Origin of the sequence: Streptomyces sp. NPDC048248, assembly GCF_043201875.1 — a bacterium.
Classification (GTDB): domain Bacteria; phylum Actinomycetota; class Actinomycetes; order Streptomycetales; family Streptomycetaceae; genus Streptomyces.
In genome coordinates this window covers 57161-286742 of record NZ_JBICZL010000003.1, presented here as the reverse complement: position 1 = coordinate 286742, position 229582 = coordinate 57161, and the positions used below count along the sequence as shown (strand labels likewise).

General features: G+C 71.3%; 202 protein-coding genes, 4 tRNA genes and 5 pseudogenes (1 of these 211 only partly in view). 118 read left to right on the top strand and 93 right to left on the bottom strand.

Annotated elements, in window-relative coordinates; genetic code table 11:
• Positions 1–1327: the 5' portion of a DHA2 family efflux MFS transporter permease subunit gene (locus ACGFZW_RS07350; protein ID WP_393892064.1), read on the bottom strand. The gene continues 749 nt to the left of window position 1, outside the view; only the first 1327 of its 2076 coding nucleotides appear in the window; its start codon is at positions 1325–1327; its stop codon lies off the left edge, out of view.
• A 555-nt stretch (positions 1328–1882) separates the two neighbouring features.
• Positions 1883–2029 (bottom strand): hypothetical protein, encoded by a 147-nt coding sequence (locus tag ACGFZW_RS07345; RefSeq protein WP_393892063.1) that lies wholly within the window; start codon positions 2027–2029, stop codon positions 1883–1885.
• Here ACGFZW_RS07345 and ACGFZW_RS07340 point away from each other — a divergent pair.
• Both ACGFZW_RS07340 and ACGFZW_RS07335 read left to right on the top strand, forming a co-directional pair.
• Positions 2016–2585: a peptidoglycan-binding protein gene (locus tag ACGFZW_RS07340; protein WP_393892062.1), complete on the top strand. Its 570-nt coding sequence runs from the start codon at positions 2016–2018 to the stop codon at positions 2583–2585. The genes ACGFZW_RS07345 and ACGFZW_RS07340 overlap by 14 nt on opposite strands.
• A gap of 216 nt (positions 2586–2801) precedes the next feature.
• Entirely contained in the window at positions 2802–3464 is a 663-nt protein-coding gene (locus ACGFZW_RS07335; protein ID WP_393892061.1) for an HAD-IA family hydrolase, read from the top strand.
• Between the two features lie 104 nt (positions 3465–3568).
• On the opposite strand, the gene ACGFZW_RS07330 is transcribed toward ACGFZW_RS07335, so the two are convergent.
• A complete protein-coding gene (locus ACGFZW_RS07330; protein ID WP_393892060.1) occupies positions 3569–4150 on the bottom strand; it encodes a TMEM165/GDT1 family protein in 582 nt (193 codons plus the stop codon).
• Between the two features lie 188 nt (positions 4151–4338).
• Positions 4339–5097: an ABC transporter permease gene (locus ACGFZW_RS07325; protein ID WP_393892059.1), complete on the bottom strand. Its 759-nt coding sequence runs from the start codon at positions 5095–5097 to the stop codon at positions 4339–4341.
• 196 nt (positions 5098–5293) lie between these two features.
• On the opposite strand from ACGFZW_RS07325, the gene ACGFZW_RS07320 reads away from it, so the two are divergent.
• The 3 genes from ACGFZW_RS07320 (at position 5294) to ACGFZW_RS07310 (ending at position 8685) form a co-directional block, all read left to right on the top strand.
• A complete protein-coding gene (locus ACGFZW_RS07320) occupies positions 5294–5938 on the top strand; it encodes an HNH endonuclease family protein (RefSeq protein ID WP_393892058.1) in 645 nt (214 codons plus the stop codon).
• A 195-nt stretch (positions 5939–6133) separates the two neighbouring features.
• Complete coding sequence (locus ACGFZW_RS07315; RefSeq protein ID WP_393892057.1) at positions 6134–7987, top strand: alkaline phosphatase D family protein; 1854 nt, start codon at positions 6134–6136, stop codon at positions 7985–7987.
• 230 nt (positions 7988–8217) lie between these two features.
• Positions 8218–8685 carry a DoxX family protein gene (locus tag ACGFZW_RS07310; RefSeq protein WP_393892056.1) on the top strand — a complete coding sequence of 156 codons (468 nt, stop codon included), beginning with the start codon at positions 8218–8220 and terminating at the stop codon, positions 8683–8685.
• A gap of 137 nt (positions 8686–8822) precedes the next feature.
• Here the strand turns inward: ACGFZW_RS07310 and ACGFZW_RS07305 are convergent, their stop codons facing one another.
• A complete protein-coding gene (locus tag ACGFZW_RS07305; protein WP_393892055.1) occupies positions 8823–9434 on the bottom strand; it encodes a superoxide dismutase family protein in 612 nt (203 codons plus the stop codon).
• Positions 9435–9972: 538 nt separating this feature from the next.
• On the opposite strand from ACGFZW_RS07305, the gene ACGFZW_RS07300 reads away from it, so the two are divergent.
• Together ACGFZW_RS07300 and ACGFZW_RS07295 are read left to right on the top strand one after the other, a co-directional pair.
• Positions 9973–10626, top strand: a complete 654-nt coding sequence (locus ACGFZW_RS07300) for a DedA family protein (protein WP_393892054.1) — start codon at positions 9973–9975, stop codon at positions 10624–10626.
• Between the two features lie 318 nt (positions 10627–10944).
• Positions 10945–11454, top strand: coding sequence for a GNAT family N-acetyltransferase (locus ACGFZW_RS07295; RefSeq protein WP_393892363.1), 510 nt, complete (start codon positions 10945–10947; stop codon positions 11452–11454).
• 83 nt (positions 11455–11537) lie between these two features.
• Here ACGFZW_RS07295 and ACGFZW_RS07290 read toward each other — a convergent pair whose 3' ends face one another.
• Positions 11538–12509 carry a universal stress protein gene (locus ACGFZW_RS07290; RefSeq protein ID WP_393892053.1) on the bottom strand — a complete coding sequence of 324 codons (972 nt, stop codon included), beginning with the start codon at positions 12507–12509 and terminating at the stop codon, positions 11538–11540.
• A 236-nt stretch (positions 12510–12745) separates the two neighbouring features.
• Here ACGFZW_RS07290 and ACGFZW_RS07285 point away from each other — a divergent pair, with 236 nt between their 5' ends.
• Together ACGFZW_RS07285 and ACGFZW_RS07280 are read left to right on the top strand one after the other, a co-directional pair.
• Positions 12746–13951 carry a methyltransferase gene (locus ACGFZW_RS07285; protein WP_393892052.1) on the top strand — a complete coding sequence of 402 codons (1206 nt, stop codon included), beginning with the start codon at positions 12746–12748 and terminating at the stop codon, positions 13949–13951.
• Positions 13952–14430: 479 nt separating this feature from the next.
• Entirely contained in the window at positions 14431–15087 is a 657-nt protein-coding gene (locus ACGFZW_RS07280; RefSeq protein WP_393892051.1) for a nucleoside/nucleotide kinase family protein, read from the top strand.
• Between the two features lie 92 nt (positions 15088–15179).
• Here the strand turns inward: ACGFZW_RS07280 and ACGFZW_RS07275 are convergent, their stop codons facing one another.
• The gene (locus ACGFZW_RS07275; protein WP_393892050.1) at positions 15180–15557 is read right to left on the bottom strand and encodes a hypothetical protein; all 378 of its coding nucleotides are present in this window, start codon (positions 15555–15557) and stop codon (positions 15180–15182) included.
• A 395-nt stretch (positions 15558–15952) separates the two neighbouring features.
• Between ACGFZW_RS07275 and ACGFZW_RS07270 the strand changes: the two genes are divergently transcribed.
• Both ACGFZW_RS07270 and ACGFZW_RS07265 read left to right on the top strand, forming a co-directional pair.
• Complete coding sequence (locus ACGFZW_RS07270; RefSeq protein WP_393892049.1) at positions 15953–16552, top strand: MarR family winged helix-turn-helix transcriptional regulator; 600 nt, start codon at positions 15953–15955, stop codon at positions 16550–16552.
• Positions 16549–17397 (top strand): alpha/beta fold hydrolase, encoded by an 849-nt coding sequence (locus ACGFZW_RS07265; RefSeq protein WP_393892048.1) that lies wholly within the window; start codon positions 16549–16551, stop codon positions 17395–17397. Before ACGFZW_RS07270 ends, ACGFZW_RS07265 begins: the two co-directional genes overlap by 4 nt.
• Before the next feature lie 265 nt (positions 17398–17662).
• Here the strand turns inward: ACGFZW_RS07265 and ACGFZW_RS07260 are convergent, their stop codons facing one another.
• From ACGFZW_RS07260 to ACGFZW_RS07225, 8 genes are all read right to left on the bottom strand, one after another.
• Positions 17663–18163, bottom strand: a complete 501-nt coding sequence (locus ACGFZW_RS07260) for a VOC family protein (protein WP_393892047.1) — start codon at positions 18161–18163, stop codon at positions 17663–17665.
• 56 nt (positions 18164–18219) lie between these two features.
• On the bottom strand, positions 18220–18771 hold the full coding sequence (locus tag ACGFZW_RS07255) for a DoxX family protein (RefSeq protein ID WP_393892046.1): 552 nt from the start codon (positions 18769–18771) through the stop codon (positions 18220–18222).
• Between the two features lie 187 nt (positions 18772–18958).
• Positions 18959–20053 carry a DUF1152 domain-containing protein gene (locus ACGFZW_RS07250; RefSeq protein ID WP_393892045.1) on the bottom strand — a complete coding sequence of 365 codons (1095 nt, stop codon included), beginning with the start codon at positions 20051–20053 and terminating at the stop codon, positions 18959–18961.
• 1154 nt (positions 20054–21207) lie between these two features.
• Positions 21208–22428: a DUF262 domain-containing protein gene (locus tag ACGFZW_RS07245; protein WP_393892044.1), complete on the bottom strand. Its 1221-nt coding sequence runs from the start codon at positions 22426–22428 to the stop codon at positions 21208–21210.
• Between the two features lie 250 nt (positions 22429–22678).
• Positions 22679–24013 (bottom strand): hypothetical protein, encoded by a 1335-nt coding sequence (locus ACGFZW_RS07240; RefSeq protein ID WP_393892043.1) that lies wholly within the window; start codon positions 24011–24013, stop codon positions 22679–22681.
• A gap of 224 nt (positions 24014–24237) precedes the next feature.
• Positions 24238–24822, bottom strand: coding sequence for a hypothetical protein (locus ACGFZW_RS07235; RefSeq protein WP_393892042.1), 585 nt, complete (start codon positions 24820–24822; stop codon positions 24238–24240).
• Positions 24823–25457: 635 nt separating this feature from the next.
• Positions 25458–26141, bottom strand: a complete 684-nt coding sequence (locus tag ACGFZW_RS07230; RefSeq protein WP_393892041.1) for an HAD family hydrolase — start codon at positions 26139–26141, stop codon at positions 25458–25460.
• Complete coding sequence (locus ACGFZW_RS07225; RefSeq protein ID WP_393892040.1) at positions 26131–26997, bottom strand: GntR family transcriptional regulator; 867 nt, start codon at positions 26995–26997, stop codon at positions 26131–26133. The genes ACGFZW_RS07230 and ACGFZW_RS07225 overlap by 11 nt, the downstream gene beginning before the upstream one ends.
• Before the next feature lie 139 nt (positions 26998–27136).
• On the opposite strand from ACGFZW_RS07225, the gene ACGFZW_RS07220 reads away from it, so the two are divergent.
• From ACGFZW_RS07220 to xerC, 11 genes are all read left to right on the top strand, one after another.
• Positions 27137–27466, top strand: a complete 330-nt coding sequence (locus tag ACGFZW_RS07220; RefSeq protein ID WP_393892039.1) for a hypothetical protein — start codon at positions 27137–27139, stop codon at positions 27464–27466.
• A 3-nt stretch (positions 27467–27469) separates the two neighbouring features.
• Positions 27470–28810 (top strand): FtsK/SpoIIIE domain-containing protein, encoded by a 1341-nt coding sequence (locus ACGFZW_RS07215; RefSeq protein ID WP_393892038.1) that lies wholly within the window; start codon positions 27470–27472, stop codon positions 28808–28810.
• A gap of 272 nt (positions 28811–29082) precedes the next feature.
• Positions 29083–29262, top strand: coding sequence for a hypothetical protein (locus ACGFZW_RS07210; RefSeq protein ID WP_393892037.1), 180 nt, complete (start codon positions 29083–29085; stop codon positions 29260–29262).
• On the top strand, positions 29262–29981 hold the full coding sequence (locus ACGFZW_RS07205; RefSeq protein WP_393892036.1) for a DUF2637 domain-containing protein: 720 nt from the start codon (positions 29262–29264) through the stop codon (positions 29979–29981). Before ACGFZW_RS07210 ends, ACGFZW_RS07205 begins: the two co-directional genes overlap by 1 nt.
• 15 nt (positions 29982–29996) lie before the next feature.
• The gene (locus ACGFZW_RS07200; RefSeq protein WP_393892035.1) at positions 29997–30185 is read left to right on the top strand and encodes a mobile element transfer protein; all 189 of its coding nucleotides are present in this window, start codon (positions 29997–29999) and stop codon (positions 30183–30185) included.
• 11 nt (positions 30186–30196) lie between these two features.
• Positions 30197–30352 carry a hypothetical protein gene (locus ACGFZW_RS07195; RefSeq protein WP_393892034.1) on the top strand — a complete coding sequence of 52 codons (156 nt, stop codon included), beginning with the start codon at positions 30197–30199 and terminating at the stop codon, positions 30350–30352.
• 23 nt (positions 30353–30375) lie between these two features.
• A complete protein-coding gene (locus tag ACGFZW_RS07190; RefSeq protein WP_393892033.1) occupies positions 30376–30645 on the top strand; it encodes a hypothetical protein in 270 nt (89 codons plus the stop codon).
• 89 nt (positions 30646–30734) lie between these two features.
• Positions 30735–30929, top strand: a complete 195-nt coding sequence (locus ACGFZW_RS07185; RefSeq protein ID WP_393892032.1) for a hypothetical protein — start codon at positions 30735–30737, stop codon at positions 30927–30929.
• A complete protein-coding gene (locus ACGFZW_RS07180) occupies positions 30926–32416 on the top strand; it encodes a replication initiator (protein ID WP_393892031.1) in 1491 nt (496 codons plus the stop codon). The genes ACGFZW_RS07185 and ACGFZW_RS07180 overlap by 4 nt, the downstream gene beginning before the upstream one ends.
• Positions 32413–32601, top strand: a complete 189-nt coding sequence (locus tag ACGFZW_RS07175; RefSeq protein WP_393892030.1) for a helix-turn-helix domain-containing protein — start codon at positions 32413–32415, stop codon at positions 32599–32601. Before ACGFZW_RS07180 ends, ACGFZW_RS07175 begins: the two co-directional genes overlap by 4 nt.
• On the top strand, positions 32601–33755 hold the full coding sequence (gene xerC, locus ACGFZW_RS07170; protein WP_393892029.1) for a tyrosine recombinase XerC: 1155 nt from the start codon (positions 32601–32603) through the stop codon (positions 33753–33755). The genes ACGFZW_RS07175 and xerC overlap by 1 nt, the downstream gene beginning before the upstream one ends.
• 68 nt (positions 33756–33823) lie before the next feature.
• Here xerC and ACGFZW_RS07165 read toward each other — a convergent pair.
• Positions 33824–33898 (bottom strand) — tRNA-Val (locus ACGFZW_RS07165).
• A 142-nt stretch (positions 33899–34040) separates the two neighbouring features.
• On the opposite strand from ACGFZW_RS07165, the gene ACGFZW_RS07160 reads away from it, so the two are divergent.
• The 6 genes from ACGFZW_RS07160 (at position 34041) to ACGFZW_RS07135 (ending at position 39702) form a co-directional block, all read left to right on the top strand.
• Complete coding sequence (locus ACGFZW_RS07160) at positions 34041–35420, top strand: hypothetical protein (RefSeq protein WP_393892028.1); 1380 nt, start codon at positions 34041–34043, stop codon at positions 35418–35420.
• 334 nt (positions 35421–35754) lie between these two features.
• Entirely contained in the window at positions 35755–36513 is a 759-nt protein-coding gene (locus tag ACGFZW_RS07155) for a DUF4383 domain-containing protein (RefSeq protein WP_393892027.1), read from the top strand.
• 281 nt (positions 36514–36794) lie between these two features.
• The gene (locus ACGFZW_RS07150) at positions 36795–37496 is read left to right on the top strand and encodes a FadR/GntR family transcriptional regulator (protein ID WP_393892026.1); all 702 of its coding nucleotides are present in this window, start codon (positions 36795–36797) and stop codon (positions 37494–37496) included.
• A 280-nt stretch (positions 37497–37776) separates the two neighbouring features.
• Positions 37777–38412, top strand: coding sequence for a bifunctional 4-hydroxy-2-oxoglutarate aldolase/2-dehydro-3-deoxy-phosphogluconate aldolase (locus tag ACGFZW_RS07145; RefSeq protein WP_393892025.1), 636 nt, complete (start codon positions 37777–37779; stop codon positions 38410–38412).
• Entirely contained in the window at positions 38409–39467 is a 1059-nt protein-coding gene (locus tag ACGFZW_RS07140) for a sugar kinase (protein ID WP_393892024.1), read from the top strand. The genes ACGFZW_RS07145 and ACGFZW_RS07140 overlap by 4 nt, the downstream gene beginning before the upstream one ends.
• 25 nt (positions 39468–39492) lie before the next feature.
• On the top strand, positions 39493–39702 hold the full coding sequence (locus ACGFZW_RS07135; RefSeq protein WP_393892023.1) for a zinc ribbon domain-containing protein: 210 nt from the start codon (positions 39493–39495) through the stop codon (positions 39700–39702).
• A 195-nt stretch (positions 39703–39897) separates the two neighbouring features.
• On the opposite strand, the gene ACGFZW_RS07130 is transcribed toward ACGFZW_RS07135, so the two are convergent.
• The 4 genes from ACGFZW_RS07130 to ACGFZW_RS07115 form a co-directional block, all read right to left on the bottom strand.
• Positions 39898–40521 (bottom strand): O-methyltransferase, encoded by a 624-nt coding sequence (locus ACGFZW_RS07130; RefSeq protein WP_393892362.1) that lies wholly within the window; start codon positions 40519–40521, stop codon positions 39898–39900.
• Positions 40522–40723: 202 nt separating this feature from the next.
• The gene (locus tag ACGFZW_RS07125) at positions 40724–41545 is read right to left on the bottom strand and encodes an HAD family hydrolase (protein WP_393892022.1); all 822 of its coding nucleotides are present in this window, start codon (positions 41543–41545) and stop codon (positions 40724–40726) included.
• A complete protein-coding gene (locus ACGFZW_RS07120; RefSeq protein ID WP_393892021.1) occupies positions 41545–44103 on the bottom strand; it encodes a phosphoribosyltransferase in 2559 nt (852 codons plus the stop codon). The genes ACGFZW_RS07125 and ACGFZW_RS07120 overlap by 1 nt, the downstream gene beginning before the upstream one ends.
• A gap of 162 nt (positions 44104–44265) precedes the next feature.
• Positions 44266–45432, bottom strand: a complete 1167-nt coding sequence (locus tag ACGFZW_RS07115; protein WP_393892020.1) for an HpcH/HpaI aldolase/citrate lyase family protein — start codon at positions 45430–45432, stop codon at positions 44266–44268.
• A gap of 253 nt (positions 45433–45685) precedes the next feature.
• Between ACGFZW_RS07115 and ACGFZW_RS07110 the strand changes: the two genes are divergently transcribed.
• Positions 45686–46858: a TerD family protein gene (locus ACGFZW_RS07110; protein ID WP_393892019.1), complete on the top strand. Its 1173-nt coding sequence runs from the start codon at positions 45686–45688 to the stop codon at positions 46856–46858.
• 144 nt (positions 46859–47002) lie between these two features.
• Here ACGFZW_RS07110 and ACGFZW_RS07105 read toward each other — a convergent pair whose 3' ends face one another.
• The 6 genes from ACGFZW_RS07105 to ACGFZW_RS07080 all read right to left on the bottom strand — a co-directional run bounded on the left by ACGFZW_RS07105 (position 47003) and on the right by ACGFZW_RS07080 (position 51508).
• Entirely contained in the window at positions 47003–47737 is a 735-nt protein-coding gene (locus tag ACGFZW_RS07105) for a Tellurium resistance (protein ID WP_393892018.1), read from the bottom strand.
• Positions 47738–47841: 104 nt separating this feature from the next.
• Positions 47842–48963 (bottom strand): DUF475 domain-containing protein, encoded by a 1122-nt coding sequence (locus ACGFZW_RS07100; protein ID WP_393892017.1) that lies wholly within the window; start codon positions 48961–48963, stop codon positions 47842–47844.
• A gap of 54 nt (positions 48964–49017) precedes the next feature.
• On the bottom strand, positions 49018–49593 hold the full coding sequence (locus ACGFZW_RS07095; RefSeq protein WP_393892016.1) for a TerD family protein: 576 nt from the start codon (positions 49591–49593) through the stop codon (positions 49018–49020).
• Positions 49594–49719: 126 nt separating this feature from the next.
• Positions 49720–50295 carry a TerD family protein gene (locus ACGFZW_RS07090; protein ID WP_393892015.1) on the bottom strand — a complete coding sequence of 192 codons (576 nt, stop codon included), beginning with the start codon at positions 50293–50295 and terminating at the stop codon, positions 49720–49722.
• A gap of 165 nt (positions 50296–50460) precedes the next feature.
• The gene (locus ACGFZW_RS07085) at positions 50461–50919 is read right to left on the bottom strand and encodes a peroxiredoxin (RefSeq protein ID WP_393892014.1); all 459 of its coding nucleotides are present in this window, start codon (positions 50917–50919) and stop codon (positions 50461–50463) included.
• A gap of 148 nt (positions 50920–51067) precedes the next feature.
• Entirely contained in the window at positions 51068–51508 is a 441-nt protein-coding gene (locus tag ACGFZW_RS07080; RefSeq protein WP_393892013.1) for a DUF3052 domain-containing protein, read from the bottom strand.
• A 519-nt stretch (positions 51509–52027) separates the two neighbouring features.
• Between ACGFZW_RS07080 and aceE the strand changes: the two genes are divergently transcribed.
• Positions 52028–54760, top strand: a complete 2733-nt coding sequence (aceE, locus tag ACGFZW_RS07075) for a pyruvate dehydrogenase (acetyl-transferring), homodimeric type (RefSeq protein WP_393892012.1) — start codon at positions 52028–52030, stop codon at positions 54758–54760.
• 129 nt (positions 54761–54889) lie between these two features.
• Here aceE and ACGFZW_RS07070 read toward each other — a convergent pair whose 3' ends face one another.
• Together ACGFZW_RS07070 and ACGFZW_RS07065 are read right to left on the bottom strand one after the other, a co-directional pair.
• Complete coding sequence (locus ACGFZW_RS07070; RefSeq protein WP_393892011.1) at positions 54890–55285, bottom strand: peptidase inhibitor family I36 protein; 396 nt, start codon at positions 55283–55285, stop codon at positions 54890–54892.
• 559 nt (positions 55286–55844) lie between these two features.
• Positions 55845–57446, bottom strand: a complete 1602-nt coding sequence (locus ACGFZW_RS07065) for an MFS transporter (protein ID WP_393892010.1) — start codon at positions 57444–57446, stop codon at positions 55845–55847.
• Positions 57447–57561: 115 nt separating this feature from the next.
• Between ACGFZW_RS07065 and ACGFZW_RS07060 the strand changes: the two genes are divergently transcribed.
• From ACGFZW_RS07060 to ACGFZW_RS07030, 7 genes and pseudogenes are all read left to right on the top strand, one after another.
• Positions 57562–58218 carry a TetR/AcrR family transcriptional regulator gene (locus ACGFZW_RS07060; protein WP_393892009.1) on the top strand — a complete coding sequence of 219 codons (657 nt, stop codon included), beginning with the start codon at positions 57562–57564 and terminating at the stop codon, positions 58216–58218.
• A 245-nt stretch (positions 58219–58463) separates the two neighbouring features.
• Positions 58464–59555: pseudogene (locus tag ACGFZW_RS07055) on the top strand (alpha/beta hydrolase); the annotation flags it as partial.
• A 500-nt stretch (positions 59556–60055) separates the two neighbouring features.
• Positions 60056–60934 (top strand): DUF4429 domain-containing protein, encoded by an 879-nt coding sequence (locus ACGFZW_RS07050; protein ID WP_393892008.1) that lies wholly within the window; start codon positions 60056–60058, stop codon positions 60932–60934.
• A 129-nt stretch (positions 60935–61063) separates the two neighbouring features.
• Entirely contained in the window at positions 61064–62455 is a 1392-nt protein-coding gene (locus tag ACGFZW_RS07045; RefSeq protein ID WP_393892007.1) for a sensor histidine kinase, read from the top strand.
• Complete coding sequence (locus ACGFZW_RS07040) at positions 62452–63132, top strand: response regulator (RefSeq protein ID WP_393892006.1); 681 nt, start codon at positions 62452–62454, stop codon at positions 63130–63132. Before ACGFZW_RS07045 ends, ACGFZW_RS07040 begins: the two co-directional genes overlap by 4 nt.
• 183 nt (positions 63133–63315) lie before the next feature.
• Positions 63316–64482, top strand: a complete 1167-nt coding sequence (locus ACGFZW_RS07035; protein WP_393892005.1) for an alpha/beta hydrolase — start codon at positions 63316–63318, stop codon at positions 64480–64482.
• A 57-nt stretch (positions 64483–64539) separates the two neighbouring features.
• A complete protein-coding gene (locus ACGFZW_RS07030) occupies positions 64540–65778 on the top strand; it encodes an acyltransferase family protein (protein WP_393892004.1) in 1239 nt (412 codons plus the stop codon).
• A gap of 74 nt (positions 65779–65852) precedes the next feature.
• Here ACGFZW_RS07030 and ACGFZW_RS07025 read toward each other — a convergent pair whose 3' ends face one another.
• Both ACGFZW_RS07025 and ACGFZW_RS07020 read right to left on the bottom strand, forming a co-directional pair.
• A complete protein-coding gene (locus ACGFZW_RS07025; RefSeq protein ID WP_393892003.1) occupies positions 65853–66869 on the bottom strand; it encodes an aldo/keto reductase in 1017 nt (338 codons plus the stop codon).
• 6 nt (positions 66870–66875) lie between these two features.
• On the bottom strand, positions 66876–67397 hold the full coding sequence (locus ACGFZW_RS07020; RefSeq protein WP_393892002.1) for a MerR family transcriptional regulator: 522 nt from the start codon (positions 67395–67397) through the stop codon (positions 66876–66878).
• Positions 67398–67572: 175 nt separating this feature from the next.
• Here ACGFZW_RS07020 and ACGFZW_RS07015 point away from each other — a divergent pair, with 175 nt between their 5' ends.
• Positions 67573–68400, top strand: coding sequence for a serine hydrolase domain-containing protein (locus ACGFZW_RS07015; protein WP_393892001.1), 828 nt, complete (start codon positions 67573–67575; stop codon positions 68398–68400).
• A 79-nt stretch (positions 68401–68479) separates the two neighbouring features.
• Here ACGFZW_RS07015 and ACGFZW_RS07010 read toward each other — a convergent pair whose 3' ends face one another.
• Positions 68480–69151 (bottom strand): pirin family protein, encoded by a 672-nt coding sequence (locus ACGFZW_RS07010; protein WP_393892000.1) that lies wholly within the window; start codon positions 69149–69151, stop codon positions 68480–68482.
• Between the two features lie 57 nt (positions 69152–69208).
• Between ACGFZW_RS07010 and ACGFZW_RS07005 the strand changes: the two genes are divergently transcribed.
• From ACGFZW_RS07005 to ACGFZW_RS06985, 5 genes are all read left to right on the top strand, one after another.
• Complete coding sequence (locus tag ACGFZW_RS07005; RefSeq protein ID WP_393891999.1) at positions 69209–70393, top strand: PucR family transcriptional regulator; 1185 nt, start codon at positions 69209–69211, stop codon at positions 70391–70393.
• An 89-nt stretch (positions 70394–70482) separates the two neighbouring features.
• Positions 70483–71454, top strand: coding sequence for an ACP S-malonyltransferase (locus ACGFZW_RS07000; RefSeq protein ID WP_393892361.1), 972 nt, complete (start codon positions 70483–70485; stop codon positions 71452–71454).
• Between the two features lie 13 nt (positions 71455–71467).
• The gene (locus tag ACGFZW_RS06995) at positions 71468–72514 is read left to right on the top strand and encodes a ketoacyl-ACP synthase III (protein WP_393891998.1); all 1047 of its coding nucleotides are present in this window, start codon (positions 71468–71470) and stop codon (positions 72512–72514) included.
• Positions 72515–72616: 102 nt separating this feature from the next.
• Complete coding sequence (locus ACGFZW_RS06990) at positions 72617–72865, top strand: acyl carrier protein (RefSeq protein WP_018088056.1); 249 nt, start codon at positions 72617–72619, stop codon at positions 72863–72865.
• A 77-nt stretch (positions 72866–72942) separates the two neighbouring features.
• Positions 72943–74208 (top strand): beta-ketoacyl-[acyl-carrier-protein] synthase family protein, encoded by a 1266-nt coding sequence (locus tag ACGFZW_RS06985; protein WP_393891997.1) that lies wholly within the window; start codon positions 72943–72945, stop codon positions 74206–74208.
• A gap of 72 nt (positions 74209–74280) precedes the next feature.
• Here ACGFZW_RS06985 and ACGFZW_RS06980 read toward each other — a convergent pair whose 3' ends face one another.
• Together ACGFZW_RS06980 and ACGFZW_RS06975 are read right to left on the bottom strand one after the other, a co-directional pair.
• Positions 74281–75156 carry an NAD(P)-dependent oxidoreductase gene (locus tag ACGFZW_RS06980; protein ID WP_393891996.1) on the bottom strand — a complete coding sequence of 292 codons (876 nt, stop codon included), beginning with the start codon at positions 75154–75156 and terminating at the stop codon, positions 74281–74283.
• A gap of 77 nt (positions 75157–75233) precedes the next feature.
• Entirely contained in the window at positions 75234–75728 is a 495-nt protein-coding gene (locus tag ACGFZW_RS06975; protein ID WP_393891995.1) for a DUF3145 domain-containing protein, read from the bottom strand.
• 325 nt (positions 75729–76053) lie between these two features.
• Between ACGFZW_RS06975 and ACGFZW_RS06970 the strand changes: the two genes are divergently transcribed.
• The 3 genes from ACGFZW_RS06970 (at position 76054) to ACGFZW_RS06960 (ending at position 78918) form a co-directional block, all read left to right on the top strand.
• On the top strand, positions 76054–76980 hold the full coding sequence (locus ACGFZW_RS06970; protein WP_393891994.1) for an SGNH/GDSL hydrolase family protein: 927 nt from the start codon (positions 76054–76056) through the stop codon (positions 76978–76980).
• A gap of 68 nt (positions 76981–77048) precedes the next feature.
• Complete coding sequence (locus tag ACGFZW_RS06965; RefSeq protein WP_393891993.1) at positions 77049–78080, top strand: aldose epimerase family protein; 1032 nt, start codon at positions 77049–77051, stop codon at positions 78078–78080.
• Between the two features lie 136 nt (positions 78081–78216).
• Positions 78217–78918: a DUF4097 family beta strand repeat-containing protein gene (locus tag ACGFZW_RS06960; protein WP_393891992.1), complete on the top strand. Its 702-nt coding sequence runs from the start codon at positions 78217–78219 to the stop codon at positions 78916–78918.
• 43 nt (positions 78919–78961) lie between these two features.
• Here ACGFZW_RS06960 and ACGFZW_RS06955 read toward each other — a convergent pair whose 3' ends face one another.
• On the bottom strand, positions 78962–81478 hold the full coding sequence (locus tag ACGFZW_RS06955; RefSeq protein WP_393891991.1) for a beta-glucosidase: 2517 nt from the start codon (positions 81476–81478) through the stop codon (positions 78962–78964).
• A 131-nt stretch (positions 81479–81609) separates the two neighbouring features.
• Here ACGFZW_RS06955 and ACGFZW_RS06950 point away from each other — a divergent pair, with 131 nt between their 5' ends.
• From ACGFZW_RS06950 to ACGFZW_RS06935, 4 genes are all read left to right on the top strand, one after another.
• Positions 81610–82266, top strand: coding sequence for a TetR family transcriptional regulator (locus tag ACGFZW_RS06950; protein WP_393891990.1), 657 nt, complete (start codon positions 81610–81612; stop codon positions 82264–82266).
• Between the two features lie 110 nt (positions 82267–82376).
• Positions 82377–83708, top strand: coding sequence for a pyroglutamyl peptidase (locus tag ACGFZW_RS06945; protein ID WP_393891989.1), 1332 nt, complete (start codon positions 82377–82379; stop codon positions 83706–83708).
• Positions 83709–83787: 79 nt separating this feature from the next.
• A complete protein-coding gene (locus ACGFZW_RS06940) occupies positions 83788–85218 on the top strand; it encodes a nitrilase-related carbon-nitrogen hydrolase (protein ID WP_393891988.1) in 1431 nt (476 codons plus the stop codon).
• Complete coding sequence (locus tag ACGFZW_RS06935) at positions 85218–86129, top strand: ornithine cyclodeaminase family protein (protein ID WP_393891987.1); 912 nt, start codon at positions 85218–85220, stop codon at positions 86127–86129. The genes ACGFZW_RS06940 and ACGFZW_RS06935 overlap by 1 nt, the downstream gene beginning before the upstream one ends.
• A gap of 66 nt (positions 86130–86195) precedes the next feature.
• Here the strand turns inward: ACGFZW_RS06935 and ACGFZW_RS06930 are convergent, their stop codons facing one another.
• From ACGFZW_RS06930 to ACGFZW_RS06905, 6 genes and pseudogenes are all read right to left on the bottom strand, one after another.
• A complete protein-coding gene (locus ACGFZW_RS06930) occupies positions 86196–87104 on the bottom strand; it encodes a ribokinase (RefSeq protein WP_393892360.1) in 909 nt (302 codons plus the stop codon).
• 68 nt (positions 87105–87172) lie between these two features.
• A pseudogene (locus ACGFZW_RS06925) lies at positions 87173–89094 on the bottom strand (substrate-binding domain-containing protein).
• Complete coding sequence (locus tag ACGFZW_RS06920) at positions 89087–90766, bottom strand: sugar ABC transporter ATP-binding protein (RefSeq protein WP_393891986.1); 1680 nt, start codon at positions 90764–90766, stop codon at positions 89087–89089. The pseudogene ACGFZW_RS06925 and the gene ACGFZW_RS06920 overlap by 8 nt, the downstream one beginning before the upstream one ends.
• A gap of 65 nt (positions 90767–90831) precedes the next feature.
• Positions 90832–91833: a LacI family DNA-binding transcriptional regulator gene (locus tag ACGFZW_RS06915; protein WP_393892359.1), complete on the bottom strand. Its 1002-nt coding sequence runs from the start codon at positions 91831–91833 to the stop codon at positions 90832–90834.
• A gap of 281 nt (positions 91834–92114) precedes the next feature.
• Complete coding sequence (locus ACGFZW_RS06910) at positions 92115–92543, bottom strand: organic hydroperoxide resistance protein (RefSeq protein ID WP_393891985.1); 429 nt, start codon at positions 92541–92543, stop codon at positions 92115–92117.
• 83 nt (positions 92544–92626) lie between these two features.
• The gene (locus tag ACGFZW_RS06905) at positions 92627–93646 is read right to left on the bottom strand and encodes an NADP-dependent oxidoreductase (protein ID WP_393891984.1); all 1020 of its coding nucleotides are present in this window, start codon (positions 93644–93646) and stop codon (positions 92627–92629) included.
• 88 nt (positions 93647–93734) lie between these two features.
• On the opposite strand from ACGFZW_RS06905, the gene ACGFZW_RS06900 reads away from it, so the two are divergent.
• On the top strand, positions 93735–94166 hold the full coding sequence (locus ACGFZW_RS06900; protein ID WP_393891983.1) for a MarR family winged helix-turn-helix transcriptional regulator: 432 nt from the start codon (positions 93735–93737) through the stop codon (positions 94164–94166).
• A gap of 52 nt (positions 94167–94218) precedes the next feature.
• Here ACGFZW_RS06900 and ACGFZW_RS06895 read toward each other — a convergent pair whose 3' ends face one another.
• Together ACGFZW_RS06895 and ACGFZW_RS06890 are read right to left on the bottom strand one after the other, a co-directional pair.
• Positions 94219–95508, bottom strand: a complete 1290-nt coding sequence (locus tag ACGFZW_RS06895) for a helix-turn-helix domain-containing protein (RefSeq protein ID WP_393891982.1) — start codon at positions 95506–95508, stop codon at positions 94219–94221.
• A 28-nt stretch (positions 95509–95536) separates the two neighbouring features.
• Positions 95537–95683 (bottom strand): hypothetical protein, encoded by a 147-nt coding sequence (locus tag ACGFZW_RS06890; RefSeq protein WP_393891981.1) that lies wholly within the window; start codon positions 95681–95683, stop codon positions 95537–95539.
• Positions 95684–95974: 291 nt separating this feature from the next.
• Here ACGFZW_RS06890 and ACGFZW_RS06885 point away from each other — a divergent pair, with 291 nt between their 5' ends.
• The 10 genes and pseudogenes from ACGFZW_RS06885 to ACGFZW_RS06840 all read left to right on the top strand — a co-directional run bounded on the left by ACGFZW_RS06885 (position 95975) and on the right by ACGFZW_RS06840 (position 109484).
• The gene (locus ACGFZW_RS06885; RefSeq protein WP_393891980.1) at positions 95975–96949 is read left to right on the top strand and encodes a DUF3068 domain-containing protein; all 975 of its coding nucleotides are present in this window, start codon (positions 95975–95977) and stop codon (positions 96947–96949) included.
• Between the two features lie 436 nt (positions 96950–97385).
• A complete protein-coding gene (locus ACGFZW_RS06880; protein WP_393891979.1) occupies positions 97386–98603 on the top strand; it encodes a glycosyltransferase family 4 protein in 1218 nt (405 codons plus the stop codon).
• 7 nt (positions 98604–98610) lie between these two features.
• Entirely contained in the window at positions 98611–99336 is a 726-nt protein-coding gene (locus ACGFZW_RS06875; protein ID WP_393891978.1) for a class I SAM-dependent methyltransferase, read from the top strand.
• Positions 99337–99385: 49 nt separating this feature from the next.
• Positions 99386–103990, top strand: a complete 4605-nt coding sequence (locus ACGFZW_RS06870; protein ID WP_393891977.1) for an alpha-(1->3)-arabinofuranosyltransferase family protein — start codon at positions 99386–99388, stop codon at positions 103988–103990.
• The gene (locus tag ACGFZW_RS06865) at positions 103987–105675 is read left to right on the top strand and encodes a condensation protein (protein ID WP_393891976.1); all 1689 of its coding nucleotides are present in this window, start codon (positions 103987–103989) and stop codon (positions 105673–105675) included. The genes ACGFZW_RS06870 and ACGFZW_RS06865 overlap by 4 nt, the downstream gene beginning before the upstream one ends.
• The gene (locus tag ACGFZW_RS06860) at positions 105672–106487 is read left to right on the top strand and encodes a class I SAM-dependent methyltransferase (RefSeq protein ID WP_393891975.1); all 816 of its coding nucleotides are present in this window, start codon (positions 105672–105674) and stop codon (positions 106485–106487) included. Before ACGFZW_RS06865 ends, ACGFZW_RS06860 begins: the two co-directional genes overlap by 4 nt.
• Positions 106488–106491: 4 nt before the next feature.
• Positions 106492–107574 carry a DMT family transporter gene (locus tag ACGFZW_RS06855; RefSeq protein WP_393891974.1) on the top strand — a complete coding sequence of 361 codons (1083 nt, stop codon included), beginning with the start codon at positions 106492–106494 and terminating at the stop codon, positions 107572–107574.
• Between the two features lie 17 nt (positions 107575–107591).
• Positions 107592–107798: pseudogene (locus tag ACGFZW_RS06850) on the top strand (Trm112 family protein); the annotation flags it as partial.
• Positions 107799–108055: 257 nt separating this feature from the next.
• On the top strand, positions 108056–108865 hold the full coding sequence (locus ACGFZW_RS06845; protein ID WP_393891973.1) for an FkbM family methyltransferase: 810 nt from the start codon (positions 108056–108058) through the stop codon (positions 108863–108865).
• Positions 108849–109484, top strand: coding sequence for a hypothetical protein (locus ACGFZW_RS06840; protein WP_393891972.1), 636 nt, complete (start codon positions 108849–108851; stop codon positions 109482–109484). Before ACGFZW_RS06845 ends, ACGFZW_RS06840 begins: the two co-directional genes overlap by 17 nt.
• Before the next feature lie 89 nt (positions 109485–109573).
• On the opposite strand, the gene ACGFZW_RS06835 is transcribed toward ACGFZW_RS06840, so the two are convergent.
• Positions 109574–110335, bottom strand: coding sequence for a class I SAM-dependent methyltransferase (locus tag ACGFZW_RS06835; RefSeq protein ID WP_393891971.1), 762 nt, complete (start codon positions 110333–110335; stop codon positions 109574–109576).
• A 192-nt stretch (positions 110336–110527) separates the two neighbouring features.
• Between ACGFZW_RS06835 and ACGFZW_RS06830 the strand changes: the two genes are divergently transcribed.
• Positions 110528–111562: a rod shape-determining protein gene (locus tag ACGFZW_RS06830; protein ID WP_393891970.1), complete on the top strand. Its 1035-nt coding sequence runs from the start codon at positions 110528–110530 to the stop codon at positions 111560–111562.
• 216 nt (positions 111563–111778) lie between these two features.
• On the opposite strand, the gene ACGFZW_RS06825 is transcribed toward ACGFZW_RS06830, so the two are convergent.
• The 3 genes from ACGFZW_RS06825 to ACGFZW_RS06815 form a co-directional block, all read right to left on the bottom strand.
• Positions 111779–112375: a histidine phosphatase family protein gene (locus ACGFZW_RS06825; protein ID WP_393891969.1), complete on the bottom strand. Its 597-nt coding sequence runs from the start codon at positions 112373–112375 to the stop codon at positions 111779–111781.
• Positions 112372–112764 (bottom strand): thioredoxin, encoded by a 393-nt coding sequence (trxA, locus tag ACGFZW_RS06820; protein WP_393891968.1) that lies wholly within the window; start codon positions 112762–112764, stop codon positions 112372–112374. Before trxA ends, ACGFZW_RS06825 begins: the two co-directional genes overlap by 4 nt.
• 557 nt (positions 112765–113321) lie before the next feature.
• On the bottom strand, positions 113322–113684 hold the full coding sequence (locus ACGFZW_RS06815; protein ID WP_393891967.1) for a cupin domain-containing protein: 363 nt from the start codon (positions 113682–113684) through the stop codon (positions 113322–113324).
• A 330-nt stretch (positions 113685–114014) separates the two neighbouring features.
• Here ACGFZW_RS06815 and ACGFZW_RS06810 point away from each other — a divergent pair, with 330 nt between their 5' ends.
• A complete protein-coding gene (locus tag ACGFZW_RS06810) occupies positions 114015–114800 on the top strand; it encodes an MBL fold metallo-hydrolase (protein ID WP_393891966.1) in 786 nt (261 codons plus the stop codon).
• Positions 114801–114849: 49 nt separating this feature from the next.
• On the opposite strand, the gene ACGFZW_RS06805 is transcribed toward ACGFZW_RS06810, so the two are convergent.
• From ACGFZW_RS06805 to ACGFZW_RS06785, 5 genes are all read right to left on the bottom strand, one after another.
• On the bottom strand, positions 114850–115635 hold the full coding sequence (locus tag ACGFZW_RS06805; protein WP_393891965.1) for a GIDE domain-containing protein: 786 nt from the start codon (positions 115633–115635) through the stop codon (positions 114850–114852).
• Positions 115636–115666: 31 nt separating this feature from the next.
• On the bottom strand, positions 115667–115810 hold the full coding sequence (locus ACGFZW_RS06800; RefSeq protein ID WP_393891964.1) for a hypothetical protein: 144 nt from the start codon (positions 115808–115810) through the stop codon (positions 115667–115669).
• A 448-nt stretch (positions 115811–116258) separates the two neighbouring features.
• A tRNA-Ile gene (locus ACGFZW_RS06795) sits at positions 116259–116332 on the bottom strand.
• A 180-nt stretch (positions 116333–116512) separates the two neighbouring features.
• A tRNA-Asn gene (locus tag ACGFZW_RS06790) sits at positions 116513–116585 on the bottom strand.
• A 5-nt stretch (positions 116586–116590) separates the two neighbouring features.
• A tRNA-Asn gene (locus ACGFZW_RS06785) sits at positions 116591–116663 on the bottom strand.
• 264 nt (positions 116664–116927) lie between these two features.
• Between ACGFZW_RS06785 and ACGFZW_RS06780 the strand changes: the two genes are divergently transcribed.
• A complete protein-coding gene (locus ACGFZW_RS06780) occupies positions 116928–117215 on the top strand; it encodes a YtxH domain-containing protein (RefSeq protein ID WP_393891963.1) in 288 nt (95 codons plus the stop codon).
• 88 nt (positions 117216–117303) lie between these two features.
• Positions 117304–118785 carry an FGGY family carbohydrate kinase gene (locus tag ACGFZW_RS06775; protein WP_393891962.1) on the top strand — a complete coding sequence of 494 codons (1482 nt, stop codon included), beginning with the start codon at positions 117304–117306 and terminating at the stop codon, positions 118783–118785.
• A gap of 27 nt (positions 118786–118812) precedes the next feature.
• Here ACGFZW_RS06775 and ACGFZW_RS06770 read toward each other — a convergent pair.
• From ACGFZW_RS06770 to ACGFZW_RS06745, 6 genes and pseudogenes are all read right to left on the bottom strand, one after another.
• Positions 118813–119757: pseudogene (locus ACGFZW_RS06770) on the bottom strand (RNA polymerase sigma factor); the annotation flags it as partial.
• Between the two features lie 666 nt (positions 119758–120423).
• On the bottom strand, positions 120424–122337 hold the full coding sequence (gene dnaG, locus ACGFZW_RS06765) for a DNA primase (RefSeq protein ID WP_393891961.1): 1914 nt from the start codon (positions 122335–122337) through the stop codon (positions 120424–120426).
• Positions 122338–122346: 9 nt separating this feature from the next.
• Positions 122347–123462 (bottom strand): threo-3-hydroxy-L-aspartate ammonia-lyase, encoded by a 1116-nt coding sequence (locus ACGFZW_RS06760; protein ID WP_393891960.1) that lies wholly within the window; start codon positions 123460–123462, stop codon positions 122347–122349.
• 9 nt (positions 123463–123471) lie between these two features.
• On the bottom strand, positions 123472–124734 hold the full coding sequence (locus ACGFZW_RS06755) for an NAD(P)/FAD-dependent oxidoreductase (protein WP_393891959.1): 1263 nt from the start codon (positions 124732–124734) through the stop codon (positions 123472–123474).
• A gap of 173 nt (positions 124735–124907) precedes the next feature.
• Complete coding sequence (locus tag ACGFZW_RS06750; protein WP_393891958.1) at positions 124908–126341, bottom strand: deoxyguanosinetriphosphate triphosphohydrolase; 1434 nt, start codon at positions 126339–126341, stop codon at positions 124908–124910.
• On the bottom strand, positions 126338–127576 hold the full coding sequence (locus ACGFZW_RS06745) for a sirohydrochlorin chelatase (protein ID WP_393891957.1): 1239 nt from the start codon (positions 127574–127576) through the stop codon (positions 126338–126340). The genes ACGFZW_RS06750 and ACGFZW_RS06745 overlap by 4 nt, the downstream gene beginning before the upstream one ends.
• A 161-nt stretch (positions 127577–127737) precedes the next feature.
• On the opposite strand from ACGFZW_RS06745, the gene ACGFZW_RS06740 reads away from it, so the two are divergent.
• Positions 127738–129909, top strand: a complete 2172-nt coding sequence (locus tag ACGFZW_RS06740) for a molybdopterin oxidoreductase family protein (RefSeq protein WP_393891956.1) — start codon at positions 127738–127740, stop codon at positions 129907–129909.
• A gap of 32 nt (positions 129910–129941) precedes the next feature.
• Complete coding sequence (locus tag ACGFZW_RS06735) at positions 129942–130253, top strand: hypothetical protein (RefSeq protein ID WP_393891955.1); 312 nt, start codon at positions 129942–129944, stop codon at positions 130251–130253.
• Between the two features lie 41 nt (positions 130254–130294).
• Here the strand turns inward: ACGFZW_RS06735 and ACGFZW_RS06730 are convergent, their stop codons facing one another.
• Together ACGFZW_RS06730 and ACGFZW_RS06725 are read right to left on the bottom strand one after the other, a co-directional pair.
• The gene (locus tag ACGFZW_RS06730) at positions 130295–131323 is read right to left on the bottom strand and encodes an adenosine deaminase (protein WP_393891954.1); all 1029 of its coding nucleotides are present in this window, start codon (positions 131321–131323) and stop codon (positions 130295–130297) included.
• A 135-nt stretch (positions 131324–131458) separates the two neighbouring features.
• Complete coding sequence (locus ACGFZW_RS06725) at positions 131459–131905, bottom strand: gamma-glutamylcyclotransferase family protein (protein WP_393891953.1); 447 nt, start codon at positions 131903–131905, stop codon at positions 131459–131461.
• 190 nt (positions 131906–132095) lie between these two features.
• Between ACGFZW_RS06725 and ACGFZW_RS06720 the strand changes: the two genes are divergently transcribed.
• Positions 132096–132758 carry a vancomycin high temperature exclusion protein gene (locus ACGFZW_RS06720; RefSeq protein WP_393891952.1) on the top strand — a complete coding sequence of 221 codons (663 nt, stop codon included), beginning with the start codon at positions 132096–132098 and terminating at the stop codon, positions 132756–132758.
• Positions 132759–132791: 33 nt separating this feature from the next.
• Here ACGFZW_RS06720 and ACGFZW_RS06715 read toward each other — a convergent pair whose 3' ends face one another.
• The gene (locus tag ACGFZW_RS06715) at positions 132792–133910 is read right to left on the bottom strand and encodes a trypsin-like serine peptidase (protein WP_393891951.1); all 1119 of its coding nucleotides are present in this window, start codon (positions 133908–133910) and stop codon (positions 132792–132794) included.
• A gap of 1 nt (position 133911) precedes the next feature.
• Positions 133912–134322 (bottom strand): divalent-cation tolerance protein CutA, encoded by a 411-nt coding sequence (gene cutA / locus ACGFZW_RS06710; RefSeq protein WP_393891950.1) that lies wholly within the window; start codon positions 134320–134322, stop codon positions 133912–133914.
• 267 nt (positions 134323–134589) lie between these two features.
• Between cutA and ACGFZW_RS06705 the strand changes: the two genes are divergently transcribed.
• On the top strand, positions 134590–134952 hold the full coding sequence (locus ACGFZW_RS06705) for a cupin (protein WP_393891949.1): 363 nt from the start codon (positions 134590–134592) through the stop codon (positions 134950–134952).
• A gap of 197 nt (positions 134953–135149) precedes the next feature.
• Positions 135150–135845: a hypothetical protein gene (locus ACGFZW_RS06700; RefSeq protein WP_393891948.1), complete on the top strand. Its 696-nt coding sequence runs from the start codon at positions 135150–135152 to the stop codon at positions 135843–135845.
• A gap of 49 nt (positions 135846–135894) precedes the next feature.
• On the opposite strand, the gene ACGFZW_RS06695 is transcribed toward ACGFZW_RS06700, so the two are convergent.
• Positions 135895–136683 carry a sulfite exporter TauE/SafE family protein gene (locus ACGFZW_RS06695; protein ID WP_393891947.1) on the bottom strand — a complete coding sequence of 263 codons (789 nt, stop codon included), beginning with the start codon at positions 136681–136683 and terminating at the stop codon, positions 135895–135897.
• A gap of 43 nt (positions 136684–136726) precedes the next feature.
• Here ACGFZW_RS06695 and ACGFZW_RS06690 point away from each other — a divergent pair, with 43 nt between their 5' ends.
• A complete protein-coding gene (locus ACGFZW_RS06690) occupies positions 136727–137578 on the top strand; it encodes an aldo/keto reductase (RefSeq protein ID WP_393891946.1) in 852 nt (283 codons plus the stop codon).
• 79 nt (positions 137579–137657) lie between these two features.
• Here ACGFZW_RS06690 and ACGFZW_RS06685 read toward each other — a convergent pair whose 3' ends face one another.
• The 4 genes from ACGFZW_RS06685 to ACGFZW_RS06670 all read right to left on the bottom strand — a co-directional run bounded on the left by ACGFZW_RS06685 (position 137658) and on the right by ACGFZW_RS06670 (position 140961).
• The gene (locus ACGFZW_RS06685; RefSeq protein WP_393891945.1) at positions 137658–137867 is read right to left on the bottom strand and encodes a DUF4287 domain-containing protein; all 210 of its coding nucleotides are present in this window, start codon (positions 137865–137867) and stop codon (positions 137658–137660) included.
• An 85-nt stretch (positions 137868–137952) separates the two neighbouring features.
• Entirely contained in the window at positions 137953–138147 is a 195-nt protein-coding gene (locus ACGFZW_RS06680; RefSeq protein ID WP_393891944.1) for a hypothetical protein, read from the bottom strand.
• A 91-nt stretch (positions 138148–138238) separates the two neighbouring features.
• Positions 138239–139558 (bottom strand): ferric reductase-like transmembrane domain-containing protein, encoded by a 1320-nt coding sequence (locus tag ACGFZW_RS06675; RefSeq protein ID WP_393892358.1) that lies wholly within the window; start codon positions 139556–139558, stop codon positions 138239–138241.
• Between the two features lie 383 nt (positions 139559–139941).
• Positions 139942–140961, bottom strand: coding sequence for an Lrp/AsnC family transcriptional regulator (locus ACGFZW_RS06670; RefSeq protein ID WP_393891943.1), 1020 nt, complete (start codon positions 140959–140961; stop codon positions 139942–139944).
• A gap of 141 nt (positions 140962–141102) precedes the next feature.
• Between ACGFZW_RS06670 and ACGFZW_RS06665 the strand changes: the two genes are divergently transcribed.
• The 9 genes from ACGFZW_RS06665 (at position 141103) to ACGFZW_RS06625 (ending at position 152893) form a co-directional block, all read left to right on the top strand.
• Positions 141103–142482: an MFS transporter gene (locus tag ACGFZW_RS06665; RefSeq protein ID WP_393891942.1), complete on the top strand. Its 1380-nt coding sequence runs from the start codon at positions 141103–141105 to the stop codon at positions 142480–142482.
• 120 nt (positions 142483–142602) lie between these two features.
• Positions 142603–143808, top strand: a complete 1206-nt coding sequence (locus ACGFZW_RS06660) for a M20 family metallopeptidase (RefSeq protein WP_393891941.1) — start codon at positions 142603–142605, stop codon at positions 143806–143808.
• A gap of 135 nt (positions 143809–143943) precedes the next feature.
• Entirely contained in the window at positions 143944–146103 is a 2160-nt protein-coding gene (locus ACGFZW_RS06655) for a glycoside hydrolase (RefSeq protein ID WP_393891940.1), read from the top strand.
• A gap of 225 nt (positions 146104–146328) precedes the next feature.
• Entirely contained in the window at positions 146329–147729 is a 1401-nt protein-coding gene (locus ACGFZW_RS06650) for an NAD(P)/FAD-dependent oxidoreductase (RefSeq protein WP_393891939.1), read from the top strand.
• A gap of 2 nt (positions 147730–147731) precedes the next feature.
• Positions 147732–150437 (top strand): nitrite reductase large subunit NirB, encoded by a 2706-nt coding sequence (gene nirB, locus ACGFZW_RS06645; protein ID WP_393891938.1) that lies wholly within the window; start codon positions 147732–147734, stop codon positions 150435–150437.
• Entirely contained in the window at positions 150437–150832 is a 396-nt protein-coding gene (nirD, locus tag ACGFZW_RS06640; protein WP_393891937.1) for a nitrite reductase small subunit NirD, read from the top strand. Before nirB ends, nirD begins: the two co-directional genes overlap by 1 nt.
• Positions 150833–150955: 123 nt before the next feature.
• Positions 150956–151483, top strand: coding sequence for an SRPBCC family protein (locus ACGFZW_RS06635; RefSeq protein WP_393891936.1), 528 nt, complete (start codon positions 150956–150958; stop codon positions 151481–151483).
• 59 nt (positions 151484–151542) lie between these two features.
• Entirely contained in the window at positions 151543–151878 is a 336-nt protein-coding gene (locus ACGFZW_RS06630) for an ArsR/SmtB family transcription factor (protein WP_393892357.1), read from the top strand.
• A 73-nt stretch (positions 151879–151951) separates the two neighbouring features.
• On the top strand, positions 151952–152893 hold the full coding sequence (locus tag ACGFZW_RS06625; RefSeq protein WP_393891935.1) for an oxidoreductase: 942 nt from the start codon (positions 151952–151954) through the stop codon (positions 152891–152893).
• Between the two features lie 167 nt (positions 152894–153060).
• On the opposite strand, the gene ACGFZW_RS06620 is transcribed toward ACGFZW_RS06625, so the two are convergent.
• A complete protein-coding gene (locus ACGFZW_RS06620) occupies positions 153061–153654 on the bottom strand; it encodes a hypothetical protein (protein ID WP_393891934.1) in 594 nt (197 codons plus the stop codon).
• Between the two features lie 1160 nt (positions 153655–154814).
• Here ACGFZW_RS06620 and ACGFZW_RS06615 point away from each other — a divergent pair.
• The 5 genes from ACGFZW_RS06615 (at position 154815) to ACGFZW_RS06595 (ending at position 165883) form a co-directional block, all read left to right on the top strand.
• On the top strand, positions 154815–154970 hold the full coding sequence (locus ACGFZW_RS06615; protein ID WP_393891933.1) for a hypothetical protein: 156 nt from the start codon (positions 154815–154817) through the stop codon (positions 154968–154970).
• A gap of 283 nt (positions 154971–155253) precedes the next feature.
• The gene (locus ACGFZW_RS06610; protein WP_393891932.1) at positions 155254–155631 is read left to right on the top strand and encodes a hypothetical protein; all 378 of its coding nucleotides are present in this window, start codon (positions 155254–155256) and stop codon (positions 155629–155631) included.
• A gap of 107 nt (positions 155632–155738) precedes the next feature.
• Entirely contained in the window at positions 155739–156242 is a 504-nt protein-coding gene (locus ACGFZW_RS06605) for a hypothetical protein (protein WP_393891931.1), read from the top strand.
• A 129-nt stretch (positions 156243–156371) separates the two neighbouring features.
• Entirely contained in the window at positions 156372–163721 is a 7350-nt protein-coding gene (locus tag ACGFZW_RS06600) for a toxin glutamine deamidase domain-containing protein (protein WP_393891930.1), read from the top strand.
• Positions 163722–164269: 548 nt separating this feature from the next.
• Positions 164270–165883, top strand: coding sequence for an SUKH-4 family immunity protein (locus tag ACGFZW_RS06595; protein ID WP_393892356.1), 1614 nt, complete (start codon positions 164270–164272; stop codon positions 165881–165883).
• Here ACGFZW_RS06595 and ACGFZW_RS06590 read toward each other — a convergent pair.
• Positions 165882–166219 (bottom strand): annotated as a pseudogene (locus ACGFZW_RS06590) (GNAT family N-acetyltransferase); the annotation flags it as partial. The gene ACGFZW_RS06595 and the pseudogene ACGFZW_RS06590 sit on opposite strands and share 2 nt — an antisense overlap.
• A gap of 130 nt (positions 166220–166349) precedes the next feature.
• Between ACGFZW_RS06590 and ACGFZW_RS06585 the strand changes: the two are divergent.
• From ACGFZW_RS06585 to ACGFZW_RS06555, 7 genes are all read left to right on the top strand, one after another.
• Positions 166350–168482: an SUKH-4 family immunity protein gene (locus ACGFZW_RS06585; RefSeq protein WP_393891929.1), complete on the top strand. Its 2133-nt coding sequence runs from the start codon at positions 166350–166352 to the stop codon at positions 168480–168482.
• 276 nt (positions 168483–168758) lie between these two features.
• Positions 168759–171017 (top strand): SUKH-4 family immunity protein, encoded by a 2259-nt coding sequence (locus tag ACGFZW_RS06580; RefSeq protein ID WP_393891928.1) that lies wholly within the window; start codon positions 168759–168761, stop codon positions 171015–171017.
• A gap of 88 nt (positions 171018–171105) precedes the next feature.
• Entirely contained in the window at positions 171106–171408 is a 303-nt protein-coding gene (locus ACGFZW_RS06575; protein WP_393891927.1) for a hypothetical protein, read from the top strand.
• Positions 171409–171971: 563 nt separating this feature from the next.
• Positions 171972–173168, top strand: coding sequence for an ABC transporter substrate-binding protein (locus ACGFZW_RS06570; RefSeq protein WP_393892355.1), 1197 nt, complete (start codon positions 171972–171974; stop codon positions 173166–173168).
• Complete coding sequence (locus ACGFZW_RS06565; RefSeq protein ID WP_393891926.1) at positions 173165–174184, top strand: carbohydrate ABC transporter permease; 1020 nt, start codon at positions 173165–173167, stop codon at positions 174182–174184. Before ACGFZW_RS06570 ends, ACGFZW_RS06565 begins: the two co-directional genes overlap by 4 nt.
• A 14-nt stretch (positions 174185–174198) precedes the next feature.
• Complete coding sequence (locus ACGFZW_RS06560; RefSeq protein WP_393891925.1) at positions 174199–175050, top strand: carbohydrate ABC transporter permease; 852 nt, start codon at positions 174199–174201, stop codon at positions 175048–175050.
• 295 nt (positions 175051–175345) lie between these two features.
• Entirely contained in the window at positions 175346–176311 is a 966-nt protein-coding gene (locus ACGFZW_RS06555) for a TauD/TfdA dioxygenase family protein (protein WP_393891924.1), read from the top strand.
• A gap of 16 nt (positions 176312–176327) precedes the next feature.
• Here the strand turns inward: ACGFZW_RS06555 and ACGFZW_RS06550 are convergent, their stop codons facing one another.
• The 4 genes from ACGFZW_RS06550 to dusB all read right to left on the bottom strand — a co-directional run bounded on the left by ACGFZW_RS06550 (position 176328) and on the right by dusB (position 183129).
• Positions 176328–177173: an ArsR/SmtB family transcription factor gene (locus ACGFZW_RS06550; protein ID WP_393891923.1), complete on the bottom strand. Its 846-nt coding sequence runs from the start codon at positions 177171–177173 to the stop codon at positions 176328–176330.
• A gap of 593 nt (positions 177174–177766) precedes the next feature.
• Positions 177767–180502 (bottom strand): pyruvate, phosphate dikinase, encoded by a 2736-nt coding sequence (gene ppdK / locus ACGFZW_RS06545; protein WP_393891922.1) that lies wholly within the window; start codon positions 180500–180502, stop codon positions 177767–177769.
• A gap of 749 nt (positions 180503–181251) precedes the next feature.
• Positions 181252–181824, bottom strand: coding sequence for a MarR family winged helix-turn-helix transcriptional regulator (locus tag ACGFZW_RS06540; RefSeq protein WP_393891921.1), 573 nt, complete (start codon positions 181822–181824; stop codon positions 181252–181254).
• A 177-nt stretch (positions 181825–182001) separates the two neighbouring features.
• Positions 182002–183129: a tRNA dihydrouridine synthase DusB gene (dusB, locus tag ACGFZW_RS06535; RefSeq protein ID WP_393891920.1), complete on the bottom strand. Its 1128-nt coding sequence runs from the start codon at positions 183127–183129 to the stop codon at positions 182002–182004.
• A gap of 134 nt (positions 183130–183263) precedes the next feature.
• Here dusB and ACGFZW_RS06530 point away from each other — a divergent pair, with 134 nt between their 5' ends.
• Positions 183264–184718, top strand: coding sequence for an MFS transporter (locus ACGFZW_RS06530; RefSeq protein WP_393891919.1), 1455 nt, complete (start codon positions 183264–183266; stop codon positions 184716–184718).
• A 155-nt stretch (positions 184719–184873) separates the two neighbouring features.
• Here ACGFZW_RS06530 and ACGFZW_RS06525 read toward each other — a convergent pair whose 3' ends face one another.
• Positions 184874–185863 carry a helix-turn-helix transcriptional regulator gene (locus ACGFZW_RS06525; protein ID WP_393891918.1) on the bottom strand — a complete coding sequence of 330 codons (990 nt, stop codon included), beginning with the start codon at positions 185861–185863 and terminating at the stop codon, positions 184874–184876.
• A gap of 101 nt (positions 185864–185964) precedes the next feature.
• Here ACGFZW_RS06525 and ACGFZW_RS06520 point away from each other — a divergent pair, with 101 nt between their 5' ends.
• The 3 genes from ACGFZW_RS06520 (at position 185965) to ACGFZW_RS06510 (ending at position 189433) form a co-directional block, all read left to right on the top strand.
• Positions 185965–187452 (top strand): MFS transporter, encoded by a 1488-nt coding sequence (locus ACGFZW_RS06520; RefSeq protein WP_393891917.1) that lies wholly within the window; start codon positions 185965–185967, stop codon positions 187450–187452.
• Positions 187453–187734: 282 nt separating this feature from the next.
• On the top strand, positions 187735–188739 hold the full coding sequence (locus ACGFZW_RS06515; protein WP_393891916.1) for an aldo/keto reductase: 1005 nt from the start codon (positions 187735–187737) through the stop codon (positions 188737–188739).
• A 112-nt stretch (positions 188740–188851) separates the two neighbouring features.
• On the top strand, positions 188852–189433 hold the full coding sequence (locus ACGFZW_RS06510) for a TetR family transcriptional regulator (RefSeq protein WP_393891915.1): 582 nt from the start codon (positions 188852–188854) through the stop codon (positions 189431–189433).
• Positions 189434–190482: 1049 nt separating this feature from the next.
• Here the strand turns inward: ACGFZW_RS06510 and ACGFZW_RS06505 are convergent.
• Positions 190483–191865 (bottom strand): glycine--tRNA ligase, encoded by a 1383-nt coding sequence (locus ACGFZW_RS06505; RefSeq protein WP_393891914.1) that lies wholly within the window; start codon positions 191863–191865, stop codon positions 190483–190485.
• Positions 191866–192098: 233 nt separating this feature from the next.
• Here ACGFZW_RS06505 and ACGFZW_RS06500 point away from each other — a divergent pair, with 233 nt between their 5' ends.
• The 7 genes from ACGFZW_RS06500 to ACGFZW_RS06470 all read left to right on the top strand — a co-directional run bounded on the left by ACGFZW_RS06500 (position 192099) and on the right by ACGFZW_RS06470 (position 197724).
• The gene (locus tag ACGFZW_RS06500; protein WP_393891913.1) at positions 192099–193058 is read left to right on the top strand and encodes a metal ABC transporter substrate-binding protein; all 960 of its coding nucleotides are present in this window, start codon (positions 192099–192101) and stop codon (positions 193056–193058) included.
• Between the two features lie 68 nt (positions 193059–193126).
• Entirely contained in the window at positions 193127–193894 is a 768-nt protein-coding gene (locus ACGFZW_RS06495; protein WP_393892354.1) for a metal ABC transporter ATP-binding protein, read from the top strand.
• On the top strand, positions 193894–194787 hold the full coding sequence (locus ACGFZW_RS06490; RefSeq protein ID WP_393891912.1) for a metal ABC transporter permease: 894 nt from the start codon (positions 193894–193896) through the stop codon (positions 194785–194787). The genes ACGFZW_RS06495 and ACGFZW_RS06490 overlap by 1 nt, the downstream gene beginning before the upstream one ends.
• A 179-nt stretch (positions 194788–194966) precedes the next feature.
• Positions 194967–195389 (top strand): Fur family transcriptional regulator, encoded by a 423-nt coding sequence (locus tag ACGFZW_RS06485; RefSeq protein WP_393891911.1) that lies wholly within the window; start codon positions 194967–194969, stop codon positions 195387–195389.
• A 215-nt stretch (positions 195390–195604) separates the two neighbouring features.
• Positions 195605–195961, top strand: coding sequence for a WXG100 family type VII secretion target (locus ACGFZW_RS06480; RefSeq protein ID WP_393891910.1), 357 nt, complete (start codon positions 195605–195607; stop codon positions 195959–195961).
• 136 nt (positions 195962–196097) lie between these two features.
• Positions 196098–197117, top strand: coding sequence for a hypothetical protein (locus ACGFZW_RS06475; RefSeq protein WP_393891909.1), 1020 nt, complete (start codon positions 196098–196100; stop codon positions 197115–197117).
• 37 nt (positions 197118–197154) lie between these two features.
• Positions 197155–197724, top strand: coding sequence for a hypothetical protein (locus ACGFZW_RS06470; RefSeq protein WP_393891908.1), 570 nt, complete (start codon positions 197155–197157; stop codon positions 197722–197724).
• Positions 197725–197770: 46 nt separating this feature from the next.
• On the opposite strand, the gene ACGFZW_RS06465 is transcribed toward ACGFZW_RS06470, so the two are convergent.
• The 6 genes from ACGFZW_RS06465 to ACGFZW_RS06440 all read right to left on the bottom strand — a co-directional run bounded on the left by ACGFZW_RS06465 (position 197771) and on the right by ACGFZW_RS06440 (position 201953).
• The gene (locus ACGFZW_RS06465) at positions 197771–198586 is read right to left on the bottom strand and encodes an isoprenyl transferase (protein WP_393891907.1); all 816 of its coding nucleotides are present in this window, start codon (positions 198584–198586) and stop codon (positions 197771–197773) included.
• Between the two features lie 76 nt (positions 198587–198662).
• Positions 198663–199409, bottom strand: a complete 747-nt coding sequence (gene recO, locus ACGFZW_RS06460) for a DNA repair protein RecO (protein ID WP_393891906.1) — start codon at positions 199407–199409, stop codon at positions 198663–198665.
• Between the two features lie 74 nt (positions 199410–199483).
• Positions 199484–200227: a hypothetical protein gene (locus ACGFZW_RS06455; RefSeq protein WP_393891905.1), complete on the bottom strand. Its 744-nt coding sequence runs from the start codon at positions 200225–200227 to the stop codon at positions 199484–199486.
• The gene (locus ACGFZW_RS06450) at positions 200224–201183 is read right to left on the bottom strand and encodes an ABC transporter ATP-binding protein (protein WP_393891904.1); all 960 of its coding nucleotides are present in this window, start codon (positions 201181–201183) and stop codon (positions 200224–200226) included. The genes ACGFZW_RS06455 and ACGFZW_RS06450 overlap by 4 nt, the downstream gene beginning before the upstream one ends.
• Before the next feature lie 7 nt (positions 201184–201190).
• A complete protein-coding gene (locus tag ACGFZW_RS06445; protein WP_393891903.1) occupies positions 201191–201445 on the bottom strand; it encodes a hypothetical protein in 255 nt (84 codons plus the stop codon).
• Between the two features lie 70 nt (positions 201446–201515).
• Complete coding sequence (locus ACGFZW_RS06440) at positions 201516–201953, bottom strand: hypothetical protein (protein ID WP_393891902.1); 438 nt, start codon at positions 201951–201953, stop codon at positions 201516–201518.
• Between the two features lie 407 nt (positions 201954–202360).
• Here ACGFZW_RS06440 and ACGFZW_RS06435 point away from each other — a divergent pair, with 407 nt between their 5' ends.
• Positions 202361–203005 carry a LuxR C-terminal-related transcriptional regulator gene (locus tag ACGFZW_RS06435; protein ID WP_393891901.1) on the top strand — a complete coding sequence of 215 codons (645 nt, stop codon included), beginning with the start codon at positions 202361–202363 and terminating at the stop codon, positions 203003–203005.
• A 2-nt stretch (positions 203006–203007) separates the two neighbouring features.
• On the opposite strand, the gene ACGFZW_RS06430 is transcribed toward ACGFZW_RS06435, so the two are convergent.
• Entirely contained in the window at positions 203008–203226 is a 219-nt protein-coding gene (locus ACGFZW_RS06430) for a hypothetical protein (RefSeq protein WP_393891900.1), read from the bottom strand.
• A 2-nt stretch (positions 203227–203228) separates the two neighbouring features.
• Positions 203229–203423, bottom strand: coding sequence for a hypothetical protein (locus tag ACGFZW_RS06425; RefSeq protein ID WP_393892353.1), 195 nt, complete (start codon positions 203421–203423; stop codon positions 203229–203231).
• A 118-nt stretch (positions 203424–203541) separates the two neighbouring features.
• Here ACGFZW_RS06425 and ACGFZW_RS06420 point away from each other — a divergent pair, with 118 nt between their 5' ends.
• The 8 genes from ACGFZW_RS06420 (at position 203542) to ACGFZW_RS06385 (ending at position 210273) form a co-directional block, all read left to right on the top strand.
• On the top strand, positions 203542–204375 hold the full coding sequence (locus tag ACGFZW_RS06420; protein ID WP_393891899.1) for a helix-turn-helix domain-containing protein: 834 nt from the start codon (positions 203542–203544) through the stop codon (positions 204373–204375).
• Positions 204357–204647 (top strand): DUF397 domain-containing protein, encoded by a 291-nt coding sequence (locus ACGFZW_RS06415; RefSeq protein ID WP_393891898.1) that lies wholly within the window; start codon positions 204357–204359, stop codon positions 204645–204647. Before ACGFZW_RS06420 ends, ACGFZW_RS06415 begins: the two co-directional genes overlap by 19 nt.
• A 223-nt stretch (positions 204648–204870) precedes the next feature.
• Positions 204871–206346 carry an ATP-binding protein gene (locus ACGFZW_RS06410; RefSeq protein ID WP_393891897.1) on the top strand — a complete coding sequence of 492 codons (1476 nt, stop codon included), beginning with the start codon at positions 204871–204873 and terminating at the stop codon, positions 206344–206346.
• Complete coding sequence (locus ACGFZW_RS06405; RefSeq protein ID WP_393891896.1) at positions 206343–206771, top strand: roadblock/LC7 domain-containing protein; 429 nt, start codon at positions 206343–206345, stop codon at positions 206769–206771. The genes ACGFZW_RS06410 and ACGFZW_RS06405 overlap by 4 nt, the downstream gene beginning before the upstream one ends.
• Positions 206768–207127 carry a DUF742 domain-containing protein gene (locus ACGFZW_RS06400; protein WP_393891895.1) on the top strand — a complete coding sequence of 120 codons (360 nt, stop codon included), beginning with the start codon at positions 206768–206770 and terminating at the stop codon, positions 207125–207127. Before ACGFZW_RS06405 ends, ACGFZW_RS06400 begins: the two co-directional genes overlap by 4 nt.
• Positions 207102–207710: an ATP/GTP-binding protein gene (locus tag ACGFZW_RS06395; protein ID WP_393891894.1), complete on the top strand. Its 609-nt coding sequence runs from the start codon at positions 207102–207104 to the stop codon at positions 207708–207710. The genes ACGFZW_RS06400 and ACGFZW_RS06395 overlap by 26 nt, the downstream gene beginning before the upstream one ends.
• Entirely contained in the window at positions 207707–209122 is a 1416-nt protein-coding gene (locus ACGFZW_RS06390) for a cytochrome P450 (RefSeq protein WP_393891893.1), read from the top strand. The genes ACGFZW_RS06395 and ACGFZW_RS06390 overlap by 4 nt, the downstream gene beginning before the upstream one ends.
• Entirely contained in the window at positions 209047–210273 is a 1227-nt protein-coding gene (locus ACGFZW_RS06385; RefSeq protein WP_393891892.1) for a cytochrome P450, read from the top strand. Before ACGFZW_RS06390 ends, ACGFZW_RS06385 begins: the two co-directional genes overlap by 76 nt.
• An 87-nt stretch (positions 210274–210360) precedes the next feature.
• Here ACGFZW_RS06385 and ACGFZW_RS06380 read toward each other — a convergent pair whose 3' ends face one another.
• On the bottom strand, positions 210361–211068 hold the full coding sequence (locus ACGFZW_RS06380) for a TerB family tellurite resistance protein (RefSeq protein WP_393892352.1): 708 nt from the start codon (positions 211066–211068) through the stop codon (positions 210361–210363).
• Positions 211069–211698: 630 nt separating this feature from the next.
• Positions 211699–213477 (bottom strand): 2-isopropylmalate synthase, encoded by a 1779-nt coding sequence (leuA, locus tag ACGFZW_RS06375; RefSeq protein ID WP_393891891.1) that lies wholly within the window; start codon positions 213475–213477, stop codon positions 211699–211701.
• Between the two features lie 326 nt (positions 213478–213803).
• Here leuA and ACGFZW_RS06370 point away from each other — a divergent pair, with 326 nt between their 5' ends.
• The 4 genes from ACGFZW_RS06370 (at position 213804) to ACGFZW_RS06355 (ending at position 217917) form a co-directional block, all read left to right on the top strand.
• Entirely contained in the window at positions 213804–214880 is a 1077-nt protein-coding gene (locus ACGFZW_RS06370) for a M4 family metallopeptidase (protein ID WP_393891890.1), read from the top strand.
• Positions 214881–214924: 44 nt separating this feature from the next.
• A complete protein-coding gene (locus ACGFZW_RS06365) occupies positions 214925–215191 on the top strand; it encodes a protealysin inhibitor emfourin (protein ID WP_393891889.1) in 267 nt (88 codons plus the stop codon).
• Between the two features lie 87 nt (positions 215192–215278).
• Entirely contained in the window at positions 215279–216655 is a 1377-nt protein-coding gene (locus tag ACGFZW_RS06360) for a GH1 family beta-glucosidase (protein WP_393891888.1), read from the top strand.
• Positions 216652–217917 (top strand): MFS transporter, encoded by a 1266-nt coding sequence (locus ACGFZW_RS06355; RefSeq protein WP_393891887.1) that lies wholly within the window; start codon positions 216652–216654, stop codon positions 217915–217917. Before ACGFZW_RS06360 ends, ACGFZW_RS06355 begins: the two co-directional genes overlap by 4 nt.
• A 17-nt stretch (positions 217918–217934) precedes the next feature.
• On the opposite strand, the gene era is transcribed toward ACGFZW_RS06355, so the two are convergent.
• The 3 genes from era to ACGFZW_RS06340 form a co-directional block, all read right to left on the bottom strand.
• Complete coding sequence (era, locus tag ACGFZW_RS06350; protein ID WP_393891886.1) at positions 217935–218921, bottom strand: GTPase Era; 987 nt, start codon at positions 218919–218921, stop codon at positions 217935–217937.
• A 174-nt stretch (positions 218922–219095) separates the two neighbouring features.
• The gene (locus tag ACGFZW_RS06345; protein ID WP_393891885.1) at positions 219096–219461 is read right to left on the bottom strand and encodes a cytidine deaminase; all 366 of its coding nucleotides are present in this window, start codon (positions 219459–219461) and stop codon (positions 219096–219098) included.
• Between the two features lie 103 nt (positions 219462–219564).
• Positions 219565–220392, bottom strand: a complete 828-nt coding sequence (locus ACGFZW_RS06340) for a helix-turn-helix transcriptional regulator (protein ID WP_393892351.1) — start codon at positions 220390–220392, stop codon at positions 219565–219567.
• A 153-nt stretch (positions 220393–220545) separates the two neighbouring features.
• Here ACGFZW_RS06340 and ACGFZW_RS06335 point away from each other — a divergent pair, with 153 nt between their 5' ends.
• Positions 220546–222054 carry an MFS transporter gene (locus ACGFZW_RS06335; RefSeq protein ID WP_393891884.1) on the top strand — a complete coding sequence of 503 codons (1509 nt, stop codon included), beginning with the start codon at positions 220546–220548 and terminating at the stop codon, positions 222052–222054.
• A gap of 68 nt (positions 222055–222122) precedes the next feature.
• Here the strand turns inward: ACGFZW_RS06335 and ACGFZW_RS06330 are convergent, their stop codons facing one another.
• The 4 genes from ACGFZW_RS06330 to ACGFZW_RS06315 form a co-directional block, all read right to left on the bottom strand.
• Positions 222123–223472 carry a hemolysin family protein gene (locus tag ACGFZW_RS06330; RefSeq protein WP_393891883.1) on the bottom strand — a complete coding sequence of 450 codons (1350 nt, stop codon included), beginning with the start codon at positions 223470–223472 and terminating at the stop codon, positions 222123–222125.
• Positions 223473–223486: 14 nt separating this feature from the next.
• Positions 223487–223984, bottom strand: coding sequence for an rRNA maturation RNase YbeY (ybeY, locus tag ACGFZW_RS06325; protein WP_136739573.1), 498 nt, complete (start codon positions 223982–223984; stop codon positions 223487–223489).
• Between the two features lie 70 nt (positions 223985–224054).
• On the bottom strand, positions 224055–225059 hold the full coding sequence (locus ACGFZW_RS06320; protein WP_393891882.1) for a PhoH family protein: 1005 nt from the start codon (positions 225057–225059) through the stop codon (positions 224055–224057).
• Between the two features lie 162 nt (positions 225060–225221).
• Positions 225222–226370, bottom strand: a complete 1149-nt coding sequence (locus ACGFZW_RS06315) for a carbohydrate kinase family protein (RefSeq protein ID WP_393891881.1) — start codon at positions 226368–226370, stop codon at positions 225222–225224.
• Between the two features lie 66 nt (positions 226371–226436).
• Between ACGFZW_RS06315 and ACGFZW_RS06310 the strand changes: the two genes are divergently transcribed.
• A complete protein-coding gene (locus ACGFZW_RS06310; RefSeq protein WP_393891880.1) occupies positions 226437–227777 on the top strand; it encodes a 6-phospho-beta-glucosidase in 1341 nt (446 codons plus the stop codon).
• A gap of 10 nt (positions 227778–227787) precedes the next feature.
• Here the strand turns inward: ACGFZW_RS06310 and ACGFZW_RS06305 are convergent, their stop codons facing one another.
• Both ACGFZW_RS06305 and ACGFZW_RS06300 read right to left on the bottom strand, forming a co-directional pair.
• Positions 227788–228417, bottom strand: coding sequence for an MBL fold metallo-hydrolase (locus tag ACGFZW_RS06305; protein WP_393891879.1), 630 nt, complete (start codon positions 228415–228417; stop codon positions 227788–227790).
• Positions 228417–229502 carry an S-(hydroxymethyl)mycothiol dehydrogenase gene (locus tag ACGFZW_RS06300; RefSeq protein ID WP_393891878.1) on the bottom strand — a complete coding sequence of 362 codons (1086 nt, stop codon included), beginning with the start codon at positions 229500–229502 and terminating at the stop codon, positions 228417–228419. Before ACGFZW_RS06300 ends, ACGFZW_RS06305 begins: the two co-directional genes overlap by 1 nt.
• Positions 229503–229582 lie beyond the last annotated feature (80 nt).

Here is a 229582-nt window from a genome sequence, read left to right as displayed (position 1 = left end):
GCTGCCCGGCGAGGGCACCGGAGATCCGCGGCGCGAGCTTGTTCGCGAAGATCGTGCCGAAGATGGAGACGCCGAAGGAGGCGCCGATGGAGCGGAAGAACGTCGCCCCGGAGGTGGCCACTCCCAGGTCCTGGTACGGGACGGCGTTCTGCACGATGAGCACCAGCACCTGCATGACCAGGCCGAGCCCGAAGCCGAAGACGAAGAAGTAGACGCTCATCGCGGCGACGCTGCTGGCCGGGTCGAGTTGGTGCAGCAACAGCAGGCCGACGGCCACCACCGCGGTGCCGGCGATCGGGAAGACCTTGTAGCGCCCGGTGCGGCTGACGATCTGCCCGGAGCCGGTGGACGCGATCAGCATGCCGAGCACCATCGGCAGCATGTGCACCCCGGACAGCGTCGGCGACACCCCCTGGACGACCTGGAGGAACGTCGGCAGATACGTCATCGATCCGAACATCGCGAAGCCGATGACGAATCCGATGACCGAGCAGAGGGTGAACGTGCGGAGCGTGAACAGGCGCAGCGGCAGGACCGGTTCGGCCGCCCGGCGCTCGACGGCGACGAACGCGACGAGCAGCACGGCGCCGAGGACGCCGAGCCCGATGATCTGCCAGGAGCCCCACGGGAAGCTGACCCCGCCGAGGGAGGTCATCAGCACCAGGGACGCGGCGACGGCGGCGATCAGGGCGGTGCCGAGGTAGTCGATCCGGTGCGGGGTGCGGCGGACCGGGATGTGCAGCACGGTGGCGATGACGGCGAGGGCGACGACGCCGATGGGGAGGTTGATGTAGAAGACCCAGCGCCAGCTGAGGTGGTCGACGAACACCCCGCCCAGAAGCGGCCCGAGGACGCTCGTACCGCCGAAGACGGCACCGAAGAGGCCCTGGTACTTGCCGCGTTCGCGGGGCGGCACGATGTCGCCGACGATCGCCATGGACAGCACGATCAGGCCGCCGCCGCCCAGGCCCTGGAGCGCCCGGAAACCGATGAGTTGCGGCATGTTCTGCGCGACGCCGCAGAGCACCGAGCCGAGCAGGAAGATCACGATGGCGGTCTGGAACAGCTTCTTGCGGCCGTACTGGTCACCGAGCTTGCCCCACAGGGGAGTCGCCGCCGTCGACGCCAGGAGGTAGGCGGTGACCACCCAGGAGAGATGGTCCAGGCCGCCCAGCTCGCTGACGATCGTGGGCAGCGCGGTGGCCACGATCGTCTGGTCCAGGGCCGCGATCAGCATGCCGAGCAACAGCGCGCCGATCGCGACGAGGACCGTCCGTGTGGACTGGCCCTCGCCGGGAACCGCAGGTGCGCCGGCGTCCTGCGCCATGTACGTCTCCCTCTGTTCCGGCCGTCCTCTCCTGTCACGACGGCCCTTCGGAGCTTTCGGAGCTTTCATCCATCCTGGTGGCAATCACCCGATACGGCCCGCCGAGAGGCGGTCCGGTGGTCCCGGTCGCCCGGTCGTCACGCGAGGGACACCTGACGGATGTTGCGGAGTGCCTGTGCGGAGCCGGGCCGCCTCTGGATAATCGCTGCCGGTTCGAGGACCGCCAGGGAGGGGACCGCTCGTGACGGCAGGATCATGCCCGCACTGCTTCGCACCCGTACGAGGAGACGGCCGGCCCTCCTGCCTGTGCGCGGCGGCCGGCGCCGAGGACTTTGATCCGCTGCACATACGGCCATACGTGTCGTTACGCGAGGCGGACGGGGACCCGGACGGCGCGGATGCGACAGCCGGGGCGCATGGGACGTGCGGGGCAGCGGCGTCCGCCCCGGCGCGGCCCGTCGAGGCGACGCCTGCCGATGCACCGCCCGCCCCCGTACCGCCTGCCCCCGTACCGCCTGCCGACCCCGCGCCTGCCGACGCGCAGCCCGCCACCGCTCATGTCCCCGCACTGCGGCGCCGCGCCGGGCCGACCTCCAGGACGTTCACCTCGGCGCCGGCCGAGGTTGAGCCGACGGCACCCGCCGGCAGCTCGTCGCGCGGCCCCCGCAGCCGGCGTACCGTCCCCGCCGTGCTGGCGGTCACCGGGGCAGCCGTGGCAGCCGCCGTCGTGCTCATCGCCGGCGAAGCGCTGTCCGGCGGGGGACGCCATGAGGCCGCGCTGCCCGACCAGGGCACCGCCGCCCCCACCGCGGCCTTCCCGACCAGCGGCGACCCGCACCCCCCGACGGCCAGCGCGAGCCCCTCCCCCGCCTCGCCGCCTCCGCCTTCCCGGGAAGTCAGCACACGCTCGGCCCCCGACGGCACGCCGGAGCTGTACCGGACCTCCACACCGCGCCCTCCCGTACCGACCCGGGCGGCCGGAAGCGTCACGGCGGCCCCCGGCAGCCAGGGGCCGAGCGCCCCGCCCACCGGGCCGATCGAGCTGCGCGAAGGGTCCAGCGGCCCCGAGGTCGCGGAGTTGCAGGACCGCCTGAGGCAGCTGGCGCTGTATGTGGGCGGCGACGACGGCCGGTACGACGCAGGCGTTCGCGCCGCGGTCTCCCGGTACCAGCGGGCCTACGGCGTCCACGGCGACCCGGACGGCGTGTACGGCGCAGCCACCCGCGCGTCCCTGGAGTCGCGGACCAGCGAGCCGTAGCCGCCGGAACGGGCCCGGCGGAGCCGCCGGGCCCGCCTCTGACCAGGGCCGGTTGTCGGCACCCGGAAACGTTTTGTATCGTGTAGGAACAAAGTGGTTCCGCCCGTTTTCCCTGACCGGCGGGCGGGACCGCTTGTGTTCTCGGCCGGGACCGGTTCGGTTCTCGGCACGACGCTGTCCGATCAGCACCCGCCCGTAGCGCTCAGGAGCCCGCCGATGACGGCCACCACCACGCTCACCGCCCGCGCACTGCTGCTGGACATGGACAGCACGATCGTGAACTCCGAAGCCGTCGTCGAGCGCTGCTGGCGGCGCTGGGCGGCCGAGCGGGAACTGCCGGTGGAGGACGTCCTCAAGGTCGTGCACGGCCGTCAGGGCTGGGCCACCATGGCCGCGCTGCTCCCGGACCGCCCGATGGAACTCAACATGGCGGACAACCGCCGGATGCTGGAGCAGGAGACCGCCGACACCGAAGGCGTCGTGCCGGTCCCGGGCGCCCCCGCCTTCATGGACGCGATCGCCGGCCTCCCGCACGCCCTGGTGACCTCCGCCGACATCGCCCTCTCGGACGCCCGGATGGGCGCGGCCGGGCTCGCCATGCCGTCCGTACGGATCACCGCGGAGTGTGTGAGCGCCAGCAAGCCCGACCCGGAGGGCTTCCTCAAGGGTGCGGCCGAGCTGGGGTACGCCCCCGAGGACTGCCTCGTCTTCGAGGACTCCGAGGCCGGTATCGCCGCCGGCCACGCGGCGGGCATGCGCGTCGTCGGCGTCGGCGACCGCGCCGCCGCGTTCGCCCCCACGGCGCACGTCCGCGATCTCACCCCGATCCGCGTCGAGGCACTGCCCGACGGCACCATCGCCCTGCACCTGACGTCCTGAGCCTGCCCGCGCCACGACAACGGCCCGGCCCGCCTTCCGAGGCGGGCAGGGCCGTTCGCATGCGACGTCCCGGGAGCGGGCCCTGCGCAGCCCGGCCGGGCCCGTCAGCCCGCGATGGCCTCGTACAGGCTGAACCCGGCCAGCAGGATCATGACGCCGGCCGCGACCTTGGTGATGAGCTTGAGCGGGACGTATTTCATCAGCGTGCGGCCGCCCAGGATGCCGAGGCCCGCCACAGCCCACAGGGCCAGCACCGCGCCGACGCCGACCGAGACCGGGTCGTCGTAGCGGGCGGCGAGGTTGGCCGTCATGATCTGCGTCAGGTCACCGAACTCGGCCACCAGGATCATCATGAAGCCCGCCCCTGAGACCTTCCAGAAGCTCTGGTCGGCGGGCTTCTTGACCTCTTCCTCCGCATCGTCCTTCTTGAACAGCAGGACGGCGGCGCCCGCCAGGAAGAGGACACCCACGACCGCCTGCACCAAGCGGTGCGGGAGCAGGGTGAGCACGCTGCCCGCGGCGATGGCGAGCGCGACATGGACCAGGAACGCGGCGGCGACCCCGACGAAGACGTAGGAGGCGCGGTAGCGGGTGCCGAGCATCAGCCCGGCGAGGGCGGTCTTGTCGGGCAGCTCGGCGAGAAAGACGACGCCGAAGACGACGGCTGCGACGGTGAAGCTGAACACGGGGCTGAATACCTCGATCGGTCGGGCCGCACCGAAAAGCCCCGGGAAGAGGGATCGCTTCGGCACGGCAGCGTCAAACACTGCGGCCGAAGGTCTCGCTGGCCCGCCACCGCGATCCGCGGTCCGACAAGCCTCCGGGCGCCGGCTCTCCACGAGGGAGGGCAGTATGTCGACGGTCCGGCGAAGAGCTACTCCCCTTCTGCTGGCGTCAAGGGTACGCGGTGCATCCGTCCGCACGCCACCAGCTCCAGCACCACCGCGCAGGCCGTCGCCTGCACCGCGAGCAGCGCGACCAGCACGAACAGCTGCACCGCACCGGCCTGTACGGGCGAGGCGCCGCCCAGCAGCATCCCGACGAACGCGCCGGGGAGTGTGACCAGACCCACGGTGCGGGTCTGGTCGAGTCCCGGCAGCAGCGCGTCCGAGGCGGCGGGGCGGGCGACCTCCATCCGGGCGTCCCGCTCCGGAAGGCCGAGCGCGAGCCCCGCCTCCACCTCGCCGCGCCGGGTCTCCAGCTCGTCCAGTGCGCGCCGCCCCCCGAGCACGGTGGCGGTCAGCGCGCCGCCGATGAGGATGCCGGCGACGGGGATCAGGGCGAGACCGCGCGGCGGCACCAGACCCGTCAGCAACAGGACCCCGACGACCGGCACCACTCCCGCGGCGATCGGCACCGACGCCCACCACCAGGTGCGGTTGCCGGTGATGCGGCGGCCCGCGGTCCGCGCCGCCACCGTGAACATCAGCAGGAGGAAGCACAGCAGCCACGGCACCGCGCTGACGACCCAGCCGATGAGGTAGGAGACGGCGGTCAGCTGGACGGCGGCACGCAGCCCGGCGACGGCGACCGCGCGGGCGTGCCCCAGACGCGCCAGCGCGACGACGGCCACGGCCACGACCAGCAGGACGGCGAGGACGACCCCGAGAGTGACATTCACCGGCAGCAGCACGCGCTCACTGTAGGGGCGTGTGCGCGGGAGCATCCCAACCGAAATGCCCTGACACGCACATGGCGGGGCGTCAGCCCCTTGTACTGACGTGAGCATGTCGCCACTCTGTTACCTGGTGCCCATCGTGTGGAAACCCCACCTCGCCACCATGGGCCCGCACCGCACGTCAACTTCCCCCCACTTCAAGGGAGTTCCGATGTCAAAGGTCTACGCGCGTCGCGTGTCCGTCGCCGCGGGTTCGGCCGCCGCGCTGGTCTGCACGCTGATGCTGAGCGGGCAGACCGCCCAGGCGGCACCGCCGAGCCCGCCGAGCGCGGCCACCGCCCGTACGTACCTCGGCGAGATCAAGGAGCAGGCCGAGGGCCCGCAGGACGGCTACAGCCGCGACAAGTTCCCGCACTGGATCGAGCAGGGGGACAGCTGCAACACCCGTGAGGTGGTGCTCAAGCGCGACGGCACGGACGTACAGCAGGACGGCAGCTGCGCGGCGGTGAGCGGCAAGTGGGTCTCGGCCTACGACGACGCGACCTGGACCCAGGCGTCCGACCTGGACATCGACCACGTCATACCGCTGTCCGAGGCATGGAAGTCGGGCGCAGCGCAGTGGACCACGGAGCGCCGCCAGGAACTCGCCAACGACCTCACGCACTCCCAGCTGATCGCCGTCACCGACAACCTCAACCAGGAGAAGGGCGACAAGGACCCGGCCGAGTGGCTGCCCCCGAAGACCTCCTACCGCTGCGAGTACGCCCGGATGTGGGTGTGGGTGAAGCACGAGTACGGCATGACCGCGGACTCCCCCGAGAAGGCCGCTCTCAAGAAGATCCTCGACGCCTGCTGAGCGGCCACCGCGCACCGCCTCCCCGCGGGTGACGCGGCGCGCCCGCCCGTCGGTCGGACCCCCGGCCGACGGGCACGCCGCCGCCCGCGCCCCCACCGCGCGCCGTCTCCTCCTATCCTCTGACCACGCCGTGGCTGACCACGGCGGCTCTGATCGCGAGGTACGGGCACCACGCCCGCACAAGGGAGGGCACCGATGGCCGGACTGCGCTTGGGGCCGCTGCTGCGGTACGTCGACGCCGGGAGCGCGACGGTGTGGGTGGAGACCGACCGCCCGTGCGAGGTCCGCATCCGCTGCGAAAGCGGGGCGGGCGGCGTGGACCGCACCTGGCAGGTGGCCGGGCACCACTACGCGCTCGTCCCGGTGACCGGCCTGACACCCGGCAGCGAGACGCCCTACGAGGTCCTGCTGGACGACCAGCAGGTCTGGCCGCTGCCCGGCAGCCACTTCCCCGTCAGCACGATCCGCGCCCTCCCGGCCGGACCGGACGGGTCCGCGAGACCCGGAGGCACGGACCGCCCGAAGGACGCGCCTTCCGCGTCCCCGGCCGACTCCCCTTCCGACGGCGGGCTGCGCATCGCCTTCGGCTCCTGCCGCTGGTCCGCGACACCCTCCCGGGCCGCGCACGACCCGGTCGGCCCGGACGCGCTGGACACCCTCGCCGCCAGGCTGGGCGCCCACCCCGAGGGCGAACGCCCCGATGTCCTGCTGCTGTTGGGCGACCAGGTCTACGCCGACCAGACCTCGGAGGCGACCGCCCGCCTGCTGGCCCGGCACCGGGACGTCACCGAGCCGCCGTGGAAGCAGGTCGCCGACTTCGAGGAGTACACCCACCTCTACTACGAGTCCTGGCTCGACCCCGAGGTCCGCTGGCTGCTGTCCACGGTCCCCAGCTGCATGATCTTCGACGACCACGACGTGATCGACGACTGGAACACCTCGGCGGCCTGGCGCGCCGAGATCCGGGCGACCTCGTGGTGGCGCGACCGGATCCAGGGCGGCCTGATGTCGTACTGGGTCCACCAGCACCTGGGCAATCTGTCGCCCGCGGAACTGGCGGCCGACGAGGTGTACGGCCGGGTCCGGGCGGTGCCCGACGGGACGGACGCGGTGCGGGAGTTCGCCGCCGCCGCGGACGCCGACCCGACCACCGCGCGCTGGAGCTACCGCCGCGACCTCGGCCGGGTACGCCTCGTCATGGTCGACACCCGCGCCAACCGTGTCCTGGAGGAGGGCAGCCGCGCGATGCTCGACAAGGGCGAGGCGGACTGGCTGCGCCAGCAGGTGCTGGACGGGCACGGCTCCTACGACCACCTGCTGATCGGCAGCTCGCTGCCGTGGCTGCTGCCCCACCTCATCCACGCCGCGGAGGGCTGGAACGCCGCACTGTGCGCCGGGGAACGCGGCCCCCGCTGGGCCCGCCACAGCGAGTCCCTGCGGCAGCGGGCCGACCTGGAGCACTGGTCGGCGTTCCCGGAGTCGTTCGCCGCACTCGGTGACCTGATCGCCGAGGCCGGGTCCGGGGACGGCGCGCCGGCCACGATCTGCGTGCTGTCCGGCGACGTCCACCACGCGTACGTCGCGGAACCGCGCTGGCGCACCCGCACCACCGGCCGCCACCCGGGCCTCCCCGGCAAGGGCGCCCCGGACGGGCCCGACGAGGTCCGGACGCCGCACGGCCGCCGGCCCACCAGCCGGGTCCTGCAGCTGACCTGCTCGCCCGTCCACAACAGCATCCCCGCCTCGATACAGGCCGGTTTCCGCTTCGGCTGGAGCCGGGCCGGACGATGGCTGGGGAAGGTGTTCGCCCGGCACGGCCGGCTCGGCCCGCCGCCGGTCAAGTGGCGGCGTACCGGCGGCCCGTGGTTCGGCAATCAGCTGATGACGCTGACGGTGCACGGCCGCGCGGCGCGGCTGCGGCTCGACCAGACCCGCCGTGAGAAGGAAGGCGACGTCCGTCTCGTGACGGTGTGGAGCGATTCCCTGGCCGGTTCGCGCATTGCTGGGGAAGGCGATGACCTGGCGGGGGCGGCCCCCACTGACGGCTGACCGGTCGGCCGCCGGCTGCGGATTCCGCCATTCTCTGCGCCGGACTTCCGCACCGGGCACTCCCGGCCCCGGCGGCCCCACCGGCCCCCCTTCAACCTGTCGGACCCACGGGATCCACCGGTGCGGATTCCCCATCCGGCCAACGTTTGAACTTGCAAGTAATGGTTAGGCGTCCCTAACCTATGCTCCAATCGGTTGCCGTCCTCCCAGAAACCGTAGGAGTCCCCCACATGTCCGCTCCCCTGAGCTCGCTCACACAAAGAGCCACCCCGCACGCGCTCGCGCTCTTCCGCATCGTCGTCGGGCTGCTCTTCGCCTGCCACGGCGCCGCCTCGCTCTTCGGCGTCCTCGGCGGGGCGATGGGCAACGGCTCCACCGTCCCGGCAGGTTCCTGGCCCGGCTGGTACGCCGCGGTCATCCAGCTCGTCGGCGGCGCCCTGGTGATGCTCGGTCTCGGCACCCGCGGCGCGGCCTTCATCAGCTCCGGCTCGATGGCGTACGCGTACTTCTCCAGCCACCAGGGTTCGGCGCTGTGGCCGATACAGAACGGCGGTGAGCCCTCCGCGATGTTCTGCTGGGCGTTCCTGCTGATCGTGTTCGTCGGCCCCGGCGCCTGGTCGCTCGACCGGCTCTTCTTCGGCTCCCGGCAGCCCGAGGAGCAGGTGGCGCCCCCGCGGCGCGAGCCCAGCGCCGCTTGACGCACTCCGGCCGGAGACCGCTCGCTCCGGCCCCGCACGGCCCGTTCGGCGTCCCCTGCCGAACGGGCCGTGCGGCGTTCGGGGGGCGGGCGGGGGCCGATGCGGCCCGTACGCCGGAGGTGCAGGCGGGGCCGGCGTCAGCGCGCGCCGCCCGCCCGGTACCAACCCGGCCGCTCGAACATCACGGTGAAACAGGCCAGCCGCTCACCCGCGTCCCCCGCTTCCCCGGGCCCCGTCGCGGTGCGGCGCTCGTGAATCACGACCGACCGCGCCCCACCGGGCCGGAACCGCCAGGTTTGCCGGGAGAACGCGGCGCCGTTCCCCTTGTCGTTGGTGGTGAAGTCCAGCCAGACCTCGTTGCGCGCGTTGGCGAAGAAGGGGTCGGTGGACGGCTGCCGGGGATCCGGGCGGTCCTGGTAAGTCGGCCCGGAGTCCTCGGGCACGGCCCCGCACGGCTTGCTGTGCACATGCGCGCCGTAGGAGTGCCCGGGGCGCAGCCCCTCCACCCGTAGCGAGACCAGCGTGGACCGGCGCACGGCGAACTCACCGACGGAGATCCCCGCACCCGCCGGGACCATCTGCTGGTTGTAGGTCAGGGCGTCGGACGGAATGAGCGCCTTGGGCGGCGCGAAGCGTCCGTGCGTGTGCAGCCAGACCGGGCGGATGCCGCTTTGCGCCCCCGCGGGAGAGGCCGACGTCATCACCGCCACCGACGCCACGGCCCACGCCGTGGCAGCCGCTGTCCCCATGACCCGTACCCCTCGCGCTGCCACCATCGTCCGTCCCTCCGCTCCGATCCGCGCCATGCCCCGCACTTGACGCCTCCGCACACGGCGCGCGGAGCGCGGTCCGCAGACCTGAACCGCGCCGGACGCGCCTTTGACTCGTACAGCTCACACCGTTCTCGGCAGTCCGCCCAGGCGCGCCGCGCACCCGGGTGACAGCGCGGGGAAACGGGTGAAATGCGGCCTCGCGACCGATGCCGGCGGCGCGCGCCGGTGCGATCGACGGCTTGCGGCGGCAGACAGCGGCAGGGCCGCGGGATGCGGCGGCGGACGAAGGGCGGTGCAGCGACGGGATGTAGCGGCACCGGGCGAAGTGGCGGCGCGCGACGGGATGCGGCGGACGGGCGTTTGTGACCCCGCACACTCCCGGGCCGTGACACGTACTACACAAACCACCCCACGCCGCCCAGCGGGCACCGCCAGGCGTACGCTGTATGGCTGTAGAGCCGCCCCTGCCGCCCCGCGCGACGTCGCGGCGGGGTTCGGACCGGGAGTCAAGACGTTGTGGGAAAACCTGGGGTCCCTCAGTGGCACCCCGTGGGTGTATGTGATCGTCAGCCTCTCGGTCGTTCTCGACGTCTTCGTCCCGATCCTGCCGAGCGGTGTCCTGGTGATCGCCGCGGCCACCACCGCCGCCGGCACCAGGTCCGCCGCTGACGCGGTCGGGGCCGTCGATGTCACCGCGTCCGTGCACAGCGGCGCCCACCTGGCGGAGATGTTCGCGCTGGTGCTGTGCGCCGCATCCGCCTCGGTGCTCGGCGACATGGTCGCCTACCGGCTGGCCTGGCGCGGCGGCGACCGCTTCGACCGTGCCATCGGCCGCTCGCGCCGCCTGGCCGCGGCGCAGAAACGACTTGGTGCGGCACTCACCCGAGGGGGCGGCGGCATCGTCGTCCTGGCCCGCTTCGCCCCCGCGGGACGGTCGGTGGTCAGCCTCGGCGCCGGAGTCGCACACCGCACGGTGCGCGAATTCCTCCCCTGGTCGGCGCTGGCCGGCCTCGCCTGGGCCGCGTACAGCGTGAGCCTGGGCTACTTCGGCGGCCAGTGGCTCGGCACCTCCTGGATCAGCACCGCGCTGTCCGTCTTCGCCCTCTTCGCCGCCGGATCGGCCGCGGTCTTCCTGATGCGTCGCCCGGAACGCCGCGCCGCCCACTGACGGGGCGGGGCCCGTGGGCCGGCTTGCGAGCGGGCTCCGGGGCGAGGGCGGCAGCGGGGCGGCACAGGCAAGCCCTGGCACGGGCCTGAGAGGAGTCCTGGTAAGGGCCCTGACAGGGGAACAGCCGGAATATCCCGTGGCCGGTTGTCAGTCCCCGGTGCGAAGCTGAACGGCATGAGCAGTGCGAGCGGTACGGGGAGTACGGGCAGCAGGGGAAGTACGGGCAGCACGAACGGCCCGGGAGCCGGCAGCGGCAGGAACGCGACGGGGCCCGGCCCGAGCACCCCGGGCCCGTCGGCAGATCCGTACGGCGGCGCCATCACCTGGCGTCCGCGCCCCGAGACTCCTGAGGACACAGCGGCCGTCCGCCGTATCAACCTCGCGGCCTTCGAGGGTGCGGAGGAAGCCGATCTCGTGGACGCCTTGCGCCGCGATCCGACGGCCTGGCTGCCCGGCCTGTCGTTCGTCGCCGAGGCTCCTGACGGCACCCCCGTCGCCCACGCGCTGCTGACCCGCTGCCATGTCGACGACGTCCCCGCTGTCGCCCTCGCGCCGTGCGGCGTGCTTCCGCGGTACCAGCGGTCGGGGGCCGGCAGCGCGGTGATCCGGGCACTGCTGGAGGCCGCGCGCGCGGCCGGCGAGCGGACCGCGATCGTCCTCGGCCACCCGCCCTACTACCCGCGCTTCGGCTTCGCCCCGGCCGCCACCCGGTTCGGGATCCTGCCTCCGCAGCCCTGGCCGGACGAGGCGTTCCTGGCGCTCTCCCTGGACGGCTCGACTCCGCCACACGGCACGGTGCGTTACGCGACGGCCTTCGGCATCGACTGACGTCGCAAGGCGCGAGCCGTGAGGCCCGAGCGGGACGGCTTGCCAGCCGGCAGCGGGCAGCGGGCAGCGGGCAGCGGGCAGCGTCAGACGATGGGTGGTGGGTGGCCGCCGTCCGCCCGCGCGACGTCCGGCACGACCGCGACCGGGCACAGGGCGTGCAGCAGGACCGCATGCGCCACCGAGCCGAGACGCCGACCGACCGGAAGCCGGCGGGCGTGCCGTGCCACCACGAGAAGTTCACTTGCCCGGGACGCCTCGGCCAACTGCCCGACGGCGTCCGCGTTGCGCAGCTGCACCTCGACATCGACCCCGGGATGACGCGCGCGATGCGGCGCCAGGGCATCCACCAGCTGGGTGCCCAGCGCGTCCTCGTACTCCTGCTGCGTGGTCTCGTAGGCCGCGGCGAATTCGAAGGACGCCGGCATCAGCATCGGCCAGGTGTAACCGGAGACGACCTTCAGCCACGCGCCCCGGCGGCTCGCCTCGGCGAAGGCGAAGCCGATCGCGCCGGGTTCCTCGGCGGGCACCTCCACACCGAGCGTCATCTGCGGGCCGGCGCGTTCCGCTGCCGGCCCGCCCCCGGCCAGGCCACCGGCCTCCTCCCCGTCCGCACCGCCGGCCCCGTCCGTACCCCTCCGGGCGCCGCCACGGTCAGGGTGCGGGACGACCACGACCGGACAGGCGGCCCGGGCCGCGCACGCGAGTCCGTTGGAGCCGAGCAGCAGACTGGCGAAGCCACCGCGGCCGCGCGAACCCAGAACGAGCAGCTGCCCCTCCTCGCCGAGCGCGGTCAGCAGCGCTTCGGTCAGCCCGCTGAGACCACGGAATTCGACCTCCGGCAGGCTCTGCACCGCCGCGTCCGCCCGCAGGGCGTCCAGCACGGGATCTCCGGTGCCCTCCTCCTCCGCAGCGGCTCGCGAGGAGGCGGCGTATGGCTGGATGTGCACCACCTGAAGGGGCGCCGACCGCAGTCGGGCGGCCTCCACCGCCCAGTACAGCGCACGCTCGCTGTCCACGGAGCCGTCCACCCCGACGATGATCGGACGGGTGTCCATGGATGCCTCCTGCGACGTGCGATGAGCGTGGGGAATGGCTGTCTCCATCCTGCTCCGGCCCGGGCGGCGAGGACAGCGAGCTAAAGAGCCACGTCCGGCACGGAGTAGAGTCGACCGTCACCACCCCCACCCACCGCCCGTACGGGCGCGCTCGCGGCGCCCCCCGGGGCCGCCGGGATCCGCCGCAGCGGCGGACAGCGGAAGGGGGTCGAACCACTAACGCGAGGCACATTTCGGTGAACTCACCACCGGTCGTCGAATGGACCGAGGCCGACCAGGCCCGCTCCGCCCTGTGGCGTTCCGAGAACGGCGCGCCGCCGCCCCGCCGCCTCGTCATCGCGGACGACCGCACGAAAGCCGACGACGCGTACAAGCTCGCCTGCGAGGGCACCGCGCTGCTGTGGCGAGGCGACTTCCACAACGCGCGCCAGCTGCTGACGGCGCTGGCCCGCCGCATCGACCGCCGCCCGCGCAAGGCGCCTCCCTCGGATGTCACTCAGGCCTTCCACCTGCACCGGGCCGCGCAGAACCAACGGGCCCGCATCCTGGGCATGCTCCTGATCCCGCTCGACGCGACCTACGGCGTCCCGCTGCACCGAGCCCCCGACGTCCGGGAAGCGTGCGCGCAGGCATACGGCCCACCGCCGCAGCCGGAGCCGGAGCAGCCGGCCGAGACCTCAGGCGGCACCGCGTCTGTCCGTGCCCCCGCTTCCGCGCCCGAGGTGGCTTTCGTCGTCTCGCTGCGTGAGCTGCTCGGCCTGATCGGTGCGAGCGAATGGCGCAAGAAGGGCGTGGCGATCCCTTCGCTCGGCGGCGACCGGATCCACCCCCACTACGGCGTCTTCTCGCCCGCCCGCGGCGAATACGTCGACCTGGTGGCCGAGGCGCCGCTGCCGGGCGAGGAGCTGGCCTTCGACATCGGGACCGGCACCGGCGTGCTGGCCGCGGTGCTCGCCCGGCGCGGGGTGCGGCGCATCGTCGCCACCGACCAGGACCCGCGCGCGCTGGCGTGCGCCCGCGAGAACACCGAACGGCTCGGTGTCGCCGGGCAGGTGGAGGTCGTCGAGGCCGACCTGTTCCCGGCCGGCCGGGCCCCGCTGATCGTCTGCAACCCGCCCTGGGTGCCGGCCAAACCGACCTCCCCGGTGGAGCATGCCGTGTACGACCCGGGGAACCGGATGCTGCACGGCTTCCTCAACGGCCTCGCGGACCATCTGACCCCGGGCGGCGAGGGCTGGCTGATCCTGTCCGACTTCGCCGAACACCTCGGGCTGCGGCCGCACGCCGAACTCCTCGACGCCTTCGCCAAGGCCGGCCTGACCGTTCTGGACCGCCACGACATCCTGCCCCGCCACCCGCGCGCCCGCGACACCTCCGACCCCCTGCACGTGGCCCGCGCCGCCGAGGTCACCTCCCTGTGGAGGCTGGGCGCGACCGCCTGAACCACCGCCGGGCGACGTCGGGCTGTCCGGCTCCCACCAGCACCTGGTGTCGGACGCCGCGCGTCCGGCCTCCGGGGCTTGGCGCCGGAGCCCGGCTCCGGCGCCTGGCGTGGCGTACGTCCGGCACGGGTCCTACGAGCGGAAGGCGGCCGACATCCGGGGCACCCGCCCCTTCTCGGCCGCAAGCCCACGCACGGGCCCGTCGTAGCCACGCCCGGGTGCCGCTCCGGAAGAGCACGAGCACCCCGCACAGCATCCGCACACCCGCACCCGCACCCGCACCGAGCCAGCGCACCCTACTGCGTCACCGGCTTCACTGCATCACCAGCTTCGGCAGGCGTCCTTGGCGGTGGTGACCTCCCTCTCCCGGCAGCAGAGGGGTTGGCACCACTCCCTTGCCCGGTACCCCGCGCCGGGACCCTCCACCTTCAAGGGGCCCTCGCCGATCGTGCGCTCGCGATCGTGCACGATGGACCACCATGGACGCCCAGCAGCTTCTCTCCCGCGCCCGCCGACTCGCTGCCACCGCCACCGCCGACCGTCGTCGCCTGCTCGGCATCACCGGGCCGCCCGGTGCGGGCAAGTCCACGCTCGCCGCCCGTCTCGTGACGGAGCTGGCCGGGCAGGCCGCTCTCGTCCCGATGGACGGTTTCCACCTCGCGGAGGCGGAGTTGCAGCGGCTGGACCGCCGCGACCGCAAGGGCGCACCCGACACCTTCGACTCCGCCGGCTACGCGGCCCTGCTGGCGCGCCTACGCTCCCGGGAACCCGAGGCCACCGTCTACGCGCCGGCCTTCGACCGTCGTATCGAGGAGCCCGTAGCCGGAAGCATCCCCGTGGCGCCCGAGGTGCCGCTCGTCGTCACCGAAGGCAATTACCTCCTGCTGGACTCCCCACCGTGGGCCCGGGTCCGCGCGCTGCTCGACGAGGTCTGGTACGTCGAGCTGGAGACCCCGGAGCGGGTCAGGCGCCTGATCGACCGCCACGAGCGATTCGGCCGGCCGCACGCGGAGGCCGAGCGGTTCGTTCACGCCTCGGACGAGGCCAACGCCCGTGTGGTGGCGTCGACTCGAAACCGCGCCGATCTCATCGTCACCTTTGCGCCCGAAACGGCTCCTCCCCCACTGGCCGAATAGCGCCCCTCGCACCACACTCCTCACACGTCCTGCCTGCTCCGTGGCACCCGCCTCGCCCCCGGGGCCGGCACAGCGCCCGGAGCCGGCGGATCTCAGTCCCCTTGCCGCCGCCCCTTCGCGAGCAGTCCGACGAGCGACAGCGCTCCCCATCCGACGGACACCGCGACCGCCTTCTTCCGTGCCCGGTCCGGCAGCGTCGCCCCGAGGAGTACGGCGTCCCCGAAGTCGGCGGCGAGGCGCACACATACGGCCGTACGCAGCGCCGGGCCGGCGGGCGCGAAGACCATCGCGAGCCCACTCGCCGCATCGCGCCAACCGAGCGGGCGCAGCGAAATCCGGGTCGCCGACTCGCTCTTCCCCTCGTCGTTCACCAGCCCTGAGGGCCTGGCCAGCAGGTCGGGCAGCGCGGTCACCGCGATCCCGTAGACCGCCGTCGCCGCCCCCACCGCCCTCAAGAGACCAACCTTCATCCGCCGTCCACCCCTCACCTTTCACGTTCGCGTCACACATCTCGCGTCACACATCTCGCGTCACATATCCCGCGTTTCACATCCCGCGTTCCACCGAGGCAACCACAGCCGCACACCTCCACACATGAACGCATCCACACTCAACCGCCATGAAAGCCAACCTTCAGCGATGTAACTGCGTCTTCCCCACAGAAAGTCACAAATCATCCGCACTCACGCAACCCATGCAACTCACGCAACTCACGCAACTCCAGATCCCATCCCGCCCCTCCGACCCCCTCCCCGCGCCCCAACCCTCAACTCATTCCTCAACTCGCCCCTCAACTCGGCCCCGACCCAACCCTGCCCGCGTCCACCCCCTTCCCAAACGACACCATCGATGTCATCATGACATCATGAGTGTCGTTGAGGCGGATGACGAGAGCGGCCCGACCGCAACCGAAGACCTTCTGCGCGGCGTCGTCCGGCGCCTGCGCCCCCTCCACCGCGCGGCGGCCCGATCGGTGGAGCGCGAGCTGGTGGGCACGGGCATCACCGCAGGTGAACACGCACTGCTGGATGCCTTGCGCACCGAAGGCCCCCGCACCGTGCCTCAGTTGGCCCGGACCCTGGGGCTCGACCGGCAGCCGGTCCAACGCTGGGTGAACCACGCGGCGGAGCTTGGCCTGGTGGCCACCGCCCCCAACCCCGCCCACCGTCGCTCCTCCCTGATCCGCCTCACCACCGAGGGCTCCGAAATGATGCGCGGGATACAGGCATCCGAGAGTGCCGAGCTGCGGCGTGGACTCGCGGACCTCACCGCGGAGGAGATCGCCACCGCCCTGCGGGTGCTCGACCGGCTGGGCGAGGAATTCCGGCACCTGGCGGCCGGCTCGCGCGTTCCACCGGAGGAAACCGGCAATCCCGATATCCCGGGCAGCCATCACAGCCCGCAAGCGGCTTCGGCTTCACCAGCCCCACCGCAGGTGCCACACGAAGGACGGCTCACGGAATGACCAACGGAATCAGTGCCTGGTCCGAGATCGACAACGGCATCGTGGAGATCGAGGGCGGCGAGCTGTTCTACGAAACAGCCGGTTCGGGCCCCGCGGTGGTCCTGTTGCACGGCGCCCTGCTCGACCAGCACATGTGGGACGAACAGTTCGCCTGGCTCGTGAACTCCGGCCTGCGCGCCATCCGTTACGACTCCCGGGGCCACGGCCTCTCCTCCACCATCACCGGGGACTACGCCAACCACGACGACCTTGTGGCCCTCCTCGACGCACTCGACGTCCCCCGCGCCGTCCTCGTCGGGCTCTCGCACGGCGCCCGGGTCGCGCTCGACACCGCGCTCGCCCACCCGAGACGGGTGACGGCGCTGGCGCTCGCCTCACCGGGGATCAGCGGGCGCCCCTTCACCGACCCGTTCCTCCTGTCGCACATCAAGGAACAGGTGGCGGCGATCGGCGCACCGGACGGCGTCGAGCGGTACGTCGAGCACTTCCTGCGGATGTGGGTGGACGGGCCGCACCGTGAACCGTCCGCCGTGCACCCCGGATTGCGCGAGCGCCTGCGCGCCTCGGCCGAGGCCAACATCGAGGTCCATGCCGACGGGCTGGGCGCCGGCGGACCCGTCGAGGTCGGTGCGGCAGCACGGCTCGGCGAGATCCGGGTGCCGACGGTCGTGCTCGACGGCGACCTCGACAGCACCGACACCTCCGCCAACGCCCACGCGATCACGCTGGCCGTCCCCGGCGCCCGAAGAGTGCGCATACCGGGCGCCGCTCACATGGTCAATTTGGAGAACACCGCCCTGTTCGACCAGGAATTGCATGCCTTCCTGTCGTCCTTGCCCTACTGACCGGGTCGCCCGGCAGGACGGCGGACCGGACCCGGGGCCGCTCGACCGCGACACGGCGGGCCTCATCGACGTCGGCCCGTTCGCGACCGTATCGGCAGCAGCAGTCGTCGACCGGCGCCCGGCAGAGGCGAAAACGCCTGACGGCCTGCCGGCTCCACCCGCTCCCAAAACCCCTGGCCATGCACGACACAGCCACCCGACACAGCCCGCCGCCCCCTCCGGCAGTACCCATCACCGGGCCCCACCCTTATCCATCCCCGCACCCTCAGGTGGCGTCCCCTGCCGCAGCACCCGTCACAAGGTCGGGACCCCAGCGCTCCAACTCCACCGCCAGGTCGAGCGGACGCAGCCTGTCCGGCTCATCAGGCCCGGGCCGGCCCTCCCGCGGAACCCGCCACATGACCTCGAATTCGTTGCCGTCCGGATCCTTCGCGTACAGGGACTTGGAGACGAGATGATCGGTGGCGCCGACCAGCGCCCCGTGGGCGGCGAGGCGCGCCCGGGTCGCGGCGAGTTCACCGAGCGTCCCGACCTCCCACGCCAGGTGATAGAGACCCACCCGGCCCGCTTCCGGCCCCGGCGCATCCGGCCCTACCGCGAACAACCCCAAATCGTGGTCATTGAGCGAGTCTGGCGCGCTCAGAAACGCCGCCCGCCCGGGGGCCTCGGTGTCCAGCACGAGCCCGAGAGCATCGGTGTAAAAAGCGACGGATCCTGCCACATCGCGGACGTAGAGCACAGCATGATTAAGACGTCGTACGGACATGAGCCCTCCGATCTCCTACCGCCCCGCTCCCGCGGCCCGGCAGCGCAAGCACCCTGCTAGTTCCGGACGAGCAGCACACCGCCGGCGACCACCACGCCGAGCACCAGAGCGGCGAAGCCGTACACGAGCCGGTGCGCGCGCAAGGCAGGCAGCAGGCGGTCGGCGGCGTATCGGCCGGGGCCGGTGAGCGCCAGAGCGGCGGCCCCTGCTGTCAGCAGCAGCTCGTACTCCACACCCTTGGGAGCGAAGAAACCGCCACCCCACTTAACGGCCAGGGCATTGATCATCGTGCCGACGACCGCCGCGGCCGCGAGCGGTGTGAGCAGGCCGATCACGAGCCCAAGCCCGCCGAGCGTCTCACTGAGCCCGGCCACGACGGCCATCGTCCGCCCCGAGGGATAGCCACTCATCGTGAAGAACTGCCCGGTACCGTCCAGGCCCGGCCCGCCGAACCAGCCGAAGAGCTTCTGCGCACCGTGCAGGGCCATCGTCACGCCGAGCGCGAGCCGCAGGAGCAGCAGACCTACGTCGTAGCAGTGCGTGGAGGGCGCGGGGCGCGTCTCCGTGCCGATGCTGACGGTTCGCAGAGTGCCTAGAGGGGACGTCATGGGGAGTGCTCTTTCCCGTGAGGGCGGGGCCGACCGGCCGCGGACAGTTACTTGAAAGTTCAAGTCACCTTCGCGACGATACACAGCCCCCCGACCCCGGACAACCACGCCGACGGACCACCGAAAGCCGAAGCCACAGAGGCCACCCACAAGGAGGGGGCACGAAGTACGAGTGGCTGCGGGGTGCTCACACTTCCGGCGGTACGTGCCAGATCGGCGCCGCATGCTGCTCGGGCCGGTCGCCGAGCAGCAGCGCCTTGAGGTCCTGGCACCGTTGGCCACCGAGACCGAAAGCCTCGGCGAGCCGGCGGAACGTGGTGTGGGTGATCCCGCGGGCCCGGGCGTCGGACTCGAAGGCGTCGAGCTGACGCAGCACGACCTCCGGATCGAGCGCCTGGGTGCGCTGACCTGCCGACCGACCTGCGGTGCTGCGCTCCTGGTCGATTTCGGAGAAGCCGCAGATGTCACGGCTGTACTGCTCGACCTCGCGCAGGCTCTCCGTGGCAAGGATGGCTCGGGCGAGTTCATTGCGGTCGAGGGCTTCCTCAAGGTCCACCTCGTACGCGGCAGGACCTTCGTCCGTGAGCGGGATCGGAAGACCGTTGCCCTTGACCTCGCACAGCCCCCGGGCGCCCCGTGCGGTCGCAGCCAGCAGCGCCACCGCCTCGGAAGGGTGCCACTCCAGCACCGAGCCGATGGGCTCCACATGCTCGGCGGTGAGCGACAGAGCGACGGGCCCCAGCCGGTCACGCAGCGCCTCGGCGGAAAGCTCGCCGTCGAGACCGGGACCGGCGACCAGGAGCCGTACGGGAAAGTTCAGTTCGCAACACGCCGCGAGGGTGAGGGCGTCGGCGAGCGGGCTACGGAGAGTCAGCTCGCGTCCCTGGGCGAGGATGTCGCCGCCCACATCCAGGAGATCGACGGAGTCGGGGTCCAAGTGCCGCACCAGCTCTTCGAGTTGGCGGACCAGACCCTCGGCACCGTGGTAAGGGTCGATGAGGGCGATGGAATGCGGGAGTTCCGCCGCCAGGCCGGGAAGCGTCGAGCCCGCCGGAGCGATCGGCACCGCTTCGGCGGGGACGGTCCACACACTCGGGGTGAGGGGCCACAGACCCGTGAAGTCATCCGGCCCTCTCGGACCCGGCGCGACATCGGGCAGCAGCCGGTCCCACGCGAAGGTGAACACCGTGGCCGGGCTCTCCTCGCCGTACAGACCCGCGTCCAGCATCGCGGCGGCGACAGCGTCACCGCCCCCTCCAGCAGCCACGAACAAGCGGGTCACTTTCCCAGCGTACGATCACAAACCCCCCACCGCCGCGCCGCACAGCGGCACCCAATAGCGACCCAGATCGCCTACACCCCGCCCGACCTACGGGCCCGACAACGCAGCGACAGCGGGGGCAGCAGCTCGCCCCGGCGGCAACGGGCAACATGACGCGCCACCGGCACACAATCCGGCTGAGCACGACGCGCACGGAAAACGACAAAGGCCCAGGCATCCGAATCCACACCGGATGACCTGGACCTTTGTCATTCAAACGCAAGGAGTGGGCACAACAGGATTTGAACCTGTGACATCTGCTTTGTAAGTTCGATCGCTGATCCGCGGCAGCAGTACCTATCGAGCTCGCAGATGCCGCTCCGGTTCGCTCGATGCTGCCACGGTCCGCCGGCGTTGATGTCACCTGTGGATGTCAGTGCCACCCTGTTGTGGAGACGCACACACGGATCCGGAGGGCTCTTCGGATCGCTGTCTTTTGCCTGTTCAGAGGGACGTGAGCTAACAGTTTCCGGCGGCCTTCCGGCGCCCTACTTACGAAGTAGGATCTTATCAATTCGTCGGAAACCGTCTCTCACTTTACGCACAGTGGCTAGTTCGATCTTTGGATCTAGTTGAACTTGCATTTTGGCGGATGTGTGAGCAACCGTACCTCTGTCTGTGGCCCAACTCTCCGTGTCATCGAGCCAAGTTGCATCAATCTCGTTTTTTGTCACACCCAATGGCAGTAAGAGGAGAAGTAGGTCCTTCTCTTTAATGCCGTGATTGCGTGTCTTTATGTAAGTACTGTAATGCCCTTTGGCCGACTTGATGCGTGCGGCGAGGGTTGGATACTTTGATGAGTTATCGCCCAAATCATCCAAGCTTTCGGGAATTTGCGGACTGGACTCCCAATGCGACATCAAGCTTAGAAGGCTTGGACGGATTACCCCCGCACGCTTCCACTCCGAATGCGCCTTTGTGACTACCTCGAGTGCCCGATCTTCAATAAAGGCCTCGAACTCGGCATGAGTGAGTACTCGAAAGGCGCGCGTGCGCTCATAAACTCGATCCGAGTACAGCCCTAGGGGGCTAAACTTAGCCGGCAGGAGGTTGTGGCGCAGTTCGGTGATTCTGCGAGACATGACCCTGTAACGTGGCGACGACATCAAGACCCCTTAGGGGATGATTCGGTTGTTCTTGAACCCAGGGATCGGAACTTCTGTTTCGACGAGAATCCGTTGCAATGTCTCGCCCCAGATCGAGAGGCGCCTATGCGTGGCCAGCGGAGTCTTAGTGGTCGTCTGAATCGACTCTACGAACTCGGAGTCAGTGTCGCAGAGATCTTTGAAGGCTCTCTCCACGTCGAATTTGTCATCGATGGCAGCGTCAGCGATGGCCTGATGCCTAAAGTAGTAGGTCATGACGTCGAATACTGCGCGATTAAAACGCCCCTCATAGTCTCCGCGCGACCACCTATAAAACGCGTTTCCACCGAATACGTCAAAAGTTGCTTGGATCGCCCGATTGCACTCTTCGGCGGTTTCCTTGATCTCGCTCTCCTGTTCGGACCACGCATCGTTGAGCTCATTGACAGTGCCGTCTAGGAACTTCTTCAAATTTCCTGTGTACTCGCCCAGTCGAAGTGTGATGGCGTAGTAGCGAAGCATGATCTCGACGTCGCGCATTCGGAAGTCTGGCTTTTTGATGCGCAGAGCGGCCTGCAGCTCCGTACTGTTGTAGGTTGCTAGGTCCAAGAAGTCGGTGAAATTTCCGGGGTGTAGAGCCTGGCGCAGCTCTTGAGGAGACAACCGTACGCTGCCTGTGTTTAGTCGAAGAAATACAAGATTTAGGAATTCCTCATTCGGCCATCGACGAACCACGACAGTGCGAATGGTTTCGTTGAGAAGGGCATTCAGGTCATCAATGTACGCGCCGTCGTCCTCAAGCTTCTTCAGCGTTTTCAGGCGCAAGTCCGTACGGACGTCCAGCGACGTCAGTCCAAACCCCTTCACGTCGCCGTCACCCCTCGTGACGTCCAGGGACGATCCAATCGCGAATTGCCGGAGCGTAAGGAGGCGTTGTTTCCCGTCAAGGACGATGAATTTACCCCTCTGCCTTCTGTCCTCCGCCAACACGATCTGTGGCACAGGAAGCCCAAGGATCAGAGACTCGATGAATTTACTTTTACGTCCTCGATCCCAGGCGTCTCGACGCTGAAAGTGAGGGTTCAGTTGGATGTTCCCGCGACGAAGTTGGCTGAGGATTGTTTCTGTGGTCCAGTCCGTGTCAGTGACAACTGCGCGGTGAACGTCTGCTGAGGAGACTTCCCCGGGATCGTTTTCTTCACCGTCTTGATCGTCGAACAATTCATTTTCGTTCTGAGGGATGCGTGCCACGGTTTCCCCTTACCGTCCGCTTGGATAGGGACGTCGACTGATCTTATCGATGAGTCAGCTGCCAGGTGGTGGAATCCTGGGGAGCGCTGACTAGTCCTGCCATCGTTAGGGCCTTGCCCTCAGCGGTCAGGTCAACCACTGCCCTGGATGTGAACCTCTTCGCCGCCATTGTTGGCGAGGAAGTGCGACCCACGCTGGATGGCTTCGGCCTGGGTGCCGGCGAACGCGATGGCCCGCGGTCGGACGGACTTCAGCTTTGGTTGTCGCGGAACACCAACTCCTCCTGGCACGGCCAAGCAAGTGTCACACCGACCCGCTGACACAAGTCGACCCACCTCCGCTCGGACGGCTTTCGCTCCACCCACAGGACGGCCGACACCTCCGGTGCGCGTTCGCGGAGCTGATCTTGGTAGTCGAGGACCTGGCCCAGTCCGGCGCGTAGCTGGCGGGCCTCGTTCGCAGGCGTCAGCGATTTGACCTCGCACACCGTCAGACATCCCTCAGCATCCCGCCAGGCAAGATCGAAGTGAGGGTCGGACACGTCAGGTGACAGGGCGACGTACCCACGACGCTGGGCTTCCGCGGCCAGTAGGTTCTGCAGCCTGCGGTGTGTCGACAGGTTACGCCCCACAAGGTCGGGGTCTGGTGCGCTAGGCGTAACGGGAGCCGGCGCAACGGTCTCGTCTGGCACTACGTAGTCCTGCCCGATCTCGACTTCGGGCGCTGTGATGGTGGCCTTGACCGGCACCATGTGAAAGCGAATGACCTGTCGCAGGTCGCCACCGCCGGTGGCCGGCGCTTCGGCCTCCGTGTACGGCTGTTCAGAGTCGAGCGTCCACTCCCCCAGGTAGCGCACCGTTCCCCTAGCGCCGTCGAACAGACGCAGCCGCTTCCCAGTCTGGCTGTGCTCCAGAATCGCCCTGTTGCCCCGGATCATCTTCTGGTCACCCGTCTGACCTTCACCGGTGTAGTGGAAGGTGCCATCCTCGTTCCACGTGTCGAAGTAGCCGTGCTGGTGACCGGAACTTGGCGCGGTGAAGATCAGGACGTTGTCCGTTGTGCTGCACGGAGAAATGCCGTTCTGCGTGCTCCCCCCGAACTTCGCGTGGAGGTCGACCCTGCGGATCTCGTCCCCGGGCACGAGGTCCCAGTCTGGATCCGCGCCCTCTGACACCTCGATGGCCTCGCGCACGGCCTGCCACTCCCCATCAGTCAACCGGTGAGGACTGCCGGCAAACGGCTGCCGAAGGATCGTGGCATCGCTCATACGCGGATCGTCAACGAGGCGGTGCTTCGGGACCCGAAGGTCCAGCCACTTGTCGACCACCAACGGCACGAAGTGTCTAGGCCCCGGGTCTTCAGCCCAGTAGCGCAAGTCGGGTTGCCCATACTCTGCGGCTCCGGTGAAGTGCCCATACGCGACCGCTCCGGCGTTCGGACCAGCCACCCACAACACGAACTCATCGCCGGCCGCCACCTCACCCACGTAGCGAACGACGGTCCATGAGCTCAGGACGTGGCCGTCACGGCGATGCCCCTCAAGGTCGAACTTCTTCGGGTTGCAGCTCAGAAGCCAGGTAGACACGAACCCCCCAGGGTGACTCCGTTGGTGGGAGCACTCTAGGGGGCGGCACTGACACGGGTTGGGGCGGTGGCATGCACCACGGAGTAGCTTGCCACCAAGAAGTGAACGACCGATCGGATAGAGCCGTGGTCGCTGCTGTTTATGTCAGCAGTTGATGTCAGACCTCAGCTGCGGTGTGGACGGGTCTCCAGATCAGTCCCTCGCCCGAGCAGCCTAAACAGCTTCTATGTTGGGCTTCGCAGTACCTCACCCGCGGTAGCAACAAATGAGTTGTATGCCGGCCCGGTGTCGAAGTGCTGGTACCGCGCTTCATGCGCCGCGATGTCGACTGCAGAAGTCTCGACGGCGTGAGCCCATTCCTTCACCAGGAAAGCGGCAATCATGACCTTGTCCATGAGTTCGTCCACTGCGTCGCGCAGCTCAGGTGGACCCCACAGGTCTAGTTGACGGCTAACGGGAGCCATAGCCACCTTCAGGGCATCTATCGCCTGATGCTCTTCAGCAGGGAGCAGTTCCCCGTTCCAAAGTGCCTTCTGCGCAAGTGCCAATGCTCCGAGCATTCCAGCGTATTGCTCCATGAGCTGTGAGCAAGCCTGCCGTCGGTGTTCCCGTGCCCAGTGCCGGTGCTCAATCTCGGCCTGGTCCTGTGTCTGCTTCAGGAGAGCTGCAGAGGTCTTCTCCGCGCCGATTCGTGCGCCACGCACTGCCGCCAGACCTCCTGTCGCAGCCCCGCCAAGCGCGCCGACCATGCCGGCCACACCTGCAATGACCGCTGCGATCCCCGCATCCATTCGTACAGTCTGGATCACGACGGCGGCACCCAGGTGCCTTTTGGCTAGTGAACGCACCCTACGGTCCGCGGTGAGGGCTGCCCAGCTCACTGCACGACCCGCACCCTTACCCCTAGTTTGTACCACCACTCACCCCAGCTCCCATCCCGTCCGCCTTCGACCCACACACCGTGGAGCGGGCGGGGGGGGGGGGGGGGGGGGGGGGGGGGGGGGGGGGGGGGGGGGGCGCGGGGGCCCCGCCCCCCCCCCCCCCCCCCCCCCGCCCCCCGCCCCCCCCCCCCCCCCCCCCCCCCCCCCCCCCCCCCCCCCCCCCCCCCCCCCCCCCCCCCACGACTGCTCGGCTCTGCCTGGGTCGAAGGTGGTCGGGATGGGAGCCCACAACGCTCACCACAGATCCGCCGGCACCCGCGAACGGCGCCCTCCTATCCCGGAGTCTGAGCGCCCCCGCCGGAGGCATGTCTTGAAGCCGCGGGCTTGGTTCTCGACTCATGCCCTCCGGGCCTATCTCTCGTGGGCGCGCGTCGGCGGCGGCAGCGCCGAGCGGGCCGGAGGCAGGAGCGCGGGCGCAGCCAGAGCCGGGAAGCGCGCCCGGCGGAGCGGAGCGCAGCCGGGTGCCTTGATGAGGTAGAGAAACCTGTAACAGCTCCCCCGTCTCACCGCATCGCGTCTGCGATGGCCTCCATGCACTCGATGACTGCCTCTGCGCCTGCTTCGGCGAACGCATAGCGCTTGTGCGGCTTGTTGGCGTAGCCGATTGCGGTGCCGCCGGCCAAGTGTGCCGCCTGAATGTCAGTGAGGGAGTCGCCGATCAACACGCACTCCGACGGGCCGACTTCCAGAAGCTCAGCGGCACGCAGCAACGAGTGCGGATGGGGCTTCATGAGATCTGGACGAGTTGCCGCACGCCCTACGACTTCGCGTACGTAGCCGTCCAACGAATGCCGGGCGAGGAACGAGCGGACGCACTCGGCAGAGTTGTTGCTCACGACCGCAATCCGACGCCCCGCGGTTTGCACTGCTTCAAGCGCTGCCACAGCCCCGGGAGTGGGACATCCCGCCACGGCTACGGCTGCCACCTCAGTCGAGGTAAGGGCCTGCTCGATCCGCAGGCCAAGTTGGGGATCGGCCTGGTAGGTGAGCCGAAGGACTTCGAGCGGGTCACCGGTCTCGGAGAGCTTCGCGCTTAGAGAGTGGTCAACGGCGGCTGCTTGTCGTGCCAACTCACCTGCTACTTCCGGTGCCGGCATCCCGGCGAACACGTCGCACAGCGGGCCGTCGAAGTCGAAGAGCACGGCGGACGCCCGGGCCAACGTCCTGCGAAGGTCGTCACTGCCCATCGAGATCGAAGTCCCTTCCGATGCTCTCCCAGACGCTGTCGAACCACATGCGGGCCTGCTGTACCTGCTGAGCCCCGCTCGATGAGTCGCCGTCGTTCACTGAGTGATGGAAGAGCACGGTGTCCTTGCCCACCAGGTCGAAGATCTCGATCGCCTCCCCTTGTGCCACAACCTTGTTCGGCTTGATCGGGTAGTAGCCGAAGAAGGCGTCCTCATTGTTGATCACGTACAGCTTGAAGAACTGCGTGCCGCTGTGAACACGAACGTCGACGCGCGTTTCAGGCACAAGGCCAAGGTGCCCTAGCTCGGCGATCGAGTCTCGGATGCTGCGTGTGTAACCGACCATGATGTCGTGCATGCGGGTGCGAAGTCGGACGTCGTCGGCACAGTCTTCGCGACGTACCGGCGCTGCCTGGGGCACCGTCATGTCCGGCACGAGTATGCGGACCGTGATGCTCGATGGGGTGAGGCGTCCCACCCTGATCTTGTCCATCGGCTCTTGCAAGGCGCCATGAAGCGTCTCGCTGGAGAAGCCTGCAAAGTCGATCGTGACGTCCTTGCTGGAGAACGCCTGCTCGACGTAGGGGCGAAGGCCGGCGGGGCGCTCTGTCCTGTTGCGGACGAACACGCCGCTGCCCTTGCGGGACACCACTAGACCCTCGTCTTCGAGATCCCGTAGCGCGCGCTGGATCGTCGCTCGCGCGAACCCGTACAGCTCCGTGAGCGACTTGTGCGAGGGGAGTTTCTCTCCCGGGGCGAGCTTCCTGGTTCGGATAGCTGCTCCGAGGCTGCTCGCCACCTGCTCATACGGCGGCCGGTCGTCGTCCGGGTCTAGGGGGTCGGGAGCGAAGGTCATGCCCCCGATCGTACGCGGGAGGACCGGCATTGGGACAGCCAAGACAGTCAGGTGTTGACATGACTAGCCATGTTGCTTACGTTGGTCATGTAGCCAACATGGCTAGCCAAGTTAGTCACCTGCTTCGAGGGGAAATCCCATGCCTTCGTTCAAGATCGACACTTCGACCGCAGTGGTGTTCGTGGCGACCGCGCCGACGCCCAAGCTCGTGAACAAGCAGACTGGTGAGCGGGCCGTGGATCGGGAGTCGGGTGCGGGCCTGTCGACGGTTGGCCTTCTGATCTCTGATGAGGGGGAGGGCAACCTGTACCAGGTGACCGTCCCCGAGACGGGTCTTCCCGAGGGGCTGGCGCCGGGTACTCCGGTGTCGGTGATCGGGCTCAAGGCGCGGGACTGGGAGAACGAGTTCAACGGGCAGAAGCGCCACGGGATCTCGTTCCGCGCGGTTGCTGTCACGGCGGGTGTCTGAGTCGTGGCGGACCTGTCCACGGCGCTGGAGGTAACCGGGGCCTTAACCGGTGTTGGTGGCGTCGCCTACATCAAGGTCCGCGCTCCTCGCGCGTACTGGAAGCTGGTGGGCCTGCCCGTCACGTGGTGCCGGTTCGCCTCGAAGTACCGGACCACGATGGATGTCTGCGGGCTGACGGTCCAGCCCTCCGGCCTGCGGGCGTTCGTGGCTCGCAACGTCGCCCGCAGCGAGGTGCAGCCCGTGCCACCGAAGATCCGCCGGGTGCGCGGAACGTCGACCGGCCTGCGGGTCACGCTCCGCCTTCCCGCCGGCCTGGAGCCGGCCGATATCGCGGCTGCCTCTGAGCGCCTTCGTCACGCGTGGGGCGTGTACGCGGTGCACGTGATCCCGACCAAGCCCGGCTATGTCGAACTGCGGATGACCGGGTACGACGTACTGCGTCGCGTCCAGATGCCGCACAAGAGCATGCCCCGTGACCTGGTGGTGCCGGTCGCGCTACGCGATGACGGCAGGACGTACGAGCGGGATTACCGGAAGGTCCCGCACGCGCTGACCCTGGGCGCGAACCAGTCCGGCAAGTCCATGTATCAGCGCAACCTGATCAAGGGCCTTGCTCAACTGCCGGTCGCCCTGGTCGGGATCGACTGCAAGCGCGGTGTGGAACATTCCCGGTATGCGGCTCGTCTGTCCGCGCTCGCCGTGAATCCCTACGATGCTGCCTCGCTGATTGAGGTGCTCGTGGCGGAGATGGAAGATCGCTTCGATCTGCTCGCCAAGCATGGCGTCTCGGACCTGTGGGCCCTGCCCGAGCATCGGCGGCCAGCTCCGGTTGTGGTCCTGGTCGACGAGATCGCGGAACTGTTCCTGATCTCCTCCAAGAAGGATGAGGACCGCCGCGAGCGGATCGTCACCGGCTTGATCCGGCTCTCCCAGCTCTCCCGCGCAGTCGGCATCTACCTGGAGATCTGCGGCCAGCGCTTCGGCTCCGAACTCGGCAAGGGCGCCACCATGCTCCGCGCTCAGCTCACCGGCCGTGTCGTACACCGGGTCAACGACAAGCAGACCGCCGAAATGGGCCTCAATGACGTCGCCCCCGAGGCTGTTCCGGCTGCGTCCTTGATCCCGGCTGATCGCCCGGGGCAGGCCGTTGCGGCGGACTCTTCCGGCGGCTGGGGCCGCATCCGCACGCCGCAGACCAGTGAGGCCGAAACCGTGGCCGTCTGCCGCGAGTTCGCGCACCTGATCCCCGACCTTCCGCCCCTTGATCCGTTCCGCCCGACGGTCGCTCCGATGCTGGCGCAGACCGTGCCGCCGAAGCCCACCACGGCGCCCGCGATCCCCTGACACACCCCGCAATCCGGTTGGCGTGACCGCTTCGCGCCAGGTCCCTACCCCTCTCATGCCGAAAACGAGTCGAGGAGACCACCCATGGAAGACGGACGACCGCTGACAGCCCGAGAGTTCTTCGCCGCCCTGGCCGAGGGCTCCCCGCTCCCGCCGGCCCCCTGGGAGGACGAAGCGCCCTCCCGCGATGCAGACGACGACTAGCTGCCTGGCGCCAGGCGGATGGCTCAACGCCCCCCTGGCGCCAGCCCAACACGGAAGGGGCTACCGCGATGGAGCCCAACATCGAACAGACCATCAGCGACGTGGTCAGTGCTCTTGACGCCGGCGACTTCCCCAGGGCCCTTCGCCTGGCCCGCAGCGTCTACCGGACTGCTAACAAGAGCGACCGCGCCCATCTGCTGCTCTACCTCGGCCCGCGCACGATGAGCGACGCCGAGGAGTCCCCCTGATGCGCTCAAAGCTCCGCCTGGACGCCGTGCTCGTACAGGCCGTAATCGCCGGAGCCTTGTCGTTCTCCCACCTGCACGATCTTGCCGCTGCGGCGGGGCAGGACGGCTGGAAAGCCTGGGCTTATCCCGTCTCGGTGGACTTGCTGTTCGTCGCCGCCTGGCGCCGCCTGCGCACCCTTCGCGCCGGCCACCACGCGGCCCGCGCCGCCTGGACCTGGTTCGTGATCGCGCTCGTCGCGTCCCTCGGCGCGAACGTCGCCACCGCCGGACTCCTCGACCTCCACCACGTCCCGGCCTGGCTGCGCATCCTCGTCGCCGGATGGCCCGCTCTGGCCTTTCTCGGAGGCACCCTCCTCGCCCACGCCCCTGCTCAGCCCGTGCAAGCCGACACGACCACCGAGACGGCCCCGGCCTCGGAACCGGTCACCGTCGAGCGTGCCCCGGATCCGCAACAGGCAGAACTGCCCGCACCGGCCTCCGAGAAGGTGCCCGAAGCCGTGGAGGAGCCGTCGCCGGAGACCGTGCCGGCCGCGCCTTCGCCCCGGCCTGCCGTACCGGCGCCTGCGGTCCCGCCGGCCCTGCTGGATCACGCCCGCAAGATCGCCGACACCCACCACGTCACCACCGGCGCCCCGATGGCACCGGACGCGCTCCGCGCCCGCCTCGGATTGCCCGCCCCGATGGCCGATGCCATCGCCGTCGAGCTTCAACTCGCCTGATCAGAAAGGACAGCCATGACCGCCTACCGGCAATTCCGCGACGTCCGGCAGTTCGGCCCGGTGAAGGTCGCCACCTTCCGCGACGGCCGCGGGCGCGACAAGCACACCGCCGCCTGCACCGCGCCCCGCTGCGACTTCTCCGCCGAATACGACAACCGCTCAGCCGCCGAACTCGCCGCCCGCACCCACCGCTGCAACGCCTAGGAGGCACCGCCATGGACGTCCCACTCTGGCTCGCCCTGATCGCCGTCGGAATCCTCGGCGTCAAGCTCGTCCGCCCGCCCTGGTGGCTCGTCGCCGTGCTCCTGCTCGGCGGATACCTCCTCGCCAGCAGCTTCCTCGGCCCCGCCATCGGCACGGCCATCAAATAGCCCACACCGAAGGGAGACGACCCGTGCGCTACCCCGACGCCCAGCTTCGCGCCAACCACCGCCCGGCCCACCTGATCCCGCCCGGCGTCGATCCCCGCAACGTCGTCATCGTCCAGGCCCCGCCCCGCTCCTACGCGGGCCCAATTGCGCTAACGATCGCGATCACCGTCGGCGCCTCGGTCTTCCTCATCGTGCTCGCCCACGCGTTCCAGATTGCCGCTCCAGCAGCTGCAGCAGCATTGCCGACGATCGGCGGCGCCAGCATCACGCTCAAGCTCGCCCGCAAGCGCTAACGGCCCCCGGGGCGGCCTCGGTCGCCAAACTTCCGCCGCCCCGGGCGCCTGCACCCCTTCAGACCTCATCGACCCGAAAGGGACTCCTCATGATGCCCGAGACCATTGCTGCCCGCGTCCGACGCTGCCCCAGCTGCGACGACTTCCCGGCCGTCGCCATCACCACCGGCCAGCTCCTCGCCGACGGCACCCGCGAGACCGTCAACGTCTCCTGCCGCACCTGCCACGGCACGGGCACCGTTCCCGTTCGCAGCCGCGCTGCCGCCCGTGAGGTGTCCGCGTGAGTGACTCCGCCACCATGGCGGGCCTGGACCCGAGCACCCTGCGCGACGTGCTCAGGGTGGTCGGGTCCCCGGGCTTCGATCGCATCCAGGACCAGATCCGCCGCACCGGCGGCTGCTCAGACCCCATCCACCTCACCGGTGCCACCAAGACCCTTGACCCGGCCACTGGCGAGGTCTTGCACGCCTACACCACCGATGCCGAGCCGGGCGGTCGCCTCCGCGTCGCCTGCGGAAACCGCCGCGTCTCCCGCTGCCCCTCCTGCGCCTGGACCTACGCCGGCGACACCTACCACCTCATCCGCGCTGGCCTGACCGGCGACCCCAACAAGGGCACCCCGCACACAGTTCGCGATCACCCCCGCGTCTTCGCCACCCTCACCGCCCCCAGTTTCGGCCCCGTCCACAACCGCCCCGGAAACCGGCCCTGCCGCTGCGGCACCCACCACCCCGACGACGCACCCGAGTTGGGCACCGCCCTCAACCCCAACACCTACGACTACGCAGGCGCCGTCTTGTGGAACAACCACGCCTCTGACCTGTGGCGCTACTTCACGATCTACCTGCGCCGTGAGATCGCCGCCCGGGCCGGCCTCACGCAGAAAGCCGCCCGCGAGCAGTCCCGCGTCTCGTTCGGCAAGGTCGCCGAGTACCAGAAGCGTGGCGCCGTCCACTTCCATGCCGTCATCCGCTTCGACGGACCCGACGGCCCCCACACCCCGCCGCCCGCCTGGGCTACCCACGACCTGCTCACCGACGCCATACAGGCAGCCGCTGCTCGCGTAGAAGTCGGCGTCCCTGCTAACGAAGAACACGGGCATCCGGGGTGGGTGCTGCGCTGGGGCAAGCAGCTCGACGTCCAGCCCATCGGCGCCTTCGGCAACGGCGAAGACCTCACCGAACAGGCTGTCGCCTCCTACGTCGCCAAATACGCCACCAAGGCCGCCGAAGTGAGCGGAGGCACCGACACCCCGATCCACTGCCGCGCCTGCGGGGGGACCGGTCGCTCCTCCCGCTACACCCGCCCCGGCTCTCCGCTAAGCCACTGCAGCAGCTGCAATGGCACCCGCACGAGCCAGAACCTCACCGCCCTGCACACCCCCGACCACCCCCGCCGCCTCATGGAAGCCTGCCTCGACCTCGCCCCGGCCTACCCAGAACGCAAGCTCGCCGCCTGGGCCCACATGCTCGGCTTTCGCGGCCACTTCTCCACCAAGTCCCGCCGCTACTCCACCACCCTCGGAGCCCTCCGCCAGGTCCGCGCCGACTACCGCGCCCAACAACAACGCGCAGCCCTCGGCTTGTCCGACCCCGACGAGTACCCCGAAGCCACCACGCTCACCCTCGCCCACTGGACCTACGCCGGCCACGGCCACACCCCCGGCGAATCCTGGCTCGCCGCCAGCATCCACCGCGACATCCAAGCCAACCGCGACATCGCCCGAGAGTTGCGCGCCGAACTCAACACCGAAGGAGATGGATGGTCATGACCCCTGCCACTGACGAACTGCTGACGGTGCCGGAAGTCATGGCCCGGCTTCGCCTGGGCCGATCCACGGTCTACGACCTCATCCGCTCCCACCGCCTGATTTCCATCAAGGTCGGCCGCGCTCGCCGCGTGCCCCTCTCGTCCCTCCGTGACTTCATCACCAACCAGATTGCGGAGGCTGCCTGATGGCCCAGCAGCGCAAGCGCAACCCCAATGGGGCCGGCACCATCACCAAGCGCAAAGACGGCCGCTACCAGGCCGCCGTCTACGTCCTCCAGCCCGACGGCACCCGCGCGCGCAAGTTCGCCTACGGCAAGACCTGGGCCGAGTGCGACACCAAGCGTCGGGAGCTGCTGGCCAAGGTTGACAGCGGCGTACCGGTGCCCACGCGGTCGGCCAAGCTTGCTGAGTGGCTTCCTTACTGGCTGGAGAACATCATCAAGCCTCGTCGCAAGCGGACGACGTACGCCAAGTACGAGGTGCACGTGCGGCTGTACTTGGTGCCCATGCTCGGCACCAAGCGCCTCGAATCGCTGAGCGTCGGGGACGTGCGCCGATTCCTGAGTCAGGTCGAGGGGCGAAAGTCAGCGGCCACGGCCAAGGAGTCGCACCGCGTCCTGCGCACTGCGCTCATGGCGGCCTGCCGGGAAGAGCTGATCACGCGGAACGTCGCCACGTTGGTGGAACCGCCGTCGGCGGCGTCCAGAGACCTCTCGCCCTGGTCGCTGGACGAGACCTTGGCGTTCCTGTCGGCCTCACGTGGTGACCCGCTATATGCCGCATTCGTGATCGCCATCGTGCTTGGCTTCCGCCGGGGTGAGATCGTCGGTCTGCGCTGGGCCGATGTCGACCTGGACAAGCGGGAGATCCGGGTGAGGAAGCAGCGTCAGCGAGTTGGGGGCGAAGCGTACGACGATGATCCCAAGGGGCGCCGTCGTCGCCAGACGCTCCCCCTGCCGGCGATGTGCCTCGCGCCGCTCCGGTGGCAAAGGATGAGGCAGGCCGCCATGCGTAAACGTGCCGGAAGCGAGTGGGAAGAGACGGGATACGTCTTCACCACGCGCAGCGGCCGGCCGATCGAGCCTCGGAATCTCTACCGGTCATTCACCCGCGTCGCGAAGAACGCGGACCTTCGGGTGATCCGCCTGCACGACGCCCGGCACGGCTGCGCCACCCTGCTCACTGCGGCCGGCGTGGCTCCCCGGGTGGTGATGGAGATCTTGGGACACAGTCAGATCGCCATCACCATGAACACGTACACGCATGTCGTCCAGGACACGCAGCGTGAGGCCGTAAGCCACATGGACCGGCTTCTGAAGCGGCGGCCCAGTACCGGCTGACCTGCGCCGTTGATGTCAATTCTGGATGTCAAAGACCCCCCGTCATGATCAACGGGGGGTCTTTTTGCTGGTGGGCACAACAGGATTTGAACCTGTGACATCTGCTTTGTAAGAGCAGCGCTCTACCGCTGAGCTATGCGCCCTGGCCGAGCCGACAGACTACCTTGCCACCAGGGCTGAACTGCAAACCAGTGCTCGAAGTGTGAACTTACCGGCCGGTGTGTTCGTTTCCGTTGAGTGGGAGAATGTGAGTCGGTTCTGGGGCGATCCGATCGGGAGAGGGATGTGACGGCGACACACGCGCAGCCGCACGAGCAGCGAGCACGCCGTAGATCCCGCGGGGGCCGGGTCCGGGATGTGGTGGCGCTGATGTTGCTGCCCTTGCCCTTGGTGGTGGCGATGGCGCCGACCTCGTTCGCCGGTGGGGGTACCCGTCGCTGGTTCGGGCGCGGGGAGAGCCAGCGGGCGGATGCGCAGGCCGCGAAGGATGCCGCGGCGGCGGCGTTCTACGAGCTGGATACCGCGCAGCGGGATCTGCGGATCTCGATAGAGACGATCACCGCGGTGGACAGTTCGCCGCGGGCGCACAAGGCCGCCGAGGACTACGCGGGTTTCGGGCGGCGGATCGACGAGGTGAGTCAGGGCTACATCACCGCCGTCGACACCCATGACCTGGACCGGGACGACCTGGACGGCGCCGCGGTGGCGCGGGCGCGGGCCGATCTGACGCGGGCCAAGGAGGAGCTGGAGCGCGTCAAGCAGGAGCTGGACCGGTTCGCCCAGGGGCTGGGGCCGCTGCTGGATACCGCCGAGACGCAGCTGGCGCGGCTCGCCCCCGCTGTGGAGCGGGCGCGGCAGGCTCTGCTCGCGGCGAGCAACGCGCTGGACGCGGTCCGGGCGCAGGGGCTGAAGGCGGACGAGTTGGCGGCCCGCTTGGCTGCGCTGGCTCCGGAGCTGACCAAGCTCAATCAGGGCGCGGGACAGCATGGCGTGCAGGAGACGATCCGGCGCGCCGACGAGGTGCTGCGCAAGGCCGAGGACGTACGGACCGAGGCGGAGCGGCTTCCGGAGACGGCGGCGGAGATCGACAAGCGGCTGGTGTCGTTGCGGACCCGCGCGCAGGCGATCACGACGCGTGCCGGGAAGGTCGATCCGGTGCTCAGCGAGCTGAGGCGGCGTTACAGCGCGGCGTGCTGGCAGGACCTGCAGCACGTACCGGAGCAGGCCGCGCACTCCGTACAGCAGGCCGAGATCAAGTTGCGGGAGGCGCAGCAGGCGCGGGACGAACAGCGCTGGGCGGACGCCACGAGCCGGCTGGCGACCGTGCGCGCTCTGCTGAACACCACGGACGAGGCGGTCTCGGCGGCCGGTGACCGTCTGCAGCGGCTCGACTCGGTGTCGTTCGACCGGCAGAACGAGGTCGACAGGACCCGCTTCGCGATCCGGGACGCCCAGCGGCTGGCGATGGCCGGACGCAGCACCCCCGACCCGCGGCATGCCGGTCCCCTGGACGACGCCGTGGCGCGGCTGGACCGCGCGGTCGAGGGGCTGGAGGGACGGCACCCGGACTGGTGGCACTTCCTGACCGAAACCGAGGCGATTCGGCACACGGCGGCCCGGGTGGTGCAGGAAATCCGCGAGGCCCGGGGCGGCGCCGGCGGATGAGGGAGCGGCCGGCCGGCTGAGAGGACGGTGATCGTCTCTGCTGAGGGGACGGTAGTCGTCAGCCGAGCGGGACGGCCTTGGGCTGAGGAGCCCGGACCGACGAGCCCGGTACGGGCCGCCCGGTGTGGCCGCTGCGCGTACGCGGCCCCGCCCAGGCCACCCCCTGCGGGTCATCGGTGCCGTCGGTCGGTGCTCCGCCGGAACGGTGCGGCGTGGGCCGGTGGTGGTGCGGGTGTGGTGGATCGATGGTGGCGCGATGGCGTGATGCGGCGGCGTGGCGGATCCTGGAGAGCAGAACGGCCCAGGCGGCAAACCTGCGCGAAGGAGGCCGGACATGGTGACTGGGGCTACTGGCCTGCACAGGCCCTCCAAGCCGTTCCACGGCAAGCCGCGCCACACACGCCTCGACGAACATCTGCCGGTGGACCACCGGCTCAGCCGGGTCTACCGCGTCGGCGCCGGGCTGATGGGCGTGGTGCTGGTCGTCTTCGGCATCCTCGGTCTGATCGACAAGATCGGGTTCTTCGATACCGGCGGCGACACCGTGGCCGGGCTGAACACCAACGGCGCGCTGAGCGTGATCTCGATCGTCGCCGGCGGCCTGCTCTTCGGCGGCATGGTGATCGGCGGCAATTTCGCCTCCACTCTGAACATCGTGTTCGGCCTCCTCTTCCTGCTGAGCGGATTCGTGAATCTGGCGCTGCTGGAGACGGATGCCAACTTCCTCGCGTTCGAGATCCAGAACGTGGTGTTCAGCTTCTTGGTGGGGCTGATGCTGCTGGTGTTCGGCATGTACGGACGGGTCAGCGGCGGTTTGCCGAACGACAACCCGTACTGGCGCACCAGGCACCCCGAGGAAGCGGAACGGCTGGCCAGGGCACGGTTGCAGCGCGAGGGCGGCGTGGCAGCGGCCAAGCGGGCAGCGCTCATGCGGGTGCAGGAGGGAGCGGGTACGGCCGCTCACGGCCCTCCCGCGCGCGGCGGCGCGATCGGACGGGCGGGCAGCTCCGCGGACTCGGGAACGGGAACCCGGGGCGCACCTCCGGGAGGCTCCGGCGGAACCGCAGGTTCGGGCAACTCTCCCGGCGGCTGACCGATTCGGCCCGCCGCCCCCCGGCTCGCGGCGGGCATGTGAGCGGCGCGCAGGCGCCATGGCGTCGGGCAGGCCGGCAGGCAGCTCGTGGGCAATTGCCACCGACCCTCGGGCCGATCGTTCAGTGGCGGTCGTGTGACCGGTACGGCCCACGAGTGACCGATCGTTCGCTGCGCGAACGAGGCGTCGGCGTACGTGGGGCGCGGCGCGTCACCACGTGAAGGCGGCGCGCCGGGGACTCCGGTGAGGACCAGGGAGATCAGGGAGATCAGGGGAGCAGCATGAGGCAGTTGGGAGATGCAGCCTCCTCCACGGGCCGCACAGTTCACGGCGCGGCAGTGGAAGCGCTCGCGCAGCGGATCGTCGACGGCACATACGGAGAGGGGGAGACGCTCTCGGCGCCGGAGCTGATGGAGGAGCTGGACCTCAGCCAGACCGTCCTGCGCGAGGCGATCAAGGTGCTGACCACCAAGGGGCTGCTCGGCACCCGCCAGGAGCACGGCACGGTCGTCCGCCCCCGGGACGAGTGGAATCTCCTGGACGCCGACGTGCTGCGCTGGAAGCTCGCTGCCGGCCCCTCGTCCGATTTCTTCGCCGACGTGCTCGAACTCCGCCGTTCCATCGAACCCGCCGCGGCCGCGCTGGCGGCGGAGCGTCGTACCGACGACGACCTCGCGGCGCTGAACGCCGCGTTGAGCGCGATGGCGGCGACCGACAGCGATGCCGTGCTGCTCGTACGCGCCGACGCCTCCTTTCACACCGCGATGCTGATCGCGTCGAACAATCGCTTCTACGCCCAGATGTACCGGGTGATCGTGCCCGTGATCATCCAGCGGGACCGGGCCGTGCACGCCACCGGCGCGTCCGAGCACCCGTACGCCGCGCACGCCGCTGTCGTCGAGGCGGTACGGGACCGGGATGTCGACGGCGCCTACATGGCAATGCTCGAGTTGCTCGACATGTCCGCCCGTGATCACCCCTAGGCGTCGGTCCGCGACCGCCACCCGTAGGCATCCGCCCGCGAGTGTCCATGGGCGCACGCCCCCGAGCGTGCCCCGCCGCGAAGATCGCGCAGGGGCTCGTACGGGACCCCGTGGTAGGCACACGTATCCGGCCCTGTATACCCGTGGGAGATACCGGGACCACCCGTGGGACCGCGACCACCACCGGAAACCACCACGCCGGACACGGCCACACCCGGGGCACAGCAGCCCCGGAACGCCACAACGGACACACCACACCGACACGGAAACAGGAAGGGTCATGGACTTCACTACCGCGGGCTTCGGTACCGCACTGCGGGACGAGCGACTGGTCGCCATCATTCGGGGCACGGATGCGGAGGCATCGTTCCGAACGGTCATGGCGCTGGCGGAGGAGGGTGTTCCGCTGGTCGAGATCTCGCTCAGCGGGAGCGACGCCCTCGCCGTCATCGAGCGGGCGCGTGCCGCTCTCGGCGAGGCGGCCTGGCTCGGCGCCGGCACCGTCCTGACCGCCGAGGACGCCCGGCGCGCCGCCGACGCCGGGGCGAACCTCATGGTCACGCCCGGCCTGGGCGCCGGCCTGGAGGAATCCGTCCGCCGCGGGCTGCCGACGCTCGCCGGTGTGATGACGCCGTCCGAGGTGATCGCGGCGAACGCGCTGGGCGTATCCGCCCTGAAGCTGTTCCCGGCGTCGGTGGGCGGGCCCGCCTATCTCCAGGCGCTCCGCGCCCCCTTCCCAGACCTGCCGTTCGTACCGGTCGGCGGGGTGGACGCGGCCGCCGCGCGCGCGTACTTCGCCGCCGGGGCGGTGGCGGTCGGCGTCGGGTCGCCCCTCATCGGCGACGCGGCGGACGGCGGCGACCTGGCCGCGCTGCGCAAGCGCGCGGCGGAGTTCAAGGCGGTGTGTGCCCGATGACCGGGGGTTCTGCCCAGTCCACCCAGTCCACCCGGTCCACGCAGCCGGAGACCGCGGGGCCTTCGCCACAGGAGGGCGATCAGCTCCGGCCGGGGGTACTCACCTTCGGAGAGACCATGGTCGCCCTGCGCGGCAGCGGCCCGCTGAAGCTCGGCGGCACGATGCAGGTCTCCGTCGCCGGCGCGGAGAGCAACGTCGCCATCGGATTGGCCAGGCTCGGGCACACCGTCCGCTGGGGCGGGGCGGTCGGCGACGACGAGGCCGGGGAGCTGGTCCTGCGTACGCTGCGGGCCGAGGGCGTCGATGTCTCGGCCGCCTCGGCCGACCCGGAGGCGCCGACCGGGCTGATCCTCTTCGAGCCGCGGCTTCCCGACGTCACCCGGGTGCATTACTACCGGGCCGGGTCGGCGGGCTCACGGCTGACGGAAGGCGCCGTGGAACGCGCCTTCGCCATCGCACCGCCCCGTGTCCTGCACCTGACCGGGATCACGCCGGCGCTGAGCCCCACCGCGGCCTCGGCGGCCCTCCTCGCGCTCCGGCTCGCGCAGCAGGCGGGCAGCCTGGTCTGTCTCGACGTCAACTACCGCGCCCGTCTGTGGGCCGCGGACGAGGCGTCCCGTGTCCTGCGCACCTGGATCCCGTACGTGGACATCCTGATCGCCTCCGACGACGAACTCCTTCTGTGTCTGCCGCAGGACACCGACGAAGCGGGGGTGGCCGGCCCGCTCCCCGCTCAGGCGCGGCTGCTGCTCGACCTCGGTGTCGATGAGGTCGTCGTCAAGCTCGGAGCGGACGGAGCGAGGGTCTTCACCCAGGACGGCAGCATGGACCGGCCCGCGAAATCCGTACGGGCCGTGGACCCGGTCGGGGCGGGCGATGCCTTCGTCGCGGGTTACCTCTCGGCCCTGCTCGACGGGGAGGAGCCGGGCGGGCGCCTCGAGCGTGCCGTGACCACCGGCGCGTTCGCTGTGACCTCCCCCGGTGACTGGGAGGGTGCTCCCACCAGGGCGGAGCTGAGCTTGCTGGGCGCGCCGCCCGGGACCGTCGTGCGCTGAGCGGCGCCGCGGCTAATCTGTGGCCATGCCTCGTTACGAGTACCGGTGCCGCCCCTGTGGCTCCACCTTCGAGTTGAACCGTCCCATGGCCGAGTCCTCCGCCCCGGCCGTCTGCCCCGACGGCCACGAGGACACCGTCAAGCTCCTCTCCACGGTCGCCGTCGGCGGCTCCGCGTCCGCTCCCGCGCCGAGCGGTGGCGGGGGCGGCTGCTGCGGAGGCGGCTGCTGCGGCTAGTCGCGCACCCGGGGCAGCCGTGCCGGGCCGATGGTCCCTGGGGCAGCCGCCCCGGGGCCGATGGTCCCTGGGGCAGCCGCCCCGGGAGTGCGAAGCGCCGTCCGACATCGACCACCACCGCAGGCGCCGGCAGCCGGCCCCACCTGCCATCGGTCATCGGCCAGCGGCCAGCGGCCAGCGGCCAGCGGCACACGCTCACCGCTTGCGTGCCACCGTCACCCCGTCCGCGACGGTGAGCATGACCGCCTCCATCCGCTTGTCGGCCACGACATGGTCGTTGAACTCCTTGATGGCCCGCGCCGAACCGGTCGCCTCCGGGTCGACGACACCGCCGTGGAAGAGGACGTTGTCCGCGACGATCAGGCCGCCGGGCCGCAGCCGCGGCACCAGTTCCTCCCAGTACCCGATATAGCCGCCCTTGTCCGCGTCGAGGTAGGCGAGATCGATGTGCGGCTCCGCCGGGAGGGCTTTCAGGGTCTCCAGTGCGGGCGCGATCCGCAGGTCGATGCGGTCCGCGACCCCGGCCTCGGCCCACGCCTCGCGGCCGTACGCCGTCCACTCCTCGGAGATATCGCAGGCGATCAACGTGCCGTCCGCGGGCAGCGCCTGGGCCATGGACAGAGCGGAGAACCCGGTGAACGTCCCCACCTCGACGACCCGCCGGGCCCCGATCAGCCGCACCAGGAACGCGAGCAGCGGCCCTTGCTCCTCCGCGGACTGCATGCCCGCCGACTCGGGGAACTGCCGGTGGGTGGTCTCCACGAGTTTCCGCTGAACGGGGTCCAGCGGCGGGTTGTGGGCGAGGACGTAGTCATACATCTCCGCCGTGATCGGCGTGCTCTTCGACTCGGTCACTGACTCTCCTTCGATGCCGGACAGCGGGTCGGCCGGCGCCCGGATTCGGCTCCGCCGACCGCCTCGGCGAGATTAGCCGAGCCCTGGAGCCGCCCTTCGCCGCCACGAGCCGGGGGCGGGCCAACTGCCCCGCCCCCGGCTCGCACCCGACCCCCGCGTCCCCGTATCAGCCGCTGCCCTCCACCCCCTGCGCACCGCGCAGGAAGGCCCGTACGATCTCCTCGCCCGCGGCGGCCCCGCGCTCCTGGAGTGCCGTGACGTGCGGGGCCTGCCAGCCGGAGTCCGCCAACTCGCCGTGGCCGGGCCGCCAGCCGCGGTCCGCACCGAGCAGCAGATCGGCGTCGAGCAGGGAGTCGCCGGCCGCGAGGACCTCGGACGCCCCCGTGCGGCGCGCCACCTCGGCCACGGCGGCGCTCTTGGTCAGCGGCTTCGGCACCGCATAGATCTTGCGGCCCTGCAGGGAGACCGTCCAACCGCGCTCCTCGGCCCAGCCGGTGAGGTCCTTGACCCATGTCTCGGGGAGCAGGGACCGCTCTACGACGAGGTAGGCGAAGAGGTCTTCGGCCACGCGCTCCTTGAGCAGCCAGGACGGTTCCGCGGTGCGGACGAGATGGGTGCGGACCTCGTCGAGGGGCGCGCAGTGCGACGCGAGCCGCTCCGCGACGGCCCGCTGCCAGTCCTGGTCGGACTCGCCCCGCACGAGGAGGTGCCCGCCGTTGGCGCAGATGGCGAACTCCTGTGCGGGGCCGGGGAGATGGATGCGGCCGTACTGTTCGCGGGTGCGCGTGGTGGTCGGCACGAAGGTGGTACTGCCGGCCAGTTCGGCGAGCAGCGCGGCGGCCGTCTCCGTCATGAAGGACAGCGGCTTGTGTTCGTAGGTCTCCACGCACAGCAGCCGTGGAGCCCGGGCGTCGGGCATGTCCAGGGCCAGTGCGGCAGCGGAGTAGATCAGGGTGCGGTCGAGGTCGCTCGCGACGATCACGCTCATCAGGAGGCCACCGCCCTGCCGTCGGCGCCGGTCGCCCCACGGGTGAACCGCGGGTGGATCAACCCCACGCAGCTGTACGGGAGTTCATCGACCTCTTCGACGGGCACACCGCGCTGTTCGGCCAGCAGACGCACATGGTCGAGGTCGGCGCCTGCGCCCCGCTTGGCGAGGATCTTCCAGGGGACCCTGCGCAGCAGCACGCGGGTGGTCTCGCCGACGCCGGGCTTGACGAGGTTGACGTCGTTGATGTCGTAAGCGGCGCTGATCCGTTCGACGGCGGCCCAGCCCTCCCAGGTAGGGGCCCGATCGGCGGCGGCCAGTTCCCGGACGTCAGCGGCGACCTCCTCGGCGACATCGTCGAAGTGCGCGCCGATCGCGTCCAGGAAATCGCGCGACACGTCGGTGCCGGCCAGCTCCCGGTAGAACTTGGCGCCGTGGAAGTCGTCCGGGCCGACCAGGTCGTCGCGCAGCACGGTGCGCGATATGAGACCGGAGACGGTGGAGTTCAGACAGGCGGACGGGATGAGGAAGTCGTCGCGGGTGCCGTAGGTCTCGACGCAGCCGCCAGGGTCGGCGAGGACGGCGATCCGCGGGTCGAAGCCCGGGAAGTCCGCCAGGGCCTGCGCGAGTTCGCGGGTGATGGCGCCCTTGCCGGTCCAGCCGTCCACGAACACGACGTCCGCCGGGTCGTGGTGCGCCGCCAGCCAGCGCAGTGCGGTGGTGTCGATGCCCCGGCCGCGCACGATCGAGACGGCGTAGTGCGGCAGGTCGAGGCCGTGTGCGTGCTGCGCCCAGCGGCGCATCAGCACCCCGACGGGTGTGCCGGCGCGGGCCAGTGAGACGAGCACCGGCCGAGCCTGGGAGGCTCCGGGGCGCTGCCGCTCGGCGAGCACCGTGTCGGTGACGGCGCCGACCGCCCGCGCGATCCGGCGGGCGGACGTCCGCAGGGCGCTGTGGAACAGCGCCTGGTACTGCTCGCTCGGCTGGTATTCGACGGGCAGCGACTCGGCGTAGTGGGCGCCGCCTCGCTGGATGGCCTCCTCGCGCTCCTCGGTGGGCGCTTCCAGCGTGACGTCGGAGAGGTCCTGGAGCAGCCAGCCGACCTCGTCGGGGGCGTACGAGGAGAAGGCGGGGCCGCGCAGCGGCTCGGGCAGCGGCATGGAAGGGGCCTGTCGTCGCGGGGGGTGGGGTGCGGCGGTGTCGTGCGCCGCCGTGCCGGCCGTCCCGCGGGGCGGCTCCGACGGCGAAGCGGCCTGCGGGACGTAGGAGGGGACGACGGCGAGGAGCAGTCGGCCGGTGTGCTCGGCGAGGCGGTCCAGCAGGCCGCCGGTGGCGTGCAGTTCGGTGCGGTCGCCGCTGGAATCCACGACCGCCACGATGGCGTCGAAGCCGCGGTCCGGGTCGGCGCCGGCGGCCACGTTGTACGCGTACCGCTCCCCCGGGCCGTCGGCCGGCCGGTCATGGGCGGGGAAGGACAGGCGGGTCCGTATCGCGTAGCCGGGATCGTCGACGGCGAGCACCGGGGAGCGGGTCGTGGTCGAGAAGGAGACCGACGCGTCCCCGGCCGGGCCGCCGATCCGCGCGTCCAGTGCCTCGGCGATCCGCAGCGGCGCGTACATCAGCTCCTCGTTGCCGAGAACGAGAATGCGCCTGGCGCCGTCCAGATGCGCCGCGAGCCGGGCGGCCACGTCCGGCAGGGCGACCTCCAGCCGCTCGCGGTGGGCGGGGGTGAAGCCGTGCCGGCCGCCGTCCGGCAGCCCGGCGGGCCAGCCGAGGTCGACCCGTACGGCGGGGGCCCGGCCTGCCGCACCGGCTTCCGCCGTCGGCTGTACCGCAGCGACCTCATGGGCGGCGACGAGCTCCTGCCCGCGCTCCAGGACGTTCGGTGGCAGCCGCACGCCGCCCGCCGCCAGGGCCACGAGGTCGACGCGGGCGCCCAGTTCCGCAGCGAACTTCTCCAGGCGGCTGCGGTCCTCGTCGGAGCGCATGTCGACGAGGGCGACCACGACGTACCGCTCCCGCGGGAAGCGCGCGTGCAGCGACTTGATGGTGTTGAGCACCGTCCTGCCGGTGGAGAACTCGTCGTCGACGAGCACCAGAGGGCCGTCCCCGGCGAGCAGAGCCGGGTCCTCCGGGAGCAACAGATGGGACGTGGCGTGGCTGTGCTCCTCCTCGAAGCCGCCCACCGCCTCGACGCCCGCCACGGGCCGGCGGGTGGAGTGCAGATACGGCGCGAGGGCCAGACCGTCGGCGACGGAGTGCCCCAGGCCGGTGGCGGTCTCGGCGTATCCCAGGACGACGGAGCGGGCGGCGGCCTCCTCGCCCAGCAGCTCGCGCACCCGGCGCCCCAGGCCGAAGCCGGCGCCGTGGACGGCACCCGGGCGCTGCGGGACGTGTTTGCCCAGTACGTTCGACACGAGCAGATGGGCCCGCTTGGGGTTGCGCCGCAGCGCGAGCCCCAGCAGCTCCGGCAGCTCGTCCCCGCCGCTCAGCGAGACTCCGAGCCGCTCAGCGACCCACTCTCCTGTCCACACCACGCGCTTCGTCTCCTCCATCATGTCGCTCGCCGCCTTCCGCGGCCTGCTCCCGGCCGTTTCTGCCGGGCTACATCCGTCACACCGTCGCCGCGGACGCGCCGCTTGTCGCGGCGCCCGTCGTACGTCTTGGCCGGCTCCACCCTGCTCCCCGTCCCGCGGGTGCGCCAGGGTCCGGGCCTCGGCCTAGGGGAGGCTCGCGGTCAGCAGCTCCACGAAGCCGACTCCCTCCCGCGCCACGCCGAAGACCTCCGCCCGCAGCAGGGTCCGCTCCGCCCAGGCGCGGTGCGGTTTCACCTCGTTCATCTTGTTCGTGTAGGCGGAGCGCAGCACCCCGCCGTCGCACCGCTCGGGCCGCAGGATGTCCCCGGCGTCGCTGAACTCCTCGTGACTGACCACCGAGAGGGCATGGACCGGGGCGACGTGCGAGGGGTGGATGCAGGTCTTGCCCTGCAGCCCGTTGGCGCGGTCCAGCTCGATCTCGCGCAGCAGGCCGTCCATGTCGTGCTCGATCAGCGCCGTACGCAATTCCTCGGCCCGGCCGAGGAAGGGGCTGCGGCGCAGCTGTGGCTTGAACATGCGCTCGTGCAGACGGAAGTACTCCCACACCGGGCCGGTGATGGTGAAGCCCGTGCCGTCCGCGCGTCCCAGCACATTCACCACGTCGGAGATCACGGAGGCGACGATGTGGACGTCGTACGCGGTCATGTCCGGCGCCCTGCGCAGGCCGTAGGCGGAGCAGAAGTCCGTCACACCGAGGCGCAGCGCGAGGACCCGTTCGCGGTGGGCCCCGACGGTCCTGGCGATGCCTTGCAGGGTCTGCGCACGGGTCTCCAGGTGCAGCAGCTGCGGGGATTCGAGGACCGGCATCGCGAACAGCCGCCTGCCGCACGCCGACTCGGCCCCGGCCAGCGCCTCCAGGAACGGCACGCCGCGCTCCTCGGTGAACTTCGGCAGGACGAAACCGGACAACCGCCGCACCGCCGGGCCCATGCGGTCCACCAGATCGGGTATCTGACCGGGCGTGCGGACCCTGATGAACAGCAGCGGGAGGTCTGCGCCGGAGGCCGCCTCCTCGTCGAGGGCGGCGAACTGCCGGACGAGGTTGGCCTCGCCGGCCTGGACGTCACCGTCCCCTATGGAGTCCTCCAGGCACAGGACCATGGACCGCACGCCGTGCCCGGCCTGCTTGAGGATGTCGGCGGCCAGACGCGGGCGGGTGGCAGGGCTGTAGAGCGTCGCACCGAGAGCTGCCGCGAGAATGCGGGCCGGGGAGTCAGGCGTGAACTCCGCGGGCTCCTGGTGGAACAGTGTCTTGCGAGTGTCGGGCGCAAGGTGCCCAAAATGACGCATACAACTCCCCGTATACAGGCGGGACCCGGTCACGCCCACTGCGTCTCGCTGTCTGGATCCAGCCGGTAATCGTACGTGTGCCGGGGTGTCATTAGTTCCCCGGTGCATGAAAATCTCGTAACCCGCCCAAGTCGCCCAGATGTCCACGACCCCGGCAGCCACCACGCGCCGGGGGAGCTGTGCGCGCGCCCCCTGCCACGCCGGTCAGGCCCCCGCGTTGTCCCTGCGACCTCAGGGAAGGCAGGATTACGGCATGACGCACGCGATGTTGAAAGGGTCGAACGTACCCCTCGACGCCACGGCCGTACGGGCCGTCCTGCGCTGGACACCCGGCGCCGGCGTCCCGGATGTCGATGCCTCGGCCCTGTTGGTGGGGCCCGAGGGAAGCGTGCGCTCCGACGAGGACTTCGTCTTCTACAACCAGCCGCGGCATCCGAGCGGGCTGGTCCGGCATCTGCCCAAGACCCGTCTCGCCGACAGCCTGACGGAGACCATCGAGGCGGATCTGGCCACCCTCGACCCGGCAGTGGACCGGGTGGTCCTCACCGCTTCGACGGAAGGTGGCGCGTTCTCGCTGGTGCCGGATCTCCGGGTGCTGCTGTACGACGCCGCAGCAACTGACGGGGAGCCGCTCGCGGTGTTCGACGTGGTGCCCGAGACGGGCGATGAGACGGCACTGATCTGCGGGGAGCTGTACCGGCGCGCGGACAGCTGGAAGTTCCGCGCCCTCGGCCAGGGATACGAGAGCGGACTGGTCGCTCTGGCCACCGAGTTCGGGATCTCGGTGGAGGGCGACCCGTCCTCCGGGCGTACGGCCCCGGCGGAAGCGGCGGACCCGGACGCGACGGTCGCGGTGGCTCCCGGCCAGGACCCCGCCGCCGGCGCCGAACAGCCGGCCGCCGACGGAGCTGCCGCCGGACCGGCACAGGGCGGATCCGACGGCCCGGCCGGCATTCCCTCCCAGGGCGCCCCCGCGGGCCCCTCGTCCCCGCCGCCGAGCGCCTGGCCCGAGGAGGCCGTCAGCCCGCCCGTCGCGGCGGACGCGCAGTCCTATCCTGCGCCGGATCCGGACGGGGTCACCCAACATATGGCCGACCCGGGTGCGGAGCCGGTCTCCGCAGCCCCGCCGCCCGCCCCGCCACAGACCATTCCGCCGCAGCCCACCGACGGCTACGGCTACCCGCAGAACTTCCCGCCGCCACCGGCGCAGCCCCCCGCCCAGCCCGGATACGGCTACCCGGGGCCGCCGCCCGGGCAACCGCAGTACCAGCCCCAGCCGTCCGCGTACGGCTACCCGGAGCAGCCCCCGCCGCCACAGCAGCAGCCGTACCCCGGCGCGACGTATGGCCAGCCGGCGCCGCAGCCGTTCGTGCCGGACCCGTCGTTCGTCCTGCCGCCCCAGGGGCCGCAGTTCCAACGCCGCTAGCCGGGGTACCCGTGCAACAGCCGTCCCGGGCCGGCCACGAGCCCCCGGGGCGGCGCTCCGGCCGGACCGTTCCACCGGAGCAGCCGGGGCCGGTCGCGCGCCGCCCCGGGGCGGCCCCGGAGGAGCACCTCTGAGCACCCGCTCTCAGACCTTCGATTTGTACCCCCGGCCCCAATGCAGCCCCCAGCCGTACAGCCGGTCCAGCTCCGCCTGGAAGCCGTAGACGTACTTGACCTCGCGCCGCACGGTCAGCTCGCCCTTGTTGTTCTCCAGCATGAAGATGGCGCAGGAACGGGCCTGCGGAGCCCGCTCGTCCAGCCTGATCTCCATCCGGGGTCCGGTGCTCGGGTAGAGCGTCACCACGGCATGCGTACGGTCGAACGCGGGCGTCCCGTCATAGATGTAGACGAAGATCAGCAGCCGCTTGATCTCGTCGCGGTGGTCCATGTTGATGTACAGCGTCTCGCCGGACGGCGAGCCGAACCGGTCGTCGCCGCTGAGCTGCACATAGGGCGAGGCGTTGAGATCGCCGAGGAAGTTGCCCAGCGGCTGCACCACACCCTTGGTGCCGTCCTTGAGTTCGTACAGACAGGCCAGATCCAGGTCGATCTTGACCACCGCCGGACCCTGGGCCTGCACGATCTCGGGCTTGAACAACTTGCCCGGATTCCGCCATAAACCCTTGCGTCCCCCGCTGCGCTCACCGAGGTCCGAAGTCCGCATCTGCCAGTGCAGATTGACCCGCAGATGACCGCTGGCCGCGCCCTGTTTGGTCAGGGAGATGACCGGATTGCGTTTCGTCAGCTCGACGACATACGACGCTCCGCCGTTGTCGTACTTCGGCGCGCCACCGCGCCACCAGTTCTCCAGGAACGACACCTTGCCCCACCCCATTGCTCGGCCCCGATTGCCGCGGGGCGGCCCCGAGGTCTGCACCCCGGTGACCGCCCCGCAGAGAGCGTTCCTCAATCAGCGCCGCGTAATCACACCCCGGACGTGACTTCCGTCTTCTCCCCCGGCGTGTCCCCCGGTTTGCCCTCGCGCTTGTTGCGCACCACCGAGGACCAGAAGGACGCTCCGATCAGCACCAGGCCCACCAGGCCGGTGATGACCTCGTTGATCTCGTACTTGATCGTGACGAGGAGGATGACGGCAAGCGCGCCGATCGCGTAGTGCGCGCCGTGCTCCAGGTAGACGTAGTCGTCCAGGGTCCCCTGGCGGACGAGGTAGACCGTCAGCGAACGGATGTACATCGCGCCGATGCCCAGACCCAGCGCCATCTCGAAGATGTCGTTGGTGATGGCGAACGCGCCGATGACACCGTCGAAGGAGAAGGACGCGTCGATGACCTCGAGGTAGAGGAACATGAAGAACGCGGCCTTGCCGGCCAGGCCGACGGCAGCACCGGTCCCGCCCTTCTTGGCCGCTGCCGCCTCCTCGGCTTCCTCTTCCTCCTCCAGTTTGTCCTCGAAGAACCCGGAGATCCCGCCGACGACGAGGTAGGTGATGAGGCCGGCGACACCGGACAGCAGGACCGTGGCGCTCTTGTCACCACCGCCGTGCGGGACGTCGGTGGCGAACGTCATGGCGGTCACCAGCAGGGCGACCAGGGCGATGATGACGGACAGGGTGTCGAGCTTGCCCAGCTTGCCCAGTGGCTTCTCCAGCCACGCCAGCCACTTGTAGTCGCGTTCCTCGAAGATGAAGTCGAGGAAGATCATCAGCAGGAAGATACCGCCGAAGGCCGCGATGGCCGGGTGGGCGCTGGTGACCAGCTCCTCGTAGTGCGCCTTGTCGTTGATGGCGAGATTGACCGCCTCGATCGGCCCCAGTTTCGCGGTGATCGCGACGATGACGACCGGGAAGACCAGTCGCATGCCGAAGACCGCGATGAGGATGCCGATGGTCAGGAAGATCTTCTGCCAGAAGGCGTTCATCTTGCGCAGGATGCCGGCGTTGATGACGGCGTTGTCGAACGAGAGCGAGATCTCCAGGATGGAGAGGATCCCGACAATCGCGAGCCCCCGCCACCCCCAGAGCACGCCGGCCAGAGCCAGGCCGAGCACCGTGACGGCGAACGACCAGCCAAAGGTTTTCAGGAGCACTGCCTACCCAATCCTTCGCTGTTTGGGGTCCCCCGCGCGCAGCGCGCGGCGTCTTTACGAAACGTTGACCCCGAAGTCTAGAGCGATGCCTCGCAGTCCCGACGCGTACCCCTGGCCCACCGCCCTGAACTTCCACTCGCCGTTGTAGCGGTAGAGCTCACCGAAGATCATCGCGGTTTCGCTCGAGGCGTCCTCGCTGAGGTCGTAGCGCGCGAGTTCGCTGCCGTCGGCCTGGTTGACCACGCGGATGAAAGCGTTGCTGACCTGGCCAAAGCTCTGGCCACGCAATTCGGCATCGTGAATCGATACCGGAAAGACGATCTTGTCGACCGCCTCGGGAACCTGAGGAAGGTCCACGAGGATCGACTCGTCGTCGCCCTCGCCTTCGCCGGTGAGGTTGTCACCGGTGTGCTCGACGGAGCCCTCGGGGCTCTTGAGGTTGTTGTAGAAGACGAAGTACTCGTCCCCCAGCACCCGACCCGATCCGCACAGCAGCGCGCTGGCGTCGAGGTCGAAAGGCGCTCCGGTCGTGGAGCGCGCGTCCCAGCCGAGGCCGACCATGATCTGCGTGAGATTCGGAGCGGCCTTGGACAGGGAGACATTGCCCCCCTTGGCAAGCGTGACGCCCATGATTTCGCTTCCTCCCCGGTGTCGGTGCGGGCCGTGCCCACGCACGGCCCGCGTCCCTTGCAAGCACGTACGGCGCCGCACTCCCCTCGTGGGGCGTACGGCGCCGGACGCTTCAGTGGTGCTCGATCAGACGTTGACGCCGAAGTCCTGCGCGATGCCGCGCAGGCCCGAGGCGTAGCCCTGACCGATGGCCCGGAACTTCCACTCCGCGCCGTTGCGGTACAGCTCGCCGAAGACCATGGCGGTCTCGGTCGAGGCGTCCTCGCTGAGGTCGTAGCGCGCCAGCTCGTTGCCGTCGGCCTGGTTGACCACGCGGATGTAGGCGTTGCGCACCTGGCCGAAGCTCTGCTGGCGGTTCTCGGCGTCGTAGATCGACACCGGGAAAACGATCTTGTGGACATCGGCCGGCACCCCGGCGAGGTTCACCTTGATGGCCTCGTCGTCGCCCTCGCCCTCACCGGTGGTGTTGTCACCCGTGTGCTCGACCGAACCGTCCGGGCTCTTCAGGTTGTTGAAGAAGACGAAGTTCTGGTCGCTGCCGACCTTGCCCTGATCGTTCGCCAGCAGGGCACTGGCGTCCAGGTCGAAGTCGGTACCGGTGGTCGTACGCGCGTCCCAGCCCAGACCGACGAGGACGGCGGTCAGATTGGGGGCTTCCTTCGTCAGCGAGACGTTGCCGCCCTTGCTGAGGCTGACTCCCACGAGTCCTCCCATAGATTCGAGGGGTACATAAAGATTGCGCCCCCATCGTGCATGGCATCAGATCAACGAATTGATCCTAGTGACCGGTTCCCACCGATTGCAGATATCGCACGCGGTTGCACACGGATGCCGGTCCGGGGCCTGCCCGGCCGCCGCCCGCCCGGATCAGAGGGCGTCGAGCGCGGTGATGTAGTCCTTCAGGTCGCGGGCGTCGGGCAGGCCGTTGACGACCGTCCAGCGCACCACGCCCTCCTTGTCGATGATGAAGGTGCCGCGCACCGCGCAGCCCTTGTCCTCGTCGAAGACGCCGTACGCACGCGAGGTCTCGCCGTGCGGCCAGAAGTCCGACAGCAGCGGGTACTCCAGGCCCTCCTGCTCGGCGAAGACACGCAGCGAGAAGGGGGAGTCGTTGGAGACGGCGAGCAGCTGGACGTCGTCGTTGGCGAACCGCGGCAGCTCGTCACGGAGCGCGCACAGCTCACCGGTGCACACACCGGTGAAGGCGAAGGGGTAGAAGAGGAGGACGACGGCCTTGTCGCCGCGGAAGTCGGAGAGCTTGACCAGCTCGCCGTGCTGGTTCTTCAGCTCGAAATCCGGAGCCTTCGTGCCGACCTCGATCGCCATGGGGTGCTTCCTTCCGCTCACTCGCAACAGGACGCGCCCAACCCTACGCGCCGGGCCCGACGGGCCGGAAAACCCCTCCGGAACGGGGCCGAGCCCCCTCCGGAACAGGCCGGAGGGGGCTCGGTGTGGAACGTCGAGGTCGTACGGATCAGCGCTTGCCGGACTTCGCCCCCTTGGGCGTGACCAGGCGGCTGCCGGTCCAGTCCTTGCCCGCGTTGATGCTCTTGGTCTGGGACAGACCCGCGGTCTGCGCGGCCTCATTGATGTCGCTCGGCTCGACGTAGCCGTCGCGGCCGGTCTTCGGGGTCAGCAGCCAGATCATGCCGCCTTCCTCGATCAGCCCGATGGCGTCCACCAGCGCGTCCGTGAGGTCGCCGTCTTCGTCACGGAACCACAGCAGGACGACGTCGGCGACGTCGTCGTAGTCCTCATCGACGATTTCCTGGCCAATCACGGCCTCAATGCCTTCTCGGAGTTCCTGCTCGACGTCATCGTCGTAGCCGATCTCCTGGACCACCTGTCCGGGCTCGAACCCCAGCCTGGCGGCAGGGTTGGTCCGCTCCTCCGCGTGGTCCGCGGTCGCGCTCACGGATTGCCTCCTGTCATGTTTCGGAAAATGCTTTTGAACCCCGCGCGTGCGCGGAGCATTGGGCGTAGTCCACACGGGCCGGGCGGATCGCGCAAGTACCCGGCGGCCGAGACCGCCGAAACGGTGACGATTGGACGCGTCTCGCCGCAACTACGACCCCACCAGGACAGCCTGAAGTGATTCACGCCACAGCGTTCTGCCGGGTTTGTGGGGTACTCACGCGCGACTGGGCCCTTCGGGGGGTGCCGGGGGCCGAGCGGACCGGCGTTCGGGAGCCGCACTGCCGTACGCGAAGCACTTTCGACATGGGCGTATGGTTGCGATTTGGCCGACCTGAGAAATCGGCCTTTTCCGCGCCCATCTCTCAGAGGGTGGTTACCCATCAGTAGAGGTGACGTATCCCAGTGACTCGGTACACGATGGAAGACGGCGCGACACCAAGGTAGAGACAGCAATCGTCCGCGTGCGCAGCATCAATCGGGTGCAGAGCACGACACGACCCGAACACGAAGGAACAGCGTGGCTTCCGGATCCGATCGAAACCCGATCATCATTGGCGGCCTTCCCAGCCAGGTCCCGGACTTCGATCCCGAAGAGACCCAGGAATGGCTCGACTCGCTCGACGCAGCCGTCGATGAGCGAGGCCGGGAACGTGCCCGCTACCTCATGCTCCGCCTGATCGAGCGCGCCCGCGAGAAGCGCGTGGCCGTGCCCGAGATGCGCAGCACGGACTACGTCAACACCATCGCGACCAAGGACGAGCCGTTCTTCCCCGGAAACGAGGAGATCGAGCGCAAGGTCCTGAACGCGACCCGGTGGAACGCCGCCGTCATGGTCTCCCGGGCCCAGCGCCCCGGCATCGGCGTCGGCGGCCACATCGCCACGTTCGCCTCCTCCGCCTCGCTGTACGACGTGGGCTTCAACCACTTCTTCCGGGGCAAGGACGAGGGCGACGGCGGCGACCAGATCTTCTTCCAGGGCCACGCCTCGCCCGGCGTGTACGCCCGCGCTTTCCTTCTCGACCGGCTCTCCGAGCCGCAGCTCGACGCCTTCCGCCAGGAGAAGTCGAAGGCTCCGAACGGTCTGTCCAGCTACCCGCACCCGCGGCTGATGCCGGACTTCTGGGAGTTCCCGACCGTCTCGATGGGCCTCGGCCCCCTCGGCGCGATCTACCAGGCCCGCATGAACCGCTACATGGAGGCGCGCGGCATCGCCGACACCTCCAAGTCGCACGTCTGGGCCTACCTCGGTGACGGCGAGATGGACGAGCCCGAGTCGCTCGGCCAGCTGTCCATCGCCGCCCGCGAGGGCCTGGACAACCTGACCTTCGTCGTCAACTGCAACCTCCAGCGGCTGGACGGCCCCGTCCGCGGCAACGGCAAGATCATGCAGGAGCTGGAGTCGCAGTTCCGCGGTGCCGGCTGGAACGTCATCAAGCTGGTGTGGGACCGCAGCTGGGACCCGCTGCTCGCCCAGGACCGCGACGGCATCCTCGTCAACAAGCTCAACAGCACGCCCGACGGTCAGTTCCAGACGTACGCCACCGAGACCGGCGACTACATCCGCCGGCACTTCTTCGGTGACGACCAGCGGCTGCGCGCCATGGTCGCGAACATGACCGACGACCAGATCCTGCACCTGGGCCGCGGCGGTCACGACCACAAGAAGATCTACGCGGCGTACGCGGCGGCCAAGGCCCACAAGGGCCAGCCGACGGTGATCCTCGCCCAGACCGTCAAGGGCTGGACACTCGGCCCGAACTTCGAGGGCCGCAACGCGACCCACCAGATGAAGAAGCTGACGGTCGACGACCTCAAGGCATTCCGTGACCGGCTGCACCTGCCGATCGCGGACAAGGACCTGGAGAGCGGCGTCCCGCCCTACTACCACCCGGGCCGGGACTCCGAAGAGATCCAGTACATGCACGACCAGCGCAACTCGCTCGGCGGCTACGTACCGACCCGTGTGGTGCGCAGCAAGCCCCTGCAGCTGCCGGACGACAAGATGTACGCGGCCGCCAAGAAGGGCTCGGGGCAGCAGAAGATCGCCACGACCATGGCGTTCGTCCGCGTGCTGAAGGACCTGATGCGGGACAAGGAGATCGGCAAGCGCTTCGTGCCGATCGCGCCCGACGAGTACCGCACCTTCGGTATGGACGCGTTCTTCCCGTCGGCGAAGATCTACAACCCGCTGGGCCAGCAGTACGAGTCGGTTGACCGTGAACTGCTCCTGGCCTACAAGGAGTCGCCGACCGGGCAGATGCTGCACGACGGCATCACCGAGGCGGGCTGCACGGCCTCGCTGATCGCGGCGGGCTCCGCGTACGCCACGCACGGCGAGCCGCTGATCCCGGTCTACGTCTTCTACTCGATGTTCGGGTTCCAGCGCACCGGTGACCAGTTCTGGCAGATGGCCGACCAGCTCGCGCGCGGCTTCGTGCTCGGCGCGACCGCGGGCCGTACGACGCTGACGGGCGAGGGCCTGCAGCACGCCGACGGCCACTCCCAGCTGCTGGCTTCGACCAACCCGGCCTGTGTCGCCTACGACCCGGCCTACGGCTACGAGATCGCGCACATCGTCAAGGACGGTCTGCGGAGGATGTACGGCGAGAACGCCGAGGACATCTTCTACTACCTGACCGTCTACAACGAGCCGATCCAGCACCCGGCGGAGCCGGCCGACGCGGACGTCGAGGGCATCCTCAAGGGTCTGCACCGCGTGGCGCGCGCCGAGAAGGGCGAGCACACCGCGCAGATCCTCGCCTCGGGTGTCGCGGTGCCGTGGGCCATCGAGGCCCAGCAGATCCTCGCGGACGAGTGGAACGTCAAGGCGGACGTCTGGTCGGCGACCTCCTGGAACGAGCTGCGGCGCGACGCCGTCGAGGTCGAGGAGCACAACCTTCTGCACCCGGAGGAGGAGCAGCGTGTCCCGTATGTGACGCACAAGCTCCAGGGCGCCGAGGGCCCGAAGGTCGCGGTCTCGGACTGGATGCGTGCCGTCCCTGACCAGATCGCCCGCTGGGTCCCTGGTACGTACCAGTCACTGGGCGCCGACGGCTTCGGCTTCGCCGACACCCGTGGCGCGGCCCGTCGCTTCTTCCACATCGACGCGCAGTCGATCGTGCTGGGCGTGCTCACCGAGCTCGCCCGGGAGGGCAAGATCGACCGTTCGCTGCTGAAGCAGGCCATCGACCGCTACCAGCTGCTGGATGTCTCGGCCGCCGAGGCGGGCGAGGCGGGCGGCGACGCCTGACCCACCCTCCCCGGCCAACGCTGGGAGGTGCCCCCATCCGGCTGCCGCATCGCCTCCATCCGCGCCCCCCGGCCCGCGTTCTTCGCGGGCCGGGGGGCGCGGTGGTGTGCGATTGCCCGAGAAGTCCGCTCAGCGCTCCCAGACCTTGAAAGCCCGCACCTCGTACGGGGACCGGGGCACCCAGCTGCCGCCGCCCGGGTAGGTGTCGAATTCGCCGGTCTCGGCGCACTCCGCGCTCTGGTAGGTGGTGACCGGCCGGCCGGTGCGGTTGGCGAGCGAGGCGGCGCCCGTCCCCTTGGGCAGCGGGACGCAGCTCTCGATGTCGGTATCGGAGAGTTCATGGGTCTGCCGCTTGCCGCCGAAGTCCTCCTCCGGCCAGAGGCACAGCCGCCCGACGGCGCAGTCGCCGGAGGCGGCGGTGCGGCTGCCCGGGGCGGCGGGCGCACCGAGGGCGAACGGAGCGGTGAGCGCGGCGGCCAGCGCGGCGAGGCCGGTGACGAGCGCGGTGGTGTGGAACGTACGCATGCGCACAGGAAATCTCCCCCGTGGAGTGTGACGACGTTGTCGTGCGGCGGACCGGTCGTCCGCCGTCCGCCGAGCTTCGACGGTGCGCGGTGCGGCTGCCAAGGCCGTGGCGGAGAGCCCACCCGGATCAGGGATGGGGACGGTCGGGGCGCTCGATCCCGGCGCGGTGCGGCGCGGGGTTGACGCGCGTCATGAGAGCCGCCGGGTCCGCAAAAACCGTTCCTCCGGTGCCGGGAGGGCGTTTCGCCCGCGGGGCCCGGCGAGGCGCGGGAACGCCGGCGCGTCCGGTTCCCGGAACGGGTCATCCGGATGAGGGATTCCGGGGGAGAGCAGAGGTCAACTGCCGCCAGGCCTGTGGCGCATGGGCGGTGATAGCGGCTCGCGACGTCGGGTTGACGCATCGAACGGGGGCGCTGCCCTGCCTCCGCGCGTACGGCAGGTGCTTACGGCGCAATGCGCAGGCGCGCGACCGGCCGAGGGTGACTCGGCCGACCGCGCGCCGGGTGTCGCCTGGTGCTCCTGGCTGGTGCCGCTCCGGGCGGCTGCCGGGCGCAGCGGGTCAGATGTGCGCGGCTCCGGCGCCCGCCTCGGCGTTCGCGCCGCGCTTGGTGAGGGTCGCGACCAGGGCCGCGACGAGCGCCACGCCGCAGGCGACGGTGAAGGCCAGCCCCATGCCCGACACGAAGGTGTCGTGGGCGACGGAGGTGATCTTCTGGGCCAGCTCCGGCGGGGCGCCCTTCGGCACCGGCGCGATGCCCGCCGAGACGGCGTCGGCCGCCTGGGACATCTGCGCGGGCGGGACCGGCGGGAGGCCCGCCGACTGCCAGTTGCCGGGGAGCTGGTCGTCGACGCGGGAGGCCATCACCGCGCCCAGGACGGCCGTGCCGAGGCTGCCGCCGACCTGCATCGCGGCCTGCTGCAGTCCGCCGGCCACACCCGAGAGCTCCAGCGGGGCGTTGCCGACGATGACCTCGGTGGCGCCGACCATGACGGGCGCGAGGCCCAGGCCCAGCAGGGCGAACCACAGGGACATCGGGCCGGTGCTGCTCTGCGTGTCCAGACCCGACATGCCGTACATCGCGATGGCGGTCAGCAGCATGCCGCCCACCAGCGGCACCCGCGGGCCGAACTTGGTGATCGCGGCACCGGCGAGCGGCGAGCCGACGATCATCATGCCGGTGAGCGGGAGGAGGTGCAGTCCGCTGTCGACGGGGCTCATGCCGTGCACGTTCTGGAGGTAGAACGTCACGAAGAAGAGGCCGCCCATGAAGGCGAAGGCCATCAGGACCATCAGTACCGTGCCGGCGGTGAGCGGCAGGGAACGGAACATCCGCAGCGGGATGAGCGGCTCGCGGACCTTGGTCTCCAGGACCGCGAACAGCGCGAACAGGACGATCGCGCCGACCAGGAAGCCCCAGGTCTTGAGGTCGCCCCAGCCCCACGCGGTGGCCTTGATCAGCGGCCAGATGAGGCAGAACATCGCGCCGGAGAGCAGCACGATGCCCGGGATGTCGAAGGAGCGGGGGGCGTTCTGCGCGCGGTGGTCCTTGAGGATCACCGCGCCGAGGACCAGGGCGAGGACGCCGACGGGGACGTTGATGAAGAAGACCGACTGCCAGCTGACGTGTTCGACCAGCAGACCGCCGACGATCGGGCCGCCGGCGGTGGAGGCGCCGATGACCATGCCCCAGATGCCGATCGCCATGTTGAGCTTCTCGGCCGGGAAGGTCGCGCGCAGCAGGCCGAGCGCGGCGGGCATCAGCAGTGCGCCGAAGAGTCCCTGCAGCACCCGGAAGGTGATCACCAGCGCGACCTCTTCGGAGAAGCCGATGGCGCCGGAGGCGAGGGCGAAGCCGAGGATGCCGATGAGGAAGGTCTGGCGGTGGCCGAAGCGGTCACCGAGCTTGCCCGCCGTGATCAGCGAGACGGCCAGGGCGAGCATGTAGCCGTTGGTTATCCACTGCACATCGGCGAGCGAGGCGCCCAGGTCCTGCTTGATGGCCGGATTGGCGATGGCGACGATGGTGCCGTCCAGGGCGACCATCATGACGCCGATGGCGACGGAGAAGAGGGTCAGCCACGGATGGCCACGCAGCCCCTTGCGGGGCTCCGGTACGGGAAGTTCCGGCGCGGCAGCGGCAACCGGGGTCTGAGAGCTCATGCCCCGAGGCTAATGTCAGCCACTGACAGTTGACAAAGCGTTTCATGAGTCGGTAACTGTCATTTAGCTCACAGGTATCCTGAGCAGCGATAACACCTCCGAAAGGCGGCGCAGGATGGCGACCCCGACGCCGCAGGCGGCACCCCAGGGCGGGCTGCGCGAACGAAAGAAGCAGCGCACCCGCGACGCGCTGATCCGCGCAGCGCTGGAGCTGTTCACGGAGCAGGGCTACGACGCGACGACGATCGACGAGATCGCGGAGGCGGTGGACGTCTCCCAGCGCACCTACTTCCGGTATTTCGCCAACAAGGAAGAGGTCGTCTTCGCCGTCCAGGAGATGGTGGAGGCCCGCTTCCTCCAGGAGCTGCGGATCCGCCCGCAGGGCGAGGCCCCGCTCACCGCACTGCGCAGCGCGGTGATGGTGGCCTGGGACGACATCGGCAGCGCGATCGAGTCGGTGGTCCCCGTGGAGCTGCACATGCGCTCCTACCGGATGATCGAATCGACGCCCGCACTGGTCGCCGCCCATCTGCGGCGCTCCTCCGAGCTGGAGGAGCAGATCGCCCGGCTGATCGCCGGGCGCGAGGGTCTTGATGTGGACGTCGATCCGCGCCCGCGGGTCCTGGTCGCCGCGTTCAGCGGGGTGATGCGGGTGGCCGGCAAGGTGTGGGGCGAGGGGCAGGATTGCAGCGTGGCGTCGATCCGTGAGCTGACGAAGTCCTACCTGGACCACATCGGCCCGGCGATGGAGGACGACTGGCGGGACCGGTGAGCCGGTCTGCCTCACACGGGTGGCGGGTCGACACGCCGGAGTCCACCCGCCGGCACCACGTCAACCCCCCGTAACGGCCATCCGTCGCAGGGTGATCATTCCACCGCTCAATGAGACTGCTTCTGCACGCTTGAGCACCGGAAATCCACGGTCGCTGTCCGATTTGGTCGTTATACCCACCGTGAAACGTGAGATGACTCACCAGGTCAGCGGCCACCCTGTCGCGTCTCCTAGGGTGGCTCGCGGTGACTTCCTTCCCAGGGCTCGGCCCCTCCTCCGGTTTTCTGCAGTCCCCCGCCTGGCGCGCCGCGCTCGCCCTGGTGGTGGTCTTCGTGATGCTTGCGATGACCGGCTGGACAGCGATCAGAGGCAGCAAGGGGGACGCCAACCCGCTGGCCACCGCCAAGGCCGCCTGGCAGCACGCCACCTTCCACGGCCGTCCGCTGCCCGACCCGGACGCCGCCCCGTCGAAGCTCCGGGCCTTCTTCTCCTCGCTCGACCGCGCCGAGCGCAAGCAGCTGGCCACCCGCTATCCGCTGGTCGTCGGCAACATGGGCGGCGCCCCCGTCCAGCTGCGCTACCGGGCCAACCGCCTGGCGATCGACCATGCGCGCGCCGAGGAGCGGCAGCGCATGGGCGACCGCAAGCTCACGCCCGTCGGCCGCCAGGAGGCGGGACGGCTGATGCACCGGCTGGAGTCGATGCTGACCAGCGGCCGGCAGATCCTCGCCTTCGACCCGGCCGGCGGCGGCCGGGCGGCCGAGGTCTTCGGCAACCTCAACAAGGCGGACCGGGTCTCGGTCGTGGTGCCCGGTGTGGACACCAACCTCTCGACCTTCGAGCGCACCGCACGGGCCACCACCGCGCCCGTCGGCATGGCGCGCTCCCTGTACGACGCCGAGCGCGACGCCCGCCCGGGGACCCGTACCGCCGTGATCGCCTGGGCCGACTACACCTCGCCCGCCGGACTCGGGGTCGGGGCCGCCACCGGCCAGATGGCGGAGGCCGGTGCGGTCCGGCTGCAGGGCCTGGTGCAGTCGCTGCCCAACGGCCGCCCGGTCTCGCTGTTCTGCCACAGCTACGGGTCCGTGGTCTGCGGCGTCGCCGCCCGGAACCTGCCCTCCAACGTCGAGGACATCGCAGTGGCGGGCAGCCCCGGGATGCGCGCCGACAGCCTCTCCGGCCTGAACACCCGGGCCCGGGTCTGGGCGATGCGGGACGCGGACGACTGGATCGCGGACGTGCCGTATCTGGAGGTGGGCGGTCTCGGCCACGGCGCGGACCCGGTCGATCCCGCCTTCGGCTCGCGGGTCCTGTCGGGGGGGGGGGCGCGCGGGCCCCCCCGCGCCGGGGCGCCCCGCCCCCCCCCCCCGCCCCCAAACCCCCCGCGGGGGGGGGGGGCCGGCCGGCCCCCGCGCGGGGCGCTCCCGTCCGTTATGGGGGGGGGCGGGGCCCGCCCCCGGGCGGCCCCGCGGACCCCCCCCCCCCCGCCGGGGGGCGGCGGGCCCCCCCCCCCCCCCCCCCCCACGCCGGCTACTTCGCGCCCGGCACCCACAGCCTGCAGAACTTCGCCCTGGTCGGGGTCGGCGCCGGCGACTCCGTCGACTGCGCGACCGACGACCCGCGCTGCAGCACCGACCTTGTGTGACGGCCGAATGCCGCACGACCGGTGTCCGCAGGCACGGCCCGGCGCCCGGGAACGGGCCGCGCCTGCCGAATCCGGCGTCGTCGCGGCGACGAGGGCGCACAAGGAGACGGACCGGGGCTCGCGGACGCGCGTAGCGCAAGGTGTGCGGAAGGGGGACGGGCGGGCGACCGCCCGCATACGATGAGCCGCATGGGTGATGTGCTGGCCGGTTTTCACGCCGTCTGGGAGTTCGACACCGACTCCGTGCTCATCCGCTTCGAACGGGGGATCCGCAGGCCGAGGCTGTTCCAGGCGCTCGGCGAGCGACGCATTCCGTACGAGGCGCTGAGGTCTGTCGAGCTGTCCCAGGGCAGACGCGGCACGGTCGTGCTGCACGCCGTGCCCAGGCACGGCGCCGATCCCTTGATGGAGGCGGCGGACGGACAGCTGAAGGAGGACGCCGATCCCTACCGGCTGGTGCTGCCGGCCGAGCGCGAGACGCTGGCGGAGTTCTACGCCGACGAGCTGCGCGGCGTGCTGGGCCCCGATGCCCTCAAGCCGGCCGACCGGCATCTCGTGGCCGCGCCTGAGCCTCCGATGCACTTCAAGGCGTACGACGCCAAGGCCTCCTTCGACGGCAGTTCGGTCGCCTTCCGCTGGTTCTGGACGGGGGCGTCCTCGGCGAAGTGGAAGAGCGGCGACCAGAGCTTCCCGGTCGGCGAGCTGACCGGGGTGGAGTGGCGCTCGCCGGAGATCTTCCACGGCTATCTGCGGCTGCTGGGGCGCGGGGACCGGGACGACGGTCCGGGCGAGGCCGACCAGGACCCGGCCGCGGTCGTCTTCGGGCTGGGCTACGGCCCGGTGCACGAATCGCTGCCGTTCGCCGCCGCGGTCCTCCAGGCCGTACGGGCAGCCGGCGCGGTCGCGGACAGCACCGACCGCGAGCCGATGCGCCGGGCCGGGGACACCCGGCGGGACCCCGCCGACATCGCCGACCGGATACGGCACCTCGGCGACCTGCACGAGGCGGGGCTGCTGACGGACGACGAGTTCAGCACGAAGAAGGCCGACCTGCTCGCGGAGCTCTAGGGCGGACACGCCCCAGGACTCGGCCGGTGCCGCTGCCGCGGGGCCCGGACGTCATACCGTGGTACGGGTCGCAAGCCGCGACCCTGGTATGACGCCCCGGCAGTCGCGGTCCGCTTGGATGGACTCGCGATGCCTCGACGATCTCTTCCCACACAAGCCGAATCCGCCCCGGCCACCGACCGCGGGCAGGCCCGCGCCCGGTTCCTGCGCGCCGTGCGGCAGGCGCTGCGCGTCCTCGCCGTGGAACTCGGCACCCCGACCACCCCCGGTACGCCCCTGTTCGGCACGGTGCAGAACCCCTGGCTGCGCCGGCTGCCGTACCTGGTCGCGTGCGTATTCGCGATCTCCCTGCTGCCGACGACGGTGACCGTCCTCACCGATGACTACGGAATGAGCGGCGGGCCGGCCGGCGGGCTCGCGACCGCGCAGACCGTGCCGCTGCTGCTCGCGGTGAGCCGGCCGCTGCAGGCCTGGTGGGTGATCTTCGCCGCGGATGTCATGTGCGCCCTGATGCTCCTCGGCGCCGACCGCCTCGCCGGCCACGCCTGGCCCTGGCCGCCCATGGTGATCGTGGGCTATCTCGCGCTGATGGCCGCGCTGTCGCTGCGCGAGCGCCGCCGCACGCTCATCGCGGTCTGGCTGACGACCGGCGTGGTGGGTTTCCTCTTCGAGCTGTTCGCCCACGCGGGCACGGCCGGCACCTGGGTGCTGCTCTTCGTCCTCAGCGGCGTGACGCTCCTGATGGGCGCCACCTTGCGGGAACGGGGCGACGCCCAGCGGAAGCTGATCGAGCAGGAGACCATCAGCGAGGCCGAGCGCGCCCACCGCACGCTGCTGGAGGAGCGCACCCGCATCGCCCGCGAGCTGCACGACGTCGTCGCCCACCACATGTCGGTGATCACCGTGCAGGCCGACAGTGCGCCCTATCGGATCAGCGGCATCCCCCGGGAGGCGCAGGAGGAGTTCGGGTCGATCGCCGCGACCGCGCGGGAGTCGCTGGCGGAGATGCGCCGCCTGCTGGGGGTGCTGCGCAGCGAGGAGACGGAGCGGCACGGCGGCCCGGAGAAGACCCCGCAGCCGGGCCTCGGCCAGCTGCCCAAGCTCGTCGAGGGGACCGTACGGGCGGGTGTGCCGGTCGAGTTGGCGCTGCCCGCGCAGCCGGTGGCGCTGGAGCCGGCCGCCGATCTGTCGGCGTACCGCATCGTGCAGGAGGCGCTGGCCAACGTCGTACGGCACGCCCCGGGTGCGCCGACCCGGGTGTCGGTGACCGCCACGGCCGGCGGCTCCTGGCTGACCGTACTGGTCGTCAATTCCGCTCCCCCCGCGCCGTCCGCACCGCTGGAGACCACCGGCACCGGGCACGGTCTTGTCGGTATGCGGGAGCGGGTGCGGCTGCTGGACGGCTCGCTGGACACCGGGCCGCTGCCCGACGGCGGCTTCCGCGTCGCGGCCCGGCTCCCCCTCGCCGTGCCCTCCCCCTCGGCAACTCCCCTCCCAGCGAAGGATTCCGGATCCGCATGACCACTCGGGTGATCATCGTCGACGACCAGGCCATGGTGCGGGCGGGCTTCGCCGCGCTGCTCGCCGCCCAGAGCGACATCGACGTGGTGGGCGACGCGCCGGACGGCGCCCAGGGCCTGGAGCTCAGTCGCCGTACGCACCCCGACGTGGTGCTGATGGACGTCCGGATGCCGGAGATGGACGGTCTGGAGGCGGCCCGGCAGCTGCTCGACCCGCCGGTCGGCGTCACCCATCGCCCGAAGGTACTGATGCTGACGACCTTCGATGTCGACGACTACGTCTACGAGGCGCTGCGGGCGGGGGCCTCCGGCTTTCTGCTCAAGGACGCGCCGCCGGCCGATCTGATCTCCGCGGTGCGCGTCGTGGCGGCCGGCGAGGCGCTGCTCGCGCCGTCGGTGACCCGGCGGCTGATCGCCGACTTCGCCCGCCGCAGGCCCGCTCCCCGCAAGGACCGGGCCGCGCTGCGGCTGAACGGACTGACCCCTCGCGAGACGGAGGTCCTGGAGCTGATCGCGCGCGGCCTGTCCAATCAGGAGATCGCCGACACCCTGGTCCTGGCCGAGCAGACCGTGAAGACCCACATCGGGCGCGTGCTGGCCAAGTTGGAGCTGCGCGACCGCGCCCAGGCCGTGATCTTCGCCTACGAGTCGGGGCTGGTCACGCCCGGCGAGCGGTGACGGGGCCGCACCCCCGCACGGCCGTCCTCCCCGAGGCGGCGGCCGTCCTCCCTGAGGACGAGAGGCCGCGGCACCCCCTACCCCGGTATCACCCGGGAGTTGGCTCCGCGGTGTGACGCCCCGTCACCCAACGGCTTTCTACGTTTCCCTCCGTCCCACCGACGGAAAGAGGGAGACGCCACCATGTCCGTGCCGCGCACCACCGCTCGACGCCGTAGGCGCACAGTCGTCGCCGCCGCCGTTGCCGCGGCCATCGCCGCCGCGACCGGCGGCTGGGCGGCCGGATCGGCGCAGACCGCCGTCACCGGACCCGCGCCGGGCGCCGCCGCCTGGCGCGCGGACCACGCCCTGGGGGTGCGGCTGCCGGACCCCGCGAGCGCCGCACCCGCCGATGTCGCCCGCTTCTTCGCCTCGCTGACCGGCAGTCAGCGGCACGCCCTCGCGGTCCGCCATCCGCTGACCGTCGGCAACCTCGACGGCGCTCCCGTAGCGCTGCGGTACGAGGCCAACGCCCTGGCTCTGCGCGCCGAACGCCGTCGGCAGCTCGCCCTGGCCGAGGACCCGGCGGCCACGCTCCAGGACCACCAGCGGGCCAGGGAGGCTGCCGACCGCTGCGCCGGGTTGCTCACGCCCGGCCGGCGGATACTCGCCTTCGATCCGCGCGGTCGCGGCCAAGTGGCCGAGGTGCACGGCGACTTGACCACCGCGCAGCGCACCGCGGTGGTGGTGCCCGGCTCGGACATCGACCTGACCTCCTTCGACCGGGCGAAGGACCCGTACGGCACCCCCACCGGAATGGCCAGGTCGCTGCGCGCACGGATGGCGGCCGACGCCCCCCGCACCCGTACCGCCGTCATCGCCTGGGTCGGCTACACCACGCCCGTCGGCGTCGGTCCCGACGCGGCGACCGGCCGGCTCGCGGAGGCCGGTGCGCCGCGGCTTGCCCGCTTCCTGTCCGGCCTGGCCGCGGCCGGCACGCCTGCCCCCGCGGTGTTCTGCCACAGCTACGGTTCGGTGCTCTGCGGGCTTGCCGTACCGCGGCTCGACCGCGGCGACCTCGCCGACCTGGTTGTCTTCGCCTCCCCCGGCATGCGCCAGGACAGCGTCGCGGACCTGCGCACCACCGCACGGGTCTGGGCGGCCCGCGACGCGTCCGACTGGATCGGCGACATTCCGAACGTCGAGCTGCTGGGCATGGGCCACGGCGCGGACCCGACCGGCCCCGGCTTCGGCGCCCGGCACGTCTCCGCCGCTCGGGCCGAGGGCCACACCGGCTACCTCGCGCCCGGTACGGACTCCCTCCGCAGCTTCGCCGCCATCGCCCTGGGCCACTACGCCGACGTGCGCTGAGCCCGCCCGGCCCCGGTCGCCGACCGTCCGCCGTCACTTCTCACCCGAGGACGCCTCATGGCCACCGCACTTCGTATCCCATTGCGCCGTACGGTCCGCGGCGCGGTCCACGCGATCGAGGACCGCACCCCCGCACATCGCGACCGCGCACTCGACGGCCTGCGCGCCCTGGCGCTGCTCGCCGTGCCCACCGGCCACTGGCTGCTCGGCGGGTTCACCCTCGACACGGAGGGCGCGCTGCACAACGCGAGCCCGCTGTCCGCCTTCGGCTTTCTCTCGCCCGCCAGTTGGGTGCTCCAGATGCTCGGGATCTTCTTCCTGGTGGGCGGCCACGCCTCGGTGCTCTCGCTGCGCCGCCACGCGGAACGGGGCGGCTCCACCGGCGTCTGGCTGCGCGGCCGGCTGCTGCGGCTGGGCCGCCCGGTGCTCGCGGTCACCGCCCTCTGGGCGATGCTGATCCCCGTTCTGTACGCCCTGGGCGTGCCGGAGCCGACGCTGCGGACCGGGGCGACGTTGGTCATCCAGCCCCTGTGGTTCGTGGGGGTCTACGCGGTGGTCACCGCGCTGACGCCGTACTGCCTGCGCGCCGCGGGCCGGTGGGGCGCCTGGGCCGCGGCTCCGCTGCTCGCCGCGGTCGCCCTCGTCGACCTGCTGCGCTACGGCCCCCTCGCCGATGCGGTGCCGTCCTGGCTGAGCCTGCTCAACCTCCTCCCAGGGTGGCTGTTCGCCTACCAACTGGGCGTCTCCTGGGGAGAGAAGCGGCTCGGCGCACGCGCTGCCCTGTCGCTGCTGCTCGGCGGTGCCGCGCTCTTCGCCGCGCTGCTGCTTTTCTTCCACTACCCGGCGAGCATGGTCGGCGTGCCCGGTGCGTCCCGTACCAATTCGCACCCGCCGTCGCTGCTGGTCCTCGCGCTTGCCGCGGCGCAGTCGGGCGCCGCGATCCTGCTGCGCGACCGGCTCGCGCGGCTCCTGCGCAGGCCCGCCCTGTGGGCCCCGGTCGTGGTCGTCAACCTCTCGGCGATGACGATTCTGTGCTGGCACCAGACGGCGATGCTCTCGGCCGCGGTGCCCGCGTCCTTCGCGGGCACCGTCCCCGGCCTCACGACGGCGCCCGAGACCGCCGGCTGGATCCTCGTCCGGCTCGCCTGGCTCCCCGTCTTCGCCGCCGCGCTGGTCCTGATCGGCGCCGCCACCCGGCGTTTCGAGGCGCCGTGGACGGGTGTCACCCGGTTCCGGCGCGCCCTGGCGGCCGTCCTCGCCGCGTGCTTCGGCGCCTTCGCCCTCGGGCTGGCGTGACCCCGCGCCACCGGGACGGGAGCGGTGACGCGGGGATGCGCGGCAGGGGAGGACACCCCGGCAGCAGGCCGGAGTTACTCCCGCCCGGCCGACGTGAACGTCATGTCCGCGTACCGCTCGCCGGCGACCTGCCCCGCGATCGGCTCCAGCAGCGCGAGGTCCTCCGTGCCCAGCGTGATCCGCGTGGCGGCGGTGTTCTCCTCGATCCGGCTGCGCTTGCGGGTGCCCGGGATCGGTACGACGGCCAGTCCACGGGCCTCGGCCTGCTGCTGCAGCCATGCCAGCGCGACCTGGCCCGGCGTCGCGTCATGGGCCTTCGCGACCTTGCGGACCGGCTCCAGCAGGGCGGCGTTCGCGGTCGCGTTGTCGCCGGTGAAGCGGGGCTGCTGACGCCGGAAGTCGTCCTCGGTCAGCTCCTTGTCGGCGCTGACGAACGAGCCGGTCAGGAAGCCGCGGCCGAGCGGCGAATAGGGGACGAAGCCAACGCCGAGCTCCGCCGCTGCCGTCACCACGCCGTCCTCCACATCCCGGCTGAACAACGACCACTCGGACTGCAGGGCCGCGATCGGGTGCACCGCCTGTGCGGCACGCAGCTCGGAGCCGGTCACCTCGCTCAACCCCAGGTGCTTGACCTTGCCCTCGGCCACCAGCTCGGCCATCGCGCCGACCGACTCCTCGATCGGGATGTGCGCATCGCGGCGGTGCATGTAGTACAGGTCGATCGCGTCCAAGCCGAGGCGCCGCAGGCTGGCCTCGACGGACTGCCGGATGTAGGCGGGGTCGTTGCGTATGACGCGCTGCGCCGGGTTCTCGGGGTCGTAGGACAGCGCGAACTTCGTGGCGAGGACCACCTCGTCGCGGTGCTCCTTCAGGAACGGGGCGAGGAACTTCTCGTTCTCCCCCATGCCGTACACATCCGCGGTGTCGAAGAGCGTCACGCCGAGTTCCAGCGCGCGCTCCAGCGTGGCCCGCGCCTCGTCGGCATCGGTCGGGCCGTAGGCGAAGCTCATCCCCATGCAGCCGAGCCCCTGCACCCCGACCCGCGGGCCACCGGTGCCCAGCTCGACCGTCTCGATCTTCTCGCTACCCATGGATCCTCAGAACCTCTCGGACGCCCGCCGGGCGTCGGCATAGATGTCGATCTTGTAGTCGAGTACGTCCAGCGTGCTCTGCAGCTCCGCGATGCGCTGCCGTACGTCCTCGCGGTGCGCGGTCAGCAGCGCCTCACGCGCGGCGAAGGTGGACTCGCCGACCCGCACCATCTCGGCGTAGCGGACCATGTCCGCGACCGGCATGCCGGTCAGCCGCAACTTGGTCACCAGGCTCAGCCAGTCCAGGTCGCGGTTGGTGAAGCGGCGCTGCCCGGTGTGCGTGCGGTCCACATGCGGCATCAGGCCGATCCGCTCGTACCAGCGCAGGGTGTGGGCGCTCAGCCCGGTGTGACCTGCCACCTCGCTGATCGTGTACTGGTCGCGGCCGGCCGGCCGCGGATGGGCCGGCGAGGCGGAGCAGTCGCGCACCGGGCCCCCCGGTCCTTCGGTGCGGCCGTCCGCCCTCCCCTGCCGGTCACCGGTCGCGAGCGCGCCGCCCACCGCAGGTTCGCTGTGTGTCACCGTCATACCGCGTCTCCCCCTTCTGGTCTTCCGCCCGCACCCGCCGCGCCGGAGCGCCTGTGAGCAGCCGCGGCGGATCGCCGGTCGCCGGATCCTCTCGACGTCTTCAACGCTAGAGACTTCGAGTGCACTCCAAGCAAGCGCGGACTTGACCGAGATTTGGGCGCGTTAGGCTCGGCACATGCTGAGCCTGCGGATGATCGAGAACTGGCCGGTGCCCACCGCTGCGGCCGCCGTCGTACGTGCCGATGGCACGGTGGCCGGATCCTACGGGCCCCTGGACCACCGCTTCCCGCTGGCGTCCGTGACCAAGCCGCTCGCCGCCTACGCCGTGCTGCTGGCCGTCGAGGAGGGCGCGGTGGAGCTGGACGAGCCGGCGGGACCTGAGGGGTCCACGGTGCGTCATCTGCTCGCGCACACCTCCGGCCTGGCCTTCGACGAGCAGCGCACCATGGCCGAGCCGGGCACCCGCAGGCTGTACTCCAACACCGGCTTCGAGGCGCTGGGCGACCACATCGCCAAGGCGACCGACATCCCCTTCCCCCAGTACCTCCACGAAGCCGTCCTCCAGCCGCTCGGCATGACCGCCACCGAGCTGCCCGGCTCGCCCGCCAAGGACGGCGTCTCCACGGTCGCCGACCTGATCCGGTTCGCCGCCGAGCTCCAGGCGCCGCGGCTGCTCGCCCCGCAGACCCTCGCCGAGGCGACGTCCGTGGCGTTCCCCGGCGTGACCGGCGTCCTGCCCGGCTACGGCCACCAGCGGCCCAACGACTGGGGCCTGGGATTCGAGATCCGCGACGGCAAGGCGCCGCACTGGACGGGCGCCTTCTCCTCGCCGCGCACCTTCGGACACTTCGGGCAGTCCGGTACCTTCCTGTGGGTCGACCCGGAGGCGGGCGCGGACGGTCGCGGCGCGGCCTGCGTCGCGCTGACCGACCGGGCCTTCGGTCCGTGGGCGGTCGAGGCGTGGCCGCCGCTGACCGACGCGGTCCTCGCCGAACTGGGCTGAGCGACGGCCGCGGGGCCCGGACGCCACCGAAGGTGCGCGCGCCGGGCCCCGCGGCCGTCCCCGGCATCCGTCGGCCGCCTCACCCGAAGGTCGGTTCCGGACCCATCTCCCAGATCAGGCACTCGGCCTCGGCCACGCCCCGCAGCTCCAGCCCGTCCGCGTCCGTGATCCGTGCCGCGTCGCCGGCGTCCAGCCGCTCCGCGCCGATGCGTACGGCGCCCCGCACCACGTGCACATACGCCCGCGCGGCGTCCGGGACGGCGGTGCGCTCACCATCGGCGAGACGCCGGACGTGCAGCATCGCGCCGGCGCCCGGAACCGCGTAGGGAGTGCCGTCGGCGATGCCGCGCACCACCTCGTACGACGGGTCCCCGCCGACGACGTCCGGCGTCAGCCACATCTGGACGAAGCTCAGCGGCCCGTCCCCGTCGTTGCGCTCGACGTGCCGCACGCCGCTCGCGGAGCTGAGCCGCTGGAGATCGCCTGGTCGTACCGTCGTGCCGTGGCCCGCGGAGTCGCCGTGCGTCAGCTCGCCCTCGACGACCCAGGTCACGATCTCGGTGTCGCGGTGCGGATGCTCGTCGAAGCCGGCGCCGGGCGCCAGCCGCTCCTCGTTGCAGGCGATCAACGCGCCGAAGCGCAGGTTGTCGGGATCGTAGTGCGGCCCGAAGGAGAACGCGTGCAGGGACTCGATCCCGGCGTCCGTGTCGTTGTCCCGGTAGCGTTCCTGGGCCCTGCGCACCTGAATCATCCCGCCACCGTAGCCCCGCCGCACACTCCCCTCGCCCCGATAGTGCAGGCTTGTCCCGTGTCTGAACCCGCTTCGCGCGACGCGCACCCGCACTACGCGACCCTCCGCCGCCTGGAGCAGTCGGCCGGCAAACTGGCGGCCGCGGCCATCGCTCGCATGGATGCCACGCTGCCGTGGTACCGCGCGATGCCACCGGAGAACCGCTCGTGGATCGGACTGGTGGCGCAGGCCGGTATCGCGGCATTCACCGAGTGGTTCCGGCATCCCGAGACGCCCCAGGCGATCAGCACCGACGTCTTCGGTACGGCGCCCCGTGAGCTGACCCGAGCGATCACGCTGCGCCAGACCGTGGAGATGGTGCGGACCACCATCGAGGTCATGGAGACCGCGATCGACGAGGTCGCGGCGCCGGGCGACGAGTCCGTGCTGCGGGAGGCCCTGCTGGTCTACGCCCGGGAGATCGCCTTCGCCACCGCCCAGGTCTACGCCCAGGCGGCCGAGGCGCGCGGCGCGTGGGACGCCCGACTGGAGTCCCTGGTGGTCAACGCGGTGCTCTCCGGCGAGGCCGACGAGGGCGCCGTCTCCCGCGCGGCGGCACTGGGCTGGAACTCCCCCGAACACGTCTGCGTGCTGCTCGGCACGGCCCCCGACGGGGACAGCGAACTGACCGTCGAGGCGATCCGGCGGGCCGCCCGCCACGCCAAGCTCCAGGTGCTGACCGGAGTGCTCGGCACCCGGCTCGTGGTGATCGCGGGCGGCTCGGACAACCCCCTCAAGGCCGCGAAGTCACTGATCGGCCCGTACGCCGCCGGTCCCGTCGTGGCCGGCCCGGTGGTCTCCGACCTGCTGGCCGCGACCCGCTCCGCGCAGGCCGCGGCCGCCGGACTGCGGGCGTGCGCCGCCTGGCCGGACGCCCCACGGCCGGTCCTCGCCGACGATCTGCTGCCCGAGCGTGCGATGGCCTCCGACCCGGTCGCGCGGGACCAGCTGGTGGAGGAGATCTACAGACCGCTGGAGGAGGCCGGGTCGGCGCTCCTGGAGACGCTTAGCGTCTACCTGGAGCAGGCGAGCAGCCTGGAGGGCGCCGCCCGGATGTTGTTCGTGCACCCCAACACCGTGCGCTATCGGCTGCGACGTGTGACCGACGTCACCGGCTGGTCGCCATCGGATGTGCGCTCCGCGTTCACCCTCCGTATCGCGCTGATCCTGGGGCGTCTGGCCGACGGGGAGACGCAACTCTAGACTTTTGTCGGACACCAACAATTACCCCGATGGTTCTTCGTCCCTGTCCCCACGGGCGGGCGGGACCTCCCGCAAGAGAGAGTGTGAGGGTGCTCGTACTCGTCGCTCCCGGCCAAGGCGCTCAGACGCCCGGCTTCCTGACCCCCTGGCTCGAACTCCCCGGTGTCGAAGACCGGCTCCGTGAGTGGTCCGACGCCATCGACCTGGACCTGGTCCACTACGGCACGAAGGCCGACGCGGACGAGATCCGCGACACCGCGGTGGCCCAGCCGCTGCTGGTGGCGGCCTCCCTGGTCTCCTCCCGGCAGCTGTTCGCCACCGCCGAGGACTTCACCGCACGGGTCGGCGCCACCGCCGGCCACAGCGTCGGCGAGCTCGCCGCCGCCGCGCTGGCCGGCACCCTCTCCGAGGCCGCCGCGATGTCGCTGGTGCGCAAGCGCGGGCTGGCCATGGCCGAGGCCGCGGCCGTCACCGAGACCGGCATGGCCGCGCTGCTCGGCGGCGACGAGGCCGCGATCCTGCCGCACCTGGAGAAGCTGGGGCTGACCCCGGCCAACATGAACGGCGCGGGCCAGATCGTCGCCGCGGGCACGGCCGAGCAGATCGCCGCCCTGGTCGACGACAAGCCGGAAGGCACCCGTCGGGTCGTACCGTTGAAGGTGGCCGGTGCGTTCCATACTCACCACATGGCGCCTGCTGTCTCGACCCTGGAATCCGCGACCGCCGAACTGTCGGTCGCCGATCCGCACACCCGTTACGTCTCCAACAAGGACGGGCAGCTGGTCACCTCCGGCCAGGATCTGGTGAAGCGGCTGGTCGGCCAGGTGGCCAACCCCGTGCGCTGGGACCTGTGCATGGAGACCTTCAAGGAGCTCGGTGTCACCGGGCTCATCGAGGTGAGCCCCGGCGGCACGCTCGTGGGCCTCGCCAAGCGCGCCCTGCCCGGCGTGCAGACCCTCGCCCTCAAGACGCCCGATGACCTCGACGCGGCGCGCACGCTGATCGCCGAAGTGACATCCGCTGCTGAGGCAGGGGCCGACACCGCTGCACCGGCCGAATAGGAGCGCCCCGCGCATGACATCGAAGATCAAGCCCGCGAAGGGTGCCCCGTACGCGCGGATCATGGGCGTCGGCGGCTACCGCCCGACGCGTGTGGTGCCCAACGAGGAGATCCTCAAGCACATCGACTCCTCCGACGAGTGGATCCGCTCGCGGTCCGGCATCGCCACGCGCCACTGGGCGAGCCCGGAGGAGACCGTCGCCACCATGTCGGTGGAGGCGTCCGGCAAGGCCATCGCCGACGCCGGCATCACGCCCGAGCAGATCGGCGGCGTGATCGTCTCCACGGTCTCGCACTTCAAGCAGACCCCGGCCGTCGCGACCGAGATCGCCCACCGCATCGGCGCGGGCAAGCCGGCCGCGTTCGACATCTCGGCGGGCTGCGCCGGCTTCGGCTACGGCCTGACGCTCGCCAAGGGCATGGTCACCGACGGCTCGGCGGAGTACGTCCTGGTCATCGGCGTCGAGCGGCTCTCGGACCTGACCGACCTGGAGGACCGCGCGACGGCTTTCCTCTTCGGTGACGGCGCGGGCGCCGTGATCGTCGGCCCCGCAGGCGAGCCGGCCATCGGCCCGACCGTCTGGGGCTCGGAGGGCGACAAGTCCGAGACGATCAAGCAGACCGTGGCCTGGGACGCCTACCGCACCACCCCGGTGCCCGGCGGCGAAGGCCCGGAGCAGCGCACCGCTCCGGAGGACATCCGCTACCCCGCCATCACGCAGGAGGGGCAGGCCGTCTTCCGGTGGGCGGTGTTCGAGATGGCGAAGGTCGCCCAGCAGGCGCTGGACGCGGCCGGCGTCAGCCCGGAGGACCTGGACGTCTTCATTCCGCACCAGGCCAACATGCGGATCATCGACTCGATGGTGAAGACGCTCAAGCTGCCGGAGAGCGTCACGGTCGCCCGTGACGTGGAGACCACCGGCAACACCTCGGCCGCCTCGATTCCGCTCGCCATGGAGCGGCTGCTGGCGACCGGACAGGCCAAGAGCGGCGACACCGCGCTGGTCATCGGCTTCGGGGCGGGTCTCGTCTACGCCGCGACGGTCGTTACCCTCCCCTAGGCAAGGATCTGCGCAGCGCCCTACGTCTTCGTACGATTCGGCCGCTGTACAGGGCTTCACCGCAATAACCGCAGTTTTCCCCCTATATGAAGGAGCGCCATCATGGCCGCCACCCAGGAAGAGATCGTCGCCGGTCTCGCCGAGATCGTGAACGAGATCGCCGGGATCCCCACCGAGGACGTCCAGGTGGACAAGTCCTTCACCGATGACCTGGATGTCGACTCGCTGTCCATGGTCGAGGTCGTCGTCGCCGCCGAAGAGCGCTTCGACGTGAAGATCCCGGACGACGACGTCAAGAACCTCAAGACGGTCGGCGACGCGACCGAGTACATCCTGAAGCACCAGGGCTGATCCAGCCCTTGCGCATGTCGCCACCCCGCGGTGGCGCCGTCGATTCAGACCCCTCTACCCGTGGAGTAAGAATTCCCGTGAACGCGACCAATCGCACCGTGGTCGTCACCGGTATCGGCGCAACCACACCGCTGGGTGGCGACAGCGCTTCGACCTGGGAGGCGCTGCTCGCCGGTCAGTCCGGTGTCGGCACGCTCGATCAGGACTGGGCCGCTGACCTGCCCGTCAAGATCGCCGCACAGGCGGCCGTGGACCCGTCGGAGGTCCTCCCCCGGGCGCAGGCCCGCAAGCTGGACCGCTCCGCGCAGTTCGCGCTGATCGCGGCCCGCGAAGCGTGGGCGGACGCCGGTTTCACCGCCAGGGCCGGTGAGGACTCCTCCGTCGACCCCGACCGGCTCGGCGCCGTCATCGCCTCCGGAATCGGTGGCGTGACGACCCTGCTCGGCCAGTACGACGTGCTGAAGGAGAAGGGCGTACGCCGCGTCTCCCCGCACACCGTGCCGATGCTGATGCCCAACGGCCCGTCCGCCAACGTCGGCCTGGACGTGAACGCCCGCGCGGGTGTGCACACCCCGGTCAGCGCCTGCGCGTCCGGTTCCGAGGCCATCGGCTACGCCATCGAGATGATCCGTACGGGCCGTGCCGACATCGTCATCGCGGGTGGTACGGAAGCGGCCATCCACCCGCTGCCGATCGCCGCGTTCGGCAACATGATGGCGATGTCGAAGTCCAACGACGATCCGCAGGGTGCCTCCCGCCCCTACGACTCGGCGCGCAACGGCTTCGTCCTCGGTGAGGGCGCCGGTGTCATCGTGCTGGAGTCGGCCGAGCACGCCGCCAAGCGCGGCGCCCGGGTCTACGCCGAGGCCGTCGGCCAGGGCATCTCCGCAGACAGCCACGACATCGTGCAGCCCGAGCCGTCCGGCAACGGCATCGCGCACGCCCTGCAGAACCTTCTCGACTCCAGTGACCTGGACCCGGCCGAGCTGGTGCACGTCAACGCGCACGCCACCTCGACCCCGCAGGGCGACCTGGCCGAGCTGAAGGCGCTGCGCAAGGTCTTCGCCGACGACGTCGACCACATGGCGATCTCCGGTACGAAGTCGATGACCGGCCACCTCCTGGGCGGCGCGGGCGGCGTCGAGACGGTTGCCTCGATCCTGGCGCTCTACCACCGGGTGGCACCGCCGACGATCAACATCGAGAACCTCGATCCGGAGGCCGACGCGGACATCGTCCGCGACGAGCCCCGCAAGCTCCCCGCCGAGGGCCGCATCGCCGCGCTGAACGACTCGTTCGGCTTCGGTGGCCACAACGTCGTGCTGGCGTTCCGCACCATCTGATCGCTCCGTACGCCCCGAGGGCCCGCCCGGTCACACCGACCGGGCGGGCCCTCGGCGTGTCCCACCGCCCGGTCAGCCGTCGGCCGCGGCGAAGTACACGGCCGCTGCGTCCTCCTCGCCGTGGCCGAGCTCCTCCGACCGCCGCAGCTGCTCCGCCGCCGCCTCCGCCTGGCCCATCCGTACGCCGGTCTGCCGGGCCGCCTCGGTGATCAGCCGGGCGTCCTTGCGCGCCGCGGAGACCGTGAAGCTCGGCGGGTAGTCGCCGGAGAGGATCAGCTCGGCCTTCATGTGCAGGTAGGGCACGTCGAGCGGCCCGCCGGCGACCGCGGCGAGGAAGTCCCGCGGGTTCACACCGAGCCCGTCCGCGAGCGCGAGGGCCTCGCCGGTGCCGTTGATGAGGGTCAGCACCCAGCTGTTGAGGACCAGCTTGAGGCGGCTCGCGGCCCCGGCCGCACCGTCCTCGCCGACCCACTGCGTGGCGCGCCCGACGACATCGAAGATCTTCGCCGCCCGCACCCGCACCTCCGGGGGGCCGGCCGCCAGGATCGTCAACTCACCCTTTTCCGCAGGTGCTTTCGTGCCCAGGACGGGGGCGTCCACGAACACGAGCCCGTGCTCCCGGGCGAATTCCGCGAGCGGGGCGATCCCGTCGATCCCCACCGTGCTCATCTGGAGCCACAGCGTGCCTGCGGTCGGCGGGGGGACGGCCTGCCGCAGGGCGTCGAGCACGGCGGGGCCGTCGAGCAGCATCGTGAGCACGACCGACGCGCCGTCCACCGCCTCGCCCGGGGTGTCGGTGACGCGGACCCCGTCGGCGGTCAGCGGTTCGGCCCTGGCGCGGGTGCGGTTCCAGGCGCGGACGTCCAGGCCGGCGCGGGCGAGGTGACGGGCCATCGCGCTGCCCATGATCCCGGTGCCGAGCACCGCTACTGAGGTGTTGTCAGCCATGGCCGCACGCTATGGCGTGGAGCGGGCTCGAAGGCAAGCGCGACACCGTCGGAGGGGCGCCCCGCCGGAGGCGGGCGTCAGACGACCTGGTGCAGCCAGCGGACGGGGGCTCCCTCGCCGGCGTAGCGGAACGGCTCCAGCTCGTCGTCCCATGGCTTGCCCAGCAGTTTGGACACCTCGGCGGCCAGCTCGGTCTCGCCGCGCGCCGAGCGGGCGACGGCGGCCCGCAGCCGGTCCTCGGGGATGAGGATGTCGCCGTGGATGCCCGTGACGGCGTGGAAGATGCCCAGGTCGGGGGTGGCGCTGTAGCGCTCGCCCTCGGCGGTGGAGCAGGGTTCAGCGGTCACCTCGAAGCGCAGCAGGTGCCATCCGCGCAGCGCGGAGGCGAGCTTGGAGGCCGTGCCCACCTCGCCCTGCCAGGAGAACTCCGCTCTCCAGGTGCCGGGGGAGGCCGGCTGGCGGATCCAGTCGAGATTGACGCGCACGCCGAGGACGCCCGCCACGGCCCATTCGACGTGCGGGCACAGCGCGCGCGGAGCGGAGTGGACGTACAGAACTCCACGTGTCGTCACCGGGACCTCCAGTGCGGTTCGAGGTTCGCCTTCCCCAGCGGCCTCGTGCCCGTTCCGGATGCGGTCGGGACAGCTGCTGACATTCTGCCCCAGTGATCACTTCGGCACCAGCATGCGAGGTGACCTACAGTAAACACCATGAGACGTAATTTGCCGCAAAAGGGACAGGAAATGACGTGATGTAATTTATCTGAGCCGACTGCACATGCCCTTCAGATCACCGCCCGACAGGCACGGGGCAAAGCTACCGCGCGGTGCCGATCGACCGGGTGACGTACCGTCGGTACCGGAAGAGATATCACCCGCACGCCTGAGGGGACAGGGGATGACGCAGATCGATCGGCGCTTTCGCCCTCGGCGTGACCGGCCCTCCGCCCGCGTGCCCCTCACCGCGGCCGCCACCGGCGCAGCGCTGCTGGTCAGCCTCACCGGCTGCTCCTCCGACGGCAACTCCGCCTCTCCGCATGCCAGCTCGAAGGTCACACACCCGACCGTCAAGGCCGGACCCGTCTGGAAGACCCGACCCCGGTCGATCGCCGCGCTCGGCGACTCCATCACGGTCGGTTTCGATGCCTGCACGGTGCTCTCCGACTGCCCCGAGGTCTCCTGGGCCACCGGCACCGACCCCAAGGTCGACAGCCTCGCCCGGCGGCTGCTGAAGAACCCCGCCAAGCGCAGCTGGAACTACGCCAGGACCGGCGCGCTGATGAGCGATCTCCCGGAACAGGTGGGCCGGGCCGCCCGCCGGGACCCCGAACTCGTCACGGTCCTCATCGGCGCCAACGACGCCTGCCGCAACGACGTGCGCGCGATGACGCCCCGGGCCTCCTTCCGCGCCGACTTCGCGGCCTCGATGAAGAAACTGCGCCGCGCCCTGCCACACACCCAGGTCTATGTCGCGGCGGTGCCCGACCTGTTGCGGCTGTGGTCCGAGGGCCGCAAGAACCAGCTGGGCAAGCAGGTGTGGAAGCTGGGGATCTGCGGCGCGATGCTGCGTGATCCGGACGATCTGACGAAGGCTGCGGACGACCGGCGCCTGGAGGTCCGGGATCGGGTGATGGAGTACAACACCGCGCTCAAGGACGTCTGTCGCCAGGATCCGCTCTGCCGGTTCGACGCCTCCGTCTTCGACTACCGCTTCACCGGACAGCAGTTGAGCACCTGGGACTGGTTCCACCCGGGCCTGGACGGCCAGCGGGAACTTGCGGCGCTTGCCTACCGCGCGATCACCCGCGAGGAACCGAAGGCCTAGGTCGTGTCCGCGAAATCCCGCCTGGCCCGAGAGGGTGGTGTCGCGTCCGCGGGCATAGGCTCGCGGCCATGAGCACGCAGGTCGGCACGGAACTCTTCGGCACGCTGGACGACGGCACCGCCGTCCACCGCTGGACGCTGGAATCGGGTGGGCTGCGGGTCGCCGTCCTGACGTACGGCGGCATCGTGCAGAGCATCGAGACCCCGGACCGGGACGGGAAGCCGGGGCAGGTGGCGCTGGGTTTCGCCGAGCTCGCGCCCTATGCCGCGGACGGCGGCTCGTACTTCGGCGCGCTGGTCGGGCGCTATGCGAACCGGATCGCCGGTGCGTCCTTCGCGCTCGACGGCCGGAGCCACTCGCTCGTCGCGAACGCCGGGCCGCACAGTCTGCACGGCGGGCCGCGGTCCTTCTCCCGCGTGGTGTGGGAGGCCCGGCCGGTCGAGGACGGCGTGGAGTTGCACCGGGTCAGCCCCGACGGGGAGGAGGGTTTCCCCGGCCGTCTGGACGTGCGCGTGACGTACACCGTGAGCGCCGGCGACGCGCTGCGCATCGCCTACCGGGCGCGCACCGATGCCCCGACGGTCGTGAACCTCACCAACCACACCTACCTCAACCTCGGCGGTGACGGCAGTGGCAGCGCCGAGGGCCATCTGCTGCGCCTGGCCGCGTCGCGCTACACGCCCGCCGACGACACCGGCATCCCGCTCAGCGGCGAGCCCGCCGAGGTCGGCGGTACCCGCCTCGACTTCCGTACGGCGCGCGTGGTCGGCCGCCCCTACGACCACAACTTCGTCCTGGACGGCGGGGTGACGCAGGCGCCCCGCACCGTCGCGGAGCTGTACGACCCGGTCTCCGGACGGGCGTTGGAGCTGGCCACCACCGAACCGGGTCTCCAGCTCTACACCGCCGATCACCTCGACGGCTCCCTGACCGGTACCTCGGGGGCTCCGTACGGCCCGGTGGCCGGGCTCGCGCTGGAGACCCAGCACTTCCCCGACTCACCGCACCGCCCGGACTATCCCACCACCGTCCTACGGCCCGGCGAGACCTACCGCTCGGAGAGCGTCTACACCTTCTCGACGCGGCCCCGGAACCACTGACCGTCAGAGCATGCCTCGGCCCACCCCTAGGGGTGGTGCGGGTGAAGGTCATCCGCTTCGGGGACGAACGGGGCGGGCGGAGGCTGAAGGATGGGTGTGGTCGCTTCAGCCGCCTGCCTCCGGGAGACCTCTCGCCATGCCCCGTCTGCGCCCGTTCCTTCTCGTCCTGCCCTGTGCCGCCTCGGCCGTCCTGATGACCGGCTGCTCGCTGACGAGCGTCGGCCCGGCCACGAAGGCGGAGCGTACGTACGGCGTGGACGGCGCGGTCACCGCCCTGGCCGCGACGACGCCCGGTGGGAACATCGAGATCGTGCCGGTGGACGCCGGCGGCTCGGTCAAGGTGACGGAGAAGTACGTCTACGACCAGCGGAAGCCGGCCCCGACGCACTCGTTCAAGGACGGCCGGCTCACGCTCACGGCCGACGACTGCGAGGACGCGGAGGGCCGGTGCGAGGTGGGTTACAAGGTGCTGCTGCCGCGCGGCGCATCGGTCGATCTGCACACCAGCGGCGGCGACATCACCGTCCGCGGGGCCGCCGGCGGCATCGCGGCGGAGACCAGCGGCGGGCGCATCACCGTCGAGGACTCCGCCGCCCGCACGGCGAGGGTGAAGACCAGCGGCGGGGACGTCGATGTCGCCCTCACGGCGGTCCCCGACGAGGTGTCCGGCAGGAGCAGCGGAGGGGATGTCACCATCCGCCTGCCGAAGGGCTCCTACGCGGTCGACGCCTCCACCAGCGGTGGCAGCCGTAAGGTCTCCGTCCCCAGCGACGGCAGCTCGGCGCACACCGTGGAGGCGGAGACCAGCGGCGGCGATGTGTCGGTGGTGCCCTCCTGAGCGGTGGCGAGGATGCTCGCGGGCCAGGCGACGCCGGCGCTCCTCACTCCCCGCCGAGGGTGACCTCCGCGGCCAGCCGTCGGTCCTCCACGCTGTGCGCCGCCTCGACGCGGTAGATGCCCGGCATCCGGACCCAGCGGCCCTCCGGGTGCCGGATCTCGAAGGTGCGGGGCGGCAGCAGGATCTCGGTCTCGACGCTCTCGCCGGGGTCGGCCTCGACGGCGGCGAATCCCGCCAGCCAGCGGTCGGGCCGTTCGAAGCCTTCCTGGCTGCCGCTGTCCACCGGAGCCAGGTAGATCTGCACGACCTCGCGGCCGGCCCGCTTCCCCGTGTTGCGCAGCCGGACCCGGACCGACTCCGAGGTGGCCTCCAGCGCTTCGTACTCCCAGTCGGTGTAGCCCAGACCGTGGCCGAAGGCGTATGCAGGCTCTCTCCCGGTCCGCTGCCAGGCCCGGTAGCCGATGAACAGGCCCTCGGAGTAGGCGAGTGCGCCCTCCTCGGGGGTGACGCGGGTGACCGGGGCGTCCTCCAGGCGGGCCGGCCAGGTGGTGGGCAGACGGCCGCCCGGTTCGTGGGCGCCGAGCAGGACATCGGCCAGCGCCGTGCCCGCCTCCTGGCCGGGGAACCAGCTCAGCAGGACCGCAGGGACCGCCGCGCGCCACGGAAGCTCCACCGGGGAGCCGGAGTTGACCACCACGACGGTGTGCGGGTTGGCGGCCGCGACCCGGGTGACCAGCTCGTCCTGACGGCCCGGCAGCCGCAGATGGGTGCGGTCGAAGCCCTCGGACTCGACTTCGTCGGTGGTCGCGACGACCACGACCGCGACATCCGCGCCGGCCGCCGCGCGCACCGCCTCCTCGATCTCGTCCTCCGCGTCACCCATCGGCGCGCGGTGCCCGAGGGCGAAGTTCAGTGCGTCGATGTCCGAGCCGAGCCCCAGGCCGGCCGGCACGTACCGCAGCGTGAGGACGACCCGTTCACCGGCCGTCAGGGGCACCTGCACCCGGCGCTCGACCGGATGCATGAACGCTTCGAACGGATCGCTGCCCTCGGGAGCGCAGCGGTCGTCGAAGAGGACCGCGCCGTCGACGGTCAGCCGCAGCGTGCCCGTGCCGGAGACGGCGAGGGTGTGGCTGCCGGTGGACTCGGGAGTGAAGCTGCCGGTCAGTTCGACCGCGCCGAGAGTCTCCTGGGTGACGCCCTCGGGGAAGCTCCCCATCACCAGCACCCCGCCGTCGGGCCGGGGCTCCTCGACGAGGAGTTGACCGTCGGCGGTGAGGTAGCGGGCGCGCAGCGTGAAGCCCTCGCGGGCGTGCGGGACGCGGGTGCGGGGGTCCGCGCCGGCGGCGAAGGTGACCTCGACGTCGTCGGGGAGCGCTGCGCACAGCCCCGCCAGCGGGGAGACGACGCGCTCGGGGAAGACGGTGGCGGAGCCGCCCCCGAGCACCCGGGCGTCGCGGGCGGCCGCCCCGATGACGGCGACCTTGCGGACGGCGGCCGCGTCGATCGGCAGGGCCCGCCGCGCGACGCCCACCGGCTCGTTACGCACCAGGACGAAGGAGCGCCGGGCGACCTCGCGGGCCACTGCAGGGCCGTCTATCCCCTGCGGTACGTCCTCGGGGGCGACCGAGGCGGGCACTCCCGCCAGGCATCCGGTGCGGGCGGCGAGCAGCAGCACCCGGCGGACCGCGGAGTCCACCTCGGACTCGGCCACCTCCCCGGCGCGCACTGCGGCGGCGAGCGGGGCCCCGAAGACGGTGCGGGGGCCGGGCATGGCGACGTCGAGACCCCCGCGCAGGGCGCGCACGGTGTGGCGGGCGGCCGTCCAGTCGGAGACGTTGCAGCCGTCGAAGCCCCATTCGCCGCGCAGGACGTCGTTGACGAGGTGGTGGTGCTCGGTCATCGTCGAGCCGTTGACCTGGTTGTAGGCGGTCATGACGCCCCAGGGGCGGGCGGTTTCGACGAGGTGTGCGAAGGGCGCGAGGTAGAGCTCGTGCAGGGGGCGAGGGGCGATGCGGTTGTCGACGGTGAGCCGGTCGGTCTCGGCGTCGTTGCCGACGAAGTGCTTGACCGTCGTGCCGACGCCGCCCTCCTGCACGCCGCGGACGTATCCGCCGCCGATCTCGCCGGTGAGCAGCGGGTCCTCGGAGTAGCACTCGAAGTGGCGGCCGCCGAGGGGCGAGCGGTGCAGGTTGACGGTCGGGGCCAGCAGGACGTGGACGCCCTTGCGGCGGGCTTCCTGGGCGAGGAGGTGACCGGCGCGGCGGGCGAGTGCAGGGTCCCAGGTCGCGGCGAGCGCCGTGGGGCTGGGCAGGACGACCGAGTGCTCCTGCGCGCTCCACTCCTGGCCGCGCACCCCGACGGGCCCGTCGGACAGCACCATCGACCGCAGTCCGATGGCGGGGACGGCCGGCAGCGTCCACATGTCCTGGCCGGAGAGCAGCGCGGCCTTGGTGTCGAGGTCGAGGGCGGCGAGCGCCTTCTCCACCGCAGCGGTGTGCGCGGCCGTGCGGTCGTTCGCGGCGGTTGCGCGGTGGTCGGCTCGGGGCTGGTCGGACATACGGCACTCCCTGCGTGTGCGGGCGGTCCCTCGGGCGCATCCTTCCGCACCTACCGAGCGTTTGGTAGGCATCGTTATCGTAGCGTTATCTCTACCTCTGAACAGTCCCCCGCCGGGGTTACGCTCGGCCGGTGACCGGGAGAGAGCAGAGCCCGCCCCGCGGCAGCCGGCGGGGCGGCGGGCGGGAGACGCAGCGCGCCGAGCGGCGCGAGGCCATCCTGCGGGCCGCCATGGAGCTGATCGCAGAACGGGGCTACCGCAGCACGTCGCTCGCCGCCGTCGCCGAGCGTGCCGGACTGACCCAGCAGGGGCTGCTGCACCACTTCCCGAACAAAGAGCTGCTGCTGGTCGGCGTCCTGGAGGCCCGCGACCGCTGGGACCTGGCCTCAGCCGCCGCGGCCTCCGGCGCCGGGCGCACCGAGCTCCTCGCGCAGCTCGTCGACTACAACGCCACCCGCCCCGGCCTCGTCCGCACCTATACGGTCCTGTCCGGTGACAGCGTCACCGAGGACCACCCGGCCCGCGCGTTCTTCGAGTCGAGGTTCCGGGCGGTGCGGGAAGCACTGGCCGACGCGCTGCGGAAGGAGTTCGGTGACGTGCTGCCAGGGGGGCTGACGCCGGAGCGGGCCGCGCCGCTGCTGGTCGCCGTGATGGACGGGCTACAGCTCCAGTGGCTGCTGGACCCGGAGAACGTCGACATGCCGGCGTCGTTCCGGGACTTCCTGGCGCTGCTCGGTGCGGGTGAGGAGCAGGCCGGGAAGCCCGACGGCCCGTCGCAGGCCACCTGAGCGGTCCGCAGCAGGGCGCACGCGGCGCCGGGAGGCCGCCCGGACCGGGAGCGGTCACCAACTCCCCGCCCCCTACCGCCCCATGGTCCCCACCGGCTTTACTCACTCGCATGAGACCCCTACGCACCAGGCTCAGCGCGCTCGGTGTCGCGCTGCTCGCCACCGCTCCCCTGTCCCTGACGGCCCCGGCCACGGCGGCGCCCGCCGGCTCTCTCACGGGTGCTTCCGCCGCCACTGTCGAGGAGGAACGCCTGCCGCAGGCCGCCCCGCAGGAGATTCTGCGCCGTAGCGGATTCGACCGGTGGCAGCCGGAGTTCACCCGCGGGCTGGCGCGGGTGACGACGTACCCGGAGGCGAAGCGGTACGTCGCGGGTGAAGGACGCGCGCTGTGGGAGCGGGCGGTGGACCGGGCACAGGGGCGCGGCCCTGCGGGCGGGGATCTGAGCCGGGACGACGACCGGCCGCTGTACTGGGCCCGACTCACGATGACCAGGGAACTACGGGCATGGCAGCCGGGGTTCGGCCTGTCGGACGGTCAACGAGCGGAGTTGCTCGGTGCGTTGGAGCGGACCTCGCGCGGCCAGGACTCGATCGATCTGCCCACGGGCCAACGCGTTCTGCGGGTGGTCGTGACCGGTTTCGACCCCTTCCAGCTGGACGCCGACGCGCGCCGGAGCAACCCGTCGGGGGCCGCGGCGCTCGCCCTGGACGGCACGACGGTGCGCACCGCGTCCGGGCGCCCGGCGCGGATCGAGACAGCGGTCTTCCCGGTGCGGTGGGCGGACTTCGCCGGGAACGCCTCGCACTCCGCGGACAGCGGCCTGGCGGAGACCGTGGAGCGCACCCTGCTGCCGCACCTCCGGCGCGGACCGCGACAGGCGGACCTGTTCACCACCGTCAGCCAGGGCGGACCGGGCCGGTTCGACGTCGAGCGGACCAACGGGGCCTGGCGCGGCGGCTATCCGGACAACGTGCGGGTGTCGCGTACCGAAACCGTCCCGATCCCGGACGGCGTGCCGACGGTGTGGCCGCAGCCGCAGTGGACGACCACCAGCCTGCCCTACCGGCAGATCGTCGCCGCGGGCACCGGGCCGTTCCCGGTGATCGACCACACCACCGTCACGGAGATCCCGGCCGGTGGCAGCACGCCGGTCGAGCGGCCGGGCGGCCCGACGCCGGGTTCCACCGCCCGCGCCGGGGGCGGCGGCGACTACCTGTCCAACGAGATCGCCTACCGGGCGACGCTGCTGCGGGACGCGGTGCGGCCGTCGCTCGCGGGCGGGCATCTGCACACCCCGGTGCTGGCGTTCGGCGCCGGCAACACCGACCCGGCGGGCGGAGCGGTGACCGACCCGGACTTCGTCCGCAACCGGACGGCGATCACCGGACAGGTACGGGCCATCGTGACAGTGGCGGCGTCGGCGGTGGACGCGCGGCGGTAGCCCGGGAACGCGGTCGGGCGGGAACCCGCGGCGGACTCCGCCTCTCCCGCCCGTCCGCCGTGCCGGGCATCATGGACGGATGATCATTGCTGCCGCACAATTCCCGCCGGTCCCAGGCGACATCGACGCCAACGCCGCGCGCATGGCCGCTCTCGTCACCGAGGCGGCGGCGCGCGGCGCCGGTCTGGTGGTCTTCGCCGAACTGGCCCTGACGCAGTACGACCTGCCGGCGATAGCCGCCGACCCGCGGCTGACGGTCGCGCCGGACGACCCACGGCTGGAACCCGTGCGGCAGGCGTGCCGGGCGGCAGGAGTGGCCGCCGTCGTCAACGCGCCGGGCCGCGCCGCAGCGGACGGTGCCGGGCCTACCATCGCCTCGTTCGTCCTCGGACCGGACGGCGCACTGCTCACCCGCTACGACAAGCGCCATCTGTTCGGGGCGGAGAAGGACCTCTTCGTCCCGGGCACCGCCGACGGCCGGTTCGCCCTGGGCGGTGTCCGGTTCGCGCTCGCCACCTGCTACGACACGGGATTTCCGGAGGTGGCGGCGCGGGCCGCGGCGGACGGCTGCCGGGTGTTCCTCGCCGGTTCGTTCCACGGCTCGGCGGACCGGGTGGCGCGATACGCGGACCTGGCGGCCGAACACGGCCTGCACGTGGTGCTCGCCAACGGGGCCGGCGTCGGCAGCGCCGGGCGGGGGTGCGGGCTCAGCGGCGCCTGGCTGCCCACCGGAGAGCGGGAGGTGGCGGCCGGCGACGGGACACGGAGCGCCCCGGACGGCGGTGCGGAGCTGGTGCTGAGCGATGTGCGGGAGCGGATCACGCTGATGGCGGACCCGGCGGTCGCCGCGGTCCCCGTCAAGGAGTGCGGCGAACCGCTGCTCGACGTACGGTCCGCGGCGCCCGCGCTCCTCGTCGCCGACCTCAAGGCCGAGAGCGACAGCACGGACGGGACGGGCGGCGAGGGGGACGCTGCGCCCGATGCGGGTGCCTATGCCCGGCTGCGCGAGGGCGTGCTGCGACGGCTGCTGGCGGCCCAGGCGTCACTGCCGGACGGGCTGCGGCTGCAGTTCGTCGAGGGCTACCGGCCGCCGGCCCTGCAGCGCCACTACTTCGAGGAGTACACCCACGAACTGCGCGCCGCCCACCCCGGCTGGGACGCCGCCCGGCTGCACTCGGCCGCGAGCCGCTACGTCTCCCCGCCGGACATCGCGCCGCACAGCGCGGGCGGCGCGGTCGACGTCACCCTCGTGACCGCCGACGGCGAGGAGGTCGACATGGGGACGCCGATCAACGCCTCCCCCGAGGAGAGCGCCGGCGCCTGCTACACGGGCGCGCCCGGCCTGTCGCCCGCCGCCCGCGCCAACCGGCGGGTGCTGAGCGCGGCCCTGGCCGCGGCAGGACTGGTCAACTACCCCACCGAGTGGTGGCACTGGTCCTACGGCGACCGCTACTGGGCCCTGATGACCGGCGCCGACCACGCGCTGTACGGACCGAAGGAGCCGGCCTGATGACCGCGCCGCTGCTGCTCGGTGACGCGGAGGTCCGCGATCGCCTCGACCCGGCGGGCGCGGTGGCGGCCGTCCGGCACGCACTGCTGGAGCATCACGCGGGCCGGCTGGCCGCGCCACCGCGGCTGCACGCCCCCCTCGGCTCCGCGGAACTGGTGTTCACCGTCGGCGAGCTGGCCGGGGACGGGCTGCACGGCTTCCGGGCGTACGGCACGCAGGGCGACGGCGCCCAACTGGTGGCGGTGTGGGACAGCGCGAGCGGGGAGCTGGCCGCGGTGGTGCACGGCCGGGAGCTGGGGCCGCGCAGGACCGGCGCGATCGGCGCGGTGGCGGTGGGGGCGCTGGCCCGTCCGAGCACGTCCCGGCTGGCGCTGATCGGGACGGGACCACAGGCATGGACCCAGCTGTGGGCGCTGTCGGGCGGTCCGCACCGGCCCTCGGAGGTGACGGTGTTCGGGCGCCGGACGGAGCGTGCGGAACGGTTCGCGGAGCGGGCCCGTACGGAACTGGGGCTCGCGGTGCTGGTGGCCGGGTCGGCGCGTGCGGCGGTGCGCGACCGGGAGGTGGTGATCGTGGCGACGAACAGCCCGGCCCCGGTCCTGGAGGCGGACTGGATCGCACCGGGCACCCACCTGAGCACCCTGGGGCCCAAGACGACCACGCGCCACGAGATTCCGCCCGAACTGGCCCGCCGTGCCACGGTCGTCGTCACCGACTCCCTCGCGCAGTGCGGACGTTACGGCGCAGACCACCTGCTGGGCCCCGCGCCGATGGCCGAACTGGGCAGCGTGCTGGCGGGCGCGGCGCCGGGCCGTACCGGTGACGAGGACATCACGCTCTTCTCGTCCGTCGGCCTTGCCGGTACGGAGGTGGCGGTGGCGGCTGCGCTGATGCGGGCGTGCACGGCGTAGCGCCGACCGTTGACCGTGCGGCGGTGGGCCGGAGACCGGCCCGCGCCGCCGCCGGCCCACCGCGGCTCAGCCTTCCGGGAGTTCGTCCAGCTCCGCCAGGCTCGGGTAGGACGGCTGGGCGCCCGGCTTGGTGACGGCGGCGGCACCGACGCGCACCGCGAAGCGCGCCGCTTCGGGCAGGGAGTCGCCACGGGCCAGGCGGGTGGCCAGGGCGCCGGTGAAGGCGTCGCCCGCGCCGGTGGTGTCGACGGCCCTGACCTGGACGCCCGGCGCCCGGCTCACTCCCGAGCCGTCCAGCACCAGCGCGCCGTCGCCGCCGAGGGTGACGACGACGGAGCGGGCGCCCCGTTCGCGCAGGGCCTGTGCCCACTGCGCCGGCTCGCCGTCGGTGAGCCCGGACAGTCGCCGCGCCTCGTGTTCGTTGACCACCAACGGGTCGGCGGCCGCGAGCAGTTCGGGAGCGAGGCCGTCCGGGGCCGGTGAGGGGTTCAGGACGACGCGGGTGCCGGCCTCCTGGGCAAGCGTGGCGGCCGACCGCACGCTCTCCATGGGGATCTCCAGCTGGAGCGAGACCACCGAGGCGCCGGCGATGATGTCCTTCGCCGCACCGACGTCCTGCGGGGTCAGGGCGGCGTTGGCGCCGGGCGAGACCACGATGCTGTTGTCGCCGTCGGGGCTGACGATGATCATCGCGGTGCCGGTGCGCGCCGCCTCGTCCACGATGACCGGTCCGACGTCCGTGCCCGCCGCGCGCTGAGCGGCCAGCAGCAGCGCACCGTAGGCGTCACCGCCCACCCGCGCCAGCAGCGCGGTGCGGGCACCGAGCCGGGCGGCCGCGGCAGCCTGGTTGGCACCCTTGCCGCCGGCCGATTCGACCAGATCCGCACCGAGCACGGTCTCGCCCGCGCCGGGCCGCCGCTCCACCCGTACCGTCAGGTCCGCGTTGGCCGAGCCGACCACCAGGACGTCGTACATGCGCTGCTCTCCCACTTTCGTCTCACCCGTTGTTGCCCGGCGGCCCGGAAAGGGCCGGACCGCCGTCCTCAGCCGTCGAACTTCGCGGCGTTGTCCGCCGTCACCAGCACCACGGGCACCTTGACCGACTTCGGCAGCTTCTCACCGTGAGCCGCCTTCAGCGCCCAGTCCACGGCCTGCTTGCCGAGGAGTTCGGGCTGCTGGGCCACCGTCGCTGTCAGGCTGCCGTTGCGGACCGCGGTCACGCCGTCCGGCGTGCCGTCGAAGGCCACCACCTTCACGTCCTTGCCGGACCTGCCGCCGAGCGCCTTGGACGCGCCGAGCGCCATCTCGTCGTTGGCGGCGAACACCCCGCCGATGTCCCGGTGCGCCTGCAGCATGTTGGACATCACGTCCATGCCCTTCGTGCGGTCGAAGTCCGCGGGCTGCCGGGCGACGACCTCGATGCCGGGGTACTTCTTGATGGCCTCCTCGAAGCCCCGGCCGCGCTCCCGTGCGGCGGAGGTGCCGGGCTGGCCCTCCAGGAAGGCCACCTTGCCCTTCCCGCCGAGCGAGGCGGCCAGCGTCCTGGCGGCGAGCCGGCCACCGGCGACGTTGTCGGAGGCGATGGTCGAGCCGACGTCGCCGCCATTGACGCCGCGGTCGATGGAGATCACCGGCACCTTCGCCCGGTTGGCCACCCCGACGGCCGGTACGGCGGCGTCGGAGTCGACCGGGTTGATGATGGCCGCCTTGACGTCCTGGCTGGTGAACGTCTCCATCTGATTGATCTGCTGGGTGGGGTCGTTCTGCGCGTCGGTAATGTTGATCTTCAGCCCGCGGGCGTCCGCCTCGGCCTGCGCGCCTTCCCTGATGCCCACGAAGAACGGGTTGTTCAGGGTCGAGAGCGCGAGGCCCAGATCGGTGTCGCCACCGCGGTCGCAGCCGGCCAGTCCCAGGGCGACGACCGCGGCCGACCCCGCCGCCAGTGCCCTGGCGATCCGGGCCCTCATCGCGAGCTCCGGCGCCGCAGCGTGTCCAGGAGCACCGCGAGGGCGATGACCAGTCCGGTGGCCACCTGCTGCCAGAAGGCAGAGACGCTCAGCAGGTTGAGGCCGTTGCGCAGGACGGCGAGGATCAGCGCGCCGATGAGCGTGCCGGACGCCTTGCCCGAGCCGCCGGAGAGGCTCGCTCCGCCGATGACGACGGCGGCGATGGCGTCGAGTTCGTAGCCGCCCGCGGCCTGCGGCTGCGCGGAGGTCAGCCGGGCCGCCAGGACGATACCGGCGACCGCGGCGAACAGGCCGGACAGCGCGTAGATGACGAGCTTGCGGCGCTTGACGTTGATGCCGGAGAGGCGGGCCGCCTCCTCGTTGCCGCCGATCGCGAACATCGCGCGGCCGGAGTACGTACGGGCCAGCACCAGGGCCGCGATCAGCCCCATGGCGGCCATCACCAGGACGGGCACCGGCAGCCAGCCGCCGAGCGTGTCACCGAGCGCGCTCAGGGAGGTGGGGAAGGGGGTCGGCGCGCCACCGGAGATGACCAGCGCCAGGCCCCGGCCCACCGAGAGCATCGCCAACGTCGCGATGAACGCGGGCAGTTTGCCGTAGGCGACCAGCGCGCCGGAGACCAGTCCGGCCGCCGCGCCGACGGCGAGCCCCAGCAGCACCGCGACGACGACGGGCAGGCCGTCGCCGGAGGCCGCCCACGCCGTCACGGTGGCGGAGAGTGCGGCGACCGAGCCCACGGAGAGATCGATACCGGCCGAGACGATCACGAACGTGACGCCGAAGGCGAGGATCGCGGTGACCGACGCCTGCACGCCGACGTTGAGGAGGTTCTGTCCGTTGAGGAAGTCCTTGGACAGCACCGCCATCACCACGACCAGGGCGATCAGCCCGCCCAGCGGGCCGTTGCGCAGGACGGTGCGGGTGAACCACTGCCCGAACGCGGGCTCCCGGCCGGCGGGCGGTGGTGTCCGTTCGGGGGTCTTCAGCAGCTCAGTCATCGGAGCCCTCCATCGCGCTCTGACGTGGGTCGTCGGGGTGGGGTATGCCGTCCGCCGACGCGGCGGCCGGGCGGGGGACGGCCGGCTTCGGGGACTGGACGGCCAGTTCCATCACCGCGTCCTGGGTGGCCTGTCCGGCCGGGAGTTCACCGGCCAGCCGGCCCTGCGCCATGACCAGCACCCGGTCGCTCATCCCGAGGACCTCGGGCAGATCGCTGGAGATCATCAGCACCGCGCAGCCCGCCGCCGTCAACTCGTTGATGAGCTGGTAGATCTCGACCTTGGCGCCGACGTCGATACCGCGCGTCGGCTCGTCGAGGATCAGCAGCCTGGTCTCCGCCAGCAGCCATTTGCCGATGACGATCTTCTGCTGGTTGCCGCCGGAGAGCGTGCGGACGCTCTGGCCAAGGCCGCTCATCCGGACCTTCAGCTGACCCGCGACCTCGGCAGCGGCGCGCCGCTGGCCGCCGCGGTCCACAAGACCGCCCCGCAGATCGCGGTCCAGCCTGGCCAGTGTCAGGTTGTCCTGGAGCGAAGCGTCGAGGACCAGGCCCTGGCCCTTGCGGTCCTCGGGCACCAGTCCGAGCCCGGCGCGCATCGCGGCGCGGACGTCGCCGCGCGCCAGTTCCTTGCCGTCGACCTCGACCGTGCCGGCGTCGTAGCGGTCAGCGCCGAAGATCGCCCGCGCGATCTCCGTGCGGCCCGCGCCGACCAGCCCGGCCAGGCCGACGACCTCGCCGGCCCGCACCTCGAAGTCGATGCCCTCGAAGGCAGGCCGGGCCGGTGAACCCTTGGCGCCCTTCGCGCCGTGCCGGGTCAGGCCGCGCACCCGCAGCAGCGGCGCACCGGGCTCCTCCGGGCGCTCGCGCGGGTACTGCTCGGCGATGTCCCGGCCGACCATGAGCCGGATCAGCTCGTCCTCGTCGGTGGTGGCGGCCACCTCGCCGACCGAACGGCCGTCGCGCAGCACCGTGACCCGGTCGCCGAGGACGCCGATCTCGTCTAGGTGGTGGGTGATGAAGATGATGCCGACGCCGGATGCGCGCAGTTCCCGGACGATGGTGAACAGCGTCCGCACCTCCTCGGAGGTGAGCACCGCCGTCGGCTCGTCCATGATCAGAACGCGCGCTTCGAGACTGAGGGCCTTGGCGATCTCCACCATCTGCAGCCGGGCGATGCCGAGGGCGGCGACCGGTGTGTCCGGGGAGACATCGAGGCGTACGCGCCGGAGCAGGGCGGCGGCGCGGGTGCGCATGGTCTTCCTGTCGACGAGACCGAGCGCGGTGCGCGGCTGACGGCCGAGGAAGATGTTCTCGGCGACCGTCAGGCCAGGGACGAGGTTGAACTCCTGGTAGATGGTGGCGATGCCGAGGCGTTCAGCGTCCTGTGCCGATCGGATGTGCACCTCGCGCGGCCCGTCCGCCGCGCCGTCCGGGCCGAGCTCGCCGGTGGCTGCGAGGATCCTGCCCGCGTCGGGGCGGTGGGCGCCGGAGAGCATCTTGATGAGCGTGCTCTTGCCCGCTCCGTTCTCGCCGAGCAGGACGTGCACCTCGCCCGCGTGCAGGCTCAGGTTCACCCCGTCCAGTGCACGGACCCCGGGGAACGACTTCGTCACCCCCTCCACGCGCAGCAGTTCGCGGCCGCCCGGTACGTCGTCCTTGACGCCGGTCATGCGCTGCCCCTCTCTTCCTCGGTCGTGCATCCTCGGGTGGTTCTCGGGTGGTTTCCGTGCCGGCCTCACGGCGCGGGCGGCTCACCGCAGGAGCGGCGCGTCACGAGCCGGGCCGGCAGCAGCACCGAGTCGCCGGGGCGGCCCTCGATGCGCTCCAGCAGGGTCTGCACGGCGGCCCTGCCCAGTTCCCTGGTGGGCTGGGCGATGGCGGTCAGCGGCGGGTCGGTGTGCGTGAACCACGGCACGTCGTCGTAGACCACCAGCGCCACGTCGTCGGGAACCCGCAGGCCGCGGGCGCGGATTTCGTCCATCGCGCCGAGCGCCATCAGGTTGTCGGTGGCGAGCACCGCGTCCGGCGGTTCCGCCAGGTCGAGGAAGTCGCGCATGACTCGCCGTCCGCCGGTGTGCTGGAGGTCGGGGGTGGCGCCGACGCGTTCGTCGGGAAGCTCGATGCCGTGCGCGGCGAGCGCGCTGCGGAAGAGATCCAGGCGCTCGTCGCCGGTGGGGGTACCGGCCGGGGCGACGATGATCGCGGGACGGCGGCGGCCGAGTGCGGCGAGGTGGGCGGCGAGGTCGGTGAGGGCGCCGCGGCCGTCGGCCCGTACGCAGGGGGCGTCGATCCCCGGCACGGTGCGGTCCAGCAGGACGAGCGGGGTGCCGGAGGCGACGGCCTCGGTGAGCATCGCCGAACCGGTCCCGGCCGAGCTGACCAGCAGGCCGTCGATCCGGCGGTCGAGCAGGGTGCGGATGTAGTCGTCCTGCTGCTCGGGGCGTTCGCCGGCGTTGCCGATGACCAGGCTGTAGCCGAGGCTGCGGGCGGCATCCTCGACGGCGTCGGCCAGCTCGGTGAAGAACGGGTTGGTGAGATCACCGATGACCAGGCCGAGCGCCCCGGTCCTGGCCGTGCGCAGGGCGCGGGCGACGTTGTTCGGGCGGTATCCCAGCTCACGGACCGCGGCGAGCACCCGCTCGCGGGTCTCGGCGACCGGTCCGTGGCCGTTGAGCACCCGGGAGACGGTGGCGACGGAGACACCTGCCCGTTCCGCCACCTCTTTGATGTTCGCCATGGCGCCGTTGCCGTCCTGTCGTGCGATCACATGCGCCCGGCCGTCCGGGGCCGAGCGTCGTGTAATCGATTTCGTGAGGGCCCCACGTAATCGATTACACGGGTGTGACGTCAAGGCGTCGCACATGTGGCGCGCGTCACGTTCGGGCGGAGAGGGGCCGCCGGTGGCGGCCTGGGCCGCGGGCAGCGGGCGACCTGGCGGGGAATCCTCCGGGCGCGCAACGGCCGAGGGCCGTACCCCGAGCGGGGTACGGCCCTCGACTTTCGGCTGTGCGTGACGCGTCAGGCGACGGTCAGCTTGACCTCGATGTTGCCACGGGTGGCGCTGGAGTACGGGCACACCTGGTGCGCCTTCTCCACGAGGTCCTTCGCGGTGGCCGCGTCCACGTTGGGGATCGAGGCGGTGATCTCGACCGTGAGGCCGAAGCCGCCGGCCGGGGTCTTGCCGATGCCGACGTTGGCGGTCACCCGGGAGCCGGAGACATCCGCCTTCTCCTGACGGGCCACGACGCTGAGCGCGCCCTGGAAGCAGGCGCTGTAGCCCGCCGCGAAGAGCTGCTCGGGGTTGGTGCCGGCGCCGCTGCCGCCCTGCTCCTTGGGCGGGTTGACGACCACGTCGAGCTTGCCGTCGTCACTGGCGACGCGGCCGTCACGGCCGTTCTCAGCGGTGGCGACGGCGGTGTAGACGACGTCGACGGTCTGGATGGACATACAGAATCCTCCTGTGGTTCGCCGCGACTCGCGCCCACGGATCGCGACGGCTTCCCAAGAGCCTAACGGTCCGCCCCGCGAGGTCAGCCTTCGAGGCTCACGATCATCTTGCCGGTGTTCTCACCGCGCAGGAGGCCGAGGAACGCCTCGACGCCGTTCTCGATGCCCGCGACCTTGGTCTCGCCGTACTTCAGCTCGCCGGAGCGGATCCAGGCGGAGACCTCCTCGACGAACTGCGGCTGCAGCGCGGAGTGATCACTCACCAGCAGGCCCTGGAGGCGCAGCCGCTTGCCGATCACCATCGCGAGGTTGCGCGGCGCCGGGGACGGCTCGGTGGCGTTGTACATCGAGATCATGCCGCAGATGGCGACGCGACCGTGGACGTTGAGCGCGCTGATGGCGGCTTCGAGGTGGTCACCGCCGACGTTGTCGAAGTAGACGTCGATGCCGTCCGGGGCGGCCTCCTTCAGCTGCTTGTGGACGTCGCCGTTCTTGTAGTTGAAGGCGGCGTCGAAGCCGTACTCCTCGACCAGGACCTTGACCTTCTCGTCGGATCCGGCGGAGCCGATGACCCGGGAGGCGCCCTTGAGCTTGGCGATCTGGCCGACCTCGCTGCCCACCGCGCCGGCCGCGCCGGACACGAAGACGGTGTCGCCCTCCTTGAAGGAGGCGACCTCCAGCAGGCCCGCGTAGGCGGTCAGGCCCGGCATGCCCAGCACGCCGAGGTAGGCGGTCAGCGGAGCCAGCGACGGGTCCACCTTCGCGGCGCGCTTGGCGTCCAGCACCGCGTACTCCCGCCAGCCGAGACCGTGCAGGACGTGGTCGCCGACGGCGATGGAGTCCGCGCGGGAGGCGATGACCTCGCCGACCGCGCCGCCTTCCATCGGCTGGTCCAGCTGGAACGGCGGGACGTAGGACTTGACGTCGTTCATCCGGCCGCGCATGTACGGGTCGACGGAGAAGTGCTGGGTGCGGACGAGGATCTGTCCCTCGCCGACCTCCGGCACCGCGGCCTCGCGCAGCGCGAAGTCCTCCGGGGTGGGCCAGCCGTGCGGGCGGGCGACGAGGTGCCATTCGCGGCCGGTCGTGGGCAGTGCAGACATAAGAGCGCTCCTCCTAATGCTTCATGTACTGAAACAACCATGCTCCTCGATATTTCACCTTGTCAAGTAAATGGGTATCCTGGGATGCATGACACCGCGTGCAGACCCCTTGACCGTCGAGGTCGTCGACCTCATCGGCACCGTCGTCGCCCGTTACTACGAGGAGTACGAGCACGCCGCGGCCGAGCACTCCCTCACGGGCGCCCAGGCGCGGGTCCTCAGCCTCCTTGCCCTTGAGCCGCTGCCCATGCGGCGAGTGGCGCAGCGACTGAAGTGCGAGCCGTCGAACGTCACCGGGATCGTGGACCGCCTGGAGGCCCGCGGCCTGGTGGAGCGCCGCCCCGACCCGGCCGACCGCCGCGTCAAGCTGGCCGCCCCGACCGATGAGGGCGCGCGCACGGCCGAGCGGTTGCGCAGCTCGCTGGACTTCGCCCGTGAACCACTGGGCCAGCTGACCGTGGCCGAGCGCACCCTGCTCAAGGAGCTGCTCCAGCGAATGCTGGGCCTCGTGCCGCAGTGAGGCCCGCGGGGCCCGAAGCCGTGGGCGGCCCCGCGTCGGCGTCACGGGAGCGTCAGTTCAGCTCTCCGCGCAGCCGCTGGGCCCGCAGGACCAGTTCCAGTTCGAAGCGGCGGTCCGCGTCGTCCATCTCCTCGCCCCATAACTCCTTGATCTGGCGGAGCCGGTAGCGGACGGTCTGCGGGTGGACGCCCAGCCGGGCGGCGACCTCCGGGGCGCCGCCGCGCGTCTCCAGCCAGGCCAGCAGCGTCTCGGCGAGCCGGCGGCCGTGGGTGGGGCCACAGCGGGCGAGCGGGGCGAGCCGACGGCGGCCGAGGTCCTCGATCAGCTCCTCGGGCGGCAGCAGCACCAGCGCCTCGGTGTGCTCGGTGCACTGCAGCAGCTCGCCCGCGGGCAGCAGCCCGCGTTCCATCAGATCGACCGCGGTGCCCGCCCAGCGCAGCGATTTCGCGGCGTCCAGGAGCGGTACGGCGGGCCCGATCGCGCCCGACCAGCCGGCGGCCGCGCGGCGCAGCAACTCACCCCGGCCGGGGGCGTCCGGCTCCGGCACCACCATCCGCGGGCGTTCGCACTCCATGTCCAGCAGCACGTCCGAGGCGACGGCGGGCGCCACCGCCTCCCGGGCCGGGCGCAGCAGGACCGCGACCGCGACCCGCTCCGGCAGCGGCCAGCCGATCCGGGCGGCACGCTCGGCGAGCGCGGGCATCCGGCCGTCCGCGCCGGCGGCGCAGCCTTCCCGGCTCCTGCGCCGCGGGAGGTGCCCTCCGGCCCGCGGTCCCGGCGGGTCCGGTTCCGCGCCACCCGGCTCCGCGAAGAGCTGCTCCATGAGCCGGCGCTGCAGGCGTAATCGCTCCCCGGCCTGGCGGGCCGCGGCCTCGGCGTAGCCCCGTACGGATTCGGCGACGAGACCGTCGAGATATTCGAAGCCCGACTCGGCGAGTTCGTACATCGCGGGGGCCGGGATGGCGACCTCATGGCCGATCTCGGCGAGGCGTCGCCAGGCCAGCCGTACGCCCAGCCGGTACATGGCCTGGAGGGCGTCCAGGCTGCGGCCCTGGATGCCCTCGCCGCGGCCGAAGTCCTGGAAGACCCGGGGGTGGACGTGCGGGCGGTCCAGGCCGGCCGTCAGATGCGCGACGAAGTGCTCCAGGGACTGGCGGATGCCGACCAGCGCGCGGGGCTCGCCGAAGTCATCCGGTACCAGGGGGAGTTGTGGGTACTCGCGGCGGATTTCCCGCAGGATGTCCGCGGCCAGGGTGGGTACTTCCTCCAGCGCCAGGGCGGCGAACTGCCGTACCTGGTAAGGCGGGACGTCCCGCCAGGCGGAGCGGACGGCGGTCACCATGCGAGCGGCCTCCTCAGCATGCCGGCCCCTACTCGCCGGCCCGGTCGAAGGTCACCAGTGGCACGTTCGGCTGCTCGGGTGGAGCCTCCAGTACGGCGACGATGCCGAGCGCGGCGCCGACGGCCAGGGCAGCGGCGGTCAGCGCGGTCAGAGCGGCGGCGAGCATTCGGTGCATGGCGCGGTGAGCCCCTTCGTCGATGCCGGAGAGCGGTCGTCGGTCCCCGTCGAGTTCGGTGCGGCACCCGGCACGGCCCCGGTCGGCCGGGGGGTCCCCCGGCGCCCGGAAGTGATCCGGCTCGGTGCCGCGTTCCCACAGCGCGGCACCACGTCAGTCGTGGTGCCTGCCGAGTGTGGAAGGGCATTGACGCCCTGTCAAGAGTTCCCTTACGTTCCCGGCCCATGGCGCATCAGGTCGCCGCACGTGCACCAGAGCGTGTCTCCCCTCACCGCTTCCAGGAGTGCTCGTATGCGTGAATCCGGTACATCAGGCTCCCCCTCGACGTCGCCCCCGGCACTGATCCTGTGGGGTCTCGGCGTCTTCCTGCTTGTCCTCGCACCCCTGCTGGCCTGGTACGTCACGCCGCGGGCCAAGGTAACCCCGGTCGATGTCGACGCCACCACCGTCTTCACCGGCACCGGCAGCTACTTCGACACCGGGTCGCTGCGGACCAGGGACCGCCAGAAGATCACCATCACCCGGCACGTCCTGGGCGACGTCGCGGCGAGCGAGCGCAGCGGGCGGGCCGTGTGGGACGTCTCCACCACGGTCGACACCCCGCCGACCCTCGCCCTTGAAGATCCGCGCAAGGCGTTCCAGTGGACCACCGAGCGCTGGGTCACCGACCGGCACACCAACGCACCGGTGCACTGCTGCGAGGAGGCCCCGACCCGCTTCGACGGCGAGGCCTACCTCAAGTTCCCCTTCGATGTGCAGCGCAGGACCTACCGCTGGTGGGACAACACGCTGGGGGCGGCCGTCCCCCTCCGCTTCGCCGGGCTGCGGAAGGTCCAGGGGTACCAGGGCTATCGCTTCACGGGGACGGTGCAGGCCACCAGAACCGGCAGCCGACAGGTCCCGGGCCGGCTCGTCGGCCGGCCGGAGCAGGGCCAGATCCAGGCCGAGGAGTGGTACGCCAACTCCGGGATCGAGCTGGTCGTCGAGCAGCGCACCGGCCGGATCATCAATGCCTCGATCTCGCCGCTCAAGACGCTGCGTGCCCCCGGTGCCCGGCGTGCCGCGGTGACGCTGCTGCACGGTGAGGATCTCCGGTTCACGTCGGCGACGCAGCGCGCGCAGGTGGCGCTGGCGAAGGCGGACAGCGACAAGCTCGCACTGGTCGGCCGGACACTTCCGGTGGGCGCCGCGTCGGCGGGCGCGCTGGTGGCCCTGACCGGCCTGGTGCTGGTGGTGCGGGGCAGGCGGCCGACCGGCCGGTCCTGAGCGAAGTGATGAACCATCAGCCCCAGCGGGCGCGGATTTTGTCATTCCGGTGAGTAGCCGCATCGAACAAGGCGGCGAAAACTATCGACCCCACACGCAGACGACCGGCCACACGGTCGGCAGAATTCCGCAGTGCCCGAAGCCGGCCGGTTCCGGAGACCGCCGGTCCCCGGGGCCGGTGCCCCAGGAAGGCCGGTCCCGGTGACCACCGCTCCCGACAGCGGTCAGGCACCGGGCGACGTGGCCACCGCCGCGCGGTGACCACCGGTCGGTACGCCCGCCACGGGCCCACGGCAGCAGCCCCCACTGCTCGCCGCGGAGAGGAACAGCGCGACAGCTCCACACCGCAGCACCTGCCGCAGCACGGCCCCCACGACTCAGCACGCAGTACGTCCCCCACCGCCGGTACCGCACCCTGAGACGAGTTGGAGCACAGATGCCCCAGCACGTACGACCGTCCCTGCCCCCCGCTCCCTCCGCGCCGCCCGTCCCGCTCGCACCACCCTCACCCCTCGCGTCCCCCGCCTCCGGGCCGCCCCCGGTCCCCCGCCGTATCGTCTTCCTCGCCCGCCGCGACCTGGGAAACCCCGCCGCCGGTGGTTCCGAGCTCCTGGTGGACCGGATCGCCGAAGGACTCGCCGCACACGGTGATCACGTCACCCTGCTGTGCGGCGGTCCCGCCTCCCCCGAGCTCTCGGCTCCGCTCCCGAGGGGCGGCACCGCCGGTCGCGGCTACCGCGTGGTGTCCGCGGGCGGCGATGCCGGTCATTTCCTGCGGGTGCCACGCCAGTTCAACCGCCGGGTCGGTGACTGCGACCTGCTGGTCGAGGTGTGCAACGGCATGCCCTACCTCGCGCCGCTCTGGCACCGCGGGCCGACGGTGTGCCTGGTCAACCACGTCCACACGGACCTGTGGAGCATGCGCTATCCGGCGCCGGCCGCCCGGCTGGGCCGCCGCCTGGAGCACTGGGCGCTGGCCGGCACCCACCGCCGCAACCTGATGGTCGCCGTCTCGGGCTCGACCGCGACCGCGCTGCACGGACTGGGCGTGGCACCCGACCGCATCCGCCTGGTCCACAACGGGGTGGAGGAACCGGGCCCGCTCGTGCCCGAGGCGCCGGAGCCGCTCTTCCTCGCCATGGGCAGGCTCGTCGAGTACAAGCGCATCGACCTGCTGCTGCGCCTGTGGGAACGGGTCCGCCCGGTGACCGGCGGACGCCTGGTGATCGTCGGTGACGGCCCTGAGCGGGCGCGGCTGACCGCGATGGCCGGCCCCGACGTCACCTTCACCGGTCACATCTCGGAACGGCGCAAGCACCAACTCCTCTGCTCGGCATGGCTGTTGCTGCACCCCTCACTCGTCGAGGGATGGGGGCTTGTGGTCATGGAGGCCGCCGCCCGGCACACCCCCGCCGTCGGCTTCGACATCCCCGGCCTCCGCGATTCCGTCGACGACGGCGTCACCGGCCTGCTGGCCCGCGGCGAGAGCGCGTTCGCTGCGCACTGGTGTTCCCTCGCACTCAGCGCCCACCGCAGGCATGCCCTGGGAGCCGCCGCCGCACAGCGCGCCGAGCGCTTCCGATGGGGCCACACGGTCCGCAGCTTCCGGGCGGTCGCCGCGGAGGCCCTCCTGCAGACGCTTCCCAGGCGGTGAACTCCCGGTGCGCGACCCTTCCTTGCGCAGGTCCTACACCCTCTTCCGTGCCTTCCTGCGAGAGCAGACCGAGCCGGAGCGCTGCTACGGGCTGCTGGCTCGGGACGCCGCCGACCAGGTCGAGCGGTACGTCCCGCTGAAGGGCGCGGTGGTCGCCGACATCGGCGGCGGCAGCGGGCACTTCACCGACGAGTTCCGGCGTCGCGGCGCGCACGGTTATCTCTTCGAGCCCGACCCGGCCGAGCTCACCGCCCGCGGCCACGCCCCGGAAGGCGCGGTGGTCGCCGACGGCTATCTGCTGCCGCTCGCCGACGGCGCCGCCGACATCTGCTTCTCCTCCAACGTCCTGGAGCATGTCGCCGACCCGCAGACCTTCCTCAGCGAGATGATCCGGGTCACCCGCCCCGGCGGACTGATCTACGTGTCCTTCACCAACTGGCTCTCCCCCTGGGGCGGCCACGAGACCGCGCCCTGGCACTACCTGGGAGCCGAACGGGCCCGTACCCGCTACCGGCGGCGCACCGGCCGGCCGGCCAAGCACACCCTGGGGGAGAACCTCTTCGCCGTGCACGTCGGCCGCACGCTGCGCCAGGTACGGGCACGCGACGACATCGCCGTCGTCTCGGCCCGCTCGCGCTACGCGCCGTTCCTCGCCGAGAGCATTCCCCGTATCCCGGGCGTCCGCGAGGTCGCCACCTGGAACCTTCTCCTCATCCTCCGGCGGCTGCCGTGACCGCGCCCCGCCCGGCGCGCCGGCAGCCCCTCGTCCCCCGGCGGTCACGATGACCCACACCCTCGAACAGTCCATGTCACCGGGCACGCCCGACCCGGGTGGCGCCCCGGCCCCCACCCCGGCCGGTCCACCGCCGGGCGAACCCCGCCGCAGACGCTGGCTGTTCGCCTTCTGGGCGGCCGCCCTTGCGGGCTTCCTCCTGCCCTCGCCGGGGCGGATGACCTTCGAGACGAAGCTCGGCGTGACCACCGCCCCGTGGAAGTTCCTCGGTGACCTCGGGCAGCTGTGGCACGACCGGGCCGGCTTCGGCGGCATCGCCGACCAGTACATCGGCTACGCCTTCCCGACCCTCCCCTATTACGGCCTGGCCGATCTGGCGCGGCTGCCCGTCTGGCTGGCCGAGCGGCTGTGGATGTCGCTGATCGTCACGGTCGCGTTCTGGGGCGCGCTGCGGCTGATGGAACGGCTGCGCGTGGGTGCACCGTCGGCCCGGCTGCCCGCAGCCGCCTGCTACGCCCTGTGGCCCACCTTCACCATCGTCATCGGCTCGACCTCCGCCGCCGCGCTCCCCGGCGCGCTGCTGCCGTGGGTCCTGCTCCCCCTCACCGACCCGCGCCTCTCCACGCGTACGGCCGCGACCCGTTCGGCGCTGCTGATCCCCTTCATGGGCGGCGTCAACGCGGCGACGACGCTGGCGTCGCTGCTGCCCGTCGGCCTCTACCTGCTCTCCCGCACCGGGCCACGGCGGCCGCGGCTGCTCACCTGGTGGATTCCCGGTGTGCTGCTCGCCACGGCCTGGTGGGTGGTTCCGCTCCTTCTGCTGGGGATGCACGGCGAGAACTTCATGCCGTTCATCGAGCAGGCCGACACCACCACGGGCACCATGTCCGCCACGGAACTGCTGCGCGGGGCCGGCAACTGGGTCGGCTACCTCAACTTCGGCGAGCCCTGGCTGCCGGCCGGCTGGACGATGACGTCCAACGCGTTCGCGGTGATGGGCTCGGCGCTGGCCGCCGCTCTCGGCCTCGCGGGGCTCGCCCGCCGGGATCTGCCCGAGCGGCGCTGGCTGCTGCTGACGGTTCTGGCCGTCGCGGTGATCGCACTCGCCGGTTACGACGGAGCGCTCGGCGGCCCGCTGCATGCCGTGTGGCAGGAGTGGCTGAACGGCTGGCTGCGCCCGTTCCGCAACATCTACAAGTTCGCGCCCGGCCTCGCACTGGCGCTCGCGCTGGGGCTGGCACACCTGCTCGCCGCCATCGGGGCACGCCAGGGCGCCCGCCGCCGCGCGCCCGCCCGTCGCCTCTCGCCGCGTCTGCTCCCGCTGCTGACCGCCGTGCTGGTGCTGCCCGCCCTCGCTCTGCCCTTCCTGACCGGCAGCATCCTCCAGCCCGGCGCCTTCACCCGGCTCCCCGCCTACTGGGAACAGACCGCCGGCTGGCTCAAGAGCCACAGTCCGAACGATCGCGCCCTGGTCGTCCCCGCGACCGCACACGGTATCTACACCTGGGGCTCCCCCATCGACGAGCCGCTGGACGTCCTCGCCGATTCGCCCTGGGCGCAGCGCGACTTCGTCCCCTTCGGCACGCCCGGCGCCCGGCGCACCCTGGACGCGGTCGAGCAGGCCCTGCTCACCGGTGCCCAAGTACCGGGCCTGCGCGACTACTTGCACCGGGCCGGGCTCCACGACGTGGTCGTACGCAACGACCTCGACCCGGACCAGATCGGCTATGTCCCGCCGCAGACCGTCAAACGCACCCTGGAAGCCTCCGGCTACCGCAAGGTGGCGTCCTTCGGGCCGCTGACCACCGGCGGCCGCATTCCGGCCGGGGCCCCGCTCCAGATCCAGGGCCTCTACCCCCGCCAGCGCTCCGTGGAGATCTACCGGCCTCGGGACACCCCGAAGCCCGGACCCGTCACCGCCGGAGCCGTCGCGGACACCGCGCAGCTCAGCGGCGGCCCGGAGGCGCTCCTGCAGCTGTCGGCCGATCCGGCGCTGCGCCACCGCCCCACCGTGCTGACCGGGGACCGCCATCCCGGCATCGGCTCCCTGCCGCTCCAGCTGACCGCCGACGGGCTGCGCCGCGCCGACACCCGCTTCGGGCTGGTCAACAGCAACACGTCGTACACCTACACGGCCGGCGAGACGAACCACTCCGACAGCGTCCAGGACCCCGGCCGGCCGCCTCGGCAGATCCTCCCCACGTCCGGACCCGGCCACCAGACCACAGCCGTACTGCGCGGTGCCTCCTCGGTGACCGCCTCCACCAGCGGCAACTGGCTCTTCCACCTCCCGCAGTACGACCCCGTGAACGCCTTCGACGGCAACCCTGACACCGCCTGGGCGGAGGGCAGCGCGGGCGACCCCGTGGGCCAGTGGACCCGGATCGCCTTCACCCGGCCCACCACCCTGCCCGCCGCGCTCTCCCTCACCCCGCTCCCCGGGGACGGGCTGCGCGCCGCCCCCACCTCCGTACGCGTCGAGACCGACCGCGGCAGCGCGGAGAGCCCGCTACGGCCGGACGGAACGAAGCAGCAGGTCAAGGCCCCCGCGGGCACGGCGACATGGCTGAAGGTCACCATTCTCGGCTCGCAGACCCCACGCGCCGGCCTCTCCGGCGCCGGCTTCTCGGAGATCTCCGTCCCCGGGGTCCAGGTCACCCGGCTGCTGCAACTTCCCACCGACGCACAGAAGTCCGACGCCGCCGTCACGAGCTACTCGCTGCACCGCGGCAGCGACCCCGGCGGCCTGTCGCCGGTCTCCGCCGAGGTGGGGCTGCACCGCCAGTTCCGGACCGGCGCGGACGCGCCCTACGTCGTCTCCGGCAAGGCGCTCGCCGTGCCCGGCCCGGAACTCGACCGGCTCCTCGACCGGACGGCGCCCGAGCAGAAGGACCGGATCACCGCCACCGCCGATTCCACGAGCTTCGGCTTCGGCCGGTCGCTCAGCCCCCGCAACCTCGTCGACGGTGATCTGACGACGGCCTGGATCGCGGGCGACCGGCCCACCCTGCATCTGCGCTGGCCCGGCCGGAAGAAGGTCGACCAGATCGTGCTGGCCGCGGCCGGCGGGGTCTCCACCCGCCCCGAGCAGATCCTCATCAACTCCCCCGACGGGGCCGCCACCGCCGGCGTCGACGAGAACGGGCAGGCCCGCTTCGATCCGATCACCACCGACCGCCTGGACATCACCATCAGCAAGGTCAAACCGCTGACCCTGCACAACCCGGTCGCCGGCCAGGCCCTTCAGCTGCCCGTCGGTCTCAGCGAGGTCTACCTTCCGGCGCTGGAGAAGTACCGCACTCCGCGGCCCGCGGCCGGCAAGCGGTTCACCCTCGGCTGCGGCCAGGGCCCGGCCCTCGCCGTCGACGGCACCCTGCACGCCACCAAGGCATCCGGATACGTCCGCGACCTCACCGAACGCCGCCCGGTCGATGTGGAGTTGTGTGCCGGCGAGGCCCGCGACGGCCGCCTGGAACTGCCCGCAGGCCGCCACCGCGTGGAAGCCGGCGACCAGGGCCCGCTTGCGCTGACGGACATCACGCTGACCACGGGCGGGGGCAACGGGGCGGACGGGTACGCGGGGAGCGGTGCCGACGCGGGTGCGGGCTCGGGTGCCGACTCGGGCTCGGGTGCCGACTCGGGCTCTGGCCCGGGCAGGAGCTCCTCCGCGAGCGCCGCCTCCGCCCGGCCGGTCACCGCCGAAATCTGGTCCGGGGATCGCCGTTCCGTCGCCGTGGGGTCCGGCCCGGCCGCCTACCTCCAGATGCACGAGAACGCCAATGACGGCTGGCACGCCACCCTCAACGGCCAGGAACTGACGCCGCTCCGCGTGGACGGCTGGCAGCAGGCATTCCTCGTCCCGGCCGGCGCCGGCGGCACCGTGAAACTGGCCTACCGACCGGCCACCACCTACGAACTCGGGTTGTTCGGGGGCGCGCTGGGTGTGCTGCTGCTACTCGCCTCCGCCCTGATCCGCCGCACCCCCCGCACGCCGCCCCCGGCCATCCCCACACCACCTGAAGCCTCCTGGCTCGTGGGCACGCTCGCCCTGACCGCGGTGGTGGCCCTGGCAGCCGGCCCGTACGCCCTGGTCGTGCCGGTACTGGCGGTCCTCGCCCGCCGACGGCCCGAACTACTCGTCCCACTCGCCCTCTTGGCCATGCTCGGCGCGGGCATCACCGCGGCCCTCGGCGCCGGCGAGCCCGTCGCCGCCGATCGGGGTGCCTTCAGCAGCACGGCACAGGCCCTGGCCCTCCTTGCGCTCGCGGCAGCGGTCGTGACCGTACCCCCGCGACGGGAAACCACCGGCGCGCTACGGGCGAGCCGGGGGACAGCGTCACCATCGGCGCCCGCCGCGCCTGCGTCCCCGTCGTCGCCCTCTTCGGGCCCTTCGGGACCGGCGGCCTCGTCCGCGTCACCTCCGTTGCCTCGCCGCCGACCCGGGACGGCAGCCTCCGCTGAGGCCGACGGAGCGGGTGCCGGTCCTGTGGTCGACGCGCCGGGTCGCGCGGTCGCGGGAAACGCCGCGGTCGAGGCCGGTCGACCGATCATGGCCTGCGGGCGATCACAGGGCGGCGGGCCGAAATGGGCCGAGCACCGTCGCAGGAACCGCCTCGGCCGACCCGACGACAGCGGGGAGGAGACCACCCGATGACCGCACTGGAACCGGCTCGGCACCAGCCGTCCGGCGAGCCGTCCGATGACCGCCTGCACCGGCCCATGGACGCCCCGAGCGACCGGCAGGACGACAGCTCCGGCCCGGCTCGCGCGCCCGCGGTCGGCCGCGTCCCCTTCCCCGTCGTCGACGAGATCGCCCGCCACTGTCTGCAGGACGACGAGCCGGAGACCGTACATATCGAGGTGCACCTCCCCGGCCGGATCGACCACGCCAGGATCCGCACCGCCTTCCACCAGGCGCTCGCGCGTCACCCCCGCATCCTGATGCGGCAGGCCCCCGTCCGCTGGTGGCGACGCCGCTACGCGTGGCAGCTCACCGCCACCCCCGACACCGACCCGGTCCTCTTCCCGCCCCCCACCGCCGACGCCCTCGCGCAGGCCAGGCGACGCGCGCTCGTCAGCTGCCCGCCGCTGGACACCTCACCGCCCGTACGGCTGGAGGTGATCGAACGGTCGGGCGGGGCCGGCGGAACCGTCCTGCTGCTCACCATCAATCACACGGCACTGGACGGCCCGGCCTGCCTGCGCGTCCTGGCCACCGCCGCCGAACTGTACGGCGGCGCGGACAACTCCCCTGCCCCACCACCCGTACGCCCCCACGGAGCCGGACCAGGCATCGACCCCACCCCGCCCGGCTCCCCACTACCCGCCCGGCGCGCCTTTTCCCGTCCGGCCCGCATCGCCGCCGATCACGGCGTTGGGCAAGGGGACGGGCACGCGCCCGGGTACGCCGCTGACGGAGCCGGCGACAACTCCGCACTCAGCCCTGCCCCCGACCCTGCCCCCGGTCAGGGCGTCGTGGCGGACAGCGAGGGCACCGGCAGCGGCACCGAGCGAGCCGACCACGGCAACCACAAGGCCGCCGGCGGTCACCGCCACAACGGCAACGGCATGCTGATCGTGGAGTTGCCCGTGCCGGCCCGTCCACCGCGTGTCGACGGCCGGGCGCCCTACACCGTCAACGACCAACTCCTCGTCGCCACCTGCCTGACAGTCGCCCGCTGGAACCGGCTGCACGCCAGCCCCACCTCCCCCGTCGTCGTCACCATGCCCGTCGACGACCGGCCACGCGGCACGGATATGCCCATCGGCAACGGCACCCGGCTGGTCTCCGTCGGCTTCGGCCCCGAGGAGCACCGGGACGCCGAGCTCCTGTGTGCCAACCCGCCCGACCCCGACGCGGTGACCCGGCTGCTGCGCCGTACGGCGTCCCGCACCCGAGCCCTCAAGTCGGCCTCCGGCTCGCAACTCGGCCTGGCGGGAACGCTGCTGACGGCCCCGGTCCTGCCCGTCGGGCTTCGAGCGGCCGCCACTCGCGCCCTGCGCACCGCTGCCGCGCCCTGGACCTCCACCACCCTGCTCTCCAACATCGGCCGCATCGCCTACCCCCTGGATTTCGGTGACGGGGGCCGTCCCACCGCGGTGTGGTTCTCCGCACCGGCCCGAATGCCACGGGGGCTGACCGTCACGACGGTCTCCGTCGGCGGCCGCATCCAGCTCGCGCTGCGCTGGTCGCACGCCCTCTTGGACGACACGGCCGGCGCGCGCCTGGGCGCCCTCTTCGCCAACTCCCTCGCGGCCACCTCCTGGACCGGTCCTTCGCCCGAGGCCCCGCCGCCACCGCTCTCTCCCGCCCCTCCGGCCGAAGGAGACGCCCCATGACCCGGCCGCCCGATACCCGCTCCGCCGGGAGCCCGGCCGGGCCGTCGAGGCCCGGTGACACGAGCCGCCGGGGCACAGGCGCCCCGCCGGACGGACTGCGCGACTTCTACGAGAATCCGGCCGTACCGGTCGCGTCGGGCGACGCGCGGAGCAGGCGCCAAGCGCTGCTGCTGGCGCACGCCCTGGGGGCCGTACGCTCCGGGGCGCCGGCAGCCACCATCCTCGACATCGGCTGTGGAGACGGCACCGCGGCGGCCACCGCCGCGGAGGTCCTCGCCGGTCACCGTCTGATCGGCGTCGACTGGTCGCAGGACGCCCTGCGCCGCGCCGCGACCCGTATTCCCTGCGCGGTGCGCGGCGAACTGAGCGACGGCGGACTGCCGTTCGCTTCCGGGGCCGCCGACGCCGTGCTGTTCAGCGAGGTCGTCGAACACCTCATCGACCCCGACGCCGCGCTCGACGAACTGCACCGCGTCCTGCGTCCCGGCGGCCATCTGATGCTGTCCACCCCCAATCTCGCCGCCTGGTACAACCGCGGTCTGCTGCTCGCGGGAGTGCAGCCCGTCTTCTCGGAAGTCAGCATGCGACGTATCCACGGCCGCCCCGGCACCCAGGTCGTCGGCCACCTGCGCCTCTATACCGCTCGCGCGCTGCGCGGCTTCCTCACCGCGTCCGGCTTCGAGGTCGTACAGATCGCCGGGGCTCCGTACCACGACGTGCCGCGCCCGCTCCGCCCTCTCGACCGCGCGGCCTGCCGCGTCCCGTCCCTGGCCTCCATCCTGCTCGCGCATGCCCGCCGGAGAAGGGAGTAGGGCGATGCTGTGGTGGGGCGTGGCGTCCGCTCTGCTCGCCAACGTCCTGTACAGCACCGGCTTCGTGCTGGAGAAGCGCGCGCTGTCCACACTGCCCGCGCTGAGTACCCGCCGGCCCGCCCGGGTCGTCCGCCACCTCCTCGGCAGCCCGCTGTGGATCGGCGGCTCGCTCGCCCTGGCTGCCGGTTTCGCCGCTCAACTCGCCGTCTACCGCACCCTCCCCATCGCCGCGGCCCAGGGAATTTTCGTCTCGGGCCTGGTCCTGCTGCTTGTGCTCTCCTCGGTCGTGCTGGGTGAACGGACCAGCGGACGGGAGCGGCGCAGCATCCTTGCGATCCTCGTCGCGCTGGTGATGGTCGTGTCCTCGCTCCGGAGCGACGACGCGACGGCCATCGCCCGCACCGCGCCATCCGCGACGCTGCTCGCCGTCGCCGTACCGGCCCTGGCCGCGGGCCTGTTGCTGTACGGCTCGGCAGAACGCCGCGCCAGGCGCCGCCACCGCCTGCCGACCGCGGGCGTCCCCTACGGCGTGGCCGTCGGCCTCCTTTACGGGGTCAGCTCGTTGGCCATCAAGGGCGTCGCCGGGCTGCTCACCACCCGGGACATCCCCGGCGCGGCCGCGGAACTCCTCCGCTCGCCGTATCCCTACCTCCTCCTCTTCACGGGAGCCACCGGCCTGGTCCTGTCCCAGACCGCCCTGCAACGCTGCCGCGCCTCCGTGATCGTCCCCGTCTGCTCCACCGTCACCTGCGTCTTCACGACCGCGTTCGGCACCTTCACCTTCGGCGAACCCCTGCCCGACGACCCGCTGCCCCTCACGCTGCGCCTGGGTGGCACCGGCGTGGCCGTCGCCGTCCTGCTCGCCCTGCCCCGCCACGACACCCCCGACGCCCCGGGCCCTGCCACACACCCCGACCCGGCACCGCTCCGGGCGCCGGCCCCTTCCTCGGCCCCGACTCCAGCCCCGGATGCCAGCACGGCACCGCCACCTTCCCCGTTCCAGCCCCCGAGCAGGCCCCCGCCCCCTTCCGCATCCCCGTCCACCACCGCATCCACTTCCCCGACCGCCTCCCCTCCCCGCCGCTGACACAGAGGAGTTGAGCCATGAAGCCCGATGACCCGCTGCTGAAGATCCTCGCCTGCCCGCTCGACAAGGGACCGCTGTCCCTGCTCGCCGACGACGAGGTGCTCTACAACCCCCGGCTGCGCCGCCGCTATCCGCTACTCGACGGCATCCCCCAGCTGCTCCCGTCCTCCGGCGTGCAGGTCACCGACGCCGAGCACGAACGCATCCTGCGCCACCTCGCGGAGTCCGGTGCCCCGGCACCCGATGCGACATCCGCCGCCTGCCCGGCACCGCTCACCGGCGAGGCCCCCGCCGCCGCCACCGGCACGGTCTCCCCCGCCGACACGGCGACCGCCCCGGCACATGACCAGCCTGCCGAATCGGGCACCCTCCCCGCGGCAGCGGCCACCGAACACCCCACCGCAGATGCCGGACAGCAGCCCCCCAGCCCCGGACGAGCGACGCCGGGCCCAGGGCGCCCCGCCGAGCGGGAGCCGCGGTCGTGACGCTCGCCTCTCGGGTCGGCCCCAGGCTGCCGCCCCGGATGGTGTCCGCCCTGGCGACCGGGCTCTATCCGCGGTTCGAACCGGAACTGCGCCGCCTGGCCGACTTCTGCCCGCCGGGCGGCACGGCGGTGGACGTCGGCGGGTGGTACGGGCCGTGGACCCGGCGGCTGGCCCGTCGCGCCGCGCGGGTGGTCACCATCGAGCCCGTGCCCCACCTGGCCCGACTGATCGACTCCGTCACACCGGCGCATGTCGAGGTCGTCTCCGCCGCGGCCACCGACCACACCGGCCGCGTCACCCTCTGGCTGCCCCCCGACGGCCGGGGCGACCGCGGGGTCTCCTCGCTCGTACGCCGTGAGCTGCACGGCGCCGCCCTCGACGTGCCGTGCCTTCCCCTGGACGCGCTGGACCTGGCGTCCGTCACCCTCATCAAGATCGACGTGGACGGCGGGGAGCTCGGCGTGCTGCGCGGTGCCGCACGCACCGTCGCACGCGAACGCCCGGCGCTGTTCATCGAGTTGGAGACCCGGATCCAGCCCCTCACGCCCGTCCTGGACTGGACGGCCCGCCACGGCTATCGCGGCTGGGTCCTGCCGCACGACCACTGGCTGCCGCTGGCCGACTTCGATCTGCCCGCTCATCAGTCCCGCACCTCCCACGTCGCCGAACACGGCCTCCTCCGCCGCTCGCTCGCCCCGCACCGCCGCTACGTCAATTCGGTACTTTTCCTCCCCGACGGCAACCGCCCCGGACCCCCTGGAACCGGCACCGTCCACGACGATGTCCATCATGAACCGCACCACTGACAACGCCCCGCCACCAGGCTCCGACGGCCCCTCCGGCCTGCCGGGGCCGGTCGCCTTCCAGCTCGTGCTGCTGCGCCGGATGGCCGACCACCAGCCCGGCCTCGTCGAGGACGCGTTGCGGGAGCTCGACGTCTCCCGCGCGGATCTGCGCGAGGCCAACCGCCGCTGGCAGGCCCGGATGCACGCACCGCGGGCAGCGGGCGTGCAGCCCTACCGCGCGCTGCTCGGCACGCCCGAGAGCGTCGCCACCCGGCAGCTGGGGGATCTGACCTGCAAGGCGCTGACCTGGCCCGTTCCGCTCTGGCCCGATCTGCGGTTCGAGGTGCTCACGGCCGGCCGGGGCACCGTTTGGAACGCCTGGCTCGTCCGCGCACCCGGGGCCGCCGCCCCGGACCTCCGTACGACCGCGGACCTCACCCCCTGGTCCTGCACGGTCGACGAGGTCGCCCGCGCCTTTCCACCCGCCCGCCCGATGGAGGGCAGCGCCCCCACCCGATGGCGCCTGGCCTGCACCGTCCCCGACCCCGGCGCAGGCTCGGGCGGCGGCCCCGGGACGCCCGAACCGCACGCCGCGATCGCCGAATTCACCTGGGGCCTGTTCCAGAGGCGGGTGGACTGAAGTCGCCACTCCGGGATGCCCGCAGGGTTCGGCCCGTCAGCTGCTGACAGGCCGACGGGCCACAGGGCCGTGTGAATGGCGACGTACCGTCAGGGACGGGCCACCACCAGCAGGTCCACCAGGTAACACTCCTCCACCCTCTCGTCCGGGAAGACCTTCCGCAGACGAGTGCGCTCCTCTTCGAGGAAAGCGCGCGCCCCGGCTTCGCCGAGTACGAGAAAGGCCGAGTGGCTGCCGATATCGGCGAGCTGCGTGTCGAGCGGGACGACGCGGCTCCAGCACACATGACGACGTTCCGGAGCCAGCCCCGAGAGGCCCGAGAGCCGGGCCGCGCGCAGGTCGTCCGGGCGCGACCTGAAAGTCGGCGGCACCCCGCAGTGACGGGCGATGCGCTCGTGCTGTTCGGCGATCCAGGGCACGTCGAAGACATCGATGTTCCGCCAGACCGCGAGCGAGCCGCCCGGCCGCAGCACGCGCAGCGCCTCGGGGACCGACCGCCGGGTGTCCGTCCAGTGCCAGGACTGCGCGTAGGTGACCAGGTCGTGGGAGGCATCGGCGAGGGGCAGCGCGTTGCCGTCGCCCCGGACGATCGGCACGCCGGGAAGCGCGCGGCGGAATCCGGCCGCCATGCCGTCTCCGGGCTCGACCGCGACGACGTGGGCGCCGCGCTCCCGTAAGAGGGCGGTGGCGATGCCGGTACCGGCCCCGATGTCGGCCACTTGGGCGCGCCAAGGGCGTCCCGCCAGTTCCTCGATGGCGTCCAGGGCGGCGGGCGGGTATGAAGGGCGGGTATGAAGGGCGGTTGGCGGCGTACCGGGCGGCGGCCGTGTTGAAGGAATGAGCGCGCTCATGGGCAGTCATCCGTCCCTCCTCGCCCTCGCGCCCCCGCCGACACCCGAACGGCTCTGTCCGCACGTCCCCCTGGCCGGTACCCCGAGCGGCCCTGCTCAACAGGCAGCTGACGGTCCGTGCCCGCAGGGTTGGGGATGAGTCGTTATTTGCATGCGCACCGTCCACACCGACCTACCGGGGAGGAATCATCCATGACCAACAGCCTCGCCCAATTGCGGCGCTGCTCGGTCGCAGTCGACCTCGGCGCGGCCCGGACCAGGGTGTATGTCAAGAACCAGGGGCTCCTCGTCGATGAGCCGACCGTCGCGGCGGTCAATATCCGTACCGGCGCGATGCTCGCCGTCGGCTCTCAGGCCGAGGTGATGGACGGCCGGACCCCCGACTACATCCGCGTGGTGCGCCCGGTCATCGGGGGGACCGTCGTGGACATCGACATGGCCCAGCGTCTGCTGCGCCATCTGGTCGGTAACAAGCTGCGCAAGACCTGGCGACGGCGGCCCTCGATGCGGGCCGCGGTCGCTCTCCCCTACGGCAGCGAGCCCCTCTCCCAGCGGGCGGCCGTGGAGACGCTCACCGGAGTGGGCGCCCGCCGGGTGGAGCTGGTGGACACCCTGATCGCGGCGGCGGTCGGCTGCGGGCTTCCGGTGGAGCAGCCGGAGGCGACCATGATCGTGGTGTGCGGCGCCGGGACCACGCAGGTCGCGGTGCTCTCCCTCGGATCGATCGTGGCGGCGGAAACCGTCCCCGTCGGGGGCAACGCCATCGACGACGCCGTGGTCCAGCACCTGCGCCTGCATCACGAGCTGATGCTGCCGAGCCCCCAGGGCGTACGCCCCCTGCACCTGATGCTCTCCGGCGATGGCGATCTGCCCCCCGGTACGACGGAGGTGCACGGCCGTGATGTCACCAGCGGCCTGGCCCGGTCGGTGTGTGTCGACACCGAGCAGGTGCGGGAGGCCATCGCGACGCCCCTGACCTCGATCCTCGACGGCATCGGGGCGGTACTCCGCCGCTGCCCGCCGGACCTGGTGGCCGACCTCGGCGAGCGCGGCATCATGCTCGCGGGCGGCAGCGCCCTGATCCCCGGCCTGCAGCCGATGATTCACCAGGCCACCACCATGCCGGTGCACATCGCCGACCGCCCGGGGACGTGTGCCGTATTCGGTCTGGGCGCCATGATCGAAGGCAAGGTGCAGCCGCTGCACCTCGACCCGATGTCCCGGTAGAGCCGCCGGACCGACGGAGCCCTCGGCCCCGCCGCGGCCGGACCACCGGCGCGCCGCAGCCGGCAGCCACCGCCCGCGGGCCGGCGCCCGCAGGACCCCGGCCGCGCCGCAGCCCCGCCGTCCCGCCCGTTCCGCCGACGCTTCGACCTGCGGGATCGGCGGGGCACACCGGTCCGATGACGGGGGCCGCAGGTCGCATACCGACCCGCCGGGTCCTCAAAGACTCCGGGCGTTCCAGGCGACCACCGCGGGGCGGCCGTGCTCGGTGCCGAGGACGCCGACCGCCCCGGTCCCGAAGGTGAACATCCCACCCGCCTCGGGCGGCAGCCCGAGCCTGCGGGCGGTCAGCACACGCAGGAAGTGGGCGTGCGCCACCAGCGCCACATCGCCCTCACCGGACTCCAGCGACGACGCGATCCGCGCCAGCACCCGATCGGCGCGCGCCCCGACCTGCTCGGGCGACTCGCCCGGGTGCTCGTCGGGGCCTGCGGCGACGCCGTCGGTGAACAGATACCAGTCGGGACGGCTGCGGTGGATCTCGGCGGTGGAGATCCCCTCGTAGCCGCCGTAGTCCCATTCCCGCAGGTCCGCATCGATCTGCGGCTGTTCAAGGCCGGCCAGCTCCGCGGTGCGCAGCGCCCGCGCCATGGGGCTCGCCCAGACCTGGCCGATCTTCCGGCCGGCCAGCAGCGGGCGCAGTGCGCGGGCCTGCTCCTGACCGTTGGCGGTGAGCGGAAGATCGGTCCAGCTGGTGTGCGCGCCGTCCCGGCTCCACTCGGTCTCGCCGTGCCGGATCAGCAGGAGCTCGTTCACTCGCCCTGCGCCTGCTGTCCCTGTCCCTCGTCCTGCTGGGCCTCGACCGACGCACGGACCTCGTCCATGTCCAGACCGCGGGCCTGGCCGATGACGTCCTCCAGGGCCTCCTCCGGGAGCGCCCCGGGCTGGGCGAACACCGCGATGTTGTCGCGGACGATCATCAGGGTCGGAATGGACTGGATCTGGAAGGCGGAGGCCAGCTCGGGCTGCGCCTCGGTGTCGACCTTCGCGAAGATCAGGTCGTCGTGCTTGTCGGACGACCGCTCGAAAACCGGGCTGAACTGCTTGCAGGGGCCACACCACTCGGCCCAGAAGTCGATCAGTACGAAATCGCTGCCGGAGACGATCTCGTCGAAGTTTTCCTTGGTGAGCTCTACGGTGCTCATGCGTGCTTCCCTGCTTCCGGTCTGTCGTGTATATCCAAAATGCTGCCCAGCTGCGGTAACGGGGGGACCCCCGAGACCTATTCCGCATGCCGAACCATCCCGCTCCCCTGCCCACCGAACGCAGTCCTAGACATACGAATCCCTGTCGGAATTCGCCTGCCCGGGAGGGACCACCGGAACAGCGGAACGCAGGTCACCCGGCTTGCGTGCGACAGACCCGTAGCCGGCCGAACGCCGCTCCCCGGCCTCGATCGATCGAGGACCCGGGACCGCCGGACGGCAGACCGTACACAGACACGGCGGCCACCCCAAAACCGGCGGACCACAGCCCCTCCCACAGGCGCTTCGTCGCACCGCGCGGCGCCCCGCCCCCCACTCACGACATCACGACGAAGGCGCGAACACGCCTCCACGGCGCGCACGCGCCCTCGGCCTGCGACATCGGACACACAGGCTTCCCCAGCCGGGCTCACCCGCGGAGGGCGAACCCGGTGCCGTCCGCCCCGACTTCGGCAGGGGCCGACGTCGCGGCGGACGGCTACGGCCGACGTCCAGGACTAGCCCTTCGGTCGACCGTAGTCGGTGGCCATCTGACCGGCGAAGTCGTACACGATGGCCTGGTCGTCCCCGACCACCCAGGCGTCATGTCCGGGCGTGCACACGAACACGTCGCCGGGCCCCACCTCGGACTCCGCGCCGTCGTCCATCCTGATGCGCATGCGCCCCTGTGCCATGTAGCAGTTGTGGTGAACCTCGCAGCTGGCCGTGCCTACCAGCGGTCCCACCGATTCCGACCAGCGCCAGCCCGGCTCGAAGGTGGCGACGGCGAAATCCAGTCCGCTGAGGTGGAGGGCCTCGATGTGACCCCGGGGAAAGTCCCGCCGGTCATCCGGCTTGTCGAGGGTTTTGACTTCCAGCATGGGGTGCCTCCAACCGTTCCCCCTATTACTTCCATGGTGCGCCGCGCGAGTGCGGGCGGCCACCCCGCCGGAAGAAGGTCACCGGCGGCACAACCGGCACCACAGCGCGTGCCCACCCGCCCCTGCTCAGCGAACGTGGCGCACCCCGGTGACACACCCCGCCCCGCCTCAAGACCGGTCACCGCGGCCCGTGTTCGGCCGTCCGCCTCATCAGGAAGGTGACAGCCGCCCGATCTACGATGAACAGGGGCCGCCGACGCGAGGGCGACTGCGGACACCCACCCGGCAGCCCGCAGCCGATCACGCTTCCGCGGAAGGACGTGCTGCTCCATGGAAACCTCCGTGGCCGAGATCGCCGACGACATCTACCGGATATCCACCTTCATCCCCGAAGTGGCGGCCCCCGCGGGTTTCACCTTCAACCAGTTCCTGATCGACGCGGAGGAGCCGCTCCTCTTCCATACGGGCATGCGCTCGCTCTTCCCTACCGTCTCGGAAGCCGTCGGTCGCATCGTGCCGCTGGAGGAACTGCGCTGGGTGACCTTCGGGCACGTCGAGGCGGACGAGTGCGGCGCCATGAACCAGTTCCTGGCCGCCGCCCCGCAGGCCGAGGTGGCCCACGGCCTGCTGGGGTGCCTGGTGTCCCTCGACGACCTGGCCGACCGCCCACCGCGGGCACTGGCCCACGAGGAAACCCTCGACCTGGGCGGAAAGCAGCTGCGGCGCCGCGTCCGCCACCTCAACACCCCGCACGTTCCGCACAATTGGGAGGCGCGGGTGCTCTACGAGGAGACGACGGGCACGCTCCTGTGCGGCGACCTCTTCACCCATGTCGGCAACGGCCCAGCGATCACCGAGAGCGACCTGGTCGAGGCATCACTCGACGCCGAGGGAATGTTCCGTCAGATCTCCTGCCTGACGGCGGCGGCGGAAACGATGCGCTCCCTCGCCGAGCTGGCTCCGCGGACGCTGGCCGTCATGCACGGCTCGTCCTTCCACGGCGACGGCGCCGCCGCGCTCAACGCCCTCGCCGACGGTCTGGAGGCCCGCTTCCAACCGGAACGCACCTTCGCCGGTCGGCCGAGCGTCCTCGCCGACGGGGACTCCGCATCCTGACCACCGCGCGCGGCCCCGCGCCGCGCCCACGGCGACCGTCGGGCGCCGATCAGCCCTGCAGCAGCCAGTGGCCGCCGAGGGCGAGCGGGCCGAGCACCAGGCCACCCCAGGCCATGACCGCGAAGATCTTCTTCTTGTTCCGCTCGACGGCGATGAGGTCCTGCTCGGACAGGCCGGTCATGAGGAACGGGCTGCCGTCCGACGGCGCCCCTATGGTCAGCTCCCCCCGCTCGTCGTCCCGGGCCTCACCCCGCACATAGAACTGTGCGCCGTCCCGGAGGACCCACTCCTCCTGCTGGTGGCCGAGGGTGCGCTCGTGGCGGGTCACGCCGGGGATGTCGAGGAACCCGAGCGGCTTGTTGTCACCCGGCCGGTAGGGCTCGAAGTGGTCGACGGTCTTGGGCGCGTGGTCCACGATGCCCTTCGCGGGAACCACCACGGTGGCGCCTGACCCGTCCTCGACGAGGAACGGTGAGGCGCTGAGGAAATCGGACACCACCTGACTCTTGCGTGCCAGGTTCCCGCCGTTCCCTGAACCGGTCCGCGTCTCGTACTTGCGCGTGATCCTGGTACGGAACCAGACGCACTCCGTGCTGCCCAGCTGCGACGTCAGCGGGCCACTGGGATGCGGACGGGCCGTCCCCGCCGCTTCGATGCGCCGCCGGAAGGCACCGGGGCCGACCGCACCGACCGCCGCCTGATGCAGCTCCCGCAGCTCGTGCGACGCAACGGTCTCGGTCGTCACCATCGCGTGGATGCGCTTGCGCGCACGCAGGACCTGGAAGACGCTCAGCGCACCCAGGCCGAGGAGGAAGAGCCCCAGGAATGCCAGCACGTGACGGATACCTCTCTGTTGTTGCCGTGGGTCAGCGGAAGAGCTCGCGGATCCTGCGGAAGGTCTCGTAGAGGCCGCGGAGGGTCTGGCTTCCCGCCCTGACGAGGGAGGCCACGGCACACCAGCCGAGTATCAGCAGAGCCAACACGACGAGGCTCCATTGCCACCAGCTCACGACGGGCTCCTTGTCTCGGGGTTGGGGAGGGCCGGGACCCGGCGCGAAGTGTATGTCCCTCCTCCGGCAGCGACGGGGGCGGGACCGCCCCTGCACACAACCCGCACCGCACACCGGTCGGCGACTCCCCTCGCCCGGGGCCGGGCTCGGCATCCCGTACGCGGTCGCGTTCGCCGTGCGCAGGCGCTCGGGGCACGTGCCGAGGGCATCGGATCCACGCTCCGCGTCGGCTGTTTTCCGGCCGCTTTCCGAACAGTCACGCTATTCGTGGCACCGGTGGCCGTGCCCGGGACGGCGGGTCCCTTGGTCCACCACCGCGCCCCCGAATACCCCGTCCGGCTGACCCGATCCTCGTCCGGACGAGCGTCGAGGGCCGCCGGCATCCTCACGGCGACCCTCGAAACTGCCTCTCACCTGGCCATATCGCGTCTGCGCTACCAGGCTGCGGTGGGGCGGGTGGGACTCGAACCCACGGCCGACGGATTATGAGTCCGCTGCTCTAACCGGCTGAGCTACCGCCCCCTCGCGGCGCGCCGCGCACATTTGTGCGCGCCGTCTGCCGCAGCATAGCCGCTCATACGATCTGTTGCCCGTGAGGACCGTCGTCGCGCGACCATGCACGCCCAAGAGGACTTGGATCATGGGTGGTTCGGTTCCACGGCACAAGAAAAAGGACCCCTTCCGGGGTCCTCGTTCCTTCTGCTCCCCCGACTGGACTCGAACCAGTAACCCTCCGGTTAACAGCCGAATGCTCTGCCAATTGAGCTACAGGGGACCGAGCTCCCCCGACTGGACTCGAACCAGTAACCTGCCGGTTAACAGCCGGCTGCTCTGCCAATTGAGCTACAGGGGAATGCTCTGTGTGCCTCGAATGCACCCCTGCCCGGTCTTCCGGACGGCGCGCGCTCGCTGCGACACATACATTAGCGCAAGCAGGGGGGTGCTCCGCCAATCGGTATCGCCTCGGGTGATCTCCAGTCCTGGGGGTAGGCGCGCGGCACAGCCTGCCGATCCGCTGCGTCACCGGCATCGGACGCGATCGAGCGGCATCAAGGCGCCTCGTGCGTGGCATGAGTGGCACACACGAGCGAGACCGACGACAGGAAAGGGTGGAGCGATGCGCTACCGGCTCACGTTCATCACGGGACTGGCCATCGGATACGTGCTCGGCACGCGGGCCGGCCGGGAGCGGTACGAGCAGCTGCGCAAGTGCGCCCAGCGCTTCGCGCAGAATCCCGCTGTCCGCAATACCGCCGAATCGGCCGCACTGACCGGCCGCGAAGCCGCCACGAAGGCCTTCGACAAGGTCGAGGACCGGCTGCCCGACTCCTTCAGCACCCGGATCCGCTCGCTGCGCGATCACCGCGGGGCGGCGGAGGACGACTGGGGAACGAGCAACACATGACGGCACTCACCCGAGCGGCCCCAGTGCGCCGCTGCCGGGCAAACCCTGACTCTCTCCTTATGCGTCCTATGGGGCATCATCTGGGGCCATGGGGATAGTCGCCGGGCTGGACAGCTCGTCCGAGAGCACACGGATCGTCGTCTGCGATGCGGACACGGGTGCCGTCATCAGGCAGGGGTACGCGCCGCACCCCGCCGACAAGGGACCCGAGATCGATCCGCAGGCATGGCTGATGTCACTCGGCGAGGCGGCGGGCAACGGGCTGCTGGAAGGCGTGCAGGCGATCGGCGTGTCCGCGCAGCAGCACGGTCTGGTGCCGCTGGACGCCGACGGCAATCTCGTACGGCCCGCGCTGGTCGGCAATGACAAGCGCGGGCAGAGCGCTGCCGCCGACCTGATCGACTCGCTGGGCGGGCGCACCGCCTGGGCGCAGTCCGTCGGGGCCGTGCCGCAGGCGGCGCACCCGGTGACGAAGCTGCGCTGGCTGGCCCGTACCGAGCCGGCGAACGCGGCCCGGATCGCGGAGGTCATGCAGCCGCACGACTGGCTGGCGTGGCAGCTGCTGGGACGGCCCGCGCGGCGGACGACGGACCGCAGCGGGGCCTCGGCGACCGGCTTCTGGTCGGCGGCGACCGAGTCCTACCGGCCGGACCTGATCGAGCTGGCGCTGGGGCACCAGGTGCGGCTGCCGGAGGTGCTCGGCCCCTTCGGGACCGCCGGGTTCACCCCGGAGGGACTGCTGATCTCCGCCGGTACGGGCGAGACGATGGCCGCCGCCTTCGGGCTCGGCGTCGGAGTCGGTGACGCCGTGGTGTCGCTCGGCGCCTCGGGCTCGGTGTTCGGCATCCACCATGAGGCGCTGGCCGACCCGAGCGGCACGATCATTTCCTTCGCCGACGCCACCGGCCGTCATCTGCCGGTGGTGCACACCACCAACGCGGTGCGGGTGCTGCGGGGCGCGGCGGAGATGCTCGGCACGGACCTGGAGGGCCTGTCCGCACTGGCGCTCGAGTCGTCGCCCGGCTCGTACGGCATGGTTCTGCTGCCGTATCTGGAGGGCGAGCGCACTCCGCACCTGCCGCACACCGCGGGATCGTTGCACGGGATGCGGCGGGAGAGCATGAAGCCCGAGCACCTGGCGCGGGCCGCCGTCGAGGGCATGCTCTGCGGGCTCGCGGACGCCCTCGACGTACTGCGCGGACGCGGCGTCGAGGTGCGCCGGGTGTTCCTGCTGGGCGCGGCTGCGGAACTGGGCGCGGTGCAGGCCGCCGCGCCGTCGCTGTTCGGCGTGCCGGTCGTGGTACCGCAGCCCGCGGAGTACGCGGCGCTGGGCGCGGCCCGGCAGGCGGCCTGGGCACTGGGCGTGGCGCACGGCACCCTCACCCCCGCGGCGGGCGCCGGCGCGCCGCCGGAGGGCGGGTCACCGTGGGTGGATCCGCCGGAGTGGCCTGCGGCCGCGAGCCAGGTGTTCGCACCGGGTGAGGACCTGGCGGTCGGCCGGGCCGTGCGCCAGCAGTACATGGCGGTGCGCGACGAGATCCATCCGGGGGCGTTCCAGCGGGAGGGCTGAGCCGGCCGGGTGGCCCGCGGGGCCCCGTCAGTCGAGGTAGCCGCGCAGCTGGTCGGCGAAGGCGTGGTCGCGGAGCTTGTTGAGGGTCTTGGATTCGATCTGCCGTATGCGCTCGCGGGTGACGCCGAAGATCCGGCCGATCTCCTCGAGGGTGCGGGGCCGGCCGTCGGCCAGGCCGTAGCGGAGCTGGACGACCTTGCGTTCGCGTTCACCGAGGGTGGACAGGACGGCGTCGAGGTGTTCGCGGAGCAGCAGGAAGGCCGCTGATTCGACGGGCGAGGCGGCGTCGCCGTCCTCGATGAGGTCGCCGAGCGCGACGTCGTCCTCCTCGCCGACCGGTGCGTGCAGCGAGACCGGTTCCTGGGCGAGCCGCAGGACCTCGCTGACGCGTTCGCCGGTCAGGTCGAGGTGGGCCGCGACCTCCTCCGGGGTGGGTTCGTATCCCCGTTCCTGGAGCATCCGGCGCTGGACGCGCACCACGCGGTTGATCAGCTCGACGACGTGGACCGGGACGCGGATGGTGCGGGCCTGGTCGGCGAGCGCGCGGGACATCGCCTGGCGGATCCACCAGGTGGCGTAGGTGGAGAACTTGTAGCCGCGGGCGTAGTCGAACTTCTCGACGGCGCGGATCAGGCCGAGGTTGCCCTCCTGGACGAGGTCGAGCATGGTCAGTCCGCGGCCGACGTAGCGCTTGGCGACGGAGACCACCAGGCGCAGGTTGGCCTCGATCAGGCGGCGCTTGGCCATTCGGCCCAGGACCACCAACCTGTCGAGGTCGACGGCGAGTTGGGAGTCCAGGTCGGGGGTGTTGGTGAGTTTCTCCTCGGCGAAGAGACCGGCCTCGACGCGGCGTGCCAGCTCGACCTCCTCGGCCGCGGTGAGCAGCGCGATCCGGCCGATCTCGCGGAGGTACTGGTGGAAGAGGTCGGAGGACGGGCCCGCCGTCTCGGGACGGGTCGGCGGCTCCGGTGCGGCCTCCTCGGCAGCCTCCTCGGCGACCTCCTCGGTGAGCGTCTCGACGGCGGGCGCCTCGCCCTGCTGGGGGACCGTGACCTGTTCGGCCGGCGGCTCCGGCGTACGGGGGTCACGGTCGGCGGGCCCGGGAGGACCCGGTTCGCGGAGGCCGGTCACGTCGTCGGCCGGCGCGTCGGGGAGGGTCTGGGTCTGCACGGGGGCGACCTCCAGGTGATCGCGGCTGGGGCGGCAGAAGGGTCCGGGACGACTGCGGCCGAGCCGCTGTCCGTCCCGGACGTCACGGGCGGTTCCGCGGGGGATTCACGGTCCGTGCGACCGGACCCGCCGCGCTCCGAGGACTCAGGCACCGCTCCTCAGTGTGGGGTACGACACATGCCCGCCACGAGGGGCGTGCGACCACTTTTTGAGTCCGGTGCGTGACCGGACGGCTACGGGCGGGCGCGACGCGCCGTACAGCGGGGGGCGGTTCGCGGTCCGGGGGCGGGGCGGTTCATCGTCAGCGGGCGGCCCGCCCGCTGATCAGGTGCATGCTGACCCGCCGGGTCGGCACGCTTTCGGAGAGCGCGTCAGCGCTTCGCGCCGGGGGGCGTGCGTGCTTCGTGACCGGCGCGGGCCGGACCGCCCGCTCCCGGTGCCGTCGCCGGGGGAGGCGGCGGGCGGGCCTTACAGGGCCGCCGCGCCGCGTTCGCGGAGGGACTTGCCGTATTGCTGGAGGACCCAGAGTTCCTGGAGCACCGCGGCCGAGCCCGCGTGATCGCCCTGGGCCTCGCTGCGGCGGGCGGCGCCCTCCAGGTCGGCGATGCGTGCGTCGACGGCGGCGATGCGGACCGCGGCCAACTGCTCGCCGGCGTAGGCGGCGTCGGGGTCTCGGCGGGTGCGCAGCGGCTCGACGGTGAGTTCGGTGACCATGGCGCGGACCGTGTCGTCGGGGGCGGCGTCGCGCACCCGGGCGACGTACTCGCCGTCGGCGACGCCGGCTGCGGCGCCGCCCGCGTCCTCGATGCACTGGCGGACCGTGGCATACGGCGGGGCGGTGAACTCGTCGACGCCGTAGGCGTCGAAGGCCGGGGACACCAGGTCGGGGCGCTGCAGGGCGAGCTTGAGGAGTTCGCGCTCCACGCGGTGGGCGGGGCTGCGGAGGTGGAGGGCCGGGCCGCGCGGTCCCGGGGCGGGGCGCTCCTGGACGGGGGCGGCTGCACCGCGGCGCTGCCGGCCGCCCTGCTCCGGGCCGCCGTCCCGGCCACGCTCGCGGGCCCAGCGGGCGAGCTGGCTGACCCGGCGGACCACGAACTGGGTGTCCAGGATGCCGAGCATGCCGGCCAGGGAGACGGCCGATTCGTGCTGGATCGAGCTGTTCTTGATGTTCGCGACGATGGGCGCCGCCTCGTCGAGGGCTGCGGCGCGGCCGACCGTGGTGGCGAGGTTGTGCCGGGAGACGACATGCCGCAGGGCGAATTCGAAGAGCGGGGTACGGGACTCCACGAGGTCGGCGACAGCCTGATCGCCCTTGGCGAGCCGCAGGTCGCATGGGTCCATGCCGCCCGGGGTGATCGCGATGGAGGTTTCCGCGGCGAACTTCTGGTCGTCCTCGAAGGCCCGCAGGGCGGCCTTCTGGCCGGCGGCGTCGCCGTCGAAGGTGAAGACCACCTCGGAGCCGGAGTTGTCCATCAGCAGCCGGCGGAGGATCTTGATGTGGCCCTCGCCGAAGGAGGTGCCACAGGTGGCGATGGCCGTGGTCACACCGGCCAGGTGGCAGGCCATGACGTCGGTGTAGCCCTCGACGACGACCGCGCGGCTGGTCCTGGCGATCTCCTTCTTGGCGAGGTCGATGCCGTACAGGACCTGGGACTTGCGGTAGATGGGGGTTTCAGGGGTGTTCAGATACTTCGGGCCGTTGTCGTCGTCGCGGAGCTTGCGGGCGCCGAAGCCGACGACCTCTCCTGAGATGTCCCGGATCGGCCACATCAGGCGGCCGCGGAAGCGGTCGATGGGGCCGCGGCGGCCCTCCTGGGAGAGGCCCGCCAGGACCAGCTCCTTGTCGCTGAAGCCGCGGCCGCGCAGGAAGCGGGTGAGGTGGTCCCAGCCCGCCGGGCTGTAGCCGACGCCGAAGTGCTGGGCGGCGGTCTGCTCGAAGCCGCGCGCGGCGAGGAACTTGCGGCCGATCTCGGCCTCGGGGCTGTCCAGCTGCTCGACGTAGAACTGCGCGGCGACCTTGTGGGCCTCGACCAGGCGGGTGCGCTCGCCCTGCTGGCGGCCGGGGGTGTAGCCGCCCTCTTCGTAGCGCAGGGTGATGCCGGCCTGGGAGGCGAGGCGCTCGATGGTCTCGGCGAAGGAGAGGTGGTCGATCTTCATGATGAAGTCGACGGTGTCGCCGCCCTCCTGGCAGCCGAAGCAGTGGTAGAGCCCCTTGGCGGTGCTGACGTGGAAGGACGGGGACTTCTCGTCGTGGAACGGGCACAGGCCCTTGAGGTTGCCGCCGCCGGCGTTGCGGAGCTGGAGGTACTCGGACACGACGGCGTCGATCGGGACCGCGTCCCGGACCGCCTTCACGTCGTCATCGTTGATCCTGCCTGCCACGCGTGAATTCTACGGCCGGGCTCGGACACTCCCCGCCGCGCCTCCGCTCCCCGGCGTCGCTCCGGTTCGGCCCATCAGCTCCAGGAAGCGGGCGAGTCCGATGTTGCCGCCGGAGACGATCACGCCGATCCGGGGCGGACGGGGGTCCTGCCCGGGCCGTCCGGGCACCGGGGGAAGGTCGATGCGCCCGGCCAGCAGGGCGGCGAGTGCGATGGCGCCGCTGGGTTCGGTGACGATCTTCAGCCGCTCGAAGGCCAGCTTCATGGCGGCGCGGATCTCGTCGTCGCCGACCAGGACCACGGAGTCGACGAGCTCGCGGTTGATCGGGAAGGTCAGCTCGCCGGGCGCGTCGACGGCCTGCCCGTCGGCGATGGTGTGCGGGACCGGGATCGTGACCCGGTGCCCGGCGGCGAGCGAGCGCCGGGTGTCGTCGCCGGTCTCCGGCTCCACGCCGATCATGCGGATGCCCGGGGCCAAGGCGGTCGCAGCGAGGGCCGAGCCCGCCATCAGCCCACCGCCGCCCACCGGCACCAGCAGCGCGTCGAGCGGACCGGTCTCCTCGATCAACTCCAGGGCCGCAGTGCCCTGACCTGCGATGACGTCCGGGTGATCGAACGGCGGGATCAGACTGAGTCCGCGCTCCTCGGCGAGCCGTCCGCCGATGGCGGCGCGGTCGCCGGTGTAGCGGTCGTAGCTGACGATCTCCGCACCGTAGCCGGCGGTTGCGTCGAGCTTGGCCTGCGGGGAGTCCTCCGGCATCACGATGACGGCGGTGGTGCCCAGCTCCCGGGCGGCCAGCGCGATGGCCTGCGCGTGGTTGCCGGAGGAGTACGCGACGACGCCGCGGGCCCGCTGCTCGGGCGTCAGCCGCGAAACGGCGTGATAGGCGCCGCGGAACTTGAACGCGCCGACGCGCTGGAAGTTCTCGCACTTGAGGAAGACCTCGGCGCCGACCAGCGCGTCGAGGGTGCGCGAGCGCAGTACGGGCGTGCGGTGGACCACGCCAGCCAGCCGTTTCGCCGCGTCCCGGACGTCGTCGAACGTGACGGCCGGGACGGGCGTGCCGGCGCCGCCAGGGCCGGTGGGGTCTGCGGGACCGGAGGAACCGGTGGGACTGCTGGGCATACCACCACGCTACGGGAGCAGCGAATCCAGCGGAACCTGCGGATCGGCCAACGCGTCGGCGTCCAACGGCTGCCCGGAGCGAATGAGTTGCTGGATGTGCCCGGCGACGTCCCAGACGTTGACGTTCATGCCCGCGAGCAGCCGGCCTTCGGCGAGCCAGAAGGCGATGAACTCCCTCTTGCCGACGTCGCCCCGGCAGACGACCTGGTCGTACGAGCCGGGCGGGGCGTAGCCGGAGTACTCCAGGCCGACGTCGTACTGGTCGGAGAAGAAGTAGGGGATGCGGTCATAGCTGACTTCCTGGCCGAGCATGGCGCGCGCGGCGGCCGGCCCGCCGTTGAGGGCATTGGCCCAGTGTTCGACGCGCACCCGGGTGTCCAGCAGCGGGTGGTCGGCGGCCGCGACGTCGCCGGCGGCGTAGATGTACGGGTCGGAGGTGCGCAGGCCGGCGTCCACGGCCACGCCTCCCCCGGCGGCCGGGTCGGCGAGCGCCAGGCCGGCCTGGGCGGCGAGGGCGGTGCGCGGGGCGGCGCCGATCGCGGCGAGCACGTCGTGGGCGAGGTGCTCCTCACCGTCGTCGGTGCGCACCGCGAGCACCATGCCGTCCTGCCCGACGATCTCGGTGAAACGGGCGCCGAAGTGGAAGCGGACGCCGTGCTCGCCGTGCAAGTCGGTGAAAAGACCGCCGAGTTCGGGCCCCAGGACGTGGTGCAGCGGGGTCGGGGCGGCCTCGACGACGGTCACCTCGGCGCCGTAGGAGCGGGCCGCTGCGGCGACCTCCAGGCCGATCCAGCCGGCCCCCGCGATGACGAGGTGGCCGTTGTCGCGGCCGAGCGAGGCCAGCACGCCGCGCAGCCGTTCGGCGTGCGCGAGGCGGCGCAGGTGGTGCACACCGGCGAGGCCGGTGCCGGGGATGTCCAGACGGCGCGGCTCGGCGCCGGTGGCGAGCAGCAGCTTGTCGTAGGCGATCAGGGTGCCGTCGCCGAGGCGTACGGTCCTGGCTTCCGGATCGAGGTGGACGGCGGGCTGGCCGAGGTGCAGTTCGATGTGGGCCTTGGCGTACCAGGCGGGTTCGTGGACGAAGACGCTGTCGCGCTCGTCCTTGCCGAGCAGGTAGCCCTTGGAGAGCGGCGGGCGCTCGTAGGGGTGGTCGCGCTCGTCACAGATGAGGATCACCCGGCCGGTGAAGCCCTCCGAGCGGAGGGTCTCGGCGGCCTTTGCGCCGGCCAGGCCACCTCCGACGATGACGAACGTCTGGTGTGCGTCGACCACTTGCTTCCTCCTCGTTGCGGTGCCGTACGTCCGCTTCCGCGTCCGTGAACGCCCTCGTCGTGCCCCCGTGGATCATGCCCCCGTCGGTGTCGTTGGCGATGCTCCGTTCGAAACCGCCGAGTTCGAGCGTCCCGCACGGAGCGTGAGGGGGGAAGGGGGCTACCCCTCCAGGGTCACCCTCGGTTGCCTCGCAGGTGACCAGGGGGGCGGGTGAGACGGGCGTGCAGAGAGCGTGCCGAGGCGTCCGTCAGGGCGGCGATCTGGTCGATGACGGCCCGCATCCGGGCGGTGTCGTCCTCGGCCGTCTCGAACAGCGAACGGAACTGCGGGTCAAGGCCGTCGGGGGCGCGGGCCAGCAGCGCCTCGGCCAGTTCGGCGATCACCACGCGCTGGTCGGCGCGCAGCGCTTCCTGGTCGGGCCGCTGCATGACGTAGCGGTCGGCGACGGCTTTCAAAACGGCGCATTCCAGCCGCGTTTCGGCCGGAACCACCAGCTCCGCCGCGTACCGCGTGAGCCTGCCGCTGCCGCTCGCGGAGCCGCGACGACCCGGCAGGTGACCCCACGCGGCCCGCGTGGCGGTCTCCGCGGCCAGGCAGAAGCGGCCGATCAGCTGGCTGGTGGCGTCCTTGAGGCGGGCCTGCGCGAGCGCCGAGCCGTCATAGCCGTGCGGCCACCACTCCTGCTCCAGGAGCCGGTCCAGCGCCGCGGCGAGTTCCTCGGGGCCGGCGCCGGGTGCGTAGCGTTCACCGGCGACGGCGAAGATCTCGGCCCGTTCGGAGTCGGCGAGCAGGAGGTTGGGGTCGAGGTGTCCGGCGTGCAGGCCGTCCTCGACGTCGTGCACCGAATACGCCACGTCGTCGGACCAGTCCATGACCTGCGCCTCGAAGCTCCGCACCGAGGTGGGCGCGCCCTGCCGGAACCACCCGAAGACCGGCAGGTCGTCGTCGTAGACGCCGAACTTCGGGGAGTCGGGGTCGGTGGGGTGCCCGCCGCGTGGCCAGGGGTACTTCGTGGCCGCGTCGAGAGCGGCGCGGGTGAGGTTGAGACCGACGCTGACCGTCGAGCCGTCCGGGGCCGGGATGAACCGTTTGGGCTCCAGCCGGGCCAGCAGCCGCAGCGACTGCGCATTGCCCTCGAACCCCCCGCAGGGCAGGGCCACTTCGTTGAGGGTCTGCTCGCCGTTGTGCCCGAAGGGCGGGTGGCCGAGGTCGTGGGCCAGGCAGGCGGTCTCGACCAGGTCCGGGTCGCAGCCGAGGGCGGCGCCGAGCTCCCGTCCGACCTGTGCGCACTCCAAGGAGTGCGTCAGGCGGGTGCGGGGGCTGGCGTCCCAGAGGTGGGTCTGCGAACCGGGGGTGACGACCTGGGTCTTGCCCGCGAGGCGGCGCAGCGCGGCGGAGTGCAGGACCCGGGCGCGGTCGCGCTGGAAGGCGGTGCGCCCGGGGCGCTTGTCCGGTTCGGAGACCCAGCGTTCGGCGTCGGCCTCGGTGTAGCCGGGCGTGTCCGGGGTGGCCGGGACACGTGCGGGTTCCCGGGAGCTCGGGCCGGAGGCGTGGCCGGGGCCGTGGTCGCCCGTGTCCCTGCCGGTGGTCGGTGGTGTACCCGTCATACAGCGACGGTAGCCGCCCTGGCGCCTTCCGGGTCGGATGCGGTACGCGCGAGGAGCGCCTGGTCGTAGCGGTGAAGTACGAGGCGGGCCAGGGAGGGGTGGTCGCCGAGGGGCGCGGCGGCGGTTGCGGGGGCGTCGGCGGCGCACTGCGCGGCGAAGCGCCCGGGGGCCGTGAAGCAGGCGGCGACGGCGATCCGGTCGTGGCCGCGGGCGGTCAGCAGTCGTACGGCCTCGGCGACGGTGGGGGTGGCGGCGGAGGCGTAGGCGGGCAGCACGGGGACGCCGCCGAGCCGGGCCGAGAGCAGCTGCGCGATGCGGGCGGTGTCCTCGGCGGACCGCGGCGCCCGGGAGCCGGCGGAGGCCAGCACCACGGCGGTGCGGCCGATGCCCGAACGATTCTGCGGTCGGTTCACGGCGCAGGGGCCGGCTGCCACCACCTCGCAGCCGAGTTCCTCGGCCGCGTCGAGAGCGTCGAACGCGTCGCGGGCATCAGGACCACCGCCGGTCTCGTGGGCGAACCCGGCCTCCACAAGCCTGCCGTGCAGCGCCTCGATCAGGAGCGGGTGCGGGCCCAGGGGCGCGGCGACCCGGCCGTCGAGGTGGGGCGCGTCGGCCAGGGCGGCGGGCAGGTCGTGCGTGACGTGGTGGCCCCGGCCGAAGAGCAGCGGGACGAGGACGGCCTCGCCGCGCAGTGCGGCGAGGGTGTCGGCGAGCAGCGGCTGGTTCAGCTCGATGTGGCCGAGGCGGACGGGCAGGCCGGGGCGGAGCGCACGGACCCGGTCCAGCAGCGCGCGGATGGTGCGTACGGCCCGCGGGTCCCGGCTGCCGTGGGCCACGGCGACCAGGGTCGGAGCGGAGTGCGGGCGCGGGGCGGTGGTCATACGGTGCTCCAGGGCGGGGTGCCGGACGGCGGCGGCCTGCCGCCTGTCGGGCCGCTGCCCTGCGGGGCGCCGGTAGCCGTGCAGCCGGACCTTGCTGAGCTGGTGGCTCAGCTGGGCCGTGATCTCGGTGGCGAGGTCGGCCGTGCCCAGGGGAACGGCGCCGTCGGGGTGGTCGGAATCGGGGTGGTCGCGGGCGTCGGGGTCGTCGGGGGCCGGGCGGTCGTCCGCGACGGCGCGGCCCTGGTGTGCTGCGCGGCCCTCGCTCGGTACCGGGTCGGTCCGTGAGGCGAGGTCGTCGTTCGGTGCGAGGTCGATCGGGGCCTGGATGGGCTGGTGCGCTCTCGACGCCGTCATGGCCAGAGCGTGGCAGCGGTGCGTTGCGGGGCCGTTTCCGGCCGACGAATTCCGTGTGCCGTCCGACCTCCGCCGGGGTGCCGCGCGCTGGGAGGTGGCTGCCCCGTGGCCGAAACCATCGTGATTCCTGCGTGTAACACCCCTGTACCACGCTGGCACGCATGAACGCCGCGACGGTCGACACCCACTGCCCCTACTGCGCCCTGCAATGCGGCATGGGCCTGCGGCTTGCCCGGCCCGGCCCGGCGGCTGCCGGGCCGGGTGTGGAGGTCGTGGAGCGGCCCGGTTTCCCGGTGAACCGCGGCGCCCTGTGCGGCAAGGGCAGGACCGCGGCCGAGCTGCTCGCCCCGGGAGCGCGGCTGACCACACCGCTGGTGCGGAACGCCGACACCGGGGTGCTGGAGCCGGCCGGCTGGGACGCGGCGCTGGACCGGGTCGCCGCGGGCCTGCGGCAGACCGGTGAGGCATACGGCCGGGACGCGGTGGGTGTCTTCGGGGGCGGCGGGCTCACCAACGAGAAGGCGTACACCCTGGGGAAATTCGCCCGGGTCGCGCTCGGCACCTCGCAGATCGACTACAACGGCCGGTTCTGCATGTCGTCGGCGGCCGCGGCGCACGGCCGGGCCTTCGGACTGGACCGCGGTCTGCCGTTCCCGCTGGCGGACGTGGCCCGCACCGGCTGCGTCATCCTGGTCGGCTCCAACCTGGCCGAGACCATGCCGCCCGCGCTGCGCTACCTCACCGAGCTGCGGGAGAACGGCGGCAAGCTGATCGTCGTCGACCCGCGCAGGACACGCACCGCCGAGCAGGCGGACCTGCACCTCGCACCGCGTCCGGGCACCGATCTGGCACTGGCGCTCGGGTTGCTGCACCTGGTCGTCGCGCAGGGCCGCACCGATGAGGAGTTCATCGCGGCGCGCACCAGCGGCTGGGAGGAAGCGCGGTCGGCGGCGATGGCGCACTGGCCGGAGATGGTCGAACGGATCACGGGCGTGCCGGTTCCGCAGCTCCGCGAGGCGGTGCGGCTGTTCTGCGACGCCGCGTCCTCGATGGTGCTGACGGCACGCGGCCCCGAGCAGCAGTCCAAGGGCACGGACACCGTGGGGGCGTGGATCAACCTGTGCCTGGCGACGGGCCGGGCGGGCCGCGAGCTGTCCGGATACGGCTGCCTGACCGGGCAGGGCAACGGCCAGGGCGGTCGCGAACACGGTCAGAAGGCAGACCAGCTGCCCGGCTACCGCAAGCTCGACGATCCGGCGGCCCGCCGGCATGTCGCGGAGGTGTGGGGCGTCGACCCGGACGTGCTGCCAGGTCCCGGGCGCAGCGCGTACGAGTTGCTGGACGCGCTGGGCAGTGACGTCCGTGCGCTGCTGCTGATGGGCTCCAACCCGGTTGTCTCGGCGCCGCGCGCCGCCCATGTGGAGGAGCGCATCCGGTCGTTGGACTTCCTGGCCGTCGCGGACGTGGTGCTGTCGGAGACCGCGGCGCTGGCCGATGTGGTGCTGCCGGTCGCCCAGTGGGCGGAGGAGACCGGCACCACCACGAATCTGGAGGGCCGGGTCCTGCTGCGCCGCCGGGCCCTGGACCCGCCGCCCGGTGTGCGCACGGACCTGGAGGTGCTCAACGGCCTCGCGGCGCGTCTGGGTTGGGAGAAGGGCTTCCCGACCGCGCCCGAGGAGGTCTTCGACGAACTGCGGCGAGCGTCGGCGGGCGGTCCCGCGGACTACTCGGGCATCACCTACCGGCGGATCGCGGAGGAGGACGGCGTTTTCTGGCCGTGCCCGCAGCCGCCCGAGAGCGACTCCCCCACTGACCACCCCGGCACACCCCGCCTGTTCCTGGACCGCTTCGCGACGCCGGACGGCCGGGCCCGGTTCGTCCCCGTCACGCACCGGCCGGCGGACGAGGAGACCGACGACGCCTATCCGGTCGTGCTGACGACTGGCCGGGTACTGGCGCAGTACCAGTCCGGGGCACAGACCCGCCGGGTCGCCGAACTGAACACCGCCGAGCCCGGACCGTTCGTCCAGCTGCATCCGCGGCTCGCGGAGCGCCTCGGGGTCGCGGACGGCGAACCGGTCGCTGTGGTCTCCCGGCGCGGCCGGGCGGTCGCCCCGGCCCGGGTGAGCGGCGCGATCCGGCCGGACACGGTCTTCATGCCGTTCCACTGGCCGGGCGAAGGCCGGGCCAACACCCTCACCAACCCGGCGCTCGACCCGACGTCCCGGATGCCGGAGTTCAAGGTGTGCGCGGTACGCCTGGAAGCCGTGGGCACTGACGGGGTGGTTGAGACGGTTGAGGTGGTGGGCTCCGAGGGGCAGCCAGGGGCCTGATGGGGTGTGAGGGGCCGGGATAGCGTCGCGGGATGGACCTGAATCCCGAGTTCCCCGACCTCGATCCGCCGATGCCGAACGAACGGCGCGTGCGCCAGGTCGGCAATCAGCTCCACGGCTTGTCGGCGGTCTTCGTGCTGAGCTCCTGGGCCATGCTCTACGCGTCGTTCGCCCTGGGGGTCAGCTTCTGGATATCGGTGCCGCACTTCCTGGGCGCGAACGGCGGTCTGCTGCTGATGTTCCTCGGTTGGCGCAACGACCGCCGTGAACTGCTCACGCGGGGCAAGTGGTGCATGGCTGCGGACCTGGTGCTCGTCCTCGTCGCCGTCGCGCTGACGAAGTGAACGCCGTGCGGGGCGGAGGCCGGCCCGCACGGCGCCGCGCCTCACGCCTGGTGGGCGTCCACTTCCTTCAGGTACTTCGCGCGCGTCGCCTCGTCGAGGAACGAGGCGACGAAGGAGTTGCGGGCGAGGGTGCGCAGCGTCTCCGCGTCGAGGCCCAGGGCATCGCGCACGGCGGTGAAGTTGTCGTCCGCGTAGCCGCCGAAGTAGGCCGGGTCGTCGGAGTTGACGGTCACCAGCAGGCCCGCCTCCAGCATCGCGGGCAGCGGGTGGTCGGCGAGGTCGTCGATGACCCGGAGCCGGACGTTCGACAGCGGGCAGACGGTGAGCGGGATCTGGTCTGCCACCAGGCGGGCGACCAGCCGCTCGTCCTCCAACGCGCGCACGCCGTGGTCGATCCGGTCCACGCCGAGCACGTCCAGGGCCTCCCACACGTACGCGGCGGGGCCCTCCTCGCCCGCGTGCGCCACACACTTCAGGCCGGCCTCCCGCGCCAGGGCGTAGACCTCCTTGAACTTCGACGGCGGGTGCCCGACCTCCGCGGAGTCCAGGCCCACGGCCGTGATGCGGTCCAGGTGCGGGCGGGCCGCCTCGAACGTCGCCAGGGCCGATTCGGCGCTCTCGTCGCGCAGGAAGCACATGATCAGGCGGGTGCTGATGCCGTACCTCTCCTCGGCGCCGTCCAGGGCGCGGGCGAGACCGCGGATGACCGTGCCGATCGGGACGCCGCGCGCGGTGTGCGCCTGCGGGTCGAAGAAGATCTCGGCGTGCCTGACGCCCTGGTCCTTGGCGCGCGTGAGGTAGGCGTCCGCGAGATCGGCGAAGTCGTCCTCGGTGCGCAGCACGGCCATCAGCGCGTAGTAGAGGTTCAGGAACGACTGCAGATCGGCGAAGGAGTAGGCGCGGCGCAGCTCGTCCACGGAGGCGTACGGCAGGGTGACGCCGTTGCGCTCGGCGAGGGCGAACGCCAACTCCGGCTCCAGCGTGCCCTCGATGTGGAGATGCAGCTCCGCCTTGGGCAGCGGGGACCGGGGAGCTGTTGCGGCTGAGGAGGAGGAAGGCACGCGGGTCACACCTGTTCTGCGGTTCGGAAAAGGGCCCTCGGCGCGGGAGTGGTCCTCGCCAACGGAAGGCCGCTCGGCGCGGGAGGAGTCGTCCAGGTTAACCGGCGGGCGGGCCGCGGTGACGGCGACGCCCGGCCGCTGTGCTCAACCGGTCCGTTCCGCCGCCGTCGTGCCCCGCCAGTCGCCGCTCCCGATCGGCGTGCCGGCGGCCCGCAGCCGGGCGGCCAGCGGCTCGGCCGCGAGATACACCCAGGCCCGCGTCGCCCCGCCGGCCGGGCGCACGGCCTCGGCCACCACCCGTTCGTAGAGGTTCCCGGAGGCGCCGGGGGTGTGGCCCTCCAGCCGGTCCAGCGTCGTGAGCACGTCGTCGTAGTCGGCGTCCCGGGGGGTGATGAGCGCGCCGTGCACCACCGCGTCGGCCGGGCCGGCGACGGCGTACGGGTATCCGGGGCCTTCGTAGAGCAGCGCGCCGTCGATCCGGGCCGGCTCCTCGGCCTCGGTCCTGCCGCGCAGCGCCCAGGCGTGGTGGATCCCGCCGGGACGCAGCGTCCCGTAGACGAAGAACGGCAGACGCTCGGGCTGGGTGGTCATGGGTGCGGAATCCTCTCCGGGACGGTGCGGCGCCGCGCGGACGCCGGTTTCGGGCCCACTGCAACCATGCCAGGCCGCAGGGCGTCGCAGCTTGCGAGATCGAACACGATCGCGAGTGCCACCGCCCCGGCCGTGGCCGGCGGCGTGGGGCCGGCGGGCAAAGGGAGCACGGATGCGAGGGCTGCGGCCGATGAGACGTCCACGGCTGCCGCGGACACGGGCGGGGTGGCGCCGCACGTACCAGGTGGCCGTGGCCCTGACGGTGCTCGCGCTGGCCCCCGCGACGTGGATGAACGCGACGGCCGGGCCGCGGGTCCGCACGGTCGCCGACGCACCGCCCGCGCCGGTCGCCGTGGTCTTCGGCGCCGGCCTGTGGAACGGCGAGCCGTCGCCGTATCTCGCCCACCGGCTGGACGCGGCCGCCGAGCTGTACGACCGGGGGACGGTCCGCGCGATCCTCGTCACCGGCGACAACAGCCGGCACGACTACGACGAACCGGACGCGATGCGCGGCTACCTGCTGCGCCGCGGCGTCCCGGCCGCGAAGATCGTCAGCGACTACGCGGGCTTCGACACCTGGGACTCCTGCAGCCGCGCGCACCGGATCTTCGGGGTGGACCGTGCGGTGCTGGTCAGCCAGGGCTTCCATATCCGGCGCGCGCTGGCCCTGTGCGAGGCGGCCGGTGTCGAGTCGTACGGGGTCGGGGTCGCCGCCCGGCATGACGTCACCTGGGCGTACGGCGGCGTGCGGGAGCTCTTCGCGGCGGGGAAGGCGGCGGCGGACGCGCTCCTGCGGCCCGATCCGCACTTCCTCGGGCCGCAGGAGAAGGGGCTGGCGGAGGCGCTGCGCTAGGACGGACACGCCCTGGCGCTTCGGTCAGGCCCTTCAGTCCCGCAAAGCACGTGCGTAGAGGTCGAACACCTCGGGCCCGAAATAGGGGCTGTAGGAGACCCGGTCGCTCTCCGGCCCGCTGGGGCCGCCACCGTTGAGTCCGCCGATGAGGCCGACGACGGTGCCCGTCCCGCTCTGCTCGTCGAAGTGGGTCAGCCAGGGGCCGCCCGAGGTGCCGCCGTAGAAGCCGCCGCACTCCATCCGCAGTTGGCGGGTACCGGCGAGCCGGGTGGTGACGGTGTCGCAGCGGACGGCACGGTCCTGCGGGTCATGGCGCACGCTCGGGTACCCGATGACGGTGACCTTGGTGGTGTAACCGGGCGTGGGGGCGAGGACGTTGGCGCCGGTGACCTCCTCGAGGGAACGGCCCCTGGCGTCCGGTGCGACGGTGGCGAAGGCGAAGTCGAGGTCGGCCGCAGCGCCGGTGGTGCCGTGCCCGGGGAGGACGTAGGTCTTGCCGATCGCCCAGACTCCGTACGGCTGGGTGGTCGCGCCCGAGCGGTAGCGCGGGACGAAGGCGGCGCGCGTGCCCGTTTCGCAATGACCGGCCGTGAGGATCAGGTCGCGGCGCGGCGAGCGCACCACGAAGGCGGTGCAGTGGTGGGTCCGCGCGTCCTTGCCGACGGAGAACAGCACGCCGACGGACGGGACGCCGTCGAAGTGCGTGCCGGAGACGGGGGCTGCGGCGCCTGCCGGGCCGGCCGACTCCGAGGTGGGGGCCGCGGCCCCTTCGGCGGGTGCGGTGTCGTCCGGGGGCGGGTGCGCGGCGGCCATCCGTTCCTCGGTCCAGTAGGCCGTGGCGTCACGGCTGGTCCAGGTGGCGGGAGTGGTGGGGGCCGCGGCGGTGGTGGGCGCGGCGGGAGCGAGGGGGCCGGTGGCGGCCGTGAGCTGCGGGGACGTCACGCGGTCGGCGTACGCGGTGAAACCGGCGGGGTTCGTGATGCCTGTGGGGTCCTTGGCGCCGGAGGCGCCCTCGGCCGCATGGCTCGCGGAGGCAGTGACAAGACACAGTGCCGCACCGCAGACGGCAGCCGTCGCACGTGTGCGGCGCCGGCTCGGCTCGGGGCGCGTCCGCCTCGTGGTGCGCTTCTGCCTCTCGGGTCTCTGCCGCACGTCAGCTCGTCTCCTTCGCGACCCAGGCCAGATACTCCGCGCTTCCTCGGGTGACCGGGGTCGCGATGATCTCCGGGGTGTCGTAGTCGTGCGCCGTGAGGAGGTACGCCTCGAGCGCCTCGTAGCGCGGGGCCGCCGTCTTGAACAGCACCTGCCACTCCTGGGTGGTCTCCACGGCGTTCTCCCAGCGGAAGACCGAGGTCACCGGTGCGCTGATCTGTGCGCAGGCCGCGAGCCCGCCCTCGATCGCGCCGCGCGCCAGCCGCTCGGCCTTCAGCTCGCTGTCGATGGTCGTCATGACGGTCAGAAACCGCGTCGACTGCCCGGGCACGTCCGACGACCGTGCCGACCCGGCGGGCTCGGACGGATCAGACGGTTCGGACGGATCGTTCTGGGCGGTCGGATCGGCCACGGTTACGCACCTTCGGGGACGGGGGCGGGACGGGGACGGCGGTCGGATCATCGCATCGTACGGTCGATAGTGATCATCTTCGTGGTGGCGGGACCGCGCCCCGCGGGCGAGCACCCGGACGACCGCGCCGCGCGAGGCCGACGCCCCGCGCCCGTGGCTTTGCCGCCGGGCGGGCCCGGGCCCGGCGCCCCGGTTGCGCCCGCCCCCGCACCGGCAAGGATGGAAGAGGGATCCCCGCCGCCGGTCCGCATCCGAAAGGCCCGCACCATGGACGACCTCAACGCCCTCGCCCGCCGGCAGCTCGACGGCGCCAGGAGCGACCCGCACGGACGCAGCGCCTACCTCTTCGTGCACGACGGTCCGCTGCGGCAGACGGTCATCGCGCTGACCGCGGGCACGGCGCTCGACGAGCACAACACCCCGCCGTCGGCGAGTCTCCAGGTGCTGTTCGGCCGGGTCCGGCTGACCGAGACACGCGAGGAGCAGGAGCTGACCGCCGGTCAGGTCATGGCTCTCCCACGCGAGCGGCACGGGCTGAAGGCCATCGAGGACTCGGCTGTGCTGCTGACGGCGGTCACCGAAGTGCCGGAAGAGGAACGCGGCGGGACGGAGGCCGCGGCCCGCGGCTGAGCGCGCCGCCCCCGGCCCCCTCGCGCCCCTGCCGGCTGCCCTCTCCGCCCCGGCACCGCCGTGTCCTGCGCAACCCTTTCCCCCGCTCGGCGGTCAGACCTGCCGAGACGACGCCTTCTCGCACCTTGGCGGGAGCGCGCTCAGGAACGTCCTTGTGCACCTCCCTCGGGTGCACATCCCAGGGGGAGGATCTGATCATGGCCAAGCGCGTATTTTCCGGCCGTACCGTCGTCGGCGCGGTGGCCGCGGCGACCGCCGTCGCGGGACTGGCACTCGCCGTCGCTGCCCCGGCCGCCGGGGCCGCGACCCACGGGACGGCGGGCAGCGGCGACGCGGCCGTCCGCACCCTCCGGGTCCAGCCGCCGCCGTTCCTCAAGCCGGCCGAGCTGCCGCCGCACGCCTCCTCCGCGTGGTTCGCGGGCCCGGTCACCGCGGGGCTGCCGGATCCGGAGCCGTTCTGCCTGGACGACGGCGTACTGCCCGGAGGCGCGGGCACCCACCACCGCTTCTTCCACACCGACTACGACACCCACGCCGCGCAGGTCAGCGTGGTGACCGGGAGCACGGAGCAGGCTCGACGGCTCGCCGCCTCCTGGGAGGGCACGATCGCCGGCTGCGCCGCCGACTGGCTGCGGAACACCCCCGGCGGCACCGCGGCCTGGGACGACTACGGCACGGTCGCCGTGGGGGACGGCGCGCATGTCTACGGCGTGCACACCTCGGTGCCGGACTCCGAGCCGGGCGTGCACCTCTTCGCGGTGGGCCGCAGCGGGGCGCGGGTGACGGTCGTCCACTGGGCACAGATGGGAGATCTCACGCAGGCACCGGTGAGCGCGTTCAAGAAGACGGCGAAGGCGGCCGTGATCAAGCTCGGGTGGACCGTGGGCCGTTAGCGGAAGGACGGGGCGGCTCGACCGGCCCGGCGCAGGACAGGAGTTGGCGTCATACCGCCAGCCACTGGTCGTAGGCCAGCTTGCACAGCAGGGCGACGACCACGACCACCAGCACCCCCCGGACGAATCCGGCGCCGCGCTTGAGCGCCATCCTGGCCCCCACCATGCCGCCGACGAGGTTGAACAGCGCCAGAAGGGCGCCGAGTTGCCACAGGACAGTGCCCTGGACGGCGAACATCGTCAGCGCGCCGACGTTGGTGCAGACGTTGACGACCTTGGCGGTGGCCGAGGAGGCGACCAGGTCCATGTGCAGGATGGCGGCGAGCGCGACGACGAGGAAGGCGCCGGTGCCCGGCCCGATGAGGCCGTCGTAGAAGCCGATTCCCAGGCCCGCGACGAGGACCGCCGCCACGATCCGCCGCCGGCCGACCGGGCCGGACGGCGCCGGGGCGGTCCCGAAGGCGGGACGGCAGAGGACGAAGGCCAGGACCGCGAGCAGCACGGCCATGATCAGCGGGCGCAGTACCTCACTGTTGAGGCCGGCGGCGAAGAACGCGCCGGCCAGGGACCCGGCGGCCGCCGCGAGTCCGATGCGCACCGCGGTCCGCACATCGATCGGGGCCTTGCGGACGTAGGTGACGGCGGCCGCGGTGGTGCCGACGATCGCGGTGGACTTGTTGGTGCCCAGAACATAGGCGGCGGGCGTGTGCGGGAGGCCGACCAGGAGGGCGGGGAGCAGCAGCAGGCCACCACCGCCCACCACCGCGTCGATCCAGCCGGCCGCGAGGGCGGCCATGCAGAGCAGGGTCAGCGTGAAGAGGTCTATGTCAGGAGGCACCGGCCGATCTTACGAACAGGCCCGCGCCCTAAGCTCCGCATTTATGGATGGTGAGACCACTTTTCGGCTTGGCGGCGACCTGCCGGTCCGCCGGCTCGGCCGGGGAACGGGCGGGCTGGTCGGCCCCGGGTACTGGGGGCCGCGGCACGAGGACCAGGACCGGCCGGTCGCGCTGCTGCGCCGGGCCGTCGAGCGGGGCGTCACGCTGATCGACACCGCCGACAACTACGGCCCCGACGTGGCCGAGGAGCTGGTGGCGCGCGCCCTGCACCCGTATCCGGAGGGGCTGGTGATCGCGACGAAGGGCGGCGTGGTGCGTACCGGTCCGGACGTGTGGCACATCGCGGGACGGCCCGAGCAGCTGCGCGCCATGTGCGAGGCGAGTCTGCGGCGGCTGCGCGTGGAGACGATCGACCTCTATCAGTTGCACCGGCTGGACCCCGAGGTGCCGATGGCCGAGCAGCTGGGCGCGCTGACGGAACTGCAACAGGCGGGGAAGATCCGGCACATCGGGCTGGACAGCATCGGCGTCGAGGAGCTCAGGCGGGCGCAGGAGATCGCGCCGATCGCATCCGTGCAGAACCGCTACAACCTGCTGGACCGGGGCGCGGAGGAGCTGCTGGCGCTGTGCGAGAAGCGCGGCACGGCGTTCCTTCCCTGGTTCCCACTGGGCAACGGCGCACTGACCGGTGACGCGGGCGAAGCGCTCGTGGCGGTCGCCGCCCGGCACGGCGCCACCACCGGCCAGATCGCCCTGGCCTGGCTGCTGCACCGCTCCCCGGTCCTGCTTCCGACGCCGGGTACGGGGACGCCGGCCCACCTGGACGAGAACCTGGGCGCGGCCCATATCGCGCTCACGGAGGCGGACTTGGCGCGGCTCGACGCGGCGGCATAGGACCCCGGGGCGTCCCGAGGACCCCTGCCGTGCTGATCCGGGCCCGCCGTTGAGCCCGGAGCCGGGCCTCGGAGGTGCTCTATCTGCCGCTCTCCGCGAGGGTGTGGGCGACAAGGGCATTGGCGTGGCCGTGTCCCAGACCGTGTTCGGTCTTGAGCCAGCTCACCAGCTCCATGTGCTTGGTCAGAGGTGAGGTGTGGATGAGGTTCTTCCACTCGGCGATCGGCCGGCCGTACTTCTTCTCGATCGAAGGAAAGTAGCCCGCAGGCCCCTTCACGGTTTCCGTCATGGCCGCAGCATGGCAGCAGCCACTGACAACGCGGCGTGCCCGCACCTGTCCCGTCCCGCCGAGGGAACGCGCAAGGAGCCACGGCCTAGGGGGCGGCCTGCGGTTCGGGGGCTGCGGGGGCCGCGGGGGAGCGGTCGGGGGCGGGTGGCGAGCCCGGGGTGACGGTCAGGGTCAGCAAGGTGGCGGTGAGCGCGCTCGCTCCCACCAGGCACGCCGCGAGCCCGCGGCGTGCCTTCAGGGTGGCGGTCGGGATGACGTGCGGTTTGCGGTGTCTGGCCATGGGCGGTGGTCCTCGCAGGAGTGGGGTCTCGGTGGGAGCGGGCCGGACGGGAGCGGGTCGAAGCGGGGTCGTTCGGGTTCGACGGGCCGTCTCAGAAGGCGAATTGCTCGGAGTGGATACGGCGGGCAGGGACGCCTGCGCGCTCCAGAGCGATCGCCGCGGCTGTGTGCATCCCGGGCGGGCCGCAGAGGTAGACGTCGTGCTCGTCCAGATCGGGCACGAGGTTGCGCAGCGCGCGCGGGGACAACGGGTCGAACGGCCCGTCGGACGGTCCGAGGAGGTAGTGCAGCGCGGCGCCGCGGGAGTCCGCGATGGCCTCCAGCTCGTCCCGCAGCACCAACTGGGCCGCGTTGCCCGCCCGGTAGAGGAGTGTGAGGTCCCCGGGCTCGCCGGGCAGGGTCTCGAAGAGCGCGCGCAGCGGCGTGATGCCGACGCCGCCCGCGAGCAGCAGCACCTTGGGGCGGGTGCGCCGGTGCGCGGTCAGCGCGCCGAACGGACCGGTGGCCAGGACCCGTACACCGGGCCGCAGTCGGCGTATCCGGCGGGTGTGGTCGCCGCACGCCTTGACGGTGATCCGCAGGGTGTCGTCGCGTACCGGTGCGGAGAGCGAGAAGGGCAATGAAGTGCGCCACAGCCGCCGGCCGAGGAAGCGCCAGCGGAAGAACTGCCCCGGCTCGGCCCGCAGCGCGTCCAGCCCGATGCCCTGCATCACGACCGAGACCACGTCCGGTGCCTCGGTACGGACCTCGATGATCCGCAGGCTGTGCCGCAGCGCCTGGCGTACCGGCACCACCAGGCGGTACCAGACGAGCAGGACTCCGACGGTGGTGTGCAGCATCGTCCACCACCACGCCGCGAGCGGGCCGCCGGCCAGGTCCGGGCCGGCGAGCTGGTGGGCGAAGGCCAGAGCGGCGCCCGCGTATGTCAGCAGGTGGACGGCGCGCCAGGTCTCGTGCCGCACCCGCCGGCGGACCGCGCGGGCCGAGGAGAGGCCGACGAAGACCAGCAGTGCGGTGCCGGCGGCGGCCGCGGCCAGCCCCGGGTAGCCCAGCAGGCCGCCGGCGGCGCTGAGGAGGTCGGTGCCGGTGTGCGCGGCGTGGCCGCACAGCGCGAGGACGGCGTGGGCGAAGCAGCAGGTCAGGACGTAGCGGCCACCGCGGGCGTGCCAGCGCGCCAGCCGGTCGGCGCCGACGCCGTGCTCGACGGCCGGCACCCTGGCCATCAGCAGCAGCATGACCAGGATGCCGTAGCCCGCGAGCAGGCCGCTGAGGTGCGCGAGGGTCGCGAAGAGCGCGTCGAGACGGACCGAGGGCTCGGCCTGCACCAGCCAGAGGCCGACGACCGGCACCGCCCCGCCGAGCAGCCCGGCCCGCAGGGCACCCGGCGAGGTCCGCAGCGGGGGCGCAGGCACCGGAGGGGTGCGCTTCGGCCGGGGCGGCACCGCCTGCGGGGTGATCCGCGAGTACAGCGGGTGGGTGGGGAGCGGGTCGGCCGGGGCCGGGGGCGGGGTGAGCGGCTCGGCGGCGAGAGCGTCCGTGGCGGGGGCGTGGGAGGTGTCGGCCTGGATGGTCACGGGTCGAAACTACGGCCGTGCGCGGCGTCGAAACAGCAGGTCAGCGGGGAATTCCCGTTCCTTAAGGCGCTCTTGAGGAACGGCTGATCGCGGGTTAAGGCAGGCCCGCGGAACCAGGCCGTCGGGAGCCGGCGGACGGCCTCAGGGCCTGCCGGGAAATGGCCCGGCGACTACGGCGGAGGGCTGCGATCCGGCGGGCCGCGCTCTCCCCCACCGCGCCCTCACCCCGCCCAGGGGTCGACCGGGACGACACCCGCCGCCCGTCCCCGCGCGTCCAGCAGCCGCCCCATCAGCTTGGTCTGCCGCAGCACGATCGCGCGGTCCCTGAGCTGGAGATGCGGCAGCCGCTCGCCGAGTTTGGTCTCCAGCCGCTGCACGTCCTGGATGGTGTGCAGCCACACCGTGAACAGCAGGTTGTGCGGACCGGTCACCGACGCGCACAGCCGCACCTCGGGAAGGGTGAGCAGCACGCGTACGGCCTCCGCCAGCCGGTCCGCCGGAACGACCGCCCACAGCGTGGCCGACACCGGCCATTCGGTCAGCTCGCGCGCCACCTCGCAGCGCAGCGCCAGATCGTGGTCGGCGATCAGCCTGCCGACTCGGCGGCGGACCGTGGGCGCGCTGAGCCCCACCGCCCGGCCCAGCTCGACCGCGCTCCCACGGCCGTCGCGGGACAGTTCGGGCAGCAGCGCCCGGTCGGGCCCGTCGAGCCCCGTGGCGCCGCTGCGCGGCGGGGGCGGCGAGCTGAGGCGCAGCCGCTCGCTCTGCACCGTGCTCAGCGCGCGCAGACGCCAGCGGCTGCCCTCGCCGTAGAGGCGGGTGCCGATGGAGGCGCGGGTCGCGGTGACGCCGGGCAGCGCCGCGATCCGGCGGAGCAGCAGGTCGGACAGCGCGCCGAGGCCGGGCACGAAGACGGTGGTCAGCAGGTCCCGGCCGCCCGCCATGTGCTCGACGGTGGCGACCTGCGGCAGCCCGACAAGGGTCTCGGCGACATCCTCGACACTGCCGGCACGGCAGTCGATCTCGACGAAGGCGGTGCAGATCCGCTCGATGAGACGGCGCCCCGGATAGCCGGTGACCCAGGCGAGCCCGGAATTCTCCAGCCGGTTCCAGCGGCGGGCGGCGGTGACCGGGTCGATGCCGAGGACCGGCGCGACGGTCTGCCAGGAGGCGCGGGGCGCGATCTGCAGGGCGTGCACCAGCTGCGCGTCGAGGCCGCCGATGACACCGCTTTCCTGCATGACGTCCGCCCTGCTGAGTGTTTCCTGCACTCCAAGCCTATTCCGTTCTCCTCGGTAGCGGTGCTGAGCAGCATGGCCTCCCATCCAGGCACCGCCGGAAAAAACCGGGACTCCCCCGGGCCCATCGGGAAGAGGTTGGCGATGACTTCAGCGGTCTCCGACAGCGCGGCGGACGACGCCCGCGGCGTGAGCACAGGCACCAGAACGGCCAAGGACGCTCCCTCCCCGGGCCAGGTCCGGGACGCGGCGGGGAACAACGGCAAGGCCGGCCGGAAGGCGCTGCTGGCGGCCACCGTCGGCGGCGTCGTCGAGTCCTTCGACTGGACGATCTACGCGGTGCTCGCGCCGTTCTTCGCCGCCCAGCTGTTCCCCGGCGACGACCCGGTGACCGCGCTGATCGGCGCATACCTCGGCTTTGCCGTGGGCTTCGTCGTACGGCCCTTCGGCTCGTACGTCATGGGGCGGATCAGCGACTCGCGCGGCCGGCGCTTCGGGCTGACGCTGAGCATGGCGATCATCTCGGCGGCGAGCGTCCTGATCGCGGTGCTGCCGACCGCGGCGGCGATCGGTACGGCCGCACCGGTCCTGCTGGTGGTGCTGCGGCTGGTGCAGGGCCTGTCGATGGGCGGCGAGAACCCCAGCGCCGCCGCGTACGTCACCGAGACCGCACCGCGGAGCCTGCGCTTCCTCTACAGCGCCATCTCCTACTCCGGTGTCGTCATCGGCAACATCCTGTCCTTCGGGGTGCTGACCCTGCTGCTGGCCACCCTCGGCAGGGACGGCGTGACCGACGGCGGCTGGCGGATCGGCTTCCTGCTGGCGGCTGCCTTCGGGCTGCTCGCCCTGTGGATCCGGCGCAGCGCCGAGGAGAGCGAGGAGTTCACCGAGCAGGCCGCGAGCGGCCCGGGCACCACGTCCGCCGGACGCCGCGCGCTGTACCGCGCCGGTGCCCGCAACATCGCCGCGGTGTTCATGATCTCGGTCGGCGGAACCATCGGCTACTACTTCGGCACCACCTATCTCCCGCAGTACGCCGCGCAGTTGGGCGTCGCGTCGGACACCGAGTCGTCGGCGACCATGCTGCTGCCGCTGCTCGCGCTGATCGCGGCGATGGTCGGGGTCGGGCGGCTCGCGGACCGGCTGGGCGCGCTGCGCACCCTGCGGGCCGGAGTGGGGCTGCTGGCGCTGGCGACGGTGCCGCTGATGACGGCACTGGCGCACCGGGCGCTGCCGATGTGGGCGGTCACCCTCGTGTACCTGCTGCTGATCGCGGCGCCCATCGGGCTGGCGAACGTGCTCTTCGCCCAGCTGTTCCCGGTGGCCGTGCGGGTGGTGGCGATGGGCGTGCCGTTCACCGTCGCCACCGGACTCTTCGGCGGTACGTTCCCGCTGCTGGCCCAGACGCTCGGCAAGGCCGGCCATCTGACGCTGGTGGCCTGGTGGGCCGCCGGGGCCGCCGCCCTCGCCTTCCTCGGGACGTTCGTGATCCGCCTGCCGGACCGCGACAACCGTCCGGCCTGACCGGTCCGTTCTCCGCTGCGGACCCGATGCCGGGCCCTGGTACCCCGGTGCCCCCGTGCGCCGGTCACCACCTGTCACCTCGTCCCCTCCCTCCTCCCCTCCCCCGCAGAAGGAGCTTGCATGAACCTGCGCGATGACGCCCGAGCCCTGTCCGACGACCTCGTACGGCTGCGCCGCTCGTTGCACCGCATCCCCGAGGTCGGACTCGATCTGCCCCGTACGCAGGAGGCGGTCCTGGCCGAGCTGGACGGTCTGCCCCTGGAGGTGCGGACCGGCGACGGGCTGAGTTCGGTGACGGCGGTGCTGCGCGGTGGGCAGCCGGGCCCGACGGTGCTGCTGCGCGGCGACATGGACGCCCTGCCGGTCGCCGAACGCACCGGGCTCGACTACGCGGCCGACACCGGCCGGATGCACGCCTGCGGACACGACCTGCACACCACGATGCTCACCGGCGCCGCCAAGCTGCTCTCCGCGCACCGCGACCGGCTGGCCGGCGATGTGCTGTTCATGTTCCAGCCGGGCGAGGAGGGCTTCGACGGAGCGCGGCACATGCTGGCGGAGGGCCTGCTCGACGCGTCCGGGCAGCGGCCGGACGCGGCGTACGCGATCCATGTGATGTCCGCGGGCCTGCCGAGCGGCGTGTTCGGCACCCGCGGGGGCCCGGCGCTGGCCGCGTCCAACGTGCTGCGGGTGACCGTCCGCGGGGAGGGCGGACACGGTTCGATGCCGCACCGCGCCAAGGACCCGATCCAGGCCGCCTGCGCGATGGTCGGCGCACTGCAGACGTGGATCACCCGGACCTTCGACGTCTTCGACCCGGTGATCCTGTCGGTGGGCACCTTCCACGCGGGCACCCAGCAGAACGTCATTCCCGAGACCGCGGTCTTCGAGGCGACGGTGCGCAGCTTCTCCGCCGACGCACAGGCACGGGTCAAGGACGGCACGGTGGAGGTCTGCCGGGGCGTCGCGGCGGCGTTCGGGGTGAGCGTGGACGCGGACTTCGCCGAGCTGTACCCGGTGACGGTCAACGACCACGCCGAGGCGGGCTTCGTGACGGACGTGGTGCGCGAGGCACTCGGCGAGGAGCGTTTCGCGACGCTGCCGCAGCCGCTGCACGGCTCGGAGGACTTCTCCCGGGTGCTGGCCGAGGTGCCGGGCGCGATGCTGACGCTGGGCGCCCCGCCGGCCGGCGCCGACCCCGAGCGCAGCCCCAACAACCACTCCCCGCTCGCCGAGTTCGACGACGCGGTGCTGGCCGACGGCGCGGCGGTGTACGCGGAACTGGCCGCCCGGCGGCTGGCGCAGGCCCCGGCGGGGGCCGCGTAGGGACACGGCGTACAAACAGGGCACAGGAGACGGAGCCGGAGGAGGGCGGTTGCGGACCCCGGAAGGGGCCCGTCAACTCCCTCCTCCGCGGCGGTTCTTAGAAGGTTCTTAAGCCCGCTGACTATCCACATCACCATGGAATCCCAGTCCGCGTCCGTTCCCGAGACCGCCCCGGGCACCGCGCCCGGCGCCGCCCCGGACAGCGCCCCCGCACCCCTCGCGTCCCCCGCCCTCGTACAGCCCCCGCAGAAGGGCCTCCGCCGCCGCGGCACACGCGTGCTCGCCGCCTCCCTCGCCCTGACCGCCACCGCCGCCTGCGTCACCGGCTGCGACAGCGCCTCGGCCGGCACCCTCCACGGCAGCCGGCTCGAACTCCCGGTCACCGGCGGCACGGCCGTCGTCGACACCGTCTCCCTCGGAGTGACCGCGCGGACCGGCGACGGCAGGCAGCTGGTCCTCTCGGACCCCGCCGCCGGAGGACTCGGCGCGCCGGGACCGGTGACCCGCACCGCCGACGGGGCGCGCTGGCGCTACCCCGCCAAGGGGCTGACGGTGACGGCCCGTTCGGAGCAGGGCCGGCTGCGGATCGGGCTGCGCTCGGACCGCGACGGCTCCGTGCACTGGCCCGTCACCGGCACCGACCCGGCCGCCTCGGCCGTCCAGCTCCCGCGCGGCGAGGGCCTGGACATCCCGGTGCGGGACGCCTTCTGGAACTCGGCGAAGGGCGGCCTTGCGGGCAGCACCGTCGACGTGGGCGCCGAGCTGTCCCTGCCGCTCTGGGGCTACAGCATGGGCGGACAGCAAAGCCCCGGCAGCTCGGAGGGCCGGAAGGGCTCCGGCGGATCGCCGCGTCCCGGCTCCGACGGTGAGTCCGGCAGCCGGTACGGCGTCAGCTATCTCACCCCCACCGACCTGGGCACCTCGCTCCGCTTCAGCTCCACCGGCGGCCGGCTGCGCGCCACCGCCGCCCATGCCTTCGACGCGGGCGAGGGCACCCGGGACTACGACGTCACCTTCGCCCTCACGGACGGCAACCCGGTCGCGCCGGCCGGCGACTACCGCTCCTACCTCGCCGAGCACGGCCAACTCGGGAGCCTGCGCGAGAAGATCAAGAAGAATCCGGCCAACGGCAAGCTGCTCGGCGCCTTCCACGCCTATGTGTGGGGCGAGGCCCGCACCGCGTCCGGTGTGCGCCGCATGCAGCAACTGGGCCTGGACCGCATGTGGCTCGGCTATGACGCGGGCCCCGGCCCGATGAACGCCGAGGCCGTGCGCGCAGCCAAGAAGGCCGGCTATCTCGTCGGCCCGTACGACTCGTTCGCCAACGGGCAGGACCCCAGGACCGCCGACAGCCCGACATCAGCCTGGCCGGGCCGGGTCTACCCGGACTTCTGCATACGAAAGGCGGACGGCAGCGCGGAAAGCGGGTTCCACGGCCGGGGCTGCTACCTCAGCTCGCGCGCCTTCGAGAAGGCCGAACCCCGAACGCACTACCTCGCCGACCGCACCCGCTCCATGGTCGCCAACGGAGCGGACAGCTACTTCCTGGACGTCGACGCGACCGGCGAGGTGTTCCGCGACCACGCACCGGGCCACGAGATGACCAAGGCGGGCGACCGCGAGAGCCGGCTGGCCCGGATGCGGCGGCTGGCGCGGCACCTCGTCCTCGGCTCGGAGACCGCCCAGCCCTGGGCCAACAAGGTGCTCGCCTACGACCACGGCGCGGGCACCCCGGTGGCCGACGGCCTGTGGAAGCTGGAGCGCGACAAGGAGAACTGGGGCGGCTACTACCCGCAGGACGCCCCCAAGAACTTCTTCAAGCCGGTGCGGCTGCCCGCCGATGTGGCCACCGCGATGTACGACCCGAAGTACCGCGTCCCCCTCTACGAGACCGCGCTGCACAGCTCCCTGGTCAACGCCGAACGCTGGGAGCTGTCCTACGACAAGCTGCCGGAGCAGAAGACCACGCGTGCGCTCCTGGCGATGCTCTACAACACCCCGCTCAACTACGTACTCGACGGGCCGACGCTGAAGCGGAACGGGCCCGAGCTCGCCGCGCTGCAGAAGTACTTCTCCCCGCTGCACCGCGCCGCGGGCACCGAGCGGATGACATCCTTCCGGTGGCTGCGCGGTGACCGCACCGTGCAGCGCACCGTCTTCGGCGACGGCACCCTGACCGTGACCGCCAACTTCGGCAGCACGGCATACAAGGGTCTGCCGGGCGGCTGCGTCGACGCCCGGCTGCGCGACGACTCGCAACCGCGCCGCCTGTGCCCGGCGTCCGCTGCCGGGTGATCCGCGGCTGATCCGCCACACGGCGGCGACAGCCCCACAGCCGCGCTCACGGGCGCGCCCCGGCGTACCCGCGCGTCACTCCGGGTCACCGCGCGCAGGCACGGTGACAGCGGTCCGACCGGCCCCGCTCCCTCACACGGGGCCCGGTACCCCGCTGAGGGCAGCGTTCCGCACGGGAAACAGTGAGGATGCGAGCGGGTAACAGCCGGGCCGCACGCTGACCACATGACCTCGACAAAGCGTGTGGTGGTGATCGGCGGCGGGATGGCCGGCGCCCGGCTCGCCCGCCAGCTGACCGCGGCGGCCGGCGCCCCGGCCGCCGCCCTCGGCAGCGTGCCCGCCGGCATCGAAGCCGCCTGCGCCGCCGCTCTCACCGTCACCCTCATCGGCGAGGAGCAGCACCCGCCCTACAACCGGGTGCTGCTCGCCGAGGTGCTCGCCGGCCGGTACTCCCCCGAGGTCATCGCGCTGCCGGAGCCCGGTGACGCGGTGCGCCGACTGAGCGGCGTACGGGTGGTGCGGATCGACCGGAGCGCGCGGCGGGTGCTGTGCGACGACGGCCAGGACGTCCCCTATGACGCGCTGGTGCTGGCCACCGGCGCCAACCCGGTGCTACCGCCGCTGCGCGGCCTCTTCACGGACGGCCGGGGAGACCTCCCGGACGGCGTGCACCCCTTCCGCACCATGGACGACTGCCAGGCCCTGGCCGCCGCGGTGCGGCCGGGCTCCCCCGCCGTCGTGATCGGCGGCGGCCTGCTGGGCGTCTCGGCGGCCCGCGCACTGGCCGGGCGCGGCGCCCAGGTGGTCCTCGCCCACCAGGGCGAGCACCTCATGGAGCGCCACCTCGACGCGGACGCCGCTTCGCTGCTCGCCGAACATCTGGAAGCTCTCGGCATCGAGGTGCACACCGAGTGCCGGGTCCGCGGCGTCGAGACCTGGCTGCGCAAGCCGGCCGAGGAGCAGCCGCCCGGCGGCCCCGTCACCCGCGCGGTGCAGGCCGTGGAGCTGGCCGACGGATTCCGCCTCGACGCGGAACTGGTCGTCCTCGCCTGTGGCGTACGGCCGCGCACGGGCCTCGCCCGGGCCGCCGGCCTGGACGTCGGCCGCGGCATCCGCGTGGACGACACGCTGCGCACCAACGACCCCGACATCTTCGCCATCGGCGACTGCGCCGAGCACGACGGCACCGTCTACGGACTGGCGGGCGCCGCCCAGGAACAGGCCGACGTGCTCTCGCGGGTGCTGACCGAGCGCCCGGCGCATCCCGCCGACGCCGCGCACGGCGCCGCCCCGTACACGGGCACCCGGGCCCTGACCCGTCTGACCCTCGCCTCGCAGACCGCGAGCCCGGTGCCCGTCAACGATCCGGTCACCGGCCGGTCCGTCCCCTTCGACCTCGCCGCCTTCGGCGAGACCACTCCCCGACCCGGCGACGACGTCGTCCGGCTCTCCGACGCCACCCGGACCTTCTACCGCAAGGTCGTGGTGCGCGGAGACCGGCTGGTCGGCGGCATCCTCCTCGGCGATCTCGGCACCGTCGGCGCGCTCGCCCGCACCTGGGAGGGCGACGAGCCGCTCCCCGCAGCCCCGCTGCTCCACCTGCTCACCACCGATGGAGGCTTCTGATCATGGCCGCAGCCGCCACCCCGCACCCGAACAGCGCCGCAACTCCCCTCCCGTCCGCCTCGGGCACCGCACCGGTACCGGACTCCGCGCGCACCACCCTCGTGGTCGTCGGCCACGGCATGGTCGGCCAGCGCTTCCTGGAGGAGCTCGCCGACCGCGGCGTCACCGAGCGGTCCCGGGTGGTCGTGCTCTGCGAGGAGCCCCGCGCCGCGTACGACCGCGTACAGCTGACCTCGTACTTCGCCGGCCGTACGCCGGAGGACCTGAGCCTGGTCGAGGGCGACTTCATGGACCGGCACGGCATCGAGCTGCACCTCGGTGACCCGGCCACCGGCATCGACCGCGAGACCCGCACGGTCACCGCCCGCTCGGGCCTGACCGTCCGCTACGACGCGCTGGTACTGGCCACCGGCTCCTACCCGTTCGTCCCGCCGGTCCCGGGCAAGGACAGCACGGGCTGCTTCGTGTACCGCACCATCGAGGACCTGCTCGACATCGAGGAGTACGCCAAGAACGCCCGCGCCGGCGTCGTCGTCGGCGGTGGGCTGCTCGGCCTGGAGGCGGCCGGTGCGCTCAAGGGCCTCGGAGTGCACACCCACATCGTGGAGTTCAACCCGCGGCTGATGGCCCTCCAGGTGGACGAGGGCGGCGGCAGCGCGCTGCGCCGCACTGTCGAGGAGATGGGCCTGGAGGTGCACACCGGCGTCGGCGGCAAGGAGATCGTCGCGGACGACGGCGGCACCGTCACGGCCATGGAGCTCTCCGACGGCTCCCGCCTCGACACCGACCTGGTCATCTTCTCCGCCGGTGTCCGCCCCCGCGACCAGCTCGCCCGGGAGTGCGGCCTGACGGTCGGCGAGCGCGGCGGCATCAGCATCGACGAGCAGTGCCGCACCAGCGACCCCGCCGTCTACGCGATCGGCGAATGCGCGCTGGCCAGTGACGGCCGGGTGTACGGCCTGGTCGCACCGGGCTACGACATGGCCCGCACGGCCGCCGAGACCATCGCCCGCAGCACGGCGCCGGCCGACGACGCGGCCGACGGCGAGGAGTCCGCCTTCACCGGCGCCGACCTCTCCACCAAGCTCAAGCTGCTCGGCGTGGACGTGGCGTCCTTCGGTGACGCGCACGGCACCACCGAAGGCTGCCTCGACGTCGTCTACTCCGACTCCCGCAGCGGCGTCTACAAGAAGCTGGTGATCGGCTCCGAGGGTGAGCTGCTGGGCGGCGTCCTGGTCGGCGACGCCGAGGCGTACGGCATGCTCCGCCCGCTGACCGGCACCGTTCCCCCGCTGGCGCCCGAGCAGTTGGTGCTCCCCGCCGGGTTCGCGGCCGACGGCGGCGCCGCCGCGCTCGGCCCGTCCGCACTCCCCGACAGCGCCGTGCTGTGCAACTGTCACAACGTCACCAAGGGCACCGTCCGGGCCGCCGTCACCGAGCACTCCTGCACCACCCTCCCCGAGGTCAAGAAGTGCACCAAGGCCGGTACCGGCTGCGGCAGCTGCATCAAGACACTCACCGCCGTCGTCAACGACGAACTGGCCGCGAACGGCGCCACCATCGACTCCGGCCTGTGCGGCTGCTTCCCGCACACCCGCGCCGAGCTCTACGAGATCGTCCGCACCCTGCGCATGACGACCTTCGCTGAGCTGCTTGACTCGCACGGCCGCCCGGAGGCCAGGGACGGTGACGGCTGCGAGGTCTGCAAGCCGACCGTCGGCTCGATCATCGCCTCCCTCGCCCCGTCCGTCGGCGCCGACGGCTACGTCCTCGAAGGCGAGCAGGCCGCCCTTCAGGACACCAACGACCACTTCCTCGCCAACCTCCAGCGCAACGGCTCGTACTCGATCGTGCCGCGCATCCCCGGCGGTGAGATCACCCCGGAGAAACTGATCGTCATCGGCGAGGTGGCCCGCGACTTCGGCCTCTACACCAAGATCACCGGAGGCCAGCGGATCGACCTGTTCGGCGCCCGCGTCGACCAGCTCCCGCAGGTGTGGGCCCGGCTGGTGGACGCCGGCTTCGAGTCGGGGCACGCGTACGGCAAGGCCCTGCGCACCGTGAAGTCCTGCGTCGGGCAGACCTGGTGCCGCTACGGCGTCCAGGACTCCGTCCGGATGGCCATCGACCTGGAGCTGCGCTACCGCGGCCTGCGCTCGCCGCACAAGCTCAAGTCCGCGGTGTCCGGCTGCGCCCGCGAGTGTGCGGAGGCGCGGGGCAAGGACTTCGGCGTCATCGCCACCTCCAACGGCTGGAACCTCTACGTGGGCGGCAACGGCGGCGCGGATCCGCGCCACGCCGACCTCCTCGCCCAGGACCTCTCGGACGCCGAACTGGTCCGCCTCATCGACCGGTTCCTGATGTTCTACATCCGCACCGCCGACCGGCTGGAGCGCACCTCGGCGTGGCTGGAGCGGATCGAGGGCGGTCTGGACCATGTACGGGACGTCGTCGTCCACGACTCCCTCGGTCTGTGCGACGAGCTGGAAGCCCTGATGGCCGCGCATGTCTCGCACTACCGCGACGAGTGGGCCGAGACCCTCGCGGACCCGGAGCGGCTGGCCCGCTTCGTCTCCTTCGTCAACGCGCCGGACGCGCCGGACCCCTCGGTCCGGTTCGTGCCCGAGCGCGACCAGGTCAAGCCGGACCTGACGCTGCTGGCCGGCCCGACCCTGCCCGTACGCACTCTGGAAGGGACCTCTGTCTGATGACCACCGCACCGAGCTCCACCCTGACCACCCCGCCCATCGCGCCCGCCACCACCACGGTCGAGATCCTCTGCGAGGACGGCTGGTTCGCGGTCTGCTCGCTCGACGACCTCATCGCGGGGCGCGGGGTGGCCGCCCTGCTTCCCGACGGCGGTCAGGCCGCGCTGTTCGTGGACCGCGCCGGCCGGGCGTACGCGATCGGCAACCGTGACCCGTTCACCGGCGCGTATGTGCTCTCCCGCGGCCTGACGGGCTCCACCGAAGGCCGCCCGTTCGTGGCGTCGCCGCTGCTCAAGCAGCGTTTCGACCTCGCGACCGGCGAATGCCTGGACGACGCGGCGATGTCCGTCCCCACCTACCGCGTACGCACCCGGAACGGCGCGACCGGCAGCTGACGGCCGGGCGCGCACCACCCGGCGCACCCCTTGGGCGCAACCTGCGGGTTGCACCTCCCGTCGTGACGTGCAACCATCGAGTAGCACATCAGGTCTACTCGAGACGGTGGGAGGTCCCACGCCATGAACACCGATGAAACCGACACCGGCGACCGAGGCGACGAGAGCCGCACGAGCGTCGGCGGGGCGGATGCGGAGCGCCCCGGGGACCGCATCGCACGCGAGATCAGCATCGCCGCACCCGTGGAGCGCGTCTGGGCGGTGCTCACCGAACCCGAGCACGTCGGCTCCTGGTTCGGGCAGGGCACACCGACCCCGGTCGACCTCCGCCCCGGGGGCATCATGCAGCTCGACCACGGCGCCTACGGCCAGTTCCCGACCACCATCGTCCGGGTCGACCCACCGCACCGCTTCTCCTACCGGTGGGCCAGCGCGTTCCCCGGCGAGGTCGCGACCGAGGGCAACTCCACCCTGGTGGAATTCACCCTCACCCCGGAGGGCGACGGCACCCGGCTGCGGGTGGTGGAGACCGGCTTCGCCGACCTCACCATTCCCGAGGACAGGCCGGGCGGCTCGTACGAGAGCCACTCCGAGGGCTGGTCAGGACAGGTCGAGAACATCCGCCGGTATGCGGAGCGGCTCGCGGCATGACCGCTGACGGCACCACCAACAGTGGCAGCGACAGCGCCACCGACACCGGCCGCGACACCGTGGCGGAGGTGCTGTCCGCGCTGGCCGACCCGACCCGCCGCCGGATACTCGACGCCCTCGCCGCGCACGGCGAGGCGACCGCCACGGTCCTGGCAGCGGAACTGCCGGTCAGCCGCCAGGCCATCGTCAAACACCTGGGAGTCCTCGACCGGGCCGGCCTGGTCGCCGGCCACCGCGAGGGCCGCGAGGCCCGCTACCGCGTGCGCCCCGAGCTGCTCGGCCTCACCGCCCGCTGGATGGACCGCGTCGCCGCCGACTGGGACACCCGCCTCTCGGCCATCAAGCGTCTCTCCGAGCAGGAACCACCCCCAGGGGCCCACCACTCCGGTCACTGACCGGGGCCCACCTCCCCGAGAGCGCCCCGGCTCCCGGAGCTACCCTGGGTGCCCCCTACGGAGGAGTGCAGGCGTGACCCGGTGGAACACCAGCCACATCCCCGACCAGACCGGCCGTTCGGCGATCGTCACGGGCGCCAACAGCGGCATCGGCTACGTCGCAGCGCGGGAGCTGGCACGGCGCGGCGCCCGCGTCCTGCTGGCCTGTCGCAACGAGGCCCGGGGCGTCGCCGCGTTGGAGCGGCTGCGCGCCGAGGTCCCCACCGCCGAAGCGGAGTTCCGGCAGCTGGATCTGGCCGACCTGTCGTCGGTACGCGACTTCGCCGCCACCCTCGGCGACTTCGACGGTGACCGGCTGGACCTGCTCATCAACAACGCGGGCGTGATGGCGCTGCCGTACCGCACCACCACCGACGGCTTCGAGATGCAGTTCGGCACCAACCACCTCGGCCACTTCGCGCTGACCGGGCTCCTGCTGCCCAAGCTCCTCGCCACCCCGGGGGCGCGTGTCGTCACCGTCTCCAGCATGCTGCACGCCATCGCCGACGTCGATCTCGACGACCTCAACAGCGAGCGGTCCTACCGCCGCTGGGTCGCCTACGGCCGGTCGAAGAGCGCCAACCTCCTCTTCGTCCACGAGCTGTCCCGCCGCCTGGCCGCGGCCGGCTCAAAGGTCGTCGCGGCCGCCGCACACCCCGGTTACGCCTCCACCAATCTCCAGACCGCAGGCGCCCGGATGGAGGGCCGCAGGTCCGCCGAGCGGATCATCGAGGTGGGCAACCGCATCATCGCCCAGCCGCCGGACGGCGGCGCCCTCGGGACGCTCTGCGCCGCCACCGCCCCGCACATGAAGCCGGACTCCTTCATCGGCCCCCGCAGCGGCCTGCGCGGCGCCCCGGCCCCGTCCTTCCGCGCCCCGTGGACCAAGAAGGACACCACCTCGGAGCGGCTGTGGGCGGCCTCCGTCGAACTCACCGGCGTCCGCTACGACTTCACACCGCCGACGACGACCTGACGGCAGCCGCGGCGGTGCCCGGGGCCGCAGGGACAGCAAGGTGAGCAGGGTGGGCAGCACCCGGACTGAGGCACGGGGCGGCCGGTCCGAGGGCTGGAGCGTGACCGGGGTGCTGCAACGCCCGCACACCGGCAGCGGCCGGGCCCGCGTTATCGACCGGGCTGCCCTCACCCCAGCCCCGACGCCTCGAACACCGCCCGCGCTCCGTCGTGATCGATCCGCTCCGCGAGCTCCCGCAGCGGTGCCGCGCCACAGCGCAGCACCCCGCGCGCGCGGGAGAGGCGCACGCCCTGCTCAAGGTGGTGCCACAGCAGCGGGTTCGCGGTGAGCACCTCGGGGTCCAGTTCCACCCGTCCCCCCAGGGCGTCGCGCAGCACCAGCCTCGGGGACATGCCGTCGCTGTGGCGTACGAGGACGAGCAGATCGGTGCGGACCACGCAGGTACGCACCAGCCCCCGGGAGGCCAGCCAGTGCTCGCCCGCACTCACCCGTGGCGGGTAGAGCACCGCGAACAGCGCCAGCGCAACGGCCGTCCAGCACAGCGCGCGCCAGTGCGCGAGGGTCCCGTTGGCCAGGTCGACCAGCAGCATGACGGCGAGCAGCCCGGCCGCGCACCAGAGCGCGCTGCGCAGTTCGGGCAGCCGGGTCCGGTCCCGGCCGTCCGGCTCACCCTGCCGTGGCAGCGATGACTTGACCGCCGCCCGGAAACTCCGCCGTCGGTCCCCCGCCACCGCCGGCCGCGCAGCGCTCCTCCCCCTCACGGGCCGCCCCCTCCCAGGAGCCACTCCCGTCCCCGCCGTGCGATCCCCGCTGTCCCTACAGCCCCTGCTGTCCCCGATGCCCCTGCAGCCCTCCTTCTCCCCGCAGCCCCCCTTGTCGCCGCTGTCCCCGTCGTCTTGGTCGTCTCCGTCGTCCCTCGTGAAATCGGGCCCCAGGCCACGTCGCCGTCCCATACTTCGAAGCTAGAGCGGCCCGGCCGGGCGGCCGGGGCCATTTGCACGGCGCTGACGCGGCCCCCGCGAACCTTGACGCGGCGATGACACGGCGTTGACACGGGCGCCCAAATGCGGCCACACCGCACACATAACCGGCCGCAGGCCACGCGACAGGGCGCCGGACCGCCCGCCTCTCACAACGCCCACTCCGGAACCGGCACGGCGCGGCGGTCGCCAATGCGTGCCGCCGGGACACGGACATGGCCGTCCGCCGCCCCCACGTCCGTCCGCCCCCGCATGTGGGAGCGGCTGATTGTCGGTGGTGCCCCCTACCGTGAGGTCATGGACGCCGCCGTGGCTTACGAAGCGCGCCCCGCCGAAGTCACCGCTCAGGCTGGGCTGCTGAGCTCCTGCCTCGACGAGCGCACGGATCTGACCACGTCAGTGCCTTCCCGTCCCGACGGGAACCTCGTCCCATTGCTCCAGCATCTCGGCCGTGTCCACCGCTGATGGAGGGGGTCGTCCGGACCCGGGCGGCCGAGCCCCTGCCCGACACCGCTACTCCGCGTCCTTCCGCACGAAAGCACGGAGTCTCCGGCCGCGCTCGCCGAGGGCAACCCAACTGCTCGCCGACACACTCGGTACGGCGGGCCCTGATGCCAGCATCTGGACCCCGCTCCCCCATGGGTCTCTGCCTTCTTCGCCTGGCGCATGGCCCCACGAGACGGCCGTTCACCGCGCCGACGCGACGCCGGCTCTCGGCGGGAACTTCACCGTCGCCCAGCGGGTCGTCGCCCGTGATGCTCTCGACGAGTGGATGGAACCGGACTCGCTCCCCGAGATGTTCGACCACCATCCCGACCGGCGCGAACTCCTCGGCCCGGGCCGCACCCTGCACTCCCTGCACTTCCACGCCACGAACACCCCGCCGGAGGCCGCCGCCGACTGGCTCGTCGACCCCACCGGCGACGCCCTGGCCTGGCGGCGTGCGCAGGAACCTGCCGAGGTCTCGGTCCGCGCGCGCCCTCACGGACCTGTTGCTCCTCATGTACGGCCGAGTTCCCGTCGACAGCGACACCTTCGAGGTCGTGGGTGATGTGGAGCTGCTGGAATTCCTGTCGGCTCGGGCGCTGTTCGGCTGAGCGTCCGTGTCTGTGCGGCGGCGGTGGCCCGCAGTGGTGGCAGGTGGCCGGGCTGCTCGGGGGCCCGGCGGTCCGACGGTCCGACGGTCCGGCGGGCCGGCAGTCCGGCGGTCCGGCGGTCCGGCGGGCCGGCAGTCCGGCGGTCCGGCGGTCCGGCGGGCCGGCAGTCCGGCGGTCCGGCGGTCCGGCGGTCCGTCGGCACCTCCTGCGAACCAACGAGCCCGCCATGGCGTGAGTTAGGTTGAACGTCACCGACCGAACCACGTGCCAGGGAGACCGCACCATGACCGAATCCGACCACACGGGCAGCACTCCCGGCCTGCCTCCGACGCCTCCTCCGCTCCCGCCCGAGCAGGTGGACGCCGGACCGCGCCTTGTGCCGACGAGCGAGGCCGAGGCCCTGGAGATCGGTCGTCAGCACTTCCCCGAGGTCGGCTCACCGGGCGGGCCGTCCGCGCTGTACGTCCACGAATTCGACATCGGCTACCTGATCCACGCGGGCTGGCCGGCCCCCGAGGACCCCACCGCGGCTCCCCCGGCGCCCGGGGGAAGCAATGTCGTCATCAACAAGGACAACGGCGACGTGACATTCCTGCCCAACTTCCCCCCGGAGGCCGCCGTGGAGCTCTACCACAGCTCCTACCGGCCAAGTGGCTCCTGAGCACACCTGGTTGCTCGGACGGACGGGCTTGGCGGGTTGTCAGCGGGGTTGGTTAAGCTTTGGCTTGAATATCTCATTGGGTAACCATTACGAACACGGGGGACGTTGTGGCGGGCGCTGGGTTCCAGACCAATGTGGAGGGCCTCAAGGCCGAGGGCACGAATTTCGTCAATCTCGGCGAGGACTTCTATTCCTCGGTGGCGCGGCTGATGGATGGCCTGAATGCGCTGGGCGCGGGGCCGCCCAGCAACGGGGACGAAGGGCCACCGGAGGAGAAGAAGTCCTTCGGCGAGCAGTTCGTGAGCGGTCTGACGTCGTTCGCCAGCATGGCCGACGCCCCTCCGTGGGGGGACGACGAGATCGGCGAGAAGTTCGGCGTCGCCTACGAGGGCGTCCGTGACGGCATGTACGAGTCGATGGGGCACCTCTCCTCGAAGCTCCAGGAAATCGGCAAGGCGCTAACCTCGATGTCCAAGCACCACGCGGAGAACGAGGACTTCAACGACTCGCTGATGAAGCAGCATGTCGCCAACCAGCAGGGGTGGCAGGACCCGACCAAGGCCCCAGCGAAGGGCACCTTCACCGAGGCCCGCCTCACCGGTCCGTCCTGACCCACCGGGCTACCGGCCCTGGACCGCCGACCGGTCCCGATCTCTTGACGCGGGCGTCTTCCCGCACGGCCCGTTCCGCAGTACGCCGTAACGCCTTTCATTTCACGGGGGAGCTTCACCTTGTCTTTGATGCTGCCGGATCCTCTTGAGTGGGTCCTGGACATGCTCGGCTTCAACTGGCCGCATGCGGACGAGGACAAGCTGATCGAGTGTGCCCAGGTGTGGCGCACGTTCGCGGCGGAGGTCCAGGGCCATGCGGCCCGGGGCAACACGTACGCGAGCAATGTGCTCGGCGAGAACTCCGGCGACTCCATCGAGGGCTTCAGCAAGGCGTGGGAGAAGTTCTCCGGCGGGTCGGGTTACCTCAACGACGCCGCTGAGGCGGCCGAGGTCATCGCCTTCACGCTGGAGGCCGCGGCGATGCTGGTCATCGGCATGAAGACCGCCGTGATCGTGCAGCTGGCCATCCTGGCCGCCGAGATCATCGCGGCCCAGGCCGCTGCCCCCTTCACTCTGGGCCTGTCCGAAATCGGCGCGGCGGCGGCGACGTTGGCCACGCGTGAAGTGGTCCGCCGGATCCTGAAGGAAGTGGCACAACAGCTCCTCCAGGCGATCGTGGAGGCCGCCAAGGAGCCGGTGATCTCCGCGCTCGAGGCGATGGTCTCCGACCTCATAGCCCAGACCGTCAACCAGAACTTCGGTGCCCAGAAGGGCTACGACCTCGGCCGGACCGCCAAGGAGGGCCAGAAGGCCGCCAAGGACGCCTTCGACAACATGGGCGAGAGCCTGGGTGAGGGCCTTCGTGACGGCGCGGGCGGCCGCGCGGGGCATCGAGCCCGCCAGGGCCTCGACAGCGCCGCCGGTCACGACAGCGGCGGAGGCTCCGACGGGACGGGCGACTCCGGGAGCGGGTCGAGCTCGGACAGTGGGTCGGGTTCGGACAGTGGGTCGGGCTCGCGCAGTGGGTCGGGTTCCGGCAGTGGGTCGGGTTCCGGCAGTGGGTCCGATGGCGGCGGGTCCGGGTCGGGTTCCGGCTCGGGCAGCAGCTCCGGCGGCGCCTCCGGGTCTGGTTCCGGGGCCGACTCCGGGCCCGGGTCCGGCTCGGGTTCGGGTTCGGGCGGCAGTTCCACCGACTCCGGCGGGAGTGGCGCGGGCGGCGGCAGCCGCAGCGGCTCGGACGGCGGTTCCACGAGTCATACTCCCCGGGCTTCCGACAACGCGGGCGCCTCGGGCGGCTCCGGCGCCGGTGGTGCGGACTCCGGCGGCACGGGCAGCAACCCGTCCTCCACCAACAGTCCCACCAACAGCCCCTCGGACGGTGCGTCCAACGGCTCCGACCCCGCCCGCAGCGTCCCCGACGCGCAGCCCCTGCCGCCCCCTGAGCAACGCTCCCCCTTCGACGAGGGCTTCCGAGGCGGCAACGACAGCCCCTACGGCACCACCCCCGACACGGGCCACACTCCCGACGCGGGCACCACCCCGGACGCCTCCCGCCCGGACGCGGACTCGGTCAGCACCCGTCCCACACCGGACACCACCCCGGACGCCACCCGCCCGGACGCCGACCCGGTCAGCACCCAGCCCACACCGGACAACACCCCCGACGCGGCCCGCCCCGACCCTGACTCGGTCAGCACCCAGCCCGCGCCGGACAACACCCCCGACTCCGCCCGCCCCGACCCTGACTCGGTCACCACCCAGCCCGCGCCGGACAACACCCCCGACGCGGCCCGCCCGGACGCCGACCCCGTCAGCACGCAACCCGACCGGGACAACACCCCTGACTCCGCCCGCCCGGACGCCGACCCGGTCAGCACGCAACCCGCCCGGGACAACACCCCCGACTCCGCGCGCCCGGATCGCCCGGATACGGACGGGGTCACCACCCAGCCCGCCCGGGACAACACTCCCGACGCCGCCCGTCCCGCGGCCGCGCCGGACCCCGTCGCCACCCAGCCCGCGCCGGACTCCGCACCCCACGAGGGCGGCTCTTCGCGCCCCGACGCGCCCCAGCCGGCACCGGCCCCCACTGCGGACTCGGGCCCAGGCCCCGTAGCCGGCAACCCTCCCTCCACCGGCGACACTTCCCACGACGGCAGCGGCAACGCCACCAACAACAACGGCGACAACACCGCCGGCGGCAGCGGGCGCGCCTCGATGCCCCACGTCGGCACACCGCCGCAGGGCGCCCCCGTCCAGCACACGCCCTCCTCCGGCCCGCCCATCCAGCAGCGCGACCCGGCCCCCGGCGACCCCATGCCCACGGTGGACACCCCTGACGACACCGTCACCACTCAGTCCGCAGGCACCGCAACCCTCCCCCCACCCACCCAACACGCCCCCGACACGAGCGCGCCCGCCACCCCCACCCCCCAGCAGGCGCAGCAGCCCAACACACCCCAGACCCCCGGCCCGATGATGGGCGGCATCCCCCACCAGGGCGCCGCCGCCACCACCCCCCGCACCGGCACACCGCCCCGCGGCGCACCCCCCGCCGGCAGCAACGGAAACGCTTCTGCAGGCACCAACCGCCGCCCGGACGGCTCCCAGGCCATCCACGACGCCACCCAGCAAACCCGCCCCGAGGCCCCCGCCTACAACCGCCGCCTCGACGGCCCCCGCCAAGAAGAAACGTCCCGCCCCTACAACCCACGCCTGGACGGCCCCCGCCGCGACACCGAACCCCGGCCCGGGAACGACGGCAACACCCGCCCGGACGCCGCCCGCCCGGACAACCAGCAACAGCCCCGTCACGACGCCCCGACACCGCGCCCCGACAACACAGGGCCTGAGAACACCAGCCCTGACAACGCACGTCCGGACAGTACCCGCCCGGATGCGGATCGCCCTGAAGGTTCCCGCCCGGATACGGACCGCCCGGAAGGCTCCCGTCCAGACGCGGCCCGACCCGACGCCACCCACCCGGATGCGGCCAGCCCCGACGCCGCTCGCCCGGACGGGACACGCCCCGACGCGACTCATCCCGACGGAACGCGCCCGCCCGCTCAGCCGTCCCCCGCTCACCCGGACCGGACACAGCCCGACGCCGCGCCTGACCAGGCCCCGTCGCAGCCCGGTGCCCAGGCCCCCACACGCCCGGGTGCCCAAACTCCCAGCGCGCCGAACCCGAACATCCCGCACCAGAACCAGCAGCCGCAGCACCAGCAGCCGACGCCGCAACAGCAGCAGCCGCATAACCAGTCGCAACCCACCCTCCAGAGCCAAACCCCCACCCAGCAGCAGACTCCTCAACAGCAGCCCAACCCGCACACGCAGCAACAGCAGCCGCAGCACCAGCCGCAGCAGCAACCTGCGCCCCACCAGCAGCCGGCTCCGCACCACCAGGACCCCAACCAGACCCAGCCCGTCCCGAACCAGCAGCAACAGCAGCCTCAGCACCAGGCGCCGGTCCCGCAGCCCTCGAACCTCCGCAGCCACACCGACGTGCGGATCGGCCTCAACGTTCAGCCGGGTGGCCTGTACTCGCCGTTCCCGCACGACCAGCAGGCCCTGCTGAACACCTTCCCGCGGAACCCGGACGGCACCCCGCGGGCGTTCAACGACCCGTTCCAGCCCTGGGCCCAGCTCCAGAACGACGGCGGCCACACCGTCCTCGGCCGCTCCAACAACTGCGCCGACTGCACCCGCTCCTTCATCGAGTCCTGGTACGGCAACCCGCAGGTGTCCTCACCACGCACCTACGACCCGGACGGCAAGGGCGGCATCGACCGCGCATCCGGAGAGCAGAACGGCACCGCCAACATCGAGCAGTGGGCGGGCACCTCTTTCCGTAATTCCGGGCCCAACTCCAAGGACGGCTACGACCGCATAGCCGACGACCTCCGTAAGGCGGGCCCCGGCGCGGCTGCCGCGGTACTGGTCACCTGGCCCGACAAGCCCGACGGCAGTTCCGGCGGCGCCCACGTCTTCAACGCCGTCAACCACAACGGCAAGGTCGTCTGGGTCGACAGCCAGACCGGCAAGATCAGCGACCAGCCCATCAACACCAGCGCCAAGAACGTCTGGCACCTGGTCCTGGACGCCAACCGCCAACCGTTCGACCCCGCCGCAACCCAGAACCAGCAAGCCCAGGCCCAGCCCCACGCTCAGCAGCAGGCCCAGACCCACCAGAACCAGCAGCCCCAAAACCAGCAGCAGGCACAAGCCCAGGCCCAGCAGCAGGCGCACGCCCAGGCGCAGGCGCATGCCCAGGCACAGGCCCAGCAGCACGCCCAGGCCCAGGCACAGGCCCAGCAAGCCCAGGCCCAGGCTCAACAGCACGCACAGCAGGCACAACAAGCTCAGGCCCAGCAGGCACAAGCCCAGCAACAGGCACAGCAACACGCCCAGGCCCAGCAGCAGCCCAACCCGTACGCCCAACAACAGCAGCCGGGCCCCTACGTCCAGCAGCAGCAACAGAGCCCGTACGCCCAGCCGCACCAGCAGCAGAACCCGTACACCCAGCAGCCGCAACAACAGCCCGGGCCCTACCAGCAACAGCAGCAGAACCCCTACACGCAACAACCCCACCAGCAGCCAGGCCCGTACACCCAGCAGCCGCACCAGCAGCCGGCCCCGCAGCAACAGCCGGGCCCGTACAACCAGCAGCAGCAGCCCGGCCCGTACCAGCAGCAACAGCCGAACCCGTACGCCCAGCCGCATCAGCAAAACCCCTACACCCAGCAGCAGTCACAGCAACCGCAGCAGCCTGGGCCGTACCAACAGCCTCACCAACAGCAGCCGGGCCCGTACACCCAGCCCCAACAGCAGCAGCCCCAGGCCTACAACCCGTACCAGCAGCCCCAGCCTGCGCCGCAGCAGCAGCCTCACCCGCAGGCCCCGCACTACCCGAACCTCCCGCAAAACCCCCAGAACCCGGCAGCCGCACCCACCACAGCCGCCGGCAGTTCGCCGACCCCGGACGCCCAGCGCCCCAATCCCCAACGTCCGGGCGGCCGCCCGGAGACCAATGCGTCCGACGCGACGCCGGGCACTGCCACGGACTCGCGTCAGCCTGCCCAGGAACCGTCGCACTCCCAGGCGCCCACAGATCCGAACGCTTCCGCCGACCACCGCGAAAGCAGCACCCCCGAGCGCCCGGACAACCCCGACCAGACCTCTCAGCCAGGTAACGGCAACCCCTCGGAGCGCGCGGCCGAGTCCGACGCCACGAACGAGGCAACCCCCACCGACGCAGACAACAAGAACGACCAGAAGACCGGCTCGTCCGACGCCGCCCCGGCCTCCGAAACCCGAAACCGGGAACGCCCGGGCGGTCTCGACGACCCCACCGACGAGCACCAGCAGCAGGTCGAGGACTCGATCCCCAAGGACGAGAACGGCGAACCGCAGCGCCACCCGGACCCCGACGACGGCAACTGGGTCGACTCCATCAACGACCCCGGGCCCGACGCCCCCGGCCGCAACAACAACTGCGTCGACGCCGCCCTCGCCACCGCCGACACCTACTCCGGCAACCCCACCGCCGCCGCCCAGCGCACCCCCGACACCAACCCCGACGGCAGCCCCTCCGACCGCGGCGAGAACAACGGCCGCGACCGCATCGAAAACACCCTCGGCGCCCGCTTCAACGACTACGGAAACGGCCCCCAGGCCTTCAACCGCCTGGAAAACACCCTCCGCGACTCCGGCCACGGCTCACAAGCCGTCATCATCACCCAGGACAACAACGGCCGCGCCCACGCCTGGAACGTCGTCAACCACAACGGCAAAATCACCTACGTCGACTCCCAGACCGGCCAACGCAGCGACAAGCCGCTCCACAACGGCGACAACGGCGTCCACGCCATCCCGCTCGACGACAATCGGCGCCCTCTCCCGCCCGCGGACAACAATCACAGCACCGACAACGACCGCGGCACCGAGCGCGACCGTCGGCCCGCCGCCAACCCCGCCGGCGCCGCGGAGGAATCGCCCAGCGCACATGCGTCGCGGGCAGCACGGAACGCGACCCTTCCTCACCCCGAACCCGCTCCTCAGCCCAAGACCGAGTCCGGGGGCGCTCCCGACCCCGACGCCATGGATGTCGATCAGGACCCCGACGCCATGGATGTGGATCAGGAGGGAGTGCCTCTCGACGGCTCTCAGGGGCCGCTGCGTGCGAGCCATGACGTCCGTCGCATGGAACTGGCTCCCGTACACGCGCAGATGAGGGCGTGGGCTCAGAGCGACCAGCAGCCGCTGGCGCGGTTGCTGGAGAACGCCGCCCACCGTCGAGCCGCTTACGAAGCAGCCACGAGTCCCGTCAGGGATGCCAAACGAGCCGTCGATGACGCCAGAAAAGCTCACGACGACGCCAAACGAGCGCTCAAGAAGGCCCGCAAGGAGGCCAAACAGGCCACTGGGGACGCAAAGCTTGCCGCCGAACAAGCTGCGGCAAACGCCAAACAGGCCATTGCCGACGCCAAGCAGGCCATTCCCCAGGCCGAAGCGGCCCACGCGGCAGCCCGCGAAGCCCACAAGGGCACTCCGTTCCCGCCAACCGCCTTCACGGAGAGGGAACTCCGGAGCATCCTCGGCGATGAGTTCGCCCGCATGAACGACGGCGAGCGGCACGTCGTCGTGGCGACTCTGGGCCGCATGAGTCTCGCATTTCACGCGAACCATGCCGTTGGTTTGTCCCCCGAGCCGGCAGCGGACGGCGATTCCCCGTACGCAGGCGCCCCGAAGAAGAAGAGCGGTGCGGAGGACCCGGCAACGAAGAACGATGAGTCTGTGGCTACTGGACGACGCGAACGCACCGCAGAGAACGCCACGGCCTCAAACGCGTTTCCGACCGATTACCGAGGATCCGGCAGCCCGACGGACCAGGCTATCCAGAACCTGCAACAGAAGACCAAGGAGCGGGACGGGGCACCAACCCCACCGAGCATCACCGCCCTGCTGGACGACGCAGAACGCAACGTACCCGACTTCACCGACAAGAATTACGCCGTATTGGAGGTCGTTGATTCGAAGGGGGAGAGCACCTACGTCATCGACTCCTCATTGCCCACCGGGTCGGACGGTGTGGTTCCGCGGCACTCCGAAAAGCATTTGCTGGACTGGTTCAAGCGACTCAACGAGAGCAACGCGGCAGCGGGTATGCCCGGATACACCATCGCTGGTCTTTATACCGAGCGCGAGCCTTGCGGCCTCCGCACCAGAAATTCAGGCCATGCGGACTGTTCCAAGGTGATTCGCGATTCTCAGGACATGGCCGGAGTTCCCGTGTACTACAGCACGACATACCGGTTCGACGAAGACCGGAAGCCGTTGCAGGACGCGGTACGCGAGGAGTTGAAGAATCAGGGCAAAACTGCCGCCGAGATCAAGTCACAGGTCTCTGAAACTTACACCGAAGCCCAACTTGCAATGAAGAAGGAGATGCACGATCATCTGCAGGTTGTGGGCGAGCTCTGGGCCCTGACCAGGGTTCAGATGGTGCAACGGCAGATCGACGGGACAGTGGGAACATAGTGACAAACCCCGAGAATGCTTCCCGAAGTTCGCATCCTGAGGCGATCACCGCTGTCCGCGACTGGTGGCGAGACCGACGCCCTGGTAGCCCTCCGGCGTTTCTGCTCGACCCGTCAGGGACGAGCGGCGCCTCGATTCTGCGGGAAGTCCACAGTCGCACTGAAGACAGTGTCCTTGTAGATGCCCACGGGCTCACCGCGGAGAAGATCCAGGAAACAGTTCTGCTCGCTCTAGGGGTGGATCTGTCACCCGGTAGCAGGAGTGGCTGGCGAAGTGCTCTGCGGCGGATCGCCGAGCCAAGGCTGGTGCTGCTCATCAACACACACAGAGCAGGTCGGACCCGACGCTCGTATGAGCCGGAGCGTCTCATCTCCAGAACTGTCACCGGACTGACCAGCGGCCACGTTGCCGTATTGGCCCATACCGCGCCGCGTGATCTCCCGCACAGGTCCGAGGTCGTCTTTCAACTGCCGGAGAGCGAGGCGACAGAAGGGCTGGAGTCGCCTCTGCTGCGGGCACTGGCATTGTCCGAGGCGCGCGTCACACCGATGCGGGTCTGGACCGAGTTGGCTGACGCCCTGGCCGGTCAGCCGACATCAGAATCGGCGCTCACACAGCTTCTGGGTGAGCGTTCCGACACGATCCAGCAGAGCCCCAACGGCGTTTCCTTTATTGATGAAGGAGCAGCAGAACAGCTCCGTCGAGCGGCAGAACCTGCGGATATCACGCGAGTAAGCCGGCATCTGTTCGATTGGCTGCAGCGAGTCTCAGACGAATACAGACACCCAGAGGGATGGGCCCAATACGGCCCAGAAGGCCTGTATGCGGCGACAGGAATGGCCGCGCATGCCGTGCAGGCAGGGGCACTGGATGAGCTGCTGTCGAAGGGTGAACTTCTTGCGAACATTCCTCAAACGGTCCTGATGGACGCGGCATGTTGCGCAACTGGGGGCAGCGTCCCGGGCAACTCCGCTGCCGCCGATGGAATTCACCTTTGGTCGTATGGAGTTGGATCGACCAGGCAGTCGGAGTGGGCGGCCTTGATGCACTTGATGGCCACGGCACGAAATGACTTGACCTTTGCCTCTGCAGTCGCCGAGTCGGACGTCCAGCTACCTTGGAAGGCCAAGTGGACGCGCTGGCGGCCGCCCGGCGGCTACCACGTGAGCTACACACACATGACGCCACTGACGGGGACCGCCGAAGTGCGCTGGCACGGTCGCCCCGCCGTCGCCGGCATCTGCGAACGCAAACGGCCGGACGTCGCCATCTGGGACGCCGAGACCGGAGAGCCCCTCGCTGCCCCCTTCCAGGGAGTTGACCTGCCCGACGAATACCTCGAAGCGCTTTCCTGGCCGTCCCAGGCCGACGCTGACCGGCCTAGGCCTTTGACATCTCAAGATCTGTACACGGGCGTTCCCGAGGGGCACGGCGCACATCCTGCTCTGCTCGAAAGCCCCCCACTCTCCGTCGGAGACCTGGTGGTACTCGGAGGAGCGCACGGGCTCTTCGCGATCGAACCCCAGGCGGGAGAGGAATTTGTGGGCTTCGGCTCCCGCAATATCGAGCCGCTCTCCGGTCCCTACGCCGCGGCGGGCCGGACAGCCCCCGTAAACGCGCCTCCGCCCGCCCCTGGCGATCTCATCCACCTCTACGGAGAGGAGGAAGTCTTCGAACTCGAAGAGGAGGAGCTCCCCGAAGGCCTGACGGACGTAGCAACTCGGCGCTTGCTCCTTGAGGTTGGCCTGCCCAATATGAGGGAAGGCGGCATGGGACTTTACCCGTACGGGGATTATCGCTTCGAGGTGATGGACGAAGTCACTTGGCCCGACGATGTCGCCATGGCCGAAGAAACCGGACCCTTCTTCCAGATCGGCTTCTGGATGGGCGGCGAACTCGTCATCGACGGCCCCACCGGGCATGTGCTCCGGGTCCCGACAGAGCCCGACGAGGAACACCTCGCAGCGCTCCCCGCCGCGCACAGCCTGGACAACTTCCTCACCATGGTCGGACTGTGGGCCACTGGCCTTCGCACCATGCAGAACATCCAAAACGACCTCGAGGCCCACTTGCTACCCCAGTACGTGGCAATCGCGCACTCGGCCATCGACCCGGCGGGAGCCGAGGCACCAGCGTGGTCATATGTATTCCACAATTCATAGCCGTTGCACGCGGGATCGACCCGATGGCCAGGCGGCGGTGGCCTGTTTCGTGGATCAGCCAACGGGCCAGTGTGCGTACGGCGTCCGTGCCGAGGCCCTGACCGAGCCGCCTCGCCGTGATTGACGATGTCGATCTCTGCATGGCGGAAATCGGAGTCGGTCTCCTCATCGAACTGGATCGCACCGATGACCTCCCCGTTGAGGACGATGGCGAGCATGTCCGAGAGTCGTCGGTACCGACCACCACGCCGCGACGGTCGGTTCTCTGACGATCCGGTCGAGCGTTGCGTTGTCGGACTCCGTCGTCGGCCGGAGAATGACCGAGGCTCCATGCAGGGTTCATGCGCACATTGTCCAAGCGTGAGAGGGCCAGCTGCGGGGGCGTACCGGCATGCGTGTCAGCTGCGGAGAGGGCTACGTCAAGGTTGACGCAATTGTTTCGGAGCGTCGGCGGCAGAGGAGTGTTGTGCGCCACGAAGCGAGCCAACAAGATGCCGTTGCCCAGCTCAGTAACTGGTGGAGCAGTGCCAGTTGGGTACCGGAGGTGCGAGAGGTTGCCGGCCCTCCACGCTCCGGCCGCACCGGCGTGCTGCGGGGGCTGGCCCAAGAGATCCCGGGTGCAATCGTCATCGATGCAACTGGGCGAACCACCGAAGAGCTGTGCGAGGCGGTCGGCGCACGGTCCCAGGAAGAGTCGGGGCGAGCGCGAGCCCTCGTGCTGCTTGTGAACGTGCACCGCGCCGGCCGGACACGACGGTCCTCCCATCCTCGGCGGATCATTGAGTCCCGGCTGGACGAACTCGCGGAGCTTCACGGGCTCGGCATCGTCGTGGAGATCGCCGACGAGGACGATTTCCTCAGTGTGGACCGCCCTCGGTACGTGGTGGGCCTCCCTGAAGTCGAGCTCAGCAATACCGCCGACTCCGCCCATTCGCCCGAAATCGTGGCTCTTGCGCTCGCAGAAGCACGGACCGTTCCGTTGGCCATATGGCGTGTCCTGGCGACGGCGGCCACTTCACGAACGTGGAACGAGGGAGGTCTCGAAGAGATCGCCTCACAACACCCCGGGCTTGAGTTGTCAGGCAGCGGCACTGTGTCATTTGCGGACGAGTCGTTGGCCGATGCCTTGCGGAGCACGATCAGCGATGAGGACGCGCAGCAGGCTCACCGTGCAGTCGTGGCGTGGCTTCTCGAAACGGCCGGCCCAGCGCATCACGCGACCCCCGACGGGGCCCCCGCTCAAGTAACCATTGCGGATTTCACCGCGACCGCGATCGCCATGCATGCAGTCGGAGCCGGAGAGTTCACGCGATTGATGCGACACGGCACCGCTCTGGCCCTCCTCCCGCAGGATGCTCTGCTCGATGCGGCTTCCTGCCTACGCCACGGAACCCCGGTAGACACCCTCGCATCAGACGCGTTCTACGCGCACTCCTACGGCGTTCGTCCGGACCGTCAGGGTGAATGGGCAGCATGGCTCAACCTGTTCACCACCTCGCGGCGTGAGACGGAAATCGCGCAGGACATCGCCATCGCCGGCGGCGATTCACTGCCGTGGCGCTGCCGTTGGTCGCACTGGCGGCCGCCCGGCAGCTGGCAGCACCAGTTCATCGAGCCCGGCCCGGTGGCCGGACTCGCCCACGTGCTCTGGCGGGAAAGGCCAGTCGTTCTCGGGTGGGGAGAATTCCGAGATGCTGTCCGTCCGATCTGGATGTGGGACGCGAAGACTGGTGAGTTGCTGGCTCCGGCCTTCAACACCGTCCTCCCGGATGAAGTCCTCGCGGCGTTGGCCTGGCACGACGGCCGTGACGAGGAACTGACTTTCAAGAACCTCGCGTACGAAGCCGCGCGCAGCTACAGCGAGGGGCCTGACCGGGCCTGGCTGCCCTGTGCCCTGCACGTTGGCGACTCACTGGTGGTCGCCGGGCCGGGCGGCGTCTTCGCGGTGGAGGGGGTCGGCCGGTCGACGTCGGCACGGCTCGCTCCGACCAGGGAGGCGGATCGGATTTGGCCGTACCGCAGCGTGACCGGGTCTCCGCCGGCGGAGATCTTGATCCCTGAACACAGCACCTGCCAAAGGGTTTTCGCACCGGATCCCGTCACAAGAATTTCTCCGGAAAGACTGCCGGCCGGGCTTCGTGACACCACCGCACGCAGAGTTCTCCAAGAGGTAGGTCTGCCGTTGGGGGAGGTGGGCGGGCTCCAACTCTCACTTCCCGGCGAGGGCGAACTGCCGATGACGACCCCCTGGCGTGATGGCGAGCAGCCTTCCGACGCTGAGGGTCCCTTCTTCCAAGTCGGACAATGGTGGGGTGGGGCCGTCGTCATCGACGGAGCCAACGGAACGGTGCTGCGCGCCCAGGCACCGGACGAGCCCGACGGGTGGAGCCCGAACAAGGTGGCCGCGTCAGATCTCCCTTCCTTCCTGGCAATGCTGCAACTCCGCAAGCTCGCTTCGCATTTCATGGCGATGGCTCCGTGCGATCCCGAGCAGCGCGTACTGCGGTATCAACTCGAAGAAGGACTGGAAGAGATCGACGAAAGAGGTGCGGAGTGCCCTGCTTGGATGCGCGGACTGCTGGGTGACCCCGTGTGGTGACTGGGCACAGAATCAGAGTAGTAGCGGCATGGGCCGGTGGGGTTCGGCCTCGGTCGTCGGCAGCTACCGGCTCGGCGCATGGATGGAGAGGGGGTCCGTAGTGCTGGAAGGGTCGATCCGACCCCTCCTCCAGGACACGGCGAGCGGCTACTCCGCGGTTCATCTGGCCAGCAGTCTTCCTGGGCCGCCTACCGTGCTTCGGCTCTCCTGCTAGTAGAGAACGAGTTGGTTGGCCATTGCCGCCGCAGCCGTGACCACACCGTCGAGCCACCGGGAATGAGCCAGAAGTGGCACGCCTTGCATCGGCCCGACCCGGAGAACCAACAGCCAGAGGAATTGGACATGGCGGAACACATTCAAGTCGCGCCGGGCGCATCGGGTCAGGAGATCATTTCCCTCCTCGTGAGGTGGTGGCGGAACTGGCGGCCCGGAGATCGGTTGGCCCACCTCGCGGACCCATCGGGGTCCGACGGCGCTGCTGTTCTGCGAGAGGTGCACCGGCAGGTTGCAGGCAGCGTGCTGTTGGACGCTGCTGGACGGACGGCCGAAGAGGTACATGCCGAGGCGCTGCGATCCCTCGGTGTCGATACGTCTCCAGGCAAGCGGTCGGATTGGCCCCGTGCGCTCAAGGGGATGCGCGAGAAGCGGCTCATCCTCATCATGAATGCTCATCGGGCAGGCCGTACCCGCAGCTCTTCCGAACCGGACAAGGTGGCGTCCTGGACCGCCAAGGATTTGAGCGGAGAGAAAACCGGGGTGATCCTCCATCACACCCCTGTCTGGCTCTCTCGCCTCTCCGAGGTTTCCTTCACCCTTCAGAGCCGGGGCTCCTCTGAGACAGCCTGGCCGACGCCTGTTCGCGCATTGGCTCTGGCGGAGCCTCGGGTCGTGCCATTGCGTGTGTGGGCCGAACTCATTCTGGCTCTCGGTGGGGAGCCCATCACCGAACACGCGCTCCACCGCCTGCTGGAAGACTTTTCCGACCACCTGGTGTCCGGAGAGCACGGCGTGGCGTTCGCCGACGAAGGTCTGGCGGAAGAACTCCGTCGCAGCACGGGAGACGAGGAGGTCAGCCGGGTCAACCGGCACATGGCCGAGTGGCTCACGGAAATCTCCCCCGAGTTCCTGCATCCGGAAGGATGGGCGAAGTCAGGCCCTGAAGGGCTGTACGCCGCTGAGGGGCTTGCCATGCACGCAGCACAGGCCGACGGATCGGCCGGTCACGGCAACCCCGGGCCCCTCTTCAAGGGCCTGCTTCAGGACGGTGGTGCGCTGGCCAATATCCCTCAGACGACACTGATGGACGCCGCATACTCCGCGTTCGTCGTCGACCTCCCGGGAAACAGCGCCGCCGGCGACGCCATACACCTCTGGTCGTACGGCGTGATCCCGCCCAGCCAGCCGGAGTGGGCCGCATGGCTGCATCTGATGGCTACCGCCCGAGGTGACCAGCGCCTCGCCGCCGCCATCGCCGAATCCGGTGTGCACTTGCCGTGGAAGGTGAAATGGACACACTGGCGCCCACCGGGCGGCTACCACTGGCGGTTCCTCGAACCGGGCCCGGTGGATGGACTGGCCGAAGTGCGCTGGCAGGGCCGTCCCGCTGTTGCCGCCATCGAGACGTGGACATCTCGTGCGGACATCTGGGACGCGGTTTCCGGTGAACGCCTTGCCGGGCCCTGGTACGAAGAGATTCCGGAGGAGTATCACGACGACCTGTCCTGGCCGCCTGGTGAGCAGGAAGGCGGCGCCGGCCCCCAAACCGTCGATGCCTTCGAGGACGCCATGTCCGATGAGGAACCGGTTCACGATCTGCTTCTCGGCAGCCCTCCGCTGTCCCTCGGGAACCAGGTGATCGTCGGTGGTTCGGGGGGCCTGTTCGCCATCGAGTCCACAGAAGGAAAGGTTTTCTCCGGCGTCAACTGCTCCGGCGCTGAACCTTTTTCGGGACGCTACGCCTTCACCACCGCGGTCATCCCCGTCGATGCTCCTCCGCCCGGCCCCAGCGATCTGGTCGAGTTGTACGGGGCCCGTCGGATACACACCCTTCCGGAAAGCATGCTGCCCGAGGGTCTTACGGACGAGCCGACGCGTCGTACGCTCATCGAATTCGGCCTGCCCGCATTGAGCAATGAAGACGGCCTGGGCATCTACCCTCTCGGCGATGGCCGCATGGACATCTTTGACGAAGTCAACTGGCCGGCGGACCTCGACACCGTAAAGGAATCCGGGCCCTTCTTTCAGATCGGCTACTGGATGGGCGGCAGACTCGTCATCGACGGCCCTACGGGACACGTACTGCGCATCCCGACCGAGGACGGTGAAGAGCACCTGGCGGGCCTTCCCGCCGCGCACAGCCTGGAGAACTTCCTCACCATGGTCGCCCTGTGGGTCACCGGCCATCTCACCAAGGGACTTGTCGAGGGTGACGACGAGGCCTATCTCCTCCCCGATCACGTGCTCGCAGCCCACAAGCTCATCGACCCGGTAGGAGCCGAAGCTCCCGCCTGGGCATACGCCTTCCACAATCCGTAACTGGGGGACTCGCGGCAGCTGTATCAGCGCGGGTCCACGCACATACTGCGCCAGCCCATACCGAGCCCGACCGAACAAGGAGAATCACGTGCCGGAGGACGATCCACCGGAAGGCGAGAATCGGGTGCCGGCCACCCCCGAGGAAGCGCTGGAGATTGCCGGTGCCAGTTTCAAGCCGATCTACCGCGACGGCACCCCGGCATCCCTGCGCGTCGAAGAGTTCGACATCGGTTACCTCATCTTGGCCACTTTCCCCCCGACCGAGCCTCGTTCGTTCGGCGGAAGCCACCTCATCATCTCCAAAACTGACGGCACGCCGACCTTCGTGCCCAACTTCCCACCGAAGTCTGCGATCGCCCTCTACCGCAAGCGCCACCACCCCAATCCTTGAGTGAGGAAGCGCAAGCGACACCGCGTTCAGGTGCAGGGGAGGCGGGTGGGTGGCCACTGCCGAAGAGCCCTGAGGAGGCCCTGGAGATCGCCCGGACGCAGTACGCGCCCGTGTGGCCGGACGGAACACCCGCGCCGTTGCGGGTTCGGGAATTCGATGTCGGATATTTGGTGTTCGCGAAGCTGCCGCCTCTTCCGGAAATTCCCGCGGCGGAGGGCGGGCGGCGGCGTCCCCGGATGTGGAGCCGGCCGGTGCACCGGCCCGGCTGGCGCACGGCCCGGCCGTGGCCTGATTCGGCTGCCCTGACGCGAACAGCGGGCATATATCGCCCCCAAGCCTGGTTCGTCATGGTGCTTCGTGAAGTTGCAATGCGCGCTTCACGGTCGTGCGGCAGAGTGGACGATCGCGCCATGAGGTGATCGACGATCACCGGTGGGCAGCATGCAGCAGTCGGGTACGAGCAGGCGGCAGGCGACGAACGCAGGGGGCGACGGGACGTGAAGGCGAGTATCGACAGGCGGCGGGTGCTGGCGGCCGGCGGTGGGGTGGCCCTCGCCGCCGCGTTGGGCACCGCTTGCGGCTCCAACACCGGTCGTGGCGGCTCGGGTTCGGGGCCGGCGATCAGTCAGTGGTACCACCAGTACGGCGAGCCCGGCACGCAGCAGGCCGTGAAGCGGTACGCCGCCGCGTACAAGAAGGCGGACGTCACGGTGCAGTGGCGGCCCGGCGATTACGACCGGCAGACGGCGGCGGCGTTGCTGACGGATTCGGGGCCGGACGTCTTCGAGGTCAACGGGCCCCTGTTGGACCAGATCCAGGGCGGACAAGTCGTCGATCTGACCGCCGAGGTCGAGCCGGTCAGGGACGACTTCAACCAGGCCGTGCTCGCCCCGAAGATCTGGCGGGACAAGATCTGGGGCATCCCGCAGGCCATCGACATGCAGCTGCTCTATTACCGCAAGAGCCTGCTGAAGGACGCGGGGGTCGAACCCCCGCGTTCGCTCGACGAGTTGGTGGACGCGGCGAAGAAGCTGAGCACGAAGAAGACCAAGGGGCTGTTCCTGGGGAACGACGGCGGGGTGGGGGTGCTCGGTGGGACCCCGCTGTTCGCTGCCGGGCTGATTCTGATCGATGAGGACGGGAAGGTCGGGTTCGATGATCCGGCTGCCGCCCGTACGCTCGGCAAGGTCCGGCAGCTGTACGCCGACAAGTCGCTGCTGCTCGGGGCGCCCACCGACTGGTCGGATCCGGCCGCGTTCATCCAGGGGCTGACCGCGATGCAGTGGTCGGGGCTCTGGGCACTGCCGCAGATAAAGAAGGCATTCGGGGATGACTTCGGGGTGCTGCCGTTCCCGAAGGACGGGAGTGGCGGCAAGCCGTCCGTCCCCGTGGGCGCGTACGGCTCCGCGGTCAGTGCGCGGAGCGCGCGCAAGGAGGAGGCGAAGGCGTTCGCCAAGTGGCTGTGGGTGGACCGGACCGATTTCCAGCGGGACTTCGCGCTGTCGTACGGATTCCACATTCCGGCACGGATCTCGTTGGCGAAGAAGGCCGCGCAGCTGCGGGAGGGAGCGGCCGCGGACGCGGTGCGGTACGCGACGGAGTACGGCTACGCCGAGCCGCTGCTGTGGACGACCGCGGACCGTACGGCCTACCAGGATGCGCTGAGCCGGATCATCAAGGACGGCGCGAACCCGGAGAGTGAGCTGAAGCGGGTGGTGCGCAAGGTCAACGCCGAGCTTCAGCGGGTCGGGAAGACGTGACGGTCGACCGGACGGCGGTGGGCGAGCCGGACGCGGCGGCCCCGGCAGTCCCGGCGGCACCGAAGGCGAAGGCGGAGGCTGCCCGACGGGGCACGTTCACCACCCGCCTGCTCGGGCCGCAGCGCCGCAACCTCTGGTTCTGGCTCTTCGTCGGCCCGTTCGCGGTCGGTCTCGGGCTGTTCACGTACGTGCCGTTGGCGTGGAGCGTCTATCTCAGTTTCTTCGACGCGCACAACACGGTGAGCCCGAAGGGGTCGGACTTCGTCGGGCTGGGGAACTACGGCGCGATGCTGACCGATGGTGCGTTCCTCGGCAGTCTTGGGACGTTCGCCCTGTTCACGGCGTTCATCGTGCCGGCGACTTATGTGCTCTCGCTCGGACTGGCGCTGATGGTCAACCGGCTGCGTGTCGCCCAGGCGTTCTTCCGGTCGGTGTTCTTCCTGCCGACGGCGTGCTCGTACGTCGTCGCGGCGCTGATCTGGAAGCTGTCGATCTTCAACGGGGTGCGGTTCGGGCTGGCCAACACGGTCCTTGGGTGGTTCGGCGCGGACCAGACCGCCTGGCTGTCGACCACCGATCCGCCCTGGTACTGGCTGGTCATCGTGACCGTGCGGCTGTGGCTGCAGGCCGGGTTCTACATGATTCTCTTCCTTGCCGGGCTCCAGCGGATCTCACCGCAGCTGTACGAGGCGGCGGCGGTGGACGGGGCGCGGCCCGGCTGGCAGGTCTTCCGGCACATCACCTTCCCGCAGCTGCGTGCCACCTCCGTTGCGGTGGCGCTGCTGCTGGTGATCAACGCGTTCCAGGCGTTCGACGAGTTCTACAACCTGCTCAGTGACGCGCGCGGCTATCCGCCGTACGCCCGGCCTCCGTTGGTCTATCTGTACTACACGGCGCTGGGGCGGGAGCAGAATCTCGGGCTCGGCAGTGCGGGTGCGGTGATCCTCGCGCTGATCATCGCGCTGGCGACCGTCGTCCAGGCCCGCTGGTTCGGCCTCGGCCGCAAGGAGGACTGAGCACGATGCCCCGCATGGCTCCCCACACGACGCAGGACGCTCTCCTCCGGGCCGGACGTGCGCTGCGGATTGTCGTCGTGCTCGCCCTGGCGCTGCTGTTCCTGATCCCGTTCTATCTGCTGGTGCGCAACGGGCTGTCGACGGAGCGGGACATCACGGCGCCTGACTGGACGTTCTTCCCGCGTGAGCTGCAGTGGTCGAATCTGGCCGAGGTGTTTCAGGACCCGGGTCTGCCGTTGGGCCGGGCGCTGCTGAACTCCTCACTGATCGCGGTGTCGACGACCGTGGGGACGGTGGTTCTGGCCTCCCTGGCGGGGTACGGACTGGCCCGGATCCCCTACCGCCATTCCCATGTCGTCTTCTCCGCGATCCTGGGGACGCTGATGGTTCCGGCGGCCGTCACGTTCGTGCCGAGCTTCGTGCTGGTGTCGTCGCTCGGGTGGATCTCGACGCTGCGCGGTCTGGTCGTGCCGACCCTGTTCAGCGCCTTCGCCTGCTTCATCTTCCGGCAGTACTTCCTGGGCTTCCCCAAGGAGCTGGAGGATGCGGCTCGGGTCGACGGCCTCGGGTACTGGCGGACGTACTGGCGCATCGTCGTGCCCAATTCCCGGCCGGTGTTCGCGGCGGTCGGCACGATCGTGTTCATCGGGGCGTGGAACGCGTTCTTGTGGCCGCTGGTGATCGGCCAGGACCAGGAGGCGTGGACGGTCCAGGTCGCGCTGTCCACGTTCACCACCGCGCAGGGCCTCAACCTGCACGAACTGTTTGTCGCTGCGGCCGTCTCGATCGCCCCGCTGGTGATCGTCTTCCTGCTGCTGCAGCGCTACATCGTGGCGGGTGTGGAACGCACCGGCATCGACGACTGAGTCATGAGGTACGGTGCGGACATGAGCACGCAACTCGATTCCCGTGAGGCGGAGCCGCGAGACCGCGGCCCCCACGGTGAGTGCGCGCCCCGCGGCCTGAGCTTCCTCTGCCGCCGCGGTCGGGTGGGTTCTCCCCCGGCCTGTCTTTGTACGTCCTGACGGTGCTCCGACCGCCGGCGCTCGCCGCCGGCCTCCGGCCCCGGTTCACGACGTAGCTCTCCCCTCCCCGTAGCACCGCCTGCCTTCTCCTTCCGCGGCACGCCCTGCGTTGCCTTTCCCTTTCCAGGAGGATCAGTTGACGGCCATCGTCGATTCCGCCGTTCCCGCCACGTCCACCGCTCCCGCCGCCCCCGTTCTGCGCGATCACCGCATTCCCGCCGACGGCCTGTACGAAGGCCACCGCGTCCTGCGCCGCACCCCCGACGACTGGGACGACCGGCCCTACGACCTGTTCGATGTGGTGCCGAAGGCTGCCACGATCGGGGCCGAGATTCGCGGTGTGGACCTGTCCCGACCGCTGTCGCCGGCCCTGCGCGCGGAGCTGAACCGGGCGCTGCTGGAGTGGAAGGTGCTGTTCTTCCGCGGTCAGCATCTGGCGTCCGACGCGCAGCGCGCATTCGCCCGGAACTGGGGCGAGTTGGAGACCAATCCGCTGCTGGCGCGGGGCGACGCCCGGGATGTGGTGCGCTTCGACAAGGCGGCGGGGGCGGTCCCGACCTTCGAGAACGTCTGGCACACGGATGTGACGTTCCGGGCCCGCCCCGCCCTGGGCGCGGTGCTGCAGCTGCGGGAGGTGCCGCCTGCGGGTGGTGACACGATGTGGGCCGACATGGCCGCGGCGTACGACAACCTGCCTGCGGACATCCGGGAGCGCATCGACGGCGCACGGGCCGTGCACGACTATCTCCCGGGCTTCTCCCGCTTCTACTCGGCCGAGCAACTGGCGCCGTACCAGGATGAGTTCCCGCCCGTGGAGCATCCGGTCGTGCGGCGTCATCCGGAGACCGGGCGGCGGATGCTGTTCGTCAACGCCTCGTTCACCACCCGGATCGTGGGGCTCGGGCAGGCGGAGAGCGACCGGCTGCTGCGGCTGCTCTTCCAGCAGGCACAGGTACCGGAGTTTCAGGTGCGGTTCCGCTGGCAGGCCGGGGACGTGGCGTTCTGGGACAACCGTGCCACCCAGCACTACGCGGTGAACGACTACGGCGCGCACCGCCGGGTCGCGGAACGTGTGGCCATCGCGGGCGACCGGCCGTTCTGACCGGCCGCCCACGGCGTCAGACCTGCCGCTCGCAGACCGCCGCCGCCTCCGCCGGGCGTGCGCCACGCAGCAGTGCCGCGCCCAGCGGAGTGAGCGTGTGCAGCACGGCGTTGCCCTGGCGCAGCGTCACCAGCAGTCCGGCGTCCCGCAGTACGGTCGCGTGCTGGCTGGCGGAGGCCAGCGAGACATCGACCCGGCGGGCGAGTTCGCTGGTCGTGCAGCCGACGCCGATGCCCCGCAGGATCGCCGAGCGGGTCTGGCCGACGAGCCGGCCCAGCGAACGCTCCGGCGGGGTCGGCGGCGCGAGGCGGGGCGTCTGGTGCTCGACCGGGTAGACCAGTACGGGCGTCAGGTCCGGGTTGTGGAAGGTCACCGGGGTGCGGCGGCAGAAGTACGAGGGAAGCAGCAGCAGTCCCCGCCCGTTGAGATGGAGGTCGCGGTCCACCGGATAGTCGGCCTCCAGGACGGGCGCCCGCCAGCGCATCATCGGCGGCAGCGAGGCAAGCAGCCGGTCCGCGCCGCCGTCGAGCAGGGCCCGCCCGCGGGCGGCCCGGTCGGCTTCGATACGACCCTGCAGACGCGGCCAGTGCGGCGCGACGGCCGCCTCGTAGTAGCGCCGGAGGACGCCGGCGAGCCGGCCGAGCGGGCGGGTGTCGCCCTCGGCCATGGTCCGTATCCACGGCGGGAGCGGCCGGGCCGTGGAGAGTCGGGACAGCTCGTCGTGCAGCCGTACGGCGGGCGTCGCGCGCAGTGCGCACAGCGCGTCATCCATCCCGAGAAGCCCTTCGGCGGGCGTCAGGAAATCCGGAAAATAGCCGCGCGTGGGCACGAGTGGCGCCAGCAGACGCGTTTCGCCATTCAACTTTCCGCGGGTCGCCGAACGCCATTTGCCGAACGCCGGATCGTCCCGTCTGTCACGTAGGCGGTGAAAACTTAAAACGGTCTCCCACAGCGCGTCCGGGCGTGCGGCAATCCGCACGCGGGCCAGATCGAGTCCACTGAAATGGACGCGTAACACCGAACCCCCACCCTTGGTTTCCTCAGTCGGCCCCCGGCTACGCCTGAGTATGCACGCCAACACGCCCTGTCACCATGCCCTTTTGGCCACACTTGAAAAGGGTCGCGCCACCAGGAGGGCGAGAGGAATGCTGTACTCAATTCGACGGCGAGGCGAACGGAACGGATTGCTCGATCCCGTGGGGGGTGATGGGCAAATGACCGGCCGTTCGGCGCTCCCGTTGAAGGCCGCCTTCCCTCGCCGACTGGGGTGGCGGCAACTCCCGAGGGGGGAGTCCGGAGAAAAGCGAGGGCGGCACCTCCGCACAGGTGCCGCCCTCGTCGGGGTTCCGGAGCCGACAGCCGGGCAGCTGAGGGTTTGGTGCCGGGCCTCGGACTCCGGTGGTTTCCCGGGTCCCCCGGGCGCGCTGTGCGCCCAGGGTCCCCGTGCCGCTCCGACTAGCGGCTGTCGCTGCCCTTGGACTCGGCCGCCGCGCGGCCCGCCTCCAGTCGTGCGACCGGGATGCGGAACGGCGAGCAGGAGACGTAGTCCAGGCCCACCTCGTGGAAGAAGTGCACCGACTCCGGGTCACCGCCGTGCTCACCGCACACACCGAGCTTGAGGTCGGGGCGCGTGGCGCGGCCCGCCTCGGCGGCGTTGCGGACCAGCGAGCCCACGCCGTCCTTGTCGATCGTCTCGAACGGGCTGACGCCGAAGATGCCCTTCTCCAGGTACGCGGTGAAGAAGCTGGCCTCGACGTCGTCTCGGGAGAAGCCCCACACGGTCTGCGTGAGGTCGTTCGTACCGAACGAGAAGAAGTCCGCGGACTCCGCGATCTGGCCGGCCGTCAGCGCGGCGCGGGGCAGCTCGATCATCGTGCCGAGGGTGAGCTTGAGGCTGACGCCGCGAGCCTTCTCGACCTCGGCGATGACCTGCTCGGCCTCCTCGCGGACGATCTCCAGCTCCTGGACGGTGCCCACCAGCGGAATCATGATCTCCGCACGCGGGTCGCCCTTGGCGTTCTTCCGCTCCGCGGCCGCCTCGGCGATCGCCCGCACCTGCATCGCGAACAGACCGGGGATGACCAGGCCGAGGCGGACGCCGCGCAGACCCAGCATCGGGTTCTGCTCGTGCAGCTTGTGCACGGCCTGGAGCAGGCGCAGGTCGTTCTCGTTGGAGTCCTTGCGGGCCTCGGCGAGCGCGACCCGTACCGACAGCTCGGTGATGTCGGGCAGGAACTCGTGCAGCGGCGGGTCCAGCAGCCGGACGGTCACCGGCAGCCCGTCCATCGACTCGAACAGCTCGATGAAGTCGGCCTTCTGCAGCGGCAGCAGCTGGCTGAGCGCGGCGTCCCGGTCGGTCTCGGTGTCGGCCAGGATGAGGCGCTCGACCATCTCGCGGCGCTCACCGAGGAACATGTGCTCGGTGCGGCACAGGCCGATGCCCTGGGCGCCGAAGCGGCGGGCGCGCGCGGCGTCCTCGGCGTTGTCGGCGTTGGCCCGCACGCGCAGCCGGCGCACCCGGTCCGCGTACGCCATGATTCGGTGGACGGCCTTGACCAGCTCGTCCGCGTCCTCGGCGCCGGCGTGCATCCGGCCCTCGAAGTACTCCACGACCGGGGACGGTACGACCGGTACCTCGCCGATGTAGACCTTGCCGGAGGAGCCGTCGATGGAGACGACGTCGCCCTCCTCGATGACGGTGCCCTCGGGGGTCGTCATCCGGCGGGACTTGGTGTCGACCTCCAGGTCCTCGGCGCCGCAGACACAGGTCTTGCCCATGCCGCGGGCGACGACGGCGGCGTGCGAGGTCTTGCCGCCACGGGAGGTGAGGATGCCCTCGGCGGCGATCATGCCGTTGAGGTCGTCGGGGTTGGTCTCCCGGCGGATGAGGATGACCTTCTCGCCGGAGCGGGACCACTTGACCGCGGTGTAGGAGTCGAAGACCGCCTTGCCGACCGCCGCGCCGGGCGACGCGGCGATGCCGCGGCCGATCATCTCGGACTTCGCGCCCAGGTCGAAGCGGGGGAACATCAGCTGCGCGAGCTGCGCGCCGTTGACCCGCTGGAGGGCCTCGGCCTCGTCGATCAGGCCCTGGTCGACGAGCTGCGTGGCGATCCGGAAGGCGGCGCCCGCGGTGCGCTTGCCGACGCGGGTCTGCAGCATCCAGAGCTTGCCGCTCTCGATGGTGAACTCGATGTCGCACAGGTCCTTGTAGTGCGTTTCGAGCGTCTCCATGATCTGCATCAGCTCGTCGTACGACGCCTTGTCGATGCCTTCGAGGTCGGCGAGCGGCACGGTGTTGCGGATACCGGCGACGACGTCCTCGCCCTGCGCGTTCTGCAGGTAGTCGCCGTAGACGCCCTGGTGGCCGCTGGCCGGGTCGCGGGTGAAGGCGACGCCGGTGCCCGAGTCGGGGCCGAGGTTGCCGAAGACCATCGAGCAGACGTTTACCGCGGTGCCGAGGTCGCCGGGGATGCGCTCCTGGCGGCGGTAGAGCTTGGCGCGGTCGGTGTTCCACGAGTCGAAGACCGCGCGCACTGCGAGGTCCATCTGCTCGCGGGGCTCCTGCGGGAATTCCCGCCCGGTCTCCTTGGCGACGATCTGCTTGAACTGGTCGACCAGCGCCTGGAGGTCGGCTGCGTCCAGGTCGACATCGACGCTGACACCCTTGGCCTGCTTGGCCTCCTCCAGCGCCTCCTCGAAGAGCTCGCCGTCGACGTCCAGCACGGTCTTGCCGAACATCTGGATGAGGCGGCGGTAGGAGTCCCACGCGAAGCGGTCGTCACCGGCCTGTGCGGCGAGGCCGGAAACCGACGCGTCCGACAGCCCGATGTTGAGGACGGTGTCCATCATGCCGGGCATGGAGAACTTCGCACCGGAACGCACCGATACGAGCAGCGGGTCGTCGGCCTGGCCGAGCTTTTTGCCCATCTTCTGCTCAAGGGCGTCGAGGTGCTGCGAGACCTCGGCACGCAGTGCCGCAGGCTCCGTACCACTGTCGAGGTAGACCTTGCATGCCTCGGTGGTGATGGTGAAGCCCGGGGGGACGGGAAGGCCCAGGTTGGTCATCTCGGCGAGGTTCGCGCCCTTGCCACCGAGGAGGTCCTTGAGGTCCTTGTTGCCCTCGGTGAAGTCGTAGACGAACTTCACGGACTCCGGCTGGGTTACGTGGGGATCTTGTGTTTCCGACACGGGACTGGACTCCTCGCGGACGGCTGCCCTGACGGCGAGGAACATACCCAGATCGAAGGCACATGGGTACGTCCACTTGGTCGACATGCGCGCGTAACCAGCCGTCCGCCAGCAGATCGAAAGTGATCTCTCCTTCGACACTGCATTCACTACCTGAATGCAGCACTCCGCTACGCAATCGGAAGTGGGTCCACCCGCTACGGAGTGCGACGATTTCCTTGATCACTCGAACGCATGAAGCGTGGCACCCGGTGCCACCATTGGAGAGGTGGAGTCCCGCTCGAAACGCTCATCTGAGCGCACCCCCTATCAGGGGTGGCGAGAATCACGCGCTGGGAGGGGTCCCGATTCCACCATCCGGACCGCCTCGCGCGACGTCGGACGGACCCGCAACCGGTGGTCTCAGCCGTCCCGGGGACCCGACGGCGACCTCCGGGACGGAAAGGACGGGCGCTGCCGGCGCACTTTCGGCCACGTGGTCGAAGAGGCCGTCCACCAGCGCGGGGACCCGCTCCGCGCAGCCGCCGGCGGCCCCGGAGGTCGCGTGGGCAGGGCCCGACAGCCAGGCCAGGAGCTCCGGCGGGGGCTCGCGACGGCGAGAGACAGGATCAGGCCAATCGTTCGCGAGCGGCGGGAACAGCACGTCGACGTCCGGGGTCGTATACGGCTCGGCAGCCGGATGCCGCTCAGCTGAGCGGACCTTGTGGGACCCGAACCGTGTGGGCCCAGGCCATGTGGGACGTGCCCGCTCAGCCCTTCGCGCGCCGCCCGCTGCGCCGCGGCCGCGGGTCCTTGCCGTCCAGCAGCTCCAGCCTGCGTTCCTCGCCGTGCGTCTCGACCTGCATCACGACGCGGCGCAGCAGATCCGCCAGGGCGAGCGCCTCGTCGTCCGCCAGCCCGTCCGTGACGAAGGCTTCCTCGGCGTTGAACTGCGGGAAGAGGCGGGCCATCAGCCGCTCCCCCTCGGGCGTGAGCGAGAGCAGCGCGAGCCGGCCGTCGGTCGGGTGGCTGTTGCGCTCCAGCAGGCCGCGGCTCTGCAGGGTGCGGGCGACGCCGGTGAGCGTGCCCTTGGAGATCCCCGCCTGCTCGGCGACCCGGCGGGTCTCCCGCTCGCCCCAGATCCACACCACCCACAGGACGACGAAGGAGGTCCAGGTCAGGTCGGCGGTGCGCAGCACGGAGTTTTCGAGGTGCTGTCGTACGGCGGCCGCGGCACGGTAGATGTTCGCCACCGCGGCCATCGGCTCGTGCCGGACGGGCGTGTCGCCGAGCTTGTCCTGTACCGCCTTCTCCGTGTCCCTGATGGAACGGTGCCCGCTCACCACAGCATCTCCCTGGGGTCGCCCGTACGCCCTCGCGTGCGCGCAGCGCGCCCCATCATTCCCGCCGCAGGAGCTTGATACCGCCATTGATCGGGCGCTCCCACCGTCCGGCCCAGCGCTGCTTCCGCCTCGCTCACAGCACCGCTTGGTGACGGCCACGGCCGGATCGCCGGGCGATCAGCCGCCCGAGGTGTCCAGCTCCGCGTCGGCGTCCACGCCCGCGCAGTCGTAGGGGTCGTTCAGCCAGCCGTCCGGCAGGACGACCCGGTCGCGGCCCGAGGTGCGCCCGCGGGGGCCGTCCGCGCCCGCCGGCCACGGCTGGTCCAGATCCAGCTCCGACAGCAGGGCGTCCAGCTGGTCGAGGGAGGAGGTCACCGCCAGATTCCGGCGCATCTCGGAGCCGATCGAGAAGCCCTTGGTGTACCAGGCGACGTGCTTGCGGAAATCGATCACGCCGCGCTTCTCGTCCCCGATCCACTCGCCGAGCAGCGTGGCGTGCCGCAGCATCACGGCCGCGACCTCCTTGAACGTCGGCTGCGCGGCCGCACCCGTGCCCTCGAACGCCGCCACCAGATCGCCGAAGAGCCACGGCCGGCCCAGGCAGCCGCGCCCCACGACCACGCCGTCGCAGCCCGTCTCGCGCATCATCCGCACGGCGTCGTCCGCCGACCAGATGTCGCCGTTGCCGAGCACCGGGATCTCCGGGACGTGCTCCTTCAGCCGCGCGATGGCGTCCCAGTCGGCGGTGCCGCTGTAGTGCTGGGCCGCGGTCCGGCCGTGCAGCGCGATCGCGGTGATCCCCTCCTCGGCGGCGATCCGCCCGGCGTCGAGGTAGGTGATGTGGTCGTCGTCGATGCCCTTGCGCATCTTCATCGTCACCGGCAGCGTGCCGGCGTTCGCCACCGCCTCGCGCAGGATCGAGCGCAGCAGATTGCGCTTGTACGGCAGCGCGGAGCCGCCGCCCTTGCGGGTGACCTTCGGCACCGGGCAGCCGAAGTTCAGGTCGATGTGATCGGCGAGGTCCTCGTCGGCGATCATGCGGACGGCCTTGCCGACGGTGTCCGGGTCGACGCCGTACAGCTGGATCGAGCGCGGCTTCTCGGTCGCGTCGAAGTGGATCAGCTGCATGGTCTTCTCGTTGCGCTCGACCAGTGCCCGCGTGGTGATCATCTCGCTGACGAACAGGCCCTTGCCGCCGCTGAACTCCCGGCACAGCGTCCGGAAGGGTGCGTTGGTGATCCCGGCCATCGGTGCGAGCACGACAGGCGGCTGCACCGTGTGCGGACCGATCTGCAGCAAAGTCATGAGAGGCGGATTCCTTCGACGGGTCGGGCGAGGCGGGTCGCGGGGCCGGCAGGGTCGTGCGACCTCCTATTGTCCCGCACCGCGCGACCTGTCCCGCCAGGGCCGGTCGCGACAGGTCGTTGTAGCGTTCAACCATGCCTGAGCTCAGCCACCGGCGGCGCCTGCTCGTGCTGGCGATCTGCTGCATGAGCCTGCTGATCGTCAGCCTCGACAACACCATCCTCAACGTCGCCCTGCCCTCGATGCAGCGCGAGCTGCACGCCTCGGTGTCCGGCATGCAGTGGACCATCGACGCCTACACCCTCGTGCTGGCGTCGCTGCTGATGCTGTCCGGATCGACCGCGGACCGGCTCGGCCGGCGCCGGATCTTCCTGATCGGGCTGGTCGTCTTCGCCGTGGGGTCGCTGCTGTGCAGCCTCGCGGCCGATCTGCAGTGGCTGGTCGTCTTCCGCATGGTGCAGGCCGTGGGCGGCTCGATGCTCAATCCCGTGGCGATGTCGATCATCACCAACACCTTCACCGAGCCGCGCGAGCGGGCCCGCGCCATCGGGATCTGGGGCGGCGTCGTCGGCATCAGCATGGCGGCCGGTCCGGTCATCGGCGGACTGCTGGTGCAGACCGCCGGCTGGCGCTCGATCTTCTGGCTCAACGTCCCGATCGCCGCCCTGGCGCTGTTCCTCACCCTGCGCTTCGTCCCCGAGTCGCGCGCCCCCTCCCCGCGCCGCGTCGACCCCGTCGGCCAGCTGCTGGTGATCTCGCTGCTCGGCTCGCTGACGTACGCGATCATCGAGGCCCCGGAAGCCGGCTGGCACTCCCCGCAGATCCTCGGCTTCGCCCTGCTGGCGCTCGCCTCCCTCGCGGGTCTGCTCGTCTACGAGCGGCGGCGCCGTGAACCCCTGATCGATCTGCGGTTCTTCCACAGTGCGCCGTTCAGCGGAGCCACCGTCATCGCGGTCTGCGCCTTCGCCGCGCTCGGCGGCTTCCTCTTCATGAACACCCTCTACCTGCAGAACGTCCGCGGCCTTTCGGCTCTGGAAGCGGGCCTCTACATGCTGCCCATGGCGGGCATGACGCTGGTCTTCGCGCCGCTGTCCGGCCGGCTGGTCGGCAACCGCGGCCCCCGCCTGTCCCTGCTGCTCGCGGGCACCACGATGGCCCTGAGCGGGGTGCTGTTCGCCGCGTTCGACGCCGAGTCGAGCACGGCGCTGCTGTTCACCGGCTATGTCGTGTTCGGCATCGGCTTCGGGCTGGTCAACGCGCCGATCACCAACACCGCGGTGTCGGGGATGCCCCGCGCGCAGGCGGGTGTGGCCGCCGCGGTCGCCTCCACTAGCCGGCAGGTCGGGCAGACGCTGGGCGTCGCGGTGATCGGTGCCGTGCTGGCGAGCGGGGCCCACGACGCGGCGAGTGACGCCGCCTTCATCGCGGCCGGCCGCCCGGCCTGGTGGATCATCACCGGCTGCGGCACGGCGGTCCTGCTGCTCGGCGCCCTGACCACCGGAGCCTGGGCGCGCGGCACCGCCCGGCGCACGGCGGACCTCTTCGACGAGGCGTCCGCGGGCCGGAGCGCGGCGAACGCCAACTCCTGACCGGGTACGGTCCGCAGCGCGCGAGACGGCTGTGCCGGTGCGGCCTCGGGGTCAGCACATGGCGGCGTCACGGGGTCGCCGCGTCGGGCATGACGCCGTCGCGGGAGGTCGCGGAGTCGCGGCCTTGAGGCGAGCCCCGTGCCCCGGCCCGCGGTTCACGCTCCGACCGGCGCCGGCTCCGCCGACCGCTCCCACCGCACGAGGCGATCCAGTCGTTCCAGCCGCTCCCGCGAAGCCTCGTCCACGGGCGTGTAGGCCAGCACCTTGGGTCCCGGGTTGGGCCCCGTCCACAAGCTCGTCGAGGACAGCTGCAGCAGGCCCACCTCCGGGTGCCGGAAGACCTTCGTGCTGCTCGACGGGCGCACGACCTCGTGCCGCGCCCAGACTTCCCGGAACTCGGGCGACGCCTCCGACAGCCGCGCGAGCAGCGCCTTCCAGGCGGGCTCCGCGACGTGCTCGGCCATCGACGCCCGGAACTTGGCGGCCATCAGCCGGGCCGTGTTGTCCAGGTCGACCACCCGCGACCGCCACTCCGGGTGGGTGAACGCCAGCCACATGCAGTTGCGGTCCTCCTGGGGCAGCGCGTCGAGATCGCACATCAGCTGCCCGTACGCCCGGTTGTGGGCCAGGATGTCGAACCGGCTGTTCTGCACCACGGCGGGGAACGGCGAGAGCTGGTGCAGGACCTGCCGCATCCCCTCGGTGACGCCGGTGCACTCCGTGCCGGGCATCGGATCGACCGCCCCGGCCAGCGAGAACAGATGGCTGCGCTCGGCGCTGTCGAGCAGCAGCGCACGGGCCACGGCGTCCAGCACCTGCGGGGAGACATGGATGTCCCGGGCCTGTTCGAGCCAGGTGTACCAAGTGACGCCGACCGCGGCGAGCTGCGCGACCTCCTCGCGGCGCAACCCCGGGGTGCGGCGGCGGCTGCCGCGCGGCAGCCGGACCTGCTCGGGCGTGATCCGCTCCCGCCGGCTGCGCAGGAAGGCGGCGAGCTCGGCCCGCCGGGCGGCCCCGTCCCCGCGGGTCCCGGTGCGGCTGCCACGCTCGTCACCCTGGGCGGCGGCATGCGCACCCGGGCCGCGGTGGTCTGTGGGAACCTGCGACCTGCTCACGTCCACCGTCCTGCTCACGTCCACGCTCATACCTTCAGGGTGCCGCAGTCGGCAGCCGGTTGCCAGGTAGCACCGGTACCAGGATAAGAAGACTCTGGTACCCCTTTGAGCGTCCGGCGATCGTCGTTCTCGTGAGCGATACCCGAGTCCCGACCACCGACCCGCACCCCCAGGCCGGCACGACCCCGGCCCCTTCTTCGGCCATACCGGCACCTCCGGCGGCCACCACCCCGGCCACCACCCTGCTGACCCCGCTCGGCCTGCTGACCGTGCTCCTCGGCGCGGCCCTCCCCCTGATCGACTTCTTCATCGTCAACGTCGCCCTGCCGACGATCGACGAGGATCTGCGGGCAGGTCCCGCGATGCTGGAGATGGTGGTCGCCGGCTACGGCGTCTCCTACGCCATGCTGCTGGTCCTCGGCGGCCGGCTCGGCGACATGATCGGCCGCCGCCGCCTGTTCCTGTGGGGTCTGGCGGCCTTCGGCGTGACCTCGCTCGCCTGCGGCCTGGCGCCGGACGCGTGGACGCTGGTGATCGCCCGGGTCGCCCAGGGCGGCGCGGCCGCGCTGCTCCTGCCGCAGGTGCTGGCCACCATTCAGGCGACGACGGCCGGCAAGCGGCGCGCCAAGGCCGTCAGTCTCTACGGGGGCACGGCCGGCGTCTCCAGCGCCGTCGGCCAGGTGCTCGGCGGGCTGCTGGTCTCCGCGGACCTCGCGGGCAGCGGCTGGCGTGCGGTCTTCCTCGTGAACGTCCCGATCGCCGCCGCGGCCTGGCTGCTGGCCGCCCGCACCGTCCCCGAGACGCGCTCCCCGCACCCGTCCCGCGTCGACGGCACCGGCACCGTGCTGCTCGCCGTCTCGCTGATCACGCTGCTGCTGCCGCTGACCGAGGGCCGCGCGGCCGGCTGGCCGCTGTGGTCCTGGCTGCTCCTCGGCGTCTTCCCGTTCGTCGCAGTCGCGTTCGTCCTCGTCGAGCGCCGCGCGGAACAGGTCGGCCGCACCCCGCTGGTCCCGCCCTCGCTGCTGCGCATCCCCTCCGTGCACAGCGGGCTGGCCATGCTGGTGCCGTTCTCCGTGGGCTTCGGCGGCTTCATGTTCGTGGTGGCCGTCGCCCTGCAGAACGGCCTGCACTACGGGCCGTTCGCGGCCGGCCTGTCCCTGGCGCCCCTGTGCGCCACCTTCTTCCTCGCCTCGCTGGCCGGGCCACGGCTCGTGCAGCGCTTCGGCCGGCGCGTGGTCCTGACCGGGTCGCTGATCCAGGCGTCCGGGCTGCTCGCCCTGGCGCTGACCTTCCGTGCCGGCTGGCCCGACGTGTCGGTGGCCGGCCTCGCGCCGGGCATGGCGGTCCTCGGCGTGGGTCAGGGTCTGGTACTGCCGGTGCTGGTGCGCATCGTGCTGAGCGAGCTGCCGGCGACCCAGGCCGGCGTCGGCAGCGGCGTCATGGTGACCACTCAGCAGTCGGGCCTGGCGCTCGGCGTCGCCACCCTCGGCACTCTGTTCCTCGCGCTCCTGCCCTCTCTCGGCATACGCGACGCGTTGCTCTCCGTGCTCCTCGCGCAGCTGCTCATCGTCCTGGGCACCACCGCACTCGCCCTGCGGCTGCCGCGCGCCGTGCGCTGATCGAGAACGGGAACGGGAACGGGGCGGAGGCTCCCAGCGGCAGGACCCCATCGGTGGGTCCGCCGCTGGGAGCCTCGCCGGGGCGCTTCCGTCGAGGCGACACCGCGAGGAATCCGACCGGCGAGGGCGCCCTCACGACACATGACGCGAGAGCCTCGCGCAACGACTGACAAATATTGAAATCTGTCATCCGTCATGCCATAGTTGTTTTACGAGCTGCCGCGCGGGACCACCTCACCGGCCGCTCGCGCCCTCGCCCCCGTCTCCCCTCTGGAGCGCACCGTGCAGACCCGTACCCTCGGCACCACCGGCCCGCAGACCTCCGCCCTCGGCCTCGGATGCATGGGCATGTCCGCCCTCTACGGCGACGCCGACCGCGCCGAGTCCATCGCCACCGTTCACGCCGCCCTCGATGCCGGCATCACCCTGCTCGACACCGGCGACTTCTACGGCATGGGCCACAACGAACTACTGATCAACGAAGCGCTGCGGACAGCGCCCACGGCCGCCCGCGAAAAGGCGCAGACGAGCGTCAAGTTCGGCGCCCTGCGCACGGTCGAAGGCGCCTTCGCCGGATACGACGGCCGCCCCGACGCGGTGAAGAACTTCGCCGCCTACTCCCTGCAGCGCCTCGGCCGGGACCACATCGACATCTACCGCATCGCCCGGCTCGACCCGGCCGTCCCGATCGAGGAGACCGTCGGCGCCATCGCCGAGCTGGTCGAGGCCGGCCATGTCCGCCACATCGGCCTCTCCGAGGTCGGCGCCGAGAGCCTGCGCCGGGCCGCCGCCGTCGCCCCGATCTCCGACCTCCAGATCGAATACAGCCTCATCTCCCGGGGGATCGAGGACGAGATCCTGCCCACCGCTCGCGAACTGGGCATCGGCATCACCGCCTACGGCGTGCTGGCCCGCGGCCTGATCAGCGGCCACTGGCAGCGCGACCGCCAGCTGGCCGCCAACGACTTCCGCGGGATGTCACCCCGGTTCCAGGGCGAGAACCTCGACCGCAACCTCGATCTGGTGGACGCGCTGCGCAAGATCTCGGAGCAGCGGAACGTCTCGGTCGCCCAGACGGCCATCGCCTGGGTGCTCTCCCGCGGCGAGGACATCGTTCCGCTGGTCGGCGCCCGCCGCCGTGACCGTCTGGCCGAGGCGCTCGGCGCCGCGAACTACCGGCTGGACGTCGATGACCTGGCCGCGATCGAGGCCGCGGTGCCCGCCGGTTCCGCCGCGGGCGACCGCTACCCGGCGTCGCAGATGGCTCACCTGGACAGCGAGCGCTGACCGCCGGGGCGCGCCCCAGGGGGCGCCAGGTACCGTCCCTAGGTATCTGGCGTAGGCGCTCCTCGGTGCCCCGCCGCCTCCGCCCGCCTCCCTCCGAAAGGCCGTCCGCCCCATGCCCCCCGAGACGTTGACCCCCGAGCGCATCCTCGAAGCCACCGAGGAGGTGCTGCGGCGCTACGGCCCGGCGAAGGCCACGGTCGTCGATGTCGCGCGTGCCCTGGGCGTCAGCCACGGCAGCGTCTACCGCCACTTCCGTACGAAGGCGGCGCTGCGGGAAGCGGTCACCGAGCGTTGGCTGGACCGTACGAGCCAGGAGCTGACGAGCATCGTCACCGAGGAGGGCCCGGCCGCCGACCGCCTGGACCGCTGGCTCACCGCCCTCTTCGAAGCCAAGCGCCACAAGGCGGGTGACGACCCCGAGCTCTTCGCCACCTACATGACGCTCGTCGGGGAGAGCGGCGGCGCGGTCGACCGCCACATCACCGACCTCGAATCCCAGCTCACCACCATCATCGAAGCGGGTGTCACCGAGGGCACCTTCGACACCACCTCGCCGGCCACCACCGCTCGCGCGGTCTTCGACGCCACCGGCCGCTTCCACGACCCCTGCTACGCCGCGGAGTGGTCCCGCCCGGACATCGCCACCGACTTCGACGCCGTCCGCAGCCTGGTGCTGCGCGGCCTCCGCGCCTGAACGAACGACGGCTACGGCCTGCACGCGGTAACAGACGGGCCGCCTGCGTGCCTGGACGGGCAAGCAGCCTGGGCGCCTGGAACGGACAGTCGCCTGCTGCCCTGATCAGACAGGAGCTGCGGTCTGCATGTCGTAACGCACGGCAGCTGCGGTCTACGCGCCGCGCGGACGGATGCTGCGGCCTGGCGCGCGGTAACGGGCTGGCGGCCTGCGGGTGTTACCGGACAAAGAGCTTGGCGATGCTGCCTGCGCGCCTGAACGGACCGCGGCTGCGGCCTGGCGCGCGGTAACGAACAGGTGGGCTGCGGGTGTTGCCGGACAAGCGGTGTTCGCGTGCCTGCTCGCCCAAGTAGACAGCGGCTGCGGCCTGGTCGCCTTTCGCGCAGCAGCTGCGGTCTGCGGGCCTGAGACGGACAGCGGCCTGCCGGCCTGGTCGGACAGCGGCTGCGAGCGGTCACGGATAGGCGGTCTGCGCGCGTTACCGGACAGGCGGTTTGCTCGCCCGCGCGCAGAGGCTGCGGTCTGGGGGCCACCACGCGCAGCAGCTGCGATCTGCGCGCCGTGCGGACGGTGGCTGCCACCTGGGACGCCGTAGCGAGCAGGCGGCCTGTGCGCGTGGGCAGGCGAGCCGTCGGCGCGCCTGGACGGGGCGAGCGGCCAGCGCGTCTGGACGGGCGAGCAGCCGGCGTGTCTGGACGGGCGAGCGCCGCGCCTGGACGGGCGAGCGGCCGGCGCGCCTGGGCGGGTGAGCGCCGCGCCTGGGCGGGCGAGCGGCCGGCGTGCCTGAACAACCGAATGACCGAATGACCGACTGGCCGGATGACCGAACGACGACAGCGGGGCGGAGGGGCGGGGGGCGGGGCCCGGGGGGGGGAAGCCAACCACCGGCATCGCCCCCTCAACACCCATTCCACCCCTCCCCCGTCCCCCACCCCTCCCCCACGCAAAAGCGCCGGTCAGGCCGGAGTTTCTCCGTGGCCTGACCGGCGCTTGAGGTCAGCGGGCGGGGCGCGTCGCGGGGAGTCCGCGGGCGCGCGGCCCGTGTGGGCTCAGCAGCCCGGCAGTCGCGCACCCAGGTACGCCTGGATCTGGTCCAGGCTGACCCGCTCCTGCTTCATGGTGTCGCGCTCGCGCACCGTGACGGCGTTGTCGTCGAGGGTGTCGAAGTCGACGGTGACGCAGAACGGCGTGCCGATCTCGTCCTGGCGGCGGTAGCGACGGCCGATGGCGCCCGCGTCGTCGAACTCGATGTTCCAGTTCTTGCGCAGGTCCGCCGCGAGGCCCTTGGCCTTCGGGGAGAGCTGCGGGTTGCGGGACAGCGGCAGGACCGCGACCTTGACCGGCGCCAGGCGCGGGTCGAGACGCATGACCGTGCGCTTCTCCATCTTGCCCTTGGCGTTGGGCGCCTCGTCCTCGATGTACGCGTCGAGCAGGAAGGCGAGCATCGCCCGGCCGACACCGGCCGCGGGCTCGATGACGTACGGAGTCCAGCGCTCGCCGGCCTCCTGGTCGAAGTAGGAGAGGTCCTGGCCGGACGCCTTGGAGTGCGAGGACAGGTCGTAGTCGGTGCGGTTGGCCACACCTTCCAGCTCGCCCCACTCGGAGCCGCCGAACTGGAAGCGGTACTCGATGTCAGCGGTGCGCTTGGAGTAGTGCGACAGCTTCTCGGCGGGGTGCTCGAACCACCGGATGTTCTCCTCGCGGAGGCCCAGGTCGGTGTACCAGTTCCACCGCTGCTGCATCCAGTATTCCTGCCACTCCTCGTCCTCGCCCGGCTTGACGAAGAACTCCATCTCCATCTGCTCGAACTCACGGGTCCGGAAGATGAAGTTGCCCGGAGTGATCTCGTTCCGGAAGGACTTGCCCATCTGCGCGATGCCGAACGGCGGCTTCTTGCGCGAAGTCTGCTGCACCTGGGCGAAGTTGGTGAAAATGCCCTGCGCGGTCTCGGGGCGCAGGTAGGCGACCGAGGCGGTGTCCTGGGACGGGCCGAGGTGGGTGGAGAGCAGACCGGAGAACTGCTTGGGCTCGGTGAAGCCGCCCTTGTTGCCGCAGTGCGGGCAGTTGATGTCGGCCATGCCGTTCTCGGGCAGCTTGCCGTGCTTCGCCTCGTACGCCTCTTCCAGGTGGTCCGCGCGGAACCGCTTGTGGCAGGAGGTGCACTCGGTGAGGGGGTCGGTGAAGGTGGCCACGTGGCCGGACGCCTGCCACACCTCGGGGGCCAGGATCACGGACGAGTCGATACCGACGACGTCTTCGCGCGAGGTGACCATGGAGCGCCACCACTGGCGCTTGATGTTCTCCTTGAGCTCGACGCCGAGGGGCCCGTAATCCCAGGCAGCGCGGGAGCCGCCGTAGATCTCACTGGAGGGGTAGACGAAGCCACGGCGCTTGCTCAGGCTGACGATGGTATCGATCTTGTCGGCGGCCACGGTGCTCTCTTCATTAACGACGACGAACGATGGATGGGGCGGCGCCCAGCGCCACGATGCGGGGTGGTGGTCGGTAGGCGGATGAGCGAATAGCTCAGGGTACCGGCGGCCGTACCCCCCGGATCAAATCGGTTCCGGGCTGATCGTCGACGGGCCTCCCTTCAGTGTGCGACCCCGTGTGCGCCCGACCGCTTTGTTGACAACCGTTTCCAACTTTGTTGAAAATGACTGTCATGAACGTACGCCGTCGCATATCCACCGCAGCCATAGCCGGCACCTCGGTGCTCGGACTGCTGGCCCTCTCCGCCTGCTCCACCTCCGACGCCGGTGGCAGCAACGGCAAGCTGCAGGTGACGGCGTCCTTCTACCCCATGCAGTACCTCGCCGAGGAGATCGGCGGGAAGCGCGTCGAGGTCTCCAACCTCACCGAGCCGGGCGTCGAGCCGCACGACCTGGAGCTCAGCCCGAAGCAGACCGCGCAGCTCGGCGAATCCGACGCGGTCGTCTACCTCAAGGGCCTGCAGCCCGCCGTGGACGACGCCATCCAGCAGTCCGGCGTCCAGAACGTCGCCGACGCGGCCTCTCTGACCGGCCTCGAAAAGCACGGCACCGAGGTCGACGGGCACGACCACGCCACCGGCGACAACCACTCGCACTCCGAGTCAGAGGGCGGCAGCGACCCGCACATCTGGCTCGACCCGGTGAAGTACGCCGAGGTCGCGAAGGGTGTGAACAAGACCCTCGCCAAGGCCGACCCGGACCACAGGGCCGAGTACCAGAAGAACACCGATGCCCTGGTCAAGAAGCTGGACGGGCTGAACACGGAGTTCGAGGACGGCCTGAAGAACCGGCCCTCCCGGACCTTCATCACCACTCACGCGGCCTTCGGCTACCTCGCCGAGCGCTACGGCCTGACCGAGGAGGCGATCAGCGGGCTCGACCCCGAGTCCGAGCCCAGCGCCAACCGCGTCAAGGAACTCCACACCCTCGCCAAGAAGCACCATGTCTCCACGGTCTTCTTCGAGACGATCGCCAACCCGGCGACCGCCAAGTCGCTGGCCGGTGACCTGGGCCTGAAGACCGACGTCCTGGACCCGCTCGAAGGGATCACGGACAAGTCCCGCGGCAAGGACTACATCAGCGTCATGCAGGCCAATCTCGCCGCCCTCCAGAAGGCACTCGGCAACAAGTGACAGAGCGAGCGCAGCGCGTGACGGAGCGCACCGCGCGGCAGACGACCCACCACGTGACGGAGGTCACCATGGAAGAGCCGGTCATCGACCTGCGGGGAGCCGCCGCGGCGCTGGGCGGGCGTCCCGTGCTGCGCGGTATCGATCTCACCGTCCGCACCGGCGAGGTCGTCGCGCTGCTCGGCGCGAACGGTTCGGGCAAGTCCACGGCGGTGCGCTCGGTGATAGGCCAGGTGCCGCTCACCGGCGGCGAACTGTCGCTGTTCGGTACGCCTTTCCGGCGCTTCAGGCAGTGGGCCCGCATCGGCTACGTCCCGCAGCGCACCACCGCCTCCAGCGGTGTGCCGGCCACCGTCCGCGAGGTCGTGGTGGCCGGGCGGCTGGCCCGTACGAAGCTCGGGATACTGCGCAAGGGCGACCGGGAGGCGGTGCACCGTGCTCTGGAGCTGGTGGGCATGGCCGACCGCGCCAAGGACTCCGTCAACGCGCTCTCCGGCGGCCAGCATCAGCGGGTGCTGATCGCCCGCGCGCTGGCCGGCGACCCGGAACTGCTGATCATGGACGAGCCGATGGCCGGCGTCGACCTGGCCAGCCAGGAGGTGCTGGCCGGCGCCCTGCGCGAGCAGGTGGCGGCCGGCGCCACGGTGCTGCTCGTGCTGCATGAACTGGGTCCGCTGGAGCCGCTGATCGACCGCGCGGTGGTCCTGCGGGACGGCTGCGTCGTGCACGACGGTCCGCCGCCCGCGGCCGTGGGCCAGCACGCGCTGCCCGGCCATGACCATGTCCACCCGCACGCCGATGTGGCCGCGGAACCGATCCGGACGGGGCTGCTGACCTGATGGAAATCCTCAACTACGCCTTCATGCAGCGGGCGCTGATCGCCGCACTGATCGTCGGCGTCACCGCTCCGGCCATCGGCATCTATCTCGTCCAGCGCCGGCAGGCCCTGATGGGCGACGGAATCGGCCATGTCGCCCTCACCGGCGTCGGCCTCGGTTTCCTGCTGAACACCAGCCCGGTCTGGGTCGCCACCGCCGTCGCGGTGCTCGGCTCGGTCGTGATGGAGCTGATCCGCTGGTACGGCAAGACCCGCGGTGACCTCGCGCTGGCCATGCTGTTCTACGGCGGTATGGCGGGCGGTGTGATGCTGATGAACCTCTCCGACGCCGGCTCCAACGCCAACCTCGGTACGTATCTGTTCGGCTCGATCACCACCGTCTCGCCGCAGGACATGACGACGATCTACGTCCTGGCCGCCCTGGTGCTGGTGATCACTGTGGGGCTGCGCAGGCAGCTGTTCGCGGTGTGCCAGGACGAGGAGTTCGCCCGGGTGACGGGCCTGCCGGTGCGGCTGCTGAATCTGCTGGTCGCCGTCACCGCCGCGGTGACCGTCACGGTCGCCATGCGCGTCGTGGGTCTGCTGCTGGTCAGCGCGCTGATGGTGATCCCGGTCGCGGCCGCCCAGCAGCTCAGCCGCAGCTTCGCGATGACCTTCGCGGTGGCCATCGGCATCGGCGTCGCGGTCACCGTCACCGGCACCGCGACCTCGTACTACGTGGACGTGCCGTCCGGCGCGACCATCGTGCTCTTCGCCATCGGCCTCTTCGTGCTCTTCACGGGTCTCGCTGCGCCACTTGCGAAAAAACGTGCCAGGGCCTCGGCGGCGGCGGCTGAGAGGTGCACTCTGGAGGTACCCGGGAAGGGCACCCCTGCGGACGACGTCAACGTGTGACCACCGCGGGGCCGGCCGCGGCATGCGGACGAGGGGCGCGACACGCAGACGGAGGGAGGCGTAAGCGTCCCACCAGGGGTCCGGTCATCACCTGGCACAATGGCCGGACTCGTCCGCGCCCCACGGCGCGGGAGGGGCCCCGCCAGCGGGGGAATACCTGACGTCCTAGGGAGGCAACGGTGGCGACGAGCGCGGGATCTCCGGTACGCGGCCGGTCGACGCGGCAGCGGACCGCTGTCTCGGCCGCACTCGACGAGGTGGATGAGTTCCGCAGCGCGCAGGAGCTCCACGACATGCTCAAGCACCGGGGTGACTCGGTCGGCCTGACCACCGTCTACCGGACGCTGCAATCCCTTGCCGACGCCGGCGAGGTCGATGTGCTGCGGACCAGCGACGGCGAGGCCGTCTACCGCAGGTGCAGCACCGATGATCACCACCACCACCTGGTGTGCCGGGCCTGCGGCAAGGCCGTCGAGGTGGAGGGTCCGGCGGTCGAGAAGTGGGCCGACCAGATCGCCGCCGAGCACGGCTTCCGTGACGTCGGCCACACCATCGAGATCTTCGGCACCTGCGGCGACTGCGCAGCACAGCAGGCGCAGTAGCGACAGAGGCCGCGGAGCGCGCGGCAGCACAGCGGTAGGGCCGCCTCCTCGGAGGCGGCCCTTTCGCACGTTCGGGGGTTGCCCATCGACGCCGCGCCCCGCTCACCAGGCAATATCTGGGTCAAGCCCACCTTTGCGAAGCATCTGGCAGGTACACGCTACTGCTAGATTAATGGATCATCAGTGCGGATTTTCGCGCACAAACGGGGGTAGGAATGGGCGTTCTCGGGGAGCTCTGGGACGACGGCAAGAAGCTCGTCGGCGATGTGGTCGAGGTCGGCAAGGACGTCATGATGGCGCCCGCCGAGATCGCGCACTGGGTGCTGACCCAGATGTTCGGCGGTGGCGAGGCGGATCTGCAGAAGATCGCGGCCGAACTGGCGAAACTGAGCAAGGAGCTGGACGGATTGACCGGTGAGGTCAACGCCGCCCTGGGCAACCTCACCTGGCACGGCCCGTCCTCCGACGCCTTCGTCCGCGTCGCACACGGCCGCGTCAAGGAGATGAACAAGATCTCCGACGATCTGTCCACACTGGGCCAGGCGGTCACCCGGCTGTCGCAGGTCTACTGACGGACCCTGACGACCCGTCAGTTCTTCTCGGCTCCACCCATCGGGCCGCGCCCATGGCGCCCGGAGCCACGGAGCGCGACGTTCCGCACACGCCGGGTTCTTCCTGGTTCACCACGACATCACGGGGGTTGTACGGATGGCAGGCGACACGTTCGGCGTCGAGATGGGCGAACTCGACAAGATCGAGAAGGACTGGCGGTCGGTCAGCCGGCGCATGCTGGAGCTGAACCAGCGGCTGGGAGAGATCAGGGAAACGCTGATCACGGCTGCGGGTATCGACCTCGCGACGGCTCCGCTCGCGCAGCTCCCGGGCTTCGGCATCGCCTACCAGGTGCTCGCGGACGTGAAGGAGATCGCCGAGGTGAGCCGGCGCCTCGAAGCGAGCAAGTCGAAGCTGCTCGAGGAGCTGGCGGGGGACGCGGAGAAGATCAAGCGGGTCAAGGCCGAGTACGAGGCGAACGAAAAGAAGATCGAAGATGAGCTGAAGAAGATCAAGGACCGGAAGCGGCACGACGCGCCCACGTCGCCTCACACCGGCTCGCACGGTGCCGGCTCCGGAGCAGGAGGCGGCGGCGGTGGCGGCGGTGGCAGCACCGGCGGTGGCGGCACCGGGCAGGCTCCCGCCGAGGGCCACGGCGACGGCAAGTGGGAGACGAAGGGCGACTGGGACGCCTGGTCGCCGGGCAAGCACCACACCACCACCGGTGCGGGCGTCGAGACCGCTCCCGACACCTCCGGACTCCCCTCGGAGCGCAAGGCCATCATCGACCGGGCCATGGAGCGGGTGGAGCACCGGATCGGCTACAGCCAGTCGGCCACCACCAACGGCTACCGGGACGACTGCTCAGGCTTCGTCTCCGCCGCCTGGGGTCTGGAGCCGCCGGGGCTGAACACGTACGGACTCATGGGCAACGACACGGCCCACGTGATCACCAAGGACGATCTGCAGCCGGGGGACGCCCTGATCGCCGGCGACCACACCGTCATCTTCGGCGGCTGGGCCGACGACTCGCACACCAAGTACGTAGCCCTGGAGGACAACGGCTCCCAGGGAACCGTCTCGCACGTCATCCCGTACCCGTACTACTCAGGTGACGCCGCACACGAGAGGTCGATCGGCAAGCCGTACGTGCCCTACCGCCGCAACGGCCTCTAGGACACGACCCAGTCCGCACACGAGAGAGAACATCTCCATGTTCAACCGCCGCCTGCTCGCCGCAGCCGTCCTCGCCGGAGCACTGGCCACGCTCACCTCCTGCAAGGGTGCGGCCCCGGCCGCCTCCCCGGAGGAAACGGCAGCCACCTCCGCCGCCGCGTCACCGACGTCCGCGCCATCCGATTCGCCGAGCCCCTCGGCGTCGGCCTCGCCGGTGAAGGACCTGCCGATCGATCCCGAGCCGACCTCGGACTGCACACCCCGCAAGCTCGCCGCGGGCCACCGGATGGTGCGGATCACGGGCGCGCCCTCCGGCGGCGTGCTGGCCGTCAAGGAGGCCGAGTTCGCCTGTGACCCCAACGGGGGCGGTTACGCGGGGACGGGGAAGGCCGCCCGCTACCGGCTGGCCGCCGGCGCCACGGGCGACTTGGCCACCGGTCCGGTCGACCACCGCACGGTGCCCCTGGCCCAGCTGACCGAGCACCTCACCGCCTGTCTGCGGCACGAGAGCGTCAAGGCACCTTGGGCCTGTAGCGGGGACATCTATGAGATCACCGTGAATGCCTCCGGCGACGTCACACACCTCAGCGAGGTCTGGCACCCCTGAAGTCCGCGGCCCGGCTCCCGCACTCCGGAAGCCGGGCCGCGCCGTCCTACTTCGCCGACCCGTCCTCCTCCGGGGCCGCCCCGAATCGGCGGTCGCGACGGGCGTATTCGTGGCAGGCGTCCCACAGGTTCCGCCGGTCGAAGTCCGGCCACAGAATGTCCTGGAAGACCATCTCGGCGTAAGCGCTCTGCCAGATCAGGTAGTTCGACGTCCGCTGCTCACCGGACGGCCGGACGAAGAGATCCACGTCCGGCATGTCCGGGTAGTACATGTACTTCGCGACGGTCTTCTCGTTGACCTTCGACGGGTCGAGCTTGCCGGCCCGCACATCCGCCGCGATCGCCGCCGCCGCGTCCGCGATCTCCGCGCGGCCGCCGTAGTTGACGCAGAAGTACAGCGTCATGGCGTCGTTGTCCTTGGTCTGCTCCTGGGCGACCTGGAGTTCCTGCACGACGGACTTCCACAGCTTGGGCATCCGCCCGACCCAGCGGATCCGGATCCCCAGCGCGTCCATCTCGTCGCGGCGGCGGCGGATGACATCGCGGTTGAAGTTCATCAGGAAGCGCACCTCGTCCGGTGAGCGCTTCCAGTTCTCGGTGGAGAACGCGTACAGCGAGAGGTTCTTCACGCCCATCTCGATGCAGCCCTTGAGGACGTCCATGACGACGCCCTCACCGACCTTGTGGCCCTCGGTACGCGGCAGCCCGCGCTCCTTCGCCCACCGGCCGTTGCCGTCCATGACGACGGCCACGTGGTTCGGAATGAGCTCGCCGGGGATCTTCGGCGGCCGCGCACCGGAAGGGTGCGGTTCGGGCGTCTCGTACTCGCGTCGATTACGGCCCAGAATCCCGCGTCGTGCCATGCGGCCCACGTCTCCCATGTCTCGTATGCCTCGTTGAGGGCTGTCTCGGTTTCGGCTGTTTCGCTACGTGGCCGCGCTATTTCTCCACGTACCGGAGGGAGCGCAGACCCCGCTCCAGGTGCCAGTGCAGATACGCCGCGACGAGGCCGCTGCCCTCCCGGACATGCCGCGCCTCGCAGGCGTCCGCCGTCTCCCAGTCGCCGGTGAGCAGCGCGCCCAGGAGGCCGATGGCCTCAGAGGAGGGTACGACGCTCCCCGGCACCCGGCAGTCGCCGCATACGACGCCGCCCGCCGCCACCGAGAAGAACCGGTTGGGACCGGGCAGCCCGCACTTCGCACAGGTGTCGAAACTGGGTGCGTAGCCGTTGACGGCGAGGGAACGCAGCAGGAAGGCGTCCAGCACCAGATGCGGTTCGTGCTCGCCGCGTGCGAGCGTCCGCAGCCCGCCGACCAGCAGCAGATACTGCTGTACGGCGGGCTCGCCCTCGTGGTCGGTGAACCGCTCGGCGGTCTCCAGCATCGCGGTGCCGGCCGTGTAGCGGGCGTAGTCCGTCACGATGCCGCCGCCGTACGCGGCGATCGTCTCACTCTGCGTGCACAGCGGCAGCCCGCGGCCGATGAGCTCGCCGCCGCGCGCGAAGAACTGCACATCGACGTGCGAGAACGGCTCCAGGCGCGCCCCGAACTTCGATTTCGTCCGCCGCACCCCGCGGGCCACGGCACGGACCCGTCCGTGGCCACGGGTGAGCAGCGTGATGATCCGGTCCGCCTCACCCAGCTTCTGGGTGCGCAGCACGATGCCGTCGTCGCGGAACAGACTCATGGGAGTCATTGTCCCGCATCGGCGACCGGCCCCGACCGGCCGTCCCCGCCGCGGCCGCCGTCAGCCCGCTTCGCTCACCTCTCGCGGCGGCCCTGGACGGCGACGGCCGCGGCAAGGGCCGCACAGGCGAGGGCGGCGGCGTACAGGCCCGCCGCGTAGGGCCCCGCCGGGAAGCGCACGGTTCCGGGCTGCCCCAGGAAGTCGGCCAGCGCCGTGAACGGCAGCCAGGCGGCCGCCTCGGCCTTCAGCAGCCAGCTGAGCAGCGCACCGACCAGGGACTCGGCGGCGAGGATCCACACCAGCAGGACGGTGACGGTCAGGCCGCCGCTCCTGAGCAGCACACCGGCGGCGACGCCGAAGAGCGCGCAGACCGCGTAGGCGGCCGGCACGGCGGCGAGCTGTCGCAGTTCGACAGCGGTGTCCGGGACGAGGTCGGCGCCCGCGCCCTGGGTGAGTGCCGCGACGGCCAGTCCGCCCAGGGCGAGTACGGCCCCCGCCACGCACGCCAGGGCGGCCAGGACCGCGGCCTTCGCGCACAGCAGCCGCCGCCAGGACGGCACGGCGAGGTAGGAAGCCCAGATCGTGCCGGTGGCGAACTCCTGGGTCGCCGCGCGGGCGGCGAGGACGGTGATCAGGATCTGACCGAAGGCGGGTCCGGTCATCGCCTCGGCGATTCCCGGCCGCGCGCCCTCGTCGGCCATCAGCCTGCCCAGCGCGCTGAAGACCAGCGAGACGGCCACGGTGGCCCCCAGGAACCACCAGGTGGACGCGAGCGAGCGCAGTTTGGCCGTTTCGGCCCGCGCGAGCGCCAGGCTCATCGGACTGCTCCTTCGGACGTCACGGGTGGCTGCGGCAGGGGCGTACCGGCGCCCCGGAATTCGACGGATTCCCCGGTCAGCCGCAAGAAGGCGTCCTCCAGGGTCGCCCGGCGCGGCGTGAGTTCGTAGAGCACCAGGCCCTCCTGCGCGGCGGCCCGTCCGATGTCCTCGCAGCCCATCCCGTGGACGAGGAAGGAGTCGCCGGGTGTGCCCGCCGCGTCGGTGACCGTGCCGCCGGACCGGGCGACGAGGGCGCGCAGCCGTTCCGGCTCCGGTGTCCGCACCAGGCTCCGGTCCACCGCGCCGCCCACGGTCAGCTCGGCCACGGAGCGCTGGGCCAGCAGTCGCCCCTGCCCGATCATGACCAACTCATCGGCCGTCAGCGCCATTTCGGCGAGCAGATGGCTGGAGACGAGGACCGTGCGGCCTTCGGCCGCCAACGCGCGGATCGTCGTCCGCATCCAGGCGATGCCCTCGGGGTCCAGCCCGTTGACGGGTTCGTCGAGGATCAGCAGACGCGGATCGCCGAGCAGGGCGGCGGCCAGTCCGAGGCGCTGGGCCATGCCGAGCGAGTACGTTCCGACGCGCCGTGCGGCCACCGAGGCCAGGCCCACGGCCGCCAGTACCTCGTCGACCCGGGAGAGGGGGATCCGGTGGGTGTGCGCGAGCCAGGTGAGGTGGGCGCGGGCCGACCGCTTGGGGTGCGCCCAGCCGGCCTCCAGCAAGGCGCCGGCGACGCGCAGGGGTTCGGGGTGTGCGTGATACGGCCTGCCGTCGATCAGCGCCCGCCCGGAGTCGGGCCGGGTGAGGCCCAGGAGCATCCGCAGGGTGGTGGTCTTGCCCGAGCCGTTCGGCCCGAGGAATCCGGTGACGGCACCCGGGCGCACGGTGAACGACAGGTCGTCCACGACGCGCTTGCCGCCGTACGACTTCGTGAGCCCCACGACTTCGATCATCGCGCGGTCACCCGTGGTTCAGCCAGAACAGGCCGCCCAGGACCAGCAGCAGTCCGAAGCCGACGACGGCGCCGATGCCGGGCGCACGGCGCCGGGCCGCGCACCAGCCGAGCATGCCCAGCGCCGGCAGCCAGCCCGCGCCGTAGACGAGCCAGCCGGCCGGCCCCTGGCCCGCCTTGAACAGCACCCACGCAACCATCACGAAGAGCACCGGCGAGGCCCATATGTTCCGCTCGATGACGACTGCCCGCTGTTGCGACATTGACTTCCCATCACGATGCGGCCTCCTCCTCACGGGAGAAGGAGGCCGCGGGTGGCGAACGCGAAATTTCCTAGAAGTGGTTGACGAGGTAGCTGATGACCTCATCGAGAATGTATGCGGGCGCGGCCTTGATCGCCCACTTCAGCGGGTTGAAGTTGGAGAGCCCGTTCACCCAGGACTTGAAGGAGTTGCGGCCCTTCTTCGCCGCCGCGATGGCCTTCTTGCCGTACTTGCTCTTGGCTATCTTCTCCGCGAGCTTCTTCGCCGCGGAGCTGATGCCGCGCGCCTGCACGCCCGCCTTGACGTCGGCGGCCGCGGCCGCCGAGGCGGGAGCGGACTGCGAGGCGGGAGCGGTGTGCGAGACGGCGGCCGGGGCGCGGTCGACGGTCCGTACGGCAGCGGTCGCCGCGTGCGGCGCGGCGGTGGCGGCCGACGCGGCGGGGGCGCCGACGCCGATCAGCGCACCGGTGATGAGGGTGGCGGCGAGCAGACGCTGGCCTCTGGTCATAGGGTTCCTCCGTGGATGAATAAGCGCCGCGTCATGGGGTAGTTCGCGGCAGACACGGCCCACACGTGTCCACGGACAGCGGTCTCGTCTCGTTAGCGGCGGGACGAGGCCGCGCTGGGCGTCCACAGCGGGCCGAAAACGATCTTGGCATCGCGGGGCAGAGCCCACCATCCGCCAACAGACCCCCTCCCAATGGGGGATGACGCCCCGAATCCCGGGACGCCGCCACCGGATCGCGGACCGTTCCCCTCTCCGCAATCTCCGCCCGTGAGCGCCCTCACACCCTTTGCTCTCGATGTCCGCATTGCATAATCTTTACCCGCCCTGCCCCGCGGACCGGCTGACCACCGGCCCGCCGACCGGGCCTTCGACCACTGACTTCACTTGGCACAACGGGGGATCGACCCATGACCAGAGTCATGTTCGCGATGGACGACTCACCTGAGAGATCCCGGCTCTACGGCCGGTTCACCGAGGCGCACGGAGTCACCGTCGTCGCCATGTGCGGCATACGCGAAGCGCTCGGCCAACTGGAGACCCACCGCCCCGAAGTGGTGCTCGCCGGAGCCCCCGGCGCGCGCCGCTCCCCCGGCTGGACGGAGTCCGGGCGGCGCCTCGCGGACCGGGTGCCGCTCGGCGTCTTCACCGACGACCCGGTCACCGAGACCACCGCCCAGGCCCGCAGTGCGGGCGCCTCCGGCTTCCTGGATTTCGCGATGAGCGGCGGCGAACTCGGCCTGGCCGCCCGGCTGCTGGCCTCCGGGCATGTCGTGGTGGCGCCGCGCGCCCGGAAGGCCACTGACGTACCCGAGGTGGCCCGCGCGACGACGACCGTGCCGGCTCACCCGCACCCGAGCGACCGGCCGGACACCTCGCCCCGGCTCTCACCCCGCGAACGGGAGGTGCTGCGGCTCATGACGGCCGGGCTCACGAACGTACGCATCGCCGAGACGCTGCACCTGAGTCCGACCACCGTCAAGACGCATGTCAGCACCATCCTCCGCAAGCTGGGCGTCACCAATCGCGTCCAGGCCGTCATGCGGCAGCACTGACCTCAGACCGCCTCCCCTCTGCTGCGGGCGTTCAGGTACGCGGTGGCCGCGCTCAGCCGTTCCGTCACTGTCGCCGGGCGGGCGGCCCCTGTGGCGCAGTCCCACTTCCCACCGCCCCCGATCGGCAGCAGCCGGAGGCGGTCGCCGTCGGCCGCCACGACCTTGCCGACCCGCGCCCTGAGGGTGTCCATGACGAACGAGCCGAGCGGGGGGCGGTTCACGCTCACCGCTCCCCCAGTGCGGCGGTCAGCCGCTGCGCGACCGCGATCGTGCACCGTCCCAATTCCACGAGCGGGAGCATGTACTCATTCGCGCACGAGACGGGGTCGGGGCGCAGCGAAGGCAGCACGATGCCTTCGCGTTCCAGGGCTTCACGCAATTCCTTGGTTGCACTTTCCACTGCCTTGATCCGCTGCATCACCGGTCACACTTTCCGTGAGGATTCCTACCGTTCGCATTCAGAGCGTGACGGCACGGAACTAGGCTGCGCAACGAGGTCGGCACTACAACTGTGGGGCAGGACAAGGGGGTCAGCCATGGCCAATGGTCAACGGCAGGCGGCGTGGGAGTTTTTCGGCTCGGAACTCAAGCGGCGACGGGAGGACGCGGGCTTGACCCAGGACGCCTTAGGCCGCCGGGTATTCGTATCCGGCGGTTATATCGGCCAGTTCGAGCAGGCGATTCGTAAGCCGCAGATAGACGTGGCCATGCGCATCGATGAGGTGCTGCAAACCGATGGTTTTTTCGAGCGGATGTGTCGCGAGCTGATCAATGACAAGCGTTACGCGGACTACTTTGCCGCGGTCGCCGAGCTGGAAGGCATGGCGACCAAGATCTGTGACTACGCGCCGACAGTCATGCCAGGCCTCCTGCAAACAGCTGACTACGCCCGCGCTGTCACACGTGCAACCAACCCGTTCGCCAGTTTCGACTACGTCGAGGAGAAGGTCACCGCCCGAATGGACCGCGCACACCTCCTGAGGGGCGCCAAGAGGCCGGCGTTCTGGGTGATCCTGCACGAGCCGGTGCTGCGCATCCCCGTCGGCGGGCCTTTGGGCATGGCGGAGCAGTTGGAGCAGGTCGTGTCCCTCACGCGAGAATGCACGGTGCTCGTGCAGGTTCTTCCGGACTCAGCTGGGGCTCACGCCGCCATGGCCGGGATGATGCGACTCATGGAGTTCGATGACGCACCTCCGACCGTCTATACAGAGTCGGTGTTTTCCGGCAACTTGCTTGACGATCCGGCGCTGGTGAAGCGGGCACAGGACGCCTACGATCTGCTCAGGGCCGCCGCGCTGTCGCCGGAGGCGTCCCTGGCCCTGATCGAGTCGGCGGCGGAGGACTACAGGCGATGCGCAAGTACGACCTGAGCACTGCCCGGTGGCGCAAGAGCGGCTACAGCAACGGCGACGGCGGCGAATGCATCGAGGTTGCCTACGACTTTCCAGGCGCTGCCCGCTGGCGCAAGAGCAGTCACAGCAGCGCCGCCTCCGACAACTGCATCGAGGTCGTCGACGACCTCCCCGGTGTCGTCCCCGTCCGGGACAGCAAGGATCCGCTCGGTCCCGTGCTGGTCGTGCCGGCCGCCGGGTGGACCGCCTTCGTCGAAGGCGTCAAAGGCGGATCGCTGCGGGCGACCTGACTTCGCCTCACCTGATCATCGGCCCTGCCACCCCCTGGTTGGCAGGGCCACATCACGTTATCGTCCGGTCATCGGGGGCGGAAGGTGACCTTCCGTACTTCTCCGTCGCCCCGGCCAACTGGCCCTCACGGGACGTCAACTCCCCGGTAGCATCCGGTGATGATCGGCAACACGACGCCGTGACGGCCGGCCGACCCAGTCAGTACCCCACACGAGGATCTCGATGACATCCATACCGGAGGCGCTGTTGTGGTGCCTCAGCACAGGTACGGCCGCCGCCGTGGTCCTGGCGGCGTTCTCGGTCCGCGCATGGAAGCAGCGCGTCGACCTGAGAGCGCGCCTGACCTCCGCTGAGGAACAGCACAGCGCCACGCTCCACAGCAACACGGAGTTGTCGGCCCGGCTTCGGGCCACCGAGGCCGAGATCCGGCATCTGGCCGGGGCTCGTATCCCCGACCTCACGATGGCCCTCGCCCACCCGCACGTGCCCGTACGCGGCATGCTGGACTCCCGCTTCGCCGGGTCGGAGACCGACCACGCGCTGAGCGCGGTGCTGGACCAGATCAGCGAGGCGGTCACCTCGGAGCGGCAGCGCGTCGACGCCGCCGCCCAGTCCACCCTGCGGGGCGCGACCACCACCATCCAGGCGCTGCTCTACCAGCTTCAGACGGCGCTCCAGGACATGCAGCACCGCTACGACGACCCCAACGTCGCCCAGGACCTGCTGACCGCGGACTTCCTCAACGAGCAGGCGCTGCGCCGCGTCCAGGCCACCGGTGTGGTCTGCGGCGCCTGGCCCGGACTGACCCGCGAGGACTCCTACCTCGCCGAGCTGGTCGTCGGCGCCACCTCCCGGCTGCGCGGCTACGAGCGCGTGCAGGTCAGCAACCAGCTGCGCGACCCGGTCGCCGTCGTCGCCCGCGCCGTCGAGCCGATCGCGATCACCGTCACCGAGCTGCTGGCCAACGCGCTGCACCACTCGCACCAGGAACTGCCCGTCATCGTCACCCTTCAGCAGGGCAACCGCGGCGCCTCCGTCATCATCGACGACTACGGAGTCGGCATGCATGACGACGAGATCAAGCGCGCGACGGAGCTGCTGTCCGGCGAGGACGACGTGCTGCTGACCCAGCTCGGTGACCCGCCGCGGTCCGGTTTCGCGGCCGCCGGCCAGTTGGTGCGCCAGTACGGCTACGGCGTGCACGTCGAGTCGTCCCCGTACGGCGGTGTGCGCGCGGTCGTCTACATCCCGGGGGACCCCCTCCTCACCGTCCTCGACGAGAGCGCCCAACCCATGTCTGTCATGGCTCCGCTGCCGCGCCGTGCCGGCGTGCCGGACCGTTCCTCCAGCATGCTCCCGACCGGAGCGGCGCCCACCACTTCGGCGCCCGCCCCCACGGCGGACGCGGCCCGTGGTGCGGCTCCTGCCCGGCACCGGTCCCAGGCCCCCGAGCCCGAGCCCGCGCCCGCCGAGGCGCCGCCCGCAGAGCCCGCCGCCGAGGGCGAACTGCCGCGCCGGCGCCGCCGTCAGCCGGCGTCGGAACTCGACCGCGGTGCCCCGCGCACCGAACCGAACCCGCCGCGCTCCCCGGAAGAGACCGCCTCCCGCTGGGCCGCGCTCCAGCAAGGCACCGAATCCGGCCGGGCCGCAGCGCAGCCTGACCCCCCTCGCAGTCCTGAAGGGAACGCACACTCATGAACAGCCCCACCCGCCGCCGTGTCACCGAGGACAAGACCTGGGTGCTGGCACCCCTCTTGGAGCTGCCGCATGTTATCCACGCAGCCGTCATCTCCGGCGACGGCTTCATCGAGGGCTGCTCGCCCGGTCTGCAGCGCGACTCCGCCGAGGGTGTCGCCGCGATGATGTCCGCCCTCCAGGGCGCGGGCCGGGCCGTCACCGCGGCGTTCGCCGGCCGGGACGACGCCAAGCTGCGGCAGACCGTCATCGAGTCCGACGAGGGCTTCGTCTTCGCCATCCCGGCAGGCGAGAACACCTGCCTGGCCGTTTTCTGCGCACCGGAGGTGAACATGGGCGTCGTCGCGCACCACATGCAGATCCAGGTGACCACGCTGGGCAAGAAGGTCATGAGCAGCCCGGCTCGGGATATAGGCAGCCCGGCATGACCCCGCGCCAGAGCAACAGGCGCCTCGTACCGGCCTATCTGGCGACCGGCGGACGCGCCCGCCCCAGCCGCAACACGTTGGACCGGCTCTCCCTGCTGCACAGCTCGGGGATGCCGGTCACCAGTGATGTACGACCGGAAGAGCACCGGATCCTGGAGCTGCTCCAGCCCGGCGCGCTGTCTCTGGCCGAGGTCGCAGCCCACCTTCACCTGCCCGTCAGCGTGGTGAAGGTGCTGGTGGCCGACCTTGTCGATGCCGGCCGTCTGCACGCCCGTGTCCCCATTCCCGAAGCCGAGCAATTCGACCGGCAGATCCTGGAGAGGGTTCTCGATGGACTCCGCTCTCTCAAGTCCTGACACCGGCAACATGTACCTCTCCGGTGCCGACCAGACGCTCGTCAAGCTTCTGGTCGCCGGGCCGTTCGGAGTCGGCAAGACCACGCTCATCCGTGCGCTCTCCGAAACCCCGCCGCTGCACACCGAAGAAGTCATGACGCAGACCGGCGCGGTCGTCGACGACCTCGCCGGTGTCCGGGACAAGACCACCACCACCGTCGCCATCGACTTCGGGCGGCTCACCCTCCCCGGGGACCTGGTGCTCTACCTGTTCGGCACCCCCGGGCAGAAGCGCTTCAGGCCCCTGTGGGAGGACATCGCCCGCGGCGCGCTGGGCGCCCTCGTCCTCGCCGACACCCGCCGGCTGGCGGACTCCTTCGAGGTGATGGACATCGTCGAGGAGGCCGGTCTGCGCTACGCCGTCGCCGTCAACACCTTCCCCGACGCGCCGCAGTACGACGTCGAAAAGCTCCGCGACGCCCTCGACCTGCACCCCGAGACGCCGCTCGTGCTGTGCGACGCCCGCGACCGGGAGCAGTCCGTCGACGCGCTGATCGCGCTCGTCGGCCATGTCCTGGCCCACACGCCCGAGGAGAACCCGTGACCTCCCCGCACCAGCCGGGCGCCACCCCGCCCCCCGGCTGCCCGGCCCAGGCCGTGCCCCAGCCGCCCCCGGGCTGCCCGGCGGGCGCCGTGCCGCCTGCCCCCGCCGGCCACTCCCCGGCCCAGCCCGACGCCTCCGCGCCGGTGAAGCTGTACGGCCCGGACTTCGCCGCCGACCCGCACCGCTTCTACCGGCACCTGCGGCAGTTCGGCGCGCTGGCGCCTGTCGAGATCGCCCCCGACGTGACCGCGTTGCTTGTCACCGACTACCGGGCCGCGCTTGACCTGCTGCACGACGACACCACCTGGTCCAAGGACTCCCGCGCCTGGATGCAGACCGTCCCGGCCGATTCGCCGATCATGCCGATGCTGGGCTGGCGCCCCAACGTCTTCTTCAGCGACGGTGCGGCGCACGAGCGCTACCGCGAGGTCATCACCGACGGCTTCCGCCTCGTCGAGCCGCACGAGCTGCGCGCCCGCGTCCACCACGCCGCGGACACCCTGATCCGGCGCTTCGGCGCGGAGGGCCGGGTCGACCTGATCGCCGACTACGCCCGGCTGATCCCGCTGCTGATGTTCAACAACCTCTTCGGGATGCCCGACTCCTACAGCGATCAGCTCATCGCGGCCCTCTCCGGGATGCTGGAAGGCAACTCCCCCGAGGAGGCCGCTGCCGCCAACGCCGCGTACGAGAGCTACATCATGGAGCTCGTCGGCTCCAAGAAGGCCAAGCGCGGCAAGGACCTCACCTCGTGGTTCATGGACCACCCCAACGGGCTGTCCGACGAGGAACTGATCCACAACATCATCCTGACGATGGGCGCGGGCAACGAACCGCTCGCCAACCTCATCGGCAACGCGCTCGCCCGGATGCTCTCCGACGACCGTTACTACAACACCCTCTCCGGCGGCGCGCTCACCGCGCACGACGCCATCAACGAGGTGCTGTGGAACGACCCGCCGCTGGGGAACTACTCGGCGCACTTCCCCGTCCGGGACGTCTTCTTCCACGGCACGTGGGTGCGCGCGGGGCAGCTGGTGATGGTGTCCTACGCCGCCGCCAACAGCCAGTTCGGCGTCGCGCCCCTGGAGCGGACCCGCTCGGGCAGCGGCTCGCACCTGTCCTGGTCCGCGGGTCCGCACGGATGCCCGGTCCAGCGCGACGCCCTGCTGATCGCCACCACGGCCATCGAGCGGCTCACCGCCTGGCTCTCCGACATCGAACTCGCCGTGGACCGCGATGAGTTGGTGTGGCGCAACGGCGCCTTCCACCGAGCACTCGCGGCGCTCCCCGCCCGCTTCTCCCCCATCACTCCCGACCAGGCAGGAGCCACGCCATGGGACAGCAGCCCGTCGTCATCGACCCCGTCGGAGCGGACATCCACGGAGAGGCAGCCCGCCTCCGCGCGCTAGGTCCCGCGGCGCTCGTCGAGCTGCCCGGCGGCATCGCGGCCTGGTCCGTCACCAGCCACGGCCTGCTCAAGCAGCTGCTGACCGACCCCCGCGTCTCCAAGAACCCCCGGGAGCACTGGCCCGAGTGGCAGCGCGAGGAGGTCCGGGGCAGCTGGCTGCAGTCCTGGATCGGCGTGACCAACATGTTCACCGCGTACGGCGCCGACCACCGCCGGCTGCGCAAGCTGATCGCCCCCGCGTTCACCGCGCGGCGCACCGACGCGATGCTCCCGTGCGTCGAGCGCGTCACGTCCGGCCTGCTCGACGACCTCGCGGCGGTGCCCGCCGGGGGCGTCGTCGACCTGCGCGAGACGTTCTCCCACCCGCTGCCGATGCAGGTCATCTGCGAGCTGTTCGGCGTTCCCGAGGGCGAGCAGCGGGCCGAGTTGGCCGGCCTGGTCCAGGCCATCATGGACACCACTGCCACGCCCGAGCAGGCGGCCGCCACCGGCGCGGCCGTGCACACGCTGCTCAGCGGGCTGGTCGCCACCAAGCGCGAGGAGCCCGCCGAGGACCTCACCAGCCTGCTGGTGTCGGCGCGGGACGACGACGGTCAGCGGATGACCGAGCAGGAGCTGCTGGACACCCTCCTGCTGGTGATCGGCGCCGGCCACGAGACCACCGTCGACCTGCTCGGCAACGCCGTGCACGCGCTGCTGACACACCCCGACCAGCTCAAGATGGTCCTCTCCGGCGCGTCGTCCTGGAACGACGTCATCGAGGAGACCCTGCGCTGGGCGCCCAGCATCGCCGCGCTCCCGCTCCGCTTCGCCGTCGAGGACATCGACATCCCGGACGGCCCCACCATCCGCAAGGGCGAGGCGATCCTGCCCGCCTACGCGGCCGCCGGCCGGGACCCGGAGCAGCACGGCGAGAGCGCGTCCCACTTCGACATCCAGCGGCAGGCCACCGAGCACCTCGCCTTCGGTCACGGCGTGCACCACTGCCTGGGCGCCCCGCTGGCCCGGATGGAGGCCCGGATCGCGCTGCCCGCGCTGTTCGCCCGCTTCCCCGACCTCGAACTCGCCGTCCCCGCCGAGGAACTGGAGCCCTCCGGCGGCTTCATCTCCGGTGGTCTGCGCAGCCTCCCGATCCGGCTGACCCCTGCCTGAATCGACCCGGCCTCGACGCCGCGACCCCGCCACCGTCTCGGTGGCGGGGTCGTGGGGGTTTTGGGGTGCGTGTCTTCGGGCGGGCGGTCAGGACGGCGTGCGCGCCGCCGCCAGCAGCCGGTTCGTATCGGCCGGGCGGAGCATCAGGGCGGCGCCGACCGTGGTGAGGACCTCGCGTTCCGCGGGGGTGTAGGAGCCGTCGGCCAGGGCGATACGGGCGGCCTGGAGGAGGACCGATTCCCGCCCGGCCGGGGCGAGGTGCGGGGCCAGCGGCTCCAGGGACTCGTGGAGCTCTATGGCCAGCGCGGTGCCGCACGGGTCGAGGCCGTTGGGGGCGCAGTCGCCGCCCGTCACCGCGTCGTAGGTGCCGGTGAGCCGGCCGGTGTCGGCGGCGAGCGCGGCGAGGAGGGTGAGCAGCTGGTCCTCGGAGCAGTCGGCGAACCCCGCCGCGCGGACCGTGGCGACGGCGGTGTCGCGTACGGTGCCGGAGGACGTGCCGCCGGCGGCCAGCACGGCCAGCGTGACGGTGTGGACGGCGTCCCGGAGCATCGCGGAGAAGCGGACGGTGGTGGGGTGGTCCAGCGCGTCCAGACCGAAGTGGCCCTGACAGGCGGAGCATTCCAGGACCGGGCCCGCGTCGCCCCGCGAGAGAAGGGGCACGCCGAGGAGGGTGAGGCGGCGGCGTCCCGTCTGCCGGAGGTAGTTGCGGTCCCCGCCGCACTCCGGGCAGAAGAACTCGCCGTCGGCGACGGTCCGCCAGGACGTGCGCACGCCCATCACACACATCTTGTGCATCACGTCAGCCTCCCTAACGCCTCGGCCCCATCGCCGCATTGGACGTGATGTTAGCCACACAGGTGATGTGACGTCAGTACCTCGTACCGGACAACTGGCCGGATGGTGAAGGGCGCCCACCCTTCGGAGTGAGGCCCGGGGGCCCGTTGACGGCCGGCGGGAGACGCTTCCCGGCGGGACGTCCGGCCCCGGCACAGCGGCGGCAACGCCTTCCCCGGGGCCGGCGCGGGCGCCCCCGGCGATCTCCCGTGCGACGGCCGCGCGCCGTGCCCGGTCGCGGTCGCCCGCCGCCTCCGGCCGGGTCACCTGCGAGGTTCCTGGTGCGACCGGTCCATACGGAGCGGGTGCGGGCCGGGCGGTGGCTGAGGGCGAGAAGGTCGGCTCGGGCGTCACCTGCCGCCTCGGCCGCCCCCTGCAAGCCTGTTGCAGTGCCCGGGCGTGGCTCCGGCCGGTCGTGGACGCCGGAGCCCGGGGGCGGGACGGGCAGCGCGGAGGAGAGCGCCGTCTTGGCCGGAAGAAGACCGGAACGCACGGTGCCGCCGCCCGCAGCACGGCGCCCCCGCCGCTCGGTGGGAGCGGCGAGGGCGCCGGGAGAGCCGGACCGGCGGCCAGCCGGTCAGCGGGCCTGGATCAGCGGCCCGCGCGGTTGACCGCGGAGACGATCGCCTTGATCGAGGCACGGACGATGTTGGCGTCGACGCCGACGCCCCACAGCACCTTGTCACCGATGGCGCACTCGATGTACGCGGCGGCCTGGGCGCCGGCGCCCTCGCTCAGGGTGTGCTCGCTGTAGTCCAGCAGGCGCACATCCACGTCGATGGCGTGCAGCGCGTCGAAGAAGGCTGCCAGGGGGCCGTTGCCGCTGCCGGTCAGCACCGTGTCGACGCCGTCCACCACGGCTTCGACGGTCAGCGCGTCGGTGCCCTCCTTCGTCGTCGAGGTCTGCGCGGAGCGCAGCGCGATCCGGCCCCAGGCGTTCTCGGGGGTGGGCAGGTACTCGTCCTGGAAGGTGGACCAGATGGCGGTCGGCGTGACCTCGCCGCCCTCGGTGTCGGTCTTCTCCTGGATGATCCGGGAGAACTCGATCTGCATCCGGCGCGGCAGGTCCAGCTTGTGGTCGTTCTTCAGGACGTAGGCGATACCGCCCTTGCCGGACTGCGAGTTGACGCGGATCACGGCCTCGTAGGAGCGGCCGACGTCCTTGGGGTCGATGGGCAGGTACGGAACCGCCCACTCGATGTCGTCGACGGTCTTCCCGGCGGCGGCCGCCTCGGCCTCCATCGCGTCGAAGCCCTTCTTGATGGCGTCCTGGTGGGAGCCGGAGAAGGCGGTGTAGACCAGATCGCCCGCGTAGGGGTGGCGCGGGTGGATCTCCATCTGGTTGCAGTACTCGCTGGTGCGACGGATCTCGTCGATCTGCGAGAAGTCGATCATCGGGTCGACGCCCTGGGAGAAGAGGTTCATCCCCAGCGTCACCAGGTCGACGTTGCCGGTGCGCTCGCCCTGACCGAACAGGCAGCCCTCGACACGGTCCGCGCCCGCCATGACGGCCAGCTCGGCGGCGGCGACGGCGGTACCGCGGTCGTTGTGCGGGTGGGTGGACAGGCAGACGAACTCGCGCCGGGAGAGGTTGCGTGACATCCACTCGAAGCGGTCGGCGTGGGTGCTGGGCGTGGAGCGCTCCACCGTGGCCGGCAGGTTCAGGATGATCTCGCGGCCCTCCTCGGGCTGCCAGACGTCCATGACCGCCTCGCAGACCTCCAGGGCGAAGTCCAGCTCGGTGTCGGTGAAGATCTCCGGGCTGTACTGGTAGCCGAAGATCGTCTCGTCGCCCAGGATCTTGTCGGCGTACTCGACGACCAGCCGGGTGCCGTCCACCGCGATCTGCTTGACCTCTTCCTTCGAGCCGCGGAAGACGACCCGGCGGAAGGTGGGCGCGGTGGCGTTGTACAGGTGGACCGTGGCGCGGTGGGCGCCGCGCAGCGATTCGACGGTGCGCTCGATCAGCTCTTCGCGGGCCTGCGTCAGGACGGAGATCGTCACGTCCTCGGGAATCGCGCCCTCTTCGATGATGGAGCGTACGAACTGGAAGTCGGTCTCACCGGACGAGGGGAACCCGACCTCGATCTCCTTGTAGCCCATCTTCACCAGGAGGTCGAACATCTCGCGCTTGCGGGCCGGCGACATCGGGTCGATCAGCGCCTGGTTGCCGTCGCGCAGGTCGGTCGACAGCCAGCGGGGGGCCTTGGTGATGCGCTGGTCCGGCCAGGTGCGATCGGGGATGTCCACGGCCTCGTAGCTGCCGTACTTGCGGATCGGCATCCCCGAGGGCTTCTGCGTCTGAGTGCCGTTGGTGACCGGGGTGGGGCGACCGACGGCGTTCGCTGCCTGGCTCGACGGGTTCGTCATGATGCGTAGGGCTCCTCGTGTGTCCGCATGGGGGTCCACCCTGCTCTTCAAGAGCGGGAAGAGGCCGACGGGGCGAAAATCGCAACACCGAACTCCGCGGGGAGGGGGTCGGCCTACGACTACAGGCCCTCGCCGCGGCAGCTAAGGAGAAGCAGCCCGAAACGCATGATGCACAGCAGCGTAGCCGAGGAACGCGGCGAATGGTTGGCCCGTATCAGTATGCGGGACCGGACGGACGTAACGGTCGAAGTGCGAGCAACCACACGTTTTCAGGAATCTCGGCGGCAGGCAGTGACAGGAGCGTCACGCAATGCGACCGTTTTCCCATGGCTCTCACCACTTCGCCGGTCACGCCGGCCCACCCGGTCTTCTGCACCATCGTCCCGCCGCACGTCCTCGACAAGCTGGCGCAGTCCGATGACCCCGCGCGACACGAGCCCGCCCGCCGCACCCTGGAGCACGACGCCGTCCAGCGCACCCGGCGCCGCGAGAACGCCGCCCGCACCTTCGCGCCTGCCCGGCCCGCCGCCGGGGCCGACAAGCCCGAGCGCACCATCTACGACGCCGAGCACCAGGAGAACCTGCCCGGCACCAAGGTCCACTCCGAGTCCGACGGCCCCTCGCGCGACGCCTCCGTCAACCGCGCCCACGCCGGTCTCGGCGCCACCTTCGAGCTGTATCTGAAGGCCTACGGCCGGAAGTCGATCGACGGCGCCGGCCTGCCGCTGGACGCGACGGTCCACTACGGCGAGAAGTACGACAACGCCTTCTGGGACGGCGAGCGGATGGTCTTCGGCGACGGGGACAACGACCTGTTCCTGGACTTCACCATCCCGGTCGACGTCATCGGCCACGAGCTCACCCACGGCGTCACGCAGTACACCGCCAACCTCACCTACAAGGACCAGTCCGGGGCGCTCAACGAATCGATCTCGGACGTCTTCGGCGCCCTGATCAAGCAGTACGCCCTCGGCCAGACCGCCGACCAGGCCGACTGGCTGATCGGCGCCGGGCTGCTCGGCCCGAACGTCACCGGCACGGCCCTGCGGTCCATGAAGGCGCCCGGCACGGCGTACGACGACGACGTGCTGGGCAAGGACCCGCAGCCCGCGACGATGAAGGACTTCGTCGACACGTCCGACGACAACGGCGGCGTGCACATCAACTCCGGCATCCCCAACCACGCCTTCTACCTGGCCGCCACCGCGCTCGGCGGAAAGGCGTGGGAGCGGGCCGGGCAGGTCTGGTACGACGTACTGACCGGCGGCGATCTCGCCACCGACGCCCGGTTCGCCGACTTCGCCGGCCTCACCATCGCCGCCGCCCGGGCCCGCTTCGGCGCGGGCGACGAGCACGAGGCGCTGGTCAAGGCGTGGTCGCAGGTCGGGGTGAAGGCGAAGTAGCGCGGCACGGCTGTTCCCGGCGCCCCACGGGGTAGGAAGCCGTCATGCGTATTGAGATCCGTCGCACCGGTGGCTTCGCGGGCATCGAGCGCCGCGCCGAGGTCGAGACCTCGGGGCGGCCCGATGCCGACGACTGGCACACCCTGGCCGAGAACTGCCTCGCCGCCGCCTCCGACAGTCCTCCGGCAGGGGTGCCGGACGGCTTCAGCTACCGCATCACGGTCGACGACCGGACGGTGTACTGCTCCGATCCCCGGCTCTCGGACGAGCAGCGCGAGTTGATCACAAAGGTGCTCAAGGAAGGGGCGTAGCGGGCCGAAGCGGCGTTCCCCGATGCCCAACTGGCCTGTCATCCCTACCTCTTGACACTGTTACCGGCGGTTAAGAAGATCCGGCCCATGACAACGGCGCCGGTCTCCCCCAAGCCCCTGCCCCGCTTCCCCCGCGACTTCGTCTGGGGGGTGTCGACGTCCGCCCCGCAGATCGAGGGCGCGGTGGAGGAGGGCGGGCGAGGGCGGTCGGCCTGGGATGTGTTCGCGGCGGAGCCGGGGCGGATCAAGGACGCCTCGGACGCGCGGATCGCGATCGATCACTACCACCGCTATCCCGAGGACGTGGCGCTGCTCAAGGAGCTCGGGGTCGGCGCGTACCGCTTCTCGGTGGCCTGGCCGCGGGTGGTGCCGGACGGCAGCGGCGCGGTCAACGCGGCGGGTCTCGACTTCTACGACCGGCTGGTGGACGCGCTGCTGGCGGCGGGCGTCGACCCGGTCCCCACGCTGTTCCACTGGGACACACCCCAGGCGCTGGAGGAGGGCGGCGGCTGGCTCGTCCGGGAGACCGCCGAGCACTTCGCGGCGTACGCGGACGCGGTCGCGGCCCGACTCGGGGACCGCGTCGGCCGCTGGATCACCCTCAACGAACCGGCGGAACTGACACTGCTCGGCTACGGCCTGGGACAGCACGCCCCGGGCAGGCAGCTGGTCTTCGACGCCCTGCCGGCCGCACACCACCAGCTGCTGGGCCACGGCCTCGCGGTGCAGGCGCTGCGGGCCCGCGGGGCGGGGAACATCGGCATCGCCAACTCGCACGGGCCCACCTGGGCGGCGAGCGCGTCGGAGGCGGACACGGCCGCCGCCGACCTGTACGACCTGCTGCTCAACCGGCTTTTCGCGGACCCGCTGCTGCTCGGCCGCTACCCGGACGAGGGGCTGGCGGCCCTGCTGCCGGGGCCCGTCGCCGACGACCTGAAGATCATTTCTGAGCCGCTGGACTGGTACGGGATCAACTACTACCAGCCGACCCTGGTGGGCGCCCCGGACCCGGGAGCGGCCGGCCCCGCCGACTTCGGCGGCATCCTCCTGCCGCCCGAACTCCCCTTCGCGCCACGGGAGATCGAGGGCTATCCGCGGACCGACTTCGGCTGGCCGGTGGTTCCCGGGGCGCTCACCGAGCTGCTGGAGACGTTCCGCGAGCGGTACGGGGCGAGCCTGCCGCCGATCGTGATCACCGAGAACGGCTGCTCCTACGACGGCCTCGACGACGGCGAGCGGATCACGTTCCTGGACGCGCATCTGCGCGCCCTGCACGAGGCGCTCGAAGCGGGCATCGACATCCGCGGCTACTTCGTCTGGTCGCTGCTGGACAACTTCGAATGGGCGGAGGGCTACGCGCGACGCTTCGGGCTGGTGCATGTGGACCGTGCCACCTTGACGCGGACGCCGAAGAGCTCCTACCGGTGGCTGCGGGACGCGCTGCGCGACCAGGCGCGGGGATGAGCGATGCGGCGGCGGCACCGGCGCCGGGGCCCGCCGATGCGGCCGAGCCGCAGCAGCGGGCGGGGCACGGCTGGACGGCGTCACTGTCGCTGGCGAACGGGGCGATCTGGGCCGGCTGGTACGGGCCGATCCAGATCCTGCTCGCCCTCCAGGCCGCCGCCCTCGCACCGCCCGGCGCCTCCAAGGAGTCCGTCCTGGCATGGGTGACCGGCCTGGGCGCAGCCGTCTCGCTGGTCGCCAACCCGCTCTTCGGCGCCCTCTCCGACCGTACGGTGTCCCGCTTCGGGCGCCGTAGCCCATGGATCCTCGCCGGGGTGCTGGGCGGGGCCGCCGCCCTCACGCTGCTGGCCGGGGCGCGCACCGTCGCGGGAATGGCGCTCGGCTGGTGCCTGGTGCAGCTCACCCTCAACGCGGCCTTCGCGGCGATCACCGCCGCGGTGCCCGACCGGGTGCCGCGGTCGCAGCGCGGCGCGGTGGGCGGCTGGCTGGGCGCCGCGCAGATCCTCGGCGTCCTCGCCGGTACCGGGCTCGCCACCCTCGCCGGCGGGGTCGTCGCCGGCTATCTGGCCTGCGCCGGCTTCACCGTGCTGGCCACCCTGCCCCACCTGCTGCTGCACAGGGACCCGCCGCTGCCGGCCGCCCACCGGCCGCCGTTCACCTGGCGGGCCTTCCTCGCCGGTTTCCGGCTCAGCCCCCGCCGCCACCCCGACCTCGGCTGGGCCTGGCTGACCCGCTTCCTGATCAACCTGGGCAACGCCCTCGCGCTGCTGTATCTCCTGTACTACCTGCGGGACGCCCTGCACCACCCCGACCCCGAGGGCGGGGTGCTGATCCTCACCGCCGTCAACGGCGTCACCCTCCTGGGCACCGTCGTCCTCGGCGGGATCCGCTCGGACCGGGCCGGCCGCAGGAAACCGTTCGTGCTGGCGGCGGGCGTCGTCATGGCGGTGGCCACCGCGCTGCTCGCAGGCTGGCAGACCTGGCCCGGCGCGCTGTGCGCCGCGGCGCTGCTCGGGGTCGGCTTCGGCGTCTTCACGTCGGTCGACTTCGCGCTGATGACGGAGGTACTGCCGGCCGCCGCGCACCGCGGCAAGGACCTCGGCATCCTCAACATCGCCAACTCGCTGCCGCAGGTGGCCGCACCGGTGCTGGCCGCACCGCTCGTGAGCCACCTCGGCGGCTACCGGGCGCTGTACCTGGTCGCGGCCGCCATCGGGCTGCTGGGGGCGCTGCTGGTGCGGCGGATCCGCGGCGTGGCCTGATGCCGCCGCCCGGCGGCCTAGAAGCCGAGCTTGCGCAGCTGCTTGGGGTCGCGCTGCCAGTCCTTGGCGACCTTGACGTGCAGGTCGAGGTAGACCGGCGTGCCGAGCAGCGCCTCGATGTGCTTGCGCGACTTCATGCCGACCTCCTTCAGCCGCTGGCCCTTCGGGCCGATGATGATGCCCTTCTGGCTGGGACGCTCGATGTAGACGTTGGCGTGGATGTCCAGCAGCGGCTTGTCGGCCGGCCGGTCCTCACGCGGCAGCATCTCCTCGACGACGACGGCGATGGAGTGCGGCAGCTCGTCGCGTACGCCCTCCAGCGCGGCCTCGCGGATCAGCTCGGCGACCATGACCTGCTCGGGCTCGTCGGTGAGGTCGCCCTCGGGGTAGAGCGGCGGGCTCTCCGGCAGCATGGGGACGAGCAGATCGGCCAGCAGCGAGACCTGTCCCGCCCCTCGCGCGCCGTCCTCCCCGGAGGCGTTGCGCGCCGCGCCCTCCGCGTCCACGGCCGAGACCGGGATGATCTCGGCCCACTCGATGCCGAGCTCCTTGCCGAGCTGGTCGATGGCGAGCAGCTGGGTCGCGAGGGTCTTGGAGTCGACCAGGTCGGTCTTGGTGACGATGGCGACCTTGGGGGTCTTCTTGATGCCGGCGAGTTCGGCGGCGATGTAGCGGTCACCGGGGCCGAGCTTCTGGTCGGCGGGCAGGCAGAAGCCGATGACGTCGACCTCGGACCAGGTGGTCCGCACGACGTCGTTCAGCCGCTCGCCGAGCAGCGTGCGGGGCTTGTGCAGACCCGGGGTGTCGACGAGGACGAGCTGCGCCTCGGGGCGGTGCACGATCCCGCGCACGGTGTGGCGGGTGGTCTGCGGCCGGTTGGAGGTGATGGCCACCTTCGTACCGACGAGAGCGTTCGTGAGGGTGGACTTGCCCGCGTTCGGGCGGCCGACGAAGCACGCGAAGCCGGCACGGTGCGGGGCGGAGGAGTCTGTACGAACGCTCATGGCGCCCATTCTCCCCGATCCCCGGGGCCCCTCCGACCACACGGGCCGGTCGTGGGGCCGCACCCGGCGGGGCGCGGCCCCTCGGCTCGGTCGCCGATCACGGCCTTCGCGGTCGAACGCGGTGCCCGTCGGCGCCACCTCGGTACGACCCCGGCGGGCCGACGGCGCGCACGCTCAGCCCCGCGGCGTGCCCGCCGGGACGGTGGCGCGCAGGGTGCCGTCGAGGCCGGCGACCAGGACCGGCGTCTCGGGACCGCCGAGGTCCCGCACGGCGGCGCGGTCGGCGTCGTCGGCGCTCTCGGACTCGGTGACCACGGCCGCGGCCTCCAGGGAGGTGGCGCCACTGGCGACGGCCATCGCCACGGCCGTACGCAGCGCGCTGAGCTGCAACGAGTCCAGGGCGACGGTACCGGCGACGTAGGTGCGTCCGGTCTCGTCGCGTACGGCTGCCCCCTCGGGCACGCCATTACGGGCCCGCGCCGAGCGCGCGAGCGTGATGATCTTGCGGTCTTCGGGGTCCAGCGGTGCGGCTTCGCTCATACGGGCGAGCATATGCGGGACGCCGCACAACGACTTCAAGGGGCACGGGCTTGCGAGGGCAGGTGCCCGGGCCCGCGCACCGTACGCCCAGCGCGACGGGCGCTCAGCCCGCGACCGAGGACATACCGCCCCGCCGCCCCTCCGGCGAGGTGAGCCACTCCAGCCTCCGGGCGGTGTCCGTCTCCGGGCGCGGGTTGTGCAGCACCACGGTCAGGTCGGGGCGTACCGGAACGCGGAGTTGGGTGGTCTCGAAGAGCAGCGCGCCCACCAGCGGGTGGTCCATCTCCTTGTGCAGCTGACCGCCGTCCTGCACATCGCCGAGCGCCCACAGCGCGGCGAACTCCTCGCTTGCCGCCGCGACCTCACGGACGACCTCGTCGAACCCCTCGTCCCCGGGCCGCTCCGAGCACGCGGCGCGGAACTGCGCCACCACCAAGGGGGCGTTCGCCTCCCAGCTGGCCGCCCGCGCGCGGTAGACAGGATCGGTGAAGAACGCGATCAGGCAGTTCAGGGAGACGCCCGGGCTGCCGTGGCCGAGGACGAGATGCGCCGCCTCGTTGTAGGCGATGGTGTTCCAGTAGGTGTCCATGATGTGCGCGGGGAACGGCATCCACGCGTCGATCAGCCGCTGCAGACCGGCGCACACATCCGTGATCTCCAGTTCCTCGGAGTCCTGCCGCCGCGGAGGGTTGAGCCCCGCCAGGACGTACAGATGCCGCCGCTCGGCGCCGCTGAGCCGCAGTACGCGGGCGACGGAATCCAGCACCTGCGGCGAGACGGTGATGTCGCGGCCCTGCTCCAGCCACTGGTACCAGGACGCGCCGACCCCGGCGAGGACGGCGACCTCCTCGCGGCGCAGGCCGGGCGTGCGACGCCGGCCGCCGTCGGGCAGGCCCGCCTCGGCCGGCGTGACCCGGGCCCGGCGGCTCATCAGGAACTCGCGCAGTTCCTGCCTGCGGCGCGAAGTGTCGGGTACGGCATTGCTCACGGCCACGTTTCTCCCCCTGTCGGCGTGGCTGGTGGTACGGACACCACGATAAGTTCCCGCTCCCCACGCCGTATTCCGCGGCCGCAAGCTCCTTGCATGCCAACCGACACCTCACTGCGTCCCGAACCCCGGCCGGCCGGCCCGGCCGCTCCCCCGGCACCGACCACCGCGGCCACCACCGCCCCCGCCGGTCCGGCCACCGCACGCATGACCACCCGCGCGAAGCTCATCCTGCTGCTGCTCTGCGCGGCGCAGTTCATCATCGCGCTGGACTTCTCCATCCTGAACGTCGCGCTGCCGGTGCTCGGCAAGGACCTGGGGATGGGCCAGGCCGACCTCCAGTGGGCCGTCACCGCCTTCGCCCTGCCCTCCGGCGGCTTCCTGCTGCTGTTCGGCCGGATCGCCGACCTCTTCGGCCGGCGCAGGCTGTTCCTGATCGGCCTGGCGCTGTTCACCGCCGCGTCGGTGCTGGCCGCGCTCGCCTGGTCACCGGCCGCCTTCCTGGCCGGCCGGGCCCTCCAGGGCCTGGGCGCAGCGGTCATCGTGCCCACCGGCATGTCCCTGCTGACCACCACCTTCGCCGAGGGGCCGCAGCGCGAACGCGCCCTGGGCATCAGCGGAACCGTGCTGTCGATGGGCTTCACCATCGGCATGGTGCTGGGCGGAGTGATGACCGACGCGTTGGGCTGGCGCTCCACCATGGGCCTGCTGAGCCTGGCCGGCGTGGCCGTGCTGGCCGCGGCCCCGGCGCTGCTGTCGGAGTCGAGGCACCCGCAGCGCCCGCGGATCGACGTGCCCGGCGCGGTCACCGTCACCGGCGGGCTCCTCGGCCTGATCTACGCCCTGTCGACCGCCGCCGAGGAGGGCTTCGGCAGCCCGGACGTGCTCGTCACGCTGCTCGTCGGCCTCGCCCTGCTGGTCGCGTTCGTGGTCGTGGAGTCGCGGGCCGCCCAGCCCCTGGTGTCCCTGCCGATGCTGCGCCGCCGTACGGTCGCCTGGGGCAATCTGGCGGGGCTGACCACCTTCTCGATGATGAGCACCGTGGTCTTCCTGCTGACGCTGTATCTGCAGGAGGTGCTGCGGCTGTCGGCCTTCGAGACCGGTCTGCTCTTCGGCGTGCAGGGAGTCGTCTCCGCGATCGCCGGCATCGTCGCCCCGAAGGTCATCGGCAGGCTCGGCGCCCGGCGCACACTGCTGGTCGGCATGCTGCTGCAGGCCGGCTTCACCGCCGCCCTGCTCGGGCTCGGCACCGGGTCCGGCATGTGGCTGGCCCTGATCGGCGTGACCTTCGCCAGCCTCGGGCACCTCTGGGCGATCATCTCCTACGGCGTGACCGCCACGTCCGGTGTGCCGGACGCGGAGCAGGGCCTGGCCACCGGCCTGGTCACCAGCTCCCAGCAGGTCGGCATCACCATCGGCATCCCGCTGCTGAGCGCGGTCGCCGCCGCCCACATCGGTTCGCTGCGCGCCGACGGCAGTGGCTTCGCCGAGGCCACGCTCGGCGGTATCAAGCTCGCGCTGGGCCTGGACGCGGCGCTGGTGGCGGTGGTCGCCGTGCTGGTGACGTTCGGACTGCGGGCGGCACGTGGCGCGCGGCAAGGCTGACCGCGAAGAGGGCCCCGGACGGCTCGTCCGGGGCCCTCTTGCGGGCGGTGCTGCGCAACGCCGCGCGCTCAGCCTTCGTCCGCGCCGCGTCCCGCGTCCGCCGTCGCACGGATCGGTTCGCACAGCACCGTGATGATCTTGTTGCGGCGGCCGCCCGGCGACTCCGCGGTCAGCCGCAGCCCGGTCAGGCCCGGATCGGTGGGGGCGCCCCCGGACCCGGCCGAGGCGTCGGCGAAGAGGTCGACCTCTGCGGTCGCGCCGGCGATCGGGACCCGGCCGAGGAGCTTGGCGAGCAGGCCGCCGACCGTCTCGACGTCCTCGTCGTCGAGCTCGGCCAGGCCGTACAGCTCGCCGAGGTCGCCGATGTCGAGCCGGGCGGTGACGCGGTAGCGGCCGTCGCCGAGGTCCTCGACGGGCGGCAGCTCACGGTCGTACTCGTCGGTGATCTCACCGACGATCTCCTCCAGGATGTCCTCGATGGTGACGATGCCGGCCGTGCCGCCGTATTCATCGATGACCACCGCGACGTGGTTGCGGTCCTGCTGCATCTCGCGCAGCAGATCACCGGCGTTCTTGGTGTCCGGCACGAAGACCGCCGGGCGCATCGCCGAGGAGACCAGCTCGGTCTCGGCATCCCGGTTGATGTGCACCTTGCGGGCCAGGTCCTTGAGATAGACCACGCCGACGACGTCGTCCTCGTTCTCGCCGGTGACCGGGATACGCGAGAACCCCGAGCGCAGCGCGAGAGTCAGCGCCTGGCGGATGGTCTTGTAGCGCTCGACGGCGACGAGGTCCGTACGCGGCACCATCACCTCGCGCACGAGGGTGTCGCCGAGCTGGAAGACGGAGTGCACCATCCGGCGCTCCTCGTCCTCGATCAGCGATTCCTTCTCGGCCAGGTCGACCAGCGAGCGCAGCTCCGCCTCGGAGGCGAACGGGCCCTTGCGGAAGCCCTTTCCGGGGGTGAGGGCGTTGCCGAGGAGGATCAGCAGCGGCGGGATCGGGCCCATCACCCGGGCCAGCGGCAGCAGGACGTACGCCGCGGCCGTCGCGGTGTTCAGCGGGTGCTGGCGGCCGATGGTGCGGGGCGAGACGCCGACGGCGACATAGGAGACCAGCACCATCACGGCGATGGCGACGGTCAGGGCCTGCCAGGTCTCCTCGAAGGAGCGCAGGCAGGCGTAGGTGACCAGGACACCCGCGGCCATCTCGCAGCCGACCCGCACCAGCAGCGCGACGTTGAGGTAGCGGGTGGGGTCGGCGGCGACGGCGGCGAGCTTGGCGCTGCCGCGGCGGCCGGATCTGACGGCTTCCTCGGCGCGGAAGCTCGTCGTGCGTGCGAGACCGGCCTCGGCGCAGGCGGCGAGCCAGGCGATCACGACGAGCAGGACCGCGACCGCGATCAGCTGGGTGGTCATCAGGGGCCGTCCGGTCAGGTCACGGTGGGGGCGGGCGAGGGGCCGGTCAGGCCCTTCTCGGCGCGCCAGCCGTCGATGATCGCCGCCTGCAGGCCGAACATCTCGGCCTTCTCGTCCGGCTCCTCGTGGTCGTAGCCGAGGAGGTGGAGGACGCCGTGGACGGTGAGCAGCTGCAGCTCCTCGTCCATGGAGTGCCCGGTCGGCGCCTCCTCGCCCTGCTTCTTGGCGACCTCGGGGCACAGCACGATGTCACCGAGGAGCCCCTGCGGGGGCTCCTCGTCGTCCTTGGCCGGGGGACGCAGTTCGTCCATCGGGAAGGACATGACATCGGTCGGGCCCGGCAGGTCCATCCACTGGATGTGGAGCTGCTCCATGGCCTCGGCGTCCACGACGATGACGGACAGCTCGGAGAGCGGGTGGATGCGCATCCGGGCCACGGCGTAGCGGGCGACGTCCAGGACGGCCTGCTCGTCGATGTCCGTGCCGGACTCGTTGTTGACGTCGATCGACATGGGGAGGGCTGCTTCTCGCTTCTTGGGCTTGCCGGCAGTTGCCTACGGCCGCGTCGGGCGGCCGTGCGGCTCACTGGCCGTTGCGGCTGTCGTACTTCTCGTATGCGTCGACGATACGGCCGACCAGCTTGTGCCGGACGACATCCTGGCTGGTGAGGTAGGAGAAGTGCACGTCATCGACGCCCTCCAGGATCTCCCTGACCTGGCGCAGACCGCTCTTGGTGCCGCCCGGCAGGTCGACCTGGGTGACGTCACCGGTGATGACGATCTTCGATTCGAAGCCGAGGCGGGTGAGGAACATCTTCATCTGCTCGGGATTGGTGTTCTGGGCCTCGTCGAGAATGATGAAGGCGTCGTTGAGCGTCCGGCCCCGCATGTACGCCAGCGGCGCGACCTCGATGGTGCCCGCGGCCATCAGGCGCGGGATGGAGTCGGGGTCGAGCATGTCGTGCAGCGCGTCGTAGAGCGGGCGCAGATACGGGTCGATCTTCTCGTAGAGGGTGCCGGGCAGGAAGCCCAGCCGCTCACCCGCCTCGACCGCCGGCCGGGTCAGGATGATGCGGTTGACCTGCTTGGCCTGGAGCGCCTGCACGGCCTTGGCCATCGCCAGGTAGGTCTTGCCGGTGCCCGCCGGGCCGATGCCGAAGACGACGGTGTGCTGGTCGATGGCGTCGACGTAGCGCTTCTGGTTGAGCGTCTTGGGGCGGATCGTCCGGCCACGGTTGGAGAGGATGTTCTGGGTGAGCACCTCCGCGGGGGTCTCGCCCTCGACGCCCTCACCGTCATCCGCCGAGCGCAGCATGGCGATGGAGCGTTCCACGGCGTCCTCCGTCATCGGTTGTCCGGTGCGGAGCACCAGCATCATCTCGTCGAACAGGCGCTGGACGAGGGCGACTTCGTGAGCGTCGCCGACAGCGCTGACTTCGTTGCCCCGGACATGGATGTCGGTCGCCGGGAAGGCATTCTCGATCACGCGCAGTAGCGAGTCCCCGGATCCCAGCACCGTCACCATCGGGTGCTTGGCCGGGACGGTGAACTGGGCGCTGGCCTGCGGTTGCATAGGTGTCTGCGTCATGGGCCGGCTCTGTGGCCTGCTCAACCCTCTCTGACTCGTCTCCTTGGGATACCAAGGGTACGACGGTGCACTGACAGGCCCGAGGGGTTTTCCCGCGCCGCGCGGGTGGCGGTCCGCGGGGCCGCACCTCCGCCGCCCGCCGCCCGCCCGGCGGGGCGTTGCTCAGGCCGGGCGGCGGAAGCCGATCGTCGGCACGGCGCGGGCGAGCGGGGAGAGCCGCCCGGCGGTGGGGAGGACCTCGTCGAGGAAGGCGTACTGGCGGCGCAGCGCCGCGGGCGCGCCCGCCTCGCAGGCCCGGATCTGCTGCCACCAGGCGGCGATCTCGGCCCATCCCGGTGCGGAGAGCGAGCCGCCGAACTCCTGCACCGACAGTGCGGCGCTCAAGCCCGCGAAGGCCAGCCGGTCGGCGAGCGGCCAGTCGGCGAGGGTGCCGGTGACGAACCCGGCGACGAAGACGTCCCCCGCGCCGGTGGGATCCAGCGCGTCGACGGCGATCGCGGGCACCTCGGCGCTCTCGCCGGTCCGCCCGTCCACCGCGCAGGCGCCCTCCGCGCCCATGGTGACGACGGCCAGCGGGACCCGTTCGGCGAGTTTGCGGGCCGCGGCGCGCGGGTTGCTCGTGCGGGTGTAGCGCATCGCCTCCTCGGCGTTGGGCAGGAACGCCTCGCAGTGTTCGAGACCGGCGAGGTCGGCCGGGTCCCAGCGGCCGCTGTCGTCCCAGCCCACATCGGCGAAGATGCGGCTGCCGCGCTCCGCCGCACAGCCCAGCCAGCCCTCCCGCCTGCCGGGCACGAGCGAGGCGACGCAGGCGCGGGACGGCGGCGCGCAGCCCGGCGCGTGCCTGCCGTTGAAGGCGGATTCCGGCGGCGGCGCCTCGTGGCCGTGCGAGACCATGGTGCGCTCGCCCTCGTACGCCATGGAGACGGTGACCGGGGAGTGCCAGCCGGGGACCGTACGCGACAGTGCCAGGTCGATGCCCTCGCCCTGGGCCAGCGCCTCCCAGCAGTACTCGCCGTACATGTCGTCGCCGAAGGCCGCGGCCAGGGACGTGCGCAGTCCCAGGCGGGCCAGGGCGGTGGCCATGTTGGCCACGCCGCCGGGGCTGGAGCCCATGCCGCGGGCCCAGGACTCGGTGCCGCGTACGGGTGCGGAGTCCAGGCCGGTGAAGATGATGTCCAGGAAGACCGTGCCGGTCAGATAGACGTCGGTGTGGGGGTCGCCGTCGGCGCGCACCGCGGCCAGCGGATCGAGGCCCGGCGACCCGGTACCGGGGCCCGCGGGCGGTCGGACATCGCGTCGGCCACTGTTCACCGTGCTCGCCCCTTTCGTTCCGGCACGTGCGGCCAGTGTGCCTGATGCTGGGGTACGTTCCGCCCCATGAGGCTCACGATTCTCGGCGGTGGCGGTTTCCGGGTGCCGCTGGTCTACCGCGCGCTCCTGGACGACCCGGCACGCTCCGTCTCCGAGGTGACGCTCCACGACACCGACGCGCGCCGGGTGGCGGTGATAGCCGAGGTCCTCGCCGAGCTGGCGCAGGGGCACCCCGCACCGGTGGCCGTGCGGATCGCGGACGGTCTGGACGACGCGCTGACCGGCGCCGACTTCATCTTCTCCGCGATCCGGGTGGGCGGCACGGCCGGCCGCATCCGGGACGAGCGGATCCCGCTGTCGGAGGGGGTGCTCGGTCAGGAAACGGTCGGCGCCGGGGGTGTGCTGTACGGCCTGCGGACGATCCCCGTGGCCCTGCACATCGCCGAGCGGGTCGCCGCCCTCGCGCCACGTGCCTGGGTCATCAACTTCACCAACCCGGCAGGCATGGTCACCGAGGCGATGGCCCAGGTGCTCGGCGACCGCGTCATCGGCATCTGCGACTCCCCGGTGGGACTGGTACGGCGCGCGGCCCGCGCGGCCGGCGCGGACCTTTCGGCGCTCGCGTCCCCGGAGCGGGCGGCGTACGACTACGTGGGCCTCAACCACCTCGGCTGGCTCAGGTCGTTGACTGTCGACGGCGACGAACTGCTGCCGCGGCTGCTCGCCGACGACCGGGCCCTGGGCTCCTTCGAGGAGGGCCGGCTGTTCGGCGCCGACTGGCTCCGCACGATCGGTGCCCTGCCGAACGAGTATCTGCACTACTACTACTTCCGCCGGGAGACCCTGGACTCCGTACGGGACACCCGGGAGACCCGGGGGGAGTTCCTCGACCAGCAGCAGGGCGGGTTCTTCGAGCGGGCCGCGGCGGCCGGCGGACCGGACGCGGCGTACGCGCTGTGGGAGCGGACCCGGCTGGAGCGCGAGGAGACCTACATGGCGCACAGCCGCGAGGCCGGTGGCGGCTGGCAGCGCGACAGCCATGACCTGGAGGGCGGTGGCTACGACCGGGTGGCGCTGGCCCTGATGCACGCCATCGTGGGCGACAGCGGCACACGGCTGATCCTCAACGTCCGCAACGGCACGACGGTGCCGCAGCTGGCGCCGGACGCGATCGTGGAGACGGTCTGCGAGGTGGACGCCAAGGGGGCCCGCCCGCTGCCGTGCGCGCCGCTGCGCGAGGACCAGCTGGGGCTGATGTTGCAGATCAAGGCGGTCGAGAAGGCGGCCGTGGAGGCGGCGACGTTCAAGGACAGGGGCGCGGCGCTGCGGGCGCTCGCGCTGCATCCGCTCGTCGACTCCCCCGCGGTGGCCGCCCGCATCCTGCAGCGGGCGGCCACGACGGACTGAGTGCGTCGGCTCAGTGCCCCCGCGCGATCCACTCCTCCAGGTGCGGGGCCTCCTCCCCGATGGCCGTCGGATCGCCGTGTCCGGTGCGCACCACCGTCTCCGGGGGCAGGGACAGCAGCCGGTCCCGGATCGAAGCGACGATCGTCGGGAAGTCCGAGAAGGACCGGCCGGTGGCTCCCGGGCCGCCCTGGAAGAGGGTGTCGCCGGTGAAGACGGTGCCCAGGTCGGGCGCGTACAGGCAGACCGCGCCCGGCGCGTGGCCCGGCGTGTGCAGCACGGTCAGGTCGATCCCCGCGATGGTCAGCACCTGACCGTCCGCCAGTTCCGCGTCCGGCGGGGTGCCGGGGTGGGTCTGCTTCCACAGCGGCAGGTCGTCGGGGTGCAGATGGATGCGGGCACCGGTACGCGCGGCCAGCGCGGGGGCGGCGTCGATGTGATCGTTGTGGGCGTGGGTGCAGATGATGGCGCGCAGCGTCCGGCCGCCGAGCGCTTCGAAGATGGCGTCGGCGTCGTGCGCGGCGTCGATGACGATCGCCTCGTCGTCGTTCCCGACGATCCAGACGTTGTTGTCGACGTCCCAGGTACCGCCGTCGAGGGAGAAGGTGCCGGAGGTGACGAGGTGGTCGATGCGGGCCGCCATCAGAGCGTCACCACCGATCGCAGGACGTCGCCCGCGTGCATCCGCTCGAAGGCCTCCTCGACGCCGTCGATGCCGATGGTCTCGGTGACGAACGCTCCGAGGTCGATGCGGCCCTGCTGGTGCAGGTCGACGAGCATCGGGAAGTCCCGGGAGGGCAGGCAGTCGCCGTACCAGGAGGACTTCAGGGCGCCGCCGCGTCCGAAGACGTCCAGCAGGGGAAGTTCCAGGGTCATTTCCGGGGTGGGGACGCCCACCAGGACGACGGTGCCGGCCAGGTCCCGTGCGTAGAACGCCTGCTTGTACGTCTCGGGACGGCCCACCGCCTCGATGACGACGTCCGCGCCGAAGCCGCCGGTCAGCTCGCGGATCGCCTCGACGGGGTCGTCGGTACGGGAGTTGACGGTGTGCGTGGCGCCCATGGAGCGGGCGGTGGCCAGCTTCCGGTCGTCGATGTCCACCGCGATGATCCGCGCGGCTCCGGCCAGCCGGGCCCCGACCACGGCGGCGTCCCCCACGCCACCGCAGCCGATGACCGCGACGGAGTCGCCGCGGCCCACGCCGCCGGTGTTGATGGCGGCGCCGATCCCCGCCATCACACCGCAGCCCAGCAGCCCGGCGACCGCCGGCGAGACCTCCGGGTCGACCTTGGTGCACTGCCCGGCGGCGACGAGCGTCTTGTCGGCGAACGCCCCGATGCCGAGCGCCGGGCTCAGCTCCGTGCCGTCCTTGAGCGTCATCTTCTGCTCGGCGTTGTGCGTGTCGAAGCAGTACTGCGGGCGGCCGCGCAGACACGCCCGGCACTGTCCGCACACCGCACGCCAGTTGAGGACGACGAAGTCACCGGGCGCGACGTCGGTGACACCGGCGCCGACCGACTCCACGACGCCCGCCGCCTCGTGCCCGAGCAGGAACGGGAAGTCGTCGTTGATGCCGCCCTGCTTGTAGTGCAGATCGGTGTGACAGACCCCGCACGCCTGGACCTTCACCACGGCCTCGCCCGGCCCCGGATCCGGCACCAGGATCGTCTCCAGCCGGACCGGTTCGTTCTTCCCCGGCGCGATGACGCCGCGCACTTCCTGTGCCATCGGTACAGCCCCTCTCAAAGATCACTTACGGGACCACTGTGGCGCGCTGCCACTGAGCCGTGCCACACCGTACGCGCGCG

Excerpts from the sequence above, each read along its gene's own strand:
- ACGFZW_RS06510 (WP_393891915.1), top strand. The coding sequence starts at position 188,852 with ATGCCCCCCGAGACGTTGACCCCCGAGCGCATCCTCGAAGCCACCGAG.
- ACGFZW_RS06610 (WP_393891932.1), top strand. The coding sequence starts at position 155,254 with ATGACCGAATCCGACCACACGGGCAGCACTCCCGGCCTGCCTCCGACG.
- era (WP_393891886.1), bottom strand. The coding sequence starts at position 218,921 with ATGAGCGTTCGTACAGACTCCTCCGCCCCGCACCGTGCCGGCTTCGCG.
- ACGFZW_RS06665 (WP_393891942.1), top strand. The coding sequence starts at position 141,103 with ATGACTTCAGCGGTCTCCGACAGCGCGGCGGACGACGCCCGCGGCGTG.
- ACGFZW_RS06895 (WP_393891982.1), bottom strand. The coding sequence starts at position 95,508 with ATGGTGACCGCCGTCCGCTCCGCCTGGCGGGACGTCCCGCCTTACCAG.
- ACGFZW_RS06415 (WP_393891898.1), top strand. The coding sequence starts at position 204,357 with ATGCGCAAGTACGACCTGAGCACTGCCCGGTGGCGCAAGAGCGGCTAC.
- ACGFZW_RS07335 (WP_393892061.1), top strand. The coding sequence starts at position 2,802 with ATGACGGCCACCACCACGCTCACCGCCCGCGCACTGCTGCTGGACATG.
- ACGFZW_RS06385 (WP_393891892.1), top strand. The coding sequence starts at position 209,047 with ATGGGACAGCAGCCCGTCGTCATCGACCCCGTCGGAGCGGACATCCAC.
- ACGFZW_RS06465 (WP_393891907.1), bottom strand. The coding sequence starts at position 198,586 with ATGGCACGACGCGGGATTCTGGGCCGTAATCGACGCGAGTACGAGACG.
- ACGFZW_RS06450 (WP_393891904.1), bottom strand. The coding sequence starts at position 201,183 with ATGATCGAAGTCGTGGGGCTCACGAAGTCGTACGGCGGCAAGCGCGTC.
- ACGFZW_RS06685 (WP_393891945.1), bottom strand. The coding sequence starts at position 137,867 with ATGACGGAAACCGTGAAGGGGCCTGCGGGCTACTTTCCTTCGATCGAG.
- ACGFZW_RS06500 (WP_393891913.1), top strand. The coding sequence starts at position 192,099 with ATGAACGTACGCCGTCGCATATCCACCGCAGCCATAGCCGGCACCTCG.
- ACGFZW_RS06320 (WP_393891882.1), bottom strand. The coding sequence starts at position 225,059 with ATGACGCAGACACCTATGCAACCGCAGGCCAGCGCCCAGTTCACCGTC.
- ACGFZW_RS06365 (WP_393891889.1), top strand. The coding sequence starts at position 214,925 with ATGCGTATTGAGATCCGTCGCACCGGTGGCTTCGCGGGCATCGAGCGC.
- ACGFZW_RS07130 (WP_393892362.1), bottom strand. The coding sequence starts at position 40,521 with ATGTATGACTACGTCCTCGCCCACAACCCGCCGCTGGACCCCGTTCAG.
- ACGFZW_RS07205 (WP_393892036.1), top strand. The coding sequence starts at position 29,262 with ATGCGCTCAAAGCTCCGCCTGGACGCCGTGCTCGTACAGGCCGTAATC.
- ACGFZW_RS07260 (WP_393892047.1), bottom strand. The coding sequence starts at position 18,163 with ATGTCCGTACGACGTCTTAATCATGCTGTGCTCTACGTCCGCGATGTG.
- ACGFZW_RS07035 (WP_393892005.1), top strand. The coding sequence starts at position 63,316 with ATGTCCGTGCCGCGCACCACCGCTCGACGCCGTAGGCGCACAGTCGTC.
- ACGFZW_RS06725 (WP_393891953.1), bottom strand. The coding sequence starts at position 131,905 with ATGACCACCCAGCCCGAGCGTCTGCCGTTCTTCGTCTACGGGACGCTG.
- ACGFZW_RS06775 (WP_393891962.1), top strand. The coding sequence starts at position 117,304 with ATGGGGATAGTCGCCGGGCTGGACAGCTCGTCCGAGAGCACACGGATC.
- ACGFZW_RS06475 (WP_393891909.1), top strand. The coding sequence starts at position 196,098 with ATGGCAGGCGACACGTTCGGCGTCGAGATGGGCGAACTCGACAAGATC.
- ACGFZW_RS07200 (WP_393892035.1), top strand. The coding sequence starts at position 29,997 with ATGACCGCCTACCGGCAATTCCGCGACGTCCGGCAGTTCGGCCCGGTG.
- ACGFZW_RS06995 (WP_393891998.1), top strand. The coding sequence starts at position 71,468 with ATGACATCGAAGATCAAGCCCGCGAAGGGTGCCCCGTACGCGCGGATC.
- ACGFZW_RS07020 (WP_393892002.1), bottom strand. The coding sequence starts at position 67,397 with ATGACGGTGACACACAGCGAACCTGCGGTGGGCGGCGCGCTCGCGACC.
- ACGFZW_RS06860 (WP_393891975.1), top strand. The coding sequence starts at position 105,672 with ATGACCCGGCCGCCCGATACCCGCTCCGCCGGGAGCCCGGCCGGGCCG.
- nirD (WP_393891937.1), top strand. The coding sequence starts at position 150,437 with ATGACCACCGCACCGAGCTCCACCCTGACCACCCCGCCCATCGCGCCC.
- ACGFZW_RS06830 (WP_393891970.1), top strand. The coding sequence starts at position 110,528 with ATGACCAACAGCCTCGCCCAATTGCGGCGCTGCTCGGTCGCAGTCGAC.
- trxA (WP_393891968.1), bottom strand. The coding sequence starts at position 112,764 with ATGAGCACCGTAGAGCTCACCAAGGAAAACTTCGACGAGATCGTCTCC.
- ACGFZW_RS07320 (WP_393892058.1), top strand. The coding sequence starts at position 5,294 with ATGTCAAAGGTCTACGCGCGTCGCGTGTCCGTCGCCGCGGGTTCGGCC.
- ACGFZW_RS06780 (WP_393891963.1), top strand. The coding sequence starts at position 116,928 with ATGCGCTACCGGCTCACGTTCATCACGGGACTGGCCATCGGATACGTG.
- ACGFZW_RS07070 (WP_393892011.1), bottom strand. The coding sequence starts at position 55,285 with ATGCGTACGTTCCACACCACCGCGCTCGTCACCGGCCTCGCCGCGCTG.
- ACGFZW_RS06960 (WP_393891992.1), top strand. The coding sequence starts at position 78,217 with ATGCCCCGTCTGCGCCCGTTCCTTCTCGTCCTGCCCTGTGCCGCCTCG.
- ACGFZW_RS07135 (WP_393892023.1), top strand. The coding sequence starts at position 39,493 with ATGCCTCGTTACGAGTACCGGTGCCGCCCCTGTGGCTCCACCTTCGAG.
- ACGFZW_RS07115 (WP_393892020.1), bottom strand. The coding sequence starts at position 45,432 with ATGCGTCATTTTGGGCACCTTGCGCCCGACACTCGCAAGACACTGTTC.
- ACGFZW_RS07015 (WP_393892001.1), top strand. The coding sequence starts at position 67,573 with ATGCTGAGCCTGCGGATGATCGAGAACTGGCCGGTGCCCACCGCTGCG.
- ACGFZW_RS06720 (WP_393891952.1), top strand. The coding sequence starts at position 132,096 with ATGAGACGTCCACGGCTGCCGCGGACACGGGCGGGGTGGCGCCGCACG.
- ACGFZW_RS07270 (WP_393892049.1), top strand. The coding sequence starts at position 15,953 with ATGAGTGTCGTTGAGGCGGATGACGAGAGCGGCCCGACCGCAACCGAA.
- ACGFZW_RS06410 (WP_393891897.1), top strand. The coding sequence starts at position 204,871 with ATGACATCCATACCGGAGGCGCTGTTGTGGTGCCTCAGCACAGGTACG.
- ACGFZW_RS06855 (WP_393891974.1), top strand. The coding sequence starts at position 106,492 with ATGCTGTGGTGGGGCGTGGCGTCCGCTCTGCTCGCCAACGTCCTGTAC.
- ACGFZW_RS06840 (WP_393891972.1), top strand. The coding sequence starts at position 108,849 with ATGAACCGCACCACTGACAACGCCCCGCCACCAGGCTCCGACGGCCCC.
- ACGFZW_RS06580 (WP_393891928.1), top strand. The coding sequence starts at position 168,759 with ATGAGCCAGAAGTGGCACGCCTTGCATCGGCCCGACCCGGAGAACCAA.
- ACGFZW_RS07220 (WP_393892039.1), top strand. The coding sequence starts at position 27,137 with ATGCCTTCGTTCAAGATCGACACTTCGACCGCAGTGGTGTTCGTGGCG.
- ACGFZW_RS06445 (WP_393891903.1), bottom strand. The coding sequence starts at position 201,445 with ATGTCGCAACAGCGGGCAGTCGTCATCGAGCGGAACATATGGGCCTCG.
- ACGFZW_RS06670 (WP_393891943.1), bottom strand. The coding sequence starts at position 140,961 with ATGCAGGAAAGCGGTGTCATCGGCGGCCTCGACGCGCAGCTGGTGCAC.
- ybeY (WP_136739573.1), bottom strand. The coding sequence starts at position 223,984 with ATGTCGATCGACGTCAACAACGAGTCCGGCACGGACATCGACGAGCAG.
- ACGFZW_RS06930 (WP_393892360.1), bottom strand. The coding sequence starts at position 87,104 with ATGTACGACGTCCTGGTGGTCGGCTCGGCCAACGCGGACCTGACGGTA.
- ACGFZW_RS06865 (WP_393891976.1), top strand. The coding sequence starts at position 103,987 with ATGACCGCACTGGAACCGGCTCGGCACCAGCCGTCCGGCGAGCCGTCC.
- ACGFZW_RS06740 (WP_393891956.1), top strand. The coding sequence starts at position 127,738 with ATGAACGCCGCGACGGTCGACACCCACTGCCCCTACTGCGCCCTGCAA.
- ACGFZW_RS06690 (WP_393891946.1), top strand. The coding sequence starts at position 136,727 with ATGGATGGTGAGACCACTTTTCGGCTTGGCGGCGACCTGCCGGTCCGC.
- ACGFZW_RS07255 (WP_393892046.1), bottom strand. The coding sequence starts at position 18,771 with ATGACGTCCCCTCTAGGCACTCTGCGAACCGTCAGCATCGGCACGGAG.
- ACGFZW_RS06300 (WP_393891878.1), bottom strand. The coding sequence starts at position 229,502 with ATGGCACAGGAAGTGCGCGGCGTCATCGCGCCGGGGAAGAACGAACCG.
- ACGFZW_RS07230 (WP_393892041.1), bottom strand. The coding sequence starts at position 26,141 with ATGGGCAGTGACGACCTTCGCAGGACGTTGGCCCGGGCGTCCGCCGTG.
- ACGFZW_RS07290 (WP_393892053.1), bottom strand. The coding sequence starts at position 12,509 with ATGGACACCCGTCCGATCATCGTCGGGGTGGACGGCTCCGTGGACAGC.
- ACGFZW_RS07175 (WP_393892030.1), top strand. The coding sequence starts at position 32,413 with ATGACCCCTGCCACTGACGAACTGCTGACGGTGCCGGAAGTCATGGCC.
- ACGFZW_RS06595 (WP_393892356.1), top strand. The coding sequence starts at position 164,270 with ATGCGGGTCTGGACCGAGTTGGCTGACGCCCTGGCCGGTCAGCCGACA.
- ACGFZW_RS06340 (WP_393892351.1), bottom strand. The coding sequence starts at position 220,392 with ATGAGCCGCCGGGCCCGGGTCACGCCGGCCGAGGCGGGCCTGCCCGAC.
- ACGFZW_RS07010 (WP_393892000.1), bottom strand. The coding sequence starts at position 69,151 with ATGATTCAGGTGCGCAGGGCCCAGGAACGCTACCGGGACAACGACACG.
- ACGFZW_RS07050 (WP_393892008.1), top strand. The coding sequence starts at position 60,056 with ATGGGTGATGTGCTGGCCGGTTTTCACGCCGTCTGGGAGTTCGACACC.
- ACGFZW_RS06635 (WP_393891936.1), top strand. The coding sequence starts at position 150,956 with ATGAACACCGATGAAACCGACACCGGCGACCGAGGCGACGAGAGCCGC.
- ACGFZW_RS06940 (WP_393891988.1), top strand. The coding sequence starts at position 83,788 with ATGATCATTGCTGCCGCACAATTCCCGCCGGTCCCAGGCGACATCGAC.
- ACGFZW_RS06885 (WP_393891980.1), top strand. The coding sequence starts at position 95,975 with ATGCGTGAATCCGGTACATCAGGCTCCCCCTCGACGTCGCCCCCGGCA.
- ACGFZW_RS06835 (WP_393891971.1), bottom strand. The coding sequence starts at position 110,335 with ATGAGCGCGCTCATTCCTTCAACACGGCCGCCGCCCGGTACGCCGCCA.
- ACGFZW_RS06455 (WP_393891905.1), bottom strand. The coding sequence starts at position 200,227 with ATGAGCCTGGCGCTCGCGCGGGCCGAAACGGCCAAACTGCGCTCGCTC.
- ACGFZW_RS06935 (WP_393891987.1), top strand. The coding sequence starts at position 85,218 with ATGACCGCGCCGCTGCTGCTCGGTGACGCGGAGGTCCGCGATCGCCTC.
- nirB (WP_393891938.1), top strand. The coding sequence starts at position 147,732 with ATGGCCGCAGCCGCCACCCCGCACCCGAACAGCGCCGCAACTCCCCTC.
- ACGFZW_RS06370 (WP_393891890.1), top strand. The coding sequence starts at position 213,804 with ATGGCTCTCACCACTTCGCCGGTCACGCCGGCCCACCCGGTCTTCTGC.
- ACGFZW_RS06750 (WP_393891958.1), bottom strand. The coding sequence starts at position 126,341 with ATGACGGGTACACCACCGACCACCGGCAGGGACACGGGCGACCACGGC.
- ACGFZW_RS06660 (WP_393891941.1), top strand. The coding sequence starts at position 142,603 with ATGAACCTGCGCGATGACGCCCGAGCCCTGTCCGACGACCTCGTACGG.
- ACGFZW_RS06700 (WP_393891948.1), top strand. The coding sequence starts at position 135,150 with ATGGCCAAGCGCGTATTTTCCGGCCGTACCGTCGTCGGCGCGGTGGCC.
- ACGFZW_RS07065 (WP_393892010.1), bottom strand. The coding sequence starts at position 57,446 with ATGAGCTCTCAGACCCCGGTTGCCGCTGCCGCGCCGGAACTTCCCGTA.
- ACGFZW_RS06335 (WP_393891884.1), top strand. The coding sequence starts at position 220,546 with ATGCCAACCGACACCTCACTGCGTCCCGAACCCCGGCCGGCCGGCCCG.
- ACGFZW_RS06815 (WP_393891967.1), bottom strand. The coding sequence starts at position 113,684 with ATGCTGGAAGTCAAAACCCTCGACAAGCCGGATGACCGGCGGGACTTT.
- ACGFZW_RS07210 (WP_393892037.1), top strand. The coding sequence starts at position 29,083 with ATGGAGCCCAACATCGAACAGACCATCAGCGACGTGGTCAGTGCTCTT.
- ACGFZW_RS06910 (WP_393891985.1), bottom strand. The coding sequence starts at position 92,543 with ATGTCCATCCAGACCGTCGACGTCGTCTACACCGCCGTCGCCACCGCT.
- ACGFZW_RS07145 (WP_393892025.1), top strand. The coding sequence starts at position 37,777 with ATGGACTTCACTACCGCGGGCTTCGGTACCGCACTGCGGGACGAGCGA.
- ACGFZW_RS07045 (WP_393892007.1), top strand. The coding sequence starts at position 61,064 with ATGCCTCGACGATCTCTTCCCACACAAGCCGAATCCGCCCCGGCCACC.
- ACGFZW_RS07030 (WP_393892004.1), top strand. The coding sequence starts at position 64,540 with ATGGCCACCGCACTTCGTATCCCATTGCGCCGTACGGTCCGCGGCGCG.
- dusB (WP_393891920.1), bottom strand. The coding sequence starts at position 183,129 with ATGACTTTGCTGCAGATCGGTCCGCACACGGTGCAGCCGCCTGTCGTG.
- ACGFZW_RS06395 (WP_393891894.1), top strand. The coding sequence starts at position 207,102 with ATGGACTCCGCTCTCTCAAGTCCTGACACCGGCAACATGTACCTCTCC.
- ACGFZW_RS06970 (WP_393891994.1), top strand. The coding sequence starts at position 76,054 with ATGACGCAGATCGATCGGCGCTTTCGCCCTCGGCGTGACCGGCCCTCC.
- ACGFZW_RS06900 (WP_393891983.1), top strand. The coding sequence starts at position 93,735 with ATGACACCGCGTGCAGACCCCTTGACCGTCGAGGTCGTCGACCTCATC.
- ACGFZW_RS07280 (WP_393892051.1), top strand. The coding sequence starts at position 14,431 with ATGGACGCCCAGCAGCTTCTCTCCCGCGCCCGCCGACTCGCTGCCACC.
- ACGFZW_RS06650 (WP_393891939.1), top strand. The coding sequence starts at position 146,329 with ATGACCTCGACAAAGCGTGTGGTGGTGATCGGCGGCGGGATGGCCGGC.
- ACGFZW_RS06600 (WP_393891930.1), top strand. The coding sequence starts at position 156,372 with ATGCTGCCGGATCCTCTTGAGTGGGTCCTGGACATGCTCGGCTTCAAC.
- ACGFZW_RS07155 (WP_393892027.1), top strand. The coding sequence starts at position 35,755 with ATGGTGACTGGGGCTACTGGCCTGCACAGGCCCTCCAAGCCGTTCCAC.
- ACGFZW_RS06305 (WP_393891879.1), bottom strand. The coding sequence starts at position 228,417 with ATGGCGGCCCGCATCGACCACCTCGTCACCTCCGGCACCTTCTCCCTC.
- ACGFZW_RS06560 (WP_393891925.1), top strand. The coding sequence starts at position 174,199 with ATGGCTCCCCACACGACGCAGGACGCTCTCCTCCGGGCCGGACGTGCG.
- ACGFZW_RS07040 (WP_393892006.1), top strand. The coding sequence starts at position 62,452 with ATGACCACTCGGGTGATCATCGTCGACGACCAGGCCATGGTGCGGGCG.
- ACGFZW_RS07140 (WP_393892024.1), top strand. The coding sequence starts at position 38,409 with ATGACCGGGGGTTCTGCCCAGTCCACCCAGTCCACCCGGTCCACGCAG.
- ACGFZW_RS06990 (WP_018088056.1), top strand. The coding sequence starts at position 72,617 with ATGGCCGCCACCCAGGAAGAGATCGTCGCCGGTCTCGCCGAGATCGTG.
- ACGFZW_RS07305 (WP_393892055.1), bottom strand. The coding sequence starts at position 9,434 with ATGGGGACAGCGGCTGCCACGGCGTGGGCCGTGGCGTCGGTGGCGGTG.
- ACGFZW_RS06425 (WP_393892353.1), bottom strand. The coding sequence starts at position 203,423 with ATGCAGCGGATCAAGGCAGTGGAAAGTGCAACCAAGGAATTGCGTGAA.
- ACGFZW_RS06530 (WP_393891919.1), top strand. The coding sequence starts at position 183,264 with ATGCCTGAGCTCAGCCACCGGCGGCGCCTGCTCGTGCTGGCGATCTGC.
- ACGFZW_RS06745 (WP_393891957.1), bottom strand. The coding sequence starts at position 127,576 with ATGACGGCGTCGAGAGCGCACCAGCCCATCCAGGCCCCGATCGACCTC.
- ACGFZW_RS06760 (WP_393891960.1), bottom strand. The coding sequence starts at position 123,462 with ATGCCCAGCAGTCCCACCGGTTCCTCCGGTCCCGCAGACCCCACCGGC.
- ACGFZW_RS06420 (WP_393891899.1), top strand. The coding sequence starts at position 203,542 with ATGGCCAATGGTCAACGGCAGGCGGCGTGGGAGTTTTTCGGCTCGGAA.
- ACGFZW_RS07225 (WP_393892040.1), bottom strand. The coding sequence starts at position 26,997 with ATGACCTTCGCTCCCGACCCCCTAGACCCGGACGACGACCGGCCGCCG.
- ACGFZW_RS06980 (WP_393891996.1), bottom strand. The coding sequence starts at position 75,156 with ATGGCTGACAACACCTCAGTAGCGGTGCTCGGCACCGGGATCATGGGC.
- ACGFZW_RS06480 (WP_393891910.1), top strand. The coding sequence starts at position 195,605 with ATGGGCGTTCTCGGGGAGCTCTGGGACGACGGCAAGAAGCTCGTCGGC.
- ACGFZW_RS06310 (WP_393891880.1), top strand. The coding sequence starts at position 226,437 with ATGAGGCTCACGATTCTCGGCGGTGGCGGTTTCCGGGTGCCGCTGGTC.
- ACGFZW_RS06405 (WP_393891896.1), top strand. The coding sequence starts at position 206,343 with ATGAACAGCCCCACCCGCCGCCGTGTCACCGAGGACAAGACCTGGGTG.
- leuA (WP_393891891.1), bottom strand. The coding sequence starts at position 213,477 with ATGACGAACCCGTCGAGCCAGGCAGCGAACGCCGTCGGTCGCCCCACC.
- recO (WP_393891906.1), bottom strand. The coding sequence starts at position 199,409 with ATGAGTCTGTTCCGCGACGACGGCATCGTGCTGCGCACCCAGAAGCTG.
- ACGFZW_RS07025 (WP_393892003.1), bottom strand. The coding sequence starts at position 66,869 with ATGGGTAGCGAGAAGATCGAGACGGTCGAGCTGGGCACCGGTGGCCCG.
- ACGFZW_RS07085 (WP_393892014.1), bottom strand. The coding sequence starts at position 50,919 with ATGGCGATCGAGGTCGGCACGAAGGCTCCGGATTTCGAGCTGAAGAAC.
- ACGFZW_RS07125 (WP_393892022.1), bottom strand. The coding sequence starts at position 41,545 with ATGAGCGTGATCGTCGCGAGCGACCTCGACCGCACCCTGATCTACTCC.
- ACGFZW_RS06495 (WP_393892354.1), top strand. The coding sequence starts at position 193,127 with ATGGAAGAGCCGGTCATCGACCTGCGGGGAGCCGCCGCGGCGCTGGGC.
- ACGFZW_RS07150 (WP_393892026.1), top strand. The coding sequence starts at position 36,795 with ATGAGGCAGTTGGGAGATGCAGCCTCCTCCACGGGCCGCACAGTTCAC.
- ACGFZW_RS06965 (WP_393891993.1), top strand. The coding sequence starts at position 77,049 with ATGAGCACGCAGGTCGGCACGGAACTCTTCGGCACGCTGGACGACGGC.
- ACGFZW_RS07060 (WP_393892009.1), top strand. The coding sequence starts at position 57,562 with ATGGCGACCCCGACGCCGCAGGCGGCACCCCAGGGCGGGCTGCGCGAA.
- ACGFZW_RS06810 (WP_393891966.1), top strand. The coding sequence starts at position 114,015 with ATGGAAACCTCCGTGGCCGAGATCGCCGACGACATCTACCGGATATCC.
- ACGFZW_RS06440 (WP_393891902.1), bottom strand. The coding sequence starts at position 201,953 with ATGACCAGAGGCCAGCGTCTGCTCGCCGCCACCCTCATCACCGGTGCG.
- ACGFZW_RS06490 (WP_393891912.1), top strand. The coding sequence starts at position 193,894 with ATGGAAATCCTCAACTACGCCTTCATGCAGCGGGCGCTGATCGCCGCA.
- ACGFZW_RS06400 (WP_393891895.1), top strand. The coding sequence starts at position 206,768 with ATGACCCCGCGCCAGAGCAACAGGCGCCTCGTACCGGCCTATCTGGCG.
- ACGFZW_RS06945 (WP_393891989.1), top strand. The coding sequence starts at position 82,377 with ATGAGACCCCTACGCACCAGGCTCAGCGCGCTCGGTGTCGCGCTGCTC.
- ACGFZW_RS07120 (WP_393892021.1), bottom strand. The coding sequence starts at position 44,103 with ATGATGGAGGAGACGAAGCGCGTGGTGTGGACAGGAGAGTGGGTCGCT.
- ACGFZW_RS06330 (WP_393891883.1), bottom strand. The coding sequence starts at position 223,472 with ATGACCACCCAGCTGATCGCGGTCGCGGTCCTGCTCGTCGTGATCGCC.
- ACGFZW_RS06435 (WP_393891901.1), top strand. The coding sequence starts at position 202,361 with ATGACCAGAGTCATGTTCGCGATGGACGACTCACCTGAGAGATCCCGG.
- ACGFZW_RS06735 (WP_393891955.1), top strand. The coding sequence starts at position 129,942 with ATGGACCTGAATCCCGAGTTCCCCGACCTCGATCCGCCGATGCCGAAC.
- ACGFZW_RS07275 (WP_393892050.1), bottom strand. The coding sequence starts at position 15,557 with ATGAAGGTTGGTCTCTTGAGGGCGGTGGGGGCGGCGACGGCGGTCTAC.
- ACGFZW_RS07195 (WP_393892034.1), top strand. The coding sequence starts at position 30,197 with ATGGACGTCCCACTCTGGCTCGCCCTGATCGCCGTCGGAATCCTCGGC.
- ACGFZW_RS07110 (WP_393892019.1), top strand. The coding sequence starts at position 45,686 with ATGACGCACGCGATGTTGAAAGGGTCGAACGTACCCCTCGACGCCACG.
- ACGFZW_RS07095 (WP_393892016.1), bottom strand. The coding sequence starts at position 49,593 with ATGGGCGTCACGCTTGCCAAGGGGGGCAATGTCTCCCTGTCCAAGGCC.
- ACGFZW_RS06955 (WP_393891991.1), bottom strand. The coding sequence starts at position 81,478 with ATGTCCGACCAGCCCCGAGCCGACCACCGCGCAACCGCCGCGAACGAC.
- ACGFZW_RS06920 (WP_393891986.1), bottom strand. The coding sequence starts at position 90,766 with ATGACCGGCGTCAAGGACGACGTACCGGGCGGCCGCGAACTGCTGCGC.
- ACGFZW_RS06470 (WP_393891908.1), top strand. The coding sequence starts at position 197,155 with ATGTTCAACCGCCGCCTGCTCGCCGCAGCCGTCCTCGCCGGAGCACTG.
- ACGFZW_RS06680 (WP_393891944.1), bottom strand. The coding sequence starts at position 138,147 with ATGGCCAGACACCGCAAACCGCACGTCATCCCGACCGCCACCCTGAAG.
- ACGFZW_RS07310 (WP_393892056.1), top strand. The coding sequence starts at position 8,218 with ATGTCCGCTCCCCTGAGCTCGCTCACACAAAGAGCCACCCCGCACGCG.
- ACGFZW_RS06380 (WP_393892352.1), bottom strand. The coding sequence starts at position 211,068 with ATGCACAAGATGTGTGTGATGGGCGTGCGCACGTCCTGGCGGACCGTC.
- ACGFZW_RS06915 (WP_393892359.1), bottom strand. The coding sequence starts at position 91,833 with ATGGCGAACATCAAAGAGGTGGCGGAACGGGCAGGTGTCTCCGTCGCC.
- ACGFZW_RS07265 (WP_393892048.1), top strand. The coding sequence starts at position 16,549 with ATGACCAACGGAATCAGTGCCTGGTCCGAGATCGACAACGGCATCGTG.
- ACGFZW_RS06705 (WP_393891949.1), top strand. The coding sequence starts at position 134,590 with ATGGACGACCTCAACGCCCTCGCCCGCCGGCAGCTCGACGGCGCCAGG.
- ACGFZW_RS06880 (WP_393891979.1), top strand. The coding sequence starts at position 97,386 with ATGCCCCAGCACGTACGACCGTCCCTGCCCCCCGCTCCCTCCGCGCCG.
- ACGFZW_RS06905 (WP_393891984.1), bottom strand. The coding sequence starts at position 93,646 with ATGTCTGCACTGCCCACGACCGGCCGCGAATGGCACCTCGTCGCCCGC.
- ACGFZW_RS07185 (WP_393892032.1), top strand. The coding sequence starts at position 30,735 with ATGATGCCCGAGACCATTGCTGCCCGCGTCCGACGCTGCCCCAGCTGC.
- ACGFZW_RS07315 (WP_393892057.1), top strand. The coding sequence starts at position 6,134 with ATGGCCGGACTGCGCTTGGGGCCGCTGCTGCGGTACGTCGACGCCGGG.
- ACGFZW_RS06360 (WP_393891888.1), top strand. The coding sequence starts at position 215,279 with ATGACAACGGCGCCGGTCTCCCCCAAGCCCCTGCCCCGCTTCCCCCGC.
- ACGFZW_RS06345 (WP_393891885.1), bottom strand. The coding sequence starts at position 219,461 with ATGAGCGAAGCCGCACCGCTGGACCCCGAAGACCGCAAGATCATCACG.
- ACGFZW_RS06655 (WP_393891940.1), top strand. The coding sequence starts at position 143,944 with ATGGAATCCCAGTCCGCGTCCGTTCCCGAGACCGCCCCGGGCACCGCG.
- ACGFZW_RS06355 (WP_393891887.1), top strand. The coding sequence starts at position 216,652 with ATGAGCGATGCGGCGGCGGCACCGGCGCCGGGGCCCGCCGATGCGGCC.
- xerC (WP_393892029.1), top strand. The coding sequence starts at position 32,601 with ATGGCCCAGCAGCGCAAGCGCAACCCCAATGGGGCCGGCACCATCACC.
- ACGFZW_RS06870 (WP_393891977.1), top strand. The coding sequence starts at position 99,386 with ATGACCCACACCCTCGAACAGTCCATGTCACCGGGCACGCCCGACCCG.
- ACGFZW_RS06525 (WP_393891918.1), bottom strand. The coding sequence starts at position 185,863 with ATGAGCGTGGACGTGAGCAGGACGGTGGACGTGAGCAGGTCGCAGGTT.
- ACGFZW_RS06890 (WP_393891981.1), bottom strand. The coding sequence starts at position 95,683 with ATGCACCGAATGCTCGCCGCCGCTCTGACCGCGCTGACCGCCGCTGCC.